Annotated in this window: 236 protein-coding genes, 6 tRNA genes, 3 rRNA genes, 2 pseudogenes and 1 other annotated feature (2 of these 248 running past the window's edge); of the genes and pseudogenes, 55 read left to right on the plus strand and 192 right to left on the minus strand. The window is 43.6% G+C overall.

Annotated elements, in window-relative coordinates:
* From priA to ACSYSR_RS01145, 6 genes are all read right to left on the minus strand, one after another.
* Positions 1–1,858, minus strand: partial view of a primosomal protein N' gene (gene priA / locus ACSYSR_RS01120; RefSeq protein ID WP_489816358.1) — the 5' portion only. The gene continues 566 nt to the left of window position 1, outside the view; only the first 1,858 of its 2,424 coding nucleotides appear in the window; the start codon lies at positions 1,856–1,858; the stop codon falls past the left edge of the window.
* 95 nt (positions 1,859–1,953) lie between these two features.
* Positions 1,954–3,069, minus strand: coding sequence for an AAA family ATPase (locus tag ACSYSR_RS01125; protein WP_489816357.1), 1,116 nt, complete (start codon positions 3,067–3,069; stop codon positions 1,954–1,956).
* Positions 3,070–3,291: 222 nt separating this feature from the next.
* The gene (gene pdxT / locus ACSYSR_RS01130; protein ID WP_489816356.1) at positions 3,292–3,849 is read right to left on the minus strand and encodes a pyridoxal 5'-phosphate synthase glutaminase subunit PdxT; all 558 of its coding nucleotides are present in this window, start codon (positions 3,847–3,849) and stop codon (positions 3,292–3,294) included.
* Positions 3,850–3,868: 19 nt separating this feature from the next.
* A complete protein-coding gene (pdxS, locus tag ACSYSR_RS01135) occupies positions 3,869–4,753 on the minus strand; it encodes a pyridoxal 5'-phosphate synthase lyase subunit PdxS (protein ID WP_489816355.1) in 885 nt (294 codons plus the stop codon).
* A gap of 1,246 nt (positions 4,754–5,999) precedes the next feature.
* Positions 6,000–6,137: a hypothetical protein gene (locus ACSYSR_RS01140; protein WP_252774178.1), complete on the minus strand. Its 138-nt coding sequence runs from the start codon at positions 6,135–6,137 to the stop codon at positions 6,000–6,002.
* Between the two features lie 21 nt (positions 6,138–6,158).
* Positions 6,159–6,353, minus strand: a complete 195-nt coding sequence (locus ACSYSR_RS01145) for a hypothetical protein (protein ID WP_252774179.1) — start codon at positions 6,351–6,353, stop codon at positions 6,159–6,161.
* Between the two features lie 666 nt (positions 6,354–7,019).
* On the opposite strand from ACSYSR_RS01145, the gene ACSYSR_RS01150 reads away from it, so the two are divergent.
* Positions 7,020–7,265, plus strand: coding sequence for a hypothetical protein (locus tag ACSYSR_RS01150; protein WP_252774180.1), 246 nt, complete (start codon positions 7,020–7,022; stop codon positions 7,263–7,265).
* Between the two features lie 76 nt (positions 7,266–7,341).
* Here ACSYSR_RS01150 and ACSYSR_RS01155 read toward each other — a convergent pair whose 3' ends face one another.
* A complete protein-coding gene (locus ACSYSR_RS01155; protein ID WP_489816354.1) occupies positions 7,342–7,785 on the minus strand; it encodes an ASCH domain-containing protein in 444 nt (147 codons plus the stop codon).
* 165 nt (positions 7,786–7,950) lie between these two features.
* Between ACSYSR_RS01155 and ACSYSR_RS01160 the strand changes: the two genes are divergently transcribed.
* Both ACSYSR_RS01160 and ACSYSR_RS01165 read left to right on the plus strand, forming a co-directional pair.
* Positions 7,951–8,562 (plus strand): hypothetical protein, encoded by a 612-nt coding sequence (locus tag ACSYSR_RS01160; RefSeq protein WP_489816353.1) that lies wholly within the window; start codon positions 7,951–7,953, stop codon positions 8,560–8,562.
* Entirely contained in the window at positions 8,559–8,966 is a 408-nt protein-coding gene (locus ACSYSR_RS01165) for a hypothetical protein (protein WP_489816352.1), read from the plus strand. The genes ACSYSR_RS01160 and ACSYSR_RS01165 overlap by 4 nt, the downstream gene beginning before the upstream one ends.
* Positions 8,967–9,239: 273 nt before the next feature.
* On the opposite strand, the gene ACSYSR_RS01170 is transcribed toward ACSYSR_RS01165, so the two are convergent.
* The 9 genes from ACSYSR_RS01170 to pepV all read right to left on the minus strand — a co-directional run bounded on the left by ACSYSR_RS01170 (position 9,240) and on the right by pepV (position 17,832).
* Positions 9,240–10,031 (minus strand): PhzF family phenazine biosynthesis protein, encoded by a 792-nt coding sequence (locus ACSYSR_RS01170; protein WP_489816351.1) that lies wholly within the window; start codon positions 10,029–10,031, stop codon positions 9,240–9,242.
* Between the two features lie 233 nt (positions 10,032–10,264).
* The gene (locus ACSYSR_RS01175) at positions 10,265–10,675 is read right to left on the minus strand and encodes a helix-turn-helix transcriptional regulator (RefSeq protein WP_252774185.1); all 411 of its coding nucleotides are present in this window, start codon (positions 10,673–10,675) and stop codon (positions 10,265–10,267) included.
* 220 nt (positions 10,676–10,895) lie between these two features.
* Positions 10,896–11,333, minus strand: a complete 438-nt coding sequence (gene msrB / locus ACSYSR_RS01180) for a peptide-methionine (R)-S-oxide reductase MsrB (RefSeq protein WP_252774186.1) — start codon at positions 11,331–11,333, stop codon at positions 10,896–10,898.
* Between the two features lie 2 nt (positions 11,334–11,335).
* Positions 11,336–11,857 (minus strand): peptide-methionine (S)-S-oxide reductase MsrA, encoded by a 522-nt coding sequence (gene msrA / locus ACSYSR_RS01185; RefSeq protein ID WP_489816350.1) that lies wholly within the window; start codon positions 11,855–11,857, stop codon positions 11,336–11,338.
* 73 nt (positions 11,858–11,930) lie between these two features.
* The gene (gene yihA, locus ACSYSR_RS01190) at positions 11,931–12,515 is read right to left on the minus strand and encodes a ribosome biogenesis GTP-binding protein YihA/YsxC (protein WP_489816349.1); all 585 of its coding nucleotides are present in this window, start codon (positions 12,513–12,515) and stop codon (positions 11,931–11,933) included.
* A gap of 2 nt (positions 12,516–12,517) precedes the next feature.
* Complete coding sequence (gene clpX, locus ACSYSR_RS01195; RefSeq protein ID WP_489816536.1) at positions 12,518–13,771, minus strand: ATP-dependent Clp protease ATP-binding subunit ClpX; 1,254 nt, start codon at positions 13,769–13,771, stop codon at positions 12,518–12,520.
* Positions 13,772–13,902: 131 nt separating this feature from the next.
* Positions 13,903–15,195, minus strand: coding sequence for a trigger factor (gene tig / locus ACSYSR_RS01200; RefSeq protein WP_252774189.1), 1,293 nt, complete (start codon positions 15,193–15,195; stop codon positions 13,903–13,905).
* Between the two features lie 311 nt (positions 15,196–15,506).
* Positions 15,507–16,202 carry a hypothetical protein gene (locus ACSYSR_RS01205; RefSeq protein WP_489816348.1) on the minus strand — a complete coding sequence of 232 codons (696 nt, stop codon included), beginning with the start codon at positions 16,200–16,202 and terminating at the stop codon, positions 15,507–15,509.
* A 211-nt stretch (positions 16,203–16,413) separates the two neighbouring features.
* On the minus strand, positions 16,414–17,832 hold the full coding sequence (gene pepV, locus ACSYSR_RS01210) for a dipeptidase PepV (protein WP_489816347.1): 1,419 nt from the start codon (positions 17,830–17,832) through the stop codon (positions 16,414–16,416).
* A 114-nt stretch (positions 17,833–17,946) separates the two neighbouring features.
* On the opposite strand from pepV, the gene ACSYSR_RS01215 reads away from it, so the two are divergent.
* Positions 17,947–18,780, plus strand: a complete 834-nt coding sequence (locus tag ACSYSR_RS01215; protein WP_489816346.1) for an NAD(P)H-hydrate dehydratase — start codon at positions 17,947–17,949, stop codon at positions 18,778–18,780.
* 53 nt (positions 18,781–18,833) lie between these two features.
* Positions 18,834–19,649, plus strand: a complete 816-nt coding sequence (locus ACSYSR_RS01220; protein ID WP_252774194.1) for an exodeoxyribonuclease III — start codon at positions 18,834–18,836, stop codon at positions 19,647–19,649.
* Positions 19,650–19,974: 325 nt separating this feature from the next.
* Here the strand turns inward: ACSYSR_RS01220 and ACSYSR_RS01225 are convergent, their stop codons facing one another.
* Genes ACSYSR_RS01225 through tsaE form a run of 3 tightly spaced genes read right to left on the minus strand, consistent with a single transcriptional unit; the run spans position 19,975 to position 21,499 of the window.
* Positions 19,975–20,508 (minus strand): 3'-5' exonuclease, encoded by a 534-nt coding sequence (locus ACSYSR_RS01225; RefSeq protein WP_252774195.1) that lies wholly within the window; start codon positions 20,506–20,508, stop codon positions 19,975–19,977.
* Positions 20,508–21,044, minus strand: a complete 537-nt coding sequence (locus ACSYSR_RS01230; protein ID WP_489816345.1) for a GNAT family N-acetyltransferase — start codon at positions 21,042–21,044, stop codon at positions 20,508–20,510. The genes ACSYSR_RS01225 and ACSYSR_RS01230 overlap by 1 nt, the downstream gene beginning before the upstream one ends.
* The gene (gene tsaE, locus ACSYSR_RS01235; RefSeq protein WP_252774197.1) at positions 21,041–21,499 is read right to left on the minus strand and encodes a tRNA (adenosine(37)-N6)-threonylcarbamoyltransferase complex ATPase subunit type 1 TsaE; all 459 of its coding nucleotides are present in this window, start codon (positions 21,497–21,499) and stop codon (positions 21,041–21,043) included. Before tsaE ends, ACSYSR_RS01230 begins: the two co-directional genes overlap by 4 nt.
* A gap of 142 nt (positions 21,500–21,641) precedes the next feature.
* Between tsaE and budA the strand changes: the two genes are divergently transcribed.
* Positions 21,642–22,352, plus strand: coding sequence for an acetolactate decarboxylase (gene budA, locus ACSYSR_RS01240; protein ID WP_489816344.1), 711 nt, complete (start codon positions 21,642–21,644; stop codon positions 22,350–22,352).
* 63 nt (positions 22,353–22,415) lie between these two features.
* Here the strand turns inward: budA and queA are convergent, their stop codons facing one another.
* From queA to murI, 4 genes are all read right to left on the minus strand, one after another.
* Positions 22,416–23,477 (minus strand): tRNA preQ1(34) S-adenosylmethionine ribosyltransferase-isomerase QueA, encoded by a 1,062-nt coding sequence (gene queA / locus ACSYSR_RS01245; protein WP_252774199.1) that lies wholly within the window; start codon positions 23,475–23,477, stop codon positions 22,416–22,418.
* A gap of 108 nt (positions 23,478–23,585) precedes the next feature.
* On the minus strand, positions 23,586–24,644 hold the full coding sequence (gene ruvB, locus ACSYSR_RS01250) for a Holliday junction branch migration DNA helicase RuvB (protein WP_489816535.1): 1,059 nt from the start codon (positions 24,642–24,644) through the stop codon (positions 23,586–23,588).
* Positions 24,645–24,740: 96 nt separating this feature from the next.
* Complete coding sequence (locus ACSYSR_RS01255; protein ID WP_489816343.1) at positions 24,741–25,346, minus strand: XTP/dITP diphosphatase; 606 nt, start codon at positions 25,344–25,346, stop codon at positions 24,741–24,743.
* 78 nt (positions 25,347–25,424) lie between these two features.
* Positions 25,425–26,258 carry a glutamate racemase gene (gene murI, locus ACSYSR_RS01260; RefSeq protein ID WP_489816342.1) on the minus strand — a complete coding sequence of 278 codons (834 nt, stop codon included), beginning with the start codon at positions 26,256–26,258 and terminating at the stop codon, positions 25,425–25,427.
* Between the two features lie 97 nt (positions 26,259–26,355).
* On the opposite strand from murI, the gene ACSYSR_RS01265 reads away from it, so the two are divergent.
* Entirely contained in the window at positions 26,356–27,225 is an 870-nt protein-coding gene (locus tag ACSYSR_RS01265; protein WP_489816341.1) for a YslB family protein, read from the plus strand.
* Positions 27,226–27,314: 89 nt separating this feature from the next.
* Here the strand turns inward: ACSYSR_RS01265 and ACSYSR_RS01270 are convergent, their stop codons facing one another.
* From ACSYSR_RS01270 to ACSYSR_RS01295, 6 genes are all read right to left on the minus strand, one after another.
* A complete protein-coding gene (locus ACSYSR_RS01270) occupies positions 27,315–28,673 on the minus strand; it encodes a DEAD/DEAH box helicase (protein WP_252774203.1) in 1,359 nt (452 codons plus the stop codon).
* 25 nt (positions 28,674–28,698) lie between these two features.
* A complete protein-coding gene (locus tag ACSYSR_RS01275; RefSeq protein WP_489816340.1) occupies positions 28,699–29,658 on the minus strand; it encodes a DHH family phosphoesterase in 960 nt (319 codons plus the stop codon).
* 99 nt (positions 29,659–29,757) lie between these two features.
* Positions 29,758–30,849, minus strand: a complete 1,092-nt coding sequence (gene dinB / locus ACSYSR_RS01280) for a DNA polymerase IV (protein ID WP_252774205.1) — start codon at positions 30,847–30,849, stop codon at positions 29,758–29,760.
* A 76-nt stretch (positions 30,850–30,925) separates the two neighbouring features.
* The gene (rplS, locus tag ACSYSR_RS01285; RefSeq protein WP_047974884.1) at positions 30,926–31,288 is read right to left on the minus strand and encodes a 50S ribosomal protein L19; all 363 of its coding nucleotides are present in this window, start codon (positions 31,286–31,288) and stop codon (positions 30,926–30,928) included.
* 247 nt (positions 31,289–31,535) lie between these two features.
* Entirely contained in the window at positions 31,536–33,239 is a 1,704-nt protein-coding gene (locus ACSYSR_RS01290; RefSeq protein WP_489816339.1) for a phospho-sugar mutase, read from the minus strand.
* Between the two features lie 2 nt (positions 33,240–33,241).
* Complete coding sequence (locus tag ACSYSR_RS01295; RefSeq protein WP_489816338.1) at positions 33,242–33,922, minus strand: DedA family protein; 681 nt, start codon at positions 33,920–33,922, stop codon at positions 33,242–33,244.
* Positions 33,923–34,499: 577 nt separating this feature from the next.
* Here ACSYSR_RS01295 and ACSYSR_RS01300 point away from each other — a divergent pair.
* The 3 genes from ACSYSR_RS01300 to ACSYSR_RS01310 are packed head-to-tail and all read left to right on the plus strand — an operon-like array spanning position 34,500 to position 36,657.
* On the plus strand, positions 34,500–35,516 hold the full coding sequence (locus tag ACSYSR_RS01300) for a zinc-dependent alcohol dehydrogenase family protein (protein ID WP_252774208.1): 1,017 nt from the start codon (positions 34,500–34,502) through the stop codon (positions 35,514–35,516).
* A gap of 5 nt (positions 35,517–35,521) precedes the next feature.
* Positions 35,522–36,232 (plus strand): DUF6198 family protein, encoded by a 711-nt coding sequence (locus ACSYSR_RS01305; RefSeq protein WP_252774209.1) that lies wholly within the window; start codon positions 35,522–35,524, stop codon positions 36,230–36,232.
* Positions 36,233–36,267: 35 nt separating this feature from the next.
* A complete protein-coding gene (locus tag ACSYSR_RS01310) occupies positions 36,268–36,657 on the plus strand; it encodes a VOC family protein (RefSeq protein WP_252774409.1) in 390 nt (129 codons plus the stop codon).
* Between the two features lie 270 nt (positions 36,658–36,927).
* Here ACSYSR_RS01310 and trxB read toward each other — a convergent pair whose 3' ends face one another.
* The 24 genes from trxB to miaA form a co-directional block, all read right to left on the minus strand.
* Positions 36,928–37,869: a thioredoxin-disulfide reductase gene (gene trxB / locus ACSYSR_RS01315; protein ID WP_252774210.1), complete on the minus strand. Its 942-nt coding sequence runs from the start codon at positions 37,867–37,869 to the stop codon at positions 36,928–36,930.
* A 114-nt stretch (positions 37,870–37,983) separates the two neighbouring features.
* On the minus strand, positions 37,984–38,859 hold the full coding sequence (gene galU, locus ACSYSR_RS01320) for a UTP--glucose-1-phosphate uridylyltransferase GalU (protein WP_252774211.1): 876 nt from the start codon (positions 38,857–38,859) through the stop codon (positions 37,984–37,986).
* Positions 38,860–38,928: 69 nt separating this feature from the next.
* On the minus strand, positions 38,929–39,939 hold the full coding sequence (locus ACSYSR_RS01325; RefSeq protein ID WP_489816337.1) for an NAD(P)H-dependent glycerol-3-phosphate dehydrogenase: 1,011 nt from the start codon (positions 39,937–39,939) through the stop codon (positions 38,929–38,931).
* Positions 39,932–40,897 carry an HPr(Ser) kinase/phosphatase gene (gene hprK, locus ACSYSR_RS01330; protein WP_252774213.1) on the minus strand — a complete coding sequence of 322 codons (966 nt, stop codon included), beginning with the start codon at positions 40,895–40,897 and terminating at the stop codon, positions 39,932–39,934. Before hprK ends, ACSYSR_RS01325 begins: the two co-directional genes overlap by 8 nt.
* A gap of 3 nt (positions 40,898–40,900) precedes the next feature.
* Complete coding sequence (locus ACSYSR_RS01335; protein ID WP_252774214.1) at positions 40,901–41,254, minus strand: phage holin family protein; 354 nt, start codon at positions 41,252–41,254, stop codon at positions 40,901–40,903.
* 94 nt (positions 41,255–41,348) lie between these two features.
* Positions 41,349–42,023, minus strand: coding sequence for a phosphate signaling complex protein PhoU (gene phoU, locus ACSYSR_RS01340; RefSeq protein ID WP_047974873.1), 675 nt, complete (start codon positions 42,021–42,023; stop codon positions 41,349–41,351).
* A gap of 115 nt (positions 42,024–42,138) precedes the next feature.
* On the minus strand, positions 42,139–42,906 hold the full coding sequence (gene pstB, locus ACSYSR_RS01345; protein WP_252774215.1) for a phosphate ABC transporter ATP-binding protein PstB: 768 nt from the start codon (positions 42,904–42,906) through the stop codon (positions 42,139–42,141).
* Complete coding sequence (pstB, locus tag ACSYSR_RS01350; protein ID WP_420842371.1) at positions 42,903–43,667, minus strand: phosphate ABC transporter ATP-binding protein PstB; 765 nt, start codon at positions 43,665–43,667, stop codon at positions 42,903–42,905. The genes pstB (ACSYSR_RS01345) and pstB (ACSYSR_RS01350) overlap by 4 nt, the downstream gene beginning before the upstream one ends.
* Positions 43,668–43,752: 85 nt before the next feature.
* Entirely contained in the window at positions 43,753–44,637 is an 885-nt protein-coding gene (pstA, locus tag ACSYSR_RS01355) for a phosphate ABC transporter permease PstA (RefSeq protein WP_252774217.1), read from the minus strand.
* Positions 44,637–45,560 carry a phosphate ABC transporter permease subunit PstC gene (pstC, locus tag ACSYSR_RS01360; protein WP_252774218.1) on the minus strand — a complete coding sequence of 308 codons (924 nt, stop codon included), beginning with the start codon at positions 45,558–45,560 and terminating at the stop codon, positions 44,637–44,639. Before pstC ends, pstA begins: the two co-directional genes overlap by 1 nt.
* A gap of 8 nt (positions 45,561–45,568) precedes the next feature.
* A complete protein-coding gene (locus ACSYSR_RS01365) occupies positions 45,569–46,459 on the minus strand; it encodes a phosphate ABC transporter substrate-binding protein PstS family protein (protein ID WP_252774219.1) in 891 nt (296 codons plus the stop codon).
* 177 nt (positions 46,460–46,636) lie between these two features.
* Positions 46,637–47,755 carry a recombinase RecA gene (gene recA, locus ACSYSR_RS01370; protein WP_252774220.1) on the minus strand — a complete coding sequence of 373 codons (1,119 nt, stop codon included), beginning with the start codon at positions 47,753–47,755 and terminating at the stop codon, positions 46,637–46,639.
* 127 nt (positions 47,756–47,882) lie between these two features.
* Complete coding sequence (pgsA, locus tag ACSYSR_RS01375; protein ID WP_489816336.1) at positions 47,883–48,461, minus strand: CDP-diacylglycerol--glycerol-3-phosphate 3-phosphatidyltransferase; 579 nt, start codon at positions 48,459–48,461, stop codon at positions 47,883–47,885.
* Positions 48,462–48,468: 7 nt separating this feature from the next.
* The gene (locus tag ACSYSR_RS01380; RefSeq protein ID WP_252774222.1) at positions 48,469–49,338 is read right to left on the minus strand and encodes a helix-turn-helix domain-containing protein; all 870 of its coding nucleotides are present in this window, start codon (positions 49,336–49,338) and stop codon (positions 48,469–48,471) included.
* 8 nt (positions 49,339–49,346) lie between these two features.
* Positions 49,347–50,609 carry an EF-P 5-aminopentanol modification-associated protein YfmH gene (yfmH, locus tag ACSYSR_RS01385; protein WP_489816335.1) on the minus strand — a complete coding sequence of 421 codons (1,263 nt, stop codon included), beginning with the start codon at positions 50,607–50,609 and terminating at the stop codon, positions 49,347–49,349.
* Positions 50,602–51,915: an EF-P 5-aminopentanol modification-associated protein YfmF gene (gene yfmF / locus ACSYSR_RS01390; protein WP_489816334.1), complete on the minus strand. Its 1,314-nt coding sequence runs from the start codon at positions 51,913–51,915 to the stop codon at positions 50,602–50,604. The genes yfmH and yfmF overlap by 8 nt, the downstream gene beginning before the upstream one ends.
* Before the next feature lie 65 nt (positions 51,916–51,980).
* Positions 51,981–52,823 carry an amino acid ABC transporter substrate-binding protein gene (locus tag ACSYSR_RS01395; protein WP_489816333.1) on the minus strand — a complete coding sequence of 281 codons (843 nt, stop codon included), beginning with the start codon at positions 52,821–52,823 and terminating at the stop codon, positions 51,981–51,983.
* Positions 52,823–53,461, minus strand: coding sequence for an amino acid ABC transporter ATP-binding protein (locus ACSYSR_RS01400; RefSeq protein WP_252774226.1), 639 nt, complete (start codon positions 53,459–53,461; stop codon positions 52,823–52,825). The genes ACSYSR_RS01395 and ACSYSR_RS01400 overlap by 1 nt, the downstream gene beginning before the upstream one ends.
* 4 nt (positions 53,462–53,465) lie before the next feature.
* Positions 53,466–54,107, minus strand: a complete 642-nt coding sequence (locus tag ACSYSR_RS01405) for an amino acid ABC transporter permease (protein ID WP_252774227.1) — start codon at positions 54,105–54,107, stop codon at positions 53,466–53,468.
* Positions 54,108–54,180: 73 nt separating this feature from the next.
* Positions 54,181–54,413 (minus strand) — a binding site (T-box leader).
* Between the two features lie 39 nt (positions 54,414–54,452).
* Positions 54,453–54,980: a rod shape-determining protein MreD gene (gene mreD / locus ACSYSR_RS01410; RefSeq protein WP_252774228.1), complete on the minus strand. Its 528-nt coding sequence runs from the start codon at positions 54,978–54,980 to the stop codon at positions 54,453–54,455.
* 1 nt (position 54,981) lies between these two features.
* Positions 54,982–55,836 (minus strand): rod shape-determining protein MreC, encoded by an 855-nt coding sequence (mreC, locus tag ACSYSR_RS01415; RefSeq protein ID WP_252774229.1) that lies wholly within the window; start codon positions 55,834–55,836, stop codon positions 54,982–54,984.
* Between the two features lie 87 nt (positions 55,837–55,923).
* Complete coding sequence (locus ACSYSR_RS01420; protein WP_489816332.1) at positions 55,924–56,931, minus strand: rod shape-determining protein; 1,008 nt, start codon at positions 56,929–56,931, stop codon at positions 55,924–55,926.
* 106 nt (positions 56,932–57,037) lie between these two features.
* Positions 57,038–57,211 carry a protein YkzS gene (gene ykzS, locus ACSYSR_RS01425; protein WP_489816331.1) on the minus strand — a complete coding sequence of 58 codons (174 nt, stop codon included), beginning with the start codon at positions 57,209–57,211 and terminating at the stop codon, positions 57,038–57,040.
* A gap of 13 nt (positions 57,212–57,224) precedes the next feature.
* Entirely contained in the window at positions 57,225–58,124 is a 900-nt protein-coding gene (gene miaA, locus ACSYSR_RS01430; protein WP_489816330.1) for a tRNA (adenosine(37)-N6)-dimethylallyltransferase MiaA, read from the minus strand.
* 85 nt (positions 58,125–58,209) lie between these two features.
* On the opposite strand from miaA, the gene ACSYSR_RS01435 reads away from it, so the two are divergent.
* Entirely contained in the window at positions 58,210–58,395 is a 186-nt protein-coding gene (locus ACSYSR_RS01435) for a DUF3042 family protein (protein WP_252774233.1), read from the plus strand.
* Between the two features lie 37 nt (positions 58,396–58,432).
* On the opposite strand, the gene ACSYSR_RS01440 is transcribed toward ACSYSR_RS01435, so the two are convergent.
* The 11 genes from ACSYSR_RS01440 to gmk form a co-directional block, all read right to left on the minus strand.
* Entirely contained in the window at positions 58,433–58,834 is a 402-nt protein-coding gene (locus ACSYSR_RS01440) for a rhodanese-like domain-containing protein (RefSeq protein ID WP_252774234.1), read from the minus strand.
* Positions 58,835–59,015: 181 nt separating this feature from the next.
* Positions 59,016–59,711, minus strand: coding sequence for an adaptor protein MecA (locus ACSYSR_RS01445; RefSeq protein ID WP_489816329.1), 696 nt, complete (start codon positions 59,709–59,711; stop codon positions 59,016–59,018).
* A 141-nt stretch (positions 59,712–59,852) separates the two neighbouring features.
* Positions 59,853–59,969 (minus strand): 5S ribosomal RNA (rrf, locus tag ACSYSR_RS01450).
* A 75-nt stretch (positions 59,970–60,044) separates the two neighbouring features.
* Positions 60,045–62,950 (minus strand): 23S ribosomal RNA (locus ACSYSR_RS01455).
* A 193-nt stretch (positions 62,951–63,143) separates the two neighbouring features.
* A tRNA-Ala gene (locus ACSYSR_RS01460) sits at positions 63,144–63,216 on the minus strand.
* A gap of 95 nt (positions 63,217–63,311) precedes the next feature.
* A 16S ribosomal RNA gene (locus tag ACSYSR_RS01465) occupies positions 63,312–64,862 on the minus strand.
* The 16S, 23S and 5S rRNA genes sit together here with 1 tRNA gene alongside, the layout of an rRNA operon.
* A gap of 540 nt (positions 64,863–65,402) precedes the next feature.
* Complete coding sequence (locus tag ACSYSR_RS01470) at positions 65,403–65,777, minus strand: hypothetical protein (protein WP_489816328.1); 375 nt, start codon at positions 65,775–65,777, stop codon at positions 65,403–65,405.
* A gap of 10 nt (positions 65,778–65,787) precedes the next feature.
* Positions 65,788–66,168 carry a CvfD/Ygs/GSP13 family RNA-binding post-transcriptional regulator gene (locus tag ACSYSR_RS01475; RefSeq protein WP_047974325.1) on the minus strand — a complete coding sequence of 127 codons (381 nt, stop codon included), beginning with the start codon at positions 66,166–66,168 and terminating at the stop codon, positions 65,788–65,790.
* Positions 66,169–66,215: 47 nt separating this feature from the next.
* Positions 66,216–66,794, minus strand: a complete 579-nt coding sequence (locus ACSYSR_RS01480) for a peptidylprolyl isomerase (RefSeq protein WP_489816327.1) — start codon at positions 66,792–66,794, stop codon at positions 66,216–66,218.
* Between the two features lies 1 nt (position 66,795).
* Positions 66,796–67,011, minus strand: a complete 216-nt coding sequence (gene rpoZ, locus ACSYSR_RS01485) for a DNA-directed RNA polymerase subunit omega (RefSeq protein ID WP_252774238.1) — start codon at positions 67,009–67,011, stop codon at positions 66,796–66,798.
* Between the two features lie 11 nt (positions 67,012–67,022).
* Entirely contained in the window at positions 67,023–67,622 is a 600-nt protein-coding gene (gene gmk / locus ACSYSR_RS01490) for a guanylate kinase (RefSeq protein WP_252774239.1), read from the minus strand.
* Between the two features lie 281 nt (positions 67,623–67,903).
* On the opposite strand from gmk, the gene ACSYSR_RS01495 reads away from it, so the two are divergent.
* Positions 67,904–68,233 carry a hypothetical protein gene (locus ACSYSR_RS01495; RefSeq protein ID WP_252774240.1) on the plus strand — a complete coding sequence of 110 codons (330 nt, stop codon included), beginning with the start codon at positions 67,904–67,906 and terminating at the stop codon, positions 68,231–68,233.
* Between the two features lie 53 nt (positions 68,234–68,286).
* Here the strand turns inward: ACSYSR_RS01495 and ACSYSR_RS01500 are convergent, their stop codons facing one another.
* The 4 genes from ACSYSR_RS01500 to ACSYSR_RS01515 all read right to left on the minus strand — a co-directional run bounded on the left by ACSYSR_RS01500 (position 68,287) and on the right by ACSYSR_RS01515 (position 72,821).
* Positions 68,287–69,369: a metaphase chromosome protein 1 gene (locus ACSYSR_RS01500; protein WP_489816326.1), complete on the minus strand. Its 1,083-nt coding sequence runs from the start codon at positions 69,367–69,369 to the stop codon at positions 68,287–68,289.
* 15 nt (positions 69,370–69,384) lie between these two features.
* Positions 69,385–69,732: a hypothetical protein gene (locus ACSYSR_RS01505; RefSeq protein WP_252774242.1), complete on the minus strand. Its 348-nt coding sequence runs from the start codon at positions 69,730–69,732 to the stop codon at positions 69,385–69,387.
* 148 nt (positions 69,733–69,880) lie between these two features.
* Positions 69,881–72,280, minus strand: a complete 2,400-nt coding sequence (locus ACSYSR_RS01510) for an endonuclease MutS2 (protein WP_489816325.1) — start codon at positions 72,278–72,280, stop codon at positions 69,881–69,883.
* Positions 72,281–72,299: 19 nt separating this feature from the next.
* A complete protein-coding gene (locus ACSYSR_RS01515) occupies positions 72,300–72,821 on the minus strand; it encodes a CvpA family protein (protein ID WP_252774244.1) in 522 nt (173 codons plus the stop codon).
* 148 nt (positions 72,822–72,969) lie between these two features.
* Between ACSYSR_RS01515 and rnhC the strand changes: the two genes are divergently transcribed.
* Entirely contained in the window at positions 72,970–73,920 is a 951-nt protein-coding gene (gene rnhC, locus ACSYSR_RS01520) for a ribonuclease HIII (protein WP_252774245.1), read from the plus strand.
* Between the two features lie 137 nt (positions 73,921–74,057).
* On the opposite strand, the gene ACSYSR_RS01525 is transcribed toward rnhC, so the two are convergent.
* From ACSYSR_RS01525 to ACSYSR_RS01740, 44 genes are all read right to left on the minus strand, one after another.
* Positions 74,058–74,363: a hypothetical protein gene (locus ACSYSR_RS01525; RefSeq protein ID WP_252774246.1), complete on the minus strand. Its 306-nt coding sequence runs from the start codon at positions 74,361–74,363 to the stop codon at positions 74,058–74,060.
* A 13-nt stretch (positions 74,364–74,376) separates the two neighbouring features.
* Complete coding sequence (locus ACSYSR_RS01530) at positions 74,377–74,751, minus strand: DUF948 domain-containing protein (RefSeq protein ID WP_252774247.1); 375 nt, start codon at positions 74,749–74,751, stop codon at positions 74,377–74,379.
* Between the two features lie 131 nt (positions 74,752–74,882).
* Positions 74,883–76,439, minus strand: coding sequence for a ribonuclease Y (rny, locus tag ACSYSR_RS01535; protein ID WP_489816324.1), 1,557 nt, complete (start codon positions 76,437–76,439; stop codon positions 74,883–74,885).
* 208 nt (positions 76,440–76,647) lie between these two features.
* The gene (smpB, locus tag ACSYSR_RS01540; protein WP_489816323.1) at positions 76,648–77,112 is read right to left on the minus strand and encodes an SsrA-binding protein SmpB; all 465 of its coding nucleotides are present in this window, start codon (positions 77,110–77,112) and stop codon (positions 76,648–76,650) included.
* Between the two features lie 31 nt (positions 77,113–77,143).
* Entirely contained in the window at positions 77,144–79,627 is a 2,484-nt protein-coding gene (gene rnr, locus ACSYSR_RS01545) for a ribonuclease R (protein ID WP_489816322.1), read from the minus strand.
* Positions 79,628–79,698: 71 nt separating this feature from the next.
* Positions 79,699–79,935 carry a preprotein translocase subunit SecG gene (gene secG, locus ACSYSR_RS01550; protein WP_047974310.1) on the minus strand — a complete coding sequence of 79 codons (237 nt, stop codon included), beginning with the start codon at positions 79,933–79,935 and terminating at the stop codon, positions 79,699–79,701.
* Between the two features lie 52 nt (positions 79,936–79,987).
* Positions 79,988–80,761, minus strand: a complete 774-nt coding sequence (locus ACSYSR_RS01555; protein ID WP_252774251.1) for a TrmH family RNA methyltransferase — start codon at positions 80,759–80,761, stop codon at positions 79,988–79,990.
* Positions 80,762–80,778: 17 nt separating this feature from the next.
* Positions 80,779–81,714 carry a membrane protein insertase YidC gene (gene yidC / locus ACSYSR_RS01560; protein WP_252774252.1) on the minus strand — a complete coding sequence of 312 codons (936 nt, stop codon included), beginning with the start codon at positions 81,712–81,714 and terminating at the stop codon, positions 80,779–80,781.
* Positions 81,715–81,867: 153 nt separating this feature from the next.
* On the minus strand, positions 81,868–82,971 hold the full coding sequence (locus ACSYSR_RS01565) for a sensor histidine kinase (RefSeq protein WP_489816321.1): 1,104 nt from the start codon (positions 82,969–82,971) through the stop codon (positions 81,868–81,870).
* 1 nt (position 82,972) lies between these two features.
* The gene (locus ACSYSR_RS01570) at positions 82,973–83,662 is read right to left on the minus strand and encodes a response regulator transcription factor (RefSeq protein WP_047974306.1); all 690 of its coding nucleotides are present in this window, start codon (positions 83,660–83,662) and stop codon (positions 82,973–82,975) included.
* A 100-nt stretch (positions 83,663–83,762) separates the two neighbouring features.
* The gene (locus ACSYSR_RS01575) at positions 83,763–84,326 is read right to left on the minus strand and encodes a YceD family protein (RefSeq protein WP_489816320.1); all 564 of its coding nucleotides are present in this window, start codon (positions 84,324–84,326) and stop codon (positions 83,763–83,765) included.
* Positions 84,327–84,330: 4 nt separating this feature from the next.
* Positions 84,331–85,512: a nucleotidyltransferase gene (locus ACSYSR_RS01580; RefSeq protein ID WP_489816319.1), complete on the minus strand. Its 1,182-nt coding sequence runs from the start codon at positions 85,510–85,512 to the stop codon at positions 84,331–84,333.
* Positions 85,509–86,273 (minus strand): class I SAM-dependent DNA methyltransferase, encoded by a 765-nt coding sequence (locus ACSYSR_RS01585; RefSeq protein ID WP_489816318.1) that lies wholly within the window; start codon positions 86,271–86,273, stop codon positions 85,509–85,511. The genes ACSYSR_RS01580 and ACSYSR_RS01585 overlap by 4 nt, the downstream gene beginning before the upstream one ends.
* Before the next feature lie 78 nt (positions 86,274–86,351).
* A complete protein-coding gene (gene rsfS / locus ACSYSR_RS01590; protein ID WP_489816317.1) occupies positions 86,352–86,726 on the minus strand; it encodes a ribosome silencing factor in 375 nt (124 codons plus the stop codon).
* A 12-nt stretch (positions 86,727–86,738) separates the two neighbouring features.
* Positions 86,739–87,323, minus strand: a complete 585-nt coding sequence (yqeK, locus tag ACSYSR_RS01595; protein ID WP_252774258.1) for a bis(5'-nucleosyl)-tetraphosphatase (symmetrical) YqeK — start codon at positions 87,321–87,323, stop codon at positions 86,739–86,741.
* 42 nt (positions 87,324–87,365) lie between these two features.
* Positions 87,366–87,683, minus strand: a complete 318-nt coding sequence (gene yhbY, locus ACSYSR_RS01600) for a ribosome assembly RNA-binding protein YhbY (protein WP_252774259.1) — start codon at positions 87,681–87,683, stop codon at positions 87,366–87,368.
* A complete protein-coding gene (gene yqeH, locus ACSYSR_RS01605; RefSeq protein WP_252774410.1) occupies positions 87,683–88,837 on the minus strand; it encodes a ribosome biogenesis GTPase YqeH in 1,155 nt (384 codons plus the stop codon). The genes yhbY and yqeH overlap by 1 nt, the downstream gene beginning before the upstream one ends.
* Positions 88,838–88,866: 29 nt before the next feature.
* Positions 88,867–89,430, minus strand: a complete 564-nt coding sequence (locus ACSYSR_RS01610) for a YqeG family HAD IIIA-type phosphatase (protein ID WP_252774260.1) — start codon at positions 89,428–89,430, stop codon at positions 88,867–88,869.
* 110 nt (positions 89,431–89,540) lie between these two features.
* Positions 89,541–90,173, minus strand: coding sequence for an aggregation-promoting factor C-terminal-like domain-containing protein (locus tag ACSYSR_RS01615; RefSeq protein ID WP_489816316.1), 633 nt, complete (start codon positions 90,171–90,173; stop codon positions 89,541–89,543).
* Positions 90,174–90,313: 140 nt separating this feature from the next.
* The gene (locus ACSYSR_RS01620) at positions 90,314–91,633 is read right to left on the minus strand and encodes an APC family permease (protein ID WP_489816315.1); all 1,320 of its coding nucleotides are present in this window, start codon (positions 91,631–91,633) and stop codon (positions 90,314–90,316) included.
* 240 nt (positions 91,634–91,873) lie between these two features.
* Complete coding sequence (locus ACSYSR_RS01625; RefSeq protein WP_252774263.1) at positions 91,874–93,028, minus strand: PTS sugar transporter subunit IIC; 1,155 nt, start codon at positions 93,026–93,028, stop codon at positions 91,874–91,876.
* Positions 93,029–93,300: 272 nt separating this feature from the next.
* Positions 93,301–94,296 (minus strand): D-2-hydroxyacid dehydrogenase, encoded by a 996-nt coding sequence (locus ACSYSR_RS01630; RefSeq protein WP_489816314.1) that lies wholly within the window; start codon positions 94,294–94,296, stop codon positions 93,301–93,303.
* Between the two features lie 229 nt (positions 94,297–94,525).
* Positions 94,526–95,521, minus strand: coding sequence for a D-2-hydroxyacid dehydrogenase (locus tag ACSYSR_RS01635; protein WP_252774265.1), 996 nt, complete (start codon positions 95,519–95,521; stop codon positions 94,526–94,528).
* Positions 95,522–95,591: 70 nt separating this feature from the next.
* Complete coding sequence (locus ACSYSR_RS01640) at positions 95,592–96,200, minus strand: ATP-dependent Clp protease proteolytic subunit (RefSeq protein ID WP_252774266.1); 609 nt, start codon at positions 96,198–96,200, stop codon at positions 95,592–95,594.
* An 83-nt stretch (positions 96,201–96,283) separates the two neighbouring features.
* Complete coding sequence (gene whiA / locus ACSYSR_RS01645) at positions 96,284–97,228, minus strand: DNA-binding protein WhiA (protein WP_489816313.1); 945 nt, start codon at positions 97,226–97,228, stop codon at positions 96,284–96,286.
* A gap of 1 nt (position 97,229) precedes the next feature.
* Positions 97,230–98,195, minus strand: a complete 966-nt coding sequence (locus tag ACSYSR_RS01650; RefSeq protein WP_252774268.1) for a gluconeogenesis factor YvcK family protein — start codon at positions 98,193–98,195, stop codon at positions 97,230–97,232.
* A gap of 81 nt (positions 98,196–98,276) precedes the next feature.
* The gene (locus ACSYSR_RS01655) at positions 98,277–98,909 is read right to left on the minus strand and encodes a JAB domain-containing protein (protein WP_489816312.1); all 633 of its coding nucleotides are present in this window, start codon (positions 98,907–98,909) and stop codon (positions 98,277–98,279) included.
* Positions 98,910–98,977: 68 nt separating this feature from the next.
* Positions 98,978–100,378 carry an MFS transporter gene (locus ACSYSR_RS01660; protein WP_252774270.1) on the minus strand — a complete coding sequence of 467 codons (1,401 nt, stop codon included), beginning with the start codon at positions 100,376–100,378 and terminating at the stop codon, positions 98,978–98,980.
* Positions 100,360–101,568, minus strand: coding sequence for a bifunctional folylpolyglutamate synthase/dihydrofolate synthase (locus tag ACSYSR_RS01665; protein WP_489816311.1), 1,209 nt, complete (start codon positions 101,566–101,568; stop codon positions 100,360–100,362). Before ACSYSR_RS01665 ends, ACSYSR_RS01660 begins: the two co-directional genes overlap by 19 nt.
* A gap of 368 nt (positions 101,569–101,936) precedes the next feature.
* Positions 101,937–103,484: a degradosome RNA helicase CshA gene (gene cshA / locus ACSYSR_RS01670; protein WP_489816310.1), complete on the minus strand. Its 1,548-nt coding sequence runs from the start codon at positions 103,482–103,484 to the stop codon at positions 101,937–101,939.
* Between the two features lie 128 nt (positions 103,485–103,612).
* On the minus strand, positions 103,613–104,791 hold the full coding sequence (locus ACSYSR_RS01675) for a serine hydrolase domain-containing protein (protein WP_489816309.1): 1,179 nt from the start codon (positions 104,789–104,791) through the stop codon (positions 103,613–103,615).
* Positions 104,784–106,148 (minus strand): UDP-N-acetylmuramoyl-tripeptide--D-alanyl-D-alanine ligase, encoded by a 1,365-nt coding sequence (locus ACSYSR_RS01680; RefSeq protein ID WP_489816308.1) that lies wholly within the window; start codon positions 106,146–106,148, stop codon positions 104,784–104,786. Before ACSYSR_RS01680 ends, ACSYSR_RS01675 begins: the two co-directional genes overlap by 8 nt.
* Positions 106,149–106,278: 130 nt before the next feature.
* A complete protein-coding gene (gene rlmD, locus ACSYSR_RS01685; RefSeq protein ID WP_489816307.1) occupies positions 106,279–107,667 on the minus strand; it encodes a 23S rRNA (uracil(1939)-C(5))-methyltransferase RlmD in 1,389 nt (462 codons plus the stop codon).
* A 103-nt stretch (positions 107,668–107,770) separates the two neighbouring features.
* Entirely contained in the window at positions 107,771–108,031 is a 261-nt protein-coding gene (locus ACSYSR_RS01690; protein WP_047974287.1) for a type B 50S ribosomal protein L31, read from the minus strand.
* Positions 108,032–108,118: 87 nt separating this feature from the next.
* Entirely contained in the window at positions 108,119–109,405 is a 1,287-nt protein-coding gene (gene murA / locus ACSYSR_RS01695) for a UDP-N-acetylglucosamine 1-carboxyvinyltransferase (RefSeq protein WP_252774274.1), read from the minus strand.
* Positions 109,406–109,474: 69 nt separating this feature from the next.
* Positions 109,475–111,931 carry a phenylalanine--tRNA ligase subunit beta gene (gene pheT / locus ACSYSR_RS01700; RefSeq protein WP_252774275.1) on the minus strand — a complete coding sequence of 819 codons (2,457 nt, stop codon included), beginning with the start codon at positions 111,929–111,931 and terminating at the stop codon, positions 109,475–109,477.
* A 2-nt stretch (positions 111,932–111,933) separates the two neighbouring features.
* Positions 111,934–112,983, minus strand: coding sequence for a phenylalanine--tRNA ligase subunit alpha (gene pheS, locus ACSYSR_RS01705; RefSeq protein WP_489816306.1), 1,050 nt, complete (start codon positions 112,981–112,983; stop codon positions 111,934–111,936).
* 321 nt (positions 112,984–113,304) lie between these two features.
* Positions 113,305–114,237, minus strand: a complete 933-nt coding sequence (locus ACSYSR_RS01710; RefSeq protein ID WP_489816305.1) for a phosphoglycerate dehydrogenase — start codon at positions 114,235–114,237, stop codon at positions 113,305–113,307.
* Positions 114,238–114,256: 19 nt separating this feature from the next.
* Positions 114,257–116,050, minus strand: coding sequence for an oligoendopeptidase F (gene pepF, locus ACSYSR_RS01715; RefSeq protein ID WP_489816304.1), 1,794 nt, complete (start codon positions 116,048–116,050; stop codon positions 114,257–114,259).
* A gap of 76 nt (positions 116,051–116,126) precedes the next feature.
* Positions 116,127–116,609: a hypothetical protein gene (locus ACSYSR_RS01720; protein WP_489816303.1), complete on the minus strand. Its 483-nt coding sequence runs from the start codon at positions 116,607–116,609 to the stop codon at positions 116,127–116,129.
* Between the two features lie 156 nt (positions 116,610–116,765).
* A complete protein-coding gene (locus ACSYSR_RS01725; RefSeq protein ID WP_489816302.1) occupies positions 116,766–117,197 on the minus strand; it encodes a competence protein CoiA in 432 nt (143 codons plus the stop codon).
* A gap of 53 nt (positions 117,198–117,250) precedes the next feature.
* Entirely contained in the window at positions 117,251–118,696 is a 1,446-nt protein-coding gene (locus ACSYSR_RS01730; protein ID WP_252774280.1) for an ABC transporter substrate-binding protein/permease, read from the minus strand.
* Positions 118,697–118,740: 44 nt separating this feature from the next.
* A complete protein-coding gene (locus ACSYSR_RS01735) occupies positions 118,741–119,490 on the minus strand; it encodes an amino acid ABC transporter ATP-binding protein (protein ID WP_489816301.1) in 750 nt (249 codons plus the stop codon).
* The gene (locus ACSYSR_RS01740) at positions 119,487–120,935 is read right to left on the minus strand and encodes an ABC transporter substrate-binding protein/permease (RefSeq protein ID WP_489816300.1); all 1,449 of its coding nucleotides are present in this window, start codon (positions 120,933–120,935) and stop codon (positions 119,487–119,489) included. The genes ACSYSR_RS01735 and ACSYSR_RS01740 overlap by 4 nt, the downstream gene beginning before the upstream one ends.
* A gap of 127 nt (positions 120,936–121,062) precedes the next feature.
* On the opposite strand from ACSYSR_RS01740, the gene ACSYSR_RS01745 reads away from it, so the two are divergent.
* Positions 121,063–122,061 carry a glycosyltransferase gene (locus tag ACSYSR_RS01745; RefSeq protein ID WP_489816299.1) on the plus strand — a complete coding sequence of 333 codons (999 nt, stop codon included), beginning with the start codon at positions 121,063–121,065 and terminating at the stop codon, positions 122,059–122,061.
* A gap of 72 nt (positions 122,062–122,133) precedes the next feature.
* Here the strand turns inward: ACSYSR_RS01745 and ACSYSR_RS01750 are convergent, their stop codons facing one another.
* The gene (locus ACSYSR_RS01750; protein WP_489816298.1) at positions 122,134–122,571 is read right to left on the minus strand and encodes a chemotaxis protein; all 438 of its coding nucleotides are present in this window, start codon (positions 122,569–122,571) and stop codon (positions 122,134–122,136) included.
* 6 nt (positions 122,572–122,577) lie between these two features.
* The gene (locus ACSYSR_RS01755) at positions 122,578–125,256 is read right to left on the minus strand and encodes a cation-translocating P-type ATPase (RefSeq protein WP_489816297.1); all 2,679 of its coding nucleotides are present in this window, start codon (positions 125,254–125,256) and stop codon (positions 122,578–122,580) included.
* Positions 125,257–125,773: 517 nt separating this feature from the next.
* Here ACSYSR_RS01755 and ACSYSR_RS01760 point away from each other — a divergent pair.
* A complete protein-coding gene (locus ACSYSR_RS01760) occupies positions 125,774–127,195 on the plus strand; it encodes a cryptochrome/photolyase family protein (RefSeq protein ID WP_489816296.1) in 1,422 nt (473 codons plus the stop codon).
* 49 nt (positions 127,196–127,244) lie between these two features.
* Here ACSYSR_RS01760 and ACSYSR_RS01765 read toward each other — a convergent pair whose 3' ends face one another.
* Positions 127,245–127,733 (minus strand): adenylyl-sulfate kinase, encoded by a 489-nt coding sequence (locus tag ACSYSR_RS01765; protein ID WP_252774287.1) that lies wholly within the window; start codon positions 127,731–127,733, stop codon positions 127,245–127,247.
* A gap of 578 nt (positions 127,734–128,311) precedes the next feature.
* Between ACSYSR_RS01765 and ACSYSR_RS01770 the strand changes: the two genes are divergently transcribed.
* From ACSYSR_RS01770 to ACSYSR_RS01790, 5 genes are read left to right on the plus strand one after another with little or no spacing between them, the layout of a single operon-like run.
* Positions 128,312–129,151: a MetQ/NlpA family ABC transporter substrate-binding protein gene (locus ACSYSR_RS01770; RefSeq protein ID WP_489816295.1), complete on the plus strand. Its 840-nt coding sequence runs from the start codon at positions 128,312–128,314 to the stop codon at positions 129,149–129,151.
* Positions 129,152–129,187: 36 nt separating this feature from the next.
* Positions 129,188–130,027 (plus strand): MetQ/NlpA family ABC transporter substrate-binding protein, encoded by an 840-nt coding sequence (locus ACSYSR_RS01775; RefSeq protein WP_489816294.1) that lies wholly within the window; start codon positions 129,188–129,190, stop codon positions 130,025–130,027.
* A gap of 60 nt (positions 130,028–130,087) precedes the next feature.
* Positions 130,088–131,425, plus strand: a complete 1,338-nt coding sequence (locus ACSYSR_RS01780; protein WP_252774290.1) for a M20/M25/M40 family metallo-hydrolase — start codon at positions 130,088–130,090, stop codon at positions 131,423–131,425.
* A 42-nt stretch (positions 131,426–131,467) separates the two neighbouring features.
* A complete protein-coding gene (locus tag ACSYSR_RS01785) occupies positions 131,468–132,550 on the plus strand; it encodes a methionine ABC transporter ATP-binding protein (protein ID WP_489816293.1) in 1,083 nt (360 codons plus the stop codon).
* Positions 132,547–133,242, plus strand: coding sequence for a methionine ABC transporter permease (locus ACSYSR_RS01790; RefSeq protein WP_489816292.1), 696 nt, complete (start codon positions 132,547–132,549; stop codon positions 133,240–133,242). Before ACSYSR_RS01785 ends, ACSYSR_RS01790 begins: the two co-directional genes overlap by 4 nt.
* A 68-nt stretch (positions 133,243–133,310) precedes the next feature.
* Here ACSYSR_RS01790 and ACSYSR_RS01795 read toward each other — a convergent pair whose 3' ends face one another.
* Positions 133,311–134,009, minus strand: coding sequence for a GntR family transcriptional regulator (locus ACSYSR_RS01795; protein WP_047974267.1), 699 nt, complete (start codon positions 134,007–134,009; stop codon positions 133,311–133,313).
* A gap of 237 nt (positions 134,010–134,246) precedes the next feature.
* Here ACSYSR_RS01795 and ACSYSR_RS01800 point away from each other — a divergent pair.
* From ACSYSR_RS01800 to ACSYSR_RS01815, 4 genes are all read left to right on the plus strand, one after another.
* Positions 134,247–134,318: transfer RNA gene (locus ACSYSR_RS01800), tRNA-Gln, on the plus strand.
* A 116-nt stretch (positions 134,319–134,434) separates the two neighbouring features.
* Positions 134,435–134,938, plus strand: a complete 504-nt coding sequence (locus ACSYSR_RS01805; protein ID WP_489816534.1) for a GNAT family N-acetyltransferase — start codon at positions 134,435–134,437, stop codon at positions 134,936–134,938.
* Positions 134,939–134,943: 5 nt separating this feature from the next.
* Positions 134,944–135,519, plus strand: coding sequence for a TetR/AcrR family transcriptional regulator (locus ACSYSR_RS01810; protein WP_252774293.1), 576 nt, complete (start codon positions 134,944–134,946; stop codon positions 135,517–135,519).
* 151 nt (positions 135,520–135,670) lie between these two features.
* A complete protein-coding gene (locus ACSYSR_RS01815; protein ID WP_489816291.1) occupies positions 135,671–136,729 on the plus strand; it encodes an ABC transporter permease in 1,059 nt (352 codons plus the stop codon).
* Positions 136,730–137,315: 586 nt separating this feature from the next.
* On the opposite strand, the gene ACSYSR_RS01820 is transcribed toward ACSYSR_RS01815, so the two are convergent.
* The 4 genes from ACSYSR_RS01820 to ACSYSR_RS01835 all read right to left on the minus strand — a co-directional run bounded on the left by ACSYSR_RS01820 (position 137,316) and on the right by ACSYSR_RS01835 (position 141,997).
* A complete protein-coding gene (locus tag ACSYSR_RS01820; RefSeq protein ID WP_489816290.1) occupies positions 137,316–138,476 on the minus strand; it encodes an aminotransferase class V-fold PLP-dependent enzyme in 1,161 nt (386 codons plus the stop codon).
* Positions 138,469–139,656, minus strand: coding sequence for a PLP-dependent transferase (locus ACSYSR_RS01825; RefSeq protein WP_489816289.1), 1,188 nt, complete (start codon positions 139,654–139,656; stop codon positions 138,469–138,471). Before ACSYSR_RS01825 ends, ACSYSR_RS01820 begins: the two co-directional genes overlap by 8 nt.
* Positions 139,657–139,836: 180 nt before the next feature.
* On the minus strand, positions 139,837–141,117 hold the full coding sequence (locus ACSYSR_RS01830) for an O-acetylhomoserine aminocarboxypropyltransferase/cysteine synthase family protein (RefSeq protein WP_489816288.1): 1,281 nt from the start codon (positions 141,115–141,117) through the stop codon (positions 139,837–139,839).
* Positions 141,092–141,997 (minus strand): homoserine O-acetyltransferase/O-succinyltransferase family protein, encoded by a 906-nt coding sequence (locus ACSYSR_RS01835; RefSeq protein WP_489816287.1) that lies wholly within the window; start codon positions 141,995–141,997, stop codon positions 141,092–141,094. The genes ACSYSR_RS01830 and ACSYSR_RS01835 overlap by 26 nt, the downstream gene beginning before the upstream one ends.
* A gap of 871 nt (positions 141,998–142,868) precedes the next feature.
* On the opposite strand from ACSYSR_RS01835, the gene ACSYSR_RS01840 reads away from it, so the two are divergent.
* Positions 142,869–143,534, plus strand: a complete 666-nt coding sequence (locus tag ACSYSR_RS01840; RefSeq protein ID WP_489816286.1) for a YoaK family protein — start codon at positions 142,869–142,871, stop codon at positions 143,532–143,534.
* A 161-nt stretch (positions 143,535–143,695) separates the two neighbouring features.
* On the opposite strand, the gene ACSYSR_RS01845 is transcribed toward ACSYSR_RS01840, so the two are convergent.
* Entirely contained in the window at positions 143,696–143,845 is a 150-nt protein-coding gene (locus ACSYSR_RS01845) for a hypothetical protein (protein WP_252774301.1), read from the minus strand.
* An 899-nt stretch (positions 143,846–144,744) separates the two neighbouring features.
* Here ACSYSR_RS01845 and ACSYSR_RS01850 point away from each other — a divergent pair.
* Positions 144,745–145,362: an ImmA/IrrE family metallo-endopeptidase gene (locus ACSYSR_RS01850; RefSeq protein WP_489816285.1), complete on the plus strand. Its 618-nt coding sequence runs from the start codon at positions 144,745–144,747 to the stop codon at positions 145,360–145,362.
* Positions 145,346–145,765: a hypothetical protein gene (locus ACSYSR_RS01855; protein ID WP_489816284.1), complete on the plus strand. Its 420-nt coding sequence runs from the start codon at positions 145,346–145,348 to the stop codon at positions 145,763–145,765. Before ACSYSR_RS01850 ends, ACSYSR_RS01855 begins: the two co-directional genes overlap by 17 nt.
* 116 nt (positions 145,766–145,881) lie before the next feature.
* Here the strand turns inward: ACSYSR_RS01855 and ACSYSR_RS01860 are convergent, their stop codons facing one another.
* The 4 genes and pseudogenes from ACSYSR_RS01860 to ACSYSR_RS01875 form a co-directional block, all read right to left on the minus strand.
* Positions 145,882–146,397, minus strand: a complete 516-nt coding sequence (locus tag ACSYSR_RS01860) for a lytic exoenzyme target recognition domain-containing protein (protein ID WP_489816283.1) — start codon at positions 146,395–146,397, stop codon at positions 145,882–145,884.
* A gap of 41 nt (positions 146,398–146,438) precedes the next feature.
* On the minus strand, positions 146,439–146,648 hold the full coding sequence (locus ACSYSR_RS01865; RefSeq protein ID WP_489816282.1) for a phage replisome organizer N-terminal domain-containing protein: 210 nt from the start codon (positions 146,646–146,648) through the stop codon (positions 146,439–146,441).
* Positions 146,649–146,666: 18 nt separating this feature from the next.
* Positions 146,667–147,098 (minus strand): annotated as a pseudogene (gene ssb, locus ACSYSR_RS01870) (single-stranded DNA-binding protein).
* Positions 147,095–147,954: pseudogene (locus ACSYSR_RS01875) on the minus strand (Sak single strand annealing protein). Before ACSYSR_RS01875 ends, ssb begins: the two co-directional pseudogenes overlap by 4 nt.
* On the opposite strand from ACSYSR_RS01875, the gene ACSYSR_RS01880 reads away from it, so the two are divergent.
* Positions 147,842–148,369, plus strand: coding sequence for a hypothetical protein (locus ACSYSR_RS01880; protein ID WP_489816281.1), 528 nt, complete (start codon positions 147,842–147,844; stop codon positions 148,367–148,369). The pseudogene ACSYSR_RS01875 and the gene ACSYSR_RS01880 sit on opposite strands and share 113 nt — an antisense overlap.
* A 46-nt stretch (positions 148,370–148,415) precedes the next feature.
* Here ACSYSR_RS01880 and ACSYSR_RS01885 read toward each other — a convergent pair whose 3' ends face one another.
* Positions 148,416–148,655 carry a hypothetical protein gene (locus ACSYSR_RS01885; protein WP_489816280.1) on the minus strand — a complete coding sequence of 80 codons (240 nt, stop codon included), beginning with the start codon at positions 148,653–148,655 and terminating at the stop codon, positions 148,416–148,418.
* A gap of 93 nt (positions 148,656–148,748) precedes the next feature.
* On the minus strand, positions 148,749–149,060 hold the full coding sequence (locus tag ACSYSR_RS01890) for a hypothetical protein (protein ID WP_489816279.1): 312 nt from the start codon (positions 149,058–149,060) through the stop codon (positions 148,749–148,751).
* 258 nt (positions 149,061–149,318) lie between these two features.
* Between ACSYSR_RS01890 and ACSYSR_RS01895 the strand changes: the two genes are divergently transcribed.
* From ACSYSR_RS01895 to ACSYSR_RS01920, 6 genes are all read left to right on the plus strand, one after another.
* Positions 149,319–149,666 (plus strand): helix-turn-helix domain-containing protein, encoded by a 348-nt coding sequence (locus ACSYSR_RS01895; RefSeq protein WP_489816278.1) that lies wholly within the window; start codon positions 149,319–149,321, stop codon positions 149,664–149,666.
* Positions 149,667–149,840, plus strand: a complete 174-nt coding sequence (locus ACSYSR_RS01900; protein WP_489816277.1) for a hypothetical protein — start codon at positions 149,667–149,669, stop codon at positions 149,838–149,840. It begins immediately after the preceding gene.
* Positions 149,841–150,062: 222 nt separating this feature from the next.
* Entirely contained in the window at positions 150,063–150,893 is an 831-nt protein-coding gene (locus ACSYSR_RS01905) for an SHOCT domain-containing protein (protein WP_489816276.1), read from the plus strand.
* A 34-nt stretch (positions 150,894–150,927) separates the two neighbouring features.
* Complete coding sequence (locus tag ACSYSR_RS01910; protein WP_489816275.1) at positions 150,928–151,626, plus strand: potassium channel family protein; 699 nt, start codon at positions 150,928–150,930, stop codon at positions 151,624–151,626.
* Positions 151,627–151,779 carry a hypothetical protein gene (locus ACSYSR_RS01915; protein WP_489816274.1) on the plus strand — a complete coding sequence of 51 codons (153 nt, stop codon included), beginning with the start codon at positions 151,627–151,629 and terminating at the stop codon, positions 151,777–151,779. It begins immediately after the preceding gene.
* 292 nt (positions 151,780–152,071) lie between these two features.
* Positions 152,072–153,127, plus strand: coding sequence for a site-specific integrase (locus tag ACSYSR_RS01920; RefSeq protein WP_489816273.1), 1,056 nt, complete (start codon positions 152,072–152,074; stop codon positions 153,125–153,127).
* Positions 153,128–153,290: 163 nt separating this feature from the next.
* On the opposite strand, the gene ACSYSR_RS01925 is transcribed toward ACSYSR_RS01920, so the two are convergent.
* From ACSYSR_RS01925 to mutY, 4 genes are all read right to left on the minus strand, one after another.
* Positions 153,291–153,363 (minus strand) — tRNA-Thr (locus ACSYSR_RS01925).
* Positions 153,364–153,432: 69 nt separating this feature from the next.
* A tRNA-Leu gene (locus ACSYSR_RS01930) sits at positions 153,433–153,514 on the minus strand.
* 210 nt (positions 153,515–153,724) lie between these two features.
* On the minus strand, positions 153,725–154,867 hold the full coding sequence (locus ACSYSR_RS01935; RefSeq protein ID WP_489816272.1) for an AI-2E family transporter: 1,143 nt from the start codon (positions 154,865–154,867) through the stop codon (positions 153,725–153,727).
* A complete protein-coding gene (mutY, locus tag ACSYSR_RS01940) occupies positions 154,854–155,903 on the minus strand; it encodes an A/G-specific adenine glycosylase (RefSeq protein WP_252774302.1) in 1,050 nt (349 codons plus the stop codon). Before mutY ends, ACSYSR_RS01935 begins: the two co-directional genes overlap by 14 nt.
* Before the next feature lie 94 nt (positions 155,904–155,997).
* On the opposite strand from mutY, the gene ACSYSR_RS01945 reads away from it, so the two are divergent.
* The gene (locus ACSYSR_RS01945) at positions 155,998–156,147 is read left to right on the plus strand and encodes a hypothetical protein (protein WP_168779053.1); all 150 of its coding nucleotides are present in this window, start codon (positions 155,998–156,000) and stop codon (positions 156,145–156,147) included.
* Positions 156,148–156,272: 125 nt separating this feature from the next.
* Positions 156,273–156,941, plus strand: coding sequence for a phosphatase PAP2 family protein (locus ACSYSR_RS01950; protein WP_489816271.1), 669 nt, complete (start codon positions 156,273–156,275; stop codon positions 156,939–156,941).
* Between the two features lie 136 nt (positions 156,942–157,077).
* Here ACSYSR_RS01950 and nrdF read toward each other — a convergent pair whose 3' ends face one another.
* The 4 genes from nrdF to nrdH form a co-directional block, all read right to left on the minus strand.
* A complete protein-coding gene (gene nrdF, locus ACSYSR_RS01955; protein WP_489816270.1) occupies positions 157,078–158,052 on the minus strand; it encodes a class 1b ribonucleoside-diphosphate reductase subunit beta in 975 nt (324 codons plus the stop codon).
* Between the two features lies 1 nt (position 158,053).
* Positions 158,054–158,494, minus strand: a complete 441-nt coding sequence (gene nrdI, locus ACSYSR_RS01960) for a class Ib ribonucleoside-diphosphate reductase assembly flavoprotein NrdI (RefSeq protein ID WP_252774305.1) — start codon at positions 158,492–158,494, stop codon at positions 158,054–158,056.
* A 278-nt stretch (positions 158,495–158,772) separates the two neighbouring features.
* Positions 158,773–160,944, minus strand: coding sequence for a class 1b ribonucleoside-diphosphate reductase subunit alpha (gene nrdE / locus ACSYSR_RS01965; protein WP_489816269.1), 2,172 nt, complete (start codon positions 160,942–160,944; stop codon positions 158,773–158,775).
* A gap of 105 nt (positions 160,945–161,049) precedes the next feature.
* Entirely contained in the window at positions 161,050–161,280 is a 231-nt protein-coding gene (nrdH, locus tag ACSYSR_RS01970) for a glutaredoxin-like protein NrdH (protein ID WP_059394000.1), read from the minus strand.
* A gap of 433 nt (positions 161,281–161,713) precedes the next feature.
* Between nrdH and ACSYSR_RS01975 the strand changes: the two genes are divergently transcribed.
* The 3 genes from ACSYSR_RS01975 (at position 161,714) to hflX (ending at position 165,369) form a co-directional block, all read left to right on the plus strand.
* Entirely contained in the window at positions 161,714–163,159 is a 1,446-nt protein-coding gene (locus tag ACSYSR_RS01975; RefSeq protein WP_252774307.1) for a hemolysin family protein, read from the plus strand.
* A gap of 157 nt (positions 163,160–163,316) precedes the next feature.
* Positions 163,317–163,988 carry a histidine phosphatase family protein gene (locus tag ACSYSR_RS01980; RefSeq protein ID WP_489816268.1) on the plus strand — a complete coding sequence of 224 codons (672 nt, stop codon included), beginning with the start codon at positions 163,317–163,319 and terminating at the stop codon, positions 163,986–163,988.
* 73 nt (positions 163,989–164,061) lie between these two features.
* The gene (gene hflX, locus ACSYSR_RS01985) at positions 164,062–165,369 is read left to right on the plus strand and encodes a GTPase HflX (RefSeq protein WP_489816267.1); all 1,308 of its coding nucleotides are present in this window, start codon (positions 164,062–164,064) and stop codon (positions 165,367–165,369) included.
* A 125-nt stretch (positions 165,370–165,494) separates the two neighbouring features.
* On the opposite strand, the gene ACSYSR_RS01990 is transcribed toward hflX, so the two are convergent.
* The 4 genes from ACSYSR_RS01990 to ACSYSR_RS02005 form a co-directional block, all read right to left on the minus strand.
* On the minus strand, positions 165,495–166,103 hold the full coding sequence (locus ACSYSR_RS01990) for a helix-turn-helix domain-containing protein (protein ID WP_489816266.1): 609 nt from the start codon (positions 166,101–166,103) through the stop codon (positions 165,495–165,497).
* A 239-nt stretch (positions 166,104–166,342) separates the two neighbouring features.
* Positions 166,343–166,414, minus strand: a tRNA-Gln gene (locus ACSYSR_RS01995).
* Positions 166,415–166,447: 33 nt separating this feature from the next.
* Positions 166,448–166,530, minus strand: a tRNA-Tyr gene (locus ACSYSR_RS02000).
* Between the two features lie 419 nt (positions 166,531–166,949).
* On the minus strand, positions 166,950–169,220 hold the full coding sequence (locus tag ACSYSR_RS02005; protein ID WP_489816265.1) for an MMPL family transporter: 2,271 nt from the start codon (positions 169,218–169,220) through the stop codon (positions 166,950–166,952).
* 166 nt (positions 169,221–169,386) lie between these two features.
* Between ACSYSR_RS02005 and ACSYSR_RS02010 the strand changes: the two genes are divergently transcribed.
* On the plus strand, positions 169,387–169,863 hold the full coding sequence (locus ACSYSR_RS02010; RefSeq protein WP_252774312.1) for a TetR/AcrR family transcriptional regulator: 477 nt from the start codon (positions 169,387–169,389) through the stop codon (positions 169,861–169,863).
* Positions 169,864–169,961: 98 nt separating this feature from the next.
* Here the strand turns inward: ACSYSR_RS02010 and ACSYSR_RS02015 are convergent, their stop codons facing one another.
* Complete coding sequence (locus tag ACSYSR_RS02015; protein ID WP_252774313.1) at positions 169,962–172,235, minus strand: MMPL family transporter; 2,274 nt, start codon at positions 172,233–172,235, stop codon at positions 169,962–169,964.
* A 137-nt stretch (positions 172,236–172,372) separates the two neighbouring features.
* On the opposite strand from ACSYSR_RS02015, the gene ACSYSR_RS02020 reads away from it, so the two are divergent.
* Positions 172,373–172,900: a TetR/AcrR family transcriptional regulator gene (locus ACSYSR_RS02020; protein ID WP_252774314.1), complete on the plus strand. Its 528-nt coding sequence runs from the start codon at positions 172,373–172,375 to the stop codon at positions 172,898–172,900.
* Positions 172,901–173,611: 711 nt separating this feature from the next.
* Positions 173,612–174,916, plus strand: a complete 1,305-nt coding sequence (locus ACSYSR_RS02025; RefSeq protein WP_489816264.1) for a nucleobase:cation symporter-2 family protein — start codon at positions 173,612–173,614, stop codon at positions 174,914–174,916.
* A gap of 182 nt (positions 174,917–175,098) precedes the next feature.
* Here ACSYSR_RS02025 and ACSYSR_RS02030 read toward each other — a convergent pair whose 3' ends face one another.
* Positions 175,099–175,935, minus strand: coding sequence for a CPBP family intramembrane glutamic endopeptidase (locus ACSYSR_RS02030; protein ID WP_489816263.1), 837 nt, complete (start codon positions 175,933–175,935; stop codon positions 175,099–175,101).
* A 141-nt stretch (positions 175,936–176,076) separates the two neighbouring features.
* On the opposite strand from ACSYSR_RS02030, the gene ACSYSR_RS02035 reads away from it, so the two are divergent.
* Positions 176,077–176,658, plus strand: coding sequence for a xanthine phosphoribosyltransferase (locus ACSYSR_RS02035; protein ID WP_489816262.1), 582 nt, complete (start codon positions 176,077–176,079; stop codon positions 176,656–176,658).
* Between the two features lie 203 nt (positions 176,659–176,861).
* Here ACSYSR_RS02035 and ACSYSR_RS02040 read toward each other — a convergent pair whose 3' ends face one another.
* From ACSYSR_RS02040 to ACSYSR_RS02070, 7 genes are all read right to left on the minus strand, one after another.
* Entirely contained in the window at positions 176,862–177,359 is a 498-nt protein-coding gene (locus ACSYSR_RS02040) for a DUF805 domain-containing protein (protein WP_256470357.1), read from the minus strand.
* A 113-nt stretch (positions 177,360–177,472) separates the two neighbouring features.
* A complete protein-coding gene (locus tag ACSYSR_RS02045) occupies positions 177,473–177,979 on the minus strand; it encodes a DUF805 domain-containing protein (RefSeq protein WP_489816261.1) in 507 nt (168 codons plus the stop codon).
* A gap of 160 nt (positions 177,980–178,139) precedes the next feature.
* Positions 178,140–178,346 (minus strand): hypothetical protein, encoded by a 207-nt coding sequence (locus ACSYSR_RS02050; RefSeq protein ID WP_489816260.1) that lies wholly within the window; start codon positions 178,344–178,346, stop codon positions 178,140–178,142.
* An 8-nt stretch (positions 178,347–178,354) separates the two neighbouring features.
* Complete coding sequence (locus tag ACSYSR_RS02055; RefSeq protein WP_489816259.1) at positions 178,355–178,603, minus strand: DUF805 domain-containing protein; 249 nt, start codon at positions 178,601–178,603, stop codon at positions 178,355–178,357.
* 125 nt (positions 178,604–178,728) lie between these two features.
* Positions 178,729–179,187 carry a DUF805 domain-containing protein gene (locus ACSYSR_RS02060; protein WP_252774321.1) on the minus strand — a complete coding sequence of 153 codons (459 nt, stop codon included), beginning with the start codon at positions 179,185–179,187 and terminating at the stop codon, positions 178,729–178,731.
* A 1,093-nt stretch (positions 179,188–180,280) separates the two neighbouring features.
* Entirely contained in the window at positions 180,281–180,943 is a 663-nt protein-coding gene (locus tag ACSYSR_RS02065; RefSeq protein ID WP_489816258.1) for an HXXEE domain-containing protein, read from the minus strand.
* Positions 180,944–181,241: 298 nt separating this feature from the next.
* On the minus strand, positions 181,242–181,598 hold the full coding sequence (locus ACSYSR_RS02070) for a hypothetical protein (RefSeq protein ID WP_489816257.1): 357 nt from the start codon (positions 181,596–181,598) through the stop codon (positions 181,242–181,244).
* Positions 181,599–181,698: 100 nt separating this feature from the next.
* On the opposite strand from ACSYSR_RS02070, the gene ACSYSR_RS02075 reads away from it, so the two are divergent.
* Positions 181,699–182,259: a TetR/AcrR family transcriptional regulator gene (locus ACSYSR_RS02075; protein ID WP_489816256.1), complete on the plus strand. Its 561-nt coding sequence runs from the start codon at positions 181,699–181,701 to the stop codon at positions 182,257–182,259.
* A 38-nt stretch (positions 182,260–182,297) separates the two neighbouring features.
* Here the strand turns inward: ACSYSR_RS02075 and ACSYSR_RS02080 are convergent, their stop codons facing one another.
* From ACSYSR_RS02080 to ACSYSR_RS02090, 3 genes are all read right to left on the minus strand, one after another.
* A complete protein-coding gene (locus ACSYSR_RS02080) occupies positions 182,298–183,650 on the minus strand; it encodes a zinc ribbon domain-containing protein (protein ID WP_489816255.1) in 1,353 nt (450 codons plus the stop codon).
* An 18-nt stretch (positions 183,651–183,668) separates the two neighbouring features.
* Complete coding sequence (locus ACSYSR_RS02085) at positions 183,669–184,583, minus strand: hypothetical protein (RefSeq protein ID WP_252774331.1); 915 nt, start codon at positions 184,581–184,583, stop codon at positions 183,669–183,671.
* Between the two features lie 474 nt (positions 184,584–185,057).
* On the minus strand, positions 185,058–185,591 hold the full coding sequence (locus tag ACSYSR_RS02090; protein ID WP_489816254.1) for an SAV1803-related protein: 534 nt from the start codon (positions 185,589–185,591) through the stop codon (positions 185,058–185,060).
* Between the two features lie 593 nt (positions 185,592–186,184).
* Here ACSYSR_RS02090 and argF point away from each other — a divergent pair.
* The 5 genes from argF (at position 186,185) to argD (ending at position 191,779) form a co-directional block, all read left to right on the plus strand.
* A complete protein-coding gene (gene argF / locus ACSYSR_RS02095; RefSeq protein WP_252774333.1) occupies positions 186,185–187,222 on the plus strand; it encodes an ornithine carbamoyltransferase in 1,038 nt (345 codons plus the stop codon).
* A 73-nt stretch (positions 187,223–187,295) separates the two neighbouring features.
* Positions 187,296–188,327 carry an N-acetyl-gamma-glutamyl-phosphate reductase gene (gene argC, locus ACSYSR_RS02100; protein WP_489816253.1) on the plus strand — a complete coding sequence of 344 codons (1,032 nt, stop codon included), beginning with the start codon at positions 187,296–187,298 and terminating at the stop codon, positions 188,325–188,327.
* A 187-nt stretch (positions 188,328–188,514) separates the two neighbouring features.
* Positions 188,515–189,711, plus strand: a complete 1,197-nt coding sequence (gene argJ / locus ACSYSR_RS02105) for a bifunctional glutamate N-acetyltransferase/amino-acid acetyltransferase ArgJ (RefSeq protein WP_489816252.1) — start codon at positions 188,515–188,517, stop codon at positions 189,709–189,711.
* A gap of 4 nt (positions 189,712–189,715) precedes the next feature.
* A complete protein-coding gene (gene argB / locus ACSYSR_RS02110; protein ID WP_489816251.1) occupies positions 189,716–190,450 on the plus strand; it encodes an acetylglutamate kinase in 735 nt (244 codons plus the stop codon).
* Between the two features lie 162 nt (positions 190,451–190,612).
* Entirely contained in the window at positions 190,613–191,779 is a 1,167-nt protein-coding gene (argD, locus tag ACSYSR_RS02115; RefSeq protein WP_489816250.1) for an acetylornithine transaminase, read from the plus strand.
* A 139-nt stretch (positions 191,780–191,918) separates the two neighbouring features.
* Here the strand turns inward: argD and ACSYSR_RS02120 are convergent, their stop codons facing one another.
* On the minus strand, positions 191,919–192,074 hold the full coding sequence (locus tag ACSYSR_RS02120) for a hypothetical protein (protein ID WP_489816249.1): 156 nt from the start codon (positions 192,072–192,074) through the stop codon (positions 191,919–191,921).
* Positions 192,075–192,185: 111 nt separating this feature from the next.
* Here ACSYSR_RS02120 and ACSYSR_RS02125 point away from each other — a divergent pair, with 111 nt between their 5' ends.
* Both ACSYSR_RS02125 and ACSYSR_RS02130 read left to right on the plus strand, forming a co-directional pair.
* Positions 192,186–193,571, plus strand: coding sequence for an amino acid permease (locus tag ACSYSR_RS02125; protein ID WP_489816248.1), 1,386 nt, complete (start codon positions 192,186–192,188; stop codon positions 193,569–193,571).
* Positions 193,572–194,101: 530 nt separating this feature from the next.
* Positions 194,102–194,923 (plus strand): undecaprenyl-diphosphate phosphatase, encoded by an 822-nt coding sequence (locus ACSYSR_RS02130; protein WP_252774339.1) that lies wholly within the window; start codon positions 194,102–194,104, stop codon positions 194,921–194,923.
* Between the two features lie 120 nt (positions 194,924–195,043).
* Here ACSYSR_RS02130 and ACSYSR_RS02135 read toward each other — a convergent pair whose 3' ends face one another.
* The 6 genes from ACSYSR_RS02135 to ACSYSR_RS02160 all read right to left on the minus strand — a co-directional run bounded on the left by ACSYSR_RS02135 (position 195,044) and on the right by ACSYSR_RS02160 (position 200,351).
* The gene (locus ACSYSR_RS02135; protein ID WP_489816247.1) at positions 195,044–197,041 is read right to left on the minus strand and encodes an FtsX-like permease family protein; all 1,998 of its coding nucleotides are present in this window, start codon (positions 197,039–197,041) and stop codon (positions 195,044–195,046) included.
* Position 197,042: 1 nt separating this feature from the next.
* Positions 197,043–197,792, minus strand: a complete 750-nt coding sequence (locus tag ACSYSR_RS02140) for an ABC transporter ATP-binding protein (RefSeq protein WP_489816246.1) — start codon at positions 197,790–197,792, stop codon at positions 197,043–197,045.
* Positions 197,793–197,804: 12 nt separating this feature from the next.
* A complete protein-coding gene (locus ACSYSR_RS02145) occupies positions 197,805–198,497 on the minus strand; it encodes a DUF4097 family beta strand repeat-containing protein (protein WP_252774342.1) in 693 nt (230 codons plus the stop codon).
* A 4-nt stretch (positions 198,498–198,501) separates the two neighbouring features.
* Positions 198,502–199,059, minus strand: a complete 558-nt coding sequence (locus ACSYSR_RS02150; protein WP_252774343.1) for a DUF1700 domain-containing protein — start codon at positions 199,057–199,059, stop codon at positions 198,502–198,504.
* A gap of 1 nt (position 199,060) precedes the next feature.
* Positions 199,061–199,372: a PadR family transcriptional regulator gene (locus ACSYSR_RS02155; RefSeq protein ID WP_252774344.1), complete on the minus strand. Its 312-nt coding sequence runs from the start codon at positions 199,370–199,372 to the stop codon at positions 199,061–199,063.
* A 379-nt stretch (positions 199,373–199,751) separates the two neighbouring features.
* Positions 199,752–200,351, minus strand: a complete 600-nt coding sequence (locus ACSYSR_RS02160; protein WP_252774345.1) for a TetR/AcrR family transcriptional regulator — start codon at positions 200,349–200,351, stop codon at positions 199,752–199,754.
* 110 nt (positions 200,352–200,461) lie between these two features.
* Between ACSYSR_RS02160 and ACSYSR_RS02165 the strand changes: the two genes are divergently transcribed.
* Together ACSYSR_RS02165 and ACSYSR_RS02170 are read left to right on the plus strand one after the other, a co-directional pair.
* Positions 200,462–202,429, plus strand: a complete 1,968-nt coding sequence (locus ACSYSR_RS02165; protein ID WP_489816245.1) for an ABC transporter ATP-binding protein/permease — start codon at positions 200,462–200,464, stop codon at positions 202,427–202,429.
* Between the two features lie 640 nt (positions 202,430–203,069).
* Positions 203,070–204,296 (plus strand): MFS transporter, encoded by a 1,227-nt coding sequence (locus ACSYSR_RS02170; RefSeq protein WP_489816244.1) that lies wholly within the window; start codon positions 203,070–203,072, stop codon positions 204,294–204,296.
* 127 nt (positions 204,297–204,423) lie between these two features.
* On the opposite strand, the gene rpsI is transcribed toward ACSYSR_RS02170, so the two are convergent.
* A complete protein-coding gene (gene rpsI / locus ACSYSR_RS02175; protein ID WP_059393905.1) occupies positions 204,424–204,819 on the minus strand; it encodes a 30S ribosomal protein S9 in 396 nt (131 codons plus the stop codon).
* 18 nt (positions 204,820–204,837) lie between these two features.
* Positions 204,838–205,281: a 50S ribosomal protein L13 gene (gene rplM / locus ACSYSR_RS02180; protein ID WP_059393906.1), complete on the minus strand. Its 444-nt coding sequence runs from the start codon at positions 205,279–205,281 to the stop codon at positions 204,838–204,840.
* A 308-nt stretch (positions 205,282–205,589) separates the two neighbouring features.
* On the opposite strand from rplM, the gene ACSYSR_RS02185 reads away from it, so the two are divergent.
* Positions 205,590–205,823, plus strand: coding sequence for a hypothetical protein (locus tag ACSYSR_RS02185; RefSeq protein ID WP_252774348.1), 234 nt, complete (start codon positions 205,590–205,592; stop codon positions 205,821–205,823).
* Between the two features lie 341 nt (positions 205,824–206,164).
* On the opposite strand, the gene ACSYSR_RS02190 is transcribed toward ACSYSR_RS02185, so the two are convergent.
* From ACSYSR_RS02190 to ACSYSR_RS02235, 10 genes are all read right to left on the minus strand, one after another.
* Positions 206,165–206,572: a pyridoxamine 5'-phosphate oxidase family protein gene (locus ACSYSR_RS02190; RefSeq protein WP_252774349.1), complete on the minus strand. Its 408-nt coding sequence runs from the start codon at positions 206,570–206,572 to the stop codon at positions 206,165–206,167.
* A gap of 85 nt (positions 206,573–206,657) precedes the next feature.
* Positions 206,658–207,431, minus strand: coding sequence for a tRNA pseudouridine(38-40) synthase TruA (truA, locus tag ACSYSR_RS02195; RefSeq protein ID WP_489816243.1), 774 nt, complete (start codon positions 207,429–207,431; stop codon positions 206,658–206,660).
* Between the two features lie 27 nt (positions 207,432–207,458).
* On the minus strand, positions 207,459–208,259 hold the full coding sequence (locus ACSYSR_RS02200) for an energy-coupling factor transporter transmembrane component T family protein (protein ID WP_252774351.1): 801 nt from the start codon (positions 208,257–208,259) through the stop codon (positions 207,459–207,461).
* Positions 208,252–209,151 (minus strand): energy-coupling factor transporter ATPase, encoded by a 900-nt coding sequence (locus ACSYSR_RS02205; protein WP_252774352.1) that lies wholly within the window; start codon positions 209,149–209,151, stop codon positions 208,252–208,254. Before ACSYSR_RS02205 ends, ACSYSR_RS02200 begins: the two co-directional genes overlap by 8 nt.
* Positions 209,127–209,948 carry an energy-coupling factor transporter ATPase gene (locus ACSYSR_RS02210; protein WP_489816242.1) on the minus strand — a complete coding sequence of 274 codons (822 nt, stop codon included), beginning with the start codon at positions 209,946–209,948 and terminating at the stop codon, positions 209,127–209,129. Before ACSYSR_RS02210 ends, ACSYSR_RS02205 begins: the two co-directional genes overlap by 25 nt.
* Before the next feature lie 221 nt (positions 209,949–210,169).
* On the minus strand, positions 210,170–210,562 hold the full coding sequence (locus tag ACSYSR_RS02215) for a DUF3021 domain-containing protein (RefSeq protein ID WP_252774354.1): 393 nt from the start codon (positions 210,560–210,562) through the stop codon (positions 210,170–210,172).
* A gap of 9 nt (positions 210,563–210,571) precedes the next feature.
* A complete protein-coding gene (locus ACSYSR_RS02220) occupies positions 210,572–211,018 on the minus strand; it encodes a LytTR family DNA-binding domain-containing protein (RefSeq protein ID WP_489816241.1) in 447 nt (148 codons plus the stop codon).
* A gap of 40 nt (positions 211,019–211,058) precedes the next feature.
* Positions 211,059–211,187 carry a hypothetical protein gene (locus ACSYSR_RS02225; RefSeq protein WP_489816240.1) on the minus strand — a complete coding sequence of 43 codons (129 nt, stop codon included), beginning with the start codon at positions 211,185–211,187 and terminating at the stop codon, positions 211,059–211,061.
* A gap of 19 nt (positions 211,188–211,206) precedes the next feature.
* Positions 211,207–212,073, minus strand: coding sequence for an ABC transporter permease (locus ACSYSR_RS02230; protein ID WP_489816239.1), 867 nt, complete (start codon positions 212,071–212,073; stop codon positions 211,207–211,209).
* Complete coding sequence (locus ACSYSR_RS02235; protein ID WP_489816238.1) at positions 212,073–212,945, minus strand: ABC transporter ATP-binding protein; 873 nt, start codon at positions 212,943–212,945, stop codon at positions 212,073–212,075. Before ACSYSR_RS02235 ends, ACSYSR_RS02230 begins: the two co-directional genes overlap by 1 nt.
* Before the next feature lie 242 nt (positions 212,946–213,187).
* On the opposite strand from ACSYSR_RS02235, the gene ACSYSR_RS02240 reads away from it, so the two are divergent.
* The gene (locus ACSYSR_RS02240) at positions 213,188–214,411 is read left to right on the plus strand and encodes an NAD(P)/FAD-dependent oxidoreductase (protein WP_489816237.1); all 1,224 of its coding nucleotides are present in this window, start codon (positions 213,188–213,190) and stop codon (positions 214,409–214,411) included.
* A gap of 67 nt (positions 214,412–214,478) precedes the next feature.
* On the opposite strand, the gene rplQ is transcribed toward ACSYSR_RS02240, so the two are convergent.
* The 22 genes from rplQ to rplV form a co-directional block, all read right to left on the minus strand.
* Positions 214,479–214,862 carry a 50S ribosomal protein L17 gene (rplQ, locus tag ACSYSR_RS02245; protein WP_252774359.1) on the minus strand — a complete coding sequence of 128 codons (384 nt, stop codon included), beginning with the start codon at positions 214,860–214,862 and terminating at the stop codon, positions 214,479–214,481.
* A 36-nt stretch (positions 214,863–214,898) separates the two neighbouring features.
* Positions 214,899–215,843: a DNA-directed RNA polymerase subunit alpha gene (locus ACSYSR_RS02250; RefSeq protein WP_489816236.1), complete on the minus strand. Its 945-nt coding sequence runs from the start codon at positions 215,841–215,843 to the stop codon at positions 214,899–214,901.
* Between the two features lie 46 nt (positions 215,844–215,889).
* Positions 215,890–216,276 carry a 30S ribosomal protein S11 gene (gene rpsK, locus ACSYSR_RS02255; protein WP_047975005.1) on the minus strand — a complete coding sequence of 129 codons (387 nt, stop codon included), beginning with the start codon at positions 216,274–216,276 and terminating at the stop codon, positions 215,890–215,892.
* Between the two features lie 176 nt (positions 216,277–216,452).
* Positions 216,453–216,824 (minus strand): 30S ribosomal protein S13, encoded by a 372-nt coding sequence (gene rpsM, locus ACSYSR_RS02260; protein ID WP_047975006.1) that lies wholly within the window; start codon positions 216,822–216,824, stop codon positions 216,453–216,455.
* Positions 216,825–216,902: 78 nt separating this feature from the next.
* Positions 216,903–217,022, minus strand: a complete 120-nt coding sequence (rpmJ, locus tag ACSYSR_RS02265; RefSeq protein WP_074717856.1) for a 50S ribosomal protein L36 — start codon at positions 217,020–217,022, stop codon at positions 216,903–216,905.
* 50 nt (positions 217,023–217,072) lie between these two features.
* Positions 217,073–217,288, minus strand: coding sequence for a translation initiation factor IF-1 (infA, locus tag ACSYSR_RS02270; protein WP_010691205.1), 216 nt, complete (start codon positions 217,286–217,288; stop codon positions 217,073–217,075).
* A 99-nt stretch (positions 217,289–217,387) separates the two neighbouring features.
* Complete coding sequence (locus tag ACSYSR_RS02275) at positions 217,388–217,954, minus strand: adenylate kinase (protein WP_252774361.1); 567 nt, start codon at positions 217,952–217,954, stop codon at positions 217,388–217,390.
* 23 nt (positions 217,955–217,977) lie between these two features.
* Complete coding sequence (gene secY / locus ACSYSR_RS02280; protein WP_252774362.1) at positions 217,978–219,276, minus strand: preprotein translocase subunit SecY; 1,299 nt, start codon at positions 219,274–219,276, stop codon at positions 217,978–217,980.
* Between the two features lies 1 nt (position 219,277).
* Positions 219,278–219,712: a 50S ribosomal protein L15 gene (rplO, locus tag ACSYSR_RS02285; protein ID WP_047975009.1), complete on the minus strand. Its 435-nt coding sequence runs from the start codon at positions 219,710–219,712 to the stop codon at positions 219,278–219,280.
* A gap of 29 nt (positions 219,713–219,741) precedes the next feature.
* A complete protein-coding gene (gene rpmD, locus ACSYSR_RS02290; protein ID WP_047975010.1) occupies positions 219,742–219,924 on the minus strand; it encodes a 50S ribosomal protein L30 in 183 nt (60 codons plus the stop codon).
* Positions 219,925–219,935: 11 nt separating this feature from the next.
* Entirely contained in the window at positions 219,936–220,442 is a 507-nt protein-coding gene (gene rpsE, locus ACSYSR_RS02295) for a 30S ribosomal protein S5 (RefSeq protein ID WP_252774363.1), read from the minus strand.
* 20 nt (positions 220,443–220,462) lie between these two features.
* Complete coding sequence (gene rplR / locus ACSYSR_RS02300) at positions 220,463–220,816, minus strand: 50S ribosomal protein L18 (protein WP_047975012.1); 354 nt, start codon at positions 220,814–220,816, stop codon at positions 220,463–220,465.
* An 88-nt stretch (positions 220,817–220,904) separates the two neighbouring features.
* On the minus strand, positions 220,905–221,441 hold the full coding sequence (gene rplF, locus ACSYSR_RS02305; protein WP_252774364.1) for a 50S ribosomal protein L6: 537 nt from the start codon (positions 221,439–221,441) through the stop codon (positions 220,905–220,907).
* 24 nt (positions 221,442–221,465) lie between these two features.
* On the minus strand, positions 221,466–221,864 hold the full coding sequence (gene rpsH, locus ACSYSR_RS02310) for a 30S ribosomal protein S8 (protein ID WP_047975014.1): 399 nt from the start codon (positions 221,862–221,864) through the stop codon (positions 221,466–221,468).
* A gap of 127 nt (positions 221,865–221,991) precedes the next feature.
* Complete coding sequence (rplE, locus tag ACSYSR_RS02315; protein ID WP_047975015.1) at positions 221,992–222,534, minus strand: 50S ribosomal protein L5; 543 nt, start codon at positions 222,532–222,534, stop codon at positions 221,992–221,994.
* 40 nt (positions 222,535–222,574) lie between these two features.
* Positions 222,575–222,883: a 50S ribosomal protein L24 gene (rplX, locus tag ACSYSR_RS02320; RefSeq protein ID WP_047975016.1), complete on the minus strand. Its 309-nt coding sequence runs from the start codon at positions 222,881–222,883 to the stop codon at positions 222,575–222,577.
* A 21-nt stretch (positions 222,884–222,904) separates the two neighbouring features.
* Positions 222,905–223,273: a 50S ribosomal protein L14 gene (gene rplN, locus ACSYSR_RS02325; protein ID WP_047975017.1), complete on the minus strand. Its 369-nt coding sequence runs from the start codon at positions 223,271–223,273 to the stop codon at positions 222,905–222,907.
* Positions 223,274–223,324: 51 nt separating this feature from the next.
* Positions 223,325–223,591, minus strand: coding sequence for a 30S ribosomal protein S17 (gene rpsQ, locus ACSYSR_RS02330; RefSeq protein WP_252774365.1), 267 nt, complete (start codon positions 223,589–223,591; stop codon positions 223,325–223,327).
* 22 nt (positions 223,592–223,613) lie between these two features.
* Positions 223,614–223,820: a 50S ribosomal protein L29 gene (gene rpmC / locus ACSYSR_RS02335; protein WP_059377827.1), complete on the minus strand. Its 207-nt coding sequence runs from the start codon at positions 223,818–223,820 to the stop codon at positions 223,614–223,616.
* Complete coding sequence (gene rplP / locus ACSYSR_RS02340) at positions 223,820–224,233, minus strand: 50S ribosomal protein L16 (RefSeq protein ID WP_047975020.1); 414 nt, start codon at positions 224,231–224,233, stop codon at positions 223,820–223,822. Before rplP ends, rpmC begins: the two co-directional genes overlap by 1 nt.
* A 14-nt stretch (positions 224,234–224,247) precedes the next feature.
* Positions 224,248–224,916 carry a 30S ribosomal protein S3 gene (gene rpsC, locus ACSYSR_RS02345; protein WP_047975021.1) on the minus strand — a complete coding sequence of 223 codons (669 nt, stop codon included), beginning with the start codon at positions 224,914–224,916 and terminating at the stop codon, positions 224,248–224,250.
* A protein-coding gene (gene rplV / locus ACSYSR_RS02350) for a 50S ribosomal protein L22 (protein ID WP_010691186.1) crosses the window boundary here: on the minus strand, positions 224,916–225,174 show its 3' portion. Its footprint extends 98 nt past the window's final position; the window shows 259 of its 357 coding nt (coding positions 99–357); its start codon lies off the right edge, out of view; it ends in the stop codon at positions 224,916–224,918. The genes rpsC and rplV overlap by 1 nt, the downstream gene beginning before the upstream one ends.

Consider the following 225,174-nt stretch of genomic DNA (forward strand, 5'->3'; position numbering starts at 1 on the left):
CCATTTGTGTCCCCAACAAAATTTGTGCTTTTTTAGCTCCAAAATCAGCCAAGGCTTGCGCCATGGCCCCCTTCTTCTTGGTGGTATCCTGGTCCAAGCGAATGACCGGGTATTCCGGGAGCACACGGCCCAATTCTTCTTGGACCTTCTCAGTCCCTGTCCCATAGTAGCGGATGCGCTTGGACCCGCAACTTGGACAAATATGTGGGATTGGTGCTTGAAAGTCACAGTAATGACACTTAAGGGTTTTCGTATCCATGTGCAGAGTCATGGCCAAGTTACAATTGGGGTCTTTAGGTACGTAGCCACAATCCCGGCACATTACAAAGGATGAAAAGCCGCGCCGGTTCAGTAACAAAACCGCTTGTTCCCCACGAGCCAAATGATCTTTCAACTTTTCCAAGAGTTCGGTTGAAAAATTGGTATCCCCTTTTTGAACAACTGTCTGTCGCATATCAACAATCTTAACCGGTGGCAACGTGGCCGCTGCCGCAGCCCGTTTTGTTAGCGTCAGCAACCGATAAACACCTTTTTGTGCTCGTGCCCGGCTTTCCAGTGAAGGCGTTGCCGAACCTAAAACAACGGGCGCCTGATGATAGGCACCACGCCACAGGGCCACATCACGGGCAGAATAATGCGGATTTTCACTCTGACTATAGGAAGTTTCATGTTCCTCATCAACGATAATCAAGCCTAAATGAGAAAGTGGTGCAAAGACCGCTGACCGGGCCCCAACCACCACCTTGACCTGACCGGATTGAATTCGCCGCCATTCATCATAGCGTTCCCCGGCAGACAAAGCAGAATGAAGGACTGCAGTTGCATCCCCAAAACGGTCGGCCACCCGTTTTTGCATTTGCGGCGTCAATGCGATTTCGGGAACTAAGAAAAGAACTTGTTTCCCCTGGTCAATCGCCTTTTGCGCTGCCTGGAGGTAAACCTCGGTCTTCCCAGAACCGGTAATCCCCTCAAGCAAAAAGGTCGTCTTTTCCTTGGACGTAATGGCTGCCGTCACGGCATCGTAGGCTTTCTGCTGATCTTCATTTAACACCTTAACCGCTTCAATTTTACCAGAGGCCATCGCTCCTGGACGCCTTTTTTGCTCAACCTGGCGCTTCACCAACCAACCATTTTTAACACCCGTCGTCAATGTTGCCGCAGCAACGTCCACTTGAGCCAACCAATCGCGCTTCGTAAAGGTTTCACCAAGGTGGTCCAGGCAAAAAGCCAACAAAGTAGCCTGACTTTTAGCTGATTGACGCAGCGTTTCTTTCGCATGATCCAATCGGTCCTGGCCACTGGTTACCTGATAGGCCAGTTCCGTTTTAATCCGGCCCTTATTTTCAATCACCGTTTCAATTGATAATTGACCTGCGGCCGCTAGCTGGCGTATCCGCCGCCATTCCTTAGCCGAAAAGTCTTTGGTTTTGACCAAGCGCTCCACTTGACCATCGAAGTAAGCCAGGCGGTCGGCGGGCAACAAGTCTGAATGGGCCCGTAAGCGTTTTTTATAAGATGCCTTTAGAGCGGTTGGCAACATCAGGGCCAAAAAAGAGACTTGGAATGAAAAATTAGTTTGCGCCAATTCATCGGACAAAGCCAGCATTTCCTGGTTGAGAACCGGATGGTCATCCAAGACAGTCAAAATATCCTTAACTTGGTCAACGGCTAAATCAGTTGGCAAGTCAACATCAGTTTTTAACACATAACCCAAAACCGAACGGTGACCAAAGGCGACCAAAACACGCACACCGGGTTGCACTGCAGCTTGAATTTCATCAGGAATTAAATAAGTATACGGCCGATTCGTTTGCTGGGTGGGAACATCCACCACCACCTGTGCATACCTGAGTGCCATCGCGGGTCACCTCCTCTTCTGTCATGTTTTCAATCGTTTACTAGCAATCAATAAAGCTGGAATAAAAAAGACCCGAAACGTTCAGGGCCCTTGTTTTAAACCTTGGTCAAATTGATGCCAACTTTATCTTCAATAATTTCCAAAGCCTGCATATAACGGGCATAATAGCCTGCCGGATCATCGGGTCCTCCCCGACGATCCAAGGCCACTGCCAAGTCAGCATAGCCATAATCCGCAATCACCTGCCAGAGGTGACGGTCAAATTCGGCACTTTCAATTGGATCTGCGCCGTTCAAAACAGCTACCGTTGGTGGAATGACCAAAATTAGGTCTAATTTTTCTTCATGAATGGTATTCTCAAATAGTGGTAACAATTGGGCCAAATCAGCTTTGGGTAACCACTCTCTCGCTTCCACCATGGTCACCATCGCATCTGTATCAAAGAAAGTCAAGCCGTTATTGGCCGGCGAATTAATCTCGGCCGAATTGGCATCGTATTGTCCTTGAATAATCCGTGAATAATCCTTTAAAAGTAATTCACTATCAAAGACATTTGACTTTTCCTGGTAAGTTCGTGAAAATTCTACCGAAAAAGGCGAATTCGATGTTCGCGCTAAGCGCCTGGTTAAAGTTGATTTACCCGTTTGTGGTGCCCCAACGACCAAAATCTTTTTAGCAAAATGGCGCCGAAAAACACGGTTAATAAAGTCCCAGTTGCCTAGGGGGTCCTTACGAACAGCTGTTGCCGACACCTTCAAAATGGTCCGATCCATTAATGAAACACGAAAATGCCCATCTTTTGGCAACATCTTTTCGAGCATTTCCTTATATTCTGCTTCACCTGTATATAGCGTAATCTGTGCCTCAGGGTTCACAATATTTCGGCGAATCGTTGCGGTCAACCGGTCTGTCCATTCCTGCCAACCATTAGGCATCTGAGGGATATCATCTTCATTGATGTAATCAACCTTGATGTTGTCTTCATCATTGAAGGCCTCCCGTAAGTAACGGAACCGCTTTTCAACCGGCAAACCGATTTGATCCCCACGATCACCTGTGTAACCAGAAGTAATCACAACGACCCCATCATTCAGGGCTGCGGCCTTATAAATTTCGGCTTGGTGCCCAATGTGCATCGGTGCCAAGGTTCCAAAAAAAACCCCAATTCGGTCACCTGTTAAGTTTGCTTTAACTAAGTTTTTTTTGACCATCAGTATTCCTAACATCTATTTTATCAAACACTTCACTGGCAAAATCAGCCAGTGCATACTAATTTTATTATACCAAAGATGGTCAAGGGAGAAATAGAAAGGCAATTTTATTACATTTCATCCACTCATTCACCCTCTTTAACCTAAAACATCAAAAAAGACAACATCGGCCTACAGACCATTGCTGTCTCTTGAATTTATCGTATCGTTTATTGATTTTAATCAAACTGATGCGCTGACCATCTCCGAGAAAAGTTGATGTAACCGAGGGTCATCAGACAGTTCCGGGTGAAATGACGTTGCCAAAATATTACCATGTTTAACGGCAATAATCCGGTCGCCATCAATCTTTGCCAATACTTCAACGTCAGTTGCAACCTGCTTTAAGTATGGAGCTCGGATAAAGATACCGGGAAATGGCTGATCAAAACCAGCTACATCGATATTAGCCTGGAAGCTATCTTTCTGCCGGCCAAAACCATTCCGCTCCACTTCACCTTTAATACCGGCTAAGGCATCTGGGCGGGATAAGAGTACCAAACCAGCACAGGTTCCAAAAATTGGCAGTCCTGACGCTACTTTTTCCTGCAGAGGCTTTAATAAAGCAAATTTGAGCAACAAGTTCATCATTGTTGTACTCTCACCCCCAGGAATAATTAGACCATCAACCTGGTTTAAATCTTCTTCTGAGAGAACCTTTTTCCCTGCTACACCAGACTGGGCAAGCATGTTGATATGCTCGTCAACAGCACCTTGTAAATCTAAAACACCAATTACCATCTGCTCGTCCCTTTTTCAATTAGATTCCGCGTGGAGCCATCTTGTCTTCGTCGTGCAAAGTAGCTGTATCGATTCCCTTCATTGGAGCACCCAAGTTCTTTGAAACTTCAGCAATCAAGTGGTAATCCGTTGGGCTAGCCGTTGCAGTCACAATTGCCTTGGCAAACTTAGCCGGATTTTCTGACTTGAAGATACCAGAACCAACAAAAACGCCATCGGCACCGAGATTCATCATCAAAGCAGCGTCGGCTGGCGTTGAAATGCCACCGGCAGCAAAGTTAACCACTGGCAACTTTCCAGTTTCATGAATTTCTTGAACCAAGTCTAATGGTGCCCGCAAGTCACGAGCAATGGCCATTAAATGTTCGGGCTTTTCGTTTTGAATGTGACGAATCTGTTCGTTCACCCTTTGCATATGGCGAACTGCTTCCACAACGTCACCTGTACCGGGCTCGCCTTTCGTACGCAGCATTGAAGCTCCTTCGCCGATTCGACGCAATGCTTCCCCAAGGTCACGGCAACCACAAACAAATGGGACTGTAAATTCATTCTTAGCAATGTGGAAGTTGTCATCGGCAGGCGTTAACACTTCACTTTCATCGATATAGTCAACACCAATACTTTCTAAAACGTGGGCTTCGGCAATATGGCCAATCCGAGCCTTGGCCATTACAGGGATTGAAACCGCAGCCATGATTTCTTCAATCATGGCAGGATCTGACATCCGTGCAACCCCCCCAGCAGCACGGATATCAGATGGTACACGTTCTAAGGCCATCACAGCAACAGCACCGGCTGCCTCTGCAACCTTGGCCTGCTCAACGTTGGCGACATCCATGATGACCCCACCCTTTTGCATCTGTGCCATCCCTCGCTTGACCGTAATTGATCCAGTTTCTTTCATGACAATACATCCTCCACAACCTATTCTAATAAAAAGATTAAAAAATAAATTTCCAAAATCAGTAAAACCGAACTATTGGATAGAATGATTATACCATAAAGGGTATTAGTCTTAATGTTATTATTATTACACATTCATTTAAGCAAAATAGAAACATTTCCTACATTAAAAATGGCAAAAAAATTAAAAATAGCCAAATGTAACTGAAATTCGATTGAAATTTCTAGTTTGAATTGAAATAATCCTTTTTATTTACAAAATTATTGGTTATTTTTCTATTTTTAACCTTTTTTGCAACAAATAAAGACCAAAATAATACAATTTATTCCTTTTTCCCCTGTATTTAGTTCTGCAGTGAATTTAACAAAATCATGCCAAGAGGAAAAAACAATAGTATCCATCAAAATTGATCAAAGGAAAAGCACCCAACGTTACCATTTTGACACTGATAAACATGCAGTTGATTGCTAAGTCGACAGCGAGTACTATCATTAATAGAAGTCTCAAATAAGCCCATGAACCAAAAAAGGAATGGCCCATTCAGAGCAATTTCTTTATTTTTTTCGATTAACAAATCTAGTCCATAACCAGCTTAGAACCATTAAGATTGCAAAACCAGCCACATTAACGATCAAACTATTCAGCCAGCCAAGCAAAGATTGACCGGGCGAAAATAAGTTCACTAATAAAATATAAATAATATTGAGAGCGGTCACCAGAACAATCGCGGCTGTTCGTGGATAAAGGATAGTCAGTTCGGTTATTTTATTTCTCATGTCGTATTATTCCTAAAAAAGATGATCAATACAATTAAAAGCATGGTCCAGAGCATGCGAACCAGGTGATGGTGGTAGTTAATTTTACCACTCAAAAAGCCACGGTAGAATGTTAGTCCCTGTAGTGAAACTAAAATCAAAATACTACTGATTTGAAAAAACAGGTGGTGGGCAAAAACAGCGATAAGGATCAAGACAATATTTAAAAGCAGGTTAATGCCATGCCAAAACTTTTTTTGACTCTTTTCCAAACAAAGCGATTGAATAGAAGCCACAATCATTAATAGCGCGTACAACCCTAGTAAAATTCGAGCAATTATTGCCAACTCCGCTCACCCACCTCTACATTACGTTGGCTTTAGTCTAAAGTATCTCAATTAATTTAGCAATTTTATTGATTGATTTTTGATAGCGTTAACGATCAACCACTATAATGCCAACAAAAAAAACGCCTGAATAGGCGTTTTCACTCATTTTTCGTCAGCTTTTTCACGACTTTCGTGCGATGATTTGACGAACTTTGATTGCTTTTCTAGGCGTTCATCCTGGCGCTTAGCATCTTCAACTTTACGGGCATCCGCCGCTTCAAATTCATGCTTTTTTTCCATAATGATATCCCCCAATTATGCTTATTGACCTTCGAAATTTTTCTTTTCGTTCTCGAATTCCTCGTTGTCGTAGCGAGCATCCTTGTGCTTGGCATCCTCAACACGAGTGTTTGCCTTCTCTTCATGGGCTTCAGCGGCGTGTTCTTGAGCCTGCTTACTTTTTGCCTCTTCAAAAGATTCGCGGTTCTCTTTTGAACCATCACGTAATGTTGCCATCCTTAATTCCCCCTTTTCAATATATTACGATTATAATACTATCGTGACAAATTTTAAAGACAAATGTTAAAAAGATCCAAGTATTTATTTTTCCGACCACGCCCACAGAAAATCAGCCGCACAATAACTTAATCTGGATTCCAATAGAAAGACTTCTATCACTGCCAAACTAACATTTTATTTAGAATACGCTCAAGCTTTAATTTTTCCGATACTTTTTAACCACCCAGTCAACCAACATCGAAAAAACGGTCATAACGGCGAGCCCCAAGTAGAGTGAGGCCCAATAGGATATTGGCTCTTGAGGAGAAATCAAAGACCCAATCAACACGAAAAAAATTCCAAAACTGCGACAAAGAAGGTCGCAAAAGTTCGACGATAGTGCATGACGATTGTTTGCATCTGCTTTCTCCCCAGGGACTGCCCACCTGCTCAAAGTCTCGGTTGCAACTTTTTTCTAGGAACACATACCAGAAAAAATTCGCATGAAATGTTCAATTCAACAAAATTTCGACCGAACAGCAAATTTTTGCCAATAAAGATTAAAAAATAATAAACAACCACTCTTTAATCGCTTTTTATTAGAAAAATATAAAAACAAATGATAAACTTAACCTTAGAAAAGTATCGAATAGTGTCTGAAGACAATTAGGGGGGAAAATTAAAATGGCAAGTGAAAAATCCGCATTTATCTTGGTTTCAATGCTCGTAATCTTAGCACAGGCGCTGATCGTTAAATTTAGTTTGAATATCTGGATCCAATTGATCATCCCCCTGACTTACTCCATCATTCTTGTGATCTGCTTTTTCTTCGTTTTCAAGAGCGATAATTGGATTGCCTTTACCGCACTTTTATTAGCAGGCAATCTCACCCTCTTGGCCACTGCCAAGCACACAACACCTCTTTACTAAATATTCCAAATCAGAATACTCTCAGTGCTACGAAATATGCAGATAAAAAGGTCGAAACAATCTCGTTTCGACCTTTTTATTGTGGATAAACCAAGTGAAACTTTTCCAGGACAATTGGTGACTGATTTTCTCGGAATACTTTGCCTTCCTCTTGGTAGGCGGCAGTAAAAAAATCGTGGTGTACCTGGCGCCAATAGGCTAATGAACGGTCCCCTTCGCCCTCTTGATAGGCATGTTGGGCGTTAACATCCAGGTACTGTTCAATTGTGACAGCATCATTTTTAATAATGCCAACGGGCTGATTCTGCCCATCTAAAATAACATCATACGCGCCAAAAGCAGGTAACGGCTCTTCTTCGTATAAGTCGTAAGCACTCGCAGTGGCCGTTTTAACGCCTTTCAGGACCAATTGAGCGAGATCGTCAGCCGCCGCGCCAAATTGAAAACTAGATTGTAATCGGGCTCCCAACGGAATCACCCCTTCGTCTTTAGCCTGTTGAAAAAATGCAGCTGGTGTCATTTCCTTGTCCTTTTCTAATCTTAAAATTTAAACATTCTTGCTCTCATTGTACCAATTAAATATCTGCCGGTTGCAATCAAAAAGTCAAGAGCAACAACCACGACCGGCAAAAATTGTCACTTCTCTCAATGCTACAATAATGACGAAAAATTAAAGGAGATGACAATGCTTAGTTACCAGCGCCAAACCGAAATCAGAAAACTGGCCGAAAACGCCCATCAGAAAATCATGGACCAAAACATCGACAATGAAAATCTGGCCACCTATTTTAAATCCATTGGCTTAGCCGTAATCAATGCTGATTTATCCGCCTTAAAGACAACCGCCTACATTCTGTATAACATGGATAAAAATCAGCCACAGTTTGTCGTTGAAAACGCCTTAAACCATCGCGACTGGATTTATATGCTAGCAAAGGAACTCGGCCAACTCATTTTAGGTTGGAACTATCAGGTTAACCAAGACAATCACCAGGTAACCGAACAAATCAATCAAAAAGCTGATCAAGTCGACGGTATCGCTATCTTAGACTATCCCTTTGCAGACGATGAATCTCAGCACCAAGTAAACAGGATCAACGAAGCAGATGCTGATTTCTTTGCAGAACATTTCTTAGTTCCTGATGAAACAGCCCAGCCACTCTTACAGAACCTCAATTGGTCATCCCTGACCACTGCCCAACTAATTCAAAAATTTTCATTAATCTACTTTATCAATGATCAAATCGCTCGCAATCGTCTAATCACTTTAATCCAGGAGGTTTATTCAGCCAAATGACCCAAACTAAAAGAAGTCAATTAAAAGAACAAATTATTAATCCAGTGGTCGTCCCCTTTGACGACCAAACCTTACTTGCACAAAAACAAGCAGAATTACTGCGTAGCCATGTTATTAACAATGATACCGCCTCAGCCATCCAAGGGCAGCTGGTGAAGGAACTCAAATCCAAGGCCGCCATGCGGCGCTGGCTCATCGTTTCCATTAGCCTCTACTTTGCACTGGTGACTGTTACCATTTTAGGCATTACGATCTTTTTAGCCGACATTGTCGCCATTAAGGTGCAAAATTATCTGATTACCGGTCTCTTCACCAATCTCATCGGTCTGCTGGTCATCATTTACCGCTACGCTTTTGCCGATACTTCTAAACTCATTCATGATTTGTGGACGTTAACCAGGTAATTAATGGTGGCAACTTTTGTTGAACTCCCATCATGATTACCAATTTTCTTTTGCCGATATCAGATAATCAAACTAGATAACCCGTATGCCTCCTACATGGATAAAAACGGAGGACATTTTTGAAGAACACAGTCATAACAAAATATTTGTCATTCAGTCACAAGTATTCAGCTACAACCATTTTTATGGGACAGCCCTTAGTACCATGTTCTACTAAAAAATGCACGGAACATATTCCCGTACACCGATGAATTTTTCTCCAATAAACTGCTTTCAAATTGCTAAATGAACTTCATTTTCAGAATAAAGAACTGCCTCACCGCTCAGCTTAGTTCGCTTCCCCTCATAATCACAGTGCAGGACACCAGATCGCGGTGAAGCCTGGTAAGCAACTAATTGGTGCTTACCTAATCGTTCTGACCAATAAGGTGCGATATGGCAATGACCACTGCCGCAGACAGGGTCTTCGTTAATTCCTAGCTTAGGCGCAAATGACCGTGATACGCAATCATACTTGTCATCCACAATAGCCGTAGCATGTTGGGCCATGCCAGCTAATTTTTTTAATTTTTCCATATCTGGATCCATCCCGGCAATTGCCGTTCCCTTTGGAAAGACACAGACCAAATCACGACCAAGGTAAGCAGCATCTGGCCGAGTACCATAGGCTTCGGTCATAACTTCTGTTACTGGGACTGCCTTCAAATCGTAAGTGGGAAAATCCATCTCATACAGATTATCCCTCTTTGTCACTTTTAAATCACCACTCATGGTATTGAAAACTACGGACTGCCCGTCTTTTGGAGCTGCCTTTTGGAAAACTAAGAAGCCGGTCGCCAAAGTAGCATGACCACAAAGGTCAATCTCACCAGCTGGTGAGAACCACCGCAAATCGTAGTGCTTATCGTCTTTTTTAACGGCAAAGGCTGTTTCAGAAAGCTTATTTTCCATGGCAATATTTTGCATCATTTGATCACTGGGAAAATGATCAACAAAAAGGACTGCCGCTGGATTACCTTTAAAAATCTCACTTGCAAACGCATCAACAACATAACTTTTTACCATGGCTGTTCCTCTTCCAAACACAATTAGAATTCCTTTAATTTGCATCATTCTAGCACAGTTAAACTGATTTAACAGACATTACCTCAGCTTTCCTGACATCAACTAATCGTGTGTTCGGATTCCTGCCAGCGAAATGCTTCTGTCATTCAGTCCAAAAAACGGTCCGCAAAGCAAATATGCGGGCCGCTGTGTTTTGAAGAATATTTTACCTGAAAAACGGCTGTCAATATCTCTTATTTTTTGCTGACGAACCAACCCGTCATCGCAATTAGAGCAAATAAAATCCAATAATATCTTGCCAAAAACTCCCAACCATTATTAATTGGTCGATGTTGCCATTCGCGCCATCGGTGATTTTCGTGCCAGTCTTTGTCGGCTTCATCTTCCTCAAAAAATTTTTTAGCACGGTCTTTCACTGAATTGGTTAATGTTGATGATTGTTGCTGGCCAAATAGGACCTCTTCGACCGGTACTTGAAAGTAATCGGCAACAGATTGAATTTTGGCCAAATCTGGTGTGACCTCCCCAGTTTCCCACTTTGAAATTGTTTGCCTAGTGACATACAATTCGTTGGCCAAGCTTTCTTGAGATAAGTTATGTGCTTTTCTCAAAGATAATAGGTTTTCATTAAAGGTAAATTCCATTGTGCCTCTCTCTTTCATTTCCATTAATCCTAGTATACTAATTTACTAAGAAAGCACTAGCAAAAGCGATTAATATTTGTGCAATTTTAACGGGCATTTAGTCAATTACCAAGCGCATCGCCTAATATGGCAGGCTTTTGCTGACTATTGAGAAAAAGGTTTTTCGTCTTAATCAAAAAAACCGCCACCCTCAAGGGCAGCGGTTTTCGGTCAAACTAATTTAATTAAAGAGGTAAGAATACTTACCGTATCCTTCTTTTTCCAGGTCTTCCTTGGGAACAAAGCGCAAGGCTGCAGAATTGATGCAGTAGCGCAAGCCGCCTTGGTCAACTGGGCCGTCATTAAAGACATGGCCAAGGTGTGAGTTGGCTTCGCCGGAACGAACTTCCGTCCGTGTCATTCCAAAGGAATTATCAGTTGATTCATTCAAATCAGCATCATCAATTCCTTTGGTAAAGGATGGCCAACCGCAACCAGAATCATACTTGTCGGTTGACGAAAAAAGTGGTTCACCGGAAACAACATCAACAAAAATGCCATCGTTCCACCACTGATCATACTTACCAGTGAAGGCCCGTTCAGTAGCCGCATTTTGCGTTACATCGTACTGTTCAGGTGTTAAGCGTTGCTTTAATTCTTCTTGATTATACTTTGCCATGACTATTTGTCCCCCCAATACTTTGCTTGATAGTTATGTCGGGGTGCCATCATTGCTGCTTCACGCAATGGGTCCTTCTTGTAGAAGTCTTGGTGGTATTCCTCGGCCTCATAAAATGGCTTAGCATCCTCGATTGACGTCACGATGGGCTTATCGAATCGACCTGATTCGCTCAATTCCTTCTTCGACTCCTCAGCAATTTGACGCTGCTCAGGTGAGTTAACGAAGATTACTGGACGGTAAGAATCACCACGATCAGCAAACTGTCCAGTTGCATCGGTTGGGTCAGCTACTTGCCAATAAAGTTCAACCAAGTCCTTATATGAGAACTTATCAGGATCAAACCAAATCTTGACTGCTTCAGTATGGCCGGTAGTATGAGAACAAACTTCCTCGTAGGTTGGGTTTGCCACGTGGCCACCGGTGTAGCCGGAACGAACCTTTTCGATTCCTGGTAACGAGTCAAATGGCTCGACCATACACCAAAAACATCCTCCAGCAAAAATTGCTGTATCTTGTGACATTGAAATTACCTCCTACCTAACATTGTAAACAGTAACGAAAAATAGTCAATGGTATAGTTGTGTTTTTATGAATTTAAAGTCGATCTTCAATCCATTGCCAAACTTCATCTTTTCCTGATTTAGTAACGGATGAAAAAAATTGAAAATCAGAATTCTCATCATCAAAATCAACTGCCTTTTTGATAATTGACTCAGATTGGTTTAATTTTCCACGAGCAATCTTGTCAGCCTTAGTTGCTACTAAGAGGACTGGAATATTGTAATAAGCCAACCAATTGTACATCATGATGTCCTCTTCGCTTGGCTTATGGCGCGCGTCAACCAAAGAAATCACGCCACGTAGCTGCTTACGAGAACTAATATAGGTCTCAATCATCTGGCCAAAGGCTTCCCGCTTTTTTTTGGAAACTTTTGCATAACCATAACCAGGAACATCAACAAAGTAGAGTTGCCCCTCCACATCGTAAAAGTTCAATGTTTGAGTTTTGCCAGGCTGACCTGAAGTTCGGGCAAAATTTTTACGATTAATCAGGGTATTCGTTAATGATGACTTGCCAACATTCGACCGACCAACCAAGGCAAATTCAGCCCGACCGTCCGTTGGATATTGGCTTGGTGAGACCGCTGACATCACCATTTCAACGTTATGAACGTCCATACTTAGTCCTTTTCATCTTTCTTCAAAACCAGATTAGGCGCCTTACCAGACGTTACAGACGCCTTAGTGATTACGACCTTTTCAATATCATTACGGCTTGGAATATCAAACATCGTATCCTTCATGACGTTTTCAATAATTGAACGCAAACCACGGGCACCAGTACCACGTTCGATGGCCAAATTAGCCATCGCCGACAGGGCAGCCGGCTGGAATTCTAACTCCACATCATCCAATCCAAGCAGTGCCTGGTACTGCTTAACCAAGGCGTTCTTTGGCTGTGTCAAGATATGGGTCAAATCCTCGACCGTCAACTCATCTAAGACCGTGATAATGGGCAAACGACCAATAAATTCTGGAATCAAACCAAACTTTGTCAGATCTTCTGGTTCAACATTTTTCAAAACATTGGGCTGATCCAAGGCCTTAGCTTGGTCAGTTGTACTTGAACCAAAGCCAATTACTCGGCTGCCCAAACGTTCCTTAATCAATGTATCTAGACCAGCAAAGGCCCCACCGACGATAAAGAGAATGTTGGTGGTATCAACTTGGATTAACTCCTGTTGTGGGTGCTTTCGGCCGCCTTGTGGTGGCACGGAAGCAATCGTTCCTTCCAACATCTTCAGCAACGCCTGTTGAACGCCTTCGCCTGAAACATCACGGGTAATCGAAACGTTTTCTGATTTTTTAGCAATCTTATCAATTTCATCGACATAGATGATTCCACGTTGAGCAGATTCAACATCAAAATCAGCAGCCTGCAAAAGCTTGAGCAAGATGTTTTCGACGTCTTCACCAACGTAACCGGCTTCCGTCAACGTCGTTGCATCGGCAATGGCAAACGGAACTTGCAAAATCTTCGCCAATGACTGCGCCAAATAAGTCTTTCCTGACCCAGTTGGTCCTAGCAAAGCGATGTTTGACTTTTGTAATTCAACATCTGTCGTCTTCAAAGCGTTTTCATTAACACGCTTGTAGTGGTTATAGACAGCCACTGCCAAAGTCTTCTTGGCATCTTCTTGGCCAATCACGTAATCGTTCAAATTTTCAACGATTTCCTTTGGTGTGGGTAAAGTCAGCTGCTCAGACTGTTGGTCCACTCGCATCTCTTCTTGGATAATTTGATCAGCCAATGCGATGCACTCATTACAAATATATAATCCATCAGGACCAGCGACTAGTTTCTTGACTTCATCAGCATCCTTACCACAAAAAGAGCAGTGGACTGGAGTGGTTTCATTGGGTGTTTGGACCATAGTATCCCCCTCGATATCGTCTTTCTTCGGCATTAGCACTCGCTTGCCGGCTTGTTCAACAAGAACAACTGCCTAAAGTAGTAGAGTAGGCTATGTAAGAAAAAAAGCCCAACCGGGCTCTTTTTAGTGGCTTACTTTGCCTTGGCAGATGAAACAATCTTGTCAACGACTGCCTTCATAGCAATGTCGTGCTTCAACAAATCATCTGACAATGATTGCTTAACTTGTTCTTCTGAAATATTGTATTGATCAGCCAATGACTTAACTTCGGCAGCAACTTCATCAGCGCTTGGATCAATCTTTTCGGCCTTAACAATCGCTTCCAAAACCAAGTTTGTCTTGACGCGGTTGTCAGCACCTTCTTCAAATTGCTTGTGGAATGATTCCTGAGTTTGACCAGAAATCTGGAAGAACATTTCTGGTGAAATGCCTTGTTGTTGCAATTGAGCCAAGTATTGTTGCATTTGACGATCAACGTCTTCGTGAATCATCTCTTCTGGCAGCTTGCCACCAACAACTTCAGCATTGTCAACTGCAGCTTGCACAGCAGCATCTTCGAAAGCATCCTTAGCTGCTTCGTCACGTGCTTCTTGCAAGTTCTTCTTTGTCTTTTCCTTCAATTCAGCCAAAGTTTCAACGTCTTCATCAACGTCCTTGGCGAATTCGTCATCCAAATCAGGCAATGACTTGCGCTTGATTTCGTGAAGCTTGACTTCAAACAAAGCTTCCTTGCCAGCCAAGTCCTTAGCTTGATATTCTTCGGGGAAAGTAACCTTAACGTCAACATCGTCGCCGGCTACGTGACCAACCAATTGGTCTTCAAACCCTGGGATAAATGAACCTGAGCCCAATTCCAAAGAATAATCCTTAGCTTGTCCACCATCAAAGTGGTCGCCGTCAACAGAACCGTCAAAGTCAATGACAACAGTGTCGCCATTTTCAGCCTTTGTGCCGGCTTCTTGCAAAACCAATTCAGCTTGGTTTTCTTGTTGGCGCTTAATTTCAGCATCAACTTCTTCATCTGATACAGTGGCGTCTTGCTTTTCCACAGACAAACCAGTGTAATCACCCAACTTGATTTCAGGGGCAACGGCTACTTCAGCCTTCATTTGCCAGTCAGCACCCTTGTCCATTGAAACTGGAATGATGTCGGGGCGACCAACAACTGTGATGCCTTGTTCAGCAACAGCTGCATCATAAGCGGCTGGCAAAACGATATCCATGACATCTTGGTACAATGCTTCTTCACCAAACTTTTGCATGAACAATGACATTGGTACCTTACCCTTACGGAATCCGGGTACGGCAATTTGATTCTTGTTCTTGTCAAATGCTGGCTTCAAGGCCTTTTGTACATCAGCTTGAGCAATTGAAAATTCTAGTGTACCGCGGTTTGCATCCGCAGCAGCTGTCCATTTAGACATGTTAAATCCTCCAAAAATAAGTTCTATATAATTTTAGACCAAATGACTGATTTTATCAAGGCCGGCGACCAAGATGCTGATGGCGGTTAGCAAGGAATAGCAATGATTGATTGGCCTTCCACCAACTTCTACTCAAAAACTAGACCAAAAAATGCGCTGCCTAAATATTTTTCAACTCTGCTTAACTAACCAACGCTTGCCCAATGGCGGATTCTTCTATCATTTTTAACACAAAAACTGCGATTGCTTGAATCGCGACTTTGTTTAATATTTTTCCCTTTTGATCCAGACAATAAATTTTCTTGCCCTCATCATTCAACAAATTCACCCTCAACACCCGAGTCCATGTTACCAAAGACATTTAAATCAAAGACGCGATCAAATTCTTCTACGTTGTCGGGATAATCGTTGCTGCCCTCGATGGCCAAGACTTCCATGCCGTGATTGAAGTAAATGCGTACACTCCACTGAGTCCCATCCATCACGCTTTCATCCACGTACTTTTCCTCCCAACTACCAACCCGAAGGTCCTTCATGGCCTGAAAGAAATCCATCTTGGCCATCAATCGCTGACTTTTAAAGTTTAAATCATCAGTTTCATCCGTCCCCATTTTGACAAAATAACTAGAAGCGATGAGGTCATCCCCAACCACAGTAAAGGTGTTATTCTGTTGCCCCCACATGTAGTCACCAGTAATAACCTCCATCTTATCAATCGTCTCAATTTTATGATTAAAGCCAGTTTCACGCAGGTCAGTTTCCATTAAGGGATAGGATCCCCCATGGGAAATCAGTTCCGCTTTTTTCTCAATCAAATGCTCGTAAACTTGGTCTAATGCCATTATTTTTCCGTCAGTCCGTAACAACTCTTCTGGTGTCAAACCCACAAAGCTCCGACGTGATTGACGCATCTTTTGCCAGTAATTTTGAATTTCTTCGATTTCACCAACCAGGTCATCGTTTTCATGACGATGGTTATATTCATGAAAAAAATCTTCTACTCTCATCTCACTAACTCCCTCAACTCTCTCTAAATCGAATTAGGTTCATTATATGAAAATCAAAAAACGGTGCTTTTATTTTTTACATGCAAAGCGGTTACATTTCAAAGACAATTATTATTAACCAAAATAAAAAGCCAGACAAAAGTCTGACTTTGATTCCGTGTCATTAGTAAACAAGATTGAACTTTCAGAACGTGTAGCACTTTACTAATTTTTATTCAGGCAAATTAGCTAAGTCAACAATGGCTTGACCATAGATTCCCATTGAACGCACAAGGTCATCAACCAAGGCAAATTCTCCAACTTGGTGCATCGTATCTGGTGAATCGGGGAACAAAGCACCAAAGGCTACTCCGCGCTCCATCAACCGACCATAGGTGCCACCACCAATTACTTGGTCATGTGCTTTTAGACCAGTTTGCTCGTGGTAAATGCTCAACAAAGTTTTTACGACTGGATCCTCAGGCGAAACGTAGTGTGGCACTTGAGCATGACCACCAATCTTAGCTAAATAATCCCAGGCTGGCATTGCCTTTGCCAACTTTTCCTCGATGAATGCTGGTTCGATTCCCTTTGGATAGCGGAAGTTAAAGTTAATGTAAACACCCTCTTCCAAATCGAACTTTTGAATTCCAACGTTCATTGACAAGGCACCCATCACATCGTCAACATGGTTGACACCTAATTTTTGACCAGTTGGATCATCGTGTGACAAGTCCCCCAAGTAAGCAAGGAAGTGAGCAGCTGTGCCCCCAAAGTCATATTGCATCAAGAATTTTGCCAAGTAAGTTCCGGCGTTTTCACCCGTCTCAGGCAAAGAACCGTGGACCTGCTTACCAAAGACCTCAAAGGACAACTGCCCCCCGTCTGTGGTCACGATTCCAGATACCTGGGAATTATCAGTCAAGAAGGCTGCAAAATCAGCTTCAACCTGATCAGTGGCAAGGCCTGCTACAGCAGCGCGAGCAACACCTGGTACCATGTTCGTCCGAATCCCTGACTCAAATGAGAGCAACTGAGCAGCATCCCCGTTAGTTGCTTTCGAAGTGATATTCACCTGCAAGTTTCCTTTTTCACCGTTAATAATTGGGTATTCGGCATCAGGCGAAAAACCATAGGCGGGTGCCGGTTCAACCTCGAAGTAGCGCGTCATTCCAGTCCAATCGTTTTCCTCATCAGTACCGAAAATCAAGCGAACACGACGCTTCAATGGCAAGTTTAAATCACGAATCATCTTAAACCCATAATAAGCAGCCAAACCAGGTCCCTTATCATCAGAAGCCCCACGGGCAATCACTTTACCGTCTTCAATAACGGGATCAAAAGGGTCCGTTTCCCAACCTTCACCAGCAGGCATGACGTCCACGTGAGAAAGCAAAGCGACATATTCATCAGCATCCTTTGGACCAATTTCAATGTAACCAGCTAAGTTATCAATGTTCTTAGTCGTGAAGCCGTCTCGGTCGGCCAAGGTCAAAATGTGAACCAGCGCATCCTTTGGACCGGGTCCTAACGGTGCATCCGCCGTCTTCTTGCTATCGTTACGAACAGAAGGAATTTTCAAAAATTCCTTCAAATCAGCCAAGTAAGCCTGTTCTTCTTCCTTAGCTTTTGCCTGCCAATCAATCATCAAAGACCTCCTTGTGGGAAGTGACCAAAGTCGCTCTCACCTTTTTCATTATTTTCTCATTAAGTTATTTTCATTATACACATCTTAGGCGTAAAATGCTTAGCAGAGAGGTGAAAAATGATTAAATTAACTGAGAAAATCGTGCAAGAAGTCATTCAAGTTCGACCACGCCAATCACATAAAGGTACTTTTGGCAAAATTTTAATCGTCGCGGGTAACCAAGACCTAGGCGGGGCAGCCATTATGAACGCCCAGGCCGCCGTCTTTGGCGGCGCTGGTTTAGTCACGGTGGCAACCGACCCCGTTAATAAAACAGCCCTTCACGCCCGCTTGCCCGAGGCTATGGTCGTTGACTACCATCAGGACCTATCAAATTTAATTGCCGGTGTGGACGTTGTCCTCATTGGTTCTGGTTTAGGAAATGAATTAACCATTTTAAAGCAAGTCCTAAAAGAGCTCACCGACAAGCATAAGGTTATTTTAGATGGATCAGCCTTGACCATGATGGCACAGGAAAACCTGCCCCTACCACAGGGACAAATTATCCTAACGCCCCATCAAATGGAATGGCAACGTTTTGGTCAAGTGGCCATCGCTGACCAAGCAAAAGAAGACAATAACTGGGAGGCCCTTGTTGCCATGAATCCTGAACCAATTTTGGTTTTGAAGTCTGACCAGACTCAGGTATACTTGGAAAATGAGCTTTACCAACTGACTGTTGGTGGCCCCTACCAGGCAACCGGTGGCATGGGTGATACGCTCGCCGGCATCATTGCAGCCTTTGTTGCACAATTTCAAGACACAAAGAAAGCCGTTTTGGCAGCCGTCTACAGTCATTCAGCGATTGCAGAGCGTTTAGCAGAGACGGCCTACGTAACCTTGCCAACCGAAATTGCTCAGGCCCTCCCTGCCTTTATGAAGGAAATGGCCGACCAAAACCCGCCCTTGTAACCAGCAAAGTGGGCTTACCCTCAACTAAAATCAGCAAAGGATACTGAGACCTAATGAAATTTATTTCGTGGAATATCGACTCCATTAACGCCGCCGTCGAACACAGTTCAGACCGTGGCAAGATGACCTGGGACGTTTTATCTAATTTGGCTGCCGCAAAGCCTGATGTCCTCGCCATCCAGGAAACAAAACTGAAAGAGTCCGGCTTAACGAAAAAGCACTTAGCCGCCCTGACTGAACTCTTCCCGGATTATCACTTTTACACCAACTCATCAACAGCCAGAAAATCCTACGCTGGTACCATGATGATTGCTAAAGAAGAGCCAATTGCCGTTGACTACCCAACGATTGGTGCTCCTGGTGAAATGGACCAAGAAGGACGAATCGTCACCCTTGAATACAAGGAATTCTTTGTTTCGACGGTCTACACACCCAATGCCGGTTCAAAATTAGACCGACTGGAGGATCGTCAGGCGTGGGATGATGCTTACCGGGACTATATTGATGATTTAAATGTGAAAAAACCTGTCATTTTTTCTGGTGATTTTAATGTTGCCCACGAAGAGATTGACCTCAAGCACCCAAGTACCAACCATCATTCTGCTGGCTTTACAGACGAGGAACGCCAAAAGTTCACCTTGTTACTAAATGCCGGTTACACCGATATCATGCGCGCCAAGAACCCTGGGCAAGCAGGTATCTATACATGGTGGGCACAACGGGTGAAAACATCTAAGATTAACAACTCTGGTTGGCGGATTGACTATTACTTGGTTTCAAACCGGATTGCTGATAAGGTTCAAGCAATCAAGGTCGTCGATACCGGTGCTAGACAGGACCATGCTCCAATTGAATTAACCATCGACTGATAACAATAAAGCAGACTCCATGATTGGAATCTGCTTTTTTACATTTTGTTTAGGCGCCTTTGTCAATCGGTTATCAAAACTCACCAAAATGCTAAGACAACTCCTACGGGTAGGGGATACTTGGGGTTATGGTTTTAAAAACCATAGTCACTGTACCCTCGCCAGGATTGCCACCAACTGCACTTGCTTAGATACCAATACTATGGCAGCAAAGCTGCTATCCTGCGGTTTATAGGGAACTAACTCGTTAAACCATTGATTGAAAAATTTATTTAAAAAAATGGTACGCCGTTACTAACCGCTTAAACAGCACAGTTAACACACTTTATTGATTACGAACATATTCTTTTAGGACCTGATTTCCAAAAAGCTCACTTTGGTAAATCAAAATCTCCGCACAAGCCAAAGAATCCTCTAGCGCATTATGGTGGTGGTCCAAACGAATGTTCAAAGCAGCAGAAACCGTGTTGAGTTTATGATTTTGCAAATCAGGCAAGAGGCGACGCGAGGTTTGCACAGTATCCAACAGTTGATAATGAGCTTCTGGCAGGCCGTAATAGTCTAAGCAGGCCCGTAAAACCGAGGCATCAAAATTGGCATTATGCGCCACCACGAGTTTTTCTTCAGTAAATAACGGCGCAATTGTTGGCCAAATTTCTGCAAATGTGGGCGCATTGACAACGTCCTTTGGATAAATGCCATGAATTTGCGAATTTCGCGCTGAAAATGGCGTTGGTGATTTAATTAAAGAATAAAATTGGTCCACCACCTGGTTGTCACGAACGACAACCAAAGCAAGTGAAACAGCTGAATGGCGCTGGTTGTTGGCTGTTTCAAAATCAAAAGCGACAAAATTCATTAGAACAGTAACTCCATTTTTACAAGGTTGGCCTGGCGGCCAGACCGTAATTCAATTGGCTCAGGTTCCTCACCGACTTCTGTGAAACCAAGCTTTTTGTACAAATGACGAGCAACCTGATTTTCCAGGTCGACATCTAACCACAGACGGTCATAACCAGCCTCTTCGGCCCAAACGACCATCGCTGCCAGCGTTGATTGGCCCAGTCCGTGGCCCTGAAAGGCGGCCAAAATCGCCAAACCAACTTCACCATCGGCAATTGAAGCCATACCGATGGCAACCGCGTCACCGCCTTCTTCATCTCCCAATGGTTTAGCCCAGATCAACCAGGTCTTAGCGGGTCGGTCATCATTTTTCAAATCAGCTGCAGCAACTGCCGATTGATCAGACGCTGCTAATGAATCACGAACTTCAGCTAATTCAAAAGTATCTGATTCCTGTTTAAGCTGAGTCAATAAATCTTGGGCAGCTTGAGCCTGTTGCAGGTCCAAGCCAAGCATTGAGTACTCATAGTGGTCAAATTGTGCTGCAATCATCCGTGTAAGTCCTCCTCAATTTGCGTGGCTTGGCCCACCCCCAAAACCGCAATTTGACGGCCAGAGTCTGTGCCAACCATGCGGGTAAAGGTCATTTCTAAGCGATCATTTGGCAAAAGATCCGCCATGTACTGGGGCCACTCAATTAACGTGACACCATCAGTACCCAGATAGTCTTCAAATCCCTGGTCGGCTGCGCCCATATTTTCAAGACGATAAGCGTCAAAATGATAAAGGGGAATCCGACCTTCTTCATAAGTATTCAAGATATTAAAAGTCGGACTTTTAACCCGACTCGTAATGCCCAAGGCCTGAGCCAATCCCTGGGTAAAGGTCGTCTTACCGGCACCTAAGTCGCCTTTTAGCGTCACTACCAGGCCGGGGTAAACGAGTTTGGCTAATTGCTCGGCCAACGCCTGGGTTTCTTTTGGATTGTTCGTCTGATAGCTTTTCATATTCCATATTATAACACTGTCATTTAGCTGAACACTGGGCACTTTGTTGGTTTTGTGTCCTGATTTTAAAAATTTCTTGTCAGTCCCCTAGTTGATAGGAGTACAATAAAAATAATCAAAAGAATTGAAAGGATTTTTACGAATGTCAAAAACAACTTTATTTCAAGTTGGCACGATGCAGCTTCTTGCTAACGGCCTCTTAGACGGGACAATGTCCATCCACGACCTCCTGCAACACGGTGACTTTGGAATTGGTACTGGTCAGGGCCTCGATGGCGAACTGATTATCTTAGATGGTCAAGCCTACCACACCTTGGTTTCTGGCAAATCTGAAACCCCAGATGAAAGCTTCAGTTCCCCATTTGCTGCTGCTCACCATGGTGATTTTCAAGATTTTGGAACAGCGGAAAGTGCTGATTTGGAAGTCGTTTTGCAAAATGCCATCGACAAATTACAGGCACAAAATCAGTTTGCAGCTTTCTTGGTCGAAGGTGAATTTGAAACCATGACGACTCGCTCAGCTGCTGGTAGCCAGAAGCCATATCCGTCCCTAACCGAAGCCGCTGAAAAGCAACAGGTTTTCCATGGTTCAAAGGTCTCGGGTCGACTTCTTTCCTACTATGCTCCGGCCATCTATCAAGGCGTGACCGTAGCTGGATTCCATTCCCACTTCCTTTCTAACGACCACGACCTTGCTGGCCATGTTTTAACCGGAAAAGTTTTGTCAGCCACCGTTAAGGTCCAAAAATTCGATACTATCGAACAGGTCTTACCAACTGAAAACCCTGATTTTAAGGCCGCTGATTTAACTGACTTGACCATGGTTCACAAAGCCATCGAAGCAGCTGAATAAGTTCCCTAAAAGACATGTAAATCAATAAAAAAGCAGTTGCCGTGGCAACTGCTTTTTTTATTTTTACTTATGAATAAACATCGCATCCCCAAAGGAGAAGAAGCGATATTGAGCCTCAACTGCATGACGATATGCATTCAAAATGTTCTCCCGACCAGTAAAAGCTGCAACCAACATCACCAACGTCGACTTTGGCAAATGGAAGTTCGTGATAAAGGCATCAACAACCCGCCACTGATAACCAGGTTTAATAAAGATCTCCGTCCAACCAGAATCAGCCTGAAGTTGACCATCAAATTTTGAACCAATCGTTTCCAACGTTCGAATTGACGTCGTCCCGGTAGCAACGATCCGCCCACCCTGCTTGCGAACCTTATTCAACGTGGCTGCTGCTTCAGCGCTCAATTGATAAAATTCAGAATGCATCTGATGGTCTTCAATATTTTCCTCTTCCACTGGTCGGAAGGTTCCCAAACCAACGTGCAAGGTCAATTCCACTAATTCCACGCCCTTTGCAGCAACCTTTTGCAGCAATTCTGGTGTCCAGTGCAGGCCGGCAGTGGGGGCCGCAGCCGAGCCATCAACCTTGGAGTAAACAGTTTGATAGCGCTCTTGGTCTGCCAATTTTTCCTTAATGTAGGGTGGCAAGGGCATTTCCCCCAACTCGTTCAAACGTTCCATAAAAATGCCAGCATAGGAAAACTCAACATAGCGACCACCGTGTTCCAATTCGCCAACAATCGTCGCCGTCATCACGGGATTTTCTGGATCATCACCAAAAACGATCGTTGAACCAATTGGTGATTTTTTAGCTGGTTTGACCAAAGTTTCCCAGACATCTCCATGGTCTTGACGCAATAATAGGACTTCAGCATGGCCACCTGTTTCTGGGCGAATCCCATGTAACCGGGCTGGCAAAACTCGTGAATTATTCATCACTAAAGCATCGCCTGGGTTCAAATAGTCCAAAATGTCATAAAAATGTCGGTCCTCATAGGCCCCCGTTTTTGCATTCAACACTAAGAGCCGGGAAGTATCGCGTTGTTTTAATGGTGTTTGCGCAATTAATTCTTGGGGCAAGTCGTAGTCAAAATCTGATAATTGATAGTGCTTTTCTTCTGTCATAAATCTCTTTTAAATTCTTTTATTCATCAGCCAGCAGGCTGTTAGCGTTCATACTTTTGAGCAAAATATACTCTGGTCCAAAGACTTGGCCGATCAAAGACGAGCAAATCAGTCTTTTGGTTGGGGCATCGGCCGACCCAGATGCTGGTAGGCTGCTTTTGTCACTACCCGGCCTCTTGGAGTTCGACGAATAAAGCCCAACTGCAAGAGGTACGGCTCCACCATCGACTCCAAAGTATCGGCTTCTTCGCCAATATTAGCAGCAATGGTTGAAAGGCCCACTGGCCCACCATGATAGAAATCCATCATCGCATTTAGTAACTTGTGGTCTGTATCATCGAGGCCTTTTTGATCAACCCGTAGCTTATCTAGAGCTGTTTCCACCAAGTCCGTATCAATTGCTTCTTTTCCAGCAACCTGAGCAAAGTCCCGCACCCGCTTCAACAACCGATTGGCAATTCGCGGTGTTCCTCGTGACCGCGAGGCGACGGCATAGGCACCTTCCTTGGTGATTGGTGCCTCGAAGATATCAGCCGTCCGAACTACAATTTGCTGCAAATCTTCAGGTTGATAATATTCGAGCGAATTAATAATCCCAAAGCGATCACGCAAAGGCTTGGAAAGCATCCCGGGCCGAGTCGTTGCACCGACTAATGTAAACGGTGGTAAAGGAAAATGAACGGCTCTGGCAGTCGGTCCCTGGCCCACCATGATATCAATAAAGTAATCTTCCATGGCAGAATACAGCATTTCCTCAATCGTCGTTGGCAGGCGGTGGATTTCATCAATAAAAAGCACATCCCCCGGCTCGAGCCCATTGAGCAAGGCAACCAAATCGCCACCTTTTTCAATCGCTGGCCCAGAGGCTGTCTTCAGATGCACGCCCAATTCATTGGCAATAATCATTGCCAAGGTCGTCTTGCCTAATCCTGGCGGTCCAAAGAGTAGAACATGGTCAAGGGCTTCTTCACGCATCTTGGCAGCTTGGAGGTAAACCGCCAACTCCTCTTTTAATGACTTTTGACCAATATATTCCCGTAGGTACTTGGGTCGCAAGGAGAGCTCATCTTGCTGTTCCCTGGCGTTTTCTGCCGCATCACGCAGCAATGCATCCGTCTCATTTTGGCCTTCAAACCAAGTATTAAATTGTGGGTTTTCATCACTCATATCATTACTATTATAGCGCATTTGCTCGCCTCCTTTCCTACTTGCTTAGCAAAATAAAAGACGGCCAATTCTGGTCGTCTTCTCAAAGCAAAGATCTTACTGCTTTAGCCAAGCCGGTAACGCCTTGACTAACTTTTCTAGAGCCCGACCTCGGTGTGAAATCAGGTTCTTCTCAGCCACCGTTAATTGGGCAAAAGTCTTCTGTAGTGGTTCATAATAAAAAATCGGATCGTAACCAAATTTGTTGTCGCCAATTTCTGTCTCCGTGATTTGCCCATCGACATGGCCACTAACAACTAAAGGTTCTTTACCAGGACCAATCAGTTCGAGTACGGTCGTGAATTGTGCTTGACGTTCCTGCCCGCCTTTTCCAGCTAACTTAGCCAAAACTTTAGCATTATTTGCATCATCATCGTGGTCACCCGCATAGCGAGCCGAATAAACCCCTGGTTCGCCTTTTAAGGCTGCAACCGTTAACCCAGAGTCATCGGCCATGATATAGTCATCTGGATAGACAATCGCAAGAGCAGTCGTCTTTTTATGAACGTTTTCTGCAAAAGTTTTGCCATCTTCAATAATTTCAGGAACCTCATCCAAGTCCTCTAAAGATAAAATATCCCAGTCCAAATCCAGCTTGGCCAAGGCCTCCTTTATTTCTTGAACCTTATGGGCGTTGCCAGTTGCGATAATTAAGCGCGTCATCTTTGCTCCTTCTTTGACAAAATCAAGGTCATTTTTTCTAACAGATGGTCATTTGTTTGCTGGTTACTAATGCTGCAATCAGTCCGTTGCTGGTAGATTCAGGTGGGTAAAATGCCAATCGTGTTTTGAACCCAACCATTGCTCGGCTATAGTTGAAAAAGTTGAAACCGGACCCGTTGTATATAGTTGGTATTGCTTGTTTTCTGGCCGAGCGGCCGGGTCGCTATCAGCCACCAAGTCCTGTTCTTTCAAAAGAACCGCTAATTTTTGCGCTGTGGCAACACCAGGATCAACCAGCGTTACCTCTGGTAGGGCCTGCTGAATGACATCGGCCAATAGCGGAAAGTGCGTGCAGCCAAGCACCAACGTGTCGATACCAGCCTCTTTGAGGGGCTGCAAATGTTCTTTAACAATTTCAGCTACCTCAGCATCTTGATAGCGGTTTTGTTCAACAAATTGGACAAAATCAGGCTCCGCCTGTGCAAAAACCTGACTACCCGGCGCCGCTGACTGAATTTCGGCCTGGTACTGACCTGAATCAACGGTTCCTTCAGTCGCAATCACACCAATTTTCTTCGTTTTGCTTGACAAAACGGCCGACTGGACACCAGAATCAATCACACCAATGACAGGAATGGTCAAGTCTTCTTGTAAGCCGGGCAAGGCGCAAGCAGTTGCTGTATTGCAGGCAATCACCAGCGCCTTAATGTCATGGGTTTCAAGCAAATAGTCAGCAATTTGTCTAGTAAAATCAGCGACTTCCTCTGATTCACGAGGACCGTAAGGCATTCTGGCTGTGTCGCCAACATAAACGATAGCTTCTGCTGGCATGGATTGGACGGCAGCCTTTAAGACTGTTAAGCCGCCAACGCCAGAGTCCATCATGCCAATTTTTTTTGTATTTTTCTTCATAATAATCCTATTATCTTCCCTTCAAAACAAATTGCAAGCCTTTGCCCCCGTTTAATCTGTCTTTTGCTATAATAACGGAAGAAAGGAATCTTTACTTATGTCAAATGCTCATTCTCAATCAAATAACGGTACAAATCAGACTGTTAGCGCTTTTGCCCCACTGCTCTTACGTGATGCCCTTTTGGCTAATATCTTAACCGATGATTATGCCAACATTACCTATTGGGCTGGTAAAGAGTTGGCCCGACAGTTTCCCGTGGAAACAAGTGCTGATTTACCAGCCTTCTTTGAAAAGGCCGCTTTTGGCGATTTAACAATCAAATACCAAAGCGATGACCAACAGCAATGGCTTCTTTCTGGTACCATGGTTGAAGACCGGCTGGCAACGAACCACCAAGCTGATTTTTCATTGGAAACCGGCTTCTTAGCACAACAACTTGAACTGCAAGAAGAAGTTGTTGCGGAAGGCACCTTCCAGGTTTCTGCTCGACAACAGACAGTAACGGTAAGAATTTTAACTGATATGTCTCATAAGATAAGCTCTTTAACCTCTTCGGAACAGGTTGCACTTCGTGACCGCTTCTTAGACAGAAGCGAAGAAATCGCCACTGAAGACATTGATACCGCCGAAACAATCACCGTTGATCGCCAAAGCACACCCGATGATGAACCAGCAATCCAAATCGGTGAAGTTGATCAGGCCGCATCAGAAGCCCCCGTTGAGGTCGAGCCAGCAGCATCTGCAGCATCCATTCAGTTAGAGCCAACGACATCGGTCGCTGCAGTGGCGACTGATTCAGTAGTATCCACAGCTCCGATTGAAATAACAGAACCAACGAGCGAACCAACCGACAGCCAGGTAGCCGATACACTTTCGGTCGAGCAGTCGATTACCAATTCATTATTGGCTTTTAGTCAAGAGCGACGCCAAAAGCTTAGCCAAAAAGATGATTCAAGCTTGAACTAATAAACCATTAACAAAAATAAAGAAAAGAACAGCAGCCCCAACAATTTTGCGGGTTGCTGTTCTTTTTAGTAAGCCAAAGCTAGTTAACCTTAGCCTTCCTTATTTTGACGACGCGTATTCCGGCGATCTTGACGAAGTTCGATTCGACGATCCATTTGACGCTTACGCTTAATCTTATTCTTAATTTGACGCTTATAGCCAGGCTTGATGTTCTTCTTCTTTTTCTTGACCATCCCAACCATTTCAGGGTCCAACTTATTAGTTGTTGCATGGCGCTGTGTCCGGGCCTTTCGATCCTTGACCGCCACGACTTCATCCCCACGAATCTGCTTATGAGCAAACTCGATACCGATTTTTTCCAACTCGGCAATGCGGTCTTCTTCATCAGGTCCATAAAGGGTCACAGCCGTTCCAGCCAGCCCATTGCGTCCCGTTCGACCAACACGGTGAACGAAGAATTCTAATTCGTCTGGCACACCATCATTAATGACATGCGAAACCCCTTCAATATCAATCCCACGAGCAGCTAAATCAGTCGCAACGACATATTGGTAATCCAGGTGCAAGACGCCCTTCATCGTTCGCCTTCGCTCACGTGGTGGAATATCGCCATGAATTTCGGCAACTTTGAGACCTCGGCCACGCAAATGTGCTGCTAATTCCTTAGCTCGTTCCTTCGTATTGGCGAAAATCAACGCCAAATAAGGATTGAAAATCGTCAGCAACTTATCGATAACCTCTTCCTTGTCCTTGGACTTAGTTGGCACCAACCAGTTGTCGATGGTATCGGCAATCGTCGCTTCCGTTGGAATTGTTTGGAAATCCGGATTGTCCAAATACTTCTTTAAGAACGGCTTCAACTTTTCTGGCATCGTTGCTGAAAAGACCAACGTTTGCAGGTCTTTTGGCATCGCACCGGCCAAGAAATCAACTTCGTTTAAGAAGCCCATATCAAGTGTCATATCCGCTTCGTCGACAACCAAAGTCCGCACCTGGTTAACAACCAAGGCCCCACTTTGAACCAAATCCTTTAACCGTCCTGGCGTTCCAACGACAATTTGCGCTTGGTGCTTTTCTAACTGTCGAACTTGGCGGGCCTTATCCGTCCCACCAACATATTCGGCAATAGAAACCTTCACCAATTCCATCTTTTCCGCAAATTCACGGGCAGCCTTTGCAATCTGAGCAGCCAATTCCCGTGATGGTGTCGTAATCACCACCTGGGTTTGATTCAATTCTGGTTGCAAGGCGTTAAAAATAGGTACCAAGAAAGTATGCGTCTTTCCAGACCCCGTCTGTGACTGACCAACAACATCCCCACCACGCAGGATTGTTGGAATCAAGCGCGCCTGGATAGGCGTTGGCTGGTCAAAACCAATCGCCTTTAAAGCCGAAAGGACTTCCGGCTTTAAATTGTATTCACCAAATTGTTGGTTTGTGTTTTTCATGTAAAATCCTTTAAATTTAATCGGCTTAGTCTGCCTTTAAAGCGCTATCAACTCGGTCAATCACCTTTTGAATATCCGCTTCATTATAAGCCCAGGCACCTGCAGCCATGGGATGTCCCCCACCATCAAAGTCTTGGGCAATGGTATTAATGATAACTGACCGAGAACGCAAGCGAACCCGGTAATCACCATTTTCTTGTTCTTCAAAGATGGCCCAGGCCTTCACCTTGTCAATCCGTGACGGAATGGAAACGACAAAAGAAGTCCCTGCATTACCAAGGTCAAAGCTATCAATCACATCCCGCTTTAGAATGACGTAGCCAAAGCCAGATGGTAACAAGTTAATATGTTGCATCACATAACCCGAAAACTTCACAGCATTTTCTGATAAAGTCGTCATCGCGTTATAAATTTTTTGATAGTCAAAGCCGTAGGTAATCAACTCACCGGCCACATCAAAGGTTTCTTGATCTAATGAATACATAAAGCGGCCGGTATCACCGATAATGCCGATATAAAGGTACCGAGCGGCCTTTTTTGTCATCTTCAAGCCCTTGTCAGCCAAAGCTTGATAGAATTGATAAATTAGAACAGAGGTTGCTGAGGCTCCGTCTTCAACCCACTGCCAATCACCGTAAGGTTCCACATTGGGATGGTGATCGATTTTGACAATTTCCAATCCATTGCGCCAACGTTGGTCATCGATGCGGGGGTCATTGGCGGTATCACAAACAATTACCAAAGCCTTCTTGTAAGCTGAATCAGGAATTTCATCAGCTAAAGGCTGACCATCCCCAATCCAAGCTAAACCAGGAATTTCTTTTCCAACGGCATAAATCTTTTTTTCAGGAAACGAAGCCTGCAAAATCGCTTGCAAGCCCAATTGTGATCCATAAGCATCCGGATCAGGTCGTTGGTGCCGATGAATAATAATAGTATCGTAACGTTTAATTTGTTCTAAAATATCTTCGTGAATTTTGGCCATATGCGCCCTTTCAACTCTTATTACTATCCTTTATTATACCGTAAATGTGAAATTCATTGTCAGGCATTTCAAATCAGCATAACTGACTGATTTGACCAATTAATCATCAAAAAGCGATAACGATTGAAAGGATTGTGGGCTGACATTGGAAAAAGTTAGCCCCAGCAAGCGAATGGCAAAGTCATCTGGATAAAGGTCATCAAAGATTGATTGTGCCTTTCTTGCCAAGAAATCAGGATCAAGCTGAAACGGATTTGCCTGTGTAATCGACCTGGTCAGCGTCTTAAAATCATCATCACGGACCTTAATATTCAATGTTCGACCAACCAAGTGTTTAGCCTCCATGTTCGTCACAACCTTTGTGGCCAAGCCCTTAAAGGTCGCCAAAACAGCCGAACGGTCATGAAGCGGAAATTCAAACGTCCCCTCTTTTCCGACCGATTGTCGAATTCGATGGTCCTTTACCTGACCAAAGTGCGTTGCCCGCGCTTGCCAATAAAGTTGGTCACCAAAGGAACCAAAGTGTACCCGTAATTCGTCTTGACTCAAGGCCCGTAAATCTGCGCCCGTTTTAATTCCTAATTTTGCAAACTTTTCCTGTGCTTTCTGACCAACACCACGAAAGTCCTTAATAGGTAAGGCCGCCACGAAGTCCATTGCGACATCAGCACCAATGACCGTGACCCCATTCGGTTTGTGGTGCTCGGAACCAAGTTTGGCTAATACTTTATTATAGGAAACCCCGACCGAACACGTTAGCTTCGTTTCCTGCCAAATTCTATGCCTTAACTCGGCGGCCAATGTTGCGCTCGCCATTGGGCTTTGACTAACGTCTAAGTATGCTTCATCCAGTGCGACTGGTTCCACCTTATCAGTGAATTCGGCAAAAACTTCATGAATTTGAGCTGACACTGACCGGTACTTATCAAAATCAGGAGCAACGAAAACGGCATTAGGACAAAGTCGCTTTGCTTCAGTTGACCCCATGGCTGAATGAACGCCGGCCTTTCTGGCAATGTAGTTGGCGGTTGCCACGACCCCATGACCGTGATGTAAATCAGGATCACGACCGATGATTAGCGGCACCTTCTTTAAAGCAGGGTTGTCACGCATTTCAACTTGAGCATAAAAAGCATCCAAATCGACATGCAAAATTTTTCGGTCATCAACCGCTTGCAAAAATTCAGCCATGCCAGTCCCCCCTCTTTTCAAAACTGATTTTTTTAAAAAGAAAAAGCCTCCACTATGTGGAAGCTTGTTGCCGTAATCACTTAACGTCGAGACGACGTTCCTTGATACGAGCGGCCTTTCCTTGCAAGGCACGCAAGTAGTACAACTTTGCGCGACGTACACGGCCCAAACGAGTTACTTCAATCTTGTCAACCCGTGGTGAGTGCAGTGGGAACGTACGTTCCACACCAACACCAGAAGAAATCTTACGAACAGTATAAGTAGCCTGGATACCAGCACCCTTACGCTTAATAACAACCCCTTCAAAGAGTTGAACACGTTCGCGAGTTCCTTCAACAATTCGTGCGTGGACACGAACTGAATCACCAGCGCGGAATTCAGGAATATCTGTCCGCAATTGGGTTGAAGTCAACTTTTCTAAAATGTTATTTTGACGCATAGTCATTCTCCTAATCGCTAATCTTACACTCGTCCTTAGACTAACGCACAGCGGATTACCGTTAATTACGGCTTATAGCCAATAGTCAGTATAACAAAAAAGGAAGGACCCTGTAAAGGGTAATCAGAAAAATTACCCGAACATGGTTCCTCCCTGGCTGATAAAAACGAATCTAGTTCGATAATTGCGCTTAGATGAATAGAAGCTAACTTTATTTTTGTTTGCCAACTAAACGTCTTCAGTAAAATTAAGCCTGAATTTTTTCTTCCATCACAGCTTCAAAGGTTTGTAACTTCGCATCCGCTTCAACCTGTGAATCAGCGACAACGCCAAGATAAAGTTTCAACTTTGGTTCCGTTCCAGATGGACGCAGTGCAATCCATGAACCATCCGCTAACCAATACTTTAAGACGTTGGCCTTAGGCTGTGGCAACTTTTTCTCTGCTCCAGCTCGATCAATCTGGGTTTGATTAGCAAAGTCTTGGGTCGCCAGAACTAACTGATCACCAACCGTTGCCAACTTTTGGTTGCGGAACTTAGTCATCAAAGCAGCCATTTCCTCGTGACCATTGATACCAGGAAAATCAAAGGCAACAGTCTTTTCCTCAAAGTAACCATATTGGTCGTATAGTTCCTTCAAACCATCAGCAAAACTTTGGCCCTTTTCCTTATAATAAGCAGCCATTTCGGCAAACAAAACCAAGGCCTGAATGGCATCCTTATCATGGGCAAAAGGCTTCACAAGGTAACCAAATGATTCTTCAAAGCCGAAGAGGTACGTATAATCCTTCTTTTCTTCAAAACGGTCAATCATGGCGGCAATATACTTAAAACCAGTCAACACGTCTAAGGTAGCAACGCCGTAGTTCTTAGCAATTTCGCTAGCAAAGCGTGATGAAACAATCGATGTTACAATAGCACCATTTTCTGGTAATGTCTGATTTTTCTTTTTAGCTGCTAACAAGTAGTTGACCATCAAACCAGCAATTTGGTTACCGGATAAGACTTGGTATGAGCCATCTGCTAAACGTACAGCAGCCCCCATCCGATCAGCATCGGGGTCCGTTGCAACAACCAAATCAGCTGCTTGCTTCTTGGCGTATTCAATCGCCAATGACAAGGCAGCAGGGTCTTCTGGATTTGGCTTTTTAACCGTTTTGAAATCCCCATCGAGCTCTGCCTGTTCCTTGACAATCGTGTAATTGGTAAAACCTGCTTGCTGTAATGCTTTTTCACCAATATATTGACCAGTTCCATGCAAAGGGGTGTAGACAAATTTCAAGTCTGCCCCCTCTTTTTGAATCAAATTCTGATCAACGGAAACTGTTTTAACTTCTGCCAAATAAGCATTATCCAACTCATCATCGACTACTTGAACATTGGCTTCTGTTTCATCTTGTGCAATAGTAAACCCATTTTCGACTGCTGCCATCCCATCAATAACGGCCTGGACAGCTTGGGGAACCATTTGACCACCATCGGCACCGTAAACCTTATACCCGTTATCCTGCTTCGGATTGTGTGAGGCCGTAATCATAATACCAGCAAAGGCCTTTAAATGACGGACTGAAAATGATAATTCAGGTGTCGGACGTAATGATGAGAAGCGGTAAACTTTAATCCCGTGTGCTGATAGCACGCGACTGGCTACTTGAGCAAATTCTTTTGAGTGGTGACGAGAGTCAAAGGCGATGACTACCCCCGCTTTTTTTGCTGCAGACCCGCTTTGATCAATGTAAGCAGCTAATGCCTCCGTCACCAAGGCAACCATCACAACATTAATGCGGTTGGTTCCAACCCCCATTTGACCACGCATACCAGCAGTCCCAAATGGTAAGTTTTGATAGAAGGCATCTTCTTGTTCAGCTGGACTCAATTGCTTTAGTTCAGCAGCTAAATCAGCAGGTAGGTCTGCTTGTTGCCAACGGGCTAAGGTATCTTGATAAGTCATTCTTAAAGTTCCTCTTCCTTTTCTCGACTAGGTTTTGTGATTAAACTAATAATAATTTGCCGAAACCTGGGTGACCGGATCACTGCCAGCACAAAGACGGCACCCAGGACAATCACGGTGATGGTCACTTCTCTTGGCAACTGTAAGTGACCAAAGTAATAACCGATTGTCACCATGGTCAATGCCCAGAGGCAGGATGCCAGAACAGACATCCGAAAGTAAGTCGCAAACCGTAACTTCAAACGATGAGCAGATAGCGGGACAATGGTTCTGACAAAAGGAACAAATCGGCCCAAAATAATAAAGATTAACCAACGTTTCGGATTTAAATTAGACGAAATTTTTTCGGCAAAGTCACCGTTTACGTGGCGAGCGACCAAGGGAATTTTATCAATCTGCTTAATTACCCAAGCACCGAACCAATAATTAATTGTGTCTCCGATCATCGAGGCAGTCGCAAAAATCACCACCAACAAGGCAAATTCAACCAAAGAGTGATGGCGGCCAGCAAACCCCGCAGCCGTCATGACCAACGCATCGGCCGGAATAAACCCTGTGACAATTCCCCCAGTTTCAATCAAAATCAAAAAAAACAGAATCGACAATTCAATTACAGAAAAATTGGCATTCGCAGAACTAATATGCGTCAACCAATCCGACACAGCAGCAAAAGCTAGAACCATACAATCAGGGTACTCCTTTAGGAAAAAAGTCTGTCTGAGTATCGCTACTAGTCAACGCTTTGGGTACATGAATCCGCCCTACCAGCTAGCAAGATACTCATGAATCAGCAAATAATAGTCAGTAGAAGTTAATCCTGATATTATCTCGATAAAATTAAGGCTAGATAAAACACAGCCTACGTCTATCATACGCTATTTCCCCTGTTAAGTCTGCTTACAAAGCGTAAAAAAGCTAGAAAAATCAAGGTGCAATCAGACTAATTGTTAAGCATTCGCTCGCTAAATCATCCACTTTTTCTATTATAACAACTCTTTATAACAAAACTTATGCCAAATGAGCATAAATTTTTCAACCAAAATGTACTACAATGACGGCGAAAAGTGGCAGAACAAAACACCAGGCGGCCGACTGAAAAACGCTCTATTTGCTCACTTTTTATAGTAATTAATTTCCTTTTAAAAGCACTTTTATCAATGTTTTAAAAAGTTTCTTTTTTCACTTGACAAAACTTTGTGCAAATATTATTATGTATGTGTAAGTTGTTACAAGGAATTACTCATTGGAGGATAACAGAACATGGAAGCCTTAGTATTAACTGATAAGAAGAAGTTGGAATTGAAGGACATCGAAAAGCCTGTCTTGAAGCCAGATGAAGTTTTGATTCACACTGCCTTTGCTGGTATCTGTGGAACTGATCATGCTTTGTATGCTGGTGAACCAGGATCAGCCGATGCTGTCCCACCAATCGTTTTGGGACACGAAAACTCAGGTGTTGTTAAGGAAATCGGTTCTGCTGTTACCAACGTTAAGGTTGGCGACCGCGTTTCAGTTGACCCTAACATTTACTGTGGACAATGTAAGTTCTGCCACACTGGCCGTCCTGAATTGTGCGAAAACTTGTCAGCGATTGGTGTAACTCGTGATGGTGGTTTCGAAGAATACTTCGCAGCCCCTGCATCAGTTGTTTACCCAATCCCTGACAACGTTGACTTGAAATCAGCAGCGATTGTTGAACCAATTTCATGTGCCATCCACGGCATGAAGTTGTTGAAGCCATCACCATACCAAAAGGCTTTGGTTATTGGAGACGGGTTCATGGGCGAATTGTTCGTGCAAATCTTGCAAGCATACGGTATCCACCAAGTTGACCTGGCCGGAATCGTTGATGAAAAGTTGAAGATGAACAAGGATTTGTTCAACGTTAAGAACACATACAACACTAAGAACGGCGACAAGATCCCTGCTGGAGAATATGACGTTGTTATCGAAGCCGTTGGTATGCCACAAACACAAGAATCAGCCATCGAATCAGCTGCTCGTGGCGGTCAAGTTTTGATGTTCGGTGTTGGTGGACCTGACGCTAAGTTCGAAATGAACACTTACGAAGTCTTCCAAAAGGAATTGACTATCCAAGGTTCATTCATTAACCCTAACGCATTCGAAGACTCATTGGCATTGCTTTCATCTGGTAAGTTGAACGTTAAGCCATTGTTGTCACACGAATTGGATTACAACCAAGTTGACGATTTTGTTAACGGTCGCTTAGGCGTTGTTTCTAAGGCCGTTGTTAAAATCGGTGGTGAAGAGGCCTAAATTTTATGAATAATGCAAAGCGGACAATTTCTTGGACCGCTGCCCTCAGTTACTTTGCCTTCTCATTGGTAATTAACTCAATGGGTAACGTGCTAACAATTGTTACCAGTCAAAAAATTCATCCGTCAATTTTGGGTTCTGCCTATTGGACAGCTGCTCAAAATGGATTAAACCACTCATTGCATGGTAATAGTGCAACACTATCCATCGTGTTCTTTGTGGTCGGTATGTTAATCGCTGTTTTGAACATGGTTTTGGAGCACCGCATTGATATCAAGCGCTTCCTTGGAAACTTAGCTTTCATGGTTCCTTTCTCGGCCTTGATCTCTGTCTTTGCAAGTGCCTTTTCAAAGCTCTTGCCAGAAGCACATAGTTGGCCAATGATTGCCTTCTATATTTTCTTAAACTTCTTCGGTGTTTCCTTAATTGCGATTGCCATTTCAATTTATCAGCGGACCAACATCGTTTTGCACCCTGCTGATGATTTGATGCAGGTTCTTCGATTCAAGTACTTCAAGGGTAATGCCGGTATTGCCATGTGGGTTTCTTATATTCCACCTACCATTATTGGTGTTATCGCCTTGATTATGGTTCCTGATTTTACCAACTATGGAATTGGAACTATCTTCGCCTTCCTTTTCCAGGGAAGTATCACTGGATGGGCAGACACACGTATCTTTAGCAAGTTAAAGCACCAGGGAATCGCTATCGACTAAGATAGTCTCCCCCAATTGAAAGGACGGGTTATATGATGGCCTTTACTGATTATTTTGACGATATTCAACACGTTGGAATTCCAACAACCGACTTGGACCGCGCTGAAAAGTTCTGGACAGGCATCGGTTTTGAAAAGACCGGTGACTTTAAGGAAGGTGGCCCAGTTAAATTCTTTAAGTACGGTCACCTCGTTATTGAAACGTGGTTGTCTGATGAAGGAACCGGCAAGCCCGGTTCAATCAACCACATCTCAATGAACACTTCTAATGCTGATGCAGCCTTTGTAGCAGCAAAGGAACAGGGATTAGATTTGATTGATTCAGAAGTACAACATCTTCCCTTCTGGGATAACGGTATCAAGTTCTTTAATGTTCGCACCCCAGATGGTGTAACATTGGAATTCTGTGAAATCGTCAAGGATTAATTCATCATTCAAGAGCCTCAACTACCAAATAGTAGTTGAGGCTTTTTTGTATCTTCTATTTGCTATTGACGACAGCTGAAAGTCACCATTACTTCTATTTAAGCTTTTAAGAACCCTTCAACCCACTTTTTCTCTCACACAAGTAAAAAAGCTATACGCCCATTTCTAACTCCATATACCACGTTAATGGCTCGTTGGCTGTTGTCCATTAAAGCGCTCAACAAAAAAGTCCACTACATTTCTGTAGCAGACTTCTCAACATCATTTATTTTATGCCTCTGATTTTAATTCAGCAACATATTGATAGGCTTCTTGGCCAGCCAAACCACCATCGCCAACAGCAGTCGTGATTTGGCGCAAGTCCTTAGCACGAACGTCTCCAGCGGCAAAGATTCCTGGAACGGCGGTTGCCATCTTGTCATCCGTCTTAATCCAACCGCGGTCATCAGTAATCCCCAAATTTTCAAATACCTGAGTATTTGGCTTGAGGCCAACGTAGATGAAAATTCCACTTTGGTCAACAACCCGGTCCTCACCAGTCTGATTGTTATGAAGCTTCAGCTGCGAAACAGCCTCACTATCGCCTTCAATGGCTGTGACTTCAGTATTCCAAACAAAGTGCATGTTTTCCTGTTTCTTTGCTCGTTGCTGCAAGATTGGCTGTGCCTTTAACTTACTATCGCGAACATAAACCGTGACATCCTTAACCACATTGGCCAAGTACAGTCCTTCCTCGACAGCGGAATCACCACCACCGACAACGGCAACACTTTCACCCTTAAAGAAGGCACCATCGCAGACAGCACAGTATGAGACACCTTTGCCTTGGTATTCTTCCTCGCCGTCAACACCCAAGTGAATGTGTTCGGATCCAGTCGCAACAATCAAAGCTGGTGCTTGAAAATCGCCCATATCAGTATGGACCAATTTTTCATTTTTAGCTAAAATTTCCACACCAGTAATCATACCAAATGAGTATTCGGCGCCAAACTGTGTTGACGAAGCATACATTTTTTCGGCCAAATCAGGACCCATAATACTGTTATAACCAGGATAATTTTCAACTTCAGCAGTATTATTCATCTGCCCACCATAAATCCCCTGGTCAAGCATTACAGTCTTTAAGTCCGCCCGTGAGGCATAAGTAGCGGCAGTCATTCCGGCTGGGCCAGCACCAATGATGATGACATCATATTGCTTGACTTCTGTCATGAGAAACGGAACCTCCTTTTTTATTATGACGTCTATTGTACCTTGAATCGGTTCTTTTGTCTAATTTTAACCAACAAAAAAGAGGTATACCACCTCTTTTGTTTTTGCTAAATTTTACAACTTAGCTGCAAGTTCTTTAATATAAGCGCGGAGCTGATCCTTTGTTTGTGGATGCTTCAAGCCAAATTCAATATTAGTTTCCAAGAAACCAATCTTAGAACCAATATCATAACGGTCACCCTTGAATTCATGGGCGTAAACATGCTGACGATTATTTAATGAATCAATGGCATCCGTCAATTGAATTTCGCCACCCTTACCAGGCTTTGTTTTTTCTAATTCTTCAAAAATTTCAGGCGTCAACAAGTAGCGACCAATGATTGCCAAATCAGAAGGGGCATCTTCAGGCTGAGGCTTTTCAACGAATGACTTAACCCGGTATAGACCGTCTTCTTTTACCTTTGCGGCAGGATCAATAACACCGTATTCGGATACTTGATCATGGGGCACTTCCAAAACTGCCAAAGTTGATTCGCCAGTTTCATGATAGCGGTCAATCAGCTGCTTCGTCAATGGCACTTCATCTTGCATCAAATCGTCACCCAAAAGAACAACGAATGGTTCATCACCAATGAAGTCCTTGGCTGTTAAAATGGCATCACCCAAGCCCTTTGGATGTGATTGACGAATGAAGTACATGTTGATATCGGTTGTTTCTTCGACAACCTTCAATAATTCCAACTTGTTCTTTTCGCGCAAATTGTTTTCCAATTCTGGGTTTGAATCAAAGTGATCTTCGATTGAACGCTTGGACTTTCCATCGACGACAACAATATCTTCGATTCCAGAAGCAATGGCTTCACGAACAATATATTCAATCGTTGGTGTGTCAACAATTGGTAGCATTTCCTTAGCCAAAGCCTTTGTGGCTGGCAAGAAACGAGTTCCCAAACCAGCGGCCGGGATAATGGCTTTACGTACAGGTTTCATACTTTCCTACTTTCATTAATGACGTCAACGGCGCCGAAGTATTCCACTGCTATTATAACAAATATATGGTCAATCTTCAGCTTTTAATGGACGAGTCATCAGTAATTTAATTTGGTCTTCAATTTGAGCCTCTTCGTATAAGACCTGATACAAAGCGGTCGTAATGGGCAAATCGAGTTGATGGGTCTGTTGGTACTCATAAACCGCCTTAACAGTATTTACCCCTTCAATGACCATGCCCATCTCTTCTTGGACCTGATTTAACGACTGACCCTGGCCCATGGCAAAGCCAGCACGGTAATTGCGTGAATTGGGTGACATTCCCGTCACAATTAAATCACCAATTCCGGCTAAGCCAAGAAAAGTCTCCGGCTTAGCCCCCATTTTTTGACCAACGCTACGCATTTCAACCAAGCCACGTGTTAGAAGGGCTGCCTGAGCATTGACGCCATAGCCTAAACCAACGAGCATTCCAGAACCCAAAGCAATAATATTTTTTAATGCTCCACCTAACTCTGATCCCAATAAATCATGGTTAGTATAAGGCCGAAAATTTTCACTGGCTAATGTTTCCTGTAAAACCGCCGTAGCAGCTTCGTCAGTCCCACCAATAGAAACTGCAGTCAAATCACCCTTAATCACATCTTCAGCATGTGACGGGCCAGAAATAACAGCTAGAGATGAATAATTCTCACTCGGAACAACTTCCTCAATCATTTGCGAAATCCGTAGGTGCGTCCCCTGTTCCAAGCCCTTGGTCGCATGAGCCAAAATTACTTGCTGATCCAAATTTTGTAAAACCCCTGCTAATTGGGAACCAACAGAGCGAATCGCCTTCGTTGGTACCACCATTAAAACAACATCTGCATCCGCCACAGCGACTTGCATATCAGCAACCGCTAATAACTTCTCTGACAAAGTTGCGCCAGGTAAATAATGGTCATTTTGGTGACGTTGGTTAATTTCATCAACCTGGTCCACACGGTGTGACCAGATATTAACAACTACGTTGTTTTTCGCCATTGTATTGGCGAGGGCGGTCCCCCAGGAACCAGCGCCTAAAACAGCGACTTTAGTCATGCTTTTTTGCCTCTTCGTCTTCTTTTTCATTAACTTGCATTGCGGCATTCATCCGCTTTTCAAGTGTCTCTAAGGCATCATAGCCCATGTTCTGCGTCCGGAACTTAACAGCCGCTGCATCAATAACGGAAGCAGTATTTCGCCCTGGTGTAACTGGTACAACCATCTTTTTAATATTGACTCCTAGAATATCTAAGGTATCAGCCTCATTTCCTAACCGATCAAAATTCTCTTCGCCAATTTTACCGTTTGATAAGTGAATATTAAGCATAATTGAAGCATGGGAACGGACCGAAACCGCACCGTAGACTTGTTGAACATCAATAATACCAACACCGCGAACTTCCATCAAGTTCCGTAAAACTTCTGATGGTTGTCCAATCAAGCGCTGTTCATCCTCTTGGTGAATATCAACACGGTCATCAGCAACCAATCGCGCTTTCCCCTGTTGAATCAATTCCAAAGCGGATTCAGTTTTTCCAATTCCAGCATCACCAGTAATCAAAACCCCTAATCCGTGGACATCAATCAAAACGCCATGGACAGACTGCCGTGGCGCTAACTCGCCCCCTAGGTAGTAAGTCATGTTTGATAAAATTTGTGATGAAGTCAATCGCGTATTTAAAATTGGAATCTGAGCTTCTTCTGCTGCTTGCTTCAATTCATCCGCAATTGGCAAATCAGTCGAAACCACAAAGGCTGGCGTCTGTTTAGAGGCCATTTTTCGATAAACCATCAATAATTCGTCATGGCTCATTCGATTTGAAAAAGAAGTTTCAGTGATACCCAACAACTGCACCCGTTCAGGAGCATAGTAAGTAAAGTACCCCGTCATTTCCAAGCCTGGCCTAGAAATATCAGCAGTAGTAATCACTCGATTTAAATAATCATGACCTGCTACAATTGTTAATCGTGTGTTATCAACTAAATCTTTAACTGTTACGGTTGCTTGCGCCATTTTTTACCTCCGCACCGAAATCTTCGTTTGACCCATGAATAAGAAATTAGCTAAGGTCAACAATATTGCAACCAGCATTGCCCAACCAAAAGAGGCAAAGGCAAAACCATGAATAATATGCGCTGTTAATTCTAGCAGCACTGTATTAATAATTAATAAAAAGAATCCTAACGAAATGATGACTAATGGTAGTGAAACAAAGACCAAGATGGGCTTGATCAAGCGATTCAATAAGGCGAGTAGCACTGCTGCCACAAAAGCGGTCGTCATGTTCGCCAAAACAAAACCACTTGGGAACAGCAACGCACAGGCCAAAAAGACAGCCATGTTAATCGCCGCTTGCATGATAAAACGCATAGGCCCTCCTTTAGTAAATTTATTTCCTACCCCTATTATAACAAAGTTTCCTACCACAAAAAAAGGAACCCAAAGGGTCCCTTTTTCTATCAAATTAAATAAAGTAGTTATAACCTGGGTTCAATTCAATAATCTTACCCGTACGCTTATAAACAATCCATTCAGCGATGTCAGTCGTATAATCACCAATTCGCTTGATGTAGCCGGCAATGACCAAATAGTCCGCTGCTGAATCAACCAATTCAGAGTCTTCCTTCATGCCATTGACGGAATCAGTTCGAATCTGAGCCGCTGCATTCGACAATTGGTGGTTCTTAGTCGCGATATTTTCAGCACCCAAGGCATCGTTCTTCACGTAGTAGCCCATGACTTCTGAAACCATTGAAGCAACCAATTCACCCATTTCACCCAACTGCTTTTCAACAGCCTTCATGTGCTTCGTTCCCTTAACGCGGATAGTTGACGTAGCAATGTTTCGTGCCTGATCACCCATTCGCTCCAAAACAGAAACAGCCTTTAAAATCGTTACGATTTCACGCAAATCAGTGGTCACCGGTTGGTACAAAGCAATCATTTCAAATGACTTCTTTTCCAAAGCGGCTTCCCGTTCGTTAATCTTGTAATCATGATCAATGATCTTGTGGGCACCATCGCGATCGTGCTTAATAAAGGACTGAACAGATTCCTGAATGGTCTTGGCAACCTGTTCACCCATTTCCGTAAAAGAAGTATCCAAATCAGCTAATTCTTCATCAAATAATCGACGCATGACAAATTCCTTTCATGTAACCTGTTTCTCTCTAATAACAGTAGGGCATTTTAAAAGCAAAGATATTTTTTGAACAGCCTGAACGATGGGCTTCACCAACCAATCATCCAGTCACTTATCCAAAGCGACCAGAAATATAATCGGCAGTTTCCTTTTTCTCGGGCTCCAAGAAAATCTTACGAGTGTCCCCATATTCGACCAAGTTTCCACTAAGGAAGAAAGCCGTCTTATCAGAAATTCGTGAAGCTTGTGATAAGGAATGAGTCACAATAATCATGGCATATTGGTCACGGAGTGACAACAAGGTTTCTTCAATGTTGTGTGAAGAAACAGGATCCAAAGCCGATGTTGGTTCATCAAGCAACAACACATCTGGCTTTGTGGCCAAAACACGAGCAATTGAAACACGTTGTTGTTGTCCACCCGAAAGTCCAAGTGCTGATTTATTCAATTCATCCTTAACTTCATCCCAGATAGAGGCTGCCTTCAACGACTCCTCTACTGCCTGGTCCAAAGTCTTCTTATCCTTCACTCCAGCTAAACGTAAGCCAAAGGCCACGTTATCGTAGATAGAGAATGGAAACGGATTTGGCTGTTGGAAAACCATTCCAACGCGCTTACGCAAATCAACGGTATCCGTTGTTGGCGCATAGATATCCTTCCCAAGAAGGTTGAAAGAACCCGTCACAGTGACGTTTTCTTCCAAATCATGCATCCGGTTTAAGGCTCGCAAGTAAGTCGTTTTACCTGATCCAGAAGGTCCAATCAAGGCAGTCACACCTTTGTTGGCAAAATCCAAATCAATCCCATGTAGGGCTTCCTTGTTTCCATACCAGAGCTTGACGTTACGAGTTTGTAAGATTGTTTCGCTTTGTTTTGTCATCCAAAATTACCTGAAATATAATCGTTGGTCAATTCCACCTTAGGACGGGTAAAGATTTTACGAGTCAAATCATATTCAATTACCTTACCTTGGTGTATAAAGGCCGTGTAGTCAGAAATCCGGGCTGCTTGCTGCATGTTGTGCGTAACGATAATAATCGTGTAGTTTTTCTTCAACTCCAACAAAGTATCTTCAAACTTAGCTGAAGAAATTGGATCTAAGGCTGATGATGGCTCATCGAGCAATAAGATATCAGGCTTTAGAGCCAAGGCACGGGCAATCACCAATCGTTGGGCTTGTCCACCTGACAATGAAAGCGCTGATTTATTCAATTCATCTTTAACTTGGTCCCACAGAGCAGCTTGCTTTAGCGTTGTTTCCACAATCTCATCGAGCTGAGCCTTGGTGTACTTACCGCGACGAGTCAATGGGAAAGTAATATTATCATAAATTGACTTAGCAAAAGGATTTGGTCGTTGAAAAACCATTCCAATGTGACGACGCATTTCGTAAACATCAATATCTTTTGAGTTGATGTCCAATCCACGGTACCAAATATGACCGGTAACATTGGCCACCCCATCGTTCATTCGGTTCAACGAACGCAAAAGGGTTGACTTCCCTGATCCAGATGCTCCAATCAAAGAGGTAATCTTGTAACGTTCAAAACGCAAATCCCCTTCACTTAGAGAAAGGTTATCGCCATACCTTACTTGCAAGTTTTCAGTTGAAAGGGCAATTTCATGCTTATTATCCTCCATTGGAATAATATAGCGTTCTGGTGCCTTTTCAGGAATAAAATCTGATACTGGCTTTAATTCTTGACTCTTATCTGTCATGCTAACCTCACGATTTTGTCAACTTCTTATAAAGAAGTGTTCCCAAGCGACGTGCACTAAAGTTAAAGAGCAATACCACGATAATCAAAACCGCTGATGCTCCCGCTGACACAAGTGACAAATCCGGCATAATTCCTTCCGAATTGATTTTCCAAATGTGCACGGCTAAAGTTTCGGCTGGTCGGAATGGTGACAATGGTGATGCCAAGTTGAATGGGTTCCAGTCACCAAAGTCCAATGAAGGTGCTGATTGACCAGCTGTAAAGATCAATGCCGCAGCTTCACCAAAGACACGTCCCGCAGAAATAACAACCCCAGTCACAATCGATGGTACAGCTGCTGGCAAGATAATGTGAATGACTGTTTCAAATCGTGAAAGACCTAAAGCCGCCCCAGCTTCACGTTGCAGATTTGGAATCTGACTCAAAGACGTTTCAATAGAGCGAGTCAGGATTGGCAAATTAAAGAAGGTCAATGCGATTGCTCCAGAAATAATGGAAAAACCAAGCTTCAACTTCACAACGAAGATCAAAAAACCAAACAAACCAACAACAACAGACGGCAATGATGACATCACTTCAATTGCGGTACGAACCATCGATGTCCAAATCGTTGGCTTGGCATATTCATTCAAGTAAATAGCCGCCCCAAGAGCGATTGGGAATGAAATCAGCATGGCCAAAATCAAGAGGTAGAAGGAATTGAACAATTGAATGCCAATTCCTCCACCAGCTTCGAATGACCGAGCTTGTGCAGTTAAGAAGTGCCATGACAAATGAGGCAATCCTCGAACCAAGATAAAGGCCAGCATTGCTGCTAGCACCAACGCTACTGAACCAGCGATTGCATAAATCACGGTTGTAGCAATTTTATCAGCAGTTTTTGCGTTCATTACTTCAGTTCTCCTTTTCGACCAATCCAGCGAATCAAGAGGTTAAAGACGAGAGACATCAGAAGTAAGATCATTGCTAATGACCACAAGACGTTGTTTTGCAACGTGCCCATGACTGTGTTTCCAATTCCCATCGTCAAAACGGAGGTCAAGGTTGCTGCTGGTGACACCAGAGAACCCGGCATCTTAGCCGCATTTCCGATTACCATTTGAACAGCCAAAGCTTCACCGAAGGCACGCGCCATTCCGAAAACAATTGCTGTCAAGATTCCTGGCGTTGCTGCTCGCAAAATCACCTTGTAAATCATCTGCCAACGTGTCGCTCCAATTGCCAAGGCTGACTCACGATAATAACGAGGCACACCCTTTAAAGAATCGACCGTCATTGATGTAATGGTTGGTAAAATCATGACAAACAAGACAATCGTTCCAGACAAGATTCCAAGACCCGTTCCCCCAAAAATTGAGCGGACGGCTGGGACCACAACAGTCAAACCAATAACACCATAAACAACGGAAGGAATTCCAACCAACAATTCGATGACTGGTTGCATAATGCGCGAACCACGTTTCTTGGCAATTTCAGTCATAAAGACCGCTGTTCCAATCGCAAATGGTGTCGCAATAATAGCGGCCAGAATTGTTACCGCCAGGGAACCAGTAATAAGCGGTAATGCGCCTATTCCTGGCTGACCCGTCTTAGGGTCAACAACACTCGGATTCCAATTCGTTCCAAAGAGAAACTTACTAACTGAAACTTTATTGGTCGTAAAGGTGGCTAACCCCCGAGTGATTACAAAGCCGAAAATTAAGACAACCACCGCAGTGATTAGAATTAAGGCAAGAGCCGAAATAAACTTTCCAAATCGATCTTGCTTGGTTGACAACGAAGTTTTTTTAATTTTTTCGGTAATAAGATCCATTGTCTGCCTTACCCCTTCTGCTTAGCGGTAATGTTACCATGCAGGTCACGTTCAATCTTCATATTTGAGTTTGAAATGTAACCCAACTTTGGCACGTACGTTTTCTGTACAAAATCTGAATTAAAGAAATCCAAGAACTTAGCAACTTCACCAGTTGGCTTGCCATGCGTGTAAATGTGTTCATATGACCAGATTGGGTAAGCCCCATCTTCAACATTGGTATCGGTAGGTGCGACACCATTGATACTTGCCCGAACAACATCGTTTGACTTATAAGCAAAGGCAACGTAAGAGATAGCTCCCGGAGTGCTCTTAACAATTGACAAGACCATTCCTGATGAATCTTGTTCTTGTGCCGAGGCACTCTTTTTGCCACCCATGGCCCACTTTTCAAAAGCGGCCCGAGTTCCGGAACCAGCGGCACGGTTAACAAGCACGATTGGCATGTTCTTTCCGCCCAGTTCACTCCAATTTTTAATTTTACCGGTAAAGATATCGGTTAACTGTGCTAGTGTCAAATTTGTGACACCAGCTTGCTTATTAATGATTGGCGCAATTCCAACGATTGCGACTCGATGATCAACTAAATTCTTTGTATCAATCCCCTTCTTTTCTTCAGCGAAGAGATCTGAATTCCCGAGGGAAACAGCCCCTTGCGCTATTTGCGACAGACCCGTACCACTTCCGCCACCTTGAACGGTAATGGAGACACCAGGGTGAGAACGTTGATAGTCCTCCCCAGCGGCTTCAACCAATGGTTGCAGTGCAGTTGAGCCAACTGCAGTAATGGGTGCGGTGTTGGCTTGCTTGTCTCGGTTTTGATAGGCAATTCCCAAGATGATGGCAAGTACAACGACGACAGAGGCCACTATCCATGACCCGCGATGCGATCTTTGCATGATTCCTCTTCTCCCAACTGGGTGCAAAAGATTATCCTACAACAACAAGTGTCCATTCCAAACTAATTTAAATAATTTGTGTGAAAATAAATCATTCACTTCAGTTAAGAACAAACACATTATAACAAAAAAAAGCGTTCTACAACGCTTTTTAATATTAATTTATTATTACTATTTCTAAATAATTGGTTCGTCAGTAAGCCCGTCGTTATCGTGATTTTCTGCACTTTTGCTATCACTTTCATCAGGGCCAGCAGCAACAGCTGGTTCATCGCCAATGCCATAAGCATTCCGCACTTGTGTGTAGATATCTTCCTTCAGAGCAACGTGCTCAGGGTCATCCAAATATTCCTTGGCCTTTTCGCGACCTTGGCCAATTCGTTCCCCATTATAGGCATACCATGCACCAGCCTTATCAATAATATCTTGATCAACAGCCAAATCAAGAATTTCACCGGTTTGTGAGATTCCCTTTCCATACATGATATCCACTTCAGCAACCTTAAAGGGTGGCGCAACCTTATTTTTCACGACCTTGACCTTGGTCAAGTTACCAGTAACATCGGAACCGTCTTTAATTTGAGTTGAACGACGAACCTCTAATCGAATCGTTGAGTAGAACTTCAAAGCTCGGCCACCTGGCGTTGTTTCGGGGTTTCCAAACATTACGCCAACTTTTTCACGGATTTGGTTAATAAAGATAGCAATTGTTCCCGTCCGGTTCAACGTTCCAGCTAGCTTTCGTAAGGCTTGCGACATCAACCGTGCCTGCAAACCAACGTGGGCATCCCCCATCTCACCTTCAATTTCTACACGGGGAACCAGGGCAGCAACGGAATCGACCACGACCATGTCGACGGCGCCAGATTGAACCAAGGCATCAGCAATTTCCAATCCTTGTTCACCAGTATCTGGCTGTGACAACAGCAACTCATCCTTTTTAACACCTAAAGCTTCAGCATACTTTACGTCCAAAGCGTTTTCGGCATCAATATAGGCAGCAGTGCCACCATTTTTTTGAATTTCAGCTACTGCATGCAAAGCAATCGTCGTCTTACCTGATGATTCAGGCCCATAAACTTCAATAATTCGTCCCTTTGGGTAGCCCCCAACTCCTAAGGCAACATCCAATTTGACGGACCCAGAAGGTGAGGTCTCTACCTGCGTTAAGGCATTATCGCCCAACGTCATGATCGAACCTTTTCCAAAGTTTTTTTCAATTTTTTTTAAAGCTTCATTTAAGGCAGCCTGACGGCCATCCTTCTTGTTATCATCGCTTGTCTTTTTTGCAACCATGCTTGATACTCCTTCAATGTCTATCAACAGTGTACGGACTTTTTCAACAAAATGCAAGGGTTTTGCGAACATTTGTTCGCGTTGTTTTTGTCTCTATTTTATTGGACGAAAAAAGCGCTTATAGCGCTTATAATCCGTCTGCAAAAACCGAGCGGCTTTTCCAGAAATATTCAATTCCTGAATAGATTGTAAAGCAAACGGCAATATACAAGAGCACTTGCCCGATTGGGAAGCCAACAAGGGCGAATGGCCAATCCTTCAAGTAAAGGAAGAAAATAGCAAACATCTGGGAAAATGTTTTAATCTTGCCAGGCCAGGCAGCAGCCATGACCGTTCCGTTATTTTCAACAACTAGAGTCCGTAGACCAGTGACCGCTAGTTCCCGGATAACAATAACTGCAGTAATCCAGGCAGGAACTTGATGAAAAGCAGTCAGGTAAATCAAAGCAGTCATAACCAGAAGTTTATCAGCTAACGGATCAAAGAATTTACCGAAATTCGTAACCAAGTGCTTACGACGAGCAATTTGCCCATCTAAGAAATCAGTAATGCAAGCCACGGCAAAGACGATTGCTGCCAAGACCCATGAAAGGGTCTGGCCTATCTCAGCATTCAAAATTGTTGAACCCTTTGAGTAAATCAAAAGGAACATGAAAACTGGAATCAAGATGATTCGAAAGACCGTTAGTTTATTTGGTAGGTTCATTTTGTTCTCACTTATTCAAATTCAAGACAACGTTCCAGGTCGTTGGAGCTGGATTGGTTGGCAAGTTTGGCAAATCAATGTGTTGGTTGTTAATCGTTAAGTTCACGTGGCTCACTTGTGAAACTTGAATATTGACAATAGCCGTATTGGCTGGCACTTCAACACTTTTTTCATCAGTTTGATTCAACCAAGCGTTGTATAAGACCTTACCGGTTCCGTCAGTTACCTTAAACATCGAACCACCATTTTGACCTTTGGCTACAATAGTATGCGTATTAGCCAGTTGCCCACCTACAGTATAGGTGGTCGTCAACTGGGCGGTATTGGTGGTTGCAGTCCCGAGGTTAATGCCACTGTTCGCACTTGAGGAGGATACCATTGCTGACGATGATGACTGTGGTACCGATGACGATGCAACCTCAACTTGGTTACCACCGTTAGACGAATTGGAACCTGAACTGGCCCGTGTAACCACAAACCAAGCAACCAACAAAACGGCAACAACGATAATTGCAAGCCAAATTCTTGGAATAAAGCCACGGAAACGTGACTTAAAGGCCTCTGAATTATTAACCCCAGCTCGAACGACGCCATCTTCATCACGGTGTGCATGGGATAAATCACTAATTACCTGTGGATCAAATTCAACTTCATCAAAAAGATCATCCGGGTTTAAACCAACAGCTGCTGCAAATTGCTTAGCAAATGCCCGAGCATAAAATTGACCAGGTAAAACATCCTGGTCACCATCTTCAATTGCTTGTAAGAAGCGAGGTTGAATTTTGGTCATCTCGGCCAACTGGTCGATTGTATAACCTTTTTCCAATCGTGCTTCTCGTAACTGTTGACTAACTTCGCTTGCTAAATATTCAGCCATTTTTTCTCTTACTTTTCTAATACTAAGCGAGTCAAACGACCACCTTCAAAAAGCCGTTTGCCGCACTGGACAACATCATCTAAGCAAAAACGTTCTACTAAGTTCATTTTATCAAATAGCGATACCCCATACAAGGCCAAATCCTCGTCTAAACCAAGGCGGTCTGGACGATTTTGACTAGTCAAAGTTTGCCCAGCCAAAGCTTTTTTTAGCCGGGTAAAATCAGTCTGGCTTTCAGCTAAAATTGTGGGCGCTTCTGCTAGACGTTTCAGCAAATATTCTTGAACCTGGTCTTGATTTTCACCATCTGCAAAGAACGTTAAATATTGGTAGGGACCAAAATTACTGTACTCATAATCAAAATCATCACCGAAAATTCCCTTTTCATAAGCATCTTGAAACCACACTGTCTGATCACCAAATACCAAGTCCAAGGCGAGTTCACCTAATAAAATTTCTTTAACACGGTCAATTCCTGAAATATCCGCAGGACGACTTGGTAAGCGAAGACCATAGGCCCCCTTTGCCAGCGATAAGCCTTGCTTCTTTTCCAGTGCAAAGGCTGCCTGTTCTGCCAACTCTTCTTTTGGTACAGAGACAGTTTCTGCCTGACTATTGATGTGACCTTGTTGACCTTTAATAAAGGCCATTAATTCATTGGTATCAAAATCGCCAACAACGGTCAACACTAAGTTTTTTGGTTGGTAAAAGCCAGCATGTATTTGATAGAGCAAATCAGGAGTGATTGCTTGCAAACTGTCCTTTGTTCCTGCAATATCTTGACTTAACGCTGATTTTGGGTACAGTAGTCCGATAATTCCCTGGTACAACTGCCAAGCAGGATCATCCTGATAAAGTTTAATTTCTTCTTCAATAATCCCCCGCTCACGCACAACTTTTTCTTCCGTAAAATAAGGCTCTTGCACAAAATTCATTAGCCAAGCCAAATTTTCTAAGATGTGACTAGTGGCCGTAAAATAATATGTTGTTTGGTTTGGACCGGTAAAGGCATTGGCGTCAGCCCCCAACTCCGTAAAGCGAATTAAAGCATCACCATCTTTTTTATCAAAGATTTTATGTTCTAAAAAGTGTGCAGTACCGGCTGGAATTGTGATTTGCTGGTCATCGGCAAAGCGCATTGCCGTCGTTAACGAACCAAAACGAGCAGTTAAGGCGGCCAAAAATTGGTGATAACCAGACTTTTTAATCAGGTTAACCGTCAACCCCTCTGTCGTTTGAAAAACGATTGGCCGTTCTTCATAATCAATCATTTCCAAAAGATTCCCTCTTTCCCCCAGGCGCTTGAACAAAGCGACTTTGCAAGATTAAATTCTGAGCAAGATCCTGCACGTCAGCTACCGATACCTGGTCAATTTTGGTTAGAAAATCAGTCATGCCCGCTTCGGCCTGACGTAAGAAGCGACTAACTTGACGCTCCGCTAGGTAAGCCTGGGAATCTTGGTGGATTAAGTACTCATTTTTCAAGCTTTGCTTGGCATTGTCAAGCATTTCTGCTGTAATTTGGCCAGCGGTCAGTTTCTGCAGTTGAACCTGAATCAGGTCTTCAACCAGGTCAACTTGGTCAAAATCAAAACCAGCCACCACGGTCAAGACGGCCAAGTCCGGCTGAAAACGTGACAAAATATTATAAGCTAAACTATTTTTTTCGCGAACCTCAGTAAAAAGCAAACTAGCTGGACTAGCACCAAAGATGGTGTTCAATACCAAAGTGGCATAATAGCGTGAACCATTGTCTTGTAAAGACAGACCTTCCACCTGATAATTTTGCACCAAAACAGCCTGTTGCCAATCTGCTTTTTTCACAAGTTTTTTTTGACCAGCAACTAACAATTCAGGAATCTGCGCTGAATCATTTTGGTCAATAGAACCCTTTTCCTCACGACCGAAGTCTGTCCAAGGCCAAGCAGATAATTTTTCTGTCAATTGGTTAAATTCTAAGTCGCCGACAACCGAAATCACGACTTGATTTTCAGCTAAAAGTTCTCGCTGCTGCTGTTGAACATCCTCTAAAGTCAATTGGTCCAATTCCTCAAGCGACCCTAAGATTGATTCTTGCACAGCAGCATCCGCAAAGGTCAGTTCACGCGCCTGGTCCAAAGCAAAGGCCACCTTATCGTCTTGACGACTTAAAATAGCTTGCTTCAAATTCTGCCGTTCTTGGTCAAAAGTTGCCTGCGCCTGAGGACTTTGCCAGTCAAAATCAAAGAGCATGGCTTGCAAAAAATTTAAAACTTGATCTAAAAGCTGCTTTGAATTTGGTAACAATCCTGGCTTGATAAACTGAATCGAAACCGTTAGCAAATCCAAATCACCGAGTGTGGCCACCTTTGTCTGAAAGTTGGCACCAAAGGCATCAATCATCGCCAAAGATACCGCTCGCTGGTCTGGAAAACCTTTTGAAGAGACTGCCATCAAATAGGACAAGAGTGCCCGTTTAGTTGCAATGGTTTTCTTAGCCTTAGTCGCAAAGGTCACGTTGACATGAATTGTTTTAAATTGCCTTGTTGGCTGGTAAACCAGCTTGACGCCAGGCGCCACAATCGTCTTTTTTATCATATAACTATCTTACTCGGTTTTACCCAAAGAAAAAACGCCCGTAGGCGTTTTTAATACTTTCTCAATTAATTTTGCGCAAACCACTTATTTTCCAAAGCAGAAACAAAACCATTCTTGGTTAACTTCGTCAATTCCCGATTAACCGCTGCCTTGAGTTCAACATCGCCCTTACGGAATCCAACAACATCTTCTGTCTCTGGGAAGCCACCCTTTAAGATTTCATAATCTGCTGGGTTGGCTTGGTGATTAATGTAATAGCGGGCATAGTCCTCATCAACTAACAAGCCATCAATGCGGTTAGCATTTAAATCAGTAAAGGCCTTGTCAAAGGTATCATACTCAATTGGCTTTTGCCCCTTAATGTACTGCTTCAAGACCTTTGGCTGATCGTTCAATGACGACTCACCAGAAGACCCGGTTTGAACACCCAAGATTTTACCGGACATATCGGCGAACTTATTAATACCCTGACCCTTCTTAACAACAACAGAAAGAGCTACCTTGTGATAAACCTGTGAAAAAGCTACCTGCTTTGCCCGGGCAGGTGTCTTGGTATAACCGTTCCAAATAGCATCGATGTTTCCAGTGTTTAACTCGGTTTCCTTCATGGACCAGTCAATTGGTTGCCAATTAACCTTGATGCCCAAATCAGAAAAAACCTTATCGGCTAAGTCAATATCAAATCCTTCTAACTTGCCAGAAGAATCCCGGAAACCCATTGGAACAAAGGTATCATCCAAACCAATCGTAATCACTTTTTCCTGTTGAATCTTGGTCCAATTATCCTTGGTATTAGCATCATTATCTGTCTTTGGTTTAGAAAGAAAGGCAGCACAACCAGCCACTACGGCAAGAAAGACCACAATCACAGCTGTATTAACAATGACTTTCTTTTTCATCGTAATCATTAGCGTTGGACCTCCTTTTCAAAGTCAAAGACTGTATCCGCCACCTTATCAGCAAACGGCAGATCGTGAGTCACGACTAATTGGGTAACACCAGCCTTTTTCAAGGCCAGCAATACTTGGCTTACCTGTTCCGTGGTTTTTTCATCCAAACCAGAGGTTGGTTCATCGTAAGCAATAATTTGTGGATCCATCGCAAGTGCCCGAGCAATCCCTACCCGCTGCTTTTGACCACCAGACAGCTGGTAAGGATATAAGTCCGCTTGCTCAGTCAAACCCAAAGTTGAAAGCAACTCATTAGCCCTTTCATTTGCTTGCTGCTCGGACATCTTCTTAACCGTCATTGGTGCCAAAGTTAAATTCTTCTTAACCGTCAAATGTGGGAATAAATTAAAGTCCTGAAAAATCAGACCAATCTGGGCTGCTAAAGCGGGATCGCCAACTTGATAGGTCTGGCCATTCAAATCAATTTCACCAGCACTAGCATCCTCTAAACCGGTTAGGGTCTTAATAAAAGTTGTTTTACCGGAACCAGAGGGTCCCACTACTACCAGGATTTCACCATCATCCATCTTCAGTGATAAATCTTTAAAAATCACATTATCGCCATAGGCTTTTGTCAAATTTTTAATCGCAATCATGGTCTTACCTCCAAGCACTCAAACGCTTCTCACTACGGCGTAGGGCAACCGTAACGACTGCTACCATGGCCAAGTACATCAAGCCAACAATTAAGTATGGTACTAATGAAACGTCCCGGCTGGCTGCAATTGAACCAGCTCGCAAGATATCACCCAGTCCAATCACATAAATCAAAGAGGTATCCTTAACTAGGTTAACAACCTCATTTCCAAATGATGGCACAACAATTTTAATCACTTGTGGCAAGATAATCTTGAAAAAAGTTTGAACCTTATTCAAGCCCAAGACTTGAGCGGCATCGAATTGACCCTGTGGGATAGCTTGAAGGCCGCCACGAAAAATTTCTGCCAGGTAAGCTGCATAGTTAATAATAAAGGCAAAGGCCGCGGCATCAAACCGTGAGAAGGAAATGCCGACCATAGCCAAACCATAATAAATAAAAATCAGCTGCAATAAAAGAGGCGTTCCCCGCATCAGCCAAATATAGCCATTCACCAACCAACGCACGCTAAAGTATGGTGACCGCATTGCCAAGGAAACTAAAATTCCCAATGGAATTGACCCAACAATCGTAATAAAGAAGACCCCCAGGGTCATTTGTAAGCCAGTGGCAATGCTTGGTAGTATTTCAAAAAAATATTTCATCAGGATTTCCCCACTTTCACTATTAAACTATTAAAACGATGGGAAATAAAAAAGCCCCCTAAGTGCACAGCACTTAGAGGGCGAATAGACGCGGTCCCACCTCATCGTTGTTTCTCTATTACTAAAGAAACCTCGTGGTGTTAGTTTCCTAACAACCAGTGCGATAACGGTCACAACCGATGCTACCTACTTAAAGTTCAATAGCACACTCCTAGGTGTGGTTCACCAACAATTCTTGCTTACTCTCAATTGCCGTAAGCTTCCTGAAAAGAATCTGTTAGTTACTCGTCTAGTCAACGTTTTAATTGAAGTCATTATAACCCTGGCCCGGTAAAAAAAGCAAGTTTAAATTAATCTTTGATACAAAGACCAGGTCGGATAATAACCTAAAGCTGCTAGGACTAAGTTCAAAGTCGCCGTTGGCAAAACATCTTGAATGATAAATGCAAAGGGTGACAAATTGGCAATGTTAATCATCGACCCGGCAAAATAAGTTACCACAAGATAAGCCAATAGGCCAACTAATAGCAGGAGCATCCCAGACATTAAGCGTTCATCAAAATAAGGATGCAACTTATCCATCAAGATCGTGGCGGCTAAAAAGGCAACCGTATAAGTACCAATAATGCCCGTGTAATAAACATCAAAAAGTAAGCCAAACACGACTACATAGAAATAATAAGGCACAAAGGTTGTGGCCTCAAATTGAATGGCATAGAAAAACCAAATCAACGTGAGCGTTGGAATGATATGAAACGGTGGATGGAGTAGAAAAGTGCCAAACGAAGACATAATATTTCCATCAATGAAAAACAGAAGAAGTAAAATTAGCGGATACACAATCCGAAATCGAATAAATTGCCAACCTGCCATATTATGACCCTACCTTTGTTTTGGCCACTAAAACAGTACTCAAACTGCTCAAATCAGAGCTCGATTGAATATAAATCTTACGTGATAGACCGTAATCATCGGTCGTGACCTTTGCCACCTTACCGATCAGAATCCCAGACGGCATTGATCCACCTAATCCTGAAGTCACAACCTTATCACCAGGGTTAATCGTCTGACTCTCAGTGACTTGCCCCATAATGAGTAACTTCTGGTCCGCATCATAGTCAGTAATAATACCATTGACATCGCCTTGACTACCGTTAACAGTGATTGCAAAGCGATTTGTATCCTCGCTCGTATCAGAAATCAGCGTCACCTTCGAATTGACCGTATTCACTTCTGAAATACGACCGATCAAGCCAGAATCACCAAGGACAGGCATGCCCTTTTTCAATCCTGATTTGGCCCCCTTATTAATCACAAGCTGTGATTGCCAAGTAGTCGGCGAGCGAGCAATCGTCACGGCAGAAATTGTTTCATAATCCGTCAACGTTGCTTTCAAGCCAAGCTGCTTCTTCAACGACTTATTTTCCTCTTCCAAGGTTTGCATCTTAACCTGGTTTTGCGCGTACCCGTCTAACTTAGCCTTCAATTTTTGATTTTCGTCAAATGTTGACATCAAATTTGAAATTGAATTAGCCCGTGTCCCAATGGCATTGGTTGGCACGGCAATCAGGCGTGAAACACCACCAGTGATATCATTAACTGCGCGCTGAAAAAAAGGTGGCGTATTGGTTTTACTGGCCCACCAATTTGATCCGGTAATCAAGCCAACAATAACCATGACTGAAATCATTAAGATTACAGCCGTTTTGGATGAAAATAACTTACGCATGGAATAATCCTTTTCACACCAACTGCCTAGAAAAGAAAAGCGCAGCGCAAGCGCTACGCTTTTTGGCAGTTTACCTGACCTGTCTTATTAGTTTCGTTGCAAAACGTCCAAAGACTTCAATGACTCACCAACACCCTTGACAACAGCATCCAAAGGATCTTCCGCCACAATGACGGGAACCTTCGTCACTTCTTCAATCAAGGTTGACAAACCGCGTAACTGTGCTCCACCACCGGTTAAGACCATTCCATGGTCAATCACATCGGCAGAAATTTCAGGCTGTGTTGATTCCAAAGTTTCCCGAATTGAGTTAACTACTTCGTTAATTGGATCTTGGATTGCAGTGGCCACGTCATAAGCCGAAACTTCAATGGTTTTTGGCAATCCAGTCAACAAGTCGCGGCCACGAGCCGTTGTTGGTTCCATCATTTTGGCATCTTCCAAAGAAACAGTCCCAACTTCAATCTTCAAACGTTCTGCAGTTGCTTCACCAATTGCCAAATTGTTATTATTGCGGACAAATGATGAAATTGCTTCGTTGAGCTTGTCACCCGCAAAACGAGTTGAACGAGCCGCAACAATACCACCAAGTGAAATTGTTGCAACATCCGTGGTCCCACCACCAAGATCAACAACCATTGAACCTGTTGGTTCCATCACTGGTAAGCCAGCACCAATTGCAGCCGCAAATGGCTCTTCGATGACATAAGCGTCACGCGCACCAGCGACACGGGCAGCATCAATGACTGCACGACGTTCAACTGCCGTAATCCGAGCAGGTACTCCAAGTGTCACGTATGGCTTACCAACGCGACCTCCGAGTGCCTTCGTCAAGTAATAAGAAATCATGGCAACTGTCGTGTCATAATCAGCAATCACGCCATCGCGCATTGGACGAATAGCTGCGATACTTGCAGGCGTCCGGCCAAGCATGTCGAGGGCTTCAGAGCCGACGGCAATCACTTCTTGCGTTTCAGTGTTACGTGCAACAACTGAAGGTTCACGTAAAACGATTCCCTTTCCTTCGACGTATACATAAGTATTTGTCGTTCCTAAGTCAATACCAACGTTATGTTGTCCAAATGATAATGCCACGATTTTGCCTCTCAATTAAAGTCGACACCCGAAAAAAGCGAGCCCGGCCATTTTTAATATAGTTTACTTAAATATTATTGTAGCATATTTTAATCGCTACAACAGTCTATTTTGCCTGAATATACGTCACTTTTCCTGATCTTTGGGCGATTCCCTTCACTGTGTTTTGATAAGGAAAAGCAGACCAGGCTTTTTGAAACGCCGGAAAGGTTTCGGGATCAACATCAAAATGATCAATTTTTCCATCTTTTAAATCTATTAAAGCTTGTACAAAATCCATTAGTCACCCCTTTTTACTGCTTATATTCTTTCAAAAAATTAGCAACTTGCTGATCAGCAATTTCCCATGCGTTTTGACCATCAATCCATTGTAACCCCGGAATTTGATGACGCCAATAGGTTAATTGTCGTTTGGCATAGCGCCGAGAATTTTGTTGGATAGTTGCGACAGCTTCTAAAAGACTCTGCTGTCCCTCAAAAAAAGGATAAAGTTCAGCATAACCGATACCACGGCCGGCCTGCAGACTCAATCCACCACAGTCATAGAGCCCTTTGGCTTCTCTTTCAAGTCCTTGATCCATCATCAGCTGAACGCGCTGATTAATACGGTCATATAAGACCTCTCTTGGCCAATCTAAGGCCAAAATAAGGGGGGTATAGTCTGGGCGTTTGGGGCGCTTAACTTGACCGTGACACGCGATTTGGATTGCGCGAATGACCCGCTCTTTATTTTGTAGATCAACTCGAGCCAATAACTTTTCGTCAGCCACTTGCCTCAATTTAATTTGCAGTTCCTCTAAAGGCTTTTCCTGATCTGCTCGAACTTCTTCTTCATCAGATTGAGCAAAGTCCAATGACTGAAAACCTAGCAGTGCTTTGACATAAAAACCAGTTCCCCCAACCACAATTGGGACTCGTCCTGATTTAACCGTTTCTAAAATTGCCTGATCTGCTAATGATATGAAATCAGCCACTGAAAAATCAGCAGCTTGATCGACCACATCAAGCAAATAATGAGGAATCCCCCCACGTTCTTGAACCGGTGTTTTGGCTGTACCAATATTGAGTTCTTGGTATACCTGCAAAGAATCAGCCGAAATAATATTACCGTGATATTTTTTAGCTAGCCGGATTGCCAAATCTGATTTACCAGAAGCAGTCGGGCCTGCAATTACAATTACTGGGATTGCCATATTCCACCTCCATTTTACAAATAGGGATTTACAAAGTCTTTTATTTCAACGATAATATTAAGAAAAGATAGAAAGGAGATTGAGGATGAAAAAAGATTTTAAACTCGGATTGGCAACAGGCGTACTTGGTTCAGTCCTAGCCGTTCTTTCAGCTGGCTTTGGCTACAAAAAATTAGTCCAAGAACCACAGGAACAAGAACAAGAAAACTATGAAGAGGTTTCCCGTGCTGCAATTCGAAAATCAGTTGCCGCTCACCAATCTCGCTTCTAATAGTTACTAAAAAAGAATCGCTAAGCGATTCTTTTTTTTAGCTCTTTTTTTGCTCCGTCACTTGACGATAACCGCCAGCCATCAAGAAAATTTGACTTTTAGCCATCCCTTCTTTGCGGAGGTGACGGGCAACAGAGCTCGCCCCAGATAACGTATCACCGTACAAATAAACTGGCATATCCTGGCGCAAACCAGACTTTCCCTGTGAAAAAGTTAATGCTGGCATGTTTCGAGCTCCCCTTAAGTGATTACGCTTATAGGGTTCCTTATCACGAACATCAACCAATTGACCATGGTTTTCTGCTTGCTGTGCCATAAAATCTTCTGCCTTTAAAACAGTCCCCCGTTGCTTGGCCATGATTCGCGTACCAAAAGTACTAACCACGTAAAAAACAAACCAGATAACTAAAACCCAGGTGATAACAAGCAAGATATTCATGAAAATGCACTCCAATGCTAAATGATAATACTGCCATTATACCTGATAATAGAACAGGAAGAAAATCTATTTTAAAAAAAGGATTGACTGTTGATTACCAATCTAAAGTTAGTTCAATCAACGAGACAACAATAAGATATAAAAAAATGGAAAACCTTTTTAGATTTTCCATCCCATTATTTTATTCAACAGAAAACAGTTGGTTCAATGATTGTACAGCCTGATTTTCAAACAAAGCCTTGCCGTGCTCCGACAAAACAGCTTCATTCAGCTTCGTATAACGGCCAAATTCAACAATCGTTGCCGACAAAGTATTATATTCAGCAGCTGTCAACGACATCTTTGTTGAATCTAATACTAAGTAATAGTGACCTTTGTAAAAATAAGCACTATTATCACCAGTAAACTTTTCCAAACGATCTGAAAGCGACAAAAGCAAATCAAAATCGGCTAGTTCAACAACATCAACATGACCGTCAACACTCTTTTTAATAGCATCCTTTTCATCATCGTGGTCCATCAAAGCCATCTTTTGTTCAAAAGAAACATCGTCAATGGCTTCTTGATTAACAATTTCTGAAGCATCATCACTACGTTCACCAACAATGTTTGCCAATAAATCATTTAAAGCATCTTGATCATCAAGACGAGAAATAAATAGTTCTAACCCATTTTGATTAGGCAAGACTTGAAAAGAAACTTTATCATTATCAACAAAATCCTCTTCTGTATCGATTTCAGACAGAATATTATAAAAGAAAGATTCAATTTTATTCCGATCGCTAAGCAAATCGCGAACGGAAGTTCCACGGTCTTGAAGGTCCTCATTTTCAATCATGACCCGAATAGTGTTATCGTTAATTCGTTCCATTTCCATAAGTATTCACCTCAACTTTGATTAACTTCAATGCCAAACCAAAGCATCCTGTTACTATTTACTATATTTTAAACTGTATATAAATAAAAAACAACAGAGGAACTGATATTTACCAATTCCCCTGTTGTATTTATATGTACGGCATCGCGTCGTCCTATCCTCGCAGCCAGCGTTCCGGCAACTACTTTCGGCGCTATAGAGCTTAACTTCTGTGTTCGAGATGGGTACAGGTGGTTCCTCTATGCCATCAACACGACACCTTTGAGCTTTTACACTCAAAACTAAATAATCCTTACTCTTCTTTTCCTAAATTTACCTTTACTCATTGACTCTTTGGTTAAGTCCTCGACCGATTAGTACTAGTCCGCTCAACGCATCACTGCGCTTCCACTTCTAGCCTATCTACCTCATCATCTCTGAGGGGTCTTACTCTATTGTTTAGATGGGAAATCTCATCTCGAGGCGAGTTTCACACTTAGATGCTTTCAGCGTTTATCTCATCCATACGTAGCTACCCAGCAATGCCTTTGGCAAAACAACTGGTACACCAGCGGTATGTCCATCCCGGTCCTCTCGTACTAAGGACAGCTCCTCTCAAATTTCCAACGCCCGCGACGGATAGGGACCGAACTGTCTCACGACGTTCTGAACCCAGCTCGCGTACCGCTTTAATGGGCGAACAGCCCAACCCTTGGGACCGACTACAGCCCCAGGATGCGATGAGCCGACATCGAGGTGCCAAACCTCCCCGTCGATGTGGACTCTTGGGGGAGATGAGCCTGTTATCCCCAGGGTAGCTTTTATCCGTTGAGCGATGGCCCTTCCATGCGGAACCACCGGATCACTAAGTCCTACTTTCGTACCTGCTCGAGTTGTCTCTCTCGCAGTCAAGCTTGCTTATGCCTTTACACGCTACGAATGATTTCCAACCATTCTGAGCAAACCTTTGAGCGCCTCCGTTACCTTTTAGGAGGCGACCGCCCCAGTCAAACTGCCCACCAGACACTGTCCAGGACCACGATCAGTGGCCGCTGTTAGAATGTTCATACAACGAGGGTAGTATCCCACTTGTTGGCTCCAGCTAGACTAGCGTCCAACCTTCAGTGCCTCCTACCTATTCTGTACAAGCAGCACAAACATTCAATATCAAGCTACAGTAAAGCTCCATGGGGTCTTTCCGTCCTGTCGCGGGTAACCCGCATCTTCACGGGTATTTAAATTTCACCGAGTCCCTCGTTGAGACAGTGCCCAGATCGTTACGCCTTTCGTGCGGGTCGGAACTTACCCGACAAGGAATTTCGCTACCTTAGGACCGTTATAGTTACGGCCGCCGTTTACTGGGGCTTCAATTCGTACCTTCGCCGAAGCTAAGCACTCCTTTTAACCTTCCAGCACCGGGCAGGCGTCAGCCCCTATACTTCATCTTACGATTTTGCAGAAACCTGTGTTTTTGATAAACAGTCGCCTGGGCCTTTTCACTGCGGCTGGACCGGAGTCCAGCACCCCTTCTCCCGAAGTTACGGGGTCATTTTGCCGAGTTCCTTAACGAGGGTTCTCTCGCTCACCTTAGTGTTCTCCACTCGACTACCTGTGTCGGTTTGCGGTACGGGCAGTGTATTGCTCCCTAGAAGCTTTTCTTGGCAGTGTGACGTCACAGACTTCGTTACTTTATTTCACTCCGCATCACAGCTTGTCCTAACAAAGAAAAGCATTTCACTCTTCTTTAGACTTACTGCTTGCACACACATCCAGTCGTGTGATCTGTTAGCCTCCTGCGTCCCTCCATCGGTCAAACGCTTTACACTGGTACAGGAATCTCAACCTGTTAGCCATCGACTACGCCTCTGGCCTCGCCTTAGGTCCCGACTTACCCTGGGTGGACGAGCCTTCCCCAGGAATCCTTAGTCATTCGGTGGACAGGATTCTCACCTGTCTTTCGCTACTCATACCGGCATTCTCACTTGTAAGCGCTCCAGCCGTCCTCACGGTCGACCTTCTTCGCCCTTACAACGCTCTCCTATCGCGTGTTTCACACGCCTGCAGTTTCGGTAATATGTTTAGCCCCGGTACATTTTCCGCGCAATGGCACTCGACTAGTGAGCTATTACGCACTCTTTAAATGGTGGCTGCTTCTAAGCCAACATCCTAGTTGTCTATGCACTATCACATCGTTTTCCACTTAACATATATTTAGGGACCTTAACTGGCAGTCTGGGCTGTTCCCCTTTCGACGGTGGATCTTATCACTCATCGTCTGACTCCCATGTATACATAGCTGGCATTCGGAGTTTATCAAACTTTGGTAACCCGAGATGGGCCCCTAGGCTTAACAGTGCTCTACCTCCAGTATGCTCTTCATGAGGCTAGCCCTAAAGCTATTTCGGAGAGAACCAGCTATCTCCAAGTTCGTTTGGAATTTCACCGCTACCCACAGTTCATCCGAGCATTTTTTAACATGCACCGGTTCGGACCTCCAGTAAGTTTTACCTCACCTTCATCCTGACCATGGGTAGGTCACCTGGTTTCGGGTCTACAGCATCGTACTATTCGCGCTTTTCACACTCGCTTTCGCTACGGCTCCGGTTTTTTCACCTTAACCTCGCACGATACCGTAACTCGCCGGTTCATTCTACAAAAGGCACGCCATTACCCATTAACGGGCTCTGACTTCTTGTAGGCGTCGTGGTTTCAGGAACTATTTCACTCCCCTTCCGGGGTGCTTTTCACCTTTCCCTCACGGTACTGGTTCACTATCGGTCACTAGGGAGTATTTAGCCTTACGGGATGGTCCCCGCAGATTCCGACCGGATTTCACGTGTCCGGCCGTACTCAGGATCCTGTCTAGAGGACAAAAGCTTTCGGTTACGGGGTTATCACCCTCTTTGACAACGCTTCCCAACGTTTTCACCTAACTTCTATCTTGGTAACTCAACGACAGTCCTACAACCCCAGCATGCAAGCACACTGGTTTGGGCTCTTCCCGTTTCGCTCGCCGCTACTCAGGGAATCGATTTTTCTTTCTGCTCCTGCTGCTAATGAGATGTTTCAGTTCACAGCGTATTCCTTCAACTATCCTATGTATTCAGATAGTGATAGCACTTCTATGTGCTGGGTTTCCCCATTCGGAAATCTCTGGGTCATAGCGTACTTACCGCTCACCAAAGCTTATCGTAGTTAGTCACGTCCTTCATCGGCTCCTAGTGCCAAGGCATCCACCACGCGCCCTTATTCACTTAACCACAACTTTTCAGTTGGATCAGTTTTATGAGTTGGTCTTCTTTCAGACCTGCGATTAAACCGTTCTTTTTTAAAGAACTTGTGTTGTTTCTCGGTTCATTTAGATGATTCACCTCTGAATCATTTTAAAAGAATTTCTTGATTATTCAGTTTTCAATGTACTAGCTTTTGGCCAAAAGGCTTTCTTCTGGCCAATGGAGAATAGCGGGATCGAACCGCTGACCCCCTGCTTGCAAAGCAGGTGCTCTCCCAGCTGAGCTAATCCCCCATGCGCTGGTTGTGCTTCACGCACTCAAAACTAAACAAAACTTTGCACAAATCAAATTGACTCTGACGTCCCTGTAACGCTCCGATTATCCTTAGAAAGGAGGTGATCCAGCCGCAGGTTCTCCTACGGCTACCTTGTTACGACTTCACCCCAGTCATCTGTCCTGCCTTAGACGGCTCCTCCCTAAAAGGTTAGGCCACCGGCTTTGGGCATTACAAACTCCCATGGTGTGACGGGCGGTGTGTACAAGACCCGGGAACGTATTCACCGCGGCATGCTGATCCGCGATTACTAGCGATTCCGACTTCATGTAGTCGAGTTGCAGACTACAATCCGAACTGAGACGTACTTTAAGAGATTCGCTTACCCTCGCGAGTTCGCTGCTCGTTGTATACGCCATTGTAGCACGTGTGTAGCCCAGGTCATAAGGGGCATGATGACCTGACGTCGTCCCCGCCTTCCTCCGGTTTGTCACCGGCAGTCTGTCTAGAGTGCCCAACTGAATGCTGGCAACTAAACATAAGGGTTGCGCTCGTTGCGGGACTTAACCCAACATCTCACGACACGAGCTGACGACGGCCATGCACCACCTGTCACTTTGTTTCCGAAGAAAACAGCACTATCTCTAGTACCTTCAAAGGATGTCAAGACCTGGTAAGGTTCTTCGCGTTGCTTCGAATTAAACCACATGCTCCACCGCTTGTGCGGGTCCCCGTCAATTCCTTTGAGTTTCAACCTTGCGGTCGTACTCCCCAGGCGGAACACTTAATGCGTTAGCTTCGGCACTAAAGGGCGGAAACCCTCTAACACCTAGTGTTCATCGTTTACGGTGTGGACTACCAGGGTATCTAATCCTGTTTGCTACCCACACTTTCGAGCCTCAACGTCAGTTGCAGTCCAGTAAGCCGCCTTCGCCACTGGTGTTCTTCCATATATCTACGCATTCCACCGCTACACATGGAGTTCCACTTACCTCTACTGCACTCAAGTTCGACAGTTTCCAAAGCACTTCCACAGTTGAGCTGTGGGCTTTCACTTCAGACTTATCGAACCGTCTGCGCTCGCTTTACGCCCAATAAATCCGGATAACGCTCGGGACATACGTATTACCGCGGCTGCTGGCACGTATTTAGCCGTCCCTTTCTGGTATGGTACCGTCATGTAAAGATCATTTCCTACCCTTACCGTTCTTCCCATACAACAGTGCTTTACGACCCGAAAGCCTTCATCACACACGCGGCGTTGCTCCATCAGGCTTGCGCCCATTGTGGAAGATTCCCTACTGCAGCCTCCCGTAGGAGTTTGGGCCGTGTCTCAGTCCCAATGTGGCCGGTCAGTCTCTCAACTCGGCTATGCATCATTGTCTTGGTAGGCCTTTACCCCACCAACTAACTAATGCACCGCGAATCCATCAAAAAGTGGTCCAAACGGACCTTTTAACGTTTTGTCATGCGACAGCACGTTTTATACGGTATTAGCATCTGTTTCCAAATGTTATCCCCTGCTTTTCGGTAGGTTATTCACGTGTTACTCACCCGTTCGCCACTCGCTTGAAGAGTGCAAGCACTCTTCGCTGCGCGTTCGACTTGCATGTATTAGGCACGCCGCCAGCGTTCATCCTGAGCCAGGATCAAACTCTCATGTTAAAAGTTTGAAGATTGCTCTTCGATTAAACTGACTAGTTGCTATCTCTCGATAACGCCTATCCGTTTATTGTTTGTTACGAATTGACTTCGCAAATTTGTTTGTGACTACTTACCAAGTAGCCACCGTTACAGATTTGTTTGTTCAAAGTTTTGTTCAGTTTTCAATGTGCGATGCCTTGTTGGGCAACTCATTTATCTTACCTTAGCTGTGACCTAAAGTCAACAACTAATTTAGAAAGTTATTTGAGTTGCTTTGTTAGGGCAACTTGATTAGTTTATCAGGAATGTTGAAGCTTGTCAACAACTTTCTGATGAACTTTTATCAACTGCCGGTCATCTCTGACAACCAGCGCCTCGCTCGAAGCAGCTTTGCTTCGTAACGAACAATAACTAGTATAGCGCCTACCTGACTACTCGTCAATAGTTTTCTCGATGTTTTTAAAGCGATTCTAAAAGGGCGAAAGATGAATTCTTTCGCCCTTTTATTAACGGATAAAATCCGAACGTTATTTTTATTAATCAGCGAATTGTCAATTAAAATCAATTAGCATCAAAAGACGTGAATGTCGATGGCTGGATTGTCGTCAATAATTCACGGATTTCATCCGCACTCTTAAAGACCAGCTCCTTCGGTAACTGTTGCTGTAATGCCTGATAGTTAATCACATGAAAAGAATATAATGACTCGGCATGGCCTTCCTCTTCAACTGCAGTAGCCAGCTCACCCAAGCGCCAATCGTCAAAATTAGTTACACCGACCTTTTGAAAAGCGGACAAAATTGTTCCCAAAGAAGTTTTCTCCTCATGATGGTGAACCTTAACTGCCCAAAAATAATCACCAGTATCTTTTTGATGCACTAAAAAATAGGGAATATCGTGGTCATATGCAATAACCGTTGCTGCTACCATTGTCATCTAGTACTCCTCAGCTAATTCTTTTCTTTGCTTCCTCAATCCAACCTGGCAAGGCTAAAGCAATTGGTTCAAAACCGTAGTCCAAATGATAGTTCGTCCAGAAATGTCGTTTCACACTATTGTTCTTGATAATTGGCGTGTCTTTAAGTGGCATGATGCCAACTTGACGAAGGGAAAGCGAAATTTTACCAGTATACTGATCAATATCCAATACAATCACCTGTACCTGGTCACCGACTTTCAATTCCCCGTTCAAATCCTTGACAATCCCTGATTTGAACTCCGAAATATGAACCAAACCTTGAGTTTGCTCATCTAATTTGATAAAGCCACCATAGGGCTGAATACCAGTAACAGTTCCTGTCACTAGCTGTCCAATTTTATAAGGCATCTTTTTTCTCCTACTGTCTTCATTATAGCAAAAAGCGCCCAACACTTTTAGTGAAGGACGACTTTTTCAATGATAATATCATCGATTGGGCGGTCAGCATAGTCAGCTTTTGCCTTAGCAATCTTATCGACAACATCCATCCCAGCCACAACTTGACCAAAGACAGTATGCTTGCCATCCAACCATGGGGTTCCCCCATTTTCTTGGTAGGCAGTTTGAATTTCATCAGGTAATCCCTTGAGGGCTGCCTCCATTTGCTTAGGAAAATGACTCGCCTGAACAATGAAGAACTGTGATCCGTTTGTCTTTGGTCCAGCATTAGCCATTGATAAAGCGCCACGGAGGTTAAACAAGTCATCTGAGAATTCATCCTCAAAGGGCTTACCCCAAATACTTTCACCACCACGACCAGAACCATCAGGGTCTCCCCCCTGAATCATAAAATCAGGAATCACTCGATGAAAGATAACGCCATCGTAATAACCTTCCTTGGCATGGGTCAAAAAGTTTTCAACCGCCTTGGGTGCTTGTTCTGCAAAAAAAATCAGGTCAATATTACCATAGTTGGTTTGCAGAGTGGCTTGTGCCTCTTGCGCCGCCAAATCTAACTGCGGAAAATCAGCCATCTTATTCCCCTTCGTCCTGAACAACGGGGTTAATCACAACATCACCCGCCTCAACTTCTTCTAAAGCTTGTCCGACTGATTTATTGGAATCAAACTTAACCTTCGTTGCTGGCATCCCGGCATCCAATTCACGGGCGCGCTTTGAAGCCAAGGCAATCAACTTATACCGTGAATCAACTCGTTCTAACAGCTTATCTACTGATGGATACAATAACATGTGCTACTCCTTTAGTCCGCAATTTGGTCAAATACCCGGTTAACCTTCAAACGTTCAGCAGTAATAATTGCCTTAATTCGGTCAACGGCTAACTCGACGATATCATTCTCGACGGCGTAATTATAATTAATCATCTTTTTCAATTCGTCCTTAGCAGCTTCAACGCGTTGGTCGATGACTTCAGGCGAATCAGTCCCCCGCCCCTCTAAACGAGTGCGGAGATTTTTAATATCAGGTGGAGTCAGAAAAATATAAACCCCTTCTGGCATTTTCGTCTTCACTTGTAAAGCCCCTTGAACGTCGATTTCCAAGAAAACATCCTTACCAGAAGCTAAAGTTTCATCAATGAAAGAACGTGGCGTTCCATAGTAATTACCGACGTATTCGGCATATTCCAACATGTCGCCTGCCTGAATCTTTTCTTCAAATTCATCACGGGAAACAAAGAAGTAATCCTGGCCGTCCACTTCACCAACTCGTGGCTTACGAGTTGTTGCTGAAATGGAATAACGGAAATCCACACCGTCATCTTCAAAGATTGCCTTACGAACTGTTCCTTTTCCGACACCAGATGGGCCTGAAAGGACGATTAACAAACCACGTTGTGTCATGCTCTTCCTCTTTAACATCAAAATCTACTTTAATGTTTGTATTTTACCAGAATTTTTCCCATTATTCAACGATAGCCTCAAGTGGTCATTCATTTTCCAGCCTAATTCTGACCTTCCTGTAGCCAATTTAGAAAGCCTGTTCGCCTAACGATAATAAAGGAAAAAACAGCTTTAAATCAACCCCAAACTAGTTCTTAACAAAAATTTAACCAGGAAAAGCACTTGCAAAACCAAACGTTTGTTCGTATACTAAAGTCAACAGTGAAAGAGGAGGCGGTCTCATGCAAGTCAATCTTGATAACCGTACTTATTACAATCAAATCATTAAGCAAGGCAAGCATGTTTTTGCCCGCTTACGCGAACACTTTGCTGTCGTTCCATTGAAACAGCAACAAAATAGTCAAGAACTCATTACGCGCTTAGAGTTGGCCATTAATTTACAAGAACCCGTTGACGTTCAGATGAACTATGGCTTTGACCAAGAACAAATTCAGGACTTTCATGGCGTCCTATCTCAGACACCAGCCGGTGCTTTGTTAATTCAGGATCAAAAGACGAAGCAAATTCATCAATTGATGCCAGACCTTTTGCGCCATATCTCGTTTTCATAATTCTGCTAAAAATGCCTGTTGGTTTTCATTGAAGACCAACAGGCATTTTTTGTCTATTTTTCTATAACTAGCTCTTCAACGTCAGCAACCGTTAGCTGGCCAAGAAGCTTGTTCAAGGCAGCGACATCCAAGTAATGATCAACGCCGGCCAAGCCAGCTTCCATCTTCTTAAAGTTCGTCACAGCCTTCTTGCTAGCCAAGAACTGCAGGTAGCGAGTGATTTCGCCTCCTAAGCCATCCAATGAGTCGAAAACAGGTTGCCAATACTCAAAGAGATTCTCTTTGATAAAGGTAGCAATCAAGCTGGCCGTCCATTGGTGATGGTCAGCCTGGAACCTTTCAGCCAAGCCCTGATGCAGGGACTGTAAAAGAGCCATTTCCTGGTCCGAGACGACCCCAGCAGTTGATGTCTTTTGGAAGGTTGCCACCATCCGCTTTCCAAAAGCGATTTCTTCTTGGACTTGGTCTGCCGTTAAAGCAGGTGTTAAAGGTTTTGCATCAGCATTTTTTAACTCAGGTAAGGTAACCATTAAGCCACGAAAGACCTCCTGAATCGTTTCCAAGTCAAAGTCATCGGCATCCCCATTTTGCTTTAAGAATTTAAATTGCAGGTCGTCAATTGCTGATGATTCGTTCATCAGCTTGGCAACATCCTGACCCTGGAAGCGGAAGTAATTAACTGCCATTACCGTTCGCATAATCATTTTCCAAAAGTTTGGATCAAACTTAGTCGTTTGCACACCATAGCGTGGTGAAACCTGCCCTTCCTTGGCCAAAAAGGCTTGGATATCATACAAAACTGGCGTCAACAAAACAAAGTAGCGCCAATCTCGATCAGTTGACTGGACCAATGCGGCTTGCATCGCTTCGTTTAAGTTGACAATCACCCGTTCATCACTAGTAAAGGCAGAGAAATTCTGCTGCACCATGGTGGCAATCAAGTCATCCAAGAAGAATGAAGCCGCTTCAAAGACTGCTGGCTGGTAGGCGTTATTCTTGGTCAAAAAGAACCGTGCTCGCAAGAAACCGGCAAATTCATTGTAATCAAATGGTGCTAACTTCTTATTTTCACGAAACTTGTGCTTTGTATTTTGATGTTTAAATGCTTTAATTTGTGCTGACTTCCCTTGTTTCACAATCGGCCTCCTACCTTAAATCGATAAATCGAGTTGATAACGTCCATGACCAAACTCACGTAGTTTAAATTGGAAGATCTGTTCCTTACGCTCCAAGTTTGGCGTTTGCACCTTAGCCTGCAAGTCACCCTCAAGCTCCGCAACTTCAATGGCCTGGTTAATAGCAGACATAACTGGTGCAAAACTCTTTGGGTCCGCGGAGGCGTAAAAGAGCTCTGCATTCCCATAAGTATTTGAACGACGAACTAGGTTGACGGACACTTTAAAGCGGTTGGCCTCAAAGACCAAGTGGTTATAGTTAAAATCATGTGCGTATAAAAATAGTGCGGATAAAAATTCTCCGGCTGGGTACTTATCAGACATATTGTCTTCCCTTCTCGTTCTTTTTGGTAATTGGTACCTGGTTAAGTAATACATTCCTAGCATCAGGAATAAGCACGCCTGTTATCAACCAAGACCACATTTATTGGCCTGCAGCAAAGCTGATTTTTAACCTGGTCAAAATCAGGTCTTAGCGTAAGGTCACAATTGTAGCACCATCTCCGCCGGCATTGGCGGAGGCAAAATGGAAGTCCTTAACCCGGCGGTCGGACCGGAGAAAATCAGTGACTCCCTTCCGCAATGCCCCGGTCCCCTTCCCATGAATAATCTCCACTGAGGAAAGATTGGCCAAAACCACCGTATCCAGATAGCGGTCCAAATCAGTAATAGCCGCCTCATAGCGCACGCCACGGAGGTCAAGCTTCGCCTGAACACGGCCCGTTGCTGAGCCACTGTGAGCCGTCTTGGCAACCTTTTGTCGGTGCTGCTTTTGCTTTTCTTTTTGAGCTTTGGCAGTTGCTTCAGTCTTCGTGAGGTCATCCTCATCAACTAACATCTTTAAGATGCCTAATTGGACTTCCCACTGACCATTCTTATGCTTTTTCACCAAGGTTCCCTGCTGGTTATAAGATTGAACCACCACATCATCCCCGGGAGCAAGCACCTTAGCTTTTTTAGCCTTCTGGAGAATTTTATTTTTCTCCAAATGGTCACTTTGATGCAAGGAAGAAATTGCCTGTTTTTGCTTTTGCAGATCCTGCTCGGACAAACCAGCTTTTTGGCCACCGGCCAAGCGCTCTTTACGAATAGCCTTAATTAACTGGTCAGCCTCTTTTTTGGTTTTCGCAACCAGGTGGTTGGCTTCCTTTTTGGCATCCAGCATGACCTTGGCCTGATTTTGCTCCAACTTTAATGTCTTTTCTTCTAGGAGCGATTGTTCACTTTGAACTTGAGCAGTCTTTTTTGCCAAATCAGCTCGCTCACCCTTGGCCAATTGGCGCTGATCAACCAAGTCCTGAATCATCTTATTCAGATTTTGGTCCTCTGGATTAACCAATGACTGGGCATCTGCTAACAACTCATCGTCAAAGCCTAAGCGCTTGGCAATCGCTAAGGCATTCGATTGGCCTGGTACACCAATTAAGAGCTGGTAAGTTGGCTTGAGCGTCTCGACGTCAAAGACCATTGAGGCGTTTTCCGTTTCTGGGCGGTCATAACCGTAAAGCTTCAATTCTGGATAGTGGGTCGTGGCGATGGTTTTGGCCTGCAAAGACCGGGTTCGATCCAAAATAGCCATGGCCAAGGCGGCCCCTTCTTGAGGGTCTGTTCCGGCTCCCAATTCATCAAAGATGACCAACGAGCGGTCATTTGTTTGCTGCAAGATTTGCTTGATGTTCGCCATATGTGAAGAGAACGTGGATAAGTTCTGCTCAATTGACTGTTCATCCCCAATATCAGCAAAAATCTGCTCAAAGACCGCCACTGTTGATGGCCGACTAGTCGTAATAAAGAGTCCCGACTGAGCCAACAGTTGCAAGAGTCCCAACGTTTTGATGGTAATTGTTTTTCCACCGGTGTTAGGCCCGGTAATAATCAATGTCTGGTAGTCAATGCCAAGACTGATATCGTTTTTAACAGCCTTGTTTTCCCCAATCAGCGGATGCCAAGCCTGGTTTAAGGCAACCGATTGGTCAGTTGACAACGCTGGTGCCTGCGCATTTTGGCTTTTAGCTAACCGTGCCTTAGCATTGGCAAAATCCAACTGGCCCAAAATCAATGCATTGGTTACCAGATCTTCACTATGCAAGGCCAATTCAGCTGAAAGTTCAGCTAAAATCCGGTTTTCCTCAGCTCGAGCCAAAACATTTAATTCTGACCACTCGTTGGCTAATTCAACAACCACTTGCGGTTCAATGTAATAAGTTTGCCCACTTTGACTTTGGTCATGAACAACACCCGGAATTTGGTGCCGGTATTCGGCCTTCACCGGCAAAACATAGCGGTCGGACCGCTTTGTGACAATCGGTTCCGAGAGATACTGGGCTGATTTTCCCCGGGTATACCCTTGTAATTTTTGTCGGATAGCATTCTCATGCCCCGTCATTCGTCGTCTCAGACTTGAAAGCAAAGAGGAGGCAGTATCCAATACTTGGCCGGTCTCATCGATGGCCTGGTCGACCTGAGCCGTTAACTCCGGCAAAAGTACCAAGTTAGCTGCTTTAGCAGCCAGGTGGTCAACTGAACCAGCTAAATCATCATCCTGAATACCTTCAAAGAAATGAACAATCGCGGCAGTGGCGGTTAGCACCTGGGCCAAACTAACAATCTCTGCCCCATTCAAGCTTGCCTGGATTTCCAAGCGACGAACCTGATCTTTAATATCCACTAAGGCTGGCAACAACATGCCACCTTTCAATCGATCAATCAAGACAGCCTCATTGGTTTCTTGCAACCAGGCAGACACTTGGTCAAAATCAGAAGATGGTTGCAAGTGGTCAACTAAGACCCGGCCTTGTTCTGTCTGAATAAAGGGGTATAACTGGTCTTTTACCTTTTCATATTCTAATGTCTGTAAGACTTTTTCATTCATACTGTTTGTTCCTTATTATTTAAAGCCACCATTGATAAATCTGATTCGAAAGAATCGGCATAGTGTTCAAAAACTGATTTAAAATCGGACTTTGGCTAAACTGCATTTGCAGCCAAGCATTGGGGACAACCGACAAGACTTGCAAAACCACAAAGCTTAAAACCACTCCGATTCCCAAATACAAGATACCACCCAACAAACCATCAAGTGCCCCTAAAATTGGCAACCGGCGGATAAAGCGAATTGGGCGTAATAGATAATGGCTAACAAAGGAGCCCAGGATCATCACGACCATAAAGGCCAGACCCGATGATAAGAACTGAGTTCCTTGGTGAGAAATTTCTTCTGGCACGCCCGGACGAGAGAACTGTCCCGAAACCCAGTTGGAAAAAAGATCAGCGAGTGGCTTAGAGTAAACCGTGGCCATGTAAAAAACTAAAGCAAACACAGCTAAACGAGCCAAAACATGGACCAAACCTTCCCGATAACCGGACAGGGCCATGAGAAAAATTACAACAACAAAAATCAATGAAAGAATCATTTCCAAGCTCCTATTTTGGCGCAATTCTATCTGGCTCTCCCCTGACCAAATGCGCACAATTCACATACTTAATAAGGTCAATTATACCATTAAAACTGCTATAATTAAGTGGTTACTACCCCATTTACCAAGAAGAAAGCGGGCTTCAATGCAAAGCGTACTATCCTTGTCAAAGGCAACCATTAAAAAATGTCAGGACTACTATGCTGGTCACCTGAAAGCAACCGCACCGACTGGCGCGCTCTTTCAGGCCCAAACAAATGAAACAACCATCACAGCTTACCATTCCGGTAAAGTCCTCTTCCAGGGTGCAAATGCTAGTCAAGAAGCTAGCCGATGGGCCAATCAGCAATTAGACCTCAATAAAAAGGGGGAAAAAAGAGTCAAGGTGAGACCTCAACACGATCAACCTGGCCAAAATCTTCCTGCTGGTTTTCAAAATTGGAGTGTCATTGGTTCTGATGAAGTTGGCGCCGGAGCCTACTTTGGCCCACTAACAACAGCAGCTGTCTATGTTCCCAAAGATCAAAATGCTTGGGTCAAAAGTCTCGGTATCGCTGATTCTAAGACGCTTACCGACGAAAAGATTAAGAACCTCGCGCCAAAAATTATCGACCGCCTTCCCCATCACGTCGTCAACCTGATGCCGGATAAGTACAACCAATTACAGCAAAGTAAACAAAACGTGGTGGCAATGAAGGCTCTTTCGCACAACTTTGTCTTGGCAACTGTCTTAAAAAAAATCAGTCCTGCAAAACCGGATGGCTTCTTAATCGACCAATTTGTAGCCCCCAACTCTTATTTTCACTATTTGAAAAAGAACCAGCAAAAGCCAATCGTAGCAGATCAAGTCTACTTCAGCACCAAGGGTGAGCGCTACCATCTTGCAGTAGCGGCAGCTTCAATTCTAGCCCGCTACGTCGAACTGATTTCGATGGCCGAGCTGAGCCAAGAAGCCGGTATTCACCTACCAATCGGTGCTGGTAAGGAAGCAGACCGCGTCGCTAGTCAACTCATCAAAGAAGGAAAAGATTTGAGTCACTTTGCCAAGGTTCATTTCGCCAACACCCAAAAGGCTCAAAAATTAGCCCAAGAGTAAATGCTGCTCATTGCTGGTCAAGGGCTCAAGGGCACTTAGGATTGAAAAATAAAACAATCACCCATGACCACTCTATCCCAGCCAACATTTTACTGAAAAGAAAACCACTAAGCAGAATTACTTGCCTAGTGGTTTTTTTACTTGTCATCGTTTAAGGACAAGTCGTGTTCACTAATTTCAATATCGTTGCGGTCCTGATCTTCTTGATCAACAACTTGATTTGCCAGTTCTACTTTCTTAGCAGCCAAACTTTCCTTAGCTTTCGAAACATAGGGCGCCAAATTATCTTGAACGCGACTAGCAGCCTGCTTGGCCTGGTCGGCCTTAGCCTGAACCTTTTGCTTAAGTTCATCCTTTTGGTCTTCATGCAACAACTTGTAGGCAGCGGTAACACCAAGGCCAAACAAGAAACCGGCAAAAATACCATTCGTTGCTTTTGACATAGCAATTCCTCCGTTACTTTTTATTTTTTTTAGAGAAGAGACCGAAAACCTTCGACAATGCTAACGTAGCACCAGCCTTTGAAATTGTCCCCATCCCGGCTAAGTTATTCGATGCCTTACGAACCGAACCATTCAAATCTGACACTGTCTGTGATAAATCAGCAGCAGTCTGAACAGTAACATCTAGCGTTGCCATCTTATCGTTGACATCATCCAACAATATATTTGTGTTCGCCAAAACCTCGTTAGAAGAGCGAGCGATGGTATCAATATCAGTTGTTAAAATGCTGACCGATCGCGTTAAGCGCAACAAAAAAATTCCGATAAAAACAACTAAAAGCAAAAATGCTAAGGCAAAAATTAAAATTGAAAGTTCCCCAATAGTCATAAAGTAAGATTCTCCTCTCGTTTCATTAAAGAACAGATGACTTGTTTTTATTGTAGCAGACTTAAACCATTATTGCAGGCTCAGACCTGAATTTAGTCCCTCAAATAGAAAAAGCCCCAAGGGGCTTTTCATTAACGCGCGTAATCAACTGCTCTAGTTTCTCGAACAACCGTCACCTTGACGTGACCTGGATATTCAAGTTGTTCTTCGACTTCGGCCTTAATATCATGGGCCAAAACCGTTGCTTGAATGTCGGTCACTTTGGCAGGCTCAACAATCACACGAACCTCCCGACCGGCTTGGATAGCATAGGCTGATTTGACACCCCGATAACCATCCGCAATATTTTCAAGGTCAGTCAGACGCTTGACGTAGTTTTCCAGCGATTCCGAGCGAGCACCCGGACGAGCAGCGGAAATTGCATCCGCTGCTGCGACCAAGTCAGCTAGTGGTGAAATTGCCTCCGTATCGCCGTGGTGGGCGGCAATGGCATTCACAACCACTGGTTTTTCCTGATACTTTTCAGCTAAACGAACGCCTAGTTCTACGTGAGAACCTTCAACTTCCGCATCAACAGCCTTACCAATATCGTGTAAGAGACCAGCACGCTTTGCTTGTGCAACATCCATTTTAAATTCGGCAGCCATCAAACCGGTAATCTTTGCTACCTCAATTGAGTGTTGCAAGACGTTTTGCCCGTATGATGTCCGATAATTCATTCGACCAATTAACTTGATTAAGTCTGGGTGCAAGCCACGCAGTCCTAGTTCAAAGACAGCCTCTTCACCCTTTTGACGAATATTTTCATCCATTTGGCGACGCGCCTTTTCAACAGCTTCTTCAATCTTGGCTGGATTAATTCGCCCATCAGAAATCAAAGCCTCTAAGGCGTTTTTAGCAATTTGGCGACGTAGGGGATCAAACCCTGACAAGACAACTGACTCTGGTGTATCATCGATAATCAAATCAATTCCAGTCAATGCCTCAAGCGTTCGAATGTTGCGGCCTTCACGACCAATAATTCGACCCTTCATCTCCTCACCAGGTAAGTTCACAACAGAAACTGTGACATCTGAAACAGTGTCAGCAGCTGAACGCTGGATTGCTTCCACGACCACGTTTCTTGCCCGTTTTTCGCCTTCACTTTTAGCATCAATTTCATACTCTTGAATCAGTGCTGCTCGTTCACGATCCAACTGAGCACTCGTTTCGGCTAGGATTTGCTCCTTCGCCTGTTCTCGAGTTAATGCCGCAATTTCCTGCAACTTCTCTTCTTGTGCAGTCAAAGTAGCCTGCGCAGCATCAGCCTTTTTTGTGGCTTTTTCTAACTGGCTTTGCACCTGGTTTTCTTTTTGAATCAGCGAAGCATCTCGCTGGTTCAAAGTTGCGTCTTTTTGGTCCAAAGTATCTGTCCGATCCTGCAGACGGCTTTCTTGGGCTTCAACCTTTTTTTCCCGCCCCGACAGTGATTCAATCACCTCATGACGGTACTTTTGGGCCAAGTCCTTGGCGTCAACTTCTGCATCCCGTTTAATACTTTTGGCTTCATCATTTGCTTGTTTTAAAATGTTTGCTGCAACCTGCTTGGCGTTATTTAAGCGCATCTTGTCTAAGATGCGTTTTACAAAATAGCCACCAGCCAAGCCGATTATCAAAGCAAAGAATGCTGAAATAATAATCATACCCATCGTATTTTCTTCCTTTCAGCAGTGAATTTTTTCTCAATTCACAGTTCTAGTATAGACAAAAATAGTCTTTGGGTCAATTAGAAAAGAGAATGTCTTTTTCTTGTTTTTTTAATCAAATATTTTAAAAAGCTTCGATAAAATCAAAACAAAAGTACCATTAATCAAAACAGGTCTGTTCTTAAATGCCATCAGAACAGACCTGTTTTGATTAATTTTTAAAACGACGATTTAAGTCACGTTCCTGGTCGCGCTTTTTAATCGATTGTCGCTTGTCATATTGCTTTTTTCCATGACCGACACCAATTAAAACCTTAGCAAAGCCACGTTTCAGGTAGACCTTTAAAGGCACAATTGTTACCCCGGGTTCCTTCGCTAATCCGTTTAATCGCGCGATTTGCTTTTTGTGCAAAAGTAACACCCGGTTACGCAAAGGATCAACATTAAATTGATTACCATTTTCATAGGCCGCAATGTGAACGTTGGTGAGGATGGCTTGACCGTTATTAACGGTCACAAATCCATCGCCAATCGTAATTTGACCGGCTCGAACTGATTTAATTTCAGTTCCAGTCAAAACAACTCCGGCCTCCATGGTTTCCTCAATTGCGTAGTTAAAGCGAGCCTTGCGGTTTTGCGCCAGGGCTGGATCGTCTTTGATTTTCTTTTTGGCCATCCGCCTTCCCTTCTGCAAATCTTAAAACTGCTTACTTTCGATGGTTAACCTTAAATTGATGCTTACTGTTACTTGAGCCACCCTTTTTTTGGCCCGGCTTAACTGATCGATTCGCGTTATGACCATTAGTACCACGATTACGTTGTTGGCTACCAGCCATCTTCTGGCCATTTTGTCCGCCAGGATGCCGGTTATCACTAGCAGCATGATGATTGGCACCATGACCATTAGACTTCTGGTGAGAGCCATGGCCGTGACCAGCGCCCTTATTCTGTCCACCACGACGGTTGCCACGACCATTGCGATCACGGCCAAACTTGCCCTGATTTTGTTGCGGTACTCGAATATCAGTTGTTGGCGCTGCTTCAGGATTCAAGAGAACAAAGTCAACGGTTGATTCTTCCTTATTGGCACGAATTACCTTGATTTTTACCTTTTGACCAATCTGGAAAATATGGTGCTTTGACCGACCAATTAAAGCAGCGTGTTTTTCATCATACTCATAGTGGTCATCGGTTAGGTTTGAGATGTGAACCAAACCTTCGACTGTGTTTTCCAAGGAAACAAAGAGACCAAACTTGAGAGCGGCATTCACGACACCATCAAATTCCATGCCAACCTTATCTTCCATGTACTCAGCCTTCTTCATTGAGTCAACCAATCGCTCCGTATCGATGGCTCGACGTTCACGGGTTGAAGTATCAATCCCGATTTGTCCCAATGACGAGGCATACTTTTCTTGTGCTTCAGCACCCGTTCCGTTTTTGGCATACCACTTAATCAAACGATGCACTGTTAAGTCAGGATAACGTCGGATGGGTGAAGTGTAGTGCGTATAGTAATCAGCACCCAAGCCAAAATGACCGAGTGGTTCTGGTGAATACTTGGCCTGCTTCATTGCTCGCAGCATCATCGTTGAAATCATTTGCTCTGCTGGATCATCTTTAACTTGGTCCATCAAAGTCTGTAACATCATTGGTGTCACCTTAGCCGGATCGCCCTTAACAGGGTGCCCCAAGGCCTTAGTAAACTCGAAAAAGGACTGTGCGCGTTCTTGGTCAGGCACTTCGTGAATCCGATAAAGGAAAGGAACTTTCAGACGGTCGTAATGTTCAGCCACAGTTTCATTGGCGGCCAACATAAATGATTCAATCATCCGTTCGGCTGTGCCCCGTTCGCGGACAACCACGTCAATTGCCTTCCCGTTCTCATCAACGACAATTGAGGCTTCTGGTGTATCAAATTCAATCGCACCACGACGAACACGCTTTTGGTACAAAATTTGGTGTAACTCACCCATTTGATCAAACATATCGGTCAAACCACTGTATTCTTCCCGAGTCTGATCATCACCGGCCAAGATTTCATTCACGGCCGTATAGGTCATTCGTGCATGAGAACGAATAACTGATTGCTTAATTTCATGGTTAACAACCTGACCTTCTCGGTTAATTTCCATTTCCACGGACATCGCCAAGCGCTTGACATCTGGGTTCAAAGAAGCAATCCCGTTTGACAATTTTTGAGGCAACATCGGAATCACTCGGTCCGTCAAATAGACAGATGTTCCCCGGTTGTAAGCTTCCTGATCGATGGCTGAGCCTGGACGCACATAATGCGAAACATCCGCAATATGGACACCAAGGTGGTAGTTACCGTTATCCTTTTTCCATACCACAACAGCATCGTCAATATCTTTGGTATCGGCACCATCAATCGTTACCAATGGTTGGTCCGTGATGTCTTGACGACCCTGATAATCTTCTTCTAAAACTTCATTTGGAATTGCATCAGCCTCAGCCATTACCTCATCAGGGAAATGATTTGGCACCTTCTTATTTTCAACAATTTGCATGATGTCCATGCCGGGTTCGTTTTCATAACCCAAAATCTGGGTCACAGAAACTAAGAGTTGCTTGGGATGAATACGGTCAGCAAAGCGGTCAACTTCTGCCACCACTACCTGACCGTCGTGCAAGTCTAAACCATCTTTAGCTTTTTGCACCAAAACCTGGTAAGAACCAGCCTTCTTATCGTTTAAACGAATTTGGCCCAGCGTACCCTCTTGCTGCGATCCTGCCGTATAAATACCAACAAGGCGTTGGTAGGCATGATCAATAATTTCTTCAACACGGCCCTCAGGACCACGGTCTTCGGACTGTGCCGGTTTCACCATCGAAACGCGAACAGTATCACCTTGCATTGCCTGTCCAGTATTGTCAGGGGCGATAAAGTAGTCAGGTAAGTTTTCATCATAGCGGACAAAGCCAAAGCCTTTATCATTGGCCTTGAATTCTCCTTCAATTTCACCGCTGACTGCTTGGTATTGGTAAGCATCGTCCACCTGCTTAGCCGTCTTAGCAACGACCATTTGGTCCAAAACCCCCACTACCTGTCTGTAGCCGGCTGCATCATTCATGCGCAGACCATCAGCCAAATTCTGTGCCGTAAAGGCCTGAGTTGAATTGGCCTTCAAAAAGCCCGCGATTTGTTCTTTTAATTGCTTTAATTCCATTATTTTCTTAATGTTCTCCTAAAAATGGTAAATAAAAAATCAGTCTACAAAAAAGTAAACTGACCTTTCAATTAATGAGCGGCAATATACATCAAGGCCAAGGCAATAATGAACCAAATGGCTCCCAAAATGGTTGTTGCCCGACGCAGCACGGCTTCAAAGCCGCGTGACTTTCGCTCGGTAAATAAATCGGCTGCCCCACCAGACAAAGCTGACAAAGCATCCTGTTGTTTGCTGGGCTGCATCATGACTGTCACGACTAACAGAAAACCGACAACCAGCAAAAGGATGGTGAGAATATTCGTCACAATGACCGCCTCCACTCGCTATTTCATCTTTCTTAGTATAGCAGAACTTGCCTTAATTTCCAAGGCTCAGCCGGAACATCAAAATACCGCCAGCCACGGCAACGTTCAATGATTCTGCTTGACCCAAAATTGGAATGTAGAGGTTAGCCGTTGTCTGCTTGGCTAATTCTTTATTAATCCCTTGGCCCTCATTTCCAACAATCAAGGCACCCGCTGACAAACCTTGAATTTCTTGGTATGGCTTGGCTTGGTCGTTTAACTCAGAACCGTAAACAGGCAAGTTATTGTTTTCAAAGGCAGCGATCCAGTCATTCAAGTCGCCTTGCAAAACTTCCAAATGGAAGTGGGAACCCTGCATGGCACGAACGACCTTCGGTGCGTATGCATCAGCAGTGTCCTGACCCAAAACAACTCCCTTAAAGCCAGCAGCATCCGCTGTTCGAATTAAGGTACCAACGTTGCCTGGATCTTGGATGGCATCCAAGAAAAGCCAAAGACCGTCATGGACATAAGTCGGGTCAAAAGTCTTTTCGGGTAAGGTTACTTCGGCAAAGATTCCCTGGGGTGTCTTTGACCCAGCAATATGGGCAGCAACTTCCTTTGAAATTTCAAAAGCCGGCACACCATGGGGAACATCTGGCAAGTGTTCTGCCATCTGCTCTTCTGTTGCCATAATTGCGTGGAACTTTGCCCCCGCTTTGATAGCCTCCTGCACTAAGTGCCAGCCATCAAGCAAGTAAGTCTTTTGCTCAAGCCGTCCCTTTTTGGTGGCTAACTTGGCCCAAGCTTTCACCTTGGCATTTTGTTTGGATAAAATTCGTTCCATTATCTGTCCTTTATTAATTATTTCTCGTTACGGCGTTGTTGCTTACCGGCATTTCGTCGGCCCTGATCATCATCTGTTACATCTCGTGGTCGCAAGTCTTCCGGCCGAACACGACTCTGATTTGCTCCAAAAGCTGACGAAGCCGTTTGGCTCAACAAATCATCAGCCGTCTTCTTGAGAACAAAGTTCTTGTTCACATCGTCCTCTAACTTAGCATACAGCAAATGCACGATGAATGCTTGCAAAACAACGGTAATTCCACCAACAATAAAGTAAAGACCCAAGGCCCCAGATGAAATCAGGGTAATTCCCGCAATCATCACTGGTGAAATCCACAGCATCTGTCCGGCTGTCTTTTTTTGCTCAGCTGGCATGTGGATCAATGACAAGTATGCTTGAGCAGCATAAATCACAAAGACGATCAATGACAGCAAGATGGCAGGCTTTGACAAGGGCAACCCAAAAAAGGTAGCCGTCTTCAGGCCATTGGCATGTTGGATAGCCAGGTACAAACCAGAAAAGATTGGCAATTGAATTGCCATCGTTAACCAGGAAATTCCACCGGTCATCGAAACACCATTTTCACGATACAAGGTCATTGAAGCCATTGAAGCCGCTTGCTGCTCTTCTGGGGTCTTGCCACTCTTCACAGCCGCTTGAACCTTTTCCAATTCTGGTCGCAACTTCTGCATTTTTAATGATGACTTTGTCGTGTTAATTTGTTGGTTAACAAAGATTGGCAACAGAATTAAACGAATAATCGCCGTTAAGATAATAATTGCCCAACCAATGGCGTTCACACCACCAACCCACTTGGCAATCTCCGTCAAAATGTGGGCAATTGGCGTTGACACAAACCGATACATCCGACCATGAACGCCGTAACCACCGGTCATTAGGTAGATATCTAACAGGACAAACAAAATCGTGAATGTCCGCTTTGCTGATTTCATGAAAAAATTCCTCTTTTAATAATTTAATTAGTCTTAGATATTATAACAAGAATGTTCGCGAAAAACTTTCTTTTCTGAAAGCAAATAAAAAAGACTCGTTTGGCAACAGGTTACAGCTTCCTAAAAATTGGAAGTTAATAGCCAATCAGCCAATCAGTCTTTTTGATGGTTATCTGTTTCCCTAACTAGCGGGAAGCGCAATCGGAAAACCGAGCCGGATCCAAGCGCTGATTCAACCTGAACCTGGCCACCATAGGCAGCGACCATCTTTTTCACGATGCTCAAACCCAGACCATTTCCACCAGTTTGGTGTACCCGGGCCTTATCGACACGATAAAAGCGGTCAAAAACGCGATCCAAGTCTTCAGCAGCGATTCCTTGACCAAAATCTTGCACGCCAATATCGACCCAAGATCCAGATTCGGCCAAAGCTAGGTGAATCTCCTTACGGTCAGTTGAATATTTCAGAGCATTATCAATCAAAATAATGAGGAGCTGCTCCAAATGATCCGAACGAACTGCCACTTCAGCTGGTGCCCCCAAAGCATTATCCAATGTCCAAGAAAAATCAGGATGAACCATCTGCAAGTCGTGGTAAACCCGTTCCAAAACTGGTGTCACCTCTGTCTTTTCGGGCTGACTGCTGACCGTTAAGTTTTCGGCTCGGGTCAACATCAACATTTCGTTGACCAAGGTTTCCATCCGCGAAATTTCAGACAATGAAGAGTGAATTGAATCCTCTAGGACTTCTGGATCATCCTTTCCCCACCGTTCCAACAACTCCAAGTGCCCCTTGACGATGGCCACCGGTGTCCGTAATTCATGCGAGACATCTGAAACGAAATCCTGCTGCGCGTGAATAAGACCCTGGACCTTGTCCATTGTCTCGTTTTGCACCTGCCCCAAGTCATTCAGTTCCCTATTATAGGCAACCGGCTTGACTCGTTGCTCTGTTACTGGGTCCTCTTCAAAAGAGAGCATCGTTTCTTGTAACTTTTTAACTGGGCGCACTAAAAATTGAGCCAAAATCCAAGACAAGCAAATCGTCCAAATCACAGCGACAACGACCAAAAAAGCCCACCAATGGCTCAGCTTCTCAATCGTTTCACCATGAATATTTGGCCCTAAAATCAAGTCCAAACAAAATAGGATTACGACTAACAATAGTAAAAACCCCACCGACAAGGCCAGCGTCAATAACGTCTGGATTGAAAGGGTCGGTGAGACAGCTTTTGTTTTCTGCTTGCTTGCTCTCATCTTAGCTCCGCATTACATAACCCGTTCCACGAACGGTTTGGATATAAGAAGTTTTTGATTCAGGGTCATCCAACTTATTACGCAAATAACGGATATAAACATCGACAACATTCGTTTCGATTTGTGTGTCAAAGCCCCAAACTTCTTTGAGTAACTTTTCACGTGATTGAACGACATTAATATTTTCAACCAACAACAACAGCAAATCGTATTCGCGCTTCGTCAAGTTAATGACTTGATCATCACGACGGGCAATCCGGTTTTCTTTCTCCAATTGCAAGTTCTTAAAGCGGATAATCGAAGGTGATTTATCGGCTGGATTTTGTTCAATATCAATTCGACGCAAAAGTGACCGCACGCGGGCCAAAAGTTCTTCAATAGCAAACGGCTTGACTACATAGTCATCAGCGCCATAATCCAAACCTGAAACCCGATCAATCACAGAGTCACGGGCCGTCATCATGATAATTGGTGTCTTTTTGACTTCACGCAAGCGACGGGCCACTTCAAAGCCATTTAATTCTGGCAACATCAAATCAAGCAAAATTAGGTCGAAGTCCTCGTTTAAGGCCTTGTCCAAGCCTTCGCGGCCGTTTAAGACCGTTTCAACATCATAACCTTCGTGCTTTAGTTCTAAACTGACGAATTTCGCCAAGTTTTCTTCATCTTCTACAATTAAAATCCGACTCATATTTTCCCTCACGACGTCTCTGGATGCTCAATAGCTCAAGCGCCATCGAACAAAAATGAATAAGTTTTAATCTTATTCTACCATAAACGTCAAAATTTTCTCATTTTTTAAAGAAATCATCCAGTTTCGACAGGCGGGGATCAAGAACCTGTTTTTCTTCTGTTGCTTCTTCTTTTTTTTCTTGTTCTTGTTTGGCAAAATCCTCTTCTGAGATGACTTGCCAGTCTTGACCAGTTGGCAGGGCTGACCCTGCGGCCTCTTCTGCGGTCAAAATTTGACTCGGCAAAGCAGCTACCAAATTATCTAAGATAACCAAATCCAAGTCCAGATTGTTTTCTTCTAAGACAAAAACCGCCTCATCCTCATCAAAACGTTGTAAGCGTTCTTCATCCGCCACATAAGTCTCATGAACATCAACATCAGTTGACCAATCAACCGGTGCAAGTGACCGTGATGATGGCAGGATTAAATCAGCATGAACACTGGCAGACAAAACAATGTCTTCGTTTGTCAATGTCTTAATTGTCCCCTTAACCTGCACGACTGGTGCCTTAATAATTAAATCAGAAAAACGTTCATCAATCAAATATTGTAGGTCTAATTTTTCATCCATTACTAATGGACTTTGTTGAAACTTTGCTAATTGTTGCTTGGCGTACTTCATATTTTTACTCCTGACCTTGATAAATTGGCTTACGACCAACATCTTGCCCCTGCTTGGCATGGGTTTGACCAGCTAGCACCTGCCAGATTTGGCCCGCTTTATAATCGAGTCGTAAATTAGCTTTCGCCAACGACATGTCAACGCGTGAAATAATGGGTAGGGTTGCTTCCCGCTTGATTTCACTCAAATAGGCCTGACCCAAGTCATTAAAGCCAAGCAGGCGAATATAAGAATCCGCCATGGCAGCCTGCATTTGATCAACTTTAATATTCAAAAGTGTGTACAACAACGTTCGTTGAATTCGAGCAAAGGTGTAGCGCTTGGTCTTGACTGATTTAATAAAAGACTGGTAAGACTGTGGTCCTTCAACAGCCGCGGCAACCCCAGCCAATCGGTGTTCCAAGCCCTCTGCCATTTGATAAACCTGACCCAACTGTCCAACTGTATCAGTCAGCAGGCGGTAGCGAAGCAACTCAAAGAAAGGCTTTTCAAACGCTAAAGCAGTTGGCGCTGTTGACAGAGCCTCGAAGGCTTGCTCAGAAACGACTGGCCTGATTTTTTCAAACTTCCCTTTATGAAGAGCAAGGCGAATCGAAGAGGCAGAAGCAATCGTCTGCCCCTCCTCAAAGCTTTGATCATGGTAACCCGCTTGCAAACGACTAATTGGGTGCAAGTGCATCACTTGGCCACTCGCAACTACAGCTTTGGCATAGGAAAATGCCAAAATATCGTTTGGATCTTCCATTTTGAACCCGGTCTGTTCTTCTAGCTGCTGAGCATAAGCCGAAGCATAAGTCTGAGTCCGATCAGTAAATTGGCCTTCACTTTCGATTGCCGCGGCCTGCTTGGCCAAATCAAGAAAATCAACTTCCGGGTGTTCCGAACCGAAAACAAGGTCTTTGACCCCCAGTGCTTGCAAAATTTGAACGGCGCCGGCCGCAAACAAATGGCCAGGCTGGACTGCATAAAAAACTGGTAATTCAACCACCAAATCTGCACCGGCGGCCAAAGCTAGCTTCGTTCGTTCCCATTTATCCAAAATTGCTGGTTCACCGCGCTGAACAAAGTTACCAGACATTATCACCACTGCTAAATCAGCATTCGTTAACTCTTTTGCTTTTTTGATGTGATAGGCATGACCGTTATGGAAGGGGTTATACTCTGCAATAATGCCGACTGCTTTCATGATGCTCCTCCTTTATGTGCCACAAAGAACCAACGATCATCCTGGTCATCAGCCGTTTTACGACCAAAATCAGCACTAATTTCTACTTGGTCAAAGCCAGCCTTATGCAAGGCCTTTTGATAGTACGCCAGCTCGTAAGTCTGCTCATGATGGACTTCCCGTACTAGGTTAAAGGCATCGATGCCCTCATTGTACAAAAAGAACTTTAAATCGTGATCAACAGAATTCTTTTCTTCACCGGGAAAACTAGTCCACATAAAAATTTGGTCAGGATCATCATCATTGTTATAGCAGTAATTGTCATACAAAACGTTGACTTGGTAAGGCGTAATCACATCAAATAAGAAGGTCCCACCCGGTTCCAAATGTTCATAAACCTGGTTAAGACCCGCTTGAAAATCAGCTTTGCCAGGAAGGTAATTCAAAGTATCCGCAAAAGAAACAATGACTGGATACCTTTCTTCCCAGTCTGAAAAATCACGAATATCAGCCTCCAATAAACGTAAATCAACCTTCGCCTCTTCGGCATGCTTTTGTGCCAAAGAGAGCATGGCTGGTGCCATATCTAAGAGATCGACTGTAAAGCCCTTTTTGGCAAGTAAGACAGCCAAACGACCGGCGCCACCACCCAAATCCAGCATTTTACTAGCGGGCAAACGGTCTTCTACAAAATGCTGCCAATCCACGTACAAGTCGCCATCAAAGAGATTGTCATAAAGGTTAGCAAAGGTTTGGTATGGTGTATTATTTTCGTCAGTCATCTTTTTCTCACTTAAACAGCATTGGCTGGTGGCTAGCCCATCAAAGACCAACCCCCAGCCAGATATCTTACTGATTGATTAATATACTTCTTCTGCGAGGTAACTCGTTAAGTCGACATTTTCAGCATCGAACCAAAGGCGGTCCAAATGGTAGAAATCACGAGACTCTTCATCAAAAACATGGACGATAATATCACCGAGGTCTAATGAAACCCATTCAGCACGGTCGTAGCCCTCAATATTGAGTACCTCACCCCCAGCTTTTTGGACTTCTTCCTTGACTTCACGGACAATTGCTTGCACCTGCCTGCTAGAACCTGCCGATGTAATCACAAAGTAGTCAGCCAGCAAGGAAACCTTTTGCATATCTAAGGCGATGATTCGATCACCATGCTTGTTATCAATGGCGGTAACGACTGTTTGCAACAAATCCTTTGAATTGATGGTTGTCATGTAAACTCCTTCTTATTCTGCAAAATGACGAGCCCAGTCATTATAACTGGTGAAGGTCTTGGGATAGATTACGTTACCTTTTTCGGCCAAAAATGAGAGGGTGTGCTGTAACTGATAAAATACCCCCCGGTCCAAGGACTTATCCGTGATTTCTCGAGCCTCTTTGACGCCAGGAAAATCGCGACCAGTTTCCAAGTAATCGGCCATGAAAACAATTTTAGCTAAAGTCGGCATCTCAACGCCGGCTCCAGTTGTGTGCAACCGAACTGCAGCTAAAATAGCTGGATCATCAATCCCTAGTTCATCTTGGATCATTTCTGCTCCAACAACACCGTGCCAAATAGCCCGATTCCAGTTTTTCAAATCAGGATCCAAGTGAAAATGGTTAATTGCGGTCAAAAAGTCCTCAACAGGCCGTTCTTTGGCATAGTCGTGCACCAAGCCGGCCAAGGCCGCTTGGTTTTCATCCACACCATTTTCTTGAGCCAACCGACGGGCATAATCTGCAACGCGTAAGCAATGTTGAAATCGGCCTGCTGAAAGCTGAGCCGAAACTTTTTTTTCAACGACATGCCACTCTTCTTCAAAAGCTGTCATCTGGTCCCCCTCTTCACAAAATTTAGTGGAAAAGTCCTCTGACTAACGAATCTTTTCCACTTCAACTGAATACTTCACATACTTTGCATCGGTTGCTGGTTCGTACAAGACCAAGGTTTTCCCAATTACCTGGGCAACAGTCACCGTTGATTCTTCTTCAATAAAACTTGCCAAGTCCTTGGCTGACCAGTCACTCCCCTGTTGCAAGTTGACCTTAATCAATTCACGCTTAGCCAATGCTTTTTTGACCTCTGTCAACCATTCCTGGTTAGCTCCGGCTTTGCCAACAGAAAAGATAGGTGTTAACCCATTTGCCTGTGATCGCAGGTAGCGTTTTTGTTTTCCAGTTAAATTTTGCATTAAATCATTGCCTTTCGTAAGAAAACCCCAACTCCTTTAGGAGCATAGGCCTGGACGTGAATTCCGGCTGGCAGGGTAATAAAACCCAAACCAGCATAGACCAAGTCCATCTTTTCGTTAATTTTAAATTCATATTTAGCAAAGGCAACATTGTTATCGGCCGGTGCTGGTGTCAATAGTTGTCCCTTATGCTTGACATAGAAATCATCCGCACCTTGACGCTTCGTGCGGTGAATCATCAAATTATTTTCAAAATAGGCCGTAACGGCTGATTTTGCTCCATCTGCAGGTCCAGTCACCAAATCAAAGCGCGCTAAGGCCCCGAAGAAAAGTGTTTGATCCGGATTTAATTGGTAAGTCCGGGCTTTAATCTCAGCCTTTGGCAAAACATACTTTAAATCTTTGTCAGTCACCCAGTGGGCATACTGGTCTTTTTTAATAATCCCGGGAGTGTCAATCAAGGATTGCCCATCATCTAGCGGAATGGCAATCTGATCCAGAGTTGTTCCTGGGAACCGCGAAGTCGTGATTAGCTCCTGAACACCTGTTTTCGACTTGATAATCTGGTTAATCAACGTTGATTTACCAACATTGGTTGTGCCAACGACGTACACGTCGCGACCATCCCGCAATGTATCAATTTTATCTAAAATTTGATCCAAATTCTTGGGATGGGCAGCGGAAACAAGTTCAATGCCAACTGGGCTAATCCCTTGTTCTTTTAGCTGTCCTTGGACCCAATTTTTTAACTTATGTTCCTTTAAGGACTGGGGCAAGAGATCAACCTTATTAGCAAGAACCAAAATCGGATTATCTTGGCCAACAAAGCGTGGCAATCCAGGAATTGTTGACCCTGAAAAGTCAAACAAATCCAAGACATAGACAATCAAAGACTTCGTCTTAGAAACCTGGTGCAACAAATTTGCAAAGTCATCATCCGTTAATTCAACAGGCTGAATTTCATTATAATGGCGCAAGCGGAAGCAACGTTGGCATAACAGTTCCTCAGCCATCAGCTGCTTCTTTAAGGCAGAAAGTGGCAAAAAACCAGCTTCTTCCTTATGATCAATTTGCATTTTAGCACCACAACCAATGCAGTATAATCCCTCAGTTAAGGCTTCCTGGACCTCTTCATCCGTCGCAATCGTTTGCACTTGTTCTTGCTCAAATTCTTTTTCTGTCATTAATTTTTATCATTTTCCCTAGCAGAAACAGCTTCCTTGAAAGTTGCATGCCAGATTAGTGGGTGCTTTCGATTATAAATCAGCTTTTTAGCTAGCTTTTCAAGTGACCGGTTGAGCCAAGTTTGCCACATGTCTGATTCGACCAATTGCTTGACCAAAACAGATTTAACACCAGCTAAGTGAGCTGCCCAAACGTCGGTTAGCATCTGATCACCAACCATCAACACAGCTTCTTTTTGCAATCCCTGCTTTTTGAGCACCTTTAAAATACCACGCGGCATCGGCTTCAAAGACCAGGCAACATAGTCAACATCCAAACCAGAAACGGCTTGCTCGACTCGCTCCCAGGTATTATTGGAAACGACAACAACCTCAATCCCAGCTGCTTTGATTTCTTTTAACCAAGCATGCAATTCTGGTGTCCCATTGGGGTTATTCCAAGCCAGCAACGTATTATCTAAGTCTGTTAATACGGCTTTTACGCCTTGGCTCTTTAACTCCGCCACCGATAAGTTATAAACGGACTTAACCGTGTAGGTGGGCTTTAAAAAATTAAGGGGCATATTTGTCTTCCTTTTTTTATTTCCTCAGTTCCTATTATACACGATTAGACCTTTCTTCGATCAAAAAAGGACCCCTTAACGGGGCCCCTCTGTCTTCTGATTTTTAAAGTTTAGTACCAACCATTGCTTTGAAAATGGCTAATAGCATTGGCAACAGAACCATAACGGGCAGCAATATAAGCCTGCATAGCCTGTAATTGGACGGCATAATTACCTTGGTAATTTTGGCCAGGCACATAAGTTGCATAAGCCGCAGGAGACAATTGTCCAATACCATAGAATTGTCCGTTTTGTGCATTCACGTTTCCGCCTGATTCACGAGAAATCAACCAGTTAATGTCCCCAGAGGCCGAGGTCGACGTGCTTGCTGTTGTTGTTGCAGCTGCCGTGCTTGTTGATGAAGTTTGGGCAGCAGTTGAAGTGGCCACAGGCGTAGCTTGCGCTGCCTGAGTTGTCGTTGTAGACAACGAAGTCACTTGGCTTTGACTGTTGGATGTATCATCAGATGCACTGGCAGTGTCATCATCAGATGAAGCAACAGTCTGGCTAGCTGCTGTATTTTCCAAGCTCTTGAGATTATCAACAGATGAAACGGCAGTAGAAACCTTCTTGGTGTTGACTGAGTCAGTCACCTTGACCGCTTGGTCAGAGGTTGATTTTCCTTTATTAAATTGTGTGTTGGCGGCAGTCAGTGCTAAACCGGCTACGGCCATACTTGTAAGTAAAACTTTATTAAACATCATGGTTATTATTTTCCCCAATCAATATTACAAGAATATTAAAACAGACAACGCTTCCGTAACGTTCGTTAGGAAAATATACAAACACAGTACGTTTTGTATAAGAAATACTCGATGTCGAGAAATTTGCGTTTATCTAAGTGTCATTTCTTTCGATTTAGCCACCAGTAAAGTGGCAAACCAGCTAGAACTATGATAACCGAAATTCCGATTCCATGCAAATCGTTAATAATTTCAGAAATCTCAACGTAAAGTGAACCCAAGATAGCCACAATGGGGATAACTGGGTACAACGGCATTGAGAAAGTTCTTTTTAGCCCATTTGGATCTTGTCGACGCAACTTAAAGGCACCAATAAAGACCAAAATATAGAACAAGAAAGTCACAAAGATCGCGTAATCCGATAATTGATCAGGGTCTGTCAAGGCCATCATCAGGTAGGCGATGGCAACCATTAACCAAATTGCGGCATTCGGCGTCTTGGACTTGTGGTTGATTTTAGCAAAAGTTTTAGCGAAAGGAAAGTCTCCTTTTTTTGCCATTACATACAAAATCCGTGGAAACGAGACCACTTTCCCGTTTAAAGTACCAATCAATGAAACTAAAACAGCGACTGAAAGGACACGGCCACCCCAGTAACCAAAGGCATTCGTAGCCATCTTCAATGTGGTATTTTCACCAAGAGAAACAATTTCATTAGCAGTTAATGACCGATAAGCCCCATAAGAAATGCCCATATAAGCAACAATTACAATCAAGATGCCAGTAATGATTGCCCTTGGCAAAACCTTTTGCGGGTTTCTGATTTCACCAGAAATATTTGCTAACGTCACCCAGCCATCATAGGCAAAAAGAGTAGCCAAAACGGCAACCCCAAAACCACCGGCACTTGAATGCGACATGGTTGTTACCATTTGGCCCAATGCATCATGCTTACCAAAGAAAAGGCCAAAAATAATCAAGGCGACAATCGGCAACATCTTAATCACAGTTGTTAAGACCTGGAAGCCAGCGGAAAAATGATTTGGAATCGAGTTTAACAAACCAACCAAAGCGAGAACCACCATTCCGACAGGGAATGACCACATACTTTTTAAACCAAAGAGAGAAACAAATAAAACGCCAAAGTAAGCAGAAATTGCCCCCATCATCGCTGGGCCATAGAAAATCACCTGCATCCAACCAGCCAAATAGCCGATTGTTTTGCCATATAGGTGGGTCAAATAAGAGTAAATGCCACCAGTTTCTGCCATTTGTGAACCGACCTCGGCTACCGTCATGCCGGCAGTCAAGGTTAGAATTCCTCCCGCCAACCAAGCCCAAAGGGCAGTATTTGTGTCTCCTGCTGTTTGCAGGACGGATCCCTGCTTAAAGAAAATTCCAGAACCAATAATGGTTCCGATAACTAATGCTAACGATGACCAGAGGCCAAATCCTCTGTTCAACTTTTCTTCTTCTGCCATTAGTGGCCCTCCAATTTAGACGAAAATCAAACATTACTATTCTAGCATATCTTCGGACATTATAACTATATTTCCTCATAATCAATTTTATATAATGAAAAATACGAACATTATCGACTTTTTATCAAATTTCATTGCTTTATATTTATCAAAATTGAAAAAAGATACCATAATATTCTAACGAAGCACCATCTAAAAGGCAAGAAAAAAAGGACCTTGCGGTCCAATTTCATGCTAATTTTAAAGTTCTTGCTTCAAGTCTGCTGGTTCGAAGAGGTGCAAAACCTTGACGAAAATAAATTGAGTTAACAAACCAACCACGACAGGAATAACTACCCAGGCCAATAGAGCAACAATTGGTGAAATAAAGTTATTCATGACTGAACTTGGTACAGCAGCATCCTTAATCATTGACTGCAATGGTGAAACCAAACCAATATAACCGAAACCAGCCGTTGTTGGCGTTCCTTGGATATTAAAGATTGCCACTGCGATACTTGATAATGCACCAGCAAACATGAAGGACAAAATCATCACAGGCTTCTTAAAGATTGACGGCATCATGCCCTTCATCGCTCCCAAGAAGATAGCAACCGTTGTTCCCTTCTTATTCACCTTCCATGAATTCAAAAGTAAGACAATCGTTGTCGCAACGACACCCATGGCTGCCGCACCAGAAGCCATCCCATGCAAATTAATGGCCAAGGCAATTCCAACCGTTGAAATTGGTGTGATGATAATGACAGCGAAAGCCATTCCAATCAAGATTGCCATTGGTAATGGGGCTAACTTAGTGAAGACTTCCACCATATCCCCAATCCAAGTCGTAATGCGAGCGACATAAGGCGCAATCACCTTTCCAAACAAGCCAACGCCACCAGCAACGATAATTGGTGACAAGATAATCGCTACTGAGCCAAAGCCAGCTAAATATCGGTCAACTAGCCAAATAGCCAAAACGGCTAAACCAGCTACCAACATCGCATTGATCACATCACCGGCGCCGTTAGCAACAAAGAGCCGGGTTGGAACAGCTAATGTCTTACCAGAAACGGGATGTACCGTGCCAGCTTTAACCATTGCCCATTGGATTGAGTTGGAAGCAGCAACTGTCGCCAGTGCCACAACACCCGTGTCAAGCGCCTTCATCTTGAAGTTCATCGCCACAGCCATTCCGATTAGGAATGGAATCATTGATGTAAAAAGTGTCAAAATGGCTGAGTAATCAGCCCCAAGAGTTGTTTTACCCAAACCGGAAAATTGAATGATGTACTTCATCACGGCTGATGGTAACACACCAATTAAAATTCCTTGCGCGGATCCGGAAAGAACCTTAAAGAAAAAATCCTTCACGCCCAATGGCGTTTTACCGGAAAATTGTTCTGCTGTTGTCATATTTTTCCTCCGCTTCACGTCTCATAATTGTGAAGTTTTTATATTGCATAAAATAGTATAACAGGTCTTTTTTAAATTGTGAAGTCCATTACAGATATTTTTGTGCTGGTTGTCCTAATTTAATAGACTTCCACTTGTTTATAATCATTATTATTTCACTTATAAATCACTAAAACTTAACGTGAAATTCATAACTAGATTATTATAGTTCGTAATTTATTGTTTTTTTATATCAAAAAAGCTAAAACCATTCCTGGTTTTAGCTAAAATCATTAATATTCTAACGCGTTGTCTGGTTTTTCATCATTAGCAAAGGCTAATGCAGCATTCATTGATTGGTAAATCATCTCGTGTATTGCCTTTGTTGTATAAAAGGCAACGTGTGGCGTGATTAAAACATTGTCACGAGCGATCAAGTCAGCCAACTTTGCATCAGGTAGCTTTTCATGCGACCAATCATGCTCAAAGATACCTACCTCCCCCTCGTAGACATCCAAGGCCAAAGCAGAAATCTTACCAGAGTCCAAAGCAGCAATCGCAGCATCTGTATCGATTAAGTTTCCCCGTGATGTATTGACGATCACAACGCCATCCTTCATCTTCGCAAGGCTTTCCTCATCAACTAAGTGAACGTTTTCAGGAACACCTGGTACGTGTAATGAAATGGCATCGGCTTGAGCAAAAAGTTCATCCAAAGTATCAACGTACAATCCTTCTTCTTGTAATTCCTTATTAGGGAACTTATCGTAAGCAATTACCTTAGAGCCGAAGCCCTTCAAGATATTAATTGCCTTACGACCAATGTTACCAGTACCGATAACACCAACAGTTTGCATCCGCATTTCACGACCAATAGTTGGTGCCCAACGCAAATCATGCTTAGCAACCTTTGCATCCATTGGCTTCGTCCGGCGCAGCAAACGAGACAATTGAATCATCGCGTGTTCTGCAATGGCATTTGGTGAATAAATGGGAACGTTTGAAAGGTTAAAGCCTAAATGCTTGGCCGCTACAAAATCAATTGTTTCCGTTCCAACATTGCGTAAGGACAGGTTCTTGATACCCAAATCAGCCAATCCTTCTAAGACATCTGCCCCATAAGGGTCGAGCTGTAAAGTGACAACAGAAGTGGCTCCCTTAGCTAAAGCAACTGTATCAGCGGTCAAGACTTCATTCGTGTAATCAACCTCAACAGTGGGATTTTCTTCTTGCCAGCTTTTCAAAGCCGGTACTTCGTCATCACGAACTCCATAAGCAAAAACTTTCATTTCGACCTCCATTAATCGAGTTATTTATCGCTAAAAGTATAATACGCTCTTTTGATTAAAAGGTCAATTAAATTGTCCAATTATAAAATCGTAATTTTTTTCTTAACACCGCTTACCAATAGAAACTTAAGATGAATAACTAATCGCTTCTATTAATTTTTTAATTAACTAAAGCAACCAGCAAAGAAAAAAAGCTAGGAACAACTAGTCCTAGCTTCTTATAAATCGATTAAAACTTAACAGCGATCGCTGGTGTTTCACCCTTAGCAAAAGCAACAGCAGCATCAAATGATTGGTGAACCATTTCATCGACAGCCTTAGTAGTATAAAAGGCGATGTGTGGCGTAACCAAGACATTATCACGAGCAATCAAGTCCGCAATCTTTGGATCAGGGAATTCCTTACCTGACCAGTCTTCGTTGAACAAGCCAACTTCGTTTTCATAAACATCCATGGCAAAGTCAGAAACCTTACCTGAGTTCAAACCGTCGATAACGGCATCGATATCCATCAAGTTTCCACGAGAAACGTTAACCAAGACAACGCCGTCCTTCATCTTAGCGATGCTATCCTTGTTGATCAAGTGATGGTTTTCAGGAACACCAGGAACATACAATGAAATGGCATCGGCTTGTGCATACAAGTCATCCAATGAATCAACGTACAATCCTTCTTCTTGTAATTCCTTATTAGGGAACTTATCGTAAGCAATTACCTTAGCACCGAAGCCCTTCAGGATATTAATTGCCTTACGACCAATGTTACCAGTACCGATAACACCAACAGTTTGCATCCGCATTTCACGACCAATAGTTGGTGCCCAGCGCAAATCATGCTTAGCAACCTTTGCATCCATTGGCTTTGTACGACGAAGCAAACGAGACAACTGAATCATTGAGTGCTCTGCGATAGCATTTGGTGAATAAACTGGCACGTTTGATACGTTGAAGCCCAATTCCTTGGCAGCATCGAAATCAACGTTGTCAGTGCCGACGTTACGCAAAGACAAGTTCTTTACTCCAACTTCAGCCAAAGCCGTCAAAGTTTCCTTTGTATAATCCAACTGTTGGTAAACAACAGCTGAATCAGATCCCTTAGCCAATTGAGCAGTTTCAGGCGTCAATAATTCCTGAGTGTAACCAACCGTTACATCTGGGTTTTTCTTTTCCCAATCTTCCAAAGCTGGCTTTTCATCATCACGAATGCCATAAGCAAAAACTTTCATTTTCGTCCTCCAAATTAACTTTCTAACAATATTATACACTAAAATTAGTCAAAAAATCTGGTTAAATTACTTATTTTTTCAAAGTAATTGGCTTTTCACCGGCCTTTTCCATGATTCCATCAATCAAACCATATTCTAAAGTCTCTTCAGCAGACATCCAAAAGTCGCGTTCCGTATCATGAGCAATTTCAGCCAGACTTTTACCAGAACCATCAGCCAAGATTTTGTTCAACTTGTTCCGAGTCTTAGTCAGTTGGTCAGCAATAATGGCCATGTCGGTTTGCTGGGTACCACCGGCAGCCCCACCCATTGGTTGATGAATCAGGTATTCAGCATTTGGCAACATAAAACGGTGTCCCTTTTCACCGGATGCAGCAATGATTGTTCCCATTGAAGCAGCCAAGCCCATGACAATCGTGGTCACCGGAGCCTTAATGAAGTTCATCGTATCTGTAATCGACAAACCAGCGGTCACAGACCCACCTGGAGAGTTGATGTACATTGCAATTTCCTTTTCAGGATCTTGAGCTTCCAAGAAAAGTAGCTGGGCAACAATTGACGTTGCCATACTATCCTCAACCTCACCTTGAACCAAAATAATGCGATCCTTCAATAAACGGGAAGGCAAGTCATATGACTCACGCCCATTTGCGGTTTGTTCTATTACTCCTGGCCACATAGCAATACTCCTTTTTGCTGTTCTTAAAATATTATTGTAACGTACTTTATCAAGAAACTAAAATCAAAACGAACGATTTCAAATTAAACATTATCTAAATCAAAATCCCCACCAGATTGGATTAAATCAGCTAATTTCGCTAACTTGCGCATGCGATGGTTGGCTCCTGATTTTGAGATTTCCAGAAGAGCACCAATTTCAGCCAATGAACCATCAGGATGATCTAGTCTGGCTCTGGCAAAATCAGCTAATTTGGCAGGCAACTCATCCAAGTCACCAATCTCCTTTTGGATTATCAAGATAGCTTGAACTTGACTATTAGCAGCAACAGCGGTCCGTTGCATATTGGCAACGTCGGCATTATTCATTCGATTAACCGAATTGCGAGTGTCACGGGCAATGCGAATATCAGCAAAATGCAGCATCGTGTGAACCGCGCCAATTAGTTTTAAAAAGTCAACAATTTTTTCAGCCCGCTTCATATAAACAATGTAACCGGAATGCCGCGGGGTTACCTTGACTTGAAGAGTAAAATTTGTCATCAAGGCCACTAGCTGCTCAGCTAATTCTTCATGGCCAGTGTAGATTTCCAAATGGTAATTCGCCTTCTCGGGTGAGTTAACCGACCCAGAAGCCAAAAAAGCCCCGCGCAAAAAAGCTTGTTGCTTTTTTGAACTGTCCAATAGCCAGGCCGGTACCTCCTGGTTAATCCCCAATGGATCCACACCAAGCTCTTTTAGAATTTGGTCCACCTGACTTTGCAAAACAACCAAAAGTTTTTTTCGATCCGATAGGGCAGCCCGTTGATTAACCTGAACTTCCACCACCGCCGTTGGGTAAATTTGCTTAATCAAGGTGTAAATCCGGCGCGCAATCGCCGGATTTTCTGTTTGAACTCGGATTTCTTGGTTCATCCCCAAAGTCGAAACACCATTCATCTGCAACAAGGCAGCTAATTCTGACTTGGCAGCGTCATCTGAAACCATTCGACCGGTTAATTCTTTTTTCACTTCTGCTGCGTAAGACATCTTACTCCTTTGTTAGTGAAACCAATACGTCGGCCACTTTGTCCCCATCATGAAAGGCACCAGCATCACGCAAAGCCAAAAAATCCTTGGAGATACTTTGGGCACCCTCTTGTCGAATTTTGTCCGGGTCTTGGACAACTTGCTTTGAAATTTCACCCCACTTTTGGTAGTCAACAAAATCTGCTGGCACCTCTTGATTATTGGTTAAAACAAAATCAACCAGATTTTGCCCTAAATGACGGTTGAGAACAGCCAAATGTTCAGCGTCGGTGTAAGAATCCGTTTCCCCTTTTTGGGTCATAATATTAGCAATATAGACCTGCTTAGCACTGGTCGCTTGCAACGCCTCTTTAATCCCGGGAACAACAATGTTAGGCAAAATTGACGTAAAGAGTGATCCTGGCCCAAAGACAATTAAATCAGCTGCTAGAATAGCTTCAATTGCCTCAGGACAAGCTACTATTTCTTTTTCTGCTTGGCTTGGCTCTACCCAGACATGATTTAAAGCCTGGTGAGCAGCAGTTATGGCAGCCTCGCCCTCCAAAAACTGACCATTTTTTGTCTGAGCATGTAAAATTAATGGCTGCTTCGCAACAGGGTAGACATGACCCTTAATTTTCAAGTAATGAGCCAAACGGGCAATAGCGACCGAAATATCGCCAGTCATTTCTGTTAAAGCGGCAATCAAGAGGTTGCCAACTGCATGTTTTGCCAAAAAAGCATCATTTGTTTTAAAGCGATACTGAAAAAGGTCTAGTAATTCCTGATCACCGGATGACATGGCGACTAAGATATTGCGGATATCCCCAGGTGGAATAATGTTGACATAATCACGCAATAAGCCAGAAGACCCACCATCATCAGCAACCGTTACAATTGCCGTCAAATCAACATCATGCTGGATTAATGGGCGAATAATCACGGGCAAACCCGAACCCCCACCAATCATCACAATTTTTGCAGTCATCTTTCGATCCTCTCTGGTGCTTATACTAAGAGTATTTTACCATTTTTATGGGTTCGTAATGAAAGGGAAAATCAGAAATTTCTAAACAAAATCGGTAGTTTCATCAATTTCGCCTCCCAACAATTGACCGTTTTCTTGCATCGACCAATAGCCGTCATTAGTCACAATAAAAGCATCAAGGAGTGGCAAGCTTAAGTCCTGCCCTAGCTGATATAGTCGCTTAGTAAATTGCTTGTCTTGAACTGAAGGTCGTAAGTTCCCCGACGGATGGTTATGAGCAATGATAATGGCATAGGCATTGGCTAATAGGGCTCGTTGAAAAATTTCGCGCGGTGAAGCAGCCACCTCAGTCAGGGTACCGACAAAGACGACTTCCCAACCAATTACGTCTAATTGTGTATTCAAAAGGGCCAAAAAAAGTTGTTCTTGCTTTAAGGGGCCTAACTTTTCCTTTGCAAAAGCGCCAACCATGTTGGAATGTCGGGCAGAAAGTAAGATTGGTCTTCGTTCCGACAAAAAAGCCACACCTAAGTGCATCGCAATTAACAACGCCCGGTTCGGTCCAGGATTTTCAGCGATAAAATCAGTCTTTGTCTCATAATCGAGTTCCCAAAAAAGATATTTTTCAGGAAAATACAGCTGAAAAATCTCACTATTCTTTTGGCCGTTCTCACCAATAGCCTCGTAAAAATTAAAAACCTGATTTTTCATCATATTGCAATTCTCCTTCAAGCAATCAGACGAAAAAACCAGGTTAAAATTATCAAAAAAGCAAAACGGCTCTAATCCTTAATGACCATTGGGCCATCACCGGCACCTTTCATGACCTTCATCGACAGATAAACAGCCAAAGCAATTAGGATGACATCAAAACGATAAGTCCACTGAATACCATTCAATGTTGCTGCAGACATATTCGTTGCACCCTTTTGGAAAATTGAAATAATCGAAGCAGCCAAGGCGATTCCAACAGCGGCTGAGTAATTGTTAACTGCTGAAAAAATCGAGTTACCAGCACTATGAAATGCTCGGTCGAGATGTGAAATGGCATTGGTCATATTGTTTCCAAACCAGAAACCACCACCTAACTGGGTAATCACAAAGGCAATCGTCATCGACCAAACGGTAAATGGTACCAAGACAATCCATACCATGCCGAGGACAATGAATCCTAGACCAATCGCATTCGGCAGTTTAGGACCAAAGCGATCATACAAGTTTCCAGAGATAATCGACATAATGGCAAAACCAATAGCACCAGGGAAAAGAGACAGACCCGCAACGCTTGAACTTTGCTTCAAAACTAACTGTAGCCCCATTGGAATTGCGTAGTTAAAGGTTAAGTTGACAACCTGAATTAAGACGGCCGCTAAGACCGCCTGGCGAAACATTGGCAGTGCAAACATCTTTGGTGAAAGTAGTGGTTCCGCTTCTTTTTGAGCATAGAAATAATATCCGAAGATACCAATTAACATCACTGCTAATGCCGTCAAGCTCAAAATATTGAAAAGACCATGACCAGACAAGCGGTCAACCGTGATTAAACCGCCAACAAAGAAGCAAGATAACAATAGCCAACCAATCAAATCAAAGCGGGCTTTCTTCAGCGGATCAATTTGCTGAATGGTGAACCAACCAACGATTAGGGCAAAGAGTTGGATTGGCAAAACCACCCAGAAAATCATGTGCCAACCGTAATAGGCCGTTAAGAAGCCACCAAAGGCTGGGCCCAAAGCCGGCGAAAAGGAAACAATTAAAGAGGCTAAACCAATCATCGTCCCCCGCCGGTTATCAGGAACCTGCTCAAAGACCACATTGTTCATTAGTGGTAGACCAACACCGGCACCAACTCCCTGCAACAGGCGGCCAAAAAGAATGAGGCCAAACTGGTTAGAGGTTGCATCAATGAAAATTCCAATCAATGACACAACCCCGGCCACCATAAACTGAGATCGGTTACTAAAGCGGGCCTTGAGCCAAGGCGACATAATGACAATCATGGATGTCAATAAAATCACCCCGGAGGTCAACCACTGGACCGTTGCTGAATCAACATGTAATTGTTTCATCAGGGCTGGGAAGGAAACGTTCAAAGCTGTTTCCAACATAATATCCGTAAACCCAAGTAAGGCAATCGCCAAAATACTCAAGATTAGTCGTGGGCTTAAGACTTTTTCTGGCATAATTTTCTCCTAACATCACTAATAAAATACAAAGAACCTGTAATCACAACAGTTTGCTGCAGATTTTCACTGAAGGCCTGGTCCAATGAATCATACCAAATCAGGTCCTGATTTGCTAAGTTCATCTGGTCTTTTTGTAGGCCAGGTCGGCCGGCAACGCCAGCAAATGTCACCAAAGCCAACGTAATCTGCGGGTCTTGTTCAAGTTCCAAGAAAGCTAAATCAACATTTTTATCGGCCAAAGATCCAATAATAACTGTCACAGGGCCTACCAGATTTTCCTTAATTGACCGATGCAAGGCCTGAATACCAGCCTGGTTATGGGCCCCATCTAAATAAATCTTTGGCTGAATTTGTTCAAAGCGTCCGGCCAAAAAAGTCCGATTCAAGCCTGCTTGAATCACTTCATCTTGCAAATCAGGTCGCCAAGTTTTCAGTGCTAACACTGCGGTCGCTGTATTGTCGGCTTGAAAGCTCCCCGGCAAAGCTGACTGGAAAGGCCCAACCTGCGCCACCAATACTGGACTGCCCATCTCTTGGGCTTGAGCTTCAATCACTTCTTTCGCTTCAGCTGTGACCCCTGGGCCAATCACCGTTTTTGCTCCCGGCTTGATAATTCCGGCTTTTTGACCAGCGATGGCTGCGATGGTGTCACCAAGCATTGCCTGGTGATCCAAAGCCACAGTCGTTATGACGGCAACCTTGGTTGTCTTTAAAATATTGGTCGAATCAAAACGGCCCCCAATCCCAACTTCAACTACAGCCAAATCCAGGTCTTGATCGGCAAAGTAGAGGAACATAATAGCCGTCACAACTTCAAATTCAGTTGGTGTCAGCTGACCCGCAGATGCCTGCTCTACTTGGTTAGTTGCTTTCTGAACTTGACCAGTATAAAAAATCAAATCAGCCGGTGTGATTAGTTCGCCATTGATTTGAAACCGTTCCCGAAAGTCAGTCATAAATGGCGACGTAAAAGTTCCAACACGCAGACCAGCTGCCTGAGCAACAGCAGTCACCATGGTTGCAACTGAACCCTTGCCATTCGTGCCAGTAATATGAATGGTTTCCGGCAGATGATCTTCGGGATGCTCCAAAGCCGTCATCAGGGCCTCTAAGCGGGTGAAGCTATCTTTTTTACCAGCTTTTGGCCGGCCATGAATATAGGCCAAGGCCTCTTCAATTCTCTGCACTAACGGTTCTCCCAACTATAGTTCTAATATCCATTATAACGAGATAAAGGCAAAAAAACTGCTTGATTATGATTTGAACCCCAAAATTAGGATATCTCATTGGATAGCCTTGAAGACGAACACCTGCTAGTCAATCAGTGTCAGTCTTTTTTGTTTGCTCTGCATGCGTTTGGTATTCTTGAAGAATCAGTTTGGCACCACTATCCTGATTGCACCAAAGATGATCACTAGTAATTTTTCCTTCTTTCTGATTATTTGGTCATAGAAAACCCCGAAATTTGTTTGTCAAAATTTCGGGGTTCATCACGATGACAGACGGTTTTACACTTTGTAAGCCATAAAACCGACCGATTTGTATTGTATCTATTTTAGTCTTTTTCGCGAACAGTAAAGTCACGACGGCGGCGATTGCCACCACCTTGATGTCCACCACGGTTATCGCGGTTTTCAGAATGTGAACGGTTCCCACCACGGTAGCCACCATTACCATTACGACGACCACCGCCATTCCCGCGATAGCCACCACCATTACCATTTGAACGGCGGTTACCACCACGGTAGCCACCACGACGTGATGATGAACCACCCTTGCGACGAGGCAAAGGACGTTCACGTGACAAAACAACTGGCGCGTTTTGCTTATCCAAACCAGCCACAGCAGCCAACAAACCAGCAGCCAATTGTTCAGCTGTGAATTGTGACGTCATTTGGTTAACTTGTTCTTGCAATTCAGCGGGGTTCAAACCTTTAATTGTTGCGGCTGCGGTATCAATGGCCCCGTTAATTCGACCAATCCGGGCTTCCTTCAATGTTGCTGGTTGCAATGGCGTCATACGCTTCTTCGTTAATTCTTCAACAGCACGCAAGTAATCCATTTCATTTGGTGCAACCAATGTTACTGAAACACCTTCGGCACCGGCACGACCAGTACGGCCAATACGGTGAACATATGATTCTGGATCTTGTGGAATATCAAAGTTATAAACGTGACTCACGTCCTTAACATCCAACCCACGAGCAGCAACATCGGTTGCAACCAAGAGGTTAATTTCATGGGCCTTAAATTGGTCCAAGACACGTGAACGCATTTGTTGTGTCAAATCACCGTGTAAACCAGCGGCACGGTATCCCCGGGCTTCCAATCCACGGGCCAATTCTTCTACTCGACGCTTTGTCCGACCAAAGACAATCCCCAAGAATGGTTCTTGAATATCGATTGTCCGAGTCAGGGCATCAAACTTTTCTTCGTGACGAACACGAATGAAGTATTGATCAACCAAATCAGTTGTCAATTGCTTAGCCTTGATTTGGATATATTCAGGATTAGTCATAAACTTCATCCCGATTCGCTTGATAGCTTCAGGCATTGTTGCCGAGAACAACAATGTCTGACGGTGGTCAGGAACTTGAGCGATGATGGCCTCAATGTCATCCAAAAAGCCCATGTTCAACATTTCATCGGCTTCATCCAAAACCAATGTCTTCACACCGAAAAGCTTGGCAGTCTTACGGTTAATATGGTCCAACAAACGACCCGGAGTTCCAACTAAAATTTGTGGATGGGACTTCAAGCCCTTAATTTGTGGGCGGATATCGGCACCACCGAAGACCACTTGAACGTTGACTGACTTGTCAGAACCAAGCTTCTTCAATTCTTCAGCAGTCTGGATTGCTAATTCTCGTGTCGGTGAGATGATCACGGCTTGGATGTTTTGATCATTCAAGTCGATGTTTTCCAAGATTGGCAAACCAAAAGCGGCTGTCTTACCAGTTCCTGTTTGGGCTTGACCGATAACATCCTTACCAGCTAAGGTCAAAGGAATTGTTTTTTCTTGGATGGGGGTTGCTTCAACGTAGCCGTGGGCTTCGATTGACTGCAAAATGGCTTGTGACAAGCCGAGTTCATTAAACTTCAAAATTATCTCCTTTTTGCGCACTGGGTCAGCGCGCCCTGACTCATTTCTGAGCCGTTTCCATCATAACGTGCCACCAGCACGTCAAAAATACGCCAAGCAGTTTATAGTCTAGCTGGGCTGACTAGTGTTTAGGAAGGAACCTTCGTTCCTGTTAACTTCTCATATAGGTCATGTGAGAGACCCTCAAAGCTGTGACCATGGTAATACTGATTTGCCAATAAAAGCACAGCGTCCTGGCTATTCTTGCCCAAAACAACGGACGGCTCAAAACCATTAAAAATCCCATGAGAGGTATAAATATTACCATAGCGGTAAAGACCTGAGACATAGTGAGCCGGCAAGTGCTGGACTAAAAGAGCCATTGGGTTTTGGAAGAAAGCACCATGGAAGAAGAGCCAATAAGCCCGGTAAAGCATCCCAGCTGACATTGCCAGGTTCCCAGTTCCAGTCTCTCGCTCATTTTCAACCTTAGTAACACCGGTTGGACTGGTGAGATCCTTTTGATAACCTAAGGCAGCCTGATGATCCTCTGCAAACCGTGTATAATCATCAATTCCGAGCTCGTACTGCTTGTTATAGTAGTCTTTAACCATTTTGTCAAAGGACTGACCCGAAATTTTCATTAAAATACCAGCCAACAATCGGTAATTAACCGGCTGATACGACCAACCAGCACCAGAACCAATCGCCACTCCGGTTTCCTGCGTATTATCGGCCGAGAACTGAGCATTATCTTGGTCAGAAGTAAAAGTCGTGGGTTGCAACTTTTGCTGCAAAGAAGAGGTCATCGTCAATAAGTCGCGAATCGAAATCTGATCAGCATTGGCAATGTTGGGGTAAAACTGACTCAAGTGGTCATCATAGGAAAGCTTCTTTTCAGAAACTGCCTGACCGACTAAAACAGCTGTCAAAAATTTAGCGGAAGAAGCAATATGATAAACCGTTTGGGCACTGTTGGGCATCTGCTGACTATAATTAGCAAATCCATAACCCTGGTTTAAAATAATTTTGCCATCCTTAATGACTAAGGCTGTTCCAGTAAAATCTGCACTCTTTAATTTCTGGTCAATTGCTTGAGCAGTCTGATTTTGCGGACCAATGTCTTTTTTTAAATTTTTAACATTATCGGCCGAAAATATTTTTTGTTTAGACAAAATCGCTTGTGGACTAGCCTTAGTTAACTTTGCTAAACCAATTGCTCCCCCAATAAAAAGAATAATCAAGGTAATCGTTGACAAAGCTAGCCAATGATCCCGATACCAGAGTGTTTTTACTTTTTCTGGAAAAAGATCAACCCGTTTAAGCATGGCTTCCACCCTGCTTGCCTTGATCAGCAACCAAATAGTCCACCACCTTTTCCAAGTGGATGCCATGACTGGCCTTCAAGAAGACACAATCATTGGCACTAAGGTTTTTTGTCAAATCAGTCATGAGTGCTGCCAACTGGTCCGTTTGATATAAGTGAACCTGCTCAGATAACAACGTTTCCTGCAACGCTGTTCCTAGGTTTTCCACCATCAAAGGGCCAACCAGGTAAACGGCTTTTGGTTGTGCCTGCAAGACGGCTTCCTTTAAGTCAGCGTGGAGAGCCGGTGCCGCTTCACCAAGTTCAAGCATATCGCCAAGAACTAAGACTAAATTTTCAGTATGATCCTTTGCCAACGCTGTCAAAACTTCTTTGGTGGCCGTTGGATTGGCGTTATAAACATCCGAAATGACCATTGCCCCATTAGCTGCTGTCAGTAACTGGGTGCGGTTTTTCGTTAACGCAAAATTTTTCAAGGCTAAAGCAATCGTTTGGAGGTCCAAACCAAAAGCTTGGCCAACACGAATTGCCGCCAAGGCATTCCTAACATTATAACGGCCCAGGAGCGGAATTGCAAATTCTTGACCCTGATCACTAAATTTTGTCTCCTGTAACGTCTCGACACAGTCATTTGGTTCCGGCCCAAAACTAACCGTCTTGGCTGGCAACCCTTTGGCATCCTGCAAGAGTGGCTCATCTGTTGGAATCAACAATTCCCCATTCGGCTTTAGGCCAGCAATAATTTCCAACTTGGCCTTGGCAATGTTAGCTCGTGTCTTAAAGAATTGAAGATGAGCCTCACCAATCATGGTAATGACGGCCAAATCAGGTTGAGCCAATGTTGACAAAGCCGTCAACTGACCCGGGCGGTCCATGCCCATCTCCAAGACCAAAACCTCAGTTGTCTCTGGCATCGTCAAAATGGTCACCGGCAGACCAATTTCATTATTAAAATTAGCCGGCGTCTTAAAGGTTTGATACTTCGTAGCTAAAATCGCAGCAACCATGTCCTTGGTGGTCGTTTTTCCATTCGAACCAGTAATGGCAACGACCTTTGGCTGGACCGTTTGCAAGTAAAATTTAGCTAATGCCTGCAGGCCCTCCAAGGTATCGTCAACCACTACCGCTGGTACAGTCCCATCAATAACATGTTGTGTCTGTGCTAGAACACCGGTGGCACCTTTTTTTAATGCCTGGCCAATATAATCATGGCCATCTTGATCACCAACTAGGGCAACAAACAGGTCCCCGGCTTTGACCTGGCGGGAGTCGAAGGCAACACCCGTCACCATTTGATTGGCCGGTCCCTGTAGACTACCCTTAGTTGCTTGTGCGATTGTCTGTAATGAAAGGTTCATAGCAATTAATTTCCTTGTTTAGTAAAAATTTGGGTGGCGCTTAGTTTTATTTATAAACAACCATCTTCTGATATCAATGGTACGTAATCTTAATGCCTTATAAACAACCATCATCTGTTTTAAATAGCACTTAGTTTTCGTTCTTTTGTAAAACGGTAATCGTCTCAATATGGGCAGTTTGAGGAAATTGGTCCACCGGAACAACCGGCCCCTTAATCTCGTAACCCAAGTCTTGAAACAAGGCGACATCGCGGGCAGCAGTCACAGGGTTACAAGAAACGTAAACCACGCGCTCAGGACCCATTTCAGCAGTTTTTTCAATTAACTTTAGCGTCAACCCCCGTCGTGGTGGGTCAACAAAGACAACGTCTGGTTGAAACCCTTGCTTTTGCCAATCTTCAAACTGATCCGGGGCATCGCGCTCAATGTAACTGGCATTGTCAATCTGATTTAATGCCAAATTCTTCTTAGCATCCAGTACTGCTCCTGGTACAACCTCAACACCAATCACTTCCTTGACACGGTCGGCGACTGAAATTCCAATTGTTCCAATCCCCGCATAGGCATCAATGACGACATCCGTCGGCTTCAAATCAGCCAAGTCAGCTGCCTTTTGATACAGCTTTTCTGTCATTACCGGGTTAACTTGATAAAAGGAATTTGGGCCAATTAAGAACTTTTTCCCAAGCAATGTATCTTCAATGACCGCCTGACCAAAGAGAACACGGTTGTTGGCGCTTAATTGGACATAATCTTTTTTGGGTGCAAAGTTTAAGATTAGGGATGTCAAATCGGGCAAGGCAGCCACAATATCATCGACGAGTCCCGCCTCATCAGACAAGGCATCCTCATTGGTCACCAAAACCACCATTAACTGTTGGCTATAATAGCCTCGGCGAACCATCACATAACGAATGGCCCCCTTTTCTTGGTCCGGATCATAGGCAGAGATACCTCGTTTAGCAAGAATCTCACGGACGATGACAATCACTTGGTCTACCCTGGCATCATTGACATAGTAGTCTTCCATCGGTACCAAATGGTGGCTACCCCGTTGATAAAAGCCGGATAAAAGCTGCCCATCCTGCCACTTAAGGGGAACAACCGTTTTGTTGCGGTAGTAAGTTGGCGTTGTGTCCATCGTAATCGGATCAGCAACAGTCACTTGCAGACCAGCATCGTGAAAATTTTTTTGCACGATCTGTTGTTTAAATGCCTTTTGATTGGCATAGGCCCAGTTGACCAAGGGCGCCGTCCCGGCCTCAACCAAATATTGCCGGTCCTGATTTTTGCGTCCAGTACTCGCTTTAGCCCATGCCAAAATTTTTCCATAGGCGGAATACTTATCCACCTGGATAATTTCAATTTGAACTTCCTCACCAAGCATGGCATCAGCTAAATAAATCGGATACTCGGAAAAGCCAGCTAAAAAGGCCATCCCCATCCCATTTTGACGAATTTCTTTGATAGTGACCGTCAACTTTTCATGTAATTTAACAGGTACAATTGTCTTTGCCATCATGCCTCCAACACTCTGCTTGGTGCTAACTCACCACCAACAAATGCTTTTTCCACAAGCCAAGAAAAAACGCCCACCGAGGTGAGCGTTTTTATCCAACAACTTAGTCGTTGTTCTTGAAGCCGAAGTTAGCAAACTTCTTGTTAAACTTGTCAACCGCACCATCAGCTTGAGTAAACTTCTGCTTACCAGTGTAGAATGGGTGTGAATCTGAAGTGATTTCCATACGTACTGATGGATATTCTTGACCTTCAAAATCAGTAGTTGTGTCAGTTGCAACAACAGATGCTGACAAGAACTTCTTACCAGTTGCGGCATCAATAAAGACAACTGGACGGTAATCTGGATGGATTTCTTTTTTCATGAGTATCTCCTTAGCGCCCTGATTTTATTAAATCAGAGTCAGTTATTAACTTAACTATTTTATCACAGCGATATTATCCATGCAAGGTTAAGGCATCAAGTTAATTAAATCAACACCTTCAATTGTTAAATCAACGCCCAAAGAAGCTAATTTATCAGCCAAGCGGTCGTAACCTCGCAAAATATGAGTGGCGTTTTCAATCACGGTTTGACCATCGGCCATAATCCCGGCAATGACCAAGGCGGCGCCTGCACGAATCTCAGCCGCTTCCACCGTTGCGCCAACTAAACGTTCAGAATGGTTGACCTTGATTTCACCTGGGTTTAATGACGATAACTCTGCACCCATCCGTCGCAATTCGGCAATATGCTTATTACGCATTGGATAGATGGTCTCAGTAATCGTGCTTTCGCCTTCAGCTAAAAACAAAAGTGGTGTGATGGGTTGTTGCAAATCAGTCGCAAAACCAGGATATGGCATCGTCTTAATGGCAACAGGCTTCAAATCATGGCTTGGCCCAATAAAGACTGAATCCTCACCGATCTGCATATCAACACCCATTTCCAACAACTTTGAAGTGTAGGACTCCAAGTGTTCTGGAATGACGTTTTTGATGGTGACACCATCACCAAAGGCCGCAGCCATGGCCATGTACGTGCCCGCCTCAATCCGATCGGGAATCACTGTGTGGGTATTACGCGCTTCCAAGCGGTCAACACCTGTGATGCGAATCGTATCGGTTCCAGCGCCACGGATATTGGCCCCCATGTTGTTCAAGAAAGTCGCAATATCGATAATTTCCGGTTCCTTGGCCACGTTTTCAATAATCGTCTGCCCCTTAGCCCTTACGGCAGCCAAAATAATATTGATAGTAGCCCCAACAGAAACCGTATCAAGAGTTACCCGCGCCCCTGTCAAGCCGTGGGCAGTTGCGTCAAGGGTAATCACATCACCAACTTCAGTCACCGTTGCACCCAATGCTTCAAAGCCTTTAATGTGCTGATCGATTGGTCGTGATCCGAGGTTATCACCACCAGGAAAAGTCACCGTTGCTCGACCAAAGCGGCCCAGCAACGCTCCCATGAAGTAATAAGAGGCCCGCAATGATTTAATGGCCGTTGAAGGCAATTCAGATTCCGTGATTGTGGTTGGATCAATCGAAAGATCACCATTCGCGAAATTAGAACGAACGTTCATCGCAGCGAGAATATACTGTAAGTTTTTAACATCTAAAATTTGTGGAACGTTGTCAAAGTTGACCGGCGTGTCGGCCAGAATTGCAGCGGGAATCAATGCAACCGTTGAGTTCTTAGCTCCGCCAATGGTTACCGCACCTGAAATCTTGTGGCCACCGTTAATAATAATTTTTGCCATAAGGGCTATCCTACTTGTTTGTGGTTTTACCCTAATTATATCGTTTTTGTTACAACATGACAATCAAAATCAGCGGATTTCCGCACCTAATTCCGCTGTCAAAGTTGCCGTCATCTTTTCAAAGGCTGCTGTGACAACCGGTTCAACTAGGGTGTCAGTCTTGTCTTGATAAGTCAACTCATACGCCAACGACTTCTTCCCCACTGGCAGCCCCTGACCCGTATACAAGTCAAAGAAAGTAACATTTTGAAGGTAAGCCCCACCATTTGCTTTAATCACGTCAAAGACCTGCTGTTGGTCGATACTGTCATCAACCAAGACAGCCAAATCACGACTAATCTGTGGATACTTTGAAACAGGTTGATAAGCAACCGGTGCCTGTGAATGAGCAATGACTGCTTCCAGGTCAATTTCAAAGGCAAAGACTGCCGGCAACTTGGCATTCGCCAAAACAGCCGGATGAATTTGACCAACAAAGCCAAGGTAAGTTGAACCAAGATAAACATCTGCCGTCTGCCCCGGATGCATGGCTTCATGTTGTGAACTTTGTTCAAAGCGAACTGCATTTGAATCAAGGCCAATCGTTTGTAAATACACCTCTAGCCGACCCTTGATATCATAAAAATCAGCAGTCTCATCTTTTTCACCCGTTTGCCAGCTCGATTCAGCCACATTGCCGACCAAAACACCGGCTAAGTGCTCACGTTCTTCCGGCTGCACGTTTTCGCCTTGCGCCAAGAAAATTCGTCCCTGCTCGTAGAGGGCAATGTCCTTAATCGAGCGAGCCACGTTATAGGCCACGTCATCCAACAAACCAGACACAAGATTTTGTCGAATAGTCGTCCGATCCGATGACATTGGGTAGTCCAAGGCCACCACAGCCCGGTTTCGATCCAAATTAAAAGCTGTTGCTTTTTCAGGTGTTGTCAAGACATAGGAAATGGCCTGATCAAATCCGAGACTTTCCATAATTTCTCGACTAGCACGAATCTTCTTTTGTCGTGGTGTCAAATCACCAGGTGTACTTTGCCCTGCAACCAAAGCCGTTGGTAGGTTGTCATAACCGTAAAGACGGCCAACCTCTTCAATCAAATCAGCTGGAATCGTCAAATCCGTCCGGCGACCCGGAATGGTTACTGTGTACTGACCAGTTTTTTCATCGATTGGTAGCGCCAAGCGATTGAAAATAGCAGAAATTGTTGCCACTGACAAATCCGTTCCCAAAATTTGATTGATTCGATCCCGACCGATAGTAATCGTTTCTGGTGCCCGGTAAGCAAAGCCAAACTTGCTCAAACCAACAACAATCTTCCCCTTGGTCAACAAAGCCATTTCAGCAGACACTTGATCCAGAACTTCAAGGGTTTGATCCAAGTCAATTCCTCGTTCAAACCGGAAAGAAGACTCTGATCGTAGGTTATGACGGCGAGCACTTTGCCGCAAAAGACTTGGGTTAAACTGACCAGCTTCAACAACGACCTTCGTTGTATCAGCTGTCACTGCAACTGCTGGATTCGTGGCAATTCCTGCCAAAGACACAATTTGATCACCGGCCGCAACCACAATATCCTGGCCAGCACGGAGAGCCATCTTTTCTTCTTCGCCTTGAGGTAATGTTTCGCCCTCTTTTGCCAAGCGAACTTCCAACTGCATCGTTGCTAATTTATCCAAGTCATAAACATGCAAAGGTTGTCCCGTCAGCAAGAGCCAATAATTGGCCAAATCAGTAATCTTATTTTCTGGCTTGAAACCTGCATTCCACAGGCGACTTTGCAACCAGAGAGGTGATGGGCTGTTTTTAACTTGCCCCAAAACACGGACTGCATATCCCGTTGCCAAATCAGCGTTTCCGGCAACCGTCACCACGGCATTTGACTCTGATTGATCACTCAAGACAGTTGTCTGGGGTAGCATCACCTTTTGGTTAGTCATGGCAGCCAGTTCATAGGCCATCCCCCGCATCGACAAAAGGTCGGCCCGGTTCGGGGTTAAATCAGTATCAATTATCGGATCCTTGAGGCCCAAAACTGCGAGTGCATCATCTCCAGGCTTGACACCATCTTCTTCTGTGAAAACGTGAATGCCTTGCTCAAAGTCCAGTGGTGCTACAGCGTCGGCTACGCCAATTTCTTGCAAGGCAACCAACATGCCATATGAACTTTCACCACGGAGTTTTGCCTCTTTGATTGTCACCAAGTCGCCACTTTCACGGTCAATAATCTGAGCCCCGACACGGGCCAAAACAACTAACTGCCCCTCAGCCACGTTTGGTGCACCGGTCACGACCTGAATTGTTTCTTGACCATCAAAAACCTGTGTAATCACCATGTGATCAGAATCCGGATGTGGCACAACCGAATCAACTCGGACAACCACAAGACCGGACTGCTTAGCAGCAGCCGTTCCAACGGATTCCAATTCCACACTGGTCAATTCAATTTGCTGTGCCAAATCTAAGACAGCCTGTTCGCTCAAATCAAGTCCTGGCTGTAAGTATTCGTTTAACCATTTTAAGTTGGTCTTCATGATTAGTTTCCCCGCTTATTAAATTGATTCAAGACCCGGACGTCGTTTAAGTAGAATTGCCGAATGTCTTCCACGCCATACTTCAACATGGCAAAACGGTCAGGGCCTAAGCCAAAGGCAAAGGCTGAGTATTCTTCTGGATCAACACCATCCATCTTCAAAACGTTTGGATGGGTCATTCCGGCGCCCAAAACTTCAATCCAACGAATATCTTCTGGCTTGGTATCTTCCGTCACTTCGTTCCAAGAAACGTCAACTTCGACAGATGGTTCCGTAAACGGGAAGTACGATGGACGCAGACGAATTTGGTGCTTTTCACCAAAAAGTTCCTGCATAATTGACAACAATGTCCCCTTCAAATCAGCCATGGTAATATTCTTACCAACAACCAGACCTTCCACTTGGTGGAATTGATGTGAGTGCGTCGCATCATCGGTGTCACGGCGGTAAACCTTCCCCGGTGCAATCATCTTCAATGGTCCCTTAGAAAAGTCATGCTTTTCCAACGCCCGTGACTGCACGGGTGATGTCTGTGTCCGCAGTAAAATTTCTGGTGTCACATAAAAAGTATCCTGCATATCACGAGCTGGGTGATCCTTCGGCAGGTTTTCCCGTTCAAAGTTATACTCATCCGTTTCCACTTCGGGTGAATCGTTTGGGTCATCAATCACTTGGTAGCCCAATCCCAAGAAATGGCTTTCGATTTCATCCATAATCTGTTGCAACACATGCCGATTACCCAACTTGGGCTGTGTTCCCGGCAGTGTTACATCAAGCGTTTCCGCCTGCAACTTGGCATCCATTGCGGCTTTTTCTTGAATAGCCTTCATGGTTGCTAAGCTATCTTGGATTTGTTGGCGAACCTGATTACCGACCTGGCCGACAGCCTTCTTTTCTTCGATTGAAAGGTCCTTCATCGACTTCAAAACTGTCGTGATTTTTCCTTTTTTACCCAGGTAAGCCACCCGAACTTGCTCTAAGTCGGCTCCCGTTACTGCCAAATCGGCCTCAGCTTGCTTAGCAATTGCCTGTAATTCATCAATTAATGTCATTCATCTTCCTCTTTTTCCAAATAAAAAGTCCCTTATGTTGTTCGCACAACATAAGGGACGTAAGAGAACTTCCGCGGTACCACCCAGTTTCTGACCAAAAGGCCAGCACTCTTGGCCGGTATCGGCGGCTTACCGTTGACTGTTAAGCCAAAGTCTCCAGACTGAAATTCGAGGCACCAACAGACGGTCTTACACTAGACACCGCTCGCTTTGCTACTGGCTGACCCCTACTAGGTCCTTCATCGTATTTCTAGTATAACAAAAATCAGGAAAACCGCCTAGCCTGTTTTTGACTAGCCAGTTTCAAAAATTGCGATTGATTTAATCGTTGACTTGGTCTGCAGCAGGTTTGCCCTCGAAAACTGCTAAGACATTTTTAACGGCCGTTTTAGCCACTTCAAAATCCGCTTCCTTGGAGTGCGCTGCCACGTGTGGCAAGACAAAGGCATTTGGCAGGGACAATAATTCGTTATCCGGACTAATTGGCTCCTGGTTAACCACATCCAGTCCTGCAGCAGCAATCTTACCAGATTTTAAGCTAGCAATCATAGCAGCTTCATCAATCACTGGTCCACGACCAACATTGACTACGACCGTACTTGCCTTCATCTGGTCAAAGGCCTTTTGATCAATCAAGCCAGTTGTGCTTGGCGTTGCGGGCAAAGCTGAAACAACAAAATCTGCCTGTTGGAAGATTTCATCGAGGTCAGCCATCCGACCATTGGGAACGTTGCGCTCATGACGCGCATAGGCCAAAACGTGAACACCAAAACCAGTCAATAATTTGGCGATTTCTTGCCCAATATGTCCAAAGCCGATAATGCCAACAATCTTGCCTGAAACTTGCTGGCCACTCTTACCAGCCATATAATTGGCTGCCTTCTTGTCTGTAATGGCATCGTGGCTGGTTTCAAACAAACGACCAGCCATCAACATTAACGTAACCGCTGTTTCAGCAACTGCACCGGCATTAGCACCGGGTGTGTTCGTGACGGCAATGCCACGTTGACTAGCAGCCTGCAAGTCAACGTTATCATAACCAACACCATGACGAGCAATGACCTTCAAGTTGGGGAAACGGTCCATGACCGCGCCGTCAATCTTATACATCATCAAAATGATGCCTACGACTTCATCATCACTGGCAAAATCCTCTGATGTTGCCTGTGGGTTTGAGACGATTTCCAAGCCTGCTCGCTTCAATGGAGCAAGTGCATTTTCATCAATCCCATCAAATACTAAAATTTTCGCCATGATTATTGAAACTCCCTTCTTACTTTGCCTGACCAAGTAATGCCTCAAGCTGATTTAACCGATCTTCAAAGACGGCAAAGGCTTGATCTAAGTATGTGCCTTCTGTCATATCAACGCCAGCCTTGGCAATAACTTCTAATGGACTAGCTGAGTTACCAGCTTTCAAATAGTCCTTATAGCGTTTTGCCTCACCCTTTTCCAAAATGTTTTGGGCCAGTGTTGTGGCAGCCGCTTCACCAGTAGCGTACTGATAAACGTAAAAATTGTAGTAGAAGTGTGGAATTCGTGACCATTCATAAGCAATTTCTGGGTCCTTAGTCAAATCAGGACCATAGAACTTTGAATCCAAGTCGCCATAATAATTGGCCATCGCTTCGGCCGTCAGTGGCTGGCCAGCAGCATCTTGATCATGAATCCAAGCTTCAAAGTCAGCAAATTCCGTTTGACGGAAGACCGTGCCCTTAAAACCGTCTAAGTATTGGTTCAAAACATAGGCTTGAACCTTAGGGTCATCATAAGTCTTCAGCAGGTAGTCCGTCAAGAGGGCCTCATTAGTCGTTGAAGCAATTTCGGCCAAAAAGATTGGATAATCACCATAGTGGTAAGGCTGGCTGTGCCGAGTCAAATAAGAATGAACGGTGTGACCCATTTCGTGTACCAAAGTATAGACGTTATCCAATGTATCCTGCCAGTTCAGCAAGATATAAGGGTTGGTATCGTATGCGCCACCAGAATAGGCACCTGACCGTTTGCCCTTGTTTTCAACAACGTCAATCCAGCGCTCCGCAAAGGCCTTCTTGACTACTGCCAGATAATCATCACCCAATGGTGCTAAGGCTTTTAAGGCGATTTCTTGTGCAGCATCATAGGTAACAGGCAAGTCAACATCATCTGTCAAGGAAACGTACAGGTCGTATGAATGAACTTCTTCCAAGCCCAAGACTTCCTTGCGCAATGAAACGTAACGATGCAAAAGTGGCAGGTTCTTTTCAACACGGTCAGTCAAAGTATCATAAACGGCTGTTGGAATCTGATTGGACAGCACGGCCGCTTCCTTCGCGGATTGGTAGTGACGAGTCTTCGCCAAGAAATTATGTTTCTTAACCGTTGAAGACAACGTTGAAGCGAAAGTATTTTTCAACGACATATAAGCGTCATAAATGGTCGTAAAGGCCTGCTGCCGTGTTGGCTGGTTCTTAGAACGCAGCATCACGCCGTAGAGGCCGTTCGTCAATTCTGCGACTTCACCGTTTTCCGTGACGACATCACCAAAGTCCATATCGGCGTTGTCCAGCGCCGAGAAAGTTTGTTCAGCCGATGACAAAACAGTTGAGGCACCGGCTAGCAGGGCCTCTTGATCTGCGGGCAGTGTGTGTGCCTTTTCTGAAAGCAAGACATCGAAGAAATGACGGTAAGGCACCAGGGCCGGATCTTCTAGGTAAGTGGCCAAAGTCTGTTCATCAATCGCCAAAACTTCCGGTTGGAAAAAAGCGGTTGCTTGGCTCACAGCGGCTAATAGGTCTTGGGTTTGGGCGTAGACACCAGCATAGTGGTTGTTTGTCGTATCTTCATCATATTTTTGATTGGCATAAACGTAAATCTTTTCAAATGACCGTTCGATTTGCAGATCTGTTTCCAAACCGGCCAACAGAGTCTGGGCAGAATCACCAAGGTGCCCGACATACTGGTCCAAGTCGGCCAAGCTAGCCCTCAAAGCGGCAAACGCTTCTTCAAAGGCCTGGTCATCTGCAAAGACTTTGGTTAAATCCCAAGTCAGTTTGGCTGGCACTTCTTGTCGTGTGATTTGTCCCATGTAGTTGTTGCCCAAGGCATTGACTTGCTTCAGGCCCCCCTTTTTCTTATATTTTAATCATTTTAACATAGCAATCTCAATCTGCGACAAATTGCAGGAGCTTTATCACTAGAATTTTACTGTCTTGTAAGCAAATGACCCCGCTGGATGCCAAATCAGCATAAGTCGCTTGCAAGATTTTTTCTTGGTCCTGAAAACTGGGATAAAAATACTGCCTTAAACGGGCACTAAGGCTTTTTTCAGAAATCCAATGGCTAAGGCCAACTCTTTCCAACAACAAAACAAGCACTAACCTAAAATGCCAGTTTGGAACTGCTAGGCCAAAGGCTTGTCCTAAAAGACACCAGTCCGGGATTTGGTCAAGACGATGTCCCTGTTCGTAAAGATAATTAATCAAATCAAGGTTAATACGGCCCTGAACCATCAGCAAGGTCAGTTTAGTTCGTTGGTAGAGTAGGTGCTGGGCCAAGTCACTGGTTGGGCCGACTAACCTTATCTGGTTAATTTCTGACGGTAAAGTGAACTGTTTTTCTGGGCGCTTGCCCTTAACTGCACTCAAGAAGGCAGCCCCAAAACCAGTCCGGCTTTCATACTGCAGCTTATGAAAGTCCGTCTTAGAAAAATTAAAACGGGTTTCAAAGCGCTTCTGCTTAGGTACATAAAAAAATAGCCGATCGTCATCAAGAAATCGACAAGTTAATTCGCCTGACAAACGTCAGTGATAGTAGTCAGGTCCCAAAACCCACATAACCTCTAGTCCGAGACTATGTAGGCCTTGATTGCGTTCTTGCAGACGTTTCTTACCAATTGGTGAACATTGGTACTCGATTGCCAAATCTTTTCCTTGCGATCGTTTCACCAATAAATCAGGGCGCTGACTAATTTGCCTTAAAACAGGTTCGACTACGACCTGATAATCTTTTGCAAAATGTTGGTAAAGCGCCATCTTACCCAAAAGATGATCGATTGTTTCACCTTCTGTAAAGGCATGGCAGCCCGTTTGGACCTGGTGAGCAAAGTGGGCTACATTTTGTTGTCCCTGACGAAGAACAACCGGTTTTTTACAGGCCGGACACTGGTAATTTTCACTTCGATGAGCCAGATTGGCAAAGCAATATTGATTGAATGAATTAATCGCAAGTAACATAAAAAGGGCCTCTCAGTCAGTTAGACGAGAAGGCCCTTTAAAATTATTTTTAATTAATTTAAACGCTTCTTTAACCAGTTTGAGAACCAAGTCAACAGCGTAATCACAATCATGTAAATCAAACCAATGATCGCCCAAACACGGAACCCTTGTGAATTCCGGGCAACAATCAGTGTTCCCGTTTGTGTCAATTCCAAAATTCCGATGGCAGACAAGATTGACGTGTCCTTCAAGGTAATGATGAACTGGTTGACAAATGACGGCACCATAATCTTCAAACCTTGCGGAACAACTACCTTAGCCATTGCTTTGCCATAAGGCAATCCCAATGAGCGAGCCGCTTCCATCTGTCCTCTGTCAACAGCTTCAAAACCACCGCGAACAAAGGCCCCAGTATAAGCGCCCTCATTCAAAATCAGCGTCAACAAACCGGCCGTGAAAGCTGGAATCTTCGTTCCAATAACGCCTGGCAAACCAATGTAAATGAAGAAAGCCAAGACCATCAGTGGCAGACCACGGAAGGCGTAAATAATGGTTGTGGATAACCCACGTAAGACCTTTGACTTTGCCACACCCATCAAACCAAGCAACAAGCCCCACAAAGAAGCAAGGATAATACCAGCAACGGTCAACTGGATAGTCTGCACCAGACCATCAAAGAAGGCCTTCTTGTTTGAGCGCAAGATGCCCCAAGTTGAGTTGTTATCAGAAGCTGAACCAGTAAAGTTTTTTTGGTCTGATTTCAAATACTTATCAACAATCTTTTGATAAGAACCGTCAGCCTTCATTTCCTTCAAGGTCTTGTTAAAATCAGCAATCAACTGTGGGTTTTGTCCCTTCTTAACGAAGAAACCATAGCCACCGGCATTACCTGGGTTGTTTGGATTCTTAACTTCCAAATCCAAGCCGTTTTTAATGGCGTACTGGATAACGGGCATATCCTCAAAGGTGGCAGCACTGTTACCGTTGACAACATCGTTGTACATGGTATCAGTATCGTTAAAGTACTTAACCTTAAAACCGTACTTTTTTTGCAAAGACAAACCGTAATTTGAAGCAGCAGTTCCAGACTTCAAGGCAACCGTCTTGCCCTTCAATTCTGATAATGACTTAATCTTGGAGCCCTTCTTGGTAATCCAAGCAACACCAGTCTTATAGTATGGATCCGAAACATCATAGACTTGCTTTCGTTCGTCTGTGATCGCCATTCCAGCAATAATCCCATCTGCCTGGCCGTTTGCGACCATTTGAGCAGCTGCGTTAAAAGACATTGGCTTCAATGTATAGGTGAAATGGTTTCTCTTAGCCACTTCTTTCAAAATATCTTGATCAATCCCGACGTACTCATTATTTTTGTCTTGGAAATCAAAGGGTGCGTAAGTCGCATCAGTTGAAATGACATAATTGGGTTCGGCGGCACTGGCCTTCGTTCCAAAGGCAAAAAAGCCCAAGAAAAGCGTTAACGCCACCAAAATCGGTTTTACTCGTTGGTTGACCATTGTATTCATTCTTCCTATCTTTACGTGTTAGCGACCAATTGACCTTAGGCTTGCATCACCTTTGACAGGAAAGTTTGCAAACGTTCGTTCTTTGGCGCATTAAACACTTCTTCAGGCGTACCAGATTCTTGAATCTTACCAGATTCGAAGAAGACAACCCGGTCAGCCACTTGCTTGGCAAAGCCCATTTCGTGGGTAACGATAATCATCGTCATTCCTGACTTTGCCAAATCCTTCATGACATCCAACACATCGCCGACCATTTCTGGATCCAAGGCTGATGTTGGTTCATCAAAGAGCATGATGTCTGGGTCCATTGCCAAAGCACGGGCGATAGCAACACGTTGCTTTTGTCCACCTGACAATGAATTAACTGATTTGTCAGCCTTATCAGACAGACCAACAGTTTCTAACAATTCCTTACCACGCTGATCTGCTTCTTCCTTGGTCATCTTACCCAATTGAACAGGTGCCAAAGTAATGTTTTGCAAAACCGTGTAATTGTTAAAGAGGTTAAAGTTCTGGAACACCATTCCGATGTTTTCGCGAACCTTATTAATATCAGTCTTTGAATCAGAAATGTCATAGCCATCAACTTCAACCAAACCAGAATTTGGCATTTCTAACTGATTTAACATCCGCAAGAAGGTTGACTTTCCGGAACCAGAGGGTCCAATCATTACAACAACTTCGTTGGCCATCACGTCCAAAGAGATGTCACGCAAAACATGGTTATCGCCATATGACTTATTAACCTTATCAACGTGTACTTTCACTTGCTTTTCTTCACTCATGCTCGTGTCCTTTTTTCAACCCAGTTACTCAACCATGTAAGTAACGTAATTACAATTAAGTATATCACAGCGATAATTGCCCAGACACGGAATCCCTGTGAATTCCGAGTAACAATCAACGTACCAGTCTGTGTCAATTCCAAAATACCGATTGCAGACAAGATTGACGTGTCCTTCAAGGTAATAATAAATTGATTAATAAAGCTTGGAATCATTAACTTCAAACCTTGCGGAATAATTACCTTACGCATGGCTTTTGAATGTGAAAGCCCTAATGAGCGAGCCGCTTCCATCTGACCATCGTCAACGGAATTAAAACCACCGCGAACGAAGGCACCTGTATAGGCTCCTTCATTTAAAATCAGGGTCAAAACACCGGCCGTAAAGGCAGGAATCTTCACACCAATCACACCAGGCAAACCAATGTAGATAAAGAAGGCCAAAACCATCATTGGCATACCCCGGAAGATATAGATGATGGTTGTTGCCAGGCCACGCAAGAACTTTGACTTGGCCACACCCATAACGCCCAAGAGCAAGCCCCAGATCGTTGCCAAAACAATTCCAACAATTGTCAAGTAAAGCGTTTCCTTCAAACCAGTCCAGAAGGCGGATGAGTTTGAACGCAAGATACCAAAGACAGAGTTGTTATCTGCGGCTGAACCAGTAAAGGTTGACGCCTTGGCATCCAAGTACTTGTTGACAATCTTGTCATAAGTACCATCCTTTTTGATGGCCGCAAAGCCCTTGTCAAAGGCAGCCAACAAAGCAGCATTAGCCCCCTTCTTAACGGCAAAACCATAGTCACCAGCGTTAAATGGATCCTTTGGATTTTGAACCTTTAATTCTGTTCCGTTCTTAACGGCATACTGCAAAACTGGCAGGTCACCGAACGTTGCGTCCGAATTGCCGTTGATGACATCACGGTATGAAGTATCGGAATCAGAGAAATAAGTAATCTTGAAACCATACTTTGCTTGGATTGATTCGGCGTACTGTGCACCGGCAGTCCCGGTCTTCAAAGCGACCGTCTTCCCTTTCAAATCAGACAAGGACTTAATTTTTGAATCCTTGGCCGTTGCCCAACCAATTCCACTCCGGTAGTAAGGCGTTGAAAAATCAAAGACCTGACGACGGGCGTCAGTGATTGACATTCCAGCAATCACCCCATCGGCCTGGTCAGAAGCAACGGCCTGGGTAGCAGCGTTGAAGGACATTGGCTTTAACTCATATGTAAATCCTTCACGCTTGGCAATGGCGGCCAAAATGTCTTGGTCAATACCAACGTACTTATTGTTCTTATCTTGGAAATCAAAGGGTGCGTAAGTAGCATCCGTGGCGATAATGTAGTGGGGTTCGCTGGCCGAAGCTGGCTTTTGGCTTGCCACACCAAAGGCCAGGAAGGCTGCCACTGCAGTCACCAAAGTCATTAGTACTTTTTTCATAATAACCTCTTTTTCATAATGTTCCTATTATATCAAAAACTAACAGGGCATTTACTGACAATGTCAGTTTTTATTACGTTAGTGGTCTAGTCCGAAAGGTTGAATGGAGTCTGCTATAATAGACTTCATGACTAATTGGATTACCCAAACAATCGAACCGTGGATGCCCAAGGGGGCTTTAAAGGCTAAGGACGACTACGCCAAAATCGCTCAAACAAGCGGTTTCTCTCTCCTGCCACTTGAACGCTACAACGATCAACGCTTCTCAAAAGAAGAGCGGCAAAAGCACATCGAAGCGGCACTCAAGCTGATTGTACCGGGTGATACCGTGGTCCACCAATTTCCAACCTACATGAGTGCTGATTTTGAAGCCGAATGGTTGACAGCTATTCAAGACAAAAAAGCTAATTATGCCTTATTAATTCACGATTTCGAACCATTCCGAGTAACAAAAGCTGACCCGACAGAATTCGCTTTGGCACAAAAGGCCAACCTCATCATCACCCATTCACAGGCAATGAGCGAATCCTTAGCAAAAATGGGTGTTAATCAAGCTACAATTGTTCAACCCCTCTTTGACTATTTGGGTCCTAATCCACCCCTTGCCAGTTATCAAAAAATTCTAAATTATGCCGGTACTTGGCAAAAAGCCCCCTGGTTACAAGATTACCAAGGGCCAGCACTAAAGTTATTTGGCAACCGGCCTAAAAAATGGCGTGATTGGCAGATGCCAGCTGACATTCAATGGGCTGGCAACTTTGAACCTGACGACATTCAAAACCACTTAAGTGCTGGGTTTGGATTGCTTTGGGATAGCGACTTTAATACCCGCCACTATCAAAGCTACACGAAAATCAATGCCCCACATAAGGCCAGTCTCTATCTCAAGGCTGGGTTGCCAATCATTGCCTGGCAAGAAAGCCAGATTGGCCGGTTAACTGACCGCTACCAGATTGGCTTTACTATCAAAGATTTAAGCGAACTAGAGGCGCGAATGAAAACCATCACGGCCGATCAGTATCAAAATTGGCAGACGAACCTCTTGCCACTGCGAGAACAGGTCAGCCAGGGGGCCTTTACCAAAAAAACACTCAAAGGCGTCACTGATTTTTTTCATAAAAACTAGTCAATTGACCATTAGCACATAAAAAGCACCGCGAAGCGACCGTTTGACTTGGTCGGTTGCAGTGCTCTTTTTTTATACACCAAAGATTTTAGCTACTTGCGCTTGAACCTTGTTCAAGTAAGTTTCCTGGTCAGCCTCAGATTGAGCAAATTTTTCGTCGTCAATTTTTTGGCCATCAAGGATCAAGGCATCAGCCATCAGTGCTGTTGCGTCGGCATAGTCTTGGTAAGCTTTCGCCAACGTCTTGTGGGCACCCATAAAACGAACGGGGACAGTCAAGGCGGCTAAAGTCTTTGCGTTTTCTTGGTAAACAGCCACAGCATCATCAAATTCCGCCTTTACTTCGGCAAAATCAGCCTTAGGCATGTCAGCGACTGCTGACTCTTGCTTAGCTGAGTCCAACTTAACGAAAAATGGTGAAACGCTGTCAGCTGTTTCCTGTGTCTTAGTCAAAACATCTTGAAGTGCTTGAAGATAATACTGTAATTGCTTGGGGTTAAATTTGGCCACTATACTTTATCCTTTATTGAAAAATTGTCGTTGTACCCATTTTACCAGTTCGACAATCACAATGATAGAAAAAGCTGCTAGGACAACCGTCAACCACTGGTGACTGTCAAGGTAAGTCACGTGGAAGATTGGGTTCAATGGCTTGATAAAGACAACGGCCATCATGGCAAGGAGTGAGAAAACTAAGGCCCAGTTGAAGAACTTATTAGCAAAGGCCTGTGGTCCCAACTCTGATTGGTAAACACTCTTTACATTAATGGCATTAAACATCTGCATCAACCCTAAGGTCATAAAGGCCATCGTCAAGGCATCCCCGTGAATCAATTCTGATCCCTGATGCTCTGGGAAGGCCAAGGCAATGCCATAAACCGCCAAAACAAGGATGGCTTGCATCGTTCCCTGCCAAATAATGGCTGGGCCGACACCGCCAGACAAGAAGTTAGCAGTTTTACCACGTGGCTTCTGTGACATCACGCCCTTCTGGGCTGGTTCCAATCCCAGTGCAATCGCTGGCAAGGTATCGGTTACCAAGTTGATCCACAGGATCATAACAGGCGCCAGCACTTCCCAACCAAGTAATGTCATCATAAAGATGGCAATCACTTCGGCCAAGTTCGATGCCAGCAAGTACTGCAAGGCCTTTTGAATATTGGCAAAAACCTTTCGACCTTCCTTCACAGCCGCAACAATTGTTGAGAAATTATCATCGGCCAAAACCATATCGGCCGCTTCCTTAGACACTTCCGTTCCGGTAATACCCATGGCAACGCCGATATCGGCAGTTTTCAAGGCCGGCGCATCGTTCACACCGTCTCCGGTCATGGCCACGACCTTGCCCTTACCTTGCCAGGCTTGAACAATCTTAACCTTGTGGGCTGGTGCAACTCGGGCATAGACGCGCACATCCTTAACCCGATCTTGGAAGGCCTCTTCCGACATTTCATCTAATTCGGCGCCAGTCATAACCGCCTTGGTACGGTCATCTTCCTCCGTTAAGATGCCCAAACGACCGGCAATAGCAGCAGCAGTCTTAGGGTGGTCACCCGTGATCATAATCGGTTGGATGCCGGCCTTCTTTGCTTCAAAAACGGCACCCTTGACTTCGGGACGTTCCGGATCAATCATGGCAATTAAACCAACCAAGATTAAGTCCTTTTCCACCACATCTGCTTGCGGATTGTCAGGCACTGCATTCAAATCCTTGTAGGCAAAGGCCAAGACCCGGAGAGCCTGGTCAGCTAACTCAGCATTGATGTCTTGATATTTGGCCAAATCAGCCTCAGTCACGGGTCTGATTTGACCGTGATCTAAGACCTGACTGACTCGAGCCAAAATCGAATCCGGCGCTCCCTTAACAGTTGCCTCGTAACCTTTAGCAACTGGATGAATAGTCGTCATCAATTTACGTTCGGAATCAAATGGAATTTCACTGACCCGAGGCATTTGAGCCAACGTGTCCGTATAGGCTGGACGGTACTTTTTATTAAAGGCAATCAAGGCTGTTTCGGTTGGATCCCCAACCAAGCCATCATCAATTTCCTTTGTATCGTTATTCAAAGCCAGTAAGTCGGCCAATTTCAACAAATCAGGGTTGACTTGGTCGGCTTCAAAAGGATTTTCAGCCTGCAAATCAACGATTTTCCCAGCCAAGACCAACTTTTCAACGGTCATCTTATTTTGGGTCAAGGTCCCAGTCTTATCGGAACCAATGATATCCGTTGAGCCCAAAGTTTCAACAGCGGGCAACTTCCGGACCAAGGCAGCCTTCTTGGCCATCCGGGCTGTTCCCAAGGCCAAAGTAACCGTCACAATGGCTGGCAATCCTTCAGGAATGGCTGCAACGGCCAAAGAGATTGAAGTCAAAATCAAGTCAATCACTTTGGCGTCTTGGGTAAAGTAACCGACCACGAATGTCAAAGTGGCAATCGCCAAGATTAAATAAGTCAAGATTCGACCCAGTTGCGCCAAATTTTCTTGCAGTGGTGACTTGGTTTCATCCGTTGACTGGAGGGATTTTGCAATTTGACCAACTTGGGTCTGCATGCCGGTCGCAATCACGATACCGGTTGCTTTTCCATAGGTCACATTAGCGTTCATAAAAGCTAAGTTTGCTTGATCACCCAACGGCAAGTTTTCGCCAGTCAAGACAGCATCCGTCTTTTCGACTGGCACTGACTCGCCAGTCAAAGTTGATTCTTCCACCTGTAAGTTAGCGACAGAAACCAAACGCAAATCAGCTGGGACAACGTCCCCGGCTTCCAGGTACACGAGGTCACCCACGACCAAATCAGGGGCAAGTACTTCCTGGTCGCGACCAGCACGTACCACTCTAGCCTTTGGTGTCGCCAAAGCCTTTAAAGCCTCGATGGCCCCTTCGGCCTTGCTTTCTTGAAAAACACCGAAAACGGCGTTAATAATCACGATGGCCAAAATAAAGGCGGCATCAGTTGTTTCCCCCGTAAAGGCGGCGACTAAGGCAGCAGCCAATAGGATTCCAATCATTAAATCCTTAAATTGGTCAACAAACTTTTGAAAAAGACTACGCTTTTTCTTTGCAACCAGGGCATTGGGTCCATCCTTTGCCAAACGGTCGCGAACTTGTTCTTCGGTTAAACCAGTTTGAGCATTTGTCTTGAGCTCGCTGGTCAAATCAGTGACATCAATTTGATATGGTTGTTTTGCCACAATTCTCTCCTTTTCTTACTACTCTCTTTTTTATCTGGTCTGGGTAAAAGAAAAAGACCCATACCAAACGCAAAAAAGCGTCATGGTATGAGTCTCACTGTTTAAGGCTGAGCCGGTGCGATAAAGCTTGCACGATATAAAACATTACTGTTTTGCTTTGACGGTTATCAGCCACGAACATTTCGTCAGTTACTCCCTCAGAAATTATATTATGTTTTCAGTATAACAGAATTTTTACAGCTGTATAGTAATTTTTGCTATTTCTAAATGAATTTCAAACATTAGAACTGTGCTTTCCTTGCCATAATGCATCAACAACATTTTGCTAGTGCCAACAAGTAAGATAAAATAGAGAATAATGACAAATGAGCCTCATATTAACTGGCACGAAAAGTGACGGTTAAAAAAACTAATTTTTCTCGTCCAATTAAGCGAAAGAATCAAAGCACCGTTAACAGCGCTAATTTTTCATTTCTCAACTCGAACATTCAAAAGCCATCGTTAATCAGGAAAACAAATGACAAAAACAAGTATCATGTGGTTTCGCAGGGACCTGCGGCTCACCGACAACCAGGCATTACAGGCCGCCATCCAAAATAGCGATCAGGTCATCTTGATCTTTATTATTGACCCACAGCAAGTTCAAAACGATGCAAGCGTCAACCAAAGTGCCTTTTTTGCTAGTGTCTTACATTTTAAAGAGTCCCTTGCCAAAGACAATCTCACCCTCTTAATTCAAACTGGTTCAGTGATTGATATTGTCACAGAAATCAAAGCAAAAGTCCCTTCAGTCGGCGACATCTACCTGAATTTCGATGAGCGTGGTTACGGTCGCAAAAGGGACCAGCAAACCATCCGCTACCTTTCACAAAAACTTGGTGTCGTTGCCCACCCCTTTTTGGACTTTACGCTAACCAGCGCTTCAGCAATCAAAAAGCAAGACGGAAGCGCCTATCAAATCTTTACCCCCTACTATAAAAAATGGCTAACCTCTAAAAAAGATCAGCCGTTGCCGGCTCTAGCCAGCATTGAAATTAGTCATAAACAGCTGGCAGAACCTTTCACAGACCACCTTGACGACCTCAAAAAGTTAATCAATCAAAACCACAGCTACGCCTACCAAGACAGTCTTGGTGAGCAACAAGCTGCCAACACTTTAGCGGACTTCGTCTCTCACAAATTAGTCTACTACGACCAGAACCGAGACTTTCCAGCCCTCGATGGTACGAGCCATTTGTCACGGTACTTAAGAACTGGTGAAATTTCGATCCGAACGGTTTACGATGCGGTCAGCCGAAAACCAGCTAGTCTAGGCAAAGAGACCTTTATCAAGGAACTCTGCTGGCGCGACTTTTATAATATGATTTACACCATTTACCCTGACCAAAAGAACCAGGCTGTGAACACAAAGTTTCAAAACATCCCCTGGATCAACGATGAGGCACAGTTTGAAGCCTGGAAAAACGGCACAACCGGCTTTCCAATTATCGATGCGGCTATGCAGCAATTGAACCAAACTGGTTGGCTTCATAACCGCTTACGAATGATTGTTGCCTCCTTTTTAACCAAGGACTTACTGATTAATTGGACATGGGGCGAGCAATACTTCCAAGAAAAACTAGTCGATTATGATCCTGCTAGCAACATCGGTGGCTGGCAGTGGGCTGCTTCAACCGGCACGGACAGTGTCCCTTATTTTCGCATTTTTAATCCGTTCACCCAGGCCGAAAAATTTGATCCGGATGCTCAATTTATTAAGCAATACATCCCGGCACTGGCTGCTTTGCCAGCCGATAAAATCCACCACATCGACCGCCTGAGCGATGCAGACCAGCAAAAATACCAAGTAATCCTTGGAAAAGATTATCCAAAACCAATCGTCGATCATGCCCTCGCCCGCAAGCGGGCAATCGCTAGCTATAAGAATTTAAATGCATAAAGGGAGAAGGAACCGGTCAGTTGGTTTCTTTTCCTTTTTTAACATATCTTTAATGAGCTAAATCAGCTATGATTTTTCGAACAACGGTTTCTTGGTCAAGACTCACGGCAATAATCCTTTCACCTGCAACCTGTAATAAATCATGGGGTAAAAACCACTTTGCTAAATCAACCTCATTAAAGCCAGGGTTCTTTTTTTCTTGATGTCGCTTGACTGTCTCCTCAAATGGCAAATCATAATAATAAATAAAGCTTTGGTCAGCCTGTTCAATTAGTTCGGACAGCATTTTGCCATATTTCGCAGCTGGGAGAATCCCCTCAATAATTGTGTAACGACAATTTTTAATCCCAAACAAAGCAATCTCCTTGATTAGATTAATTGATAGATTTTTGGGTACATCTTTCACTCTTAGCATTGTCCGGCGGACATAGTCTTGCGGAATTAATAAATTATTTTCACCAAGTTGTTCATGTAATGCATTCGCAGTGACCGTTTTGCCACTACCCGAATTTCCTCGAATCACAATTAACTTTCCCATTTATATTACCTCCATCACCATCTCATTGTTCCTAATATATCAATCAAAGACCACACGCCAATACCATGTCACTTCGAATAAAGCAGAGCCATTGCAATATCATTTTGTTAATACTATCAGCAATGTTTTTAATATAATAGTTCTAAACAAGGGCTAATTTAGCACTTTTATTAAAATTTTTATCATTTTTGTTGACAAGGAAGCGAACATCTTGTAGTATAGACACATCATATCAAACAAGTTGATCAGGAAAGTAAAAAGTACCCTTAGCCTAGAGACTTACCGGTTGGTGCAAGGTAAGGTAAGGAAGCTTTTGAAAATGACCTGTGATTGGCAACTACGACTCGGTTTACCGTTAGTAGTTGACGGATTGGCCCTCGTTACTTGGGCACACCATTCGGCTAGGATCATTCCCCGGGGCCCGATGGTTAGTGAGCAGCCTCGAGGTAACTTTGGGCAAAAACTCAGAATGGTAACGCGAAAGTCGCTTCTGTCTTAAATCTTAAAGATAGAAGTGGCTTTTTTTGTTGCTAAAATTAAAATCAAGACATCAGAATAAAAGGAGATAATAGCAAAAAATGTCAAAAAAAGGTTGGTTGATTTCTGGTATCGCAGTTGTCGCAGTCGCAGCACTAGCTTATACAAGCTTCGGCAATCACGGTACGAGTAGTAATAAAACGGTGACAGTCGGCATTATGTCAGCGAACAAAGATGACGATGATATTTGGAAGAGCGTTGCCCAAACGGCTAAGGATAAGTACGGTATAACGATTAAGTTCAAGCAGTTCTCCGATTACTCACAGCCAAACAAGGCTTTGCAAAACGGCGACATTGATTTGAACTCTTTCCAGCACTACGCCTTCTTAGATGCTTATAACCAAAAGAACGGCAACGAATTAACCTCAATCGGTGAAACCGCCATTAGCCCAATCCGATTATATTCCAACACATACAAGAATGTCAGCGACTTTAAAAATGGTGACACCATTGTCGTTCCAAATGACCCATCAAACGAAAGTCGGGCCCTTTACCTCTTAAAGTACGCTGGGTTAATTGAGTTGAAATCAGGATTGACGCTCGCAACAACTAAGGACATCACCGCAAATCCAAAGAATTTGAAGATTAAGGAAGTTTCCGCCGATCAAACTGCTCGCAACCTTCCTGACGTTCAAGGCGCCGTCATCAATGGTAATTATGCCCAGTCAGCTGGCCTAAAGTACCAGGATGCCATCTTCGTGGAACCTTTGAACAAGGATTCACACCAGTGGGTCAACATCATCGTTGCCCAAAAGAAGAACAAGAACAAGAAAATTTACCAAGACGTTGTCAAGGCTTACCAAACAAGCAAGACCAAGCAATTGATCAAGGAAAAGTATGGTGAATCAGAAGTTGCCGCTTGGGACAAGCAATTTAATTAAAATGATTCGATAATATAGGAAAGAGAGAAAAATATTATGAGTGCAAAAAAGACGATTATTGGAATTGTAGCCGCCGCAGCCATTGTCGGCATTGGTTACTTCAGTTTCTTTAACCACGGTAGCCAGGGTGACAAAGTGGTTAAGATTGGGGTCATGAACGGTGACAAATCAGAAGACCAAATCTGGGCAGAAGCCGCCAAGACTGCCAAAGATAAGTATGGCATTACTTTGAAGACAGTTAAGTTTTCCGACTACTCACAGCCAAACAAGGCTTTGAGTAACCACGACATCGACTTGAACGCCTTCCAAAACTACCCATTCTTGGAAAACTGGAATAAAGCTAACAAAACGGACATTGTTTCAATCGGTGACACCTGGACAACACCATTACGTTTATACTCAGACAAGTATAAGTCAATCCAAGACATCCCTGATGGTAGCCAAATCGCCGTTGCCAACGATGTGACGAACGAAAACCGGGGTATCCACCTCTTGGCTGAAGCTGGTTTGATCAAGGTCAAGGACACCAACAAGGCCACACCAAACGATATCACCTCAAACCCTAAGAACTTGAAGATTGTCCCAGTCGATGCTTCACAAACTGCAACGTCATTGAAGGACCCTAAGTTTGCCGGCGCTGTGATTAACACGAACTTTGCTAAGTCAGCAGGAATCGACTTCAACACTGCTATCTACGTTGAAGGTTTGAACAAGAACACAACGCAGTTCTTTAACTTCGTTGCGGCCAACAAGTCCGATAAGGATAAGAAAATTTACAAGGACGTTGTCAAGTCTATCCAAACTGCTAAGACCAAGGAATTGGTTCAGAAGAACTACAACGGTGCCGAAATCACTGTTTGGGATTACAAGAAGTAATTCAATCATGCGGGCTTGTCCCGCGTACATATAATGACCACCACGAAAGGAAAATTACTCATGTCAAATCGTCAAGAAGAATACCTCACTTTTTTAAAAGAATTGATTGCCCTCCCCAGTGTTTCAGCAAAGCACGAAAAATTACCCGAAACGGCTGCCCTTCTGGGGCAAGCTTTGGAAAAGCTTGGTGGCCATGTTGAAGTCGACGACAGTTACTTTGCACCGCTGGTCATCGCGCACTTTCACAGTAACCAAGCCGATGCAAAGAACCTCATTATTTATAACCACTATGACGTTCAGCCAGCAGAACCCTTCAATCTTTGGGACCAAGACCCTTGGACTTTAACTGAAAAAGATGGTCATCTGATTGGTCGCGGTGTTGATGACGATAAAGGTAATATCACGGCCCGTTTCACAGCCTTAGCTGAATACTTAGACGAAAACGATGGCCAATTGCCCGTCAACATTACCTTCCTAATTGAAGGTTCCGAAGAAACTGCCTCACAACACTTGGACGATTACTTAGCTAAGCACCCAGAACTAAAAGCTGATTTAATCATCTGGGAGTCCGGTAATAAAGACGACCAGGGACAAATTGAACTTGGTGGTGGGAATAAGGGAATTGTAACTTTCGATGTGACGGCCAAGACAGCCGACAGCGACCTCCATTCCTCGTTAGCAACCGTTGTGGATTCTGCTGCTTGGCGTTTAAGTCAAGGACTGGCGACCCTCTTTGATCCAAAAACTGGACGCATTCAAGTTCCTGGCTTCTATGAGGATGTCATTGCCCCTAACCAGCGAGAAAAGGACTTGGTTGCCGCTCTACCAGGCACCAAGGAAGAATTTGTTAGGGGCCACCAAATCACTGCCCCGCTGTTGACCGACAAGCGTGGAGACGATTGGAAAAAAGCCCTGTACTTCGAACCAAGTATTAATATCGAGGGAATCTCATCTGGCTACGAAGGCCAGGGTGTTAAGACGGTTCTACCAGCGGAAGCAACCGCTAAATTAGAAGCTCGCCTTGTGCCTGGTATGGATCCAGACAAAACCTTAAAACAAATTCAAAACTTTTTGGCCGACCAGGGCTTCGCTGATTTAACAGTCACAAAGACCCTTGGTCAACCAGGCTACCGGTCAGACATGTCGGATCCTGAAATCGAAAAAGTCATTGACTTGGCCAAGGACTTTTATCCCGGTGAACCCGTTGTTTCCCCAACCTCACCAGGGACCGGCCCAATGGCCTATGTCAACAATGCTATCAAGGCCCCCATTATTTCTTTGGGGGTCGGCTACCAAGGCGCCTTAGACCATGCTCCAAATGAAAACATCCGCCTAACTGATTACGAAGACAACATAAAATTTGTTAAACTAATCATTGGTAGTTATGCTAATCACTAGCAGCAAACAGAAAGGAAAGTGCGTAAGCACCAGAATTTATCAATGACGAATCCAATTATTTCTTTAAAAAATATTGATGTGACCTTCCAACAAAAGAAGCGAACCATTGAGGCGGTTAAAAACGTTTCCATTGACGTGAACCGCGGAGATGTCTTCGGAATTGTTGGTTATTCCGGAGCTGGTAAGTCCACTTTGGTCCGGGTGATTAACCTGCTCCAGGTTCCAACGAATGGCCGGGTCATCGTTAATGGCGAAACATTCTTTGACAATCAAGGTACTGGTAAAACCGGTGTCCAAATTAAGGCAAATGAGCTGCGCGACCGTCGCCGCAAGATTGGCATGATTTTTCAACACTTTAACTTACTCAACGAGCGTACGGTGGCCGAAAACGTTGCCTTCGCCTTGCAGCACAGCCCATTAAAGGCCGACGAAAAGAAGGCAAAGGTTGCTGAATTGCTTGAACTAGTCGAATTGACTGATCGAGCTGACCAGTTCCCTGCTCAACTTTCAGGTGGGCAAAAGCAACGTGTCGCCATCGCTCGTGCCTTAGCCAATGATCCTGAAATTTTGATTTCAGATGAAGCAACCTCTGCCTTGGATCCAAAGACAACCAACCAAATTTTGGCCCTCTTGAAGAAATTAAACCAGCAATACAACTTGACCATTCTTTTGATTACCCACGAAATGGATGCGGTCAAGGAAATTGCCAACAAGGTTGCGGTAATGCAAGATGGTCAAGTCCTGGAAGAAGGTTCAACTTTGGATATCTTTACCAAGCCACAGGCCGCCTTAACGAAAGAATTTATTGAAACCGCCACAAACCAGGACAAGGCTTTGGCAACGATTGGTGAATCGGATGCCATTACATCCTTAAACGACAACGAAATTTTTGCCCGTCTAACTTACTCTGGTAACAGTACAAATGAACCATTGATTACCACCCTTTATCAGAAGTATGAAGTTGTCGCCAACATCTTGTATGGTAACGTTGAGATTCTCCAAGGAACTGAAGTTGGTTCTCTGTTAGTCATCCTCTCTGGCTCAGCCGACGGTTTGGCTGCCGGCTTGCAGTCCTTAAAAGACCAAGGCGTTACTGTTGATATCTTGAAAGGAAAGCAAGCATGAGTAATTGGTTTTCACAAACATTTCCAAACGTCGTTTATCAAGGCTGGTCTGGTGATACTGGTTGGTTAACAGCGATTAACCAAACAATCTTTATGACCTTCTGGTCTGCTATCTTCGGGGGTCTCTTGGGCTTAATTTTTGGTTTTGGCCTCGTTGTGACAAGCCCTCGTGGCATTACCCCCAACAAGGTTCTTTTCTGGATTTTTGATAAGATTGTTTCGATTTTCCGAGCAATTCCATTCATTATCCTTTTGGCCTTCATTGCCCCCGTTACAAAAACCATTGTTGGAACGCAAATTGGTTCTACTGCCGCTTTGGTCCCATTGTCATTGGGCGTCTTCCCCTTCTACGCCCGGCAGGTTCAGGTTGCCTTGACTGAAGTTGATGACGGGATTGTCGAAGCTGCCCAGGCCGTTGGAGCTTCCTTTAGCGAAATCGTCTTTGGCGTCTACCTCCGCGAAGGTCGGTCCGAGTTGATTCGGGTGTCAACGGTGACGTTGATTTCCTTGATTGGATTAACAGCCATGGCCGGTGCCATCGGTGCCGGTGGTCTTGGAAACATGGCGATTGCTTACGGTTACAACCGTTTCGCCAATGACACGACCTTAGTGGCCACTTTCTTGGTTCTTGTCCTCGTCTTGATTGTCCAAGTCGTGGGTGACTACCTGGCTAAGCGCTATAACCACAAATAAAAAATCAGTACAAAAGGAGCGCAACACAATGTGTTGCGCTCCTTTTTTGTCAAATGATTCACGGTTAGTTAGCGAGTCAACTGGAATTCAAAGCGATCGCCAACATAGTATGAACGAACGTATTCAAAGGGGTGGTCTTCTTGATCATAAGAGACCTGACGAACGGCCAAAATTGGATCACCACGTTTAATTTGCAAGAAATCAGCTTGACGCTCCGTGGCCAATGCCGCTGTGACCGTTTGCTCGGCCCGACCTGGCTGAATACCGGCCTGGATTAAAGTGGCGTAGAGCGACTCTGTTAGGCTTGAACGAGTAAAATTATTCACCAATTTTACGGGTAAGGTCGTCTGTTCCAACAAGATTGGCTCATCATCGCCCAAACGCAAGCGCTCCATCACCAAAACTTCATCTTCTGGTTTGAGTTGCAAATGCTCTAATTCCGAAACGGATGGAGTCGTCACCTTATAAGAAACAGTCACAGTCTGGGCTTCCCGGCCTGATTTTTTCATCAACTCCGTAAAAGAAGTTACCCCTAGCGCCCGTTCTGAAACCTTTTTCTCAGCTACATAAGTTCCGGAACCAACACGGCGTTCCAAAATACCTTCGTCAACGAGGGTTTGAATCGCCTGACGGAGAGTCATCCGAGAAACGTGAAAGGATTCGGCCAAGTCACGTTCAGCCGGAAGACGTTTATTCGTCCCCCATTCACCAGCTGCAATGCGCTGACGAATCTCATTATGAATCTCAATATAGCGTGGTATAGCCATAATTATTGCCGCTCCTGACTGTCATTATCGGTTGAAAACTAGGATACCCTGTTAACATCTCTTTTCTCATTATAATTGGTCTAGGCAAATATTTCAAATCACTCACTCTTTTTTACTAAATTTTTGATTCACGACGCTCCATCTAATTTTTCTGTAATTCATCGAAAAAAAATTCCAGAAAAAATTCTAAAAATCCTTGCAAAATGAACGAAAAACGGGTAATATATATCAAGTAATTGCCCCTTAGCCAAGCGGTAAGGCGGTGGCTTCTGGTGCCATTATGCGCTGGTTCGAATCCAGCAGGGGCAATACGATAACTTAGAAAAGGGCGGTCTTGCTAGTGTAAGGCCGCCTTTTATGTTATCTTGTTAGTATAGCGTAATTTCTTTACTAGGCTTCTAGTAGCAGACGAAATGGAGACAAAAGTGAACATCCGTCCTCTTGCTAAGCAAGATTTGCCCCATATCTACCAGCAAAAAAATTCACGGTCCGTGATGGCCCTCTGGTTTGAAGAACCCTTTAATTCCTTAGACGAATTAACCATCCTCTATGACCGCCACGTCCTCGATCAAAGCGAACGGCGTTTCGTGATTGAAGACGATAACCAATTCGTTGGTGTCGTTGAATTAATCGATATCAATACGATTCACCGTCACTGTGAAATTCAAATCATTATTGACACTAAATTTCAGGGCCAAGGCTTGGCCCTGAAAGGTTTGCAGGCCGGGATTGAATATGCCTTTTCTGTCTTAAACCTTCACAAGATTTACCTATACGTTGATGTAGAAAATCCAGCTGCCATCCACATTTATCAAAAATTTGGCTTTCAAGAAGAAGGTCGACTCAAAAAACACTACTTTGCCGAAGGACGTTACCATGATTCCTTAATGATGGGACTCTTCGCTAACGAATTTTATCAAGAAAAATAATCATTATGAAAACTGATGCCCGTTATACCAAAGCTGATGTTGCTATTCGTAACACCTTTTTAGAAATTTTGGCCCATAAGGACTTTCATAAAATTTCTGTCCAAGAAATCATTCAGCAGGCTGGTATTAACCGTTCAACCTTCTATGCGCATTTCTTAGACAAGGATGATTTGATGGAAACAATCCAAATGGATCTCTTAGAAGAAACCATGGGTGCTCTCCCTGCTCTTAACCTTGAAAACTTCGATGTTGCTGAAATTTTTGAACACCGAGCTGATTTTTTAGTCCAAAGAATTTATGAGCAAAAAGATTTAGCCGCCCTTCTCCTTTCAAAACATGCCGAACATTCCTTTGAAAACCGAATGGTTGAACAGGCAAAAAAGACCTTTTTCAGCACAACCGAAGGTCATGTTTTAGCCATTCCGTCGCGGTATGCCCTCAATATTCTGACTGGAACCGCTACAAATATGATCATTACCTGGATTCGTTCTGATTTTCAGGAATCAACTGAAGAATTTTCGGCCATCCTAGTGAAGGTTGTCCCACCACTTTTAACCAAAGTTATTCATGCCCAAGACTAACTTTTTTCAATCAAACCACCCACCAATGGGTGGTTTTTTGTTGGATAAGTGGTTCAAAACCAGGTTATCCAACTTTTAAGCAACGATTGTTGGTTTTATTCTTTGGACGATTTAATATACTAAAATTAGTAAACGAAACGAGGAAGTTCACATGAAATCATCAAATAAGTTGATTTTAAGTTTGGTTTTTGGTTTGACGATCGTCTTGGGAATTATGATGACCGCCTTCTCATTACCAGCCGTAAAATCAGGTATTAATAATGTCCCAATTGGTGTCGTTGCTCAAAATGATGCAACGTACGAAAAGTTGGCCAAGCCACTGTCCGATAAGGGCTTTAAAGTTAGCCAGTATGACAGCGAAAAAAACGTTAAATCAGCTATCAAGGAACGTAAGATTTACGGTGCCTTCGAAATGTCAGCAACCGGTGACTTGAGTTTGTACCAAGCAACCGCCGCTTCTGCAGCCGTTGCGCAAGCCTTGAACCAGATTGGTCAGGGGGTTGTTAGCCAACAAAAGGCCGCTGCTAAGGCCCAATTAGCCCCAATGATGGCACAAGCCAATGACGTCAACACGTTGAAGGCCTTGAACCAAAAGTCAGCAGCAATCGATGCGAAGACTTTAAAGGTTATTGAATTGCGGGCCTTCCCTAAGGATGACCCTAAGGGAACTGGCTTAGCCGCCGGAGCCTTGCCAATTGCCCTTGGTGGTTGGATTGGTGCCGTTGCCATTGCTAACGTCATTAAGGGTAAGAAGCAAAAGTTTTTTGCCGCCTTGGCCTTCGCCTTCGTGGGTGGCCTTGGTCTGGTCGGTGTTATCCAATTCGGTATTGGTACTTTCGCTGGTAACTACTGGTTAACCTCACTGGGTGCCATGCTTGGGATTGCTGCCACTGCATTCTTTGTTTTGGGTATTTTGGAAGTGATGGGCAATGGCGGTTTGATTATTGCCGCCATCCTGTTGATCTTGCTTGGAAACCCACTTTCAGGGCTCTCATCAGCTCCTGAAATGTTGCCAAAGGGCTGGGGCTTTTTCGGACAACTCTTGCCACCTGGAGCAACCGGATCACTTTTGCGTGACATCGCCTTCTTCAATGGGAATGCCATTGCCTTGCCATTAACAGTTTTGCTTGGCTATATTGCCCTTGGTTTGATTCTCTTCGCCACCGGTAAGAAGTCATCAATCATTGTTTCTGAAACAACGACTGACTAATCAAAAATATTTTTTCTGCTTGAAAAACCGCTTACATGTCTGATGCCAGACAAGCAAGCGGTTTTTTTACTGTTTTTTCAAAAAATTGGTATTAAGTGGCGCAGAACAGCATTCAGTGGACAAGCTCAATCGCCCCACTATCCTTTGGTTGATTAGCCGCAAAAATCGTCTTTGTAGCAGCCCAGATTTTTTCAGCTATTTCTGGCTTATTCATCGTGTACAAATGGATGCCATCAACTCCTTGGGAAACCAATAATTGTTGTTGTCATATCCTTTTCTCCTGATGTTTTCTTTACTCCTGGCCGCAATAAAAAGCGCCCCTAGATCAACAACCACGTCAATCTAGGGGCGCCTTTTGGCACGGTACCACCCTAATTGTCTGCTAATACCAGACTTACTCAATACCCCAAATTACATCGGAGCAACACAAGATAACGGCTGTGAACCGTGGCAATCTCACGCAAACAGCGCTCGACCATCCAGTAACTCCAAGACCATCTTCCCTAACCATTTTTCTACCACTTCTCAGCATCATGGCTCTCTGTCAAAAATTCGGATTAGCTACTCATCTTTTCATTGTCTACTTTCATTCTTCAATTTTTAAAAAGGCCTGGTGTAAATCAGCCTTCAAATCGTTAATGTCCTCTAAACCAACGGAGTAGCGAACCAAGCCAGCCGTAATACCACGTTGATGGCGCTCGTCCACGTTCATTTCGGCATGCGACATCTTCGGTGGATAAGAAATAATTGATTCCACTGCCCCCAAAGAAACCGAGAAAATCGGAATCTTTAATGCAGCTACCAGCTGGCGGACATTGTCTTCGCTACCAATATCAAAAGACAAAACCGCCCCGCCCGATTTGGCCTGACTCCTTTGAACTGCATAGCCAGCATCCGCTGCCAAGCCCGGGTAATTAACCCTTGTCACCAGGGGCTGTTGTTCAAGCCAGCGAGCAAGTTCCAGGGCGTTTTGCGACTCCTTGTCGATTCGGGCCGCCAAAGTCTTAATGCCGCGCATCAAGAGCCAGGAATCAAACACTCCCAGCGTCGCACCCATGGCATTTTGGAGGAAGTAGATTTGTTTGCCCAGTTCTTCATCCTTGGTAACAACCAAACCTGCCAGAATATCGCTATGGCCGGCTAAGAACTTTGTAGCACTATGGACGACCAAATCGGCACCAAGGTCTAATGGCTTTTGCAAGACCGGGGTCATAAAGGTATTATCGGCAAAAACCAAGGCCCCGTGGTCGTGGGCAATTTGTGCTACTAAGCGAATATCCGTGACCTGCAGGGTTGGATTTGAAGGCGTTTCCACGTAAACCACCTTAGTATTATCCTGAAAAGCCTCTTCCAAATCAGATGGGTTTCCTAAGTCCACAAAAGTAAAAGAAATCCCATACTTGGTCAAAACTTCCGTGACCAAACGAAAGGTTCCACCATAAACATTCTTGGTCAAAATCACGTGATCGCCCTGGTTCAGCGTCAACAAGGCCGTTGAAATGGCTGCCATCCCCGTTGCAAAAGCAAAGCCCCGCTTGCCATGCTCCAATTCAGCAATACTTTCCTCGAGAACATCGCGCGTTGGGTTGCCTGACCGGGCATAATCCCAGTGACCAAAATGATCAAAGTCACGTTGCTCGAATGTCGATGACAAATGGATTGCTGGGTTAATCGCTCCGCTTTCCTTATCAGGTTTGGTCGTCGTTTTAATGACCTTCGTCCAATCAGAAAATGCATCCTTAGTCATGAATTAACTCCTTTTCTGCGCCTGATGCGTCCACCACTGGTTCTTCCTCTTTGACAGCAGTCTCTGTCGCCCTTACTAGAGCCTGATGGAAGTCTAAAATCAGGTCCTCACTGGCCTCAATTCCACAGGATACTCGCAACAAGTTTTCTGTAATCCCTGTTTTTTCACGTTCAGCTGCTGTCATGTCGGCATGGGTTTGCACGGCCGGAACGGTTACCAAGGTCTCCGTTCCACCCAGACTTTCAGCAAAGGAAACCACCTTTAAGGCGCCCAAGAAACGGTCAATATCGACTGATTGATTCACATAAATGCTGACCATGCCCCCGCGGCCAGGATAGCGCACTTCGTCAATCAATTTACTTTGGTTAAAGTCTGCCACCAAGGCCTGAGCGTTGTCTTCCTGCTTAGCCAGGCGCAAAGGCAGCGTTTTGAGGCTCCGTAAGAGCAACCAGGAATCAAAGGGGGCCAAATTAGGGCCAGTCGTGATTAGGTTTTGACCAATGACTGCAGCTGTTTCTTCAGTTTTACAAACCACTACACCGGCCAACAAATCGTTATGCCCTGACAAATACTTCGTGGCAGAATGAACTACGATATCCGCCCCTTGATTCAGAGGCTGTTGAATCAAGGGTGTGTAAAATGTGTTGTCCACGAGCAATTGAGCCGAAACGGCATGAGCATGGTCGGCCACTTTTTTGATATCAATGACCTTCATGGTTGGATTTGAAGGGGTCTCAATCCAAACAGCCTGACCATCATTTGCCAAAAGTCGGTCAAGTTCTTGATAATCTTGACCATCCCACTTGCTGAAGCGCAGGTGGTATTGTTTTGCTAAAAGATCAAAGAAACGGAAGGAACCGCCATACAAATCGTCAGAAACAATAATGTGGTCATCACTTTTAAACTGGCTAAAGACTAGTTGAATGGCTGCCATTCCAGAGGAAACGGCATAGGCCTTCGCCCCATTTTCCAGCTGAGCTAAGACATTCTCTAAGACGTCTCTGGTGGGTTCCGTCATCCTGGAATAGTCATAGCCCGTCGACTTACCCAGACCCTCGTGCCGGTATGCGGTCGAAAAATACAGGGGCATCGAAATCGAACCCGTTACATGATCAACTCGGTTACCCGCTTGGGCCAAAATCGTTTCAATCTTTTTTTGCCAAGAACAGTCAATTGCCATTAATTTTTACCTTTCTTTATGCCAATTATTTAATACGAACAAATTTTTTCCAAACTCTTCGCCCTCGTGAAGTTTTGGTTGATACCAACCGTGCACGCACAACCATCTAAGCGCAGTCGAACTTTCATTTGCCAGGTACACCCTTAAAACCATAGCAAGGTCTCTTCGCCACCCAGGCCTTTAAATCTTAGCCAAGGCCTGGTCCAAATCAGCGATAAGGTCGTCAACATTTTCCACGCCAATTGAGAGACGAATCAAGTCAGGCGTCACACCGGCTGCTTGCAATTCTTCCTCATTCAATTGGGCATGAGTCGTGGAAGCCGGGTGGATAATCAATGACTTCGCATCGGCGACATTCGCCAAAAGCGAAAAGAGCTTCAAGTTCTTAATCAATTCCTTACCAGCCTCTTGACCACCGACCAATCCAATTGTAAAAATCGAACCGACCCCCTTAGGGAAGTATTTTTCTGCCAAAACGTGATAAGGACTATCAGCCAATTTTGGATACCTTACCCAGGCCACCTTTGGATGGTTATTAAGATAATCAACTACCTTTTCGGCGTTTGAAACGTGACGTTCAACCCGCAAGGAAAGCGATTCCAACCCTTGTAGCAATAAGAAGGAATTGAAGGGACTAATCGTGGCCCCCAAGTCTCGCAAACTTTCTGCTCGGATCTTGGTCGTAAAGGCTGACGGTGCCAAATCAGCAAAGATCAATCCATTATACTGAGCATTCGGCTTCGTGAAGCCTGGATACTTGCCGCTAGCTTTGTAATCAAAGTCGCCCTTTTCAACAATGACACCACCCATTGTTGTCCCATGACCACCAATAAACTTTGTAGCCGAATGAATCACAATGTCAGCACCATGGTCCAAGGGACGAACTAAGTAGGGTGTGCCGAACGTGTTATCGACAATGAAGAGAATTTGGTGACGATGGGCAATTTCGCCAATGGCCTCAAAGTCAACCAAGTTAATATTGGGATTTCCAATACTTTCCACATACACCGCCTTGGTCTTGTCCGTAATCGCCTCTTCAAAGTTTTGGGGATCATCTGGATCAACGAAGGTCGCTTTAATTCCTAATTTTGGTAGCGTAACCGCCAAAAGATCGTAGGTTCCACCATAAAGAGTACTAGCAGCAACAACTTCATCCCCCTGGCCAGCAATGTTAAGAATCGCTGCCGTAATAGCAGCTGACCCTGTGGCTAAAGTCACCCCAGCGGCAGCGTTTTCCAAAGCTGCCACACGATCATCGACAACTGCCGTCGTTGGATTGGTCAAGCGGGTATAAATATTGCCGGGTTCCGTCAAACCAAAGCGGTTGGCGGCCTGTTCAGCATCCTTAAAGACGTAAGAAGTTGTTTGGTAAATTGGCACGGCCCGTGACCCAGTTGCTGGGTCAACCGTTTGGCCAGCGTGGACTTGCAACGTTTCAAAGTGTAATTTCTTGTCGGTCATCTTTTTTCTCCTTATTGACAATCAAGTTCAACCAGTTTTGATAGAGTTGGTGGCTACTAGCCGTCCAGGTGTTTTCAATCTCTTCGCCCCGGTCATAATAACCTTCTGGATAATAGTTATCAGGCTCATGAATGGCCAAATGCTTAGCTAAGTCGCGCCGGTATTCAGCATCTAATGTTTTGACTTGGTACTCAGAATGCCCCGTCAGATAGGTCTGTCTCCTCTCTTCCGAATGTAGCAGAAGCGGTCCCGCTTGGTCATTAGTTAAGAGAACTTGTAAATCAGCTGGCAAACCCTCAACGTCGATCACTGACTCCGAATACCGCGACTGCGGTGTCTTGAAGTTGGCGAGGCCAGCGGTCAAACCTGATTTTTCAGTGGCAGTTGCTTGGCCTAGTTGCTTAGCCTCATATATTCCAAACAATTTTGCCGGTAAGCGCCGTTTTTTGATACCAAAATCTTGATACAGCGCTGCCTGAGCCGACCAACAGGCGTTGATTGTTTGATCAACATGGTCTTTGGCCCACTCCTTGACAGTCAAAAATTCCTGCCAGTAATCAACATCCTCAAAGGGCAACTGCTCCACCGGTGCCCCTGTCAAAATTAGGCCATCGAAATTTTCGTCCTGAATTTGGTGCCAACAGACATAACAGTTGGCGACCGCGTCCTTTGGCATCGTCTTGAAGTGGTGGCTACAGGCATATAGAAAGGTCAATTCGACATCCTGGTCCAAATCATTTAACAGGGACAAAAATTGTTCTTCAGTATTCTCCTTGGCTGGCATCAGATTCCAAACCAGGATTTGCACTGGTTGGCTTAATTTCTGATTTTGCCATACTTGCTTTTGGTGCAAGAACCCATTCTTTGCATTCGCCGTCATCGCCACTCTCCTTTTTAAAACAAAAAAACGCCCCTAGAATCACTATCAAAGTCATTCTAGGGGCGCCAAATAGTCTGGCACGGTACCACCCTATTGCTGGCTTATTGGCCAACACTTAAGACACTAAAGAAGCTATCTCTTAACACAATAACGTGTGTCAATCCGTAAGGGGCTCATCAGCAAGACTCACCGCTTATACCGTCACCAAAGACCATCTTCAACATTTGCTCAAATACCCGCTTACACCAGACCGGGCTCTCTGTTAAAATCAGCTGAACGTTTACTCATCTTTTCTCAGTATTTTATAATTTATCTGTTGAGACGTATAATAAACCGTTCTATTTTCTTTGTCAACAGCAATTTTATTTTTTTAATAAAAGCTGCTAGGCCCGATTGATTCAACTAAAAAAGCCTAACGCGCTGTTCGTCTGACTTTACCGTCACCGATCCCCATTTTTAATTACCAAAAATCGTTTTGATTCGCTAATCATATTTGAATTAAACCAGTCCAACAAGCTAAAGGTCATTTTGCTATAAACCTTGTTATAAAGCTTCTTTTGGGAACACAGCCGGCACCGCCACCGAGTTCCATAACCTAGAAGCAAGGCCTGCTTAACCACCCGAATTTTCAGACCAGATGTTCGAGCCGCAATTGATTTATTCAAACCGGCTGTCCGGCATCCGATGCTTCATATTCTGGGTCTCTCCTAAACATTCTAAGTTGATTAGAGTATATTTATTAGAACAATTCTTTTTTAAACACCTGCAAAATCAACTGAAAGATTACTCATAATCCTTGAAAATCAACGATTTCACCCACGCAAACAAGACAAATTGCAGTACAATAGTATCCGTATTGGAGGTGACGGATTTGTCTAAAAATTTATTCCCATCACATGAACGACTCCTCTTTGGAAGTCTCTTAACCTTCACCGCCGGATCGCTGGATGCCTATTCTTATTTAATCCACGGTGAAGTCTTTGCTGGTCTCCAAACCGGAAACTTAATCCTGCTTGGAATTAACTTGGGCAAAATGCATTTGTCAACTGCCAGTCACTACCTGATTTCACTGCTTGCTTTTGGTGTTGGCACTCTCTTAATCAAAGTGCTCCAACATGTACTAGAAAATAAAGGGGCCAGTAAGACAACCGAACGGCGCTTTGTCCTTTGGTATATGGCGGCCATCCTGGTGCTGTCTGCCATCCTGCAGAAGCACGTTCCCAACCTCGTTGGCACTTCGATTCTTTCCTTTGCCGCTGCGGCCGAATTACAAGAATTTCGCAAACTCAAAGGGGCCCCATTTATGCCACTGATGATGACCGGAAACTTCCGGACACTCTACGAAGCCCTTTATGAAAGTCTCTTCCGTGGCAACACTAAGATGGCACAAACAGCCATTGATATCGCCACGGTCATCTTCACTTTCTTCCTAGGAGCGCTGTTAATCAGTGCAACAGTTCCCGTCTTGGCTGGGTTAGCCATCCTCATTCCAGCTCTGGTAACACTTGTTATGAGCCAACTGGTCACATTGAAATAAGCAAAAGCCTTTGACTGTCTTAGTAAAGGCTTTTTTCTTTTGACCCATTTACCCAATAACACTATCCAACGACCACAGGGAAAATTCATTGTACAAAAAAGGCAAGACGTTTCACAACGTCTTGCCTAAAATCACTACCGGACTCATACCAGGTCTGCTAGCTACTTTTTAAAAGCATTCTTGGTTTTATCGGCAAAATCTTTGGTGGCATCTTTAGCATCGGCTGCAAAATCCTTTGCCTTGCCTTCAGCTTTTTTTGCCTCACCTTCCAACTTATCCTTTGTTGCATCAAATTTTTCTTCGAATGACATAGAATGTTCCTCCTTTAAATTTGATTGCCCTCAGTATACACCAAAGTCCGTTAATGTAAAGTAAAAAGTGACACAAAAAACGAAAAACTGAGCATACTAAGCTTGTTAAGATCGAAAGTGATTTACCTATTCCTTTTCATCTTAAATGGTTCAAAATACGTTGCATCAAATTTAAAAATTATCCTCTGAAAAAGTCGCCTTTGAAAAATCGAGCAACTAAAACGACCAGCCCGTGCGAGATAGAAACAGTTAGTGGCTACTTTGTCATGAAAAAAGTCACGAAAAGAAGACAGGACACTTGGCGTCCTGTCTTCTTAAAAACTCGTGTTCTAAAATCTTGACGCCCACTAGCAGTACAAAAAAATTATTTATCAGTAAAACTGTCATGCAAGTGTCATGAACTTCTAAGAGTCACTAGTAATTTAATATTAACCAAAAGCAAGCAAAAACCGTGCATCATTTTGTGCAAAAAATAGCCAAGCAAAATGCTCGGCTATCTCTTCGGTGAATGTGTTCGATGCGTTAAAATAGTTATAGAATCAATAACACTTGCTTTCTAGTCCTCCGACGGCCAGTGATGGACTTTTTTATTTCCAAAAGAAAAAACCGTCATCTAGGAAGTTCTAGAAAACGGCTAAAAAGGTGGTAATCATGTTAACAGCGCCTTTAATATCAATACCTTTATCCATATTGTGGCAAAAACGTGGCAAATAATCAAAGTAACCCGATATCACACGTAATTCATCAATCATTGATTGTAACGTGTTGCTCTTTACCCCGTCAATTCATGCGATCAATGATCTATATTGAAATTTTATATTTTATTTAATAAAACACAATCCTATTTATATCTGTATAGTGTTAAAATTGATGAAGAATATTATATGGAGGTGACGTATATGGTAAGTGATAAGCGAAAAAATGAAATTTCTATTATAGCAGAAAATACACACCGAACTATTATGAAAAATAATTTTGATAATGAAAACTTGGCTACGTACCTTTTATCATTCAACATTGCAGTATCACAGGTGGACATGTCCGAAACTGATATCGATGCTTACGTAACATACGACTTAAATAAAAGAAGGCCAAATATTTTTGTTGATTCATCAGAACCATTAAAAAGACAAGTCTTTTCAATGGCACACGAACTCGGGCATCTCATTTTAGATTGGAAATTCAAAGTTGATGAGGATGATAATTCTGATAAATTTGAAAATTCATTTGATGTTAACAATAATGAGAAATTTGTGACCATGAATTACCGCAAACAGTCCCACTACACAGAAAAAGAGCAAGAGTCCGAATATGAGGCAAACTACTTCGCCGGTTTTTTCCTTGTACCAGAAGAAGATGGCATAGAATTTATTGAAAAATATGCCCCTCTGTCAACTTCGCTCGCTGATTTAATAACTAAAGTGTCTACGTTTTTCTTTGTTAGTGAGAAAACTGCTAGAATCAGAATTGATTCCATTTCAGAATCGGTAACTTTAAAATATGGTAAACTCCAATGACAATGAAGCAGCAGCATTGCTTCAAAGAATCCAAAAAATCAATAATAGTAGTTCACATGACAATAGTATAAGTGAAACTCAAAAAAAGGCAGAAAAAGATCGATCTGATATTATAGCTATTCAAACAGCAACTATTCTAAAAGATAATCTTACCAAAGAACTAGAAGATAAAATTAATCTACGAAAATACCTCATAATAGGGTTAGGAGTATTTTTTATTGTAATAACACTTGCCGTTTTTTTAATAATCATATTTATGAACAAAAGCGTTAATATTGACGTTCAAAAATACTTAATTACTGGTCTATTTGGAAACTTAATTGGACTATTATTCATTGTATATCGCTATGCTTTTTCAGATACACATAAAATAACTAAAAGCATCTCTGATTTAATGCACTAGAGGAGATTTAAATCTAGCTTTTTTATTGCATTGTAAACAACTTAAAGAAAACATATTATGTACGGCCCCAAAGGGGCTTTTTTTTATTCGTGGTGCCATGCCTCGTCGGCATCAAACTAGATACGTCCGTATCCCTTAATAAAGTCAATTCCGATAGCGTTTTCGGCTTCGTCATACTCGTCAGTAGTCCCAGAACAGTAGTCGTCCTTAAACTTAACACGTTCGCCTGGGTTGAAGTTACGTTCCCCACTTTCTGTATCAAGTACAACACATGGGATACCGTTATCAGTCCAATCAAATGGCAACTTAGCCAATTCGTCAATTCGAACTTGCCAAATGTCGTTGACCTGTTGAACGTCTTGAACGGTCATCCAGCCACCAATGTAGAACTTGTTTCCGCCATTCTTGAACTTTTCAATTGATGTAGTTTCTTTATAAGCTTCACCAATGTTTGCATTGCGGTCGTCTTCTGGCGTTACCTGCGCGAGAGTACCGCCCTGATAGTGGAAAAAATGGTACTCTGGCTGGCCATCAAGACCCCAGTAATAGTCGTGGTTCAATTCCTGAACGGCTGTCCCTGCCTGACCCAACGTGTAATAACATGAAGAAATTTCAGTGTCATTGGCAGTCATGAAGCCAGTATGGCAAGCAGTGATCGAACATAATCAACGTTTTAATCAAGCATTAGCGCTAATTCTTCGGCAATATCCTCTCCAGCTCCCTGAAAGTAAATCATGCCGTTTGTCGAGGCACTCTTTATTAACATTTCTAAGTAAATGATGGTGTAAGTGTCTCCACCAGCCATTCTTCTTAATAACTTGATATAAGGATCGTTGAAGAAGTCAGGTCTCAATTTAATCCAAAAGTATTTTTTATTTGCCATTTAATAAACCTATACCAATTAGAATGGCAAGTCATCACCACTAATATCAACTTCTGCATTGTTAACTGGCGCTGATGCTTGCTTTGCAGGTTGTGATGACCTGTTTTCTGATCGGCGCTTATCAGCTTCCGCCTTTGATTCAAGCAATGAGAAGTTATCTACAACCACTTCGATCACATACACGCGCTGTCCTTGATTGTTTTCATAATTGCGAGTTTGCAACCGTCCTTCGATTGCAACCTGCGCCCCTTTGCCAGTAAAGTTTGCAAAGTTTTCGGCTGGCTTACGTCAAATAACAGCGTTGATAAAATCCGCCTCACGTTCGCCATCGTTATTTTTAAATGACCGATTGACTGCCAACGTGAACGATCCAACTGCAGTCCCTGACTGCGTGTACCGAAGTTCTACATCCTTTGTCATTCGTCCAATCAATACCACTCGATTAATCATGCTGATTTCTCCTCTTTATCTGTTCTTTCTGCCTTAGCTTTAGCTCGTTCTAATAAGTCGTTTACTAACGCTTCTGCCCGTGGATAGTCATCGACTATTAGGCTATTTAAGTTGCTGACCTTTAGATGCTCGTTGACATACTTAGTTAGTGTTGCTCCTGTCAACTTTTCGGCATTACTAATCGTGATTTTTAAAATGTCGACTTGTTCTGCTGAAATTTTTTCAGGCTCAACGTCAGGTAAATCCTCGCCACGGTAGATGTACAAACCTAGACCAAACATGGCAATATTTTTACCAAACAACGCATAATGGTCTTATTTACATCGAACATCGTCGCCTGTTCGACTCGTTTCTTGCCTTTTTTCGTCATGAACTCATATGGCTGTGATTTCATTGCCTTATTTTGCCCGTCCATCACTGGTAGCCACATTTCGTGGGTCATACCGTCAATCGTGATTTCAGTGAAAACCATGTAACCAGTGTTTTCGTCATAGACGTATGGCAAGTTATTATCGAATTTCTTAATGACATAACTAGCATCTGGGTAATGGTTCTTTAATTCTTCCCAAGCCCAAGACCAAGACCATGATAAATAGCTTAGCTCGGTATAACCTGACCGCTTTTTTTCAACGTGATCAGATACGTTGATTTCTTTTAGTTTTTTAAAAACTGTTTTTCTGCCACATTCAACTCCTTTCAGTTTTGTGCTGTGAGATAATAATTTAGAAAGTAGGTAATTAATTATGTTTACAATTTTTCTGTCAGTATCAACACTTTTTGTAAGTACTGTCTCTCTTTTCCTGAATCTAAAAAATTCAAAATATTCTGTATATTTATCTAGATATACTTCTAAAATAAATCGTCAACGAAGACGTATTTCGTTCACTATTAGCAACACTTCATCTCATTCTTTAGTTATTAAAAATGTTACTCTGAAGAGAGATAACAAAGTGGTACATGAATTAGATTTTGATATTGATCAGTATGATCGGAATGAATTTGATAATCAAGAACGCGAGGAAAGAAAAAAATTTGAGGAGCAATCAAATACAGTATTAGGTTCTGTGTTCTCACCACCATATATGACTAGAAATATATTCATTCCTCCAATTGATTCGACTACTCCTATTTCAGAAAAAATATTATTTCCATTTGAAACACATAATATCGATACATTTGTTGATAACTTTCCAGATGAAATTGTAATCATTACAAACAAACGAATTAATCTTCTATCTAAGTCAAAATCATTCTCTATCAGAAACAATTAATATTAAATTCAATACTTGTAAAAATAAATTAGCAACTAATAAATAATTAATCATAAGTTTCCCTTCTATCACTTTTTAAAATTAACTTTTTTGCCTTTTTAATGACCGTCACCTCATCAAATTCTTCTTCGTTGAGAATTTTCTTAAGACCTGTCACACCTTTAAATTGAAGGACCTCTAGTCCGTACAATTTCAAGTATTTAAGCATTAGTTCTGGGTCATTAATCGTTACTCGTCGACTGACTTCGCCCATTTCAATATCGTCAATGTGGCCACCAACAATCATGTATTCTCGTGCATATTTCTTGAACTTCTTGATATTCCCTTCCATTTCTTGGATTTTGAAATATACTTCGCTTTTTTGGCTTGGAGACAGCGACTAGAAAAAGTCTTCGTTTCCCAAATCAACTGCTGATGTTATTTCCTTAATCTGGCGGTTCAAGTCCTTAAACAATGGACCACGTTCGTCACGATCGATATGATGTAAAGATCCATACTGATGTACACGTTTAGATACTGCTCGTGCAATGGCATTGCTATCAGTAGCTGTGATTACTTGGTTTTCGATATACGTATCTACTTTTGTTTCAATACCATGTACCTGTTCCTTAAGCTTGGTAGTTCCTTGAGCAATTAATGCAATCTTGAATTTCCTTTCAACATTTCGAGACTCAATTCCCAATGTCGTCATACTTTTATCCTTTCTGTGTAATTTATTCATCAAGTTGTTGACTAATTTTTACAACAGTTGTAAAATTTAGCCATAACAAACAAGTAATAAAAACCTATAGACATATAATTAGACCGCCAATTTAGATGTATCAGTGCTTGTTTTTTGTTGCTTGATTACTTGATGAACTAATAATAACAACCATTGTAAAAAAACTGTCAACTGTATTTTTATATTGATTGTAAAAATTACGTTCTTCAAATCAGGAGAATCATTTATATGACTGTATTTGAACGTACTAAAAAAATTTCAAAATTACGGGGTTTTAGTTTGCAAAAAACTGCTGAAAAAGCAGGTTTAAGCCAAAATGCCATCTACAATTGGAAAACAAAAGAACCAAGTAATGTTTCTTTAAAAGTCGTTGCCAATGTTCTTGGTGTTTCGACAGACTATCTTTTAGGAAATACAGATAGTTTTGAACCTAAAAAAAATGAATCTAATCAAAAAGTTGATATTGCTGACGATACCTTAATAATGTCATTTGATGGTAAGCCAGTTTCTGACGAAACACGAGAGAAGTTGTTAGAATATGCCCGTTTTATCATGGCTGACAAGAAAGGTAAATAAGTGGAAGAAGTCATAGAATCGCTTGAAAAAATAGCAAAACAAAACGATATTACAATCGTTGACGTTGAAAGCCTAGATGATGACTCTGATACATCTATGCCGGATAAGAAGATTGTCTTCATGAATCCAGCTTATAAAAAACTAGCTATGCCTTTCGTTTGGCTCATGAACTAAGCCATATTATGCACGGTAATAACTTACCTGATGCCGTGTATCGATTTAGCCCCTACTTTCAACGTGGTGAAGAATACGAAATGCACAAACACGCTATTGATATGCTGATGGAAATAAAACGACCGACTAGCGTACCAGCGTTCATGGAAGCATACAAGATTCCATCTTGGCTGTTTGAATATGTATATAATGATTTTATAAAATAGATTTAGGAGAGAAGAAATGGCAAAATATTGTGCAGTTTGTGAAGAAAAAATTGGATTTGGAGATTCTGTCAAAATCGAAGATGGATATATTGATTTAAAATGTGCAAAAAAAGTAGTTGATAAACCAACGTCGTTTACTGGACAGGATATTACCCCTATCCTTACTACTAAAAAAATAAAAGAAATGATTGATACTGGAAGCCAAATCAGCGTGCATGATTATAAAAATAAGAAGAAACAAGAAAAAGAAGCTGAAAAAGAAGAAGCCAAAGCCTTAAAAGAAGAATTTAAGAAAAATGCAGACGTTGATTGCTTCGGAAATTTATATATTGACCGAGAAAAACATCAAATGCTCATCCCAAGAAAAATTGGTCAACAACATCACGTCTATAATTTTTCAGAATTAGAATCTTCGACAAGAACCGACCGAATGAAGACCAATACAACTACTAAAAAGAAAGGTGGCATTACTAGATCATTAGTAGGCAGTGCGTTGACAGGAGGAGCTGGAGCAATTGTCGGTGCTGCTACTGCCAAATCTCATGGAACATCAAACGAACTTTTGGAAAAGGCTATCTTTGTATTAACGTTTTCAGACGGACGAGTATATCAATTTGAAGTAATGGCTGGATTGCTAGGTGGAGATAAGCTGATTAACGTTATTGAATCTAACTTAAATATGATAGTTTCAAACAATAAAAAACAAGAAGTTGAAGAAAAAAAATCAATTAAAATAAACCTATCTTATATTGATGAATTAAAGCAATTAAAAGAATTAATGGATTCTGGAATCATTAGTGAAGAAGAATTTGATAAGAAGAAAACAGAAATTTTAGAACAAAAATAACACACGCCCTTTTGGGCGTACATAAAAGGAAAAGATGAAAAAACTTTACTTTGCAACCGTCTTCACGTTCGCCGTAGTTTCCGTTGCTTTAACCGGATTAGATATTGGCGGATTAATATCGATATCAAAAGCGCCTTATTTTTTAATCGATAAATTTATTCTTATATTCTTCTGGATAGACTACATTGTCAGATTAACTAGAGCTGAGAACAAATGGCAATTTTTCAAATCAAATATCTTCGATTTATTGGCAATCATCCCCTTTGATTCCGTCTTTTCAATGTTCCGAATTGCTCGAACTATTCGTTTACTAAAACTATTGCGTTTTGTTCGTATAATTGGATTTGCTGGTCGTTTTAAACGTAATTTAGTTAAGTTCGTCAATACGAACGGTTTCATCTACTTAATGAGCTTTGTTGTTGTTTTGATATTAATCTCTGCTGGTATTTATTCTTTAGCTGAAAATGTATCTTATAGTAATGCATTGTGGTGGGCTATTGTGACAGCTACGACAGTTGGATATGGTGATATATCCCCCACTTCAGCAATAGGACGTGGTATTGCTATTGTGCTAATGTTCGTCGGGATCGGGTTAATTGGTACAATTACTAGTACAGTGACTTCATTTTTTACACAAGAACAATCTGAAAGGTCAAAAGATAAGCTAAATCAGAAGTTGGATGACATCACTGAAAAATTGGAAAGATTAGAACGAAAATTAGGAGAGAAGTAAATGAAATTAAATAGTAAACAAAAATGGCTGATTGGTATTTCAATTATTGTCTACGTGGTGGTTATCGTTTTACATTTAATCGATGCTAGTGATCCAAACAGTGTCAATTACAAAGGTGGACACGCTACCAAGACTAGTGGAGGTCACAACTAATGGTTATTCTCGGATTTCTATTTATCATCTTTGGCGGCATTTATTTTATGTTCTGGGCAAGTTATAAAATAATGACATGGATACCATTTTTACTTATCCTAGCCGGATTCTTTATGACGCTTGATTTTATATTAGATCATTGGATTCTGACCCTATTTATATACACGATAATAGCCGTTGCTATCTTTTTCTATCTGGGTGACAATCAATCAGAAGAATAGCGTCCCTATTGGGAGCATAGATACACGATTAAGGCCACAGGCCTTTTTATTTGTACCAAAATGGAGGAAGTATGGCTAGTTTTGTAAAAATAGCCCCTAACAATTGGCGGGTATTCACATCAATCACGGTAAACGGTAAGAAAAAGCGACCTAGCAGGCAAGGATTCAAAACAAAAAAGGAAGCTCAATTGTGGGCAGCGTCCATTGAATCTGGCGCTACTGATTCAGAAACAAATAAATATGAAGATATGTTGTTATCGGATTATTTTGAAAACTGGGTCGATACTTACAAAAATGATTTGGAAAGTTCAACCGTGTACCAATACAAAAATACACTAGATAATATCAAAAAGTATTTACCACATGCTTTGTTGATTAATTTTACTCGTTCAGATTTTCAAAACTTTATTAACGAATTTGGTGAAACACATTCAAAAGAAACAGTTGCGAAGCGAAAGAATCACATCAGTCAGTCGCTAAAAGATGCATATGCTGAAGGTATTATCGACAAAGACCCAACTATAAGAATTAAATTGGTTGGCCTAAATGGAAAGTCAGAAGAAGAAAAATTTCTCGAAACAGATGAATTGATTAAATTAAATAATTATGTATTAGGAAAATTAGTTGAATTTCCGCATGCACGTTCCTATCTGGCTATTTATATATCTATTCACACTGGAATGAGAATTGGTGAAATAAGAGCACTTGAGTCATCTGATGTTGATTTTCAGAACAAAACAATTTCAGTCAATAAAGCATTAGATCAATACGGCCATGTTAAATCAACCAAAACAGAATATAGTAATCGTGTGATTACCGTTGATGACGATTTGTTAGCACAATTAAAGGGACTCAAAGGAAAAGTGGCCAACATTAGCAATTATGGCGCTAGTAAATCACTCAAAGAGGCCATCAAAGAACTGGGTATCAAAGATGTTACCTTTCACGCCTTGCGCCACTCTCATGGTAGTGTTCTATTGTCTAGGGGTGTTGACCTTAAATATGTATCAAAACGTTTAGGACACAAGAATATATCGACCACAATCGATATTTATATACACCTATTAGATGCTCAACGTCAGACTGAAGATGAAAAGACATTCGATATCATGTCTTCTATTTTTTAACGTGCAAACCGTGCAAAAACCGTGTAAAAAAATAATAAAAACGGCTAAAAACGTCCTAAAACGTCTGAATAGTAAATATTTAAAAACAAAGAAAAACCGCTCTACACCAACCTTTAAGGCTGATATAGAGCGGTTTAACAAAAGAACCAATAAATGGCATAAATGCCGACTAGCGGACTCAAACCGCTGACCCCCTCATTACTAGTGAGGTGCTCTATCAACTGAGCTAAGTCGGCAAAATCAGTACCTAAATATCATATCAAAATATTTTGAATACTTCAACAATATTTTTTTAAATATTGTGATACGGATGACAGGAATCGAACCTGCACGGATTACTCCACTGGAACCTAAATCCAGCGCGTCTGCCAATTCCGCCACATCCGCAAATCTTGACTTACCAGGCTAACTCCCGGTCTTAAACAACCGACAGACGCTTTGGCAACCATTTAATAATACTGGATTTCTTTCTCATCGTCAAGTAAAACTTTAGAAAAAACATTACTTTTTCAAAAGCACGCCTACTGAGAATAACCAGAAATCTCGCCCTTTCAAAAAGCGCCACAGACAAAGTCTGTGGCGCTGATTTTTCAATAACTATTCATCAAATGTCTTCTTCGTTAATTCCGAAACCGACTGCTCTTTTCGTTGCGTCAGATGCAATTTATAAGCATACAGGATAATCGTTCGAACAATGGCATAGACCGGCACAACAATAATCATACCAACAATTCCCCAAAGGTTTCCTGCCCCTAGCAAGAGCAGCATCACCGTCAGCGGATGCATCTTCAAACTCTTACCAATTAGGGCCGGATAAATGATTGAACCGTTAACCTGCTGGACAATCGCCATCGTAATCACGATTCCAATGACCATCTTCCAAGAAAGTGACAGAGCAACAAAGATGGCCGGCACAACCCCAATAAAGGGTCCCACATAAGGAACAATATTCGCTACTCCGGCAATAAAACCAAGAAGCCAAATATATGGCAAGCCGGTCATCCAGTAACCAATACTCATCGCAAAACCAACAAAGACCATCTGAATGGCCTGACCTGAAATATAGCGTTCAATAGTCTTATCAAGTTGTCCACCGAGTTCAAAGACATCCTGCGCCTTGCTCTTCGGGAAGAAATTTTTGACCGTTGGCAAAAAGTGATCCGCATCGTTTAGCATATAAAAGAGGATGATCGGTACCAGCAAAACATTGATAGTAAAAGAAGTCGCTCCCGCAATCACTGCTTGAAGAGTCCCAGCAGTAATTGAGAGAACCGAAGTCCCATATTTGGTTACAGATGTCCTAATATCAGTATCTGAAACCGAGATATTCATGCGTTTAAACCAAGGCTCCTTGACCATCTCATTCACCAGATCCTGTACATGCCTGATAAATGAAGGAATGGCATTAATCATATTCGTGATTTCATTTAAAATCAGTGGAACAAAAATAATGAAGGCCCCACCAATAACAAATAAGAACAGGGCAAAAGTAATCCAGACTGCCAAAAATCGGGGCATCTGCCAGTTTTTGATTCTGATTTTTTCAATTAGCTTTAAAATTGGCTTCAAAACATAGTAAAAGAAGCCAGCGACCAATAACGGCATAAAAACCGTGTTGGCAAAGACTGCAATCGGATGCATTAAAAAGTCAAAACGAAAGACTAAGAAAATTAAGCAGGCTAAGGCCAGTGCCTCGATTGTCCAAAAAAAGATGGTCTTTAATTTATCATTTGGAAACATCATCAATCTCCCTTAATTGATCTAATAGTTTATATTGTACCTTTGGCAAGGCTAGTGCCTCTTGCTCTACTGGCGAGAGAAAAGCCATGTTGATGGGTAGGTTTTGCTGCTTTTTAACTGGCAGATCGACTAACCAAATTTCCCAGCGTCGGTGAGAAAAGACGTGCACAACCGGTTTTAAGGTCAGCTGCTTCCCTGCTAATTCTTCGATTGATTCAACTTGCTTCAGTGGCAAGGTCCAAAAATTAGCGAGCAGACCGGTTTTTGGTCGGTGTTCATACAACAACCGGCCCTGAGCATCATAGGCCACTTGGGCTTGATAAATTTGTCGCAACGGCTTTTTCTTTTTTGTTTTGACCGGATACTGGTCCTCAACCCCATCACGAAAGGCCGCATTATACTTTTTGACAGGCGAATGCAGGGTGTCCGGATTATCCGTTTTCATATAAGTTGTACCCAAGTCCATAATTGCCTGATTAAAGTCACCAGGCCTTTCTGGGTCGACGATTGGTTCAATCGCTTGATAAAAAACCTTGCGGGTTTTTGGTTGAGCAATATCATCATCAATCTTCAGCAACCGGGAAAAAACTCGAAAAAAGTTTCCGTCAATGGCTGGCACTACCTGATCAAAGGCAATTGAGGCAATCGCTGCCGCTGTGTAAGGGCCAACCCCAGGTAAATTCTGAAGGTCGTCGGATGACTCTGGCCATTGGCCCTGCAAGTCATTAACTACATACTTAGCCGCCTTATGCAGGTTTCTAGCCCGAGAGTAATAGCCGAGCCCTTCCCAAAGTTTTAACACTAAATCTTCATCGGCAGCAGCCAAATCAGCGACCGTTGGCAAAGCTTCCATAAAGCGGTTAAAATAGGTAATGACCGTATCCACTCTGGTCTGTTGGAGCATTAACTCCGAAACTAAAATTCGATAAGGATCTGTGTTTTGTCGCCAAGGCAAAGCCGCTCGACCTTCTTGGTCATACCAGGCAAGCAAGTCTTTGCGAAAGGCATTGATTGTCGTTTGATTCCAATTCTCCATAACCATTATTATAGCACTTGAAAACCAATCTCTTATCAGGTATAATTGTTTTCTGTACGATACATTTATTTTATCTAATATAAGGAGTTACACCATGGCAGTTAAGACACCATTGAATTCATTTGCCCGCGGCCGTAAGGTCGGACACGACTCTTCTAAGAAGAAGCGTCAGGCTGCTGTTGCTCAATTGCAACAATGGGCTAAGGGAAAGACAACTGAAATCCCTAACACAAGCACTAAGTAAGGAAAACTAGCATTCAGCTAGTTTTTTTCTTTATTTTTTCATAAATCTGAAGAAAACTCCTTGTCTTGCCTGGTGTCCATGCTTATACTAAGTGTTGAGCAATCACTTTTTTGGAGACCAAACCTATGATTATTTCCGTCGAAAATAAACAACGCCGCCGAGCAGTCTTTGCCGCCCTGCTCTTTATCGTTCTGGCCGTTTTAATTGGCACCAATGCGTCTTTTTTGTCTGAAATGAATGAATCAGTTCGCTTCTTTATGACTGGGATTCAAACGAGTTACGGTAATGCCATTATGTCGGCTGCAACCTTCTTAGGTTCCCCACTCATGTGTCTAATTTATGCCGTTCTCTTAGCAAGCGTCTTACTATTGGCAAACTTAAAAATTCCAGCATTTTGGGTAATCTTTACCGCCTTTGGTCAAGTGATTTTAGCCCAAATCATCAAGTTCTTGATTCATGCACCGCGGCCCGTTGGTCATCTCTTAACAGATACCGGCTACTCATTTCCGTCACAGCACGTCGTTGCCATTTGGTCAATCGTTTTTATCCTGTTCTTGTTGGTAACACCAAACATTAATTCGATGATTTTACGAATTTTACTTGACTGGCTTTTAATTACTCTTGCGCTGATGGTGATGCTCTCACGACTTTATTTTTCTTCGCAATTTGTTTCAGACGTCGTTGCCGGCTACCTATTGGCTTACGCTTGGGTCGTCCTCTGTGCTAGCCTTTATCCGGCAGTTGCAACAACATTGAAAAAAAGCTTTTGGCGTTTCAAGGAACAAGAAATTTAACATTGAACAGGCTCGGTCAGTAGTGACTGAGTCTTTTTTATTTGTCATTCAAACATGACCAACTAAAAAATCAGCTTTCCGCCAAACAAAAAATGCCTACTGCACAAAGCAGTAGGCATTCTATTTTATTAGCAGTTTAGTCTTCCTTGTAATCCTCGTCAGACATGGCCTCGACTTGTCCCAACAAGTAACCATTCCCAACCCCTGAGAAAAAGTCGTGGTTTGATGTTGAAGTTGAAATACCATTCATAACAACCGGATTAACCTGGTCAGCGTTGTCTGGGAACAACGGTTCCTGTCCTAAGTTCATCAAGGCCTTGTTCGCGTTATAGCGCAAGAAAACCAAAACGTCGTCGCTCCAACCAATTTGATCGTAAATTTCGTGAGTAAACTTTTCTTCGTTGTCGTACAAGTCATACAACAAGTCATACATCCAAGTCTTCATCTCTTCTTGCTCCGCTTCTGAAAGCTTATTAAAGCCGATTTGGAACTTGTAACCGATGTAAGTACCATGAACAGACTCATCACGCAAAATCAGCTTAATAATTTCGGCAACGTTGAGCATGCGGTTGTGGCCCAAGTAGTACAAAGGCGTGTAGAAACCTGAATAGAACAAGAAAGTTTCCAAGAAGACCGAAGCAACCTTCTTTTGCAATGGTGTGCCATTTTGGTAAACATCATTAATCTTGTTGGCCTTGTACTGCAAAAATTCATCGTGATCAGCCCATTCAAAGGTCGCATCGATTTCAGACTTATCGTTCAACGTTTCAAAGATAGAAGAATATGACTTAGCATGAACAGATTCCATAAATTGGATATTGTTCAAAACCGCTTCTTCTTTTTGGTTAACAGCATCGCGACGCAATGAAGCCATTCCATCTTGTGACTGTAAAGTATCCAAGGTTGTCAAACCACCGAAGACCAAGTTGTAAACCCGGCGTTCCGTATCATTCAAATCACCACGCCAGTTGCGCAAGTCGTTTGAAATTGGGACACGGGTGTCTAACCAGAATTGTTGGGTCAACTTTTCCCAGGTAGCTTTGTCCAAGGCGTCTTCAATATCGTTCCAGTTAATGGCAGTATATGAGCCGTTATTCACGTGTTCAACCATGTTATTCTCCTAATGTTTCCGTGATGCTTTGGTAAATTTTTTCTGCGTCATAAGAAGTCCCACGTAACTCGTAGTCTCCAATCACCGGCACCTGATACGTTTTAGCGTAGCGCTTAGCGGTCAAAATATATTGATCGTTAAAGTTACGGTTCCCCGATCCAACTACTCCCTTTATCAGGGTAGCATTGTCTTTAAAATCAATATAGTCCGCTAGGGCATTCGTAAAGATTTCAACAACCGCAGGACCGGTGCCAGTCCCGCCCGTCAAGTAGGTTGGTACAATTGCTACAAAAGGTTGGTGTTCCTCTTCATAATCGGTTTCATCACCAACCACTTTCGCGTCAATCGCGTCACCCTTTTCTTCAGCAACTGCTTGCAGTTTATTAATAAACGACTGGGTATTACCCTCAATGCTGGCATATAAGAGTCGGTATGTTGCCATCGACCTTTCCTTTCTAAACAGCATAGGCTGCTTGTCAGAGCTTTGAATCAGAATTATTTGATAATTTTTGAACAAAGCCCATGCAACGTATTCAATTTAACAGCTGGGTTGACAGCCGTCAACCCCTAAATATGTACGACTGAGCAGTGCCCAATCATTTGTGAACCCGGTAAACAAGACCAGGCCAACAATTGAACACTTATTCACAATCGCATTTTGCTAGAAAAATTTTCTAGCTTAAATTCTTGTAAGCGTATCCAATTAGAATTAAACCGTCATTAAATTGAGCAAGACTCACATTCGTTGATGCCAGCCTCTTGGTTATCATCCGTATATGTTCGGACATAATACAAAGACTTGATTCCCTGCTTGTACGCATAATTACGCAACTTAGACAAATCACGCGTGGTCATCTTTTCTGTTCGACCATTCTTCCAGTCATACAGGCCTTCCGGAATTGTTGAACGCATAAAGAATGTCAAAGACATTCCCTGGTCGACGTGAGGCTGAGCGGCTGCATAGATATCAATTACCTTTTTCATGTTCGTGTCATAGGCAGAAACATAGTAAGGTAACGTCTCATTTGACAGACCAGGTGCTGGATAGTAAACCTTCCCAATCATCCCTTCCTGTCGTTCCTCAATTTTGTTAACGATTGGCAACAAAGAGGCCGTGGTGTTATTAACGTATGAGATTGAACCGGTTGGTGCTACCGCGTGACGGTAAGCATTGTACAAACCGTTCTTTTGAACTTGGTCACGCAATTCCACCCAATCTTCCTTCGTTGGCACGGGAAGATTGGCAAACAAGGCTTTCACCTTATCCGTTTTTGGACCCCAATCTTGACCTACATACTTTTCAAAGTATGTGCCGTCAGCATATGCTGATTTATCAAAGTCTTTAAAGGTTTCTTGGCGGTCCAAGGCAATATTCATCGAAGCCTTCAATGAATAGAAGTTTAATGTCATGAAGAAGACCTTGGTAAAGTCCAACGATTCTTCGTCACCATACATCATCTTATTCTGAGCAAAGAAGGCTGCCAGACCCATGGCGCCCAAACCAACAGCGTGGTTTTGTTGGTTACCATTTTGCACGGATGGGACCACATTCAAATCAGACTGCTCGGAAACAAAGGACAAAGCTCGGATCATCGCATCAACAGAGCCGGCGAAATCGTCCGTTTTCATCATATTGACGATGTTGATCGAACCCAAGTTACATGAGATATCTTCACCTAACGTTGTATATTCTTGTTCATCGTCAATGGTTGAAGGTGTTTGCACCTGCAAAATTTCAGAACAAAGGTTGGATGAAATGACCTTTCCGGCAACTGGATTGGCGCGGTTAACTATATCGATATTAATGATGTAAGGATAACCAGATTCTTGCTGAAGTTTTGAAATTTCTTCTTCAACCGTCCGGGCAGGAATCATCTTCTTCGTGATCTTGTCGTTCTTCAACATGTTGTCATATTCAGCTGTAATATCAACATAATTGAATGGCATACCATACTCACGTTCGACATCAACTGGTGAGAACAAGGCCATTTCTTGACCCTTTTCAATCAAGTCGTAGTACTTATCGGGCACAATCAAGCCCAATGATAGAGTCTTCACGCGGACCTTTTCGTCGGCGTTTTCCTTCTTGGTTGCCAAGAAGGTCATCAAATCAGGGTGGAAGATGTTCAGATAAACAACTCCGGCTCCCTGACGGGCCCCAACCTGTGATGAAAAAGTAAAGGAATCTTCCAATAACTTCATCACTGGCACAATACCACCAGCAGAATTTGCAATGCCCATTACTGGCGCGCCGGCTTCACGAAGGTTTGACAAGTTAATGCCAACTCCCCCACCCATCTTTGACAACTGCAAAGCAGAATTGATTGTTCGGCCGATAGAGTTCATGTCATCGCTTGTTTGCAAAACGAAACAAGAAACCAATTCACCTCGACGAGCACGACCAGCATTCAAGAATGATGGTGTTGCTGGTTGGTAGCGTTGGTGAATCATTTCGTTGGCCAAGGCCATTGCTAAGTCCTCGTCGCCGTTAGCATAAAACAAAGCATTCAAAGCCACGCGGTCTAAGTAAGACTCAACGTAGTAAGCCTTATCATTCGTCTTTTGTGCATATTGGTTGTAGAACTTAAAGGCCGCCATAAAGGAACTAAAGTGGAAGTCTTGTTCCTCTAAGAAGGCATACATCTTATTGATGAAGGCCATGTCATATTTTTTGACCAGGTCCTTATCCAAAAAGTCGTTTTCAATCAACCAGTCATAATGAGCTTTAACAGAGTCAAACCGTTTTAAGTTTGGTTCAACATTTTCCTTCATAAAGGCTGCCAAAGCTTCCTGATCCTTGTTCAACTGAATCTGGTTGTCCTTTGGAATATTGATTTCGTTATTTAAATCAAAATAGGTGACCTGGGTGAGGTCAAGGTCCAATAATGACATATAATTCTCCTCGTTTTTTATAATTTGTTCGTTTCCTCTGTAAGAAGAAAAATTCCGCATAGACCAATCAGGACTAAGCGGAAAAAATTCGTGACGCTAAAAAACTTAGGCCGTCAAAGACTTCAAGGCATCAGGCTGAAAACCAGAGAAGGCTTCCTGACCAGCAATTTGAACAACGGGTGTCTGCTTAAAGCCAGCATCCTTCAATTGAGCAAGATACTCTGGTTGTTCTTCGATATTAATTTCTTCGTAGCCAACCCCCATGCTGTCGAGGTAGCGTTTTGTCATTTTGCACTGTACACAATTATTTTTGGTAAAGACCGTTACTTGAGCCATACTTTTTGCTCCCACTTTCTTTTATATTTTTCAAGCAATTCCCTGTTGCACCCGCATTTACAAACACTAACAAGCAATTGAGCTAATTACTAGTTTAGCCGATTTTCCTTAGAGTTCAAGGCCTAAAACTGTCCGCACAAACATTTGTTCGCCCGAAGGCCTTTCTAATAGGCTTTTGATTTTGCATATTTTTTAATTCACAATATTCACTGTCTTTTTGAAAGTGCAATCTAATCACTTTTGTTCCGACACATACGTTTACTTGAGCCCATATTAACGCCTTTTTTTGTTCAACACCAAGAATTTCGCTTGTGAAATCAGTCTGGGCGAGAACACTAGACCAATTCTAACGTTAATAAAGATTATCTTCTTTGCTTCATAAAGTTTGCTATAATGGAGGAAATATCTAAATTATATAAGTGAGGTAATAACTGTGGATTCTGGTCCCTCGTTCTTGTTGAATGCGTTCGTCATCATCTTTATTTTGTTGTTGGCGGTTTTGTTTACACTAACGGAATATTCTCTTGTTAAGGTGCGTTTGTCTGCCTTGGAGGCCCTTCAGGCTGATCGCGAAAAGCCATCAAAAAACATTGCACACGCCATTCATATGGTGTCACACCTAACGGAGTTCTTATCGACTGCTCAAGTCGGAATTACATTAACATCATTGATTTTAGGTTGGATTGGTGAGGAAACCGTTGCCGATTTGATTTTAGCAACCCATATCCTGCCAGCTGACTATGCCAAGCCTGTCGCTTCTGTTGCGGCCATCGTTATCTTTACGATTATTCACGCCGTCTTCACCGACTTGGTGCCAAAAAACATTGCCATTCAAGAACCAATCAAGGTCTTGTTGTTAATTGTGCGTCCAGTCCGCTTCTTTCATGTTGCCCTCTTCCCATTCATTTGGATTCTAGATCACTTATCAAATTGGTTAACCCATTTGATTGGTTTCCAGGTCACTAATGATGATGATATCTATTCACAGACGGAAATTCTTTCCTTGTCAAAGAGTGCTGCTGAAGCTGGTGAATTGGATACCGAAGATTTGACCTTTATGCAACGAGCCTTTGAAATGAATGATAAGGTCGCTGCTGACGTCATGATCGATCGCACATCAATGGATGTTATCGATGTTCATGACACGATTGCCAAGGGGCTAGATGAGTATTTGCAAAAGCGTCACTCTCGTTTCCCAGTTGTCGCTGACAACGATAAAGACAAGGTTTTAGGTTATGTTTTTAACTACGACCTTGTTCGCCAAAATCGAATTTCTGGGAAAAACCCCGTTGCTCAGATTATGCGTGACATTCCTGCCGTCCCTGAAAACATGGACCTACACGATGTCATGGATGAAATGACCATTAAACGGTCGCCAATTGCCGTGGTCGTCGATGAATACGGTGGTACAGCCGGAATCATTACTGATAAAGACATCTATGAAGAACTGTTTGGCTCTGTTCGGGATGAAATCAACGATGAATCCGATGAATACATCGAAAAGCTTGGGAATCAACGCTACAAGGTTTCTGGTAAGACGACCTTGTACGATTTCCAACGTTACTTCCAAATTCATGTGAAGGAATTTGACGACGATGAGGCCGTTACCTTGACCGGTTACGTTTTGAAACGCGATCCTGATTTCCGAACTGGCGACTCCTTACGCATTGACAACTATCAAATTACGGCACTTGATTACGAAAATGCCTTTATCCCTGAATTTGCCGTCAAAGAGCTTGAAACCAAACCGGAACCTGAAAACACAGATTCTGATGTTGAGGATAACAAAAGCACTTCTGAAAGCAAACCGTCCATGTCTGAAAAAGACCGTGAGCGCTTAAAGTTTCAGCTTAAGGGTAAAGATAACGACCCCGAATAATGTTTAAAAAGTCGACGAATTTTCGCCGGCTTTTTTAATTAAAAAATCAGTCCGAAAGGTCAGCAAAGCATTTGGCTCGCCTGCCTTTCGTGGTACACTAGAAACAAGAAATCTTCCAACAAAAGAAGAAAAAATAGATTTGAAGGAGTCTTATTTCATGGCAGGAATTGATGTTTATATGGTCCGCCACGGCCAAACTTACTTTAACCTTTTACGCCGTTTCCAAGGATTTTCCGACGCACCGTTAACGGATGCTGGCATCCAAGATGGACACAAAGCCGGTCAACGCCTCGCCAAGATTCACTTTGATGGTGCTTACTCTTCTGATTTAACACGGGCCATCCACACTGCTCGCTATGCCTTGAGTGAAAATCAAGCACAGTCACCAGTTGAGCCAACTACTCTGCCCAACTTCCGTGAAGAAAATTTTGGTTCTTATGAAGGACGCGACTCTCAGGTTACATTAACTGACCTGAATGCTCGGGTTCCAAAAGTCTATAATGCTTATGCCGACATGGTTGGAGACCTCGGTATGCCGGCTGTAATGGATATTTTCCATGATGCAGACCCCTACCACCTAGCCGAATCCTACCAAGAATTTGTCAACCGCATTGAGGCTGGCTTTCAAGACCTTAAAAGTCGCCACCAAGACGGCGATAAGGTTCTGCTTGTTTCCCATGGGACAACAATTCGGGCAATCGCCGATTACTTTGGTCACCCTGAAATGGCTGCCCAATCGGTGCATAACGGTGCCGTCATGCACCTGCGCCTAAGCGATGAAGGTGCCGATATTTTGGCCTTCAACGACATCACGACCATTTTTGACTAAAACATTTCTTATTCGATTATTCCCAGACCGCTACTGAAAACAGGGCGGTTTTATTTCACAGAAAGGCCTGTGTATGCCTAAAACCTTTAAAGAAACATCACAAAAACCAAGCCGACCTGTCCTTTTGGCCGGCCTACGCACAGATCAAAAACAAAACCTAGAATATGAGTTAACAGAGTTGGAAAACTTGGCCTTAGCCAATAACTTACAACCAGTTGAAACCTTTCTCCAATCCTTGGACCGTCCCAATCCAGCTACTTACTTCGGTAAGGGTAAGGTAGATGAGCTCAAGATGGCTGTTGAAACCTATGAGGCTGATTTAATCGTCACCAATGATGAGTTATCCCCATCACAAATCAGAAATTTAGAAGCCGAAACTGGTGCAACAGTTGTTGACCGGACTGGCTTAATCCTTGATATTTTTGCCGAACGAGCTCAAACTAAGGTGGCTAAACTGCAAGTTCAACTAGCCCGCCTACAATATCAGCTCCCCCGGTTACGGACTTCAATGTCTGTTTCATTAGACCAGCAAACTGGGGCCGGTGGAGCCGGTTTTACAAGCCGTGGTTCCGGTGAAACAAAGCTTGAACAATCCCGTCGGCGACTGACCAACGAAATGGTCGCCATCAAGAAGGAGTTGGCAGAATTACAAAAGGATGCCTCAACACAAGCCAAGCAACGGCAGGAATCAGAACTACCAACTGTTGCCCTGGTTGGTTATACCAATGCCGGTAAATCAACATTAATGAACCAACTCTTAGCCCGTTTCGGCCAAGGCGCCGGTAGTGACCAAAGCAAGCAAGTTTTCGAAAAAGACATGCTCTTTGCCACCCTAAACACCACCATCCGCCAGTTGACACTCCCCGATAAGACACAATTCCTGCTTTCAGATACCGTTGGTTTTGTTTCCAAGTTACCCCACCACTTGGTCGCTGCCTTTGAGTCAACTTTGCAAGAAGCCGCTCAAGCTGATTTACTCTTGCAAGTGGTCGATATTTCTGACGCCCATTATCAAGACATGATGACGACAACAAAGGAAACACTGACCCGTCTGGGCATCACAGATAAGCCGATGATTACCATCTATAACAAGGCCGATGTAGCCGAAATGGCCTTTCCACTAGTCGATGGTGATCAGTCGATTACCATTTCTGCCCGAGACCGAACTTCGCAAGACGAGGTTTTGACGCTTATTAAGAAGACGCTCTTTGCCGACATGGCTGAAGTCAGCCTCCACGTGCCCTTTTCAGACTCAAAAATTGTGGCTGAAATCTTAGACAAGCATGCCCTTTTAGCGCAAGACTTCAACGAATCCGGGACAACCATTCGTGTTTCCTTGAAACCAAAAGAAATCGAACAATACAAACAATACCTAGACTAAAAAAACGGCCTGACAATGACGTCAGGCCGTTTTTTAGCTGTTTGTTGCAAGTAGGCCTAAATTAATGATTTAATTTAGAAATCAGTATTAAGTAACTAAAAATAGCATACCCCTGCAAAGCCTATTTAAGCTTTTCTTTTATCTCCAAGAGGAGGCTGCGGCAAAAAATAGATACTACTAGTGAGAACAAAAATACGAACAGCAGCACCACAAATCAGACCTAACTGATAGCTAGGACTTCCATGTAAATTCTTAAAGACCCCAAAGCTAAAAAAGTACAATAGTGCAAATAGAATCAGTCCCAAAGCCCAACGGTTTTTTAACAGATTGACCGGATGTTTAATTGTTGTGTACATCGCTACAATAGCTGAAATTCCCATAATCATTAATCCAATGCGAATTGCCGTTGCCAATTGAAAATAGTTGTTCATCACTGAAAGCCCCAGAAAAATAATATTAACAATATAGGAAACGGCATACAGTTTCTTTTGCCGATTAAACTGACTGTCAATCACTTCATAATGTTGAATCAATTCCATATCCTCTTTCAATAATTCATCCAAAGAAACGGCAAACTGATTACTAATTGCCACAATTTCGGCTATTCCTGGATAACTTTTCCCATTTTCCCAATTCGAGATCGTTTGCCTGGTTAAATGTAACTGTTCTCCTAATTGCTCTTGAGTCATCTTCGCAGACTCTCGTACCATCTTTATTTTTTCACCAATTAACATGCTATACTAATCTCCTTTGTTTACAATATAACGAGACACCGTCAAATTTTCTAGCAATTCTTTTTAACATTTTCTCCGTTCACCATGTCAAAAACTTTTTGCATCGAAAATAAGGCGTCAGTAGTCTAGCTAATCGCCCTTCATCAACCGACTACCGCTAAATAACCATAATGATTGTAATGATTGGTCCATACAAAAAGGACTAACAAGAGTCTTCTTGTTAGTCCTTTTGATCATGATTGCCCCTGCTGGGATCGAACCAGCGCATGGAGGTACCAAAAACCTCTGCCTTACCACTTGGCCAAGGGGCAGTCGTTAAGCAGTGGCTGTCACAAGGGCAGCAATGGGAGCGGTAGGATTCGAACCTACGAACCCGAAGGAACGGAGTTACAGTCCGTCGCGTTTAGCCAGACTTCGCTACACTCCCGTATATCTTTACGACCATAATAGTATACCAAGGTGACATGATTTGCGCAAGCTTTTTCTTTGCTTTCACTGGTCAAAAAATTGCTCAATTTGTTCCGCTGGTTACCTCAGAAGTGTCTGACCAACTTGTCAGTTGCCACCAATACAACCAATATTAGTCACTATCTGACATGCCCACTAAAAAAATTCACTCTTCAAAAAATCGTTTTCTTGATAGGCTCAGCAAAGTCATCCGTTGACAATAACAATCAAATAACTAAGATTATTTTTTTGATGCTCGTCTCTCACCTTCTACTAACAGAGATCACGAACTCGGCCACAGTGTGGCTGTTGTTCGCAGCAAACGGCAGTCAAAAAAGCCAGTCCTTAAGGACTGGCTTCTGAGCATTACTAATTTTTAAGCAGAAAAATCAGAAATTCTTACTTGTGCTTGTTACCTGGGAAAACCCAGTTCCACTTACCAAAGATTTTCATCATGGCTGGCACAAAGAGCAAACGGACGATAAAGGCATCAAAGAAAATTCCAAATGAAAGTGCCAAACCAACTGATTTGATTGTTGGGTCAGGATCCAAAGCAAATGACCCGAAGACAGCAATCATAATCAATGCGGCCGTCACAACGATTGGACCTGATGACTGCATCGCCACCGTCACTGCCCGGTCGTTATCACCGGTCTTTGCATATTCTTCCCGGGCACGTGAGACCATAAAGACCTCATAATCCATTGCCAGACCGAAAATCAAGGCCGTTGCAATGATTGGCAAGAAAGAAATAATTGGTGCCCCCTTAGCAACACCGAAGAGTCCCTTCATAAAGCCTTCTTGGATGACCAACGTTGTAAAGCCAAAGGATGCCAACAATGACAAACCAAAGCCAACCATGGCCACCGCAGGCACGATAAATGAACGGAAAACAACCATTAATAAGATGAAAGCCAAAACAATAATCGTAAACGCAAAGAGTGGTGTGGCATCGTTAAGCTTCTTGGTGATATCCAAGTTCACGGCATTAATTCCTGTCATGGTAATCTGCGCAGAGTACTTTGACTCCGTGGTGGCAGAGTAATCCTTGATCTTATTCACCAAATCAGTCGTTTGCTTAGCCGCTGATCCCTTAGTTGGAATCACGACCATCATGGCATACTTGCCATCAGCACTAACTTGGTAAGGCTTAGATGCCTGAGCAATAATCGCTTGCTTAATTTGTGCAGCAGCTTGATCCTGTTGAGCTTGGGTTGGTGCCTGGCCTGTTGCTTGGGCTTGGGCCATCATCTTTTGCTGAGCTTCTTGGGTCAATTGCGTCTGCAATGTTGCCGCCTTTTGCTGGTCTACCGTCAATGGGGTCATCATCTTGACCCCATTCAGATCGCTAATATGTTTAGCAATCTTGACCAAGTTCGCTTCGTTGTTCGCTTGACCCTTATCAGTATCCAGCTTAACGACAGCAATCAAAGGTGAGTTAACTCCCTCCCCAAACTTATCAGAAATCATGTCATAGGCCTGACGCTCTGTTCGATTATCAGGCAGTGAGCCGTTATAAGGCATTCCCAAGCGCATGTTTTGCGCTGGTAGGGCAATTGCAGCCAAGGCCAAGATTGCTAGAATTGAAACTGTCCAAGGGTGGCCAGTAATCAATTTTGTAATCTTGGATGGGTGCTGAGCCATATGGTCAACAGTCTTATTATTGGGCTTAACGAACTTCGCACAAACGGCAATCAAGGCTGGCAAGAATGTCAATGCTGAAACAACTGCCACAGCAACGGCGGCAGCGGTTGCCAAGCCCATCGTTGTTACAAACTCAATCCCCGCAAAGGCCAAACCACAAACGGCAATAATCACTGTCACACCAGCGAAAATAACTGAACTACCAGCCTCAGACAGGGCCAAACCAAGCGCCGTCTTCTTATCGCCATTGGTATCAGCCAAATCAGTCCGATACCGGTTCAAGATAAAGAGTGAGTAGTCAATACCGACCGCCAATGACAACATCACTGCCAACGTTTGACTAACACTGGCCAATGTAATGACGTTTGTTCCGATAGTAATCAATAATATCCCGGAAATTAAGCCGACAAGCGCTGAAATAATTGGCATTCCAGCCGTCACAAAGGACCGGAACAAGACTAACAAGAGGACGAAGGCAATCGCAATTCCAATTAATTCGGACTTGCCTCCCAATTCCATCGGAGTAACCTTTACTGATCCGGTAAAGGCAACCTTGGTGTTGGAACTCTTCACCTTGTCGTTAAAGGTCTTCTTCACACCGTCGATGGCGTCTTGAGAAACGTTGGTTGAATCGGCCTTAAAGGTGATATCAACATATGTCGTCGTCTTATCAGCACTAATCACTCCCGTTGTATAGGGGTTTGAAATCGACTTAATGTCTGAAGAATACTTCTTTTGTAGCTGATCGATAGCAGAAGCCACTTCGGTCTTCGTATTGTCGTCAGCAACACCAGTCTTCTTATTCTGAATAACGGCCTTCATGGTTCCGCTATTCGGGTTCATCTTAAACTCTTTTTCAAGAGTACTTTGAATGTTGGTTGATGGAATACCAGTAATTGTTAAATTCGTGGTGTAATGAGAACCAAGTCCCACGGCCCCACCAATTAAAACAGCCACGGCAACCAACCAAACCAGGAAAGTTTTGAACTTATTTTCATAAATCCATTCCCCTAGACGTTTGAGCATGATGCTCCTCCTTTTAATGAATCATTGTCTATATTTTAGTCGTGATAAGTATATTATGAAAGGGATAAAATTGTTATACTGTCCCTTAGAGTGACAAATTTAAGAAAGTGTCTCATTTTCAATTCCAATGGCTAATAAAAATTACGACTTAATGCACAACCACATCATGGAAACAGCGGCTGCACTATTCGTAACCGTCCCTTTTTCCAAATTAACGATCAAGCAAATCTGTGAGGCCGCCAATATTAATCGCAACACCTTTTACAGGCACTTTGTTGATAAATATGCCCTGCTAGAGGTGATGCTCACAGAATCAATCACCCGTCTTTTTAATCAAGTAGACTTAGATGATTTTCGTCAACATCCGTTTCAAGTTATCGCGACCATGAAATTTTCGGCAGAGATGTCAATCCTTGATTTTCAACTCAACGATTCATTGTTTCAGGATATTTTTGATAGTCTGATTTTTAAAATATTACAAGAATTTACCACTGACCAGGATTTTTTGTGGAGCCTTGGTAACATGTATATTATCCGTCTTTGGAACCATAGCTTAGCCAAACCGTATACGCTTCATGAGGGATACCCGATTTTTGACCAAATGTTCAATGAGAGAAAGTTCCCTGACAATCTCGACCATTAAGCAACAATACCATTCGTTGACCAAGAAAAAAGCCAGCTCACTTGAGCTGGCTTTTTCTTTATCTTTAACTTTTATCAGCAGAAAAAATTTGAAAGATGTCAGTTTTTCTTTTTATTACCCGGAAAGGCCCAGTTGGTTTTGCCAAAAATCTTCAGCATTGCTGGCACGAAGAGCAAACGGATAATAAAGGCATCAAAGAAGATACCAAAGGCTAAGGCCAAGGCCAAAGACTTGATGGTTGGACTAGAATTCAAAGCAAATGATCCAAAGACCGCCATCATAATCAAAGCTGCCGTGACCACAATTGGACCAGAATCCTGCATGGCAACGGTCACTGCTCGGTCGTTATCACCTGTTTTCAGATACTCCTCACGAGCTCGTGAAACCATAAAGACTTCGTAATCCATCGCCAAACCAAAGAGAATGGCCGTGACGATAATTGGTAAGAAGGAAAGGATGGGTGCTGCCTTGGCGACACCAAAGACTTCCTTTAAGAATCCTTCCTGAATAACCAATGTAGTAAAGCCAAAGGAAGCCAAGAGCGATAGACCAAAACCAGCCATCGCTACCGCTGGAACAATGAAAGAGCGGAAGACAACCATTAACAAGATAAAGGCCAAAACAATAATCGTGAAGACAAAGATTGGTGTCGCGTTATTCAGCTTTTTGGTAATATCCAAATTGACGGCGTTTACTCCAGTCAAGGTAATCTGAGCACCGTACTTTGCTTTCGTCGTGTTGTCTGAATAATCCTGAATCTTGTGGACTAGATTAGTTGTCTCAACTGCTTCAGACCCCTTCTTTGGAATAACGACTAACAGCGCATACTTGCCATCTGCAGAAATCTGATAAGGCTTAGTTGCCTGCGCCATAATCACTTGCTTGATTTGAGCGGCTGTCTGATCCTTTTGCGCCTGAGTTGGCAGTTGTCCAGTTGTTTGAGCCTGCAAGGCCATCTTTTGTTGGGCCTCTTGTGTCAGCTGCGTCTGCAAGGTCGCTGCCTTTTGCTGGTCAACTGACAAAGGTGACAATGTCTTTGTACCAGAGAGGCCAGTCAAATGACTGGCAATCTTGGCAACATTGGCCTCGTTAACCGCAGCTGATTGGTCGGTGTCTAATTTAACAACAGCAATCAATGGTGAATTAATCCCCTCACCAAACTTATCAGAAATCATGTCATAAGCCTGACGTTCCGTTTGCTTTTCTGGCAAAGAGCCGTTGTAAGGCATTCCCAAACGCATATTTTGCGCCGGCAAACCAATACCAATCAAAACCAATACGGCAACAATTACCACCAGCCATGGGTGGCTCGTCAAAAACTTCGTCAACTTGGCTGGGCTCTTGGCCATGTGATCGACCGTCTTGGTATTTGGTCGAATAAACTTAGCACAGGCCGCAATCAAAGCTGGCAAGAAAGTCAACGCTGACAACACGGCAATGGCCACCGCAACAGCAGCAGCAAAGCCCATGGTTGTCACGAATTCAATGCCAGCAAAGGACAAGCCACAAACAGCGATAATAACCGTCACACCGGCAAAAATAACGGACTTGCCGGCTTCTGACAAGGCATTTCCTAAGGCCAGTTTTTGGTCACCGTTTGTCTCGGCCAAATCAGTCCGGTAGCGGTTCAAGATAAAGAGCGCATAATCGATTCCAACTGCTAAGGCCAACATCACAGACAAAGTCTCAGCTACATTGGCAAGGGTTGCAAAATTCGTTCCAATGATCACGAGGAACAAGCCAGTCACCAAGCCAACCAGGGCAGAGACAATTGGCATTCCAGCAGTAATAAAGGAGCGGAATAGTACGAACAACAAGGCAAAGGCGATCACAACCCCAATGATTTCGGAAGAACCACCGATTTCAAACGGCTTTAGCTGGACGGTGCCAGTGTAAGCAACCTTTGTCCCACTGGTCTTTACTCGATCATCAAAGATAGAACGAATACCGGTAATCGTGCTATGGGACACTGATGTTGAGTTTGCTTTGAAGGTAATATCGACATAGGTAGTCGTATTATCAGAACTAACAGTATTGTTGGTATAAGGGTTGGCAATCGTCTTAATATCAGCAGCATACTTGTCCTGAACCTTGGCAATGGCCTTGGCAACATCCGCCTTGGTCTTTTCATCAGTGATCCCCTGCTGATTTTGAACGACAACCTTTAACGTACCACTGTTAGGATTCTGATGAAATTCCCGTTCCAGGGTACTTTGGATATTTGTTGATGGGACGCCACTAATCGTCAAATTTTCTGAAAAATGCGAACCGAGACCGATGGCACCGCCACCGACAACGATAATGGCCGCCAACCAAATCAGGAAGGTCTTCACTTTATTTTCATAAATCCATTCCCCAAGTTTTTTGAGCATTACTTCTCCTCCTTTTTAATCATCATGAACATTTTAGTGATTAATTTAGAAGATTTGAAGAGTCAAAAAATGTTACACTGTTTTAAAATGCAACAAAAATAAAAAAATGTTGCTTTTAGCGGGGGTGGGAAACTTTTATGGAAAATAAACGATACGATTTAATGCATCGCCACCTATTGCTGACTACTGGCGAATTGCTCCATGACATCCCCTTTTCCAAAATAAAAGTGAAGGAAATTTGTGATGCTGCAGAGGTCAATCGCAACACATTTTACCGTCATTTTGTGGATAAGTATGTACTTTTGGATGAATTATTAAATACAAGTGTGCAATCAATCTATGCAACACTCGACCTTGACCAGTTTAAAAAGTTTCCGTTTGAAACCATTAAAACCTTCCACTTTGATGGTACTATCGAAGTTTTAGAATTCCAACTACAGGACCGTGCCTTTGAGGACTTATTTTATAAGTCAATTTTTAAAGCCCTTTCCACTGTCACAACAGATCAAGAGTTACTCTGGTTAATCGGCAACCTCTACGTTGTCCAGCTATGGAATACCAGCCGCGATACTCCATATGATTTGCGTCGTGACTACCATCTTCTCGATCAAATTGTAGCCAACAAGCAGTTTCCGACAGCGAATGCTAGCAGCCATAGCAAGTAAAAAACGCCCAACAGGTACCATTCATTTGAAAGTTAACTTTTCTTTCAGCTGAACGGCAAAACTGTTGGGTGTTTTTTTAACACCAATAGGAAATGAGAGCCAGTGTAAAAAATATAGCACCAATCAGCATAATAGCGACCACAACGATTAGTTCAATTAAAAATCTACTATAATTTTTATCGTCATCCGACATCCGGTCCCCCTACTTTGTCTATCTCAATCCATTTTTACCAGCAGATATTACTCAAAAAGTTAGCAATCACTCTTTCAATATTTTAACAATTTCTCTCAAATACAACAACAAAGTTACGTGATGAGCGAACTCGTGCAATAAACGAAAGACTTATGCCGATTAATTTTTGCCGTTCTCAGGAGAATACCAGTTGCAGTTGCTAAACCAGCTTATCAGTATCAAGCTCGACTAATGCCAGACATTCTGCCAATTTTCTGACCGTTCTGGCGGTTTTTATATCTTTTAAAGTGGAAACCTGCTACAATATTAGTACCGTATTGGAGTTATATCCGGCTTTTAACGCTAGCCGAGTCTCTACCGCCCGGCAAAAAGGGCGACTATCACCAAGGGTTTTTTGAGCACGCTTGGGTACTGCGTGCTTTTTTTGTTGTCTGTGGGATGGGGCTGCTCCAATATTTTTGTTTTTTTATCATAACTTTTGACCAACTGAGAATGATTGGTCAAACACAGGAGATCTCATGGAAACACCCAACCACCCCCTTCCAAAGTTTCAGGCCCTACTTTTAGGGCTGCAACACGTGCTGGCTATGTACGCCGGTTCCATCCTGGTACCACTGCTAATTGGAACGGCCTTGCACTTTAATAGTACGCAACTGGCTTACTTGATTTCAGTCGATATTTTCTGTACCGGTTTAGCAACACTCTTCCAATTGAAGCAAACTCCCATCACCGGTATCGCTTTGCCCGTTGTTTTGGGTTCATCAATTCAAGCAGTTTCACCATTAATTAACATCGGCTCAAGCCTCGGTTGGGGTGCCATGTATGGGGCCACAATCGTGGCTGGCCTTTTCGTTATCTTGATTGCCGGAACCTTCGCCCGCCTGCGCGCCTTCTTCCCACCAGTCGTTACTGGTTCATTGATTACCGTTATTGGTTTAAGTTTGATTCCAATCGCCCTGCAAAACTGGGGTGGCGGTAGCTTAACGGCCAAATCATTCGGTGAATGGCAAAACCTTCTAATTGGTTTTGTGACCATCGTTTTAACATTGCTCTTAATGAAGCTGGCAAAGGGCTTCTTAAAGGCCATTGCCGTCTTGATGGGCATTATTTTAGGAACCCTTTTTGCAGCCGTCCTCGGCCGTGTGTCATTGACACCAGTTGCTGACGCTGCCTGGTTCCACCTTCCCCAACCATTTTTCTTGGGAACACCAACTTTCTCATGGTCTGCCTCATTGACGATGATAATCATCGTCTTAACTGCTATGGTCGAAGCTACCGGCGTTTACTTTGCCTTGGCCGATTTGACTGGTAAAAAATTAGAACAAAAGGACTTGGCCCGTGGTTACCGCGCCGAAGGGTTCGCCGTTGTCCTTTCTGGAATTTTCAATACCTTCCCTTACTCCACCTTCTCACAAAACGTAGCGGTCGTTCGCCTTTCAGGTGTGAAGACCAAGCAACCCATTTACTATGCCGCTTGCTTGCTCTTGGTTTTGGGACTGTTACCAAAGTTTGGTGCCCTGGCTACCATCATTCCCTCAGCCGTTCTAGGTGGGGCCATGATGGTCATGTTCTCAACGATTGCCATTCAAGGTTTGCAAATCCTCGGTAAGGTCAACTTGAACAAGGAAGGCAACCTTTTGACGGCCGGCTTATCAATCGGTGCTGGCTTGGGCATTAGTTCAGTGCCAACCCTCTTGGCTCACTTGCCAGAGCAATTGCAGATGGTGATGACCAACGGCGTCGTCATGACGACTGTTGTGGCCGTTGTCCTTAACTTGCTTTTAAACGGTTGGCCGAAGGCTGCTCAAGCCGATAACGCTTAAGTTTACCATCTAAAAAATCTGCTGTTCCCCCAGGCGAAAAATCAGTCTCACTGATAACCAAACTGGGTATAAGGACAACAGATTTTTTCTTTTTTCCACACTCCTTTGATTGGTCCTACCTATTCTGGCGTCCAAGAAAAAAGGCCTGCGGGTAGGCAGGCCTGATTTGGTCAAAGATAAAATTAGTGTTGAAGTAGGGTAATAATCGAGATGACTTGGATCCAGCCATTGTGGAAAACGTGCATGATAATCGAGGATGACAACTTATCCGTTTTCTTGTATACGTAAGCCAACGAAAACCCGACAATGGCATACGGTGGCAGGTCTAAAAGTGAGACCCAAGTGTAGGAACTCAGGTGATAAAAACCAAAGGACAAGGCCGACAGCACAACAACCAGCCAGGGAAATTTCACTGACTTGAAATAGCGGAAAAAGAGTCCACGGAACAGGATTTCTTCCATCACCGGTCCTAAGAAGACAATAATCAGCGAAAACATTACCAATGAATAATGGCCACCGACCTGCATGATATTATCAATGGCAGCTTGATTTTCCGTCGTCCCATGGGTCAACTTATAAAAGAACAGAATTTCAATTTCGTTCCAGATGACCATCCCCGACCAACCTAGGAGATAAGCTGCAATGATCGTCCCAAATTCTGACTTGGTGGGCCAGGCAATCGTTTTCAAAGAAAAAGATAATTTGGCCTTGTTCGTTTTCATGGCCTGCAGCCCAAAGCGTACAAAACAGTAGGCTAAACCAAGACCCAGTATCAGAACCGCATAGCGGTGCTGACCAGAAAAATAGACCGACCCCTGGATAAAGACCATTGCCGCATATTCCAGGGCAAAGAAGCCCAAAAAGGCCGCCAAATTTAATAGAAAGGTTTTGGTAAGCCTCATCCACTTGATGAGCTTGTCTTGCTGATTGGGCATCCACTTCATCAACTTGACATGTCTGTCTTGCTGATTTGGTAGCCACCTCATCAACTTGATGAGCTTATTTTGCTGATTTCGCATCCACGTAATCCTCATTTCATTAGTTTTTAATGTACCATATCTCTTGCAGAATGCCAACTTTTGCCCTTGTAGCAAGCTTTTCCCCTTGGTAAAATATTAATTAGATTGCCGCTTGTAAGCGGTCTTGAAAAAGGAGTCCTCATGAAGGAATTAGAAGCACGAATTAAAGAAGACGGCCGCGTCTTGGGCGCTGATATTTTGAAGGTTGATTCCTTTTTAAACCATCAAATCGATCCTAAGCTGATGCAGGCCATGGGTGCCGAATTTGCCCGCCTCTTCAAAGACCAGGACATTACGAAGGTGATCACAGTCGAAGCCTCTGGCATCGCCCCAGCCGTGATGGCGGGCTTGAGTCTTGGCGTCCCCGTCGTCTTTGCACGCAAATCAAAGTCGCGCATTCTCTCAGATGATGCCTACACCGCTGACGTCTACTCATATACAAAGCAAAGCAGCAACCAAATCAGAATTGATAAGCGTTTCTTATCAGCCGCGGACAACGTCTTACTAATCGACGACTTCCTCGCCAACGGCCAGGCATTGTTAGGCATGAAGGCTTTAGCTGATGAGGCGGGTGCGACAATCGTCGGGGCCGGCATTGTAATTGAAAAGTCATTCCAACCTGGACGCCAAGCCGCCATCGAAGCCGGCTTAACGAATATTCACTCTTTGGCTAAGATTGCCGCCTTTGAAGACGGCCAAGTCATTTTTGACGACCTGGACTAAGCCTAGGTCATGTCAACACAATTCAAGCTGGACCGTCCTTGCGCCCTTTGACAATGCTTGGTACCGTTAATTAATCTGTTTGATTAGTCATCGGTACTTTTTTATTATCACTACAGTCACTCTGTATCGCAAAAATTCCTATCGAAAAATCAATTTTCATAGAAGAAATAAAGCCATTGACCAGTTATCTGGCCAATGGCTTTTTAAATTTTATTAAAAGTCCCCGTCGGCAAAATTTTAATCAAAAAATCTGCCAATACCAACACTAGTAAGGCGGGAATTAGCCACAGGGGCATACTGATATTACTTTCATAGACCTTCGTTTGATAGTAGTAACCGACTAAAGATAGAAAAATTGCTACTGGTTCAATAATAAAAGCCCAGGAGGGTAAGCCCGTATCCCGATAACGTCGATAAGAAATTGACAAAAAAGGAATAAGGTTAAGCAGCCAAAAAACCGTTAATAGGAAGGTTACCAGGACTAACGTCACTAGGACGACCCAATAGGCCTTCGAGTTGTCAGCAACGGACGCAACTGTTTGCACCAAGTTGCTCAACAAGTACAAGACCAACCAATAACCCAGCAGACTAATCGCTGAGTTAATGAACATGACCGACCAATACTCCGAGCGAGAAGTCTGACCCCTAAAATGAAAATAATCTTCCCAGTATTTTTTGTATGATTGTATCAACCTTCTCACCCCCTCTCTGTGCCAATCAACCTCGACATTATACCATCAAGAAGCAATCTTAAAAATCCTGATGGCCGCCTTAACACTAAAAAACAGCCCAGCCGGGCTGCTTTGCATACCAATCAAGAACGGTGCCGACCGAAGGCATCGGTTGGTGTTAAGTTAATCACCAAGATGACAATTTCAACAATGGCCCAAAGAATCATGAGCCAAAGAGAATTTAAGGTACCACTGCCGCCAGCAGCATTATAGGCATCATTTAGTAAAGCTACTAGCGAAGCCCCTGGCAAGAGATAGGCTAAAACAACCAGAATAAACCACCAGCCACTTAGGCCAGTGTCAATAATTCGTCGACTTTGCAAAGACAAATTAGGAATAATTGTTAGCAACTGATACAAAACAACAAAAACAATCACAAAACCAGCTAAACCAGTCGCTGCTTGTGACTGACTGCTATCATTCAAGGCAGAGTCCAGTGCAGAAAAAATCGAACTGCCGCCAATAGCCGTTGCCACAATGCCAATTAGAATGTTGGCCAAGACAACCCACCAAAAATCAGACCGGGTTGATCGACCAGAAAAACTGAAGTACTTCTTCCAATAATCTTTATAAGCAGATAACATATCCATCCCCCATTTACTTTTCTCTCAATCGCTTTTATCTTACCACTCTTCTTCAATAAGAACTACCAAAAAATGACTGATTTTTAAGTGTTTACCATCGTAAGTTAACTTGTCTCAAACGTTATGGTCAGATGAAAAGCCCGACCAACGGCCAGGCTTCAAAAAATTAACGTTTTCGTGCAAAGCGATTGGTTCCGGCTAAGTTAATGACCAAGAGAACCAATTCAACCACCGCCAAGGCCAAAAGCAAGAGGACATTTTGAACAATCGCGTAAGCAATGACTAATGCCCAAGCCACGACCGGAAGGACAAACCAACGGGCACTCAGTCCAGTATCCAAGATACGGCGGTATTGCAAGGACAAGTTGGGCATAACGGTTGCTAAACCATAAACAGTGAAAAAATTAAAGCCAAAGCTGCAATTCCCACAACCCCGAAACCAATGCCGGAAACACCATCATATAAGAGTTGTTGTGCCAATCCCCAAATGGATCCTCCGGTTAGCAAAAGAACTACAACAGTCAAAAGGATGTTGTCAAAGACCACTAACCAAAAATCAGCTAGGCAAGCCCGCCCAGAAAAGTCCAAATACTTACGCCAATAATTTTTATATGCTTGTACCATCATCATTGCTATCCGACCTTTCGAGCCCTCTATTGCTCATTGTAGCACCAGGGTTGCCGAATGTTTAGCATGAACAAAAAAGGACCCACTTCCATGAGTCCTTTCCTGCAACTAACTTTTGTACGATGATCTTATTTTTCTTTCTTGAAGGCATCTGTCTTAGACACGCTGATGACAAAAACAGCTAAGTTTAAGAAGAAGATAGCAGCTGTAATAGCGCTGTTTTGTGCCGCAGCACTAATTGACAAAAACTTGCCAATCACAACTAAGAGAAACCACCATGGGCTAAGACCTGTATCAACGATTCGTCGGTACTGCAATGATAATCTGGGAATGAAGGTCGCTAAGGCATAAAAGAGAGCCAATAAGAGCAAAACGATTAGTAAGCCTAACATTGGCGTATCGGCTTGCGTAAAATGCCCATAATCAACATACTTCATGATGGGCCCAACAGCAACACCAGCAAAGACCGCTATCCAAAGTAACCAAATAATGGTATTGGCCAGGATAAACCACCAATAATCAGCTCGCGTTGTCCGACCGTTAAAGTTAACGTAATTCTGCCAAAACTTTTTGTACGCTTTAAACATTTTTTCTCCTTATCGCGTTACTCAAGTTAAAACCGCTTTGACTATTTTAGCATAAGACTTGGTATGATGACCACCGGACTTGGTGAACTCCTAAAGGAGAAAAGCCCAGATAGAGGTAAGTCGTGCTATCCCTGATACCGTTTTTGAAAGTGATGAATGGGCTGGGAAACTGCTTTTGCTCAAGGCGCCGTCGACGACATCGTAAATGCTGATAGTTTAATCTCGGGGATACGATTTTTTTGACATAGTAAACTTGATTTAACCGGATCATTCGTTGCGCCTCATTAACACAATAATAATTAAAGTAATTTATTACGCCTATTTGAACCACTCGGGCGCCTGTGTTTTGGCGCTGTTGCATTTTGATTGATTGTGATGTTGCCGCATTGCCATTGTTCATAACAGTTAACCTCCTTTTGTACTAGGTTAGTGACATGGAGCTGCACTCGAAAATTATCCGTGTGCCGCCCCAAAAAAGTATTGGTTAAGTGCTTGAAACCATATTTGATGCAAATGACCACCAACCGAATCAAGCCACTCATATTCGGCCTCCTTTCGTTTTGATACCTCATTTATAAGGTAAAAAGCAAAGGTGCGCTAGCGTTTCCCCACACATTGTCAGCTCACTTCCCTAACTCGCAACATACCGAACAAACCAGTAACATTAGTCCGCAGCAAAAGTATAAAAACTATTTTCTCCCAGGGTAATTTCAGCAACCCACTTAAAATTGATATTAAATTACAACTCAAACCTAAGAGATAGCTAAAAATTCAGCACCCCATTGCTTATAACTTTCTTTATATTTTTATGAATGTCTTTTACCCAATCAACGACTAGTACGTTACCCTAAGAAAAATCTAAGTCAGCACGTTTCAGTTTAACTATGGTCAGCAAACCCACAGAACAGACTACACCAACAATTTTAATGATTGGTGATCCCATCATGAACGGCAGTGATTAGATTTGAACCAGTATTTCCTCTTTTTGTCTATTAAGCCGGCTTTTACTAGCAAAGCCACTACGAAAAACCAAAAAAGCAGGACCCACTTTATGGGCCCTGCTTATTCTTTTATTCATACACGAATAGGTTAATTAATATTGGTAATCGTCTGGTTTGCTACCAAATTTTTTCATATAACTAGCCGATTTATTCAAATCCTCTTTCGTAAATGTATATTGCTTCTTATTGTTAAAATACAAAAATAGTGGCGAACGGAAGCCAATCCAGTAATTCAATCCAATCCAGCAAAAGGCCATGAGCAAATCAAGCCAGTTAAACATTCCTGATGGAATCGTTTCTACTAAAAAGACAGTTGCAACCACTGACAAGATAATCGCGGTCAACAAACCGGGGTTGTAATAGCTCTTGAGTCCCACATTAAAGATAATTAGATGTCCGAATAGCTCAACAAAAGCAAAAATAACAGCGGCGAGAACTAACCAATGCCATTGGGGCAAGAATAGCGTTGGCAAATACACTGTAATCGCAAACCATTCGTTACCAAACAACGAGCTACTTTGGTTCAACTGCCATCGCGAAACAACGCGATTGACATTTTTCATTTCAACTTTAATTCCACCCCAAGCAAAGCCACCTGGGAGGCCAAATTCTTCAAAGAAATGTAAATGAATAAAAATTAAGCCCAATAACAGCATTCGTTGGTTGAAATCCCAGACAAACAATCCAAGTGCTAGGGCGTAGAACCCAGCTATAAATGGCATAAAATCATACCACTTCATAATCCATTTTTTCATTATTTTGACCTTGTTAACTGACAAAAATCCATAATTTCGTTATATCTTTTAATTTGCCAATGATTTATTGGGTACTTAGTATACTTGTTCTTTAATAGCTGAACCGGAGCCACAATACTCAATAAGATACATACAATTAACACCAAGAAAGCTAGAAAAATGGTTCCCCAGTTTAATTTCCCTAAACTCGATAATTTATTAATATAAATTACACCGAGGGGCAAAAAAAGACCAACCGTCGTCACCATACCCGGGTTATACCATGCACGCAATTTAAGAGGCATTTGAATACAATGACCTAAAATTTGGAAAGACTAAAGAAAATCACCCCCAGTCCTAACCAATAATAGTTAGGCAATAAAATCGCGACTAAGTAGATAACCCAAGCAATTGTATTAACTAACATGATGGAAAGGCCATTACCAGGATAATGATCAGCTAGAGTAGTTTCATCGTATACAACTTTATTGATGATGATTGGAGCACCACCGGGAAACTGGTATTCTTCAAACTGATGGGCGAATAGAGCAATCAAATTCCAAATCAGTAATATCTGAACTGCACTCAACGTTATCAAGTGGAATGCCAAAAAAGTCATTAAAATCAGACCAAGCACCGCTCCCAATCGATACCAATTATTTATTAAAAATTTCATTGTTAATCTCCTACAAATGACTCAGTTGTGTAATTTACATACTAATATTATAATTCTGATAACTAATAATAAATAGTACCCGATTAGGACTTATACACAAATGAAGCAAATTGAGACATTTACCACCCAACATCGTCGTCAAAAGCAGATTGAAGAAACAAAAAATAACATCAAAATAGCCATGTTAGCGCTCATGGAAAATCAGGATATCAAAAAAATCAAGATTGCGGATCTGATGCAAAAAGCTGGTTATACTCGTCGAACTTTTTATCGTCATTTTTATTCCTCAGAGGATGTTTTAAAAAGCATTATAACGGACATCGTGTTTGAACTTTTTGCTTACTTAGATAATAAAGATACGGAACAAAATTTCGCTCAAACCGTTACCTTATTTTTTAACTTCTGGACGCAATACACAGCTATATTAAAAAAACTAAAACAGCAAAACTTGTCCTATTTACTGCAAAGTATTGCCTTTGAAAATATACAACAGAGTCAGCTAGCAGTTGTTTTAAAGCAACAGCAGAATCAAGTATATATTGAGTATTTCGCCTTGTCAGGTATGTTTTCACTCCTAACTATTTGGGTAGATGATAATTGCCAAAAATCAGTTGAGGAAATGGGCCAAATTGCCCAGGAAATTAAAGATGCAATCAAATAAAAAAGAACACCAGCAGGTGTTCTTTTCAACATTACGATTTACTTAACATTGTCTGTTTCAGAGAGCTTCTTTTGATCAGAATCGATGCTATCAATCAACCACTTTGAGGCATCATCGTCATACTTCACATGGGCTTTCAACAAGAAGACCTGTGACAATGTACCAGAGCTATGCTTGTCGGGATCCGTGTCAGCCGAGTAGTTAAAGTCTTCCTTAATTTTAAAGGTGACATCAGCAGTCTGCTTTCCCGTCGCGTTCACATCTTGAATATCAATCGAACCGAAGTTAATTGATTCAGCTGTCCGCTTTGCAGTCGTCTTGTTGTTCTGAATCATTTCCATGAAGTCTGAGTAAGCTTTGTTGTTGCTACCATTCACGAAAACGTCAGATGCCGTCAAGTCACTAGTATCGAAACTGCTGTCTGACGACCCAGCTTGGGAGAGCAGCGACGTTAGATTTGCTAGCAAGGCGTCAGCCCCAGTCTTGGTCAACTTTGACTTCGAACTAGATGAAGAAGACGACTTATAAGCGTGCAAATCGATTTCAGCTGCTGCCTTATTCAAAACGGTAGCAGTCATCGTTCCCTTGAAGCTGTCACCATCACTCTCACCCTGGGCAACCATGTCATAGTTACCTGGTGCCTGATGTTTCACAGTAGCGACTTCATCTTCGTCAGAATCATCCACAATGACCTGATCGTTAGCCGTTACCTTCAAATCTGAGTGATTTGTGTAAACTTGCAAATCAATCGGGGTCACCACCATTTGATACTTCGGGAAAATGAAAAACTGGTTGCCCGTTTTCTTTAAGTTAACGTTAAAGGAGTCGTTTTTCAAAAGTGATTCAACCCTCGTCTTTGTCATCCCAGTCTTCATATATTTAACTAGGGGAACCACTTCGCTCTTGCTAAGGTGCTTGTCAGTATCAGACCAAGTCAAATTCTGGCTGTACTGATCAGCATTATGGCTGTTCAAAACCTTGACCGCACGATTCATTGATGAATCATATGAGTAATAGTGTTGTCCATAAAAGTAACCGGCCAGCAAAGCCAACACGATGATAATAATTGGCAACCGAAAACCATGTTTTTTGCTGACCGCTCGACCCTGACGATGGGGGGCAGTCGGCGCCTCTCCATTCGTAGCCGTGACCGATTCGGCAGTAGACGTCGGCGCTGCATATTGACGTTTCTTGACTTCATCAATTGATGGCTTCCGTCCGTACTTGTTTTCAAAATCTGCCACCCAGGCTTGCAAGCGTTCCCTTTCGGAACGTTCCTGCTGGTCAGTCGTCAAGGCAAAGCCGTTTGCCTTAGCGGCTTTAAATTCATCCAAGGAAGGTTCACGACCGTTTTCTTTTTTAAAGGCAGCCAGCCATTCTTGTTGTGTCATGAATAGGTCCCTCCTAGATTAATAATTAAAGTTGGCAATTGTACTGATCAATGACTTGAACATTGGTGTGATAATTACGATGTAACCGATATAAACGACGATTGCTGTCATGATTGCTTGAGAAATTTGCCACCAGATTAAGTCCAATTTCTGATCGTTTTCACGGTATTTTTGAACAAAATAAACAGCCGCAAGGTTGACAACAGCAAAGGATAACATTGGCAGCATAATTAAGATACCAACGTTAATCATAATTTCTTGAAGAACACTGCTAATATTATCAACACTTACCTTTGGCACCTGGGCAATAAACGAGTAGATAAAGCCAATAATAGCAAAGATGGCAGCGGCTGGTTGGAAAACCAAAAACTGGTTTACCAAATCCTTGAATTTTTCCTGTTCCTTAGTCACCAATGCCAATCCTGGCAACGCAGCAAGGAACAAGATAACAAAGACAAAGAAAAAGTTAAAGAAAACCGATGGTAAAATCCGGCCAGCAAAGCTCGCAATACTGCGACCATAAGAGTTGTCGTTTCCCACGACGTTTGCCAACGAAACAAAGATGCGGCGAACGAAGTTCCAGAAAATGCCAGCAGAACAAACCGTTGTCAAGGCAAAAGTCAACCAAAGGTAAAGCTGATTTGGATTTTCTTCATTGACATACTTCATTGGACGCAAGGCCCGGTTTTTAAACCAAGAAAAGTAGTTCCCGGCGTGCTGCTTGACTGTATTAAAGGCTTTCCCCGCTTGTTCCTTGGTTTCTTCTACTCCCTTGCTGATTTGCTGACTATCGATCTTGATTTCAGGGCGATCACTTTGAGCTTGGCCATCTGTAAATTCACCCTTTTGCAAAGCAGCGGTAATTTCATCTGCATTTGGCTTGCGATTATTAATGAGTTCGAAATATTCTTCCCATTCATTACGACTTGTCATACTTTCTCTCCTTTATCACATTTAAATTAAATGAATATAATTTGATTGTAACACAAATCGGGTGCATTAAATCTGACACCACTGCACTTATACGACAAATCATTGCTTGCGTGTCTTTTTATTGCTTGGTCCCAAGTATAATGAATCTCAAAAAATAATCATTTGAACAAATAAACAAAAAATTTACCGGTACCTCGTGAACAATGGCCAAAAGAAATCAGCGTGTAATCTTTGACCGCAGCCACCTCCCTGGTGAAAATCCATTCTAAACAATTGGGAAATTGGGGATGACAAGCTCTTTTTCGTTAACTTTTCCCCGCTTTGTTTCGTTACACGGACGTAAAAAAGCGCCCCTCCTCACCACCTTTTGGTGGCTGAAGAAGAGCGCTTGCTCAAGAACTTGTTGTTTGGATGCTTTTGTGGGCGCACGGTCAGTACAGTCCAGATCAGAAAAGTTGCTAGACGGTCCTCAGTCTATTCCTTAACCAACTCCTTGATAAAAATCATCAACTTATAGGTTTCATCTGCTGAAAGGTAGGCCGTCTTGTAGCATTCAACTGCTTCAGCTGGGCTAGTTGGCTGTTCGCCCTCAATGTACCACCTTTCAATTTGTGGTTTTAATTCCTTAACCAATTCGGCATAGCCAAACTCCTGCTTACTTTCAATGGCAATCAAAGCATGCAAGATGGCGTGCTCGATTAAATTACAGTAAACCAAGCGGGTCTTTTGTTGACTGGCATACGGATAGTGTTGAACCTTAATCATCGCCGGATCGGCCAAGTTGAGATACCGACTTTCATCAATATGGTGGCAATAAAGCCCCTCTGCCGTCCGGTCAATCGCTACATTTTTGGGCAAAGAATACGTTTTGCCAACCAAAAAAGCCTGGTAGTTATCTTCAGCAAAGTAACTGTCCTTGGCCGGGCCATACTTTTGTAGAAGTTCCGCCACGGCATCCGAATAGGATAGTTTCAGCAATTGCATATATTGGTCGAGTTGTTCTGTCATGGCATGTCTCCTTTTGAACTCTTGAGTAACTTTCTTCCCCCCATCTTACCGCAACAGCTACAAAATTTCTGGTCAATCACTCCTTTCAGTAAAATTTTTCATTGAAAAATCAGCCTCATCTTAAATATTTTTGCTAGTGCTCAAAAATTCGCCAACTGCGCACCCAGACTGCTTTTCTAGATGAACTTTACCCAAGAAAGAACTCACTATTTTCTCACTTTTCTCTAATTAATCCTTGACAGGTGAAAAAATATTCTTTATGCTGTTGTCAACAAGTTGGCGAAAAGCCAATGTTAATCAAAAAACGATGATCGGAAATTTTAGTTGACTTTGTTTTCACAGAAAAGCTGGATGTTAATTCGTGAGAACCGGCCAAACAAAACAACTAAATCGTGCCCGTGAGTTATCTTTCGAAATGAGTAGAAAGAATCGGTCAATGGCCCGTTACCGCCAAAGTCTTTTTTGACTTGCTGAGCTAGGAGTGTGCAAACCTTCTAGGAACTTGAGGTGGTACCGCGCAAAAACGCCCTCTGACAGACTAATCATCTGTCAGAGGGCGTTTTTTTGATTTATAGACTAGAGGAGAACAGATTATGACCACAACAACATTTTTTCAAAACCAATTTTACGGTAAGAGCATTTTGAAAGAAACTGATTTATCAGTCAACGAACTAAACTACTTAGTTGATTACGGTTTGCACTTAAAGGGGCTTGCCAAGCAAAATATCCACACCAAGCTACTGGCTGACAAGAACATCGCCCTGATTTTTGAAAAAAACTCAACACGAACTCTATCAGCTTTTACTACGGCTGCCAACGAACTAGGTGCCCACCCCGTTTTTTTGGGCAAGGATGAAATCCACTTATTCCACAAAGAATCGATTGAAGATACAGCGAAAGTCTTGGGTTCAATGTACGACGCGATTGAATTCCGCGGTTTTCGTCAATCAAGCGTTGAAGCCTTGGCTAAGTACTCTGGCGTTCCCGTCTGGAACGGGCTGACGGATGACTGGCACCCAACGCAAACAATTCCTGATCTGATGACCATCAAGGAAAACTTCGGTCACTTAGCTGGCTTAAAGGTCGCCTACCTCGGTGATGGTCGCAACAACGTTGCCCACTCATTACTAGTCGGTTGCGCCATGGCCGGTATCAACGTTGCCATCGTTAGTCCGGAATCATTGCAACCGGCTGCCGAAGTCGTAGAAATTGCCCAAGGTTATGCCAAGGAAACTGGTACCGAAATCACCATCACTGCTGATTTGGCCACCGGTTTACAGGATGCCAACGTTGTCACAACCGACGTTTGGGTTTCCATGGGTGAAGATAACTGGAAGGAACGAATCGACTTGCTCCTGCCCTACCAGGTCAACATGAACGCTTTGGCCATGACCGGTCACCTCGAGGACGGTCAGTTGATTACCCTTCACTGCTTACCAGCCTTCCACGACCTGCGCACTGAAGTTGGTAAGGAAGTTTATGTCAAGTACGGTCTCAAGGAAATGGAAATCACCGACGAGGTCTTCCAAAGCCAATACGGACGCCAATTCGATGAGGCCGAAAACCGTAAACACGGTATTAAGGCGATGATGGCCGCCACGCTTGGGACCCACTTTATTCCAAAGATTTAATGGTACCAGCCAAGCCAGAAATTGATCTTCACGGCCAGAACCAAAACCTAGTAATACAGAAAGGACACTTGCTATGAATGCCGCAATTACAGGCGTTACCGGTTATGCCGGCATGCAACTTTACGCCCTCTTACAAGAACACCCCGAAGTTGAAACCATCAACGTCTACCAACACGATTTGGACGATGCTATTCCACTTGTCGACCTCAACTCTCGTTTGAACCTGCCACATCCCCAACTAGCTTACCCATATGATAGCCAAGAAATCATGGCCAACAACGACCTGATTTTCCTTGCAACACCGGCCGGGGTCGCCATCAACTTAGCCGTCCCCTTCTTGAAAGCCAATTTCCCAGTCATTGATCTTTCAGGTGACTTCCGCCTCAAGGACCCAGCCGAATATGAAAAGTGGTATCATCTCAGCCCAGCTAAGGAAACTGATTTGCAAAACGCCTACTACGGCCTGGCCGACATTTACGAAAATCCGTGGGCCGCATACATCGCCAACCCCGGCTGCTATGCAACGGCAACCCTTTTAGGATTAGCACCTGCCGTCATGGGCGATTTGATTGAACCCGACTCGATTGTCGTCGATGCTAAATCAGGATTGTCCGGTGCTGGCAAGTCCCTGAGCTCATCATCACACTTTAGCCGATCAAACGAAAACTTACAGATTTATAAGGCTAACCAGCACAAGCATATTCCAGAAATCTTAGCTGAACTTAGGAAGTGGAACCCAAAGGTACAACACCTACAATTCATGACGACCCTGGTCCCAATTGACCGCGGTATTATGGCCACGATTTATACCAAGGTAAAGCCTGGCATCGACGAAATGGCTATCCTCAACTACTACCATGACCTCTACGACGAAGATCCATTCGTTCAAATCTGTGATGATTACCTCCCAGATATCAAGTCCGTCATCGGGACCAATAACTGCAAAATTGGTCTGACCTTTAATCCCGTGACGGGTTACCTGACCATCGACGCCGTCATTGACAATATGCTCAAGGGGGCCGCCGGTCAAGCTATTCAAAACATGAACCAGTTGCTGAACTATCCGGTGACTACTGGACTGGAATTAACAGCCTTGGCCTTTTAAAGACCGAGAATACCGTCAGACTTGTTAAGATTTCTGGCGGGATTGCTTCTGTGCTCCACTAGCTTCACAGCATGGTCCAATCAATGGCCACAAAGCCCTTGATTAACCGACTAACCTTGCCGGCACTTAGACCAACAACAGCAAAGACAAAAGTCCCTCTTTATATAGTAGAAAAGGAGAACTGCTCATGCAAGCAATTGACTTTACCTGGCCAAAAGGTTTCCAAACGGGCACAGCCCATGCGGGCTTTAAAGAAGACGACCAACTTGATATGGCCTGGATCGTTTCAGATGTTCCAGCCGTTGCCGCTGGTGTTTATACCAAAAACCAATTTCAAGCTGCTCCGGTGCAGTTCACTAAAAATTTGATTAACCAGAACCACAAGCTCCAAGCCATCGTGATTAATTCTGGTAATGCCAATTCCTTCACCGGCCAAGAAGGACTGGACCACGCAGACGAAACCCACCAACTGGCAGCCAATCAGTTAGCTATCAATCCCGACCTCGTGGCCGTCGCTTCGACCGGTGTCATTGGCAAACAACTAGAAATGGAAAAAATCAAAGGGGGCCTAAATCAATTAAGTTTGACCCGAAAATCAGACATTGCCCATGCCATATTGACAACTGATTCTTGCGAAAAGAAAATAACGGTTACCGTCATGGTTGCCGGCCAGCCCGTTACCATTACAGGGATTGCCAAGGGCTCTGGGATGATTCATCCAAACATGGGCACCACCCTGGGCTTCGTTACCACGGATGCCAGCATCGCCAGTGAGACCCTCCAGGACCTTCTCTCTGACTTAATTCAATCTTCCTTCAACCAAATCACGGTTGATGGCTGCATGTCCACCAATGACATGGTCCTCGTCCTTGCTAATGGTCAAGCAGAAAACGAACTGCTTGACCAAAGCTCAGCGCAAACCGACGCTTTGGCTGATTTCAAAGAAGGACTAAAGGTAGTGCTGGTTGCTTTGGCCAAGATGGTCGCCAAAGATGGCGAGGGGTCAAACAAGTTTGTGCAAGCAACCGTCGTCAACGCCGCTTCAGTGGTTGAGGCCAACCAGGTTGCCCGGGCAATTGTCGGTTCCAACCTCATCAAGGCCATGCTCTTTGGCGAAGAAAACAATTGGGGCCGAATTGTCCAAGCGATTGGCCAAACCCAAGCACAAATCAACCCCACCCATCTCGATATTTACTTAGCTGATATGCCTCTCGTCAAGGACAGCCAAAAAGTCTTGGCTGACAGAGACCAAGTAGCAGCCATCCTCGCCGAAGATGACATCAATTTGACCATTGACTTGCATGTTGGCGAGGCAACTGGTCAGGCTTGGGGTTGTGACTTGACTTATAAATATGTTGAAATCAACGCCGCCTACGAAGGTTAAGAGCATGATTGTCATTAAAATCGGTGGCAATGCCATCAGCCAACTAAAAGACGATTTCTTCCACCAAGTTAAGGAATGGACCAAGGAGGGCCAGCAAGTGGTCATCCTGCACGGTGGTGGGCAATTGATTTCTTCGACCTGTGTTTTCTTTGACTTGCCAACCGAAAAAATTAACGGGATTCGGGTCACACCACCAAGTGTTCTGACCCTAACCAGCCATCTGTTAACCAACGTCATCCAGCCTCATTTTCAAAATCAGTTGGTCCAAGAAGGTCTTCCAACCCTCGCCGTTAACCAGGAAGCTGGCCCCCTCTTTACTGCCGACTACCTTGATCAAGAAGTCTATGGCGAGGTCGGCCAGGTCACCGGCATTGATGAAGCGGTGCTAGCAAGGGTTAGCCAAAATGCAAGTTACCACCATCCAATCTTATTGGTCAATTCACTCGCTAGTGGCCCAAATGGCCTTCTTAACGTAAATGCCGATTCAGCGGCTCAAGCGTTGGCGACGGTGACATCAGCCGACCAGTTAATCCTCTTGACTGATGTCCCCGGTGTCTTAGTCAATGAAGAGGTTGTCACAGCCCTCAACTCGCTGTCAGCCAACCAATTAATTGACCAGAATTTGATTACCGCTGGCATGGTGCCCAAACTTCAAGCCGCATTTTCTGCCCTTCACCACGGTGTCCACAAGATTACCATCACCAATCGCCTTGGCCAAGGAACAAAGTTAGAACTATGATTCAGACAAAAAATCGACAACCTGATCACGCTTTTTGGGAGACTGCAAGCTTAAGCTTTTTTAAGTGCGCCTTCTTGACCACTTAGCAGTAAAAAAACAGCAAACAAGTTTCTGATTTTTCTAATCCTAAAACAGACAGTAGAACCAATAGGAGGCTTTACCATGACGACCACCATACACACTTACGACCAATTCCCCTTTGACATCGTGGCTGGACACGATTCGTATCTAATCGATGACCAGGGAAAGGAATATCTCGACCTGACTGCCGGTATCGGTGTCTGTAACTTTGGTTACAGCAATCAACAAATTAAACAGGCCGTGGCCGACCAAGTGGAAAAGGTCTGGCATATTTCCAACTTATACCAAAACCAGCTCGCAGAAGAAGTTGCAAAAGACCTCTGTCCAGATGGTTACCAGGCCTTCTTCTGTAACTCAGGGACCGAGGCCAACGAGGCTGCGATTAAGTTAGCCCACAAGGCGACTGGCAAGCACGAACTCCTGGCCTTTAACTATGGTTTCCATGGCCGGACCACCGGTTCCTTGTCTGTTACTGGTTATCCCCACATCCAGGAAGGTTTTGCACCGCTGATGCCAGCAGTTAAGATGGTGCCTTTTAATGATTCAACTGCCCTCGCTGCGATTACCGAAGACACTGCTGCCGTGATTCTGGAAGTCATCCAGGGTGAAGGTGGGGTTAATGTTGGGCAGGCCGACTGGCTCCACCAAGTCCAAGACAAATGCCATGCAACCGGTACTCTTTTCATCATTGACGAAGTGCAAAGTGGCATGGGTCGGACTGGTTACCGTTTTGCCTTTGAACACGACGGTTTGGAACCAGACATGATAACCGTTGCCAAGGGACTGGCCAACGGTTTGCCGGTTGGAGCCCTTCTCGCTAAAAAAAATATCGCCGAGTACTTCCAACCAGGTGACCACGGCACGACATTTGGTGGCAATAAAGTCGTGATGTCCGCCGCTAAAGCAGTGCTTAAGCAGCTGAATCCAGACTTCCTTGCGACTGTTCAAGCAAAGGGCAACTGGCTTTTTGACCAGCTGGAACAAAAACTTAGTCCGTTAGAAGGCGTAACCGGCATCAGCGGTGCCGGTTTAATGGTTGGTATTCACTTAGCTGATTCTCTGCCTGTTAACCAAGTCATCCAGGCCCTCCACCAAAAAAGCCTCTTAACCCTTTCTGCCCGTGGCAACACACTACGTCTTCTGCCACCATTGATTGTTGATCAAATTGCTTTAGCCCAAGCCATCGATCAAATCGGTCAAACAATTCAACAACTGAGCACTGCTGACCAAGCCGTTGCCGTTCAATGACCTTAATGGTCATTTTTTATTTTTGGAAATTTTTGAATAGACTTAACGATGAAAATTTTCATCCGTCACGATTTGATTAGCTGATTAGGTTTCAATTTTTCCTAAAAAGCGTCAAGTTATTTTTGAAACGAGATAAAAATCACCCCTTTTTTATCTCTTTGACTAATTTTTTTAGAATCATTTTTTCTTTCATAAAAATCGCTAAAACGCCAAATTTCCGCCTTTTTTCTGAACACTGCCCCTTGGCTAACCCCAGAGTAAATGTCATCTTTCCTAACAAAAAATATTTTCCCATAATTTTTTTCATCCTATGATAGACGAAATTACAGTGAAACACATACTTATATTAGTGATTTATGATAATTGTTCGTTTGAATCGATGATTCAAAGTAGAAGGAGAATGCTTATGGCACAACCTATTCAAGAGACTGAGATCAACCAAGACGGCACTAAGCGCTCTCTGAGCAACCGCCACGTGCAAATGATTGCCATCGGCGGTACCATTGGCACCGGACTTTTTTTGGGAGCAGGCTCAACGATTTCAAAATCAGGCCCGACAATTTTACTTCTTTACGCCGTATTGGGCACGCTCTTTTTCTTTATGATGCGCGCAATCGGTGAAATGCTTTATTCACAACCCGACCAACACACCTTCGTTGGCTTCATTTCTAAGTATTTGGGTAAGGGGCCCGGGGTCTTTGCCGGTTTGACTTACTGGTTGGCTCTGATTTTTGCTGGAATGTCCGAATTGACTGCCATCGCAACTTATGTCAAGTTTTGGTTCCCGACCTGGAATACGGCTGCAATTGAAATCTCTTTTCTCGCCGCCTTGGTTGTGCTGAACATTTTGGCAGCCAGAGCCTTCGGTGAAACGGAATTCTGGTTTGCAATGATCAAAATCATTGCCATCATTTCCTTGATTGTGACCGGGATTTTCATGGTCATGACCGGCTTTAAGAGTCCCGGTGGAGCAACAGCCAGTTTTGGAAACATTTTCCATAACTTTAGCCTCTTCCCTAACGGCTTAAAAGCCTTCCTTGGCTCCATTCCAATGGTCTTCTTCGCGATGGCCGGGATGGAATTCGTTGGCATCACTATTGGTGAAACAAAGAACCCTCGCAAGGTGTTGAAGAAGGCAATTAACGAAACTGTTTACCGTGTCTTGTTGTTTTATATCGGCGCTTTGATCATCATCATGTCCATCATGCCCTGGACAAGTATTACCGCCGGTAATAGTCCATTCGTGCAAGTCTTCAAGTTGGCTGGTTTGCCAGCAGCCGCAGCAGTGATTAACTTCGTGGTTTTGACTTCTGCTTCCTCAGCCTTGAATAGTGTCCTTTTCTCTAGTGGTCGGCACCTCTACCAGCTTTCTCGTGAATTAGACTGGAAGCCCTTAGCTAAGATTGCTAAGGCCGGTATCCCAACGCCGGCCATTCTCTTCTCTAGTGCGCTCTTACTCTTTGCACCGGTGATTGCTTCCATCCCATCTATCAACGATGCTTTCCAGTTCGTTGCTGGTGGTGCCAGTGACCTCTACTTAGTGGTTTACTTGTTGACGATGGTCGCTCACCGACGTTTCCGCGTTTCACCGGAATTCATGCCGGATGGTTTCAAGATGCCTTGGTATCGTTACACAAGCCCAATCACCATTGGGGCATTCGTTCTCGTCTTCTTGTCACTCTTTGCTAATCCAAACGATGTTATCCCGGCGACCGGGGCCATCATTTGGGTCATCGTCTTCGGTGGTTACTGTTACTTACGCTTCCGCAACCAAGAAGTAGCAACCATTTAATTTGCTGTGTTTCGTTCATTCAAGTGCCCGTGTGAACACGGGCACTTTTTGATGCGTTTCAATCAGCTTCCTTCTATTTATATGAGTGCATTCTATCAACCTCCTCTTTGGTACGTTCTTGGTAATTCCCGAATAAATCGAATCAAGCCGTCCAAATCAGTCCGGCCTTTCCTAACCCGGTCCCCGTAGCGCAATCACCGTCAACCGCTCTCCCTCTCTTTCTCCAGTCTAAGTTCAAGTCCCTCTTGACTTTATCTGTTAATCAAAACTGATTCTAGATTTCATGTCATGCTTTGGCACATTTAATAAAAACTGTTTAAGTTTATCCAAAACTCAGGTTTGAACACCAGGCTTTGTGGTAAACTGATTTTGACGATGAATTCTAACCTATTAAGGCTAAAGCACCGCCAGATGTCGCCTGACCCTTCTTTTGTGAGAAACGGGCGGCTCTTGTTTGTTATTACAAACCGTAACCGAATGTCTGTAGGCATTCGGTTGCGTTTTGCATTCCAGAAATACTAGGAGATATTATGCTTGACATTTTTAAAGCCATTATTATTGGTATTGTCGAAGGATTAACAGAGTTCTTGCCAGTCAGTTCGACTGGGCACATTGATTTGGTTAGCCAATTCGTCCAAATCAGCCAGGGTAAAGATTTTGAAAACATGTTTGAATACGTGATTCAATTTGGTGCCATCATGGCTGTTGTAATTTTGTACTTCAGTAAGCTGAACCCATTTAGCGCAAAGAAGACTGTGCGGGAACGCCAGGATACCTGGGTGCTCTGGTTCAAGGTAATCATTGCTTGCCTCCCATCAATCGTGATTGGTTTGCCATTAAACGATTTCATGGATGAGCACTTGCACAAGCCAGCCGTTGTTGCGACTGCTTTGATTGTCTATGGTATCTTGTTCATTGTGATTGAAAACATCTACAAGAACAAGGCCCCTAAAATTAGCAGCCTGGCAACCATCGGTTACAGTACAGCGCTTTACATCGGTTTGTTCCAAGCCTTGTCAATCGTACCTGGTACCAGCCGTTCAGGGGCAACCATCTTGGGTGCCATTATCTTAGGTGCCAGCCGCTACGTGGCCACCGAATTTAGTTTCTTCCTCGCCATTCCAACCATGGTTGGCGTCACAATCCTCAAGGTTGGTTCATACCTCCTGAAGGGCAACACCTTCACGGGTGAACAGTGGGCCGTCTTGGCAACTGGAACCTTCGTTTCCTTCATTGTTGCAGTTATCGCTATCAAGTGGCTGTTGAAGTTCGTGCAAACCCACGATTTCAAGGCCTTCGGTTGGTACCGAATCGTTGTTGGTTTGATTGTCTTCGCCGTGATGTTTATGTAATTTCATCAAAAAAAGTCCCCGCTGAGGGGGCTTTTTTGATGCATAGAAAAAGACGAACCTGGCCGCAATTGCAGCTGAGTTCGTCTTTTCTTCTTGAGATATGGAAACTGATTTTTCAGCTTATCGACCAGCCTTTGACTGGTTAACGATTTGTTGGTAACGCTTAGAGGTTAGCCAGTAAATCACCAGGTAAATCAAGATCACAATCACCGTCATCGTGACCATGACTGGGATAAAAATTGTTGGGTCAAACAGTCCCAAGGTTTTGAAGACCGTCTTCAAAATTGGGAAGGCAAAGGCTGCGTTCAAAATCAGCAACACAAGCGGCAAACCAAAGAGCAAGCGAATTTGGCGGTTAATCATTTGCTTGGTTTCCGCCAGGCTGAGACCAATTCGTTGCATCTTCTTGAAGTTTTGTCGGTCAACCAAGCCTTCAGCAACCTGCTTGTAGTAAACAATCAAAACCGTGGTAAAGGTCAACACAACAGCAGTCAAGACCCCGACAAAGACCAAACTACCAAAGACAGTTTCGATGCTTTGCACAGCATCGGCTCGGTCCGTAACCTGACCACCCGCCTGCTGGAAAATCTCGCTTAAGTCCTTGCTAAAGGCAATTTCGTTTTTCTTCGTGCCCTTCACATCGTAGGCATAGATGTGGGTCACCGCATCCGGCATGTCCGAGATTTCCACCTGGAAGCCACTATCGTTCGTGGCCGGTGCCTGAACATCCTTTAAGAAGGCGTTCAGCTGGCTTTGCTGGTTCACAACCAAGTAATCATAACTTGGGCCGGATGGTGCGGTTGAATCAGGTGCAGTAAATTGGTCGATGGTCTTCACCTTGTAGGTCTGGCCACCAATTTGCAATTTTGCTGGTACCTGCTGCTGATGTGTTGCGTAGATTCCGACCTCATCGCTGGCCAATGAAACAGACTGTCCCTGCCATTTCTTCAAGCTCTCGGTCGTCATGGCCCGGAATACAGGAGCAGACATGACATCCCCCGTTCCAGTAAAGCGGCTGATTCGACCCCCGCCACTAACCTTTACCAAGATGGCGTTAGTCGCTTCCAGTTCATGACTAGCGCTCAAAGTTAAGTTGTGCTTTTGGGCGCTTTGCTGGATCTGATTTAACTGGTCCTTTGTCAACGATTGTGGGCTCGTAATCGTTGTATCATATGGCAGGTACTGACCAAATTTGCTAGTTACCTGCTGCATTGAAATCGCTGCCGTCAAGGCCACGACGATGGTTGTAAACAGCAAAGCAACAGTGGCCAGGCCGGCCCCGTTATTCTTCACGCGGAATAAGAGTCCCGAAACGGGCACAAAATGCTTATCCTGATAGTAGTACTTTTGGTTCTTACGCAAGCGCTTTAGGAGCCAGCCAATCCCGACAATCATCACCAGATAAGTTCCGACAATCACCAAGCCGACCGCCCAGATAAAGGAGACAAGGGCATTCAAGCTTGGCTTAGTGGTCAAAGCCAACCAATAACCAGCAATTAGGATCACAAAGCCCATGATGCCCAAGAAGGCCTTCGCCTTTGGTTCTTTGGCCACCTTTTGGTCGGACTTGGTTAAATCAATCAAGCTTGTTCGACCAATTTTAAACCATTCAATCAGTGCCATCAGGAAAAACAACGCTGCGTAAATCAGCCCAACCGTGACCACCGTATTCCAGTCAAAAGAAACTCGATAATCCTGGCCCCCGGCCAACTGATTTAACACGGGAAAGGCAATAAACAGGGCACCGAATGAAGCCATCAGGCCAATGACCGTCGTGATCAACCAGAGGCCAAGCGATTGCCAGGCCACCACCATGGCACCTTGAAAGCGCGACATCCCCAACATCGAAAGCGTCCCAATTTGTCGTTGGCGCCGACCGGAGACAAAGGAATTGGCATAAAAAATAAAGACTGCCCCGACCAAAAGTGAAAGGACTAAGCCCAAGACCATTACGGCCTTGATAATCTTGCCATATTCGGAAGTAGCAATACTGTGGTTGTTCCGAATGGCAAAGAACATGGCGTTAACCATCAACAAGAAGGCGTTAGCAAAAATAAAGAGGGCGTAATGGCGAAAATCTTTTTTGAGCGTCTGCAGTGCGAAGCGAAGACTCAACATCTTATTCACCTACTTTCGTCAACTCCGTTAGCTGGTTGGAGATGGCTGACAGGTATTCTTCCTGGGTCATCTCGCCCCGGTCTAAGGCAGTTTGAATCCGACCATCCTTGATAAAGAGGGTCTTCTTGGCATAAGATGCGGATAATGATGAATGGGTGACCATCACGATGGTCTGTCCCGCTGCATTCACATCCTGAAAAATCGACAACATTTCTTGAGCCGTTTTGGAATCCAAGGCTCCTGTCGGTTCATCGGCCAAAATCAATGCTGGCTGCGTAATCAAAGCACGAGCAGCGGTGACTCGTTGCCGCTGTCCACCAGAAATCTGACTGGGATACTTATCCAAAAGTTCTTGAATCCCCAAACGTGGGGCCAATTCGTTCAAGCGGCTATCCATTTCGGCCTTAGGGGCCTTAGTCAAAACCAATGGCAAATAGATGTTGTCGCGGTTGTTGAAAATGTCCAAAAGATCAAAAGACTGGAAGATAAAGCCGAGATTTTCGCGCCGGAAAACCGCCTTCTTTCCGTCTGATAAATCAGTGGTTTCCACCCCATTGAGCTTAATGGAACCCTCGGTTGGGTTATCAAGGGTGGCCATAATGTTTAACAGTGTCGTCTTACCAGCACCGGACTCGCCCATGATTGCAACATAGTCCCCTTGATTGATGGTCAGTGAAATATCTTGTAAGACCCGCTTGTTTTGGCTATCCGAATAGGACTTCTGTACGTGGATTAGTTCTAGTAATGCCATTGTTCTTCTCCTTTAGTTCAAATCAATATCGCCGGACTGATTCAGCAAATGCAAATTAGCACCAGCGCCGTAACCGACATGGTAAGCCCGTTTCATTGAAAGCGCGCCGGACTTCGTTTCGGCCTCAACGATTGGCAACTGACTTTGCTCAACTTCAATATCGCCATTTTCGTTGGTGACTTTACCACCGCCGGTAACTGTCACTTGCTGCAATGTAATGTCACCATTTGTATTCCTTACTTGCACTTGATTAACGTTGATGCCTGTTAACTGAATATCACCATTTTCAGTTTGGATCGTCAGTTTTTGTAAATTCGCATTCTCTGGAATAGTAATCTCTAATCGTGTTTCACCTGATTGGAAAATCCTGTTTCTTCCTGATTTTTGACTCACAACCAACTGCTGATTTTCAACCTTCGACTCAAATAATGGCTGACCAGCAGAATCCAGTTCCTGGACAGCATAGTTGTCACCGCTTTTAACCACGATATCAAAGCTATTCGTGTTGACCTTTATTCCTTGAATATGGTCATTTGTCAGCTGGGTCTTGTCTGGACTAATATCGTGCGTTTCCGTTTTGACCCTGGTTAAATAGCGCGCCAAGGTAAAATCAATTTCCCCGGGCTTGGCTAAGACAAAGGAAACACTTGAGAGCACTACCCCCACACTCATCAAAAAGACACCTAATTTCAACGATTTTTTCATTAGCCTAAATCCTTTCCCAAAGTTCTACAAGCCAGCGACTTAGGGCAACAATTCCCTGAATAACCTTTTTCGTGACAAAGATAATACCTGGAATTACCAGGAACATCAGGCCAATAAAGATGATACCCAAGCCAGTAAAGAACAGTCCCGACCAAAGAGTATGGAACAATGTGAAGAGGCCGTAAATAAAGAAGGCGACACCAGCCGCCGTGGCCAATAACATCAAAATCGAGAAGACGAAGATAAGCATAAAGAGTGAAAAGAAGATACCACCAAAGAATGGTAGGGTTAGTGGTAACGTGATAATAATCAAGGCTAAAATCAAAACCCGATAAGCCGTTGTGTGCTGCGTTCCATAAGGCGGTACTTGTTCACCGTTCTCGGTATAATAATCTGTCTTAATTTTTGTTGCTAACTCTTCCGGTTGGCCCAGGCTCTTAATCGCCTCTGCATCCGATAAGCCACCGTCCTCAAGGTATTCACGATAATACTCTAAGATATCGTCCTTTTCTTTTGTTGGTAATCCTTTAAGTGCTGCTGCTAATTTTTCTAAATAGTTCATATTACTCTCCCAAAATGCCGTTCACCTGCTCAACAAAGGTCTGCCACTCTTTTTTAGCGTCAGCCAGCTGTTCCTCTCCCGTTTGCGTTAACTGATAATATTTACGGGTTCGTTCATCAAAGATTGCCGACCGGGTGGTGACAAAGCCTTTTTGTTCGAGTCGTCGTAAGATGGGATAGGTTGTCGAATCAGAAATTGGAATAACTTCCTGTATTTTTTTTGTAATTACGTAGCCATAAAGTTCTTCTTCGGACAATGTCTGTAAAACAACCGCCTCGAGAACTAGATTCGGAATCTTTATTTTCATCATCATACTCCTTAACATCTAATACTATATGTCATATGATATAGTTTGTCAAATAGGATGAAACCCTCTTGAAACCCATATTTTTTTAATTTTAAAGAAAAAAACTGTCAATCGCCACTTATCCGGTATCGCCAATCCAGTCGTTACCATCATGGCAGCACAAAAAAGCCAACACCATTAATAACGGTGTTGACTACTAGCAAGAAAGATAATTCAACAAACAATTATCTGACTTTTATATCGTACTGATAAATCTGTTCCTGTCGATGACAATCCAAGGCAACAGGTCAGGCCAAAATACACAGCCATGATAAAGAAGCTGGCCACATCCTATTCTGATTTTGAATCATCGCCATTCAATAAAAAATTATAGGATTGTTTGATCTTATCCTAACGGATTTTTCCAATCCTTTGGTCGGCCCAACGCCCCATACTGCAAAAACAATTGAAGGCCCTCAATTTCTTCCTTACTGAGATCTTCTTCCATCTCGGCCAGATAGGTAAAGGCCCACGAAATCACCATCAACATTATGTTATCACTAGCCGGCGTATTAATTTCACCACTTGCTCGTCCCTTTTTAATCAGGGTCGATATCAAGGACATTTGCGTATTATATAAGTAATCATAAACAATCCTGGAATGCTTAATCACCCGTTGAAATTCAACAAAAATATTCTCACCTAAGAGCTCTTCACACTCTTCCTGCTCCTGTTTAAAAGCATTAATAATTTTGGCAAAGTTCGTCTCTGGGCCTTCTGCCATCATGACAATCGGCTCAAATCGTTTATGGTAAAAGTCCAAAACAACTTGTTCGGTTAGCTCCTCTTTGGTCGGAAAGTACTTATACATGGTGACAATTGAAATATCTGCTTTTGAGCTAACGTCCTTCATACTAGTTGCCCGAATCCCCTGATGTGTCATCAGTTCTGTGGCGGCAGCTAAGATCTTCTGCCGGTTTAATTGTTTTAATTCTTCTCTTTTCACAGGGTTTTGTCTCCTTGGTCGATAATTTATTTTATTATAGGTTGACTTTATTTTCAATAAAAGGTTTAATATGACTTAACAATATTAAAGTTTATTGTGAAAGGACACGTATGGCATATTTAGAATTAAAGAACATTAGGAAATCCTATTTCCTCGGGAAGGAAGAATTTCCCGTTCTCAAAGGCATCGATTTAAACTTCGATCTTGGCGACTTCGTTTCCATCCTGGGTGAATCCGGTGGTGGTAAGTCAACACTGATGAACATTATTGGTGGGCTTGACCGTAACTTCTCTGGTGAAGTTTTGGTCAAGGGCAAGTTGCTAGACCACAAGCAAGAAAAGGAATTAGATCGTTACCGTCGGGAAACGATTGGCTACATTTACCAGTCTTATAACCTGGTTTCACACCTATCCGTCTTAGACAACGTCTTAGTTTCATTAGACATGACAACGTTAAACAAGAAGGAACGCGAAAGCCGAGCCAAGGAACTTTTGCAAAAGGTTGGTTTGGAAAAACAAATCAAAAAGTATCCAAACCAGCTATCTGGTGGCCAAAAGCAACGTGTCGCCATCGCCCGTGCATTAGCTTCCGACCCTAAGGTCATTATTGCCGATGAACCGACCGGAGCCTTGGATGCCGAAAACACAACCGAAGTACTGGAATTGTTAAACGACATCGCCAAAGAAGGTCGTTTGGTCATTACCGTTACCCACTCGCAGGCAGTTGCCGATGCCGGAACACGAATTGTGCGTTTGGCCGATGGTCAAATCGAATCCGACGAGCGTCTCAAGCCTGCCTTTGCAACAACCGATAAAGAAATGCTTGGTTCCCGTCCATTACCTTTGATGGCCAGCATCCGAACTGCTGCTAAACATTTTAAGTACAACATCAAGCATAATTCATTAATTATCTTGGGAACAGCGATCGGCTTGTTTGCCGTAGTCCTATTCTCAGGTCTTGGAAATGGAATTTCCGGCTATATTGGTGATCAAATTGCCAAGGTAGCCAACCCACAGTCGGTAACCGTCTCCCGCTATAGCAAGGAGACCGATGGTGAATCAAATGCTGCCGTCCTACTTGGCGGTGGTAGCAAGCAAGCCTTTACCGCCGACCAAATTAAGCAAATCAAAGACACTTCACATGTGTCAAAGGTTGAAAACTCTTATAGCGCTACCAACGTCAATACAACTTATAACGGTAAATCAGCAACGGTTACTTCATTGACCAACTGGACTTCAGAAGATACGACCGACTCAATCAAAGCCGGTAATGCACCGAAGGAAAATGAAGTGCTCTTAGACGAAACAACCGTGACAAAGCGCCTTGGTTTTAGTAACTATAAGGATGCTATCGGTAAGGAAGTCACGATGACTTACCAAGTCCAAAACGGACAGTCGGCTACTCCAGTGACATTCACTGCTAAAATTGCCGGTGTGACAAAGGCTAACAGCCAAGGTATCGCACAAGGATTAACCAGCACACAAACCATACAAGCTGCAATGGAAAAGTCTGGCCTATCAACTGCCCCAACGTCATTGAACTTGAAGGTTGATAATATGGACAACGTTAAGGCAACTACGAAGAAGATTGATCAAATCAAGGACAGCTCTTCTAACCGTCTTTACAAAACTTCTTCCGTTATGAGTATCATTGATCAAGCTCAGACTTACGTTAACTTAGCAACCAACGTTTTGGCCACTATCGCTGGTATCTCATTAATTGTTTCAGCATTGATGATTATCGTCACGATGTACATGTCGGTTTCAGCTCGAACTAAGGAAATCGGTATTCTGCGTGCCATTGGTGAATCAAAGGGTGACATCCAATGGTTGTTCATTACTGAATCATTAATCACTGGCCTGATTTCAGCAATCTTTGCCACTGGTTTGGCCTTCTTGGCCGAAGCCGGTATCAACGCTGCCTTGAAGGGGACTGCAGATTACGCCTTCGTTCAGATTACTGCCGGTAATGTCACAACAGCCTTCGTCTTAGCAATCTTGATTTCATTGTTGGCTGCTATGCTACCAGCCCGTCGAGCTTCTAAGTTGAACCCAATCGATGCCTTATCAGCTGACTAAGCTTTCCTCATGGAATGAATTAATAAATAATAATGAACCTCAGAATTGCAGCACAGTTCTGGGGTTTTTATGATGGCAAATGCAGGAATGGAGGGTCTCGGCTATTGCCGGAACGGCCCTAATGTTATTAGTAGACTCGCTTCCAGTTCTCAAAAAACATCAATTGTTGCAGAGAATTATTAATACGTCTACAGACCAAGTTTATCAAGCGAAGTAATCCTAAAGAATCCTTTCAATATCAAAAAACACAATATAACAGCGAAAAGAGTCGATGGCATTGAACCCTAAATTTGGTTAGCAACGTGCTTATAATAAAACTTAAAAATTACTTTTTGTTGGACGCTAGGATCGCAAGATACTCCTCAAATCCCATCATTTTTAGCTTGAGTATTTCAAGCTCGTTGGTTTTAAAATCAATTTCCCTTATCTTTTTATTATAATTAAATGATAAAATAATAGAAAGATTTTAATCAAGGGGAGAAGCTAGAATGAAAAATAGGTTTTGGATTTTCAAATGGAAAAAGTACAACAAAAAACTAACTCGTAATAACTCGGACACTCACACTTATTCTCGCTCAAGACATGGTTTATTCAAATCCACACTGCACCAAACATTATCAATCAAAGTGAGGTATCAATCATGATTAATTTATTACGCAATCAAGCATTTCGAGGATTAAGTCTAAGTACATTTTTCCAAGTTATTGGCATTAGCTTCTTTAATATTGTTCTGCTACTAATGGCCAAAAATACCAAAATGCCATCTTTTTGGGTTTCAGTAGTATCAATCGCAACAGTCCTACCTGGAATTACTTCTATTTTTCTTGGCAAAATTTCAAGCAGTATCAAAAATAAGACCAAGTGGGTTATCCTTCTGACCTTAACTCAAAGTCTATTTTTCGGAATACTAGCTGTTCTATTTTTTACGACGGACCAATATATTGCCTCCGCCATCATCGTTAATCTATTGTCGGATATTATTGGAGTCGTCATTAGCTTGATGAAAATGCCAATTATTCAAAATAAGGTTGCTGGAGAAAATCAGCAACAGGCGCTAGGCTTGTACCAGAGTATTTCCTTAATCATGGAGCCGGTTGGTCAAGGAATTGGCGTTAGTTATATGATGGCGACCCATAACTACGTGGTAGGGAGTATCATTAATGCCGTCACTTTACTGATTTCTGCCTGTATTTTATTTATCCATCGTCATGATCTAACATATGAAGAAAAAAATGTAGCAGATGGTAATGATCACAAAATTAAAATTCGGACGGTACTTCATTTATTTTCCGATATAACCGCAGTTCCAATTTTTAACATTTTATTATCGATTATTTTAGTTAATGCCTTAGGCACTAGTATTGATGGTATTTTAAACTTATATATCTTAGACAATCCTACGGTTTCTCCATTTCATTTTGGTACAACTATTTTACTAATCAACATCACCTTTGTTTTAGGTAGTATTTTAGGGTCAATTACCGTTAACGACATCCTCAAAAAGGCCAGCATTAAAACGTTAATTACCCTGGCTTCAAGCATCATCTTCTTGCTCTACGTTGTCCTATTATTAAATCTCAATATCATACTAATCTTAATAGTAGCTTTTTCTATTACGTATATCACGGGAAAGGTGAATCCTAAATTATATGCACTGTTAATGAAAAATAGTGATTCTAAGTCCCTCAGTATCATATTAGGCGTATTAAATAGTGTGTTAACGGTTGCAGCCCCCATCGGAAGTATTATTTTAGTTGGCGGTTACCCCATTTTTGGAAAATTACCAATCCTTTTATTATCAATGGTTGTCTCAATAAGCGTTATTATTTTGATTCAGAAAAGAACCGGTCCCCGGCTGCAAAAATAACAGAAACTATCACCGGTAATTGCTTTCGTTTCAAAGAAACCAACTGTCACATGTAGGGCACAAAAAAAGCACCAACCACAATCGGTTGGTGCTTTTCCATTTTTCTCGTAAAACGATAATGTCAAGATTAACGCTTTGAGAATTGTGAAGCCTTACGGGCCTTCTTCAAACCTGGCTTCTTACGTTCCTTCATACGAGCATCACGGGTCAAAAGACCAGCTTGCTTCAATGCAGGACGGAAGTCTGGGTCAACAACGAGTAATGCACGGGCGATACCGTGACGAGTGGCTCCGGCTTGACCAGAGAAACCACCACCATTAACGTTAACCAAAACGTCATAGTTACCCAATGTATCTGTAGCGTTGAATGGTTGCAAAACAACTTCACGCAAGTTAGGGAAAGGAATGTAGTCTTCGATTGACTTGCCATTCATAGTGATGGCACCGTTACCAGGAACCAAACGGACCCGAGCAACTGAGTTCTTACGACGACCAGTTCCGGCATATTGTACTGCTGCAGTCATATTATCGGCACTCCTTTCTTAGACCAACTTGTTGATGTCAAGTACTTCAGGCTTCTGAGCAGCATGGTTGTGATCTGCTCCAGCGTATACGTGCAGGTTCAAACCTTGCTTACGTCCCAAAGATGTCTTAGGCAACATACCCTTGATTGACAATTCCAACAACTTTTCTGGATCATATTGACGGTAGTTACCGGCAGTACGTTCCTTCAATCCACCTGGGTGGTTTGAGTGATGGTAGTAAATCTTGTCAGTTGCCTTCTTACCAGTCAACTTTACTTCACCAGCATTGATGATGATGACATTGTCACCCATATCAACGTTAGGTGTGAAAGTTGGCTTGTTCTTACCACGCAAAATAGAAGCAACTACTGTTGACAAACGTCCCAAAACGACGTCCTTGGCATCAATGATGTACCACTTCTTTTCGATTTCGCTAGGCTTTGCTAAAAATGTTGTACGCATGGCGCGCTCCTTTGATTAGTTGTTTACATGCTAGGTCGTTCCTTACCTAACTTTTACAATAAGTTTCCGGGGCTTATCGTGAGGTAAACAATACCAATAACCATTATAGCGACTAGGGCTTGTACTGTCAATTATTTTCCCGAATTTCTTACTGATTTTCCATCAATAAAATCAGTTCTATTCAAACTCATTTTCTTCAGAAAAGGATCACAAAAATTCTAATGTTCCCTTTTATGTTACAAAATATTTAATTTAATGTGACAAATGAGTCATTGTCGTGTTATAGTACCTTTATAGGAGGAATCCGTATGCTACATCTTAGAGATATATGGAAAACAAAGCCCTTCTGGATTTTTATCGCTTTAATGAGCTTAATCGTCCTTGGTGGTAACACTGCCATTGCTTCAGCTGGGCCAAACACCCTGCAACAGCAGCAACAAGCCCCCACCAAGTTCGCTCAACCAAGCACACCAATTACAAATATCAGTACTAAATACATCCTGATGAGGCAGGTAGATATCGCAAGCAAACATGCTGAGTAATATGAGTGCCATTGGTTTGCTTTTACGACTGACAAAATCCAGATTCAATCATCGAAAGTGCTGGCTACCCGAATGCTGCCCGGTTTGCTGATAAAGACAAATTGGAGATTGATACTCTTCTCCCCGTCATTTCCATTAGTAAACCGTCGGACTAGCCACGACCCTCTACTTCTCCTCATTAAACTTTTCAGTTGACTGGCAGCACTGATAAAAAGGAGCCCCAACCATGAATAATGGTTGGGGCTTTTTGCTGTTGCCATTAAAATTTTTTACGATTACTCACCTGGGCTTCTCTACTGAGACCACTACACGACTTAATGAATAACTATAAGCCGCTCAAATTAGGCAAAAGTCACCACTTTAGTACCAGCATAGGCGGCTAAGCGAGCAGACTTAAAGGTTAACTCCAGCAACACTTCTTCTTCAGGATGTGGGTGGTTCTTTGAGAAGACAGGGTTAGTGAAGTAAGATTGCACATCCTGCCAAGTTTTCTTGGAACGCACCATAGTTACTTGGTTGGATTCGATTCTAGCCCCGTTTTCATTTAAAGGCGTCATGATGGCAACTTTTGCGTTCTGGTCCAAATCAACAATCTTTGCCGTATCTGGCTGTGAAACCAGGTACCAGACGTTAGGGCGTTCTGGATCAGCCGCAAAGCCCATAATCCGCAAGCTTGGTTGATCATCTTTGGCCGTTGCCACAAAAATCAAACCCCGAGCTGCCTGAATATATTCCTCAAATAATGTCATGTTAACCTCCGTGTGTCGACTACCAGCACTTAATCAGCTAATAAAAAGTGTAAGCTGATTTTTAAAGTGAAAAAATTATCCGAACTCACAAACTATTATACGCTACTTCATCCAAATATAAACCAGCCGCTGGTGCCGTGTAACGTGCCTGTTTCCGGTCTTTGGCAGCAATCAACGCTGGAATAGCATCAACAGGCCGGCGGCCAGTGCCGATTTCCAGCAAAACACCAACCATAATGCGAATCTGGTTATACAAGAAGGCGTTGCCCTCAAAGACAAAAACAAGTTCATGCTCATCTTCTTTGACCTCAATTTCCGCTCTAGTGATGGTTCGAACGGTTGTGGTCGTTTGATTTCCAGAAGCAGCAAAGGTGGCAAAGTCATGTTCGCCAATTAAATCAGGCAGAGCCTGCTCAATTCGTTTGGGGTCCAAATGCCAGTGAAAGTGGCCAGTATAACGCCGCTTAAAAGGATCGACATAGTCCTGAGTCGAAACCCGATAATAGTAGCGCTTCTGATGTGAGGCAAAGCGGGCGTGAAAGTCATCTGAAACCTGGTCCACCTGCTTGATTAAAATATCTCTAGGTAAAATGGTATTCAAGCCCTTGCGAACGCCTGCTCCCGGGATATTAAAAGGCAGATCGAAGTGAACGACCTGACCATTGGCGTGAACGCCGGTATCGGTTCGTGAGGCCCCGACAACCTTAATCCGTTCAACGGGGTTCTTGCCCATCTGATTAACGGCCTTGATTAATTCTCCCTGAACAGTACGGTGGCGTTCCACCCCATTTTTACTTTGTACTTGAAAGCCTAAAAAATCAGACCCGTCGTAAGCGACAATCGCACGATAACGCGGCATCGGCGGCTCCCTTCTTGCTAGTTTTATTTAATTGATCCATAGTAATCCGATAAAAAGAAGGACAAACAGTCCGGTCGCCAAAACAGCCAATAAATCCTGCTTACTAAAGGATAAGACCCGATAACGGGTCCGATTATCCGCAGATTCAAAACCACGAACTTCCATGGCGTTGGCTAAGTCCAGTGCCCGCTGTAAGGCTCCGATAAAGAGTGGAATCAACAGGGGCAAAACGGCCTTTGACCGCTTGATCAGTGACCCAGTGGACAGTGACATCCCCCGCGACTTTTGTGCCTTCATCACCTTATCCGTTTCCAGCATCAGCAATGGCACAAAGCGTAAGGCGATTGAAAGCATCAAGGCCAGTTCAGCAACTGGTACCTTAATCACTTTTAAGGGCTTTAAGAGCGACTCGATGGCACTGGCAATGGCCGTTGGCGGTGTCGTCAGCGTTAGGGCTGTTGACATCAGAACAATCAACACAAAGCGCAAAACCACATAAAGGGCATTAACCAAGCCCGGCAGCGTAATTTTCAAAAACTGCCACTGGAACAAAACTGGTGTTCCTCCGGTAAAGAAAAGCTGGAGGCAGACGGTAAAGATGATTAACCATATCACAGGCTTAATTCCCCGCCAGTAAAGTCCAAGGCTTTGACCCGTTAAAACCAGTGTTAAGGCCAAAAACAAAGTGGCAAGGGCATAGGCCGGCCAGGTATTAGCAAAAATTAAGAGAAAGACATACACCACCGTTACCAAAATTTTGGTTCTGGGGTCGACCCGGTAAAGCCAAGCTGTGCCGGGAATAAATTGACCAATCACAAGGTTATTCATCTCGGTCACCTCCAGTCAAAGAATTTGGCACAGTGACCTGATCCCAATCAACTTGTTCCTTGATTTGTTCAGCCAATTCGGCCACTGATTTTGGCAAATAATCAAAATGATAACCGTGGTCTTCCAGGTACTTTGCAAACGCCACTGGCTCTGGCAAATCCAAAGCATGGTCCAAGAACCACTGCCGGTCACGCAAAAAAAGCTGGTCGGGCGCTTCAATGGCTGCCACACGACCGGCCTGCATCACGACTACTTGGTCTGCAAGCGCTAGCACCTGGTCCATCTGGTGAGAAATCAAAACAACTGTCTTCTGGGCGGCCTTCAGATCCCGTAGCAAGTTCAAAAGTTCCTCTTGCCCCTTGGGATCAAGGCCAGCCGCTGGCTCATCAAAAACCATAGCTTGTGGATCCATTGCTAAGACGCCCGCCAACGCCACTCGACGCATTTGTCCACCTGAAAGATCAAAGGGCGAGTGTTGCCAAAATTCTTCCTTCAAGCCAACCTGAACCAAAGCTTTTTTTGCGAGAATTTCCGCCTCTTCAGCATTCTTGCCAAAATTCTTAGGGCCATACATGACATCTTCTAAGACCGTGCTAGCGAAAAGCTGATTTTCCGGAAATTGGAAAACCATTCCCACCTGGGCCCGAACTGGACCCAATGCCTTTTCCTTGGTTTTACTGGTGACAACTTGGTCACCAACGACAACTTGTCCACCGCTTGGCAGCAAGAGTGCATTCAAATGCTGAACTAAAGTCGACTTGCCTGAACCAGTTTGACCAACAATGGCGGTAATCTGACCGGGTTCAACCGTTAAATTAATATCGTTTAGAATCTGCTCCGAATTTTTTCCGGCGCCATAGTGAAAACTTAATCCTTCAATGTTGATAGCCATGCTGCCAACTCCTGCTTCGTTAAATACTGGTTGGGTGCCTTTGGCAGGGCCTGAGCCAGTTGAGACTCAAACGGCTGGTCTAAGCCAAGTTCTTTGAGTGCCTGTCCCTGGACAAAGAGGTCCTGGGGTCGGTCGTCCAAGGCTAACTGACCGTCATTGATGACGACCACGCGATCCGCCAAGGCGGCCTCCGCCATGTCATGAGTGATAACAATGAGCGTCAGTTGGTCCTGGTGATGGTGTTTCAGATCCTTTAAAGTCTGCAAAACAGCACTCTTGCCAGCTGGATCGAGCATAGCCGTTGCCTCATCTAAGATAATCACCTTTGGTTTAAGGGCCAGGACGGATGCCAGAGCGACTCGTTGCTTTTGTCCACCCGAGAGCGTGTGTGGTTCTCGGTCAGCAAAATCAGCCATCCCCACCTGTTTCAGGGCTGCTTCGATCATTGCTGGCATCTCTTCAGACGGTACCTGACGGTTTTCCAAACCAAAAGCAACATCGTCGGCAACAGTAGCACCGACAAACTGGTTATCCGGGTTTTGGAAAACCATTCCCACCTGTTCACGGACTTCCGCCAGTGTTGCAACTGTCAGTTCCTGGTCAAAGACTCTAATTATACCACTGTTGGCTTCTAATAGGCCCAGGATGAGCTTGGCAAGCGTTGATTTTCCTGATCCATTATGGCCGACAATCGACAGCCACTGCCCCTCTTGCACTGCAAGGTCAAAGCCATGAAAGAGTGGGTCCTGGTCTGGGTACCCATAAGTCAAATTGTTAATTGTTATTGCATTTTTCATTATCAACATTTTACCATATTTGCAGGCTGAGGGCCGGTCGCGGTAGTTTGGTCGGTGACGAGTTGAGAACCACTGCTTTAGTTAGTAAATGCGGCTTAATTTTTTCTAACTGATGCACTGATCAACACCACAAAAAAAGCCGACCCACATGGTCGACTTATTATTCAATCCTCAAGGCTCAATCTGAAAAGTTCTCTGCCAGTCTTTGTATGGTTCTGATTTCATTTTGTCTGGACCTTTTTCAAGGCGGCGTTGATCCGATCAACCTGAGTTTGCTGATCAACTTTGATAATCAACCAAATCACCAGGTAGGCGGTCACAAAAATCAACCAAAAATTCCAATTTAAGATGCCATGAAAGCCACCCGTTAATTGATCAGTGAGAACGACTAAAGCGAAGGTACCTAAGAGGTGGATGACAATGGCCATCAAATAAGACAAGCGCTCAATCGTAAAAATCAAAGTTAACAGGCCAATCGCAGCACTCATCAAGAGGACGCCAACGATATCCTTTGTTGTGACTTTGATTGTTTGAGCAGACAGCAGCAGGGCTAGTAAATAGGTTAATGAGCCGTATTCCATACCACGGATCATCTTTAAGAACAATTTCTTCATTTTCTCTCCTTATAAGCCTAAGTGACCCATCAGGGTCTTAACATAACGCCGGCTGACTAAGGCTTGGTTGCCACCGGCCAATTCGGCCGTCATATTCCCAGAGAAGCTGTTTGATAACGATTGCAAGTGATCGAGGTTGATAACGGCGTGCTTAGAAATTTGAACAAAGTTTGCCTGACCGAGTCGATCGACAAAATGACCTAACCGCTCTTTAACTAAAATTTGCTGGCGAGTAGTCGTGATGACGAGCTGACCAGCTTCTACATCAATCAAAATCAGATCAGCCACCCTCAACAAAATAATTTCATCGGCTGTTTTGACCGAGAGAATGCCGAATTTTGTGGTAGTAGCCTGCGTGGTAGAAGGCGCCGAGTGGCGGACGCTCTCATCAAAGTTTAAATTTGCTGGCTGGACTGTGGACGCTTGTGCATCTTTCGAGAGCGATTGGTCAGCCATTCCTATAGATGATTTTAGTGGTACAGCTGGATTGGACGGTTTAACCGATTGGGTAGCGACGCAAATAAGCCAACAAGTCTGTCACCGCTTGATTAGCCGCTGAGGCTTCAACCGTGACCTCCACCTGATCACCTTTCATTTGATGATTTTTTCGAAAATAAACTTCCACTAAGATACCCCAACAAATTTTATTTGGTCCTTGGCCGATTGCGACCATCGTGTAGAACCTGTACTAGCAATAATAGGCAACCACCTCCTATTAATCCTAACACAACCAAGTTGCTTTCCATCCCCGTCAACAAGTGTCCCCATTGGGCCCGAATGCCCATTTCTTGATTAAAGCTCTCGATGGCCCTACTCTGACCGGCAAAAGATGACGAAATTGTCTCATTCATCAGCACCTGACGGAAGAGCGTTGCCACATAAAAACTGGGTGTCACTTTCATCAATGTTTGAGCAAAATCAGGTAGGGAACCGATTGGGATATAACCACCGACCAAAAAGCCACTGGCGGTTCCAACAATCGTTGCCATTTTTGACAAATTGTCGACCGTTTCAATCCGATTCAACATCAAGGCGTTTAGAAGCGTCGATAGCACAGCACTTAAGAGCATGACCCAGACGAGGCCAACCAAGCTTTCAGCCGTCAGGCTCAAGCCATCAACCATCACAAAGTAAGTCGCCATCACAACAAAAACAACTACCTGCATCAAGAATCCCACAACCGCAGCGCTCAAAAGATAGGCTGCACGGCGGGTGATTGGCTTGGTGTCTGTCAAGAAGAGGTCCGCACTGACGTGCGTCTCCTTGTCCTTCACTAGCTGTGAAAGAGCCGTCAGCGTCGTGGTAACCCCAGTAATCACCAAAGTTCCACCAATCAGCCAGGTATCAAGGAGTTGATTTTTATGGGGAACACCGGACCAATCAGAACTAATACCCTTCTTCAAAAAGACAATGTAAAGAATAAAGGAAATTAGCGCGCCCATTAAAGACATCACTACCCCACTGTGGTTGCGAAAATATAATAATTGGTTTCGTTTCATTAGGGCAAACATTAGCGCACCTCCTGCCCAGTTAAGGCGATAAAGGCATCGTCCATTGTGCCCTGTAAGTACTCAAAATCAGTCACAGCGTCTTTATTTTTGCTCAGTAAGGCGATTGTTTCACTGGCAGTTAGCCCCTTAATCAGTAGCTGTTCTGCACCCTCGTGGTTCTTGCTTTCAAAGTCATAGCCCTGGCTAAGCAACCGTTCTGCCCCGTCTGCCTGGACTTCCAAACGCAACTGACTCGGTGCATATTGATGTTTAATTGCCCTTGCAGAGCCACTAGCAATCACCTGGCCATGATCGATGATCGCAACTTGATCAGCTTGGTCCGTTTCATCCAAGTAATGTGTCGTCAAAACAATCGTTAGTTGGTCTTTTCGCTGTAGGTCTTCTAGCAAGTGCCAAATTGCCCGCCTAGTCTGAATATCCAAACCGGTCGTCGGTTCATCTAAGAAAAGAATATCCGGCTTGTTCAACAATGCTCTGGCAATATCAACTCGTCGTTTTTGCCCACCTGACAATGTGCCATAACGTTGCTCAGCAAAGGTCATTAGTCCTAAGTCTTTAACTAAGGTGCCCACTCTATCTACGGGAATACCTTTGTACTGAGCAGCCCGAATTGCCAAATTTTCATGAACAGTTAATTCCCCGTCTAAGACGCTATTCTGAAAGACAACGCCAATTTTGGTTTTTTCTGCGTAAACGACTTCCCCACTGGCTGCTTGATCCAATCCCGTCAGCATCCGCATTGTTGTCGATTTACCCGCCCCGTTTGGCCCAAGCAAGGCTGTTAAGGACCCCTTTGCTATTGATAAGTTAATTCGCTTGACTGCTTCAAAGTTGCCATAGCGTTGACTCAAGTTAATTGCTTTTAAAATCATTTGTCTCTCCTCCAACGTTTTTATTCTAACTATCTTCTGCTTTTATGTCTCAGATTCTCCGCCAAGCGGTTCCGTTTTGGCCCCAAGCGGTTAAAAAATCAGTCATATTAAGTATTTTCCAGTTGATTTTTCCATAATGTTCGAATGAATTCTAATATATATCAGCACAGCCCACATTACCTGCATTTTTGTAAACAACCGGTGTATAATAGATTGAAATTGAGGAAAAAAGGGATTCATGAATGTCCAAACAAACCATTGCAATCGTCGGAGCAGGATTATCTGGCGTTTACATTACTAAGCGGTTAGCCCGCAAAATTCGCAGAACTGATCATCAGATTCTGCTTTTTAATGATGGTAGCGAAGCGATGACCTTACAAAATGTTTTACCACAGATTGCTGTTAACACCGTTCCCGTCGAGGGCGCACGTTATGATCTCTTCCAACTTTTAAAAAATGACGAAAACGTCACCTTTATCAACCAACGAGTTGATGACATCAACTTTAACGATCACTTATTGATGACCAAGAAAAACGATTACCACTATGACTACCTAATTTTAACAACCGGTAGTATTGGTTCTGCCTTTGGTATTCCAGGTGTTGTCGAGCATGCCACATTATTTAACTCATTTAATGGCGCATTGGCTGTTCAAGCTGATTTAGAAGAATTCTTGGAACAGCAAAAAACAAATCCTGAACATAGCTTAAATATTACGGTTGTTGGTGGTGGGCCGAGTGGGGTCGAACTAATGGCCGAGCTAGCAAACTTTAAAAACCATCACAAAATTGACCCAGAACGAATTAGACTAACCTTGATTAATGCTAGCCAAGTTCTCTTACCAGCCTTAACGGAACCCGAATTAAGTCAAAAGGCAAAAGATTTTTTAACGAAACGGGGAGTTGAAGTCTTCAATAATACGCGTGTGCTTGGGATGACCAAGGACCGACTGACACTATTGGATGGCCGGCAACTATTCACCGACAAGGTCTATTGGGCCACCGGTCTACAAGTTGAACCCTTTTCCAATCGTTGGGGGATTGCCATTAACGACCATGGGCAATTAACCGTCGATAAGCACTTCCGGGTCTTGACCGATGAAGGCGCGCCATTATCAAACGTTTTTGCAGCCGGAAACATTGCTGCCTTTACACAAAACAATCAAGAAGGGCTACCCCAATTGGCGCTAGCTGCCGAATACGCTGGTAATATTATTATCAACAGACTGATTTACCAATTAGGATTAGCTAAGGACCATGGCAAGAGTGCCAAGGAACAAAAAAATCCTGGCTATTTTGTTTCCCTTGGCAAGAACTATGGTCTCACAAATGCCTATGGCCGCAATGGTTCTGCAGGACTGGTTGCACGTTGGGCAAAACATGCCATTAACCTATCATTTTTCGCTGGAATTGGCTCTGCTTACGGCTTCTTCCGTTACTTCCGCTATGGTCGTCCAAAGCGATAATCAACTAAATCGCCAACAAAAAAGCTCGAAACCAATTAAGGTTTCGAGCTTTTTGTTTATCAAGCAATTAGTCAACTAACTCCAAGATAACCATTTGTGCAGCATCGCCACGACGTTGCACAGTCTTTAAGATGCGAGTGTAACCACCATTACGTTCTGCAAAACGTGGTGACACTTCTTCAAACAACTTTTGCAAAGCAGTTTGTACGCGAATGTTATCGCCATCTTCCTTGACATCAGCAACTTCGTTACGCACGAACTTAGCGGCCTTACGACGGGCTGCCAAATCAGCGTGCTTTCCAAGCGTGATCATCTTGTCAGCTGTCTTGCGAACTTCCTTGGCGCGGGCTTCAGTAGTTTGAATCCGACCATTGATCAACAAGTCAGTCGTCAAGTCACGCAACATTGCCTTACGTTGTGATGAAGTACGGCCTAGCTTACGGTATGACATCGGTTAATCCTCCTTTTTCTAAACTTTTGATGAATATTAATCTTCTTGATGGAAGCCTAAGCCCATTTCGGTCAACTTTTCTTGAATTTCGTCTAATGACTTACGTCCTAAGTTACGGACCTTCATCATGTCGGCTTCTGAGCGATCAGTCAACTCTTCAATCGTGTTGATTCCTGCTCGCTTCAAGCAGTTGTATGAACGAACGGACAAGTCCAAATCTTCGATTGGAGCGGCATCAGCTGCAGTACTTGTAGCCTTTTCCGTTTCAACCATGACTTTAGTCTCTTGGGCAACAGGGGAAATATCCGTGAACAAGTTCAAGTGTTCTGTTAGAATCTTTGAACCAAGACTCAAAGCATCGCTTGGCTTGATTGAACCATTAGTCCAAACTTCCATGGTCAGCTTATCGTAATCGTCGCGAGAACCAACACGTTTGTTTTCAACGTGGTAATTAACTCGTTCGATTGGTGTGTAAATCGAATCAACCGTTAAAACACCGATTGGCATTTCATCACGTAATTGCTTGTTTTCTTCAGCTGAAGAATAACCCCGACCCTTTACAGCCGTAACCGTCATGTGTAATGACTTTCCAGCTGCCAAAGTTGCAATATGCAAATCTGGGTTCAAGACTTCAATGTCAGCTGATCCTGTCAAATCAGCTGCAGTAACGTCCTTTGGTCCTTGAACATCAATTTCCAAAGCGTGCTCTTCAGCTGAGTCCGTAGCGAAAACAACTTTTTTCAAGTTCAAAATCAACTGGGTCACGTCTTCTACAACACCATCAACGGTTGAGAATTCGTGGACCACACCGTCAATTTGGACTGTGTTGACCGCTACGCCAGGAAGCGATGATAGCAAGACACGACGAAGGGAGTTGCCCAAAGTCGTCCCATAGCCACGCTCCAGAGGTTCCACGATAAACTTACCGTAGTTGGCATCCTCTTCGATGTTATGAATATCTGGCTTTTCAAATTCAATCATCTGTTAACTCTAACCCCCTCTTTCAAAGCAAGCGCAATGAAATTAATTAAACACGACGACGCTTTGGTGGGCGTGATCCGTTATGGGGAACTGGGGTAACATCCTTGATTGACGTTACTTCAAGACCAGCTGCGGCCAATGCACGAATTGCTGATTCACGACCGGAACCAGGGCCCTTAACCGTAACAGCAACAGTGCGCATGTTAACTTCCAATGCGGACTTAGCAGCTGCTTCCGCTGCTTGTTGAGCAGCGAATGGTGTTGACTTACGTGATCCCTTAAATCCAAGGGCACCAGCTGATGACCAGGCAACAGCGTTACCTTGGGCATCGGTAATCATGACGATAGTATTATTGAAAGTTGCGTGGATATGTGCCACACCAGATTCAATGTTCTTTTTCACACGACGCTTGCGTGTAGTACGAACTGCCATAATTTTTGCCTCCTTTTCAAATTCTTTATAATTTCTCGGGTTAGTGATGACTAACCAACATTACACAACTATGGTTGTGATAATCATTTCTCACAAAAGTGAGGCTCTTTTAGAAAAGGACAGCAGTCTTGCGACAATATGCCGTTTTCTTATTAAAGAGATTGGTAAAAAGGTTTTTACTTCTTCTTACCAGCAATTGCCGTAGCTGGGCCTTTGCGAGTACGGGCGTTGTTCTTCGTGTGTTGTCCACGAACGGGCAATCCCTTACGGTGACGAATACCACGGTATGAGGCGATTTCTTGCAATCCCTTGATATCAAGTGATACCTTACGACGCAAGTCACCTTCCAACTGCAAGTTCAAAGCAGCGATAGCTTCACGGATTTGATCTTCTTGATCAACCGTCAAGTCGCGCACTCGAACGTCTTCAGAAACCTTAGCCGTAGCCAAGATCTTTTGGGCAGTTGTATTACCGATTCCGTAGATGTATGTTAAACCAATGACAATTCGCTTGTCACGTGGCAAATCGATACCTTCAATACGAGCCATAACAATTTACCTCCTTTTAATATTTTGAAAGAACTTCTAAGTTCATTTTCAAGCGTTTTTTATCTTTGTAAGTAAAAATTACTTACCTGCGCGTTGCTTGTGCTTAGGGTTAGCTGGGCAAATAATCATTGTCCGGCCGTTACGCTTAATCACACGGCAAGATTCGCACATTTTTTTAACTGATGGACGCACCTTCATAATCTATTCCTCCTATTCGGTTAACTGATTATCGACCGTTTCACTAATTTTTAGCGGAAACGGTAAGTAATACGACCCTTTGTCAAGTCGTATGGTGACATTTCAACCGTGACACGGTCACCTGGCAAGATCCGAATATAATTCTTACGAATCTTCCCGGAAACGTGTGCTAAGATGACCGCACCATTTTCAAGTTCGACTTGAAACATTGCATTTGGCATCGTTTCTTTAACTTTGCCCTCAATTTCAATGACATCGTTGGCCACGCAGATTACCTCCTATGTAACCATCATTCAACATAATCGATAAGGCGGTCAACCTTATTGATTATACCAGGATTTCCCTGAATTATCAAGAAAAGCCTTTTAGTCCAAGGCATTCAAGACCGATTTTACATCAGCGTAAATTCGGTCTAATTCACCATTACCATCGATGGTGTGCAAAACACCATGATTTTCATAGTAATCAACCAAAGGCAAGTTGGCCTTCTTGTTGACTTCCAAACGGTGCGCGATAACATCCTTTGTGTCATCCGCCCGTCCCCGGTTCATTAACCGGTCAACCAAAACTTGGTCAGGAACTTCAAAATACAAGGTAGCCGAAACCTTGCTGTTCTTTTCGGCTAAGAATTGGTCCAAGAACTTTGCCTGTTCTTCATTACGTGGGTAGCCGTCCAGCATAAAGCCGTTTTCAACTACGTCAGGTTGCGATAGTCGATCAGCGACCATCGCATTCGTAATTTCATCAGGAACTAAGTTACCAGCATCCATGAAGGCTTTTGCTTTTTGTCCAAGCTCAGTTTCTTCTTTCATGTTGGCCCGGAAGATATCGCCAGTACTAATGTGAACCATTGGATAATCAGCAATAATCTTCTCAGCTTGAGTTCCCTTACCTGCACCAGGTAGACCCAATAAAATTAGGTTTTTCGTCATGATTGAACTCCTTTTAAACCAGCTTAACGGATAAAGCCTAGGTAGTTCTTCTTTTGCAAGAGACCATCGATTTGACGAATCAAATCAAGGGTAACCCCGATGGCAATCAGCAAAGAAGTTCCACCCAAACCAATCTTTTCATTAAGTCCCCATACATCAGATGCAATCAATGGTACCAAGGCGACAAAGCCAAGATACAAAGCCCCAACAAACGACAAGCGTAAGAGCAGCTTTGTGACAAACTTTTGCGTTTCGACACCAGGACGAACATCAACAATGTAAGCCCCCTGCTTTTGCAAGTTTTCAGCCAACTTTTCAGGATTGACCTGGACAAAAGCGTAGAAGTAAGTAAAGAGAATAATCAGAACAGTGTAAAAAATTGCTCCAGTTGTTGTTTGCATGGAGAAAATCTGCTGTAGGACTTTAAACCAGCTAACGTTACTATACTTACTCTGGAAGGCGAAGAGGATTGTCTGTGGTGTTGAAATCAATGACGAAGCAAAGATCACAGGAATCACCCCAGAAACATTTAACTTCAAAGGTAGGTAAGCTTCAGCCCCGTAGGAAGAAGCTGACCGTGTATATTGGATTTGCAAACGGCGACTTGCTTCATAAAACCAGGTCGTAATTCCGACAACCAAAATAATTGCCGTCAGTAAAACCGCCATGAAAATCCAGCCGGTAACCTTGTCGCTCCCACTAACTTGCAGAACATTTTCCTTGAAAATTTCCCACAAACCAGAAGGCATTTGAGAAATAATTCCAGAAAAGATAATCATAGAAACACCGTTTCCAAGACCCTTTTCGGTAATCATTTCTCCCAACCACATGGCAAAGAAAGTTCCAATGGTCATGACCGACCCAATCAGCAGGAAGGAGGTCACGTTATTGGTCTGCTTCACCAAACCATAGGCGGCTAAGGAGTTGAATCCAGCGGTAATTCCCACTGATTGCAAAAAGGCAAAGATAATGGTCAAGTACCGGGTAGCTTGATTCAGCTTCCGGCGACCAACTTCGCCTTGTTTACTCCATTCAACAAAACGTGGCACGATATCTAACTGCAGCAACTGCACAACAATTTGCGCAGTAACATAAGGCGAGACCCCCATCGCAAAGAGCGAGAAGTTCAGTAAGCCTCCACCCGAAAAAATATTTAAAATATTCAGCAAGCCTGAACCAGAAACTGAATTCAAGGCAGCAGGATTAACACCTGGAACAGTGATGTGAGTCCCAATGCGGTAAACAAAGAGAATCAAAATCGTCCAAAGCATTTTCTTGCGAATATCTTTTTGTCGGATTGCATTAAATAGCGTGCGCCACATTTTAGATCACCTCGGTTGTACCACCAGCTTGTTCGATGGCCTTAACTGCAGCAGCAGAGAACTTGTGGGCCTTAATCGTCAACTTCTTTTCCAATTGACCATTACCCAAGACCTTGATTCCGTCTTTTTGGTTCTTTACTACACCGTTTTCAATCAACAAAGCAGGTGTTACTTCGGTGCCGTTATCGAAGTTGTTCAACTTGTCCAAGTTAACAACTGCGAATTCCTTGCGTGAGATATTTGTAAATCCACGCTTTGGAATACGGCGGTACAAAGGCATTTGTCCACCTTCGAACCCAAGACGTGTCTTACCACGGGCCTTTTGTCCCTTTTGGCCTCGACCAGCAGTCTTACCGTTTCCAGATGAAGTACCACGACCAACACGGTTACGTGTCTGGCGTGAACCCAAAGCAGGTTGCAATTCGTTCAAATTCATCGTTTGGTCCCTCCTTTTTCTAAATTTTTTTATTTTACTTCTTCAACAGCAACCAAGTGAGCAATATGGAAAATTGCGCCACGAGTAGCTGCGTTATCAGGCTTCACCACTGAGCTTGACACACGGTTAAGTCCAAGTGACTTAACAATGGCACGTTGCTTAGGCAAGCGATGAGCCGCACTCTTAATCAAAGTGATTTTCAAATCAGCCATGTTATCGCTCCTTATTCAGCCAAGTGTTCCAATGAAACACCACGTAACTTTGCCACTTGTTCAGCATCCTTTAAGCTGTTCAATGCATCAAAAGTTGCACGAACAACGTTGACAGGAGTTGATGAACCCAATGACTTAGCAGTCACATCGTTGATACCAGCCAATTCCATTACGGAACGAGTAGCACCACCGGCGGCAACCCCAGCACCTTCCTTAGCAGGCTTAACCAGGATCTTACCACCAGCCCATTCACCAAGAACTTCGTGAGGAATAGTAGTACCAACTGTTGGTACAGTGATCAAGTTACGCTTTGCGTCTTCAACGGCCTTACGGATAGCTTCTGGCACTTCTTGTGCCTTACCAGTTCCAAAACCAACATGACCCTGCTTGTCACCAACGACAACCAAAGCACCGAAGCGCAAACGACGTCCACCCTTAACAACCTTGGTAACACGGTTAATTGCAACAACGTTTTCTTCTAATTCGCCTAATTCCTTAGGGTTTACAAATTCAACCATTTGTATTATTCCTCCTTTCCTTAGAACTTCAAGCCGTTTTCACGAGCAGCATCGGCCAAAGCCTTCACACGTCCGTGATAAACATAACCACCACGATCGAAGACAACTTCTTCGATGTTAGCAGCCTTAGCATTCTTAGCGATCATCTCGCCAACTTTAACGGCTTGTTCAACCTTTGTACCGGTAACATCGGCACTTTGTGATGAGGCACTTGCTAGCGTTACACCCGCTACGTCATCAATTAATTGAGCGTAGATGTTGACATTAGAACGGAAAACGTTCAAACGTGGGCGAGCAGCAGTACCAGAGATCTTGCCGCGGACACGCTTGTGGCGTTGTACGCGAAGCTTATTCTTATCTGGTTTCGTAATCATAGCTGTGCTTTCCTTTTCTTTAAGTGGTTAAACCACTTTCAAATAATCTTTGTTTATTAAATGTAAAACGGGTTAAGAAGCGAAAAGCTTACTTACCAGTCTTACCTTCCTTACGACGGACAACTTCGCCTTCGTAACGAATTCCCTTACCCTTATATGGTTCTGGTGGGCGAATTGCGCGAATTTCCGCAGCAAAATCACCAACTGCTTGCTTTGAGATTCCAGAAATCTTGATAGTCAAGGCATCAGGAACTTCAACAGTCAAACCGTCGCGGTCTTCAAAGTCAACAGGGTGTGAATACCCAACTGACAGAGTCAACTTTGAACCAGACTTTGCGGCACGGTAACCAACACCGACCATCTTCAAAGTCTTTGAGAAGCCGTTAGTAACGCCTTCAACCATGTTTGAGAAGTTTGCAGTAGTCGTACCGTGCAATGCACGGTGCTTCTTATCTTCAGCTGCACGAGTAAATGATACTTCAGTACCATCCATGTGCATCGTGATTTCAGGGTTGATTGTGTAGTTCAATTCACCCTTAGGTCCCTTAACAGTCACAAATTGACCATCTTGCTTAACTTCAACGCCAGCAGGGATCGTAACGATTTTGTTTCCAATACGGCTCATGGTAAGTCTCCTTTCTTAGATATATTACCAAACGTAAGCCAGCACTTCGCCACCGACTTGCTTAGCACGTGCTACCTTATCAGTTACAACACCATTTGATGTTGAAACGATGGCAATACCAAGACCATTCAAGACCTTTGGCATTTCTTCGGCCTTGGCGTACTTACGCAAACCAGGCTTTGAAACACGCTTAATACCAGTGATGACACGCTCTTGATCTTCTCCGTACTTCAAAAATACGCGGATAACACCTTGCTTGTTGTCTTCCAAGTATTCTACATCACGGATGAAACCTTCTTGCTTCAAGATCTCGGCAATGCTCTTCTTCATTTTTGATGCTGGAATTTCAACGGAAGCGTGACGCGCCATGTTGGCGTTACGGATTCGAGTCAAAAAATCAGCGATTGGATCAGTCATAGACATCTATCGATATCCTCCTTTTATATTTTGAACGTCATCAAGAATTTGACACGCTCTTAAGTGCTTTAGACACTTGTCGCAAACACTCAAAAACGCGCCACCCAAATGAGTGACCGCATTTTTAAATTACTTACTTGGCAAAAGGCATGCCCAAGCCAGAAAGCAATTCGAAACCTTCTTCGTCGTTTGCAGCAGTCGTTACAATAACGATGTCCAAACCACGAACACGGTTAACCTTGTCAAAGTCGATTTCAGGGAAAATCAACTGTTCACGGATTCCCAAAGTGTAGTTTCCACGACCATCAAAGGCCTTAGAAGAAACACCGTGGAAGTCACGAACTCGAGGCAAAGAGATGTTAATCAACTTGTCCAAGAATTCAAACATACGTTCTCCACGCAAAGTAACCTTTGTACCGATAGCCATTCCTTCACGAAGACGGAATCCGGCGATTGACTTCTTTGCACGAGTGATAACTGGTTGTTGTCCAGCAATCAACTTCAATTCTTCAACCGCTTCATCGAGGTTCTTTGAGTTTGAAACCGCATCACCAACACCCATGTTCAAAACGATCTTTTCGATCTTTGGGGCTTGCATTGGTGAAGTAAAGTTAAACTTCTTGATCAAAGCAGGTTGAACTTCATTAACATATTTTACTTTTAATTCATTTGCCATGATAATGATTTCTACCTTTCAAAATAGATTATAGCTTGTTTTAGCCTAGCACATTGCCAGACTTCTTAGCAAAACGTACTTTCTTGCCATCTTCAAACTTAAAGCCAACCTTGGTTGGTTCGTTAGTTGATGGGTCAATCAATTGTACGTTTGATGCGTGGATAGGTGCTTCGATATCGATAACACCACCCTGTGGGTATTCGTTAGAAGGCTTTTGATGCTTCTTAACGAGGTTTACGCCTTCGACAACGACACGGTTCTTGGCAGCAACAGTCTTAGTGATTGTTCCTTCCTTACCCTTATCCTTACCAGCGATGACGCGAACCTTATCACCTGTTTTTACAAACATGATTGGCTCCTCCTAGTAGTATTAAAGCACTTCTGGTGCCAATGAAACGATTCGCGTAAAGTTGTTGTCACGCAATTCACGTGCGACAGGGCCAAAAATACGCGTTCCAACTGGTGACTTGTCATCCTTAACGATAACAGCAGCGTTTTCATCGAAGTTGATGTATGAACCATCAGTCCGACGCACGTCAGATACAGTTCGTACGATGACAGCCTTAACGACGTCACCCTTCTTAACGTTACCACCAGGGATAGCTTGCTTGACAGTAGCAACAATCATGTCACCAATACCAGCAACCTTACGGCCAGAACCACCGAGCACTTTAATCGTCAAGATTTCACGTGCGCCAGAGTTATCAGCCACTTTCAAACGACTCTCTTGTTGAATCATGGTTCATCCTCCTTGTTAGCAATAGTTTACGACGATTGGATTAAAGTCCGATTAGAGGATAACTGCCTCTTCAACAACCTTTACCAAACGGAAGTGCTTCGTTGCAGACAAAGGACGAGTTTCCATGATTTCAACAATATCGTTCATCTTAGCGATGTTCTTTTCATCATGGGCCTTGAACTTCTTAGTATAGCGAACTCGCTTACCATAAACCGGGTGGTTGATATAAGTATCAACAGCAACAGTGATCGTCTTGTCCATCTTGTCAGATACGACACGACCGCGGTAAGTCTTACGAGCGTTACGTTCTTCACTCATTTTTCAGCTTCTTCCTTTCGTCTTATTTGTTGGCTTGTGCCAATTGTTGTGCACGAATGACAGTCTTCACACGTGCAATGTCCTTACGAACTTTTGAAATACGGGCCGTGTTTTCTAATTGACCAGTAGCCAATTGAAAACGAAGGTTGAACAATTCTTCCTTGAATTCGGCTTCGCGCTTTTGCAAATCCGCAAGTGACAAAGCTTTTAATTCATTTGCTTTCGTCATTATTCAGCCTCCCGAGCAATAATCTTTGTACGTACAGGCAACTTGTGTTGTGCAAGACGCAATGCTTCTAAGGCAACAGGCTTAGCCACGCCACCAACTTCAAACATTACCTTACCACGCTTAACTGGGGCAACCCATCCTTCGGGAGCACCCTTACCGTTACCCATTCGAACACCAACACCCTTAGATGTATATGACTTGTGAGGGAAGATCTTAATCCAAACCTTACCACCACGCTTCATATAACGGGTCATTGCAATACGGGCAGCTTCGATTTGACGGTTGGTAATCCAGCTTGAAGTCGTTGCTTGCAAGCCATAATCACCAAAAGCCACCGTCTTTCCACCTTTAGCTTCGCCACGCATGTGACCACGGTGTACACGACGGAATTTAACACGCTTTGGTACTAACATGTCTGCTTCCCTCCTTACTTGTTCTTCTTCTTTGGCAACACATCACCACGGTAGATCCAAGTCTTGATACCCAAGTTTCCGTAAGCAGTAGCTGCTTCGTCCCATGAATAGTCAATGTCTGCACGAAGTGTGTGGAGTGGAACAGTTCCTTCAGTATACTGCTCGATACGTGACATATCTGCCCCGTTCAAACGACCCGAAACAACAATCTTAATTCCCTTAGCGCCGGCACGACGGGCACGTTGGATAGCACCACGCATTGCACGACGGAAAGCGATACGACGTTCCAAATCACCTGCAACTTGCAAGCCCACCAAGTGAGCTGACAAATCAGGCTTCTTAATTTCAACGATATTGATGAAGACACGCTTGTGGCGTCCACGTTCGTCAACATTCGTTAACTTAGCTAATTGAGTCCGCAACTTTTCAACTTCGGAACCACCCTTACCAATAACCATTCCTGGCTTGGCAGTGTGCAAAGTCAAATCGATACGTGACTTAGTTGAGCGTTCGATTTCTACGCGATCAACTGAAGCGTCCGTCAAGTTCTCTTCGATGTACTTACGAATACGCAAGTCTTCAAGAAGTTGGTTAGAAAAGTCTGCCTTATCAGCAAACCACTTCGCATCCCAGTCACGGATGACACCGACACGGAAGCCAGTTGGGTTAATCTTTTGACCCATTACTTTTCCTCCTTCTCAGCAACCACAATCGTAATGTGGCTTGTGCGCTTGTTAATTGCAGAAGCAGAACCCTTGGCACGAGGACGGAAACGCTTAAGCGTTGGTCCTTCGTTGGCAAATGCTTCCTTAACGATCAAATCTTCACGGTCAAGTGAAAAGTTGTTTTCAGCGTTAGCAACTGCTGAGTTCAAAACCTTATAAATATCTTCAGTAGAAGTATTAGGCAGGAACTTCAAAATTGCGAATGCTTCGTTGACA

It is taken from the genome of Fructobacillus sp. ESL1096, from assembly GCF_058511985.1.

What these genes read in the sequence shown, in the direction of transcription:
- ACSYSR_RS01125 (WP_489816357.1), bottom strand. Translation starts at nt 3,069, where the DNA reads ATGGTCAAAAAAAACTTAGTTAAAGCAAACTTAACAGGTGACCGAATT.
- pdxT (WP_489816356.1), bottom strand. Translation starts at nt 3,849, where the DNA reads ATGGTAATTGGTGTTTTAGATTTACAAGGTGCTGTTGACGAGCATATC.
- pdxS (WP_489816355.1), bottom strand. Translation starts at nt 4,753, where the DNA reads ATGAAAGAAACTGGATCAATTACGGTCAAGCGAGGGATGGCACAGATG.
- ACSYSR_RS01140 (WP_252774178.1), bottom strand. Translation starts at nt 6,137, where the DNA reads ATGGAAAAAAAGCATGAATTTGAAGCGGCGGATGCCCGTAAAGTTGAA.
- ACSYSR_RS01145 (WP_252774179.1), bottom strand. Translation starts at nt 6,353, where the DNA reads ATGGCAACATTACGTGATGGTTCAAAAGAGAACCGCGAATCTTTTGAA.
- ACSYSR_RS01150 (WP_252774180.1), top strand. Translation starts at nt 7,020, where the DNA reads ATGGCAAGTGAAAAATCCGCATTTATCTTGGTTTCAATGCTCGTAATC.
- ACSYSR_RS01155 (WP_489816354.1), bottom strand. Translation starts at nt 7,785, where the DNA reads ATGACACCAGCTGCATTTTTTCAACAGGCTAAAGACGAAGGGGTGATT.
- ACSYSR_RS01160 (WP_489816353.1), top strand. Translation starts at nt 7,951, where the DNA reads ATGCTTAGTTACCAGCGCCAAACCGAAATCAGAAAACTGGCCGAAAAC.
- ACSYSR_RS01165 (WP_489816352.1), top strand. Translation starts at nt 8,559, where the DNA reads ATGACCCAAACTAAAAGAAGTCAATTAAAAGAACAAATTATTAATCCA.
- ACSYSR_RS01170 (WP_489816351.1), bottom strand. Translation starts at nt 10,031, where the DNA reads ATGGTAAAAAGTTATGTTGTTGATGCGTTTGCAAGTGAGATTTTTAAA.
- ACSYSR_RS01175 (WP_252774185.1), bottom strand. Translation starts at nt 10,675, where the DNA reads ATGGAATTTACCTTTAATGAAAACCTATTATCTTTGAGAAAAGCACAT.
- msrB (WP_252774186.1), bottom strand. Translation starts at nt 11,333, where the DNA reads ATGGCAAAGTATAATCAAGAAGAATTAAAGCAACGCTTAACACCTGAA.
- msrA (WP_489816350.1), bottom strand. Translation starts at nt 11,857, where the DNA reads ATGTCACAAGATACAGCAATTTTTGCTGGAGGATGTTTTTGGTGTATG.
- yihA (WP_489816349.1), bottom strand. Translation starts at nt 12,515, where the DNA reads ATGGACGTTCATAACGTTGAAATGGTGATGTCAGCGGTCTCACCAAGC.
- clpX (WP_489816536.1), bottom strand. Translation starts at nt 13,771, where the DNA reads ATGGTCCAAACACCCAATGAAACCACTCCAGTCCACTGCTCTTTTTGT.
- tig (WP_252774189.1), bottom strand. Translation starts at nt 15,195, where the DNA reads ATGTCTAAATGGACAGCTGCTGCGGATGCAAACCGCGGTACACTAGAA.
- ACSYSR_RS01205 (WP_489816348.1), bottom strand. Translation starts at nt 16,202, where the DNA reads ATGAGAGTAGAAGATTTTTTTCATGAATATAACCATCGTCATGAAAAC.
- ACSYSR_RS01215 (WP_489816346.1), top strand. Translation starts at nt 17,947, where the DNA reads ATGATTAAATTAACTGAGAAAATCGTGCAAGAAGTCATTCAAGTTCGA.
- ACSYSR_RS01220 (WP_252774194.1), top strand. Translation starts at nt 18,834, where the DNA reads ATGAAATTTATTTCGTGGAATATCGACTCCATTAACGCCGCCGTCGAA.
- ACSYSR_RS01225 (WP_252774195.1), bottom strand. Translation starts at nt 20,508, where the DNA reads ATGAATTTTGTCGCTTTTGATTTTGAAACAGCCAACAACCAGCGCCAT.
- ACSYSR_RS01230 (WP_489816345.1), bottom strand. Translation starts at nt 21,044, where the DNA reads ATGATTGCAGCACAATTTGACCACTATGAGTACTCAATGCTTGGCTTG.
- tsaE (WP_252774197.1), bottom strand. Translation starts at nt 21,499, where the DNA reads ATGAAAAGCTATCAGACGAACAATCCAAAAGAAACCCAGGCGTTGGCC.
- budA (WP_489816344.1), top strand. Translation starts at nt 21,642, where the DNA reads ATGTCAAAAACAACTTTATTTCAAGTTGGCACGATGCAGCTTCTTGCT.
- queA (WP_252774199.1), bottom strand. Translation starts at nt 23,477, where the DNA reads ATGACAGAAGAAAAGCACTATCAATTATCAGATTTTGACTACGACTTG.
- ruvB (WP_489816535.1), bottom strand. Translation starts at nt 24,644, where the DNA reads ATGAGTGATGAAAACCCACAATTTAATACTTGGTTTGAAGGCCAAAAT.
- ACSYSR_RS01255 (WP_489816343.1), bottom strand. Translation starts at nt 25,346, where the DNA reads ATGACGCGCTTAATTATCGCAACTGGCAACGCCCATAAGGTTCAAGAA.
- murI (WP_489816342.1), bottom strand. Translation starts at nt 26,258, where the DNA reads ATGAAGAAAAATACAAAAAAAATTGGCATGATGGACTCTGGCGTTGGC.
- ACSYSR_RS01265 (WP_489816341.1), top strand. Translation starts at nt 26,356, where the DNA reads ATGTCAAATGCTCATTCTCAATCAAATAACGGTACAAATCAGACTGTT.
- ACSYSR_RS01270 (WP_252774203.1), bottom strand. Translation starts at nt 28,673, where the DNA reads ATGAAAAACACAAACCAACAATTTGGTGAATACAATTTAAAGCCGGAA.
- ACSYSR_RS01275 (WP_489816340.1), bottom strand. Translation starts at nt 29,658, where the DNA reads ATGGCCAAAATTCACGAAGATATTTTAGAACAAATTAAACGTTACGAT.
- dinB (WP_252774205.1), bottom strand. Translation starts at nt 30,849, where the DNA reads ATGGCTGAATTTTTGCAAGCGGTTGATGACCGAAAAATTTTGCATGTC.
- rplS (WP_047974884.1), bottom strand. Translation starts at nt 31,288, where the DNA reads ATGCGTCAAAATAACATTTTAGAAAAGTTGACTTCAACCCAATTGCGG.
- ACSYSR_RS01290 (WP_489816339.1), bottom strand. Translation starts at nt 33,239, where the DNA reads ATGACTTATCAAGATACCTTAGCCCGTTGGCAACAAGCAGACCTACCT.
- ACSYSR_RS01295 (WP_489816338.1), bottom strand. Translation starts at nt 33,922, where the DNA reads ATGGTTCTAGCTTTTGCTGCTGTGTCGGATTGGTTGACGCATATTAGT.
- ACSYSR_RS01300 (WP_252774208.1), top strand. Translation starts at nt 34,500, where the DNA reads ATGGAAGCCTTAGTATTAACTGATAAGAAGAAGTTGGAATTGAAGGAC.
- ACSYSR_RS01305 (WP_252774209.1), top strand. Translation starts at nt 35,522, where the DNA reads ATGAATAATGCAAAGCGGACAATTTCTTGGACCGCTGCCCTCAGTTAC.
- ACSYSR_RS01310 (WP_252774409.1), top strand. Translation starts at nt 36,268, where the DNA reads ATGGCCTTTACTGATTATTTTGACGATATTCAACACGTTGGAATTCCA.
- trxB (WP_252774210.1), bottom strand. Translation starts at nt 37,869, where the DNA reads ATGACAGAAGTCAAGCAATATGATGTCATCATCATTGGTGCTGGCCCA.
- galU (WP_252774211.1), bottom strand. Translation starts at nt 38,859, where the DNA reads ATGAAACCTGTACGTAAAGCCATTATCCCGGCCGCTGGTTTGGGAACT.
- ACSYSR_RS01325 (WP_489816337.1), bottom strand. Translation starts at nt 39,939, where the DNA reads ATGACTAAAGTCGCTGTTTTAGGCGCTGGTTCCTGGGGGACCGCCCTC.
- hprK (WP_252774213.1), bottom strand. Translation starts at nt 40,897, where the DNA reads ATGGCGCAAGCAACCGTAACAGTTAAAGATTTAGTTGATAACACACGA.
- ACSYSR_RS01335 (WP_252774214.1), bottom strand. Translation starts at nt 41,254, where the DNA reads ATGCGTTTTATCATGCAAGCGGCGATTAACATGGCTGTCTTTTTGGCC.
- phoU (WP_047974873.1), bottom strand. Translation starts at nt 42,023, where the DNA reads ATGCGTCGATTATTTGATGAAGAATTAGCTGATTTGGATACTTCTTTT.
- pstB (WP_252774215.1), bottom strand. Translation starts at nt 42,906, where the DNA reads ATGACAAAACAAAGCGAAACAATCTTACAAACTCGTAACGTCAAGCTC.
- pstB (WP_420842371.1), bottom strand. Translation starts at nt 43,667, where the DNA reads ATGGAGGATAATAAGCATGAAATTGCCCTTTCAACTGAAAACTTGCAA.
- pstA (WP_252774217.1), bottom strand. Translation starts at nt 44,637, where the DNA reads ATGAACGCAAAAACTGCTGATAAAATTGCTACAACCGTGATTTATGCA.
- pstC (WP_252774218.1), bottom strand. Translation starts at nt 45,560, where the DNA reads ATGGATCTTATTACCGAAAAAATTAAAAAAACTTCGTTGTCAACCAAG.
- ACSYSR_RS01365 (WP_252774219.1), bottom strand. Translation starts at nt 46,459, where the DNA reads ATGCAAAGATCGCATCGCGGGTCATGGATAGTGGCCTCTGTCGTCGTT.
- recA (WP_252774220.1), bottom strand. Translation starts at nt 47,755, where the DNA reads ATGGTTGCAAAAAAGACAAGCGATGATAACAAGAAGGATGGCCGTCAG.
- pgsA (WP_489816336.1), bottom strand. Translation starts at nt 48,461, where the DNA reads ATGAACCTACCAAATAAACTAACGGTCTTTCGAATCATCTTGATTCCA.
- ACSYSR_RS01380 (WP_252774222.1), bottom strand. Translation starts at nt 49,338, where the DNA reads ATGGCTGAATATTTAGCAAGCGAAGTTAGTCAACAGTTACGAGAAGCA.
- yfmH (WP_489816335.1), bottom strand. Translation starts at nt 50,609, where the DNA reads ATGATTGATTATGAAGAACGGCCAATCGTTTTTCAAACGACAGAGGGG.
- yfmF (WP_489816334.1), bottom strand. Translation starts at nt 51,915, where the DNA reads ATGATAAAAAAGACGATTGTGGCGCCTGGCGTCAAGCTGGTTTACCAG.
- ACSYSR_RS01395 (WP_489816333.1), bottom strand. Translation starts at nt 52,823, where the DNA reads ATGATTACGATGAAAAAGAAAGTCATTGTTAATACAGCTGTGATTGTG.
- ACSYSR_RS01400 (WP_252774226.1), bottom strand. Translation starts at nt 53,461, where the DNA reads ATGATTGCGATTAAAAATTTGACAAAAGCCTATGGCGATAATGTGATT.
- ACSYSR_RS01405 (WP_252774227.1), bottom strand. Translation starts at nt 54,107, where the DNA reads ATGAAATATTTTTTTGAAATACTACCAAGCATTGCCACTGGCTTACAA.
- mreD (WP_252774228.1), bottom strand. Translation starts at nt 54,980, where the DNA reads ATGGCAGGTTGGCAATTTATTCGATTTCGGATTGTGTATCCGCTAATT.
- mreC (WP_252774229.1), bottom strand. Translation starts at nt 55,836, where the DNA reads ATGCGTAAGTTATTTTCATCCAAAACGGCTGTAATCTTAATGATTTCA.
- ykzS (WP_489816331.1), bottom strand. Translation starts at nt 57,211, where the DNA reads ATGGATTTTGTACAAGCTTTAATAGATTTAAAAGATGGAAAAATTGAT.
- miaA (WP_489816330.1), bottom strand. Translation starts at nt 58,124, where the DNA reads ATGGCAATCCCAGTAATTGTAATTGCAGGCCCGACTGCTTCTGGTAAA.
- ACSYSR_RS01435 (WP_252774233.1), top strand. Translation starts at nt 58,210, where the DNA reads ATGAAAAAAGATTTTAAACTCGGATTGGCAACAGGCGTACTTGGTTCA.
- ACSYSR_RS01440 (WP_252774234.1), bottom strand. Translation starts at nt 58,834, where the DNA reads ATGAATATCTTGCTTGTTATCACCTGGGTTTTAGTTATCTGGTTTGTT.
- ACSYSR_RS01445 (WP_489816329.1), bottom strand. Translation starts at nt 59,711, where the DNA reads ATGGAAATGGAACGAATTAACGATAACACTATTCGGGTCATGATTGAA.
- ACSYSR_RS01470 (WP_489816328.1), bottom strand. Translation starts at nt 65,777, where the DNA reads ATGACAATGGTAGCAGCAACGGTTATTGCATATGACCACGATATTCCC.
- ACSYSR_RS01475 (WP_047974325.1), bottom strand. Translation starts at nt 66,168, where the DNA reads ATGCCTTATAAAATTGGACAGCTAGTGACAGGAACTGTTACTGGTATT.
- ACSYSR_RS01480 (WP_489816327.1), bottom strand. Translation starts at nt 66,794, where the DNA reads ATGGCTGATTTTCCGCAGTTAGATTTGGCGGCGCAAGAGGCACAAGCC.
- rpoZ (WP_252774238.1), bottom strand. Translation starts at nt 67,011, where the DNA reads ATGTTATTGTATCCATCAGTAGATAAGCTGTTAGAACGAGTTGATTCA.
- gmk (WP_252774239.1), bottom strand. Translation starts at nt 67,622, where the DNA reads ATGACACAACGTGGTTTGTTAATCGTCCTTTCAGGCCCATCTGGTGTC.
- ACSYSR_RS01495 (WP_252774240.1), top strand. Translation starts at nt 67,904, where the DNA reads ATGCAAGTCAATCTTGATAACCGTACTTATTACAATCAAATCATTAAG.
- ACSYSR_RS01505 (WP_252774242.1), bottom strand. Translation starts at nt 69,732, where the DNA reads ATGTCTGATAAGTACCCAGCCGGAGAATTTTTATCCGCACTATTTTTA.
- ACSYSR_RS01510 (WP_489816325.1), bottom strand. Translation starts at nt 72,280, where the DNA reads ATGAATGAAAAAGTCTTACAGACATTAGAATATGAAAAGGTAAAAGAC.
- ACSYSR_RS01515 (WP_252774244.1), bottom strand. Translation starts at nt 72,821, where the DNA reads ATGATTCTTTCATTGATTTTTGTTGTTGTAATTTTTCTCATGGCCCTG.
- rnhC (WP_252774245.1), top strand. Translation starts at nt 72,970, where the DNA reads ATGCAAAGCGTACTATCCTTGTCAAAGGCAACCATTAAAAAATGTCAG.
- ACSYSR_RS01525 (WP_252774246.1), bottom strand. Translation starts at nt 74,363, where the DNA reads ATGTCAAAAGCAACGAATGGTATTTTTGCCGGTTTCTTGTTTGGCCTT.
- ACSYSR_RS01530 (WP_252774247.1), bottom strand. Translation starts at nt 74,751, where the DNA reads ATGACTATTGGGGAACTTTCAATTTTAATTTTTGCCTTAGCATTTTTG.
- rny (WP_489816324.1), bottom strand. Translation starts at nt 76,439, where the DNA reads ATGGGTATGATTATTATTTCAGCATTCTTTGCTTTGATAATCGGCTTG.
- smpB (WP_489816323.1), bottom strand. Translation starts at nt 77,112, where the DNA reads ATGGCCAAAAAGAAAATCAAAGACGATCCAGCCCTGGCGCAAAACCGC.
- rnr (WP_489816322.1), bottom strand. Translation starts at nt 79,627, where the DNA reads ATGGAATTAAAGCAATTAAAAGAACAAATCGCGGGCTTTTTGAAGGCC.
- ACSYSR_RS01555 (WP_252774251.1), bottom strand. Translation starts at nt 80,761, where the DNA reads ATGGAACGAATTTTATCCAAACAAAATGCCAAGGTGAAAGCTTGGGCC.
- yidC (WP_252774252.1), bottom strand. Translation starts at nt 81,714, where the DNA reads ATGAAATCAGCAAAGCGGACATTCACGATTTTGTTTGTCCTGTTAGAT.
- ACSYSR_RS01565 (WP_489816321.1), bottom strand. Translation starts at nt 82,971, where the DNA reads ATGAGAGCAAGCAAGCAGAAAACAAAAGCTGTCTCACCGACCCTTTCA.
- ACSYSR_RS01570 (WP_047974306.1), bottom strand. Translation starts at nt 83,662, where the DNA reads ATGAGTCGGATTTTAATTGTAGAAGATGAAGAAAACTTGGCGAAATTC.
- ACSYSR_RS01575 (WP_489816320.1), bottom strand. Translation starts at nt 84,326, where the DNA reads ATGAAGTACGCCAAGCAACAATTAGCAAAGTTTCAACAAAGTCCATTA.
- ACSYSR_RS01580 (WP_489816319.1), bottom strand. Translation starts at nt 85,512, where the DNA reads ATGAAAGCAGTCGGCATTATTGCAGAGTATAACCCCTTCCATAACGGT.
- ACSYSR_RS01585 (WP_489816318.1), bottom strand. Translation starts at nt 86,273, where the DNA reads ATGACTGACGAAAATAATACACCATACCAAACCTTTGCTAACCTTTAT.
- rsfS (WP_489816317.1), bottom strand. Translation starts at nt 86,726, where the DNA reads ATGACAACCATCAATTCAAAGGATTTGTTGCAAACAGTCGTTACCGCC.
- yqeK (WP_252774258.1), bottom strand. Translation starts at nt 87,323, where the DNA reads ATGACAGCTTTTGAAGAAGAGTGGCATGTCGTTGAAAAAAAAGTTTCG.
- yhbY (WP_252774259.1), bottom strand. Translation starts at nt 87,683, where the DNA reads ATGCAAAATTTAACTGGAAAACAAAAACGCTACCTGCGATCACAGGCA.
- ACSYSR_RS01610 (WP_252774260.1), bottom strand. Translation starts at nt 89,430, where the DNA reads ATGCCCCTTAATTTTTTAAAGCCCACCTACACGGTTAAGTCCGTTTAT.
- ACSYSR_RS01615 (WP_489816316.1), bottom strand. Translation starts at nt 90,173, where the DNA reads ATGATGTTTAATAAAGTTTTACTTACAAGTATGGCCGTAGCCGGTTTA.
- ACSYSR_RS01620 (WP_489816315.1), bottom strand. Translation starts at nt 91,633, where the DNA reads ATGGCAGAAGAAGAAAAGTTGAACAGAGGATTTGGCCTCTGGTCATCG.
- ACSYSR_RS01625 (WP_252774263.1), bottom strand. Translation starts at nt 93,028, where the DNA reads ATGACAACAGCAGAACAATTTTCCGGTAAAACGCCATTGGGCGTGAAG.
- ACSYSR_RS01630 (WP_489816314.1), bottom strand. Translation starts at nt 94,296, where the DNA reads ATGAAAGTTTTTGCTTATGGAGTTCGTGATGACGAAGTACCGGCTTTG.
- ACSYSR_RS01635 (WP_252774265.1), bottom strand. Translation starts at nt 95,521, where the DNA reads ATGAAAGTTTTTGCTTATGGCATTCGTGATGATGAAAAGCCAGCTTTG.
- ACSYSR_RS01640 (WP_252774266.1), bottom strand. Translation starts at nt 96,200, where the DNA reads ATGTGGCCAGGAGTAATAGAACAAACCGCAAATGGGCGTGAGTCATAT.
- whiA (WP_489816313.1), bottom strand. Translation starts at nt 97,228, where the DNA reads ATGTCTTACGCAGCAGAAGTGAAAAAAGAATTAACCGGTCGAATGGTT.
- ACSYSR_RS01650 (WP_252774268.1), bottom strand. Translation starts at nt 98,195, where the DNA reads ATGACTGCAAAAATTGTGATGATTGGTGGGGGTTCGGGTTTGCCCGTG.
- ACSYSR_RS01655 (WP_489816312.1), bottom strand. Translation starts at nt 98,909, where the DNA reads ATGATGAAAAATCAGGTTTTTAATTTTTACGAGGCTATTGGTGAGAAC.
- ACSYSR_RS01660 (WP_252774270.1), bottom strand. Translation starts at nt 100,378, where the DNA reads ATGCCAGAAAAAGTCTTAAGCCCACGACTAATCTTGAGTATTTTGGCG.
- ACSYSR_RS01675 (WP_489816309.1), bottom strand. Translation starts at nt 104,791, where the DNA reads ATGCTTAAACGGGTTGATCTTTTTCCAGAAAAAGTAAAAACACTCTGG.
- ACSYSR_RS01680 (WP_489816308.1), bottom strand. Translation starts at nt 106,148, where the DNA reads ATGAACCTTTCATTACAGACAATCGCACAAGCAACTAAGGGTAGTCTA.
- rlmD (WP_489816307.1), bottom strand. Translation starts at nt 107,667, where the DNA reads ATGGCAAAGACAATTGTACCTGTTAAATTACATGAAAAGTTGACGGTC.
- ACSYSR_RS01690 (WP_047974287.1), bottom strand. Translation starts at nt 108,031, where the DNA reads ATGAAAAAAGAAATCCATCCAGATTACCGTCCAGTTGTCTTTATTGAT.
- murA (WP_252774274.1), bottom strand. Translation starts at nt 109,405, where the DNA reads ATGGCAAAAATTATTATTAACGGTGGCCACAAGATTTCAGGTGCGGTA.
- pheT (WP_252774275.1), bottom strand. Translation starts at nt 111,931, where the DNA reads ATGAAGACCAACTTAAAATGGTTAAACGAATACTTACAGCCAGGACTT.
- pheS (WP_489816306.1), bottom strand. Translation starts at nt 112,983, where the DNA reads ATGACATTAATTGATGAATTACAGGCAATTGCTAAGCAAGCTGAGGCC.
- ACSYSR_RS01710 (WP_489816305.1), bottom strand. Translation starts at nt 114,237, where the DNA reads ATGGCGAAAATTTTAGTATTTGATGGGATTGATGAAAATGCACTTGCT.
- pepF (WP_489816304.1), bottom strand. Translation starts at nt 116,050, where the DNA reads ATGGGACAAATCACACGACAAGAAGTGCCAGCCAAACTGACTTGGGAT.
- ACSYSR_RS01725 (WP_489816302.1), bottom strand. Translation starts at nt 117,197, where the DNA reads ATGTTACTTGCGATTAATTCATTCAATCAATATTGCTTTGCCAATCTG.
- ACSYSR_RS01730 (WP_252774280.1), bottom strand. Translation starts at nt 118,696, where the DNA reads ATGGTCAACCAACGAGTAAAACCGATTTTGGTGGCGTTAACGCTTTTC.
- ACSYSR_RS01735 (WP_489816301.1), bottom strand. Translation starts at nt 119,490, where the DNA reads ATGAGTGAAGAAAAGCAAGTGAAAGTACACGTTGATAAGGTTAATAAG.
- ACSYSR_RS01740 (WP_489816300.1), bottom strand. Translation starts at nt 120,935, where the DNA reads ATGAAAAAAGTACTAATGACTTTGGTGACTGCAGTGGCAGCCTTCCTG.
- ACSYSR_RS01745 (WP_489816299.1), top strand. Translation starts at nt 121,063, where the DNA reads ATGACTAATTGGATTACCCAAACAATCGAACCGTGGATGCCCAAGGGG.
- ACSYSR_RS01760 (WP_489816296.1), top strand. Translation starts at nt 125,774, where the DNA reads ATGACAAAAACAAGTATCATGTGGTTTCGCAGGGACCTGCGGCTCACC.
- ACSYSR_RS01765 (WP_252774287.1), bottom strand. Translation starts at nt 127,733, where the DNA reads ATGGGAAAGTTAATTGTGATTCGAGGAAATTCGGGTAGTGGCAAAACG.
- ACSYSR_RS01770 (WP_489816295.1), top strand. Translation starts at nt 128,312, where the DNA reads ATGTCAAAAAAAGGTTGGTTGATTTCTGGTATCGCAGTTGTCGCAGTC.
- ACSYSR_RS01775 (WP_489816294.1), top strand. Translation starts at nt 129,188, where the DNA reads ATGAGTGCAAAAAAGACGATTATTGGAATTGTAGCCGCCGCAGCCATT.
- ACSYSR_RS01780 (WP_252774290.1), top strand. Translation starts at nt 130,088, where the DNA reads ATGTCAAATCGTCAAGAAGAATACCTCACTTTTTTAAAAGAATTGATT.
- ACSYSR_RS01785 (WP_489816293.1), top strand. Translation starts at nt 131,468, where the DNA reads ATGACGAATCCAATTATTTCTTTAAAAAATATTGATGTGACCTTCCAA.
- ACSYSR_RS01790 (WP_489816292.1), top strand. Translation starts at nt 132,547, where the DNA reads ATGAGTAATTGGTTTTCACAAACATTTCCAAACGTCGTTTATCAAGGC.
- ACSYSR_RS01795 (WP_047974267.1), bottom strand. Translation starts at nt 134,009, where the DNA reads ATGGCTATACCACGCTATATTGAGATTCATAATGAGATTCGTCAGCGC.
- ACSYSR_RS01810 (WP_252774293.1), top strand. Translation starts at nt 134,944, where the DNA reads ATGAAAACTGATGCCCGTTATACCAAAGCTGATGTTGCTATTCGTAAC.
- ACSYSR_RS01815 (WP_489816291.1), top strand. Translation starts at nt 135,671, where the DNA reads ATGAAATCATCAAATAAGTTGATTTTAAGTTTGGTTTTTGGTTTGACG.
- ACSYSR_RS01820 (WP_489816290.1), bottom strand. Translation starts at nt 138,476, where the DNA reads ATGACTAAGGATGCATTTTCTGATTGGACGAAGGTCATTAAAACGACG.
- ACSYSR_RS01825 (WP_489816289.1), bottom strand. Translation starts at nt 139,656, where the DNA reads ATGGCAATTGACTGTTCTTGGCAAAAAAAGATTGAAACGATTTTGGCC.
- ACSYSR_RS01830 (WP_489816288.1), bottom strand. Translation starts at nt 141,117, where the DNA reads ATGACCGACAAGAAATTACACTTTGAAACGTTGCAAGTCCACGCTGGC.
- ACSYSR_RS01835 (WP_489816287.1), bottom strand. Translation starts at nt 141,997, where the DNA reads ATGACGGCGAATGCAAAGAATGGGTTCTTGCACCAAAAGCAAGTATGG.
- ACSYSR_RS01845 (WP_252774301.1), bottom strand. Translation starts at nt 143,845, where the DNA reads ATGTCATTCGAAGAAAAATTTGATGCAACAAAGGATAAGTTGGAAGGT.
- ACSYSR_RS01850 (WP_489816285.1), top strand. Translation starts at nt 144,745, where the DNA reads ATGGTAAGTGATAAGCGAAAAAATGAAATTTCTATTATAGCAGAAAAT.
- ACSYSR_RS01855 (WP_489816284.1), top strand. Translation starts at nt 145,346, where the DNA reads ATGGTAAACTCCAATGACAATGAAGCAGCAGCATTGCTTCAAAGAATC.
- ACSYSR_RS01860 (WP_489816283.1), bottom strand. Translation starts at nt 146,397, where the DNA reads ATGACTGCCAATGACACTGAAATTTCTTCATGTTATTACACGTTGGGT.
- ACSYSR_RS01865 (WP_489816282.1), bottom strand. Translation starts at nt 146,648, where the DNA reads ATGGCAAATAAAAAATACTTTTGGATTAAATTGAGACCTGACTTCTTC.
- ACSYSR_RS01880 (WP_489816281.1), top strand. Translation starts at nt 147,842, where the DNA reads ATGTTTACAATTTTTCTGTCAGTATCAACACTTTTTGTAAGTACTGTC.
- ACSYSR_RS01885 (WP_489816280.1), bottom strand. Translation starts at nt 148,655, where the DNA reads ATGATTGTTGGTGGCCACATTGACGATATTGAAATGGGCGAAGTCAGT.
- ACSYSR_RS01890 (WP_489816279.1), bottom strand. Translation starts at nt 149,060, where the DNA reads ATGACGACATTGGGAATTGAGTCTCGAAATGTTGAAAGGAAATTCAAG.
- ACSYSR_RS01895 (WP_489816278.1), top strand. Translation starts at nt 149,319, where the DNA reads ATGACTGTATTTGAACGTACTAAAAAAATTTCAAAATTACGGGGTTTT.
- ACSYSR_RS01905 (WP_489816276.1), top strand. Translation starts at nt 150,063, where the DNA reads ATGGCAAAATATTGTGCAGTTTGTGAAGAAAAAATTGGATTTGGAGAT.
- ACSYSR_RS01910 (WP_489816275.1), top strand. Translation starts at nt 150,928, where the DNA reads ATGAAAAAACTTTACTTTGCAACCGTCTTCACGTTCGCCGTAGTTTCC.
- ACSYSR_RS01915 (WP_489816274.1), top strand. Translation starts at nt 151,627, where the DNA reads ATGAAATTAAATAGTAAACAAAAATGGCTGATTGGTATTTCAATTATT.
- ACSYSR_RS01920 (WP_489816273.1), top strand. Translation starts at nt 152,072, where the DNA reads ATGGCTAGTTTTGTAAAAATAGCCCCTAACAATTGGCGGGTATTCACA.
- ACSYSR_RS01935 (WP_489816272.1), bottom strand. Translation starts at nt 154,867, where the DNA reads ATGTTTCCAAATGATAAATTAAAGACCATCTTTTTTTGGACAATCGAG.
- mutY (WP_252774302.1), bottom strand. Translation starts at nt 155,903, where the DNA reads ATGGAGAATTGGAATCAAACGACAATCAATGCCTTTCGCAAAGACTTG.
- ACSYSR_RS01945 (WP_168779053.1), top strand. Translation starts at nt 155,998, where the DNA reads ATGGCAGTTAAGACACCATTGAATTCATTTGCCCGCGGCCGTAAGGTC.
- ACSYSR_RS01950 (WP_489816271.1), top strand. Translation starts at nt 156,273, where the DNA reads ATGATTATTTCCGTCGAAAATAAACAACGCCGCCGAGCAGTCTTTGCC.
- nrdF (WP_489816270.1), bottom strand. Translation starts at nt 158,052, where the DNA reads ATGGTTGAACACGTGAATAACGGCTCATATACTGCCATTAACTGGAAC.
- nrdI (WP_252774305.1), bottom strand. Translation starts at nt 158,494, where the DNA reads ATGGCAACATACCGACTCTTATATGCCAGCATTGAGGGTAATACCCAG.
- nrdE (WP_489816269.1), bottom strand. Translation starts at nt 160,944, where the DNA reads ATGTCATTATTGGACCTTGACCTCACCCAGGTCACCTATTTTGATTTA.
- nrdH (WP_059394000.1), bottom strand. Translation starts at nt 161,280, where the DNA reads ATGGCTCAAGTAACGGTCTTTACCAAAAATAATTGTGTACAGTGCAAA.
- ACSYSR_RS01980 (WP_489816268.1), top strand. Translation starts at nt 163,317, where the DNA reads ATGGCAGGAATTGATGTTTATATGGTCCGCCACGGCCAAACTTACTTT.
- hflX (WP_489816267.1), top strand. Translation starts at nt 164,062, where the DNA reads ATGCCTAAAACCTTTAAAGAAACATCACAAAAACCAAGCCGACCTGTC.
- ACSYSR_RS01990 (WP_489816266.1), bottom strand. Translation starts at nt 166,103, where the DNA reads ATGTTAATTGGTGAAAAAATAAAGATGGTACGAGAGTCTGCGAAGATG.
- ACSYSR_RS02005 (WP_489816265.1), bottom strand. Translation starts at nt 169,220, where the DNA reads ATGCTCAAACGTCTAGGGGAATGGATTTATGAAAATAAGTTCAAAACT.
- ACSYSR_RS02010 (WP_252774312.1), top strand. Translation starts at nt 169,387, where the DNA reads ATGGAAACAGCGGCTGCACTATTCGTAACCGTCCCTTTTTCCAAATTA.
- ACSYSR_RS02015 (WP_252774313.1), bottom strand. Translation starts at nt 172,235, where the DNA reads ATGCTCAAAAAACTTGGGGAATGGATTTATGAAAATAAAGTGAAGACC.
- ACSYSR_RS02020 (WP_252774314.1), top strand. Translation starts at nt 172,373, where the DNA reads ATGGAAAATAAACGATACGATTTAATGCATCGCCACCTATTGCTGACT.
- ACSYSR_RS02025 (WP_489816264.1), top strand. Translation starts at nt 173,612, where the DNA reads ATGGAAACACCCAACCACCCCCTTCCAAAGTTTCAGGCCCTACTTTTA.
- ACSYSR_RS02030 (WP_489816263.1), bottom strand. Translation starts at nt 175,935, where the DNA reads ATGCGAAATCAGCAAAATAAGCTCATCAAGTTGATGAGGTGGCTACCA.
- ACSYSR_RS02035 (WP_489816262.1), top strand. Translation starts at nt 176,077, where the DNA reads ATGAAGGAATTAGAAGCACGAATTAAAGAAGACGGCCGCGTCTTGGGC.
- ACSYSR_RS02045 (WP_489816261.1), bottom strand. Translation starts at nt 177,979, where the DNA reads ATGGATATGTTATCTGCTTATAAAGATTATTGGAAGAAGTACTTCAGT.
- ACSYSR_RS02050 (WP_489816260.1), bottom strand. Translation starts at nt 178,346, where the DNA reads ATGCCCAACTTGTCCTTGCAATACCGCCGTATCTTGGATACTGGACTG.
- ACSYSR_RS02055 (WP_489816259.1), bottom strand. Translation starts at nt 178,603, where the DNA reads ATGATGATGGTACAAGCATATAAAAATTATTGGCGTAAGTATTTGGAC.
- ACSYSR_RS02060 (WP_252774321.1), bottom strand. Translation starts at nt 179,187, where the DNA reads ATGTTTAAAGCGTACAAAAAGTTTTGGCAGAATTACGTTAACTTTAAC.
- ACSYSR_RS02065 (WP_489816258.1), bottom strand. Translation starts at nt 180,943, where the DNA reads ATGAAAAAATGGATTATGAAGTGGTATGATTTTATGCCATTTATAGCT.
- ACSYSR_RS02070 (WP_489816257.1), bottom strand. Translation starts at nt 181,598, where the DNA reads ATGAAATTTTTAATAAATAATTGGTATCGATTGGGAGCGGTGCTTGGT.
- ACSYSR_RS02075 (WP_489816256.1), top strand. Translation starts at nt 181,699, where the DNA reads ATGAAGCAAATTGAGACATTTACCACCCAACATCGTCGTCAAAAGCAG.
- ACSYSR_RS02080 (WP_489816255.1), bottom strand. Translation starts at nt 183,650, where the DNA reads ATGACACAACAAGAATGGCTGGCTGCCTTTAAAAAAGAAAACGGTCGT.
- ACSYSR_RS02085 (WP_252774331.1), bottom strand. Translation starts at nt 184,583, where the DNA reads ATGACAAGTCGTAATGAATGGGAAGAATATTTCGAACTCATTAATAAT.
- ACSYSR_RS02090 (WP_489816254.1), bottom strand. Translation starts at nt 185,591, where the DNA reads ATGACAGAACAACTCGACCAATATATGCAATTGCTGAAACTATCCTAT.
- argF (WP_252774333.1), top strand. Translation starts at nt 186,185, where the DNA reads ATGACCACAACAACATTTTTTCAAAACCAATTTTACGGTAAGAGCATT.
- argC (WP_489816253.1), top strand. Translation starts at nt 187,296, where the DNA reads ATGAATGCCGCAATTACAGGCGTTACCGGTTATGCCGGCATGCAACTT.
- argJ (WP_489816252.1), top strand. Translation starts at nt 188,515, where the DNA reads ATGCAAGCAATTGACTTTACCTGGCCAAAAGGTTTCCAAACGGGCACA.
- argB (WP_489816251.1), top strand. Translation starts at nt 189,716, where the DNA reads ATGATTGTCATTAAAATCGGTGGCAATGCCATCAGCCAACTAAAAGAC.
- argD (WP_489816250.1), top strand. Translation starts at nt 190,613, where the DNA reads ATGACGACCACCATACACACTTACGACCAATTCCCCTTTGACATCGTG.
- ACSYSR_RS02120 (WP_489816249.1), bottom strand. Translation starts at nt 192,074, where the DNA reads ATGGGAAAATATTTTTTGTTAGGAAAGATGACATTTACTCTGGGGTTA.
- ACSYSR_RS02125 (WP_489816248.1), top strand. Translation starts at nt 192,186, where the DNA reads ATGGCACAACCTATTCAAGAGACTGAGATCAACCAAGACGGCACTAAG.
- ACSYSR_RS02130 (WP_252774339.1), top strand. Translation starts at nt 194,102, where the DNA reads ATGCTTGACATTTTTAAAGCCATTATTATTGGTATTGTCGAAGGATTA.
- ACSYSR_RS02135 (WP_489816247.1), bottom strand. Translation starts at nt 197,041, where the DNA reads ATGTTGAGTCTTCGCTTCGCACTGCAGACGCTCAAAAAAGATTTTCGC.
- ACSYSR_RS02140 (WP_489816246.1), bottom strand. Translation starts at nt 197,792, where the DNA reads ATGGCATTACTAGAACTAATCCACGTACAGAAGTCCTATTCGGATAGC.
- ACSYSR_RS02145 (WP_252774342.1), bottom strand. Translation starts at nt 198,497, where the DNA reads ATGAAAAAATCGTTGAAATTAGGTGTCTTTTTGATGAGTGTGGGGGTA.
- ACSYSR_RS02150 (WP_252774343.1), bottom strand. Translation starts at nt 199,059, where the DNA reads ATGAACTATTTAGAAAAATTAGCAGCAGCACTTAAAGGATTACCAACA.
- ACSYSR_RS02155 (WP_252774344.1), bottom strand. Translation starts at nt 199,372, where the DNA reads ATGATGATGAAAATAAAGATTCCGAATCTAGTTCTCGAGGCGGTTGTT.
- ACSYSR_RS02165 (WP_489816245.1), top strand. Translation starts at nt 200,462, where the DNA reads ATGGCATATTTAGAATTAAAGAACATTAGGAAATCCTATTTCCTCGGG.
- ACSYSR_RS02170 (WP_489816244.1), top strand. Translation starts at nt 203,070, where the DNA reads ATGATTAATTTATTACGCAATCAAGCATTTCGAGGATTAAGTCTAAGT.
- rpsI (WP_059393905.1), bottom strand. Translation starts at nt 204,819, where the DNA reads ATGACTGCAGCAGTACAATATGCCGGAACTGGTCGTCGTAAGAACTCA.
- rplM (WP_059393906.1), bottom strand. Translation starts at nt 205,281, where the DNA reads ATGCGTACAACATTTTTAGCAAAGCCTAGCGAAATCGAAAAGAAGTGG.
- ACSYSR_RS02185 (WP_252774348.1), top strand. Translation starts at nt 205,590, where the DNA reads ATGCTACATCTTAGAGATATATGGAAAACAAAGCCCTTCTGGATTTTT.
- ACSYSR_RS02190 (WP_252774349.1), bottom strand. Translation starts at nt 206,572, where the DNA reads ATGACATTATTTGAGGAATATATTCAGGCAGCTCGGGGTTTGATTTTT.
- truA (WP_489816243.1), bottom strand. Translation starts at nt 207,431, where the DNA reads ATGCCGCGTTATCGTGCGATTGTCGCTTACGACGGGTCTGATTTTTTA.
- ACSYSR_RS02200 (WP_252774351.1), bottom strand. Translation starts at nt 208,259, where the DNA reads ATGAATAACCTTGTGATTGGTCAATTTATTCCCGGCACAGCTTGGCTT.
- ACSYSR_RS02205 (WP_252774352.1), bottom strand. Translation starts at nt 209,151, where the DNA reads ATGGCTATCAACATTGAAGGATTAAGTTTTCACTATGGCGCCGGAAAA.
- ACSYSR_RS02210 (WP_489816242.1), bottom strand. Translation starts at nt 209,948, where the DNA reads ATGAAAAATGCAATAACAATTAACAATTTGACTTATGGGTACCCAGAC.
- ACSYSR_RS02215 (WP_252774354.1), bottom strand. Translation starts at nt 210,562, where the DNA reads ATGAAGAAATTGTTCTTAAAGATGATCCGTGGTATGGAATACGGCTCA.
- ACSYSR_RS02220 (WP_489816241.1), bottom strand. Translation starts at nt 211,018, where the DNA reads ATGGCTGACCAATCGCTCTCGAAAGATGCACAAGCGTCCACAGTCCAG.
- ACSYSR_RS02230 (WP_489816239.1), bottom strand. Translation starts at nt 212,073, where the DNA reads ATGTTTGCCCTAATGAAACGAAACCAATTATTATATTTTCGCAACCAC.
- ACSYSR_RS02235 (WP_489816238.1), bottom strand. Translation starts at nt 212,945, where the DNA reads ATGATTTTAAAAGCAATTAACTTGAGTCAACGCTATGGCAACTTTGAA.
- ACSYSR_RS02240 (WP_489816237.1), top strand. Translation starts at nt 213,188, where the DNA reads ATGTCCAAACAAACCATTGCAATCGTCGGAGCAGGATTATCTGGCGTT.
- rplQ (WP_252774359.1), bottom strand. Translation starts at nt 214,862, where the DNA reads ATGTCATACCGTAAGCTAGGCCGTACTTCATCACAACGTAAGGCAATG.
- ACSYSR_RS02250 (WP_489816236.1), bottom strand. Translation starts at nt 215,843, where the DNA reads ATGATTGAATTTGAAAAGCCAGATATTCATAACATCGAAGAGGATGCC.
- rpsK (WP_047975005.1), bottom strand. Translation starts at nt 216,276, where the DNA reads ATGGCAGTTCGTACTACACGCAAGCGTCGTGTGAAAAAGAACATTGAA.
- rpsM (WP_047975006.1), bottom strand. Translation starts at nt 216,824, where the DNA reads ATGGCTCGTATTGAAGGTATCGATTTGCCACGTGACAAGCGAATTGTC.
- rpmJ (WP_074717856.1), bottom strand. Translation starts at nt 217,022, where the DNA reads ATGAAGGTGCGTCCATCAGTTAAAAAAATGTGCGAATCTTGCCGTGTG.
- ACSYSR_RS02275 (WP_252774361.1), bottom strand. Translation starts at nt 217,954, where the DNA reads ATGACGAAAAACCTAATTTTATTGGGTCTACCTGGTGCAGGTAAGGGA.
- secY (WP_252774362.1), bottom strand. Translation starts at nt 219,276, where the DNA reads ATGTGGCGCACGCTATTTAATGCAATCCGACAAAAAGATATTCGCAAG.
- rplO (WP_047975009.1), bottom strand. Translation starts at nt 219,712, where the DNA reads ATGAATTTGAACGAATTGCAACCTGCTTTGGGTTCACGCCAGACACGT.
- rpmD (WP_047975010.1), bottom strand. Translation starts at nt 219,924, where the DNA reads ATGGCTGATTTGAAAATCACTTTGATTAAGAGTGCGGCTCATCGCTTG.
- rpsE (WP_252774363.1), bottom strand. Translation starts at nt 220,442, where the DNA reads ATGGTTGAATTTGTAAACCCTAAGGAATTAGGCGAATTAGAAGAAAAC.
- rplR (WP_047975012.1), bottom strand. Translation starts at nt 220,816, where the DNA reads ATGATTACGAAACCAGATAAGAATAAGCTTCGCGTACAACGCCACAAG.
- rplF (WP_252774364.1), bottom strand. Translation starts at nt 221,441, where the DNA reads ATGAGCCGTATTGGAAACAAAATCGTTACGATCCCTGCTGGCGTTGAA.
- rpsH (WP_047975014.1), bottom strand. Translation starts at nt 221,864, where the DNA reads ATGTCTATGACTGATCCAATCGCTGATTTTTTGACTCGAATCCGTAAC.
- rplE (WP_047975015.1), bottom strand. Translation starts at nt 222,534, where the DNA reads ATGGCAAATGAATTAAAAGTAAAATATGTTAATGAAGTTCAACCTGCT.
- rplX (WP_047975016.1), bottom strand. Translation starts at nt 222,883, where the DNA reads ATGTTTGTAAAAACAGGTGATAAGGTTCGCGTCATCGCTGGTAAGGAT.
- rplN (WP_047975017.1), bottom strand. Translation starts at nt 223,273, where the DNA reads ATGATTCAACAAGAGAGTCGTTTGAAAGTGGCTGATAACTCTGGCGCA.
- rpsQ (WP_252774365.1), bottom strand. Translation starts at nt 223,591, where the DNA reads ATGAGTGAAGAACGTAACGCTCGTAAGACTTACCGCGGTCGTGTCGTA.
- rpmC (WP_059377827.1), bottom strand. Translation starts at nt 223,820, where the DNA reads ATGACGAAAGCAAATGAATTAAAAGCTTTGTCACTTGCGGATTTGCAA.
- rplP (WP_047975020.1), bottom strand. Translation starts at nt 224,233, where the DNA reads ATGTTAGTACCAAAGCGTGTTAAATTCCGTCGTGTACACCGTGGTCAC.
- rpsC (WP_047975021.1), bottom strand. Translation starts at nt 224,916, where the DNA reads ATGGGTCAAAAGATTAACCCAACTGGCTTCCGTGTCGGTGTCATCCGT.